At 68.4% G+C, this 223,012-nt stretch carries 233 protein-coding genes, 4 tRNA genes and 4 pseudogenes (2 of these 241 running past the window's edge); 145 read left to right on the top strand and 96 right to left on the bottom strand.

What is annotated here, in order from left to right; all coding sequences use genetic code 11:
• Together ABH923_RS13275 and ABH923_RS13280 are read right to left on the bottom strand one after the other, a co-directional pair.
• Positions 1–636, bottom strand: partial view of a response regulator transcription factor gene (locus ABH923_RS13275; protein ID WP_370055850.1) — the 5' portion only. 30 nt of this gene lie to the left of the window's left edge; only the first 636 of its 666 coding nucleotides appear in the window; its start codon is at positions 634–636; its stop codon lies off the left edge, out of view.
• A gap of 10 nt (positions 637–646) precedes the next feature.
• Positions 647–1,447: a phosphatase PAP2 family protein gene (locus ABH923_RS13280; protein WP_370055851.1), complete on the bottom strand. Its 801-nt coding sequence runs from the start codon at positions 1,445–1,447 to the stop codon at positions 647–649.
• A 106-nt stretch (positions 1,448–1,553) separates the two neighbouring features.
• On the opposite strand from ABH923_RS13280, the gene ABH923_RS13285 reads away from it, so the two are divergent.
• On the top strand, positions 1,554–2,351 hold the full coding sequence (locus tag ABH923_RS13285) for a hypothetical protein (protein ID WP_370055852.1): 798 nt from the start codon (positions 1,554–1,556) through the stop codon (positions 2,349–2,351).
• Positions 2,352–2,402: 51 nt separating this feature from the next.
• Positions 2,403–3,230, top strand: coding sequence for a hypothetical protein (locus ABH923_RS13290; protein ID WP_370055853.1), 828 nt, complete (start codon positions 2,403–2,405; stop codon positions 3,228–3,230).
• Between the two features lie 74 nt (positions 3,231–3,304).
• Here the strand turns inward: ABH923_RS13290 and ABH923_RS13295 are convergent, their stop codons facing one another.
• Both ABH923_RS13295 and ABH923_RS13300 read right to left on the bottom strand, forming a co-directional pair.
• Positions 3,305–4,702, bottom strand: coding sequence for an APC family permease (locus ABH923_RS13295; protein ID WP_370055854.1), 1,398 nt, complete (start codon positions 4,700–4,702; stop codon positions 3,305–3,307).
• Positions 4,703–4,874: 172 nt separating this feature from the next.
• Complete coding sequence (locus ABH923_RS13300) at positions 4,875–5,882, bottom strand: PHP domain-containing protein (RefSeq protein ID WP_370055856.1); 1,008 nt, start codon at positions 5,880–5,882, stop codon at positions 4,875–4,877.
• A gap of 84 nt (positions 5,883–5,966) precedes the next feature.
• Here ABH923_RS13300 and acs point away from each other — a divergent pair, with 84 nt between their 5' ends.
• A complete protein-coding gene (gene acs, locus ABH923_RS13305) occupies positions 5,967–7,946 on the top strand; it encodes an acetate--CoA ligase (RefSeq protein ID WP_370055857.1) in 1,980 nt (659 codons plus the stop codon).
• 16 nt (positions 7,947–7,962) lie between these two features.
• On the opposite strand, the gene ABH923_RS13310 is transcribed toward acs, so the two are convergent.
• On the bottom strand, positions 7,963–8,724 hold the full coding sequence (locus ABH923_RS13310; protein WP_370055858.1) for a FadR/GntR family transcriptional regulator: 762 nt from the start codon (positions 8,722–8,724) through the stop codon (positions 7,963–7,965).
• A 119-nt stretch (positions 8,725–8,843) separates the two neighbouring features.
• Between ABH923_RS13310 and ABH923_RS13315 the strand changes: the two genes are divergently transcribed.
• From ABH923_RS13315 to ABH923_RS13325, 3 genes are read left to right on the top strand one after another with little or no spacing between them, the layout of a single operon-like run.
• On the top strand, positions 8,844–9,749 hold the full coding sequence (locus ABH923_RS13315) for a carbon-nitrogen hydrolase family protein (protein ID WP_370055859.1): 906 nt from the start codon (positions 8,844–8,846) through the stop codon (positions 9,747–9,749).
• 11 nt (positions 9,750–9,760) lie between these two features.
• Positions 9,761–11,209, top strand: a complete 1,449-nt coding sequence (locus ABH923_RS13320; RefSeq protein ID WP_370055860.1) for an APC family permease — start codon at positions 9,761–9,763, stop codon at positions 11,207–11,209.
• A gap of 2 nt (positions 11,210–11,211) precedes the next feature.
• The gene (locus ABH923_RS13325; RefSeq protein WP_370055861.1) at positions 11,212–11,997 is read left to right on the top strand and encodes a carbon-nitrogen hydrolase family protein; all 786 of its coding nucleotides are present in this window, start codon (positions 11,212–11,214) and stop codon (positions 11,995–11,997) included.
• 23 nt (positions 11,998–12,020) lie between these two features.
• Here the strand turns inward: ABH923_RS13325 and glgX are convergent, their stop codons facing one another.
• From glgX to treY, 5 genes are all read right to left on the bottom strand, one after another.
• Positions 12,021–14,063, bottom strand: coding sequence for a glycogen debranching protein GlgX (gene glgX, locus ABH923_RS13330; RefSeq protein ID WP_370055862.1), 2,043 nt, complete (start codon positions 14,061–14,063; stop codon positions 12,021–12,023).
• A 157-nt stretch (positions 14,064–14,220) separates the two neighbouring features.
• Complete coding sequence (locus tag ABH923_RS13335; protein ID WP_370055863.1) at positions 14,221–14,628, bottom strand: PIN domain-containing protein; 408 nt, start codon at positions 14,626–14,628, stop codon at positions 14,221–14,223.
• Complete coding sequence (locus ABH923_RS13340) at positions 14,625–14,855, bottom strand: type II toxin-antitoxin system VapB family antitoxin (protein ID WP_370055865.1); 231 nt, start codon at positions 14,853–14,855, stop codon at positions 14,625–14,627. The genes ABH923_RS13335 and ABH923_RS13340 overlap by 4 nt, the downstream gene beginning before the upstream one ends.
• 65 nt (positions 14,856–14,920) lie before the next feature.
• The gene (treZ, locus tag ABH923_RS13345; RefSeq protein ID WP_370055866.1) at positions 14,921–16,627 is read right to left on the bottom strand and encodes a malto-oligosyltrehalose trehalohydrolase; all 1,707 of its coding nucleotides are present in this window, start codon (positions 16,625–16,627) and stop codon (positions 14,921–14,923) included.
• Entirely contained in the window at positions 16,624–18,936 is a 2,313-nt protein-coding gene (gene treY, locus ABH923_RS13350; protein WP_370055867.1) for a malto-oligosyltrehalose synthase, read from the bottom strand. The genes treZ and treY overlap by 4 nt, the downstream gene beginning before the upstream one ends.
• A gap of 181 nt (positions 18,937–19,117) precedes the next feature.
• Here treY and ABH923_RS13355 point away from each other — a divergent pair, with 181 nt between their 5' ends.
• Entirely contained in the window at positions 19,118–19,291 is a 174-nt protein-coding gene (locus tag ABH923_RS13355) for a CsbD family protein (RefSeq protein ID WP_370055868.1), read from the top strand.
• Between the two features lie 53 nt (positions 19,292–19,344).
• On the opposite strand, the gene ABH923_RS13360 is transcribed toward ABH923_RS13355, so the two are convergent.
• A complete protein-coding gene (locus ABH923_RS13360; RefSeq protein ID WP_370055869.1) occupies positions 19,345–19,743 on the bottom strand; it encodes a RidA family protein in 399 nt (132 codons plus the stop codon).
• A 164-nt stretch (positions 19,744–19,907) separates the two neighbouring features.
• Here ABH923_RS13360 and ABH923_RS13365 point away from each other — a divergent pair, with 164 nt between their 5' ends.
• The 3 genes from ABH923_RS13365 to ABH923_RS13375 all read left to right on the top strand — a co-directional run bounded on the left by ABH923_RS13365 (position 19,908) and on the right by ABH923_RS13375 (position 21,012).
• The gene (locus ABH923_RS13365) at positions 19,908–20,084 is read left to right on the top strand and encodes a hypothetical protein (protein ID WP_370055870.1); all 177 of its coding nucleotides are present in this window, start codon (positions 19,908–19,910) and stop codon (positions 20,082–20,084) included.
• A gap of 108 nt (positions 20,085–20,192) precedes the next feature.
• Complete coding sequence (locus ABH923_RS13370; RefSeq protein ID WP_370055871.1) at positions 20,193–20,729, top strand: DUF6611 family protein; 537 nt, start codon at positions 20,193–20,195, stop codon at positions 20,727–20,729.
• Positions 20,730–20,739: 10 nt separating this feature from the next.
• On the top strand, positions 20,740–21,012 hold the full coding sequence (locus ABH923_RS13375; RefSeq protein ID WP_370055872.1) for a hypothetical protein: 273 nt from the start codon (positions 20,740–20,742) through the stop codon (positions 21,010–21,012).
• 27 nt (positions 21,013–21,039) lie between these two features.
• Here the strand turns inward: ABH923_RS13375 and ABH923_RS13380 are convergent, their stop codons facing one another.
• Both ABH923_RS13380 and ABH923_RS13385 read right to left on the bottom strand, forming a co-directional pair.
• On the bottom strand, positions 21,040–21,984 hold the full coding sequence (locus tag ABH923_RS13380; protein WP_370055873.1) for an NADP-dependent oxidoreductase: 945 nt from the start codon (positions 21,982–21,984) through the stop codon (positions 21,040–21,042).
• 68 nt (positions 21,985–22,052) lie between these two features.
• Positions 22,053–23,003: a helix-turn-helix domain-containing protein gene (locus tag ABH923_RS13385; protein WP_370055874.1), complete on the bottom strand. Its 951-nt coding sequence runs from the start codon at positions 23,001–23,003 to the stop codon at positions 22,053–22,055.
• An 86-nt stretch (positions 23,004–23,089) separates the two neighbouring features.
• On the opposite strand from ABH923_RS13385, the gene ABH923_RS13390 reads away from it, so the two are divergent.
• The 5 genes from ABH923_RS13390 (at position 23,090) to ABH923_RS13410 (ending at position 25,548) form a co-directional block, all read left to right on the top strand.
• A complete protein-coding gene (locus ABH923_RS13390; RefSeq protein WP_370055875.1) occupies positions 23,090–23,311 on the top strand; it encodes a hypothetical protein in 222 nt (73 codons plus the stop codon).
• A gap of 50 nt (positions 23,312–23,361) precedes the next feature.
• Positions 23,362–24,006 carry an HAD-IA family hydrolase gene (locus ABH923_RS13395; protein WP_370055876.1) on the top strand — a complete coding sequence of 215 codons (645 nt, stop codon included), beginning with the start codon at positions 23,362–23,364 and terminating at the stop codon, positions 24,004–24,006.
• Positions 24,007–24,089: 83 nt separating this feature from the next.
• Positions 24,090–24,455: an ArsR/SmtB family transcription factor gene (locus ABH923_RS13400; RefSeq protein ID WP_370055877.1), complete on the top strand. Its 366-nt coding sequence runs from the start codon at positions 24,090–24,092 to the stop codon at positions 24,453–24,455.
• Positions 24,452–24,928, top strand: a complete 477-nt coding sequence (locus tag ABH923_RS13405; protein WP_370055878.1) for an SRPBCC family protein — start codon at positions 24,452–24,454, stop codon at positions 24,926–24,928. Before ABH923_RS13400 ends, ABH923_RS13405 begins: the two co-directional genes overlap by 4 nt.
• Before the next feature lie 5 nt (positions 24,929–24,933).
• On the top strand, positions 24,934–25,548 hold the full coding sequence (locus ABH923_RS13410) for a dihydrofolate reductase family protein (RefSeq protein ID WP_370055879.1): 615 nt from the start codon (positions 24,934–24,936) through the stop codon (positions 25,546–25,548).
• An 8-nt stretch (positions 25,549–25,556) separates the two neighbouring features.
• On the opposite strand, the gene ABH923_RS13415 is transcribed toward ABH923_RS13410, so the two are convergent.
• The 3 genes from ABH923_RS13415 to ABH923_RS13425 all read right to left on the bottom strand — a co-directional run bounded on the left by ABH923_RS13415 (position 25,557) and on the right by ABH923_RS13425 (position 27,230).
• On the bottom strand, positions 25,557–25,910 hold the full coding sequence (locus tag ABH923_RS13415; RefSeq protein ID WP_370055880.1) for a DUF4190 domain-containing protein: 354 nt from the start codon (positions 25,908–25,910) through the stop codon (positions 25,557–25,559).
• A 397-nt stretch (positions 25,911–26,307) separates the two neighbouring features.
• Positions 26,308–26,380 (bottom strand) — tRNA-Arg (locus tag ABH923_RS13420).
• A gap of 70 nt (positions 26,381–26,450) precedes the next feature.
• On the bottom strand, positions 26,451–27,230 hold the full coding sequence (locus tag ABH923_RS13425; RefSeq protein WP_370055881.1) for a dienelactone hydrolase family protein: 780 nt from the start codon (positions 27,228–27,230) through the stop codon (positions 26,451–26,453).
• A gap of 171 nt (positions 27,231–27,401) precedes the next feature.
• Between ABH923_RS13425 and ABH923_RS13430 the strand changes: the two genes are divergently transcribed.
• The 5 genes from ABH923_RS13430 (at position 27,402) to ABH923_RS13450 (ending at position 29,995) form a co-directional block, all read left to right on the top strand.
• Positions 27,402–27,695: a GNAT family N-acetyltransferase gene (locus tag ABH923_RS13430; RefSeq protein WP_370055882.1), complete on the top strand. Its 294-nt coding sequence runs from the start codon at positions 27,402–27,404 to the stop codon at positions 27,693–27,695.
• Between the two features lie 38 nt (positions 27,696–27,733).
• Positions 27,734–28,699: a zinc-binding alcohol dehydrogenase family protein gene (locus ABH923_RS13435; protein ID WP_370057364.1), complete on the top strand. Its 966-nt coding sequence runs from the start codon at positions 27,734–27,736 to the stop codon at positions 28,697–28,699.
• Positions 28,700–28,754: 55 nt separating this feature from the next.
• Positions 28,755–28,964, top strand: coding sequence for a ribonuclease PH (locus ABH923_RS13440; protein ID WP_370055884.1), 210 nt, complete (start codon positions 28,755–28,757; stop codon positions 28,962–28,964).
• Positions 28,952–29,401: a hypothetical protein gene (locus tag ABH923_RS13445; RefSeq protein WP_370055885.1), complete on the top strand. Its 450-nt coding sequence runs from the start codon at positions 28,952–28,954 to the stop codon at positions 29,399–29,401. The genes ABH923_RS13440 and ABH923_RS13445 overlap by 13 nt, the downstream gene beginning before the upstream one ends.
• Before the next feature lie 228 nt (positions 29,402–29,629).
• The gene (locus tag ABH923_RS13450; RefSeq protein ID WP_370055886.1) at positions 29,630–29,995 is read left to right on the top strand and encodes a hypothetical protein; all 366 of its coding nucleotides are present in this window, start codon (positions 29,630–29,632) and stop codon (positions 29,993–29,995) included.
• Between the two features lie 22 nt (positions 29,996–30,017).
• Here ABH923_RS13450 and ABH923_RS13455 read toward each other — a convergent pair whose 3' ends face one another.
• From ABH923_RS13455 to ABH923_RS13470, 4 genes are all read right to left on the bottom strand, one after another.
• Positions 30,018–30,272: a hypothetical protein gene (locus ABH923_RS13455; protein ID WP_370055887.1), complete on the bottom strand. Its 255-nt coding sequence runs from the start codon at positions 30,270–30,272 to the stop codon at positions 30,018–30,020.
• Positions 30,273–30,334: 62 nt separating this feature from the next.
• Positions 30,335–30,967 carry a response regulator gene (locus tag ABH923_RS13460; protein ID WP_370055888.1) on the bottom strand — a complete coding sequence of 211 codons (633 nt, stop codon included), beginning with the start codon at positions 30,965–30,967 and terminating at the stop codon, positions 30,335–30,337.
• Complete coding sequence (locus ABH923_RS13465) at positions 30,964–32,079, bottom strand: sensor histidine kinase (protein WP_370055889.1); 1,116 nt, start codon at positions 32,077–32,079, stop codon at positions 30,964–30,966. Before ABH923_RS13465 ends, ABH923_RS13460 begins: the two co-directional genes overlap by 4 nt.
• Positions 32,080–32,088: 9 nt before the next feature.
• Positions 32,089–32,529, bottom strand: coding sequence for a hypothetical protein (locus ABH923_RS13470; RefSeq protein WP_370055890.1), 441 nt, complete (start codon positions 32,527–32,529; stop codon positions 32,089–32,091).
• A gap of 145 nt (positions 32,530–32,674) precedes the next feature.
• Between ABH923_RS13470 and ABH923_RS13475 the strand changes: the two genes are divergently transcribed.
• From ABH923_RS13475 to ABH923_RS13485, 3 genes are all read left to right on the top strand, one after another.
• The gene (locus ABH923_RS13475; RefSeq protein WP_370055891.1) at positions 32,675–32,938 is read left to right on the top strand and encodes a type II toxin-antitoxin system Phd/YefM family antitoxin; all 264 of its coding nucleotides are present in this window, start codon (positions 32,675–32,677) and stop codon (positions 32,936–32,938) included.
• Complete coding sequence (locus ABH923_RS13480; RefSeq protein WP_370055892.1) at positions 32,935–33,195, top strand: type II toxin-antitoxin system RelE/ParE family toxin; 261 nt, start codon at positions 32,935–32,937, stop codon at positions 33,193–33,195. The genes ABH923_RS13475 and ABH923_RS13480 overlap by 4 nt, the downstream gene beginning before the upstream one ends.
• An 82-nt stretch (positions 33,196–33,277) precedes the next feature.
• On the top strand, positions 33,278–33,886 hold the full coding sequence (locus ABH923_RS13485) for a dihydrofolate reductase family protein (RefSeq protein WP_370055893.1): 609 nt from the start codon (positions 33,278–33,280) through the stop codon (positions 33,884–33,886).
• Here ABH923_RS13485 and ABH923_RS13490 read toward each other — a convergent pair.
• Both ABH923_RS13490 and ABH923_RS13495 read right to left on the bottom strand, forming a co-directional pair.
• Positions 33,855–34,199 (bottom strand): ArsR/SmtB family transcription factor, encoded by a 345-nt coding sequence (locus ABH923_RS13490; protein WP_370055894.1) that lies wholly within the window; start codon positions 34,197–34,199, stop codon positions 33,855–33,857. The genes ABH923_RS13485 and ABH923_RS13490 overlap by 32 nt on opposite strands.
• A gap of 1 nt (position 34,200) precedes the next feature.
• Complete coding sequence (locus ABH923_RS13495; RefSeq protein WP_370055895.1) at positions 34,201–34,578, bottom strand: VOC family protein; 378 nt, start codon at positions 34,576–34,578, stop codon at positions 34,201–34,203.
• An 82-nt stretch (positions 34,579–34,660) separates the two neighbouring features.
• On the opposite strand from ABH923_RS13495, the gene ABH923_RS13500 reads away from it, so the two are divergent.
• The 16 genes from ABH923_RS13500 to ABH923_RS13575 all read left to right on the top strand — a co-directional run bounded on the left by ABH923_RS13500 (position 34,661) and on the right by ABH923_RS13575 (position 50,842).
• Complete coding sequence (locus tag ABH923_RS13500) at positions 34,661–35,431, top strand: IclR family transcriptional regulator (RefSeq protein WP_370055896.1); 771 nt, start codon at positions 34,661–34,663, stop codon at positions 35,429–35,431.
• Between the two features lie 102 nt (positions 35,432–35,533).
• The gene (locus ABH923_RS13505) at positions 35,534–36,700 is read left to right on the top strand and encodes a 4-hydroxybenzoate 3-monooxygenase (protein ID WP_370055897.1); all 1,167 of its coding nucleotides are present in this window, start codon (positions 35,534–35,536) and stop codon (positions 36,698–36,700) included.
• A gap of 8 nt (positions 36,701–36,708) precedes the next feature.
• Positions 36,709–37,470: a protocatechuate 3,4-dioxygenase subunit beta gene (gene pcaH, locus ABH923_RS13510; RefSeq protein WP_370055898.1), complete on the top strand. Its 762-nt coding sequence runs from the start codon at positions 36,709–36,711 to the stop codon at positions 37,468–37,470.
• Positions 37,463–38,032 carry a protocatechuate 3,4-dioxygenase subunit alpha gene (pcaG, locus tag ABH923_RS13515; protein WP_370055899.1) on the top strand — a complete coding sequence of 190 codons (570 nt, stop codon included), beginning with the start codon at positions 37,463–37,465 and terminating at the stop codon, positions 38,030–38,032. The genes pcaH and pcaG overlap by 8 nt, the downstream gene beginning before the upstream one ends.
• Positions 38,025–39,182 (top strand): lyase family protein, encoded by a 1,158-nt coding sequence (locus ABH923_RS13520; protein ID WP_370055901.1) that lies wholly within the window; start codon positions 38,025–38,027, stop codon positions 39,180–39,182. The genes pcaG and ABH923_RS13520 overlap by 8 nt, the downstream gene beginning before the upstream one ends.
• A complete protein-coding gene (pcaC, locus tag ABH923_RS13525) occupies positions 39,179–40,357 on the top strand; it encodes a 4-carboxymuconolactone decarboxylase (protein WP_370055902.1) in 1,179 nt (392 codons plus the stop codon). Before ABH923_RS13520 ends, pcaC begins: the two co-directional genes overlap by 4 nt.
• Before the next feature lie 10 nt (positions 40,358–40,367).
• Positions 40,368–41,150, top strand: a complete 783-nt coding sequence (locus ABH923_RS13530) for a CoA transferase subunit A (protein ID WP_370057365.1) — start codon at positions 40,368–40,370, stop codon at positions 41,148–41,150.
• 1 nt (position 41,151) lies between these two features.
• Positions 41,152–41,820, top strand: a complete 669-nt coding sequence (locus tag ABH923_RS13535) for a CoA transferase subunit B (protein ID WP_370055903.1) — start codon at positions 41,152–41,154, stop codon at positions 41,818–41,820.
• Entirely contained in the window at positions 41,813–43,027 is a 1,215-nt protein-coding gene (locus tag ABH923_RS13540) for an acetyl-CoA C-acetyltransferase (protein ID WP_370055904.1), read from the top strand. The genes ABH923_RS13535 and ABH923_RS13540 overlap by 8 nt, the downstream gene beginning before the upstream one ends.
• Before the next feature lie 172 nt (positions 43,028–43,199).
• Entirely contained in the window at positions 43,200–43,967 is a 768-nt protein-coding gene (locus tag ABH923_RS13545; RefSeq protein WP_370055905.1) for an ABC transporter ATP-binding protein, read from the top strand.
• Positions 43,949–45,520 (top strand): transporter, encoded by a 1,572-nt coding sequence (locus tag ABH923_RS13550; RefSeq protein WP_370055906.1) that lies wholly within the window; start codon positions 43,949–43,951, stop codon positions 45,518–45,520. Before ABH923_RS13545 ends, ABH923_RS13550 begins: the two co-directional genes overlap by 19 nt.
• Positions 45,521–45,522: 2 nt before the next feature.
• Complete coding sequence (locus tag ABH923_RS13555) at positions 45,523–45,924, top strand: SRPBCC domain-containing protein (RefSeq protein ID WP_370055907.1); 402 nt, start codon at positions 45,523–45,525, stop codon at positions 45,922–45,924.
• 22 nt (positions 45,925–45,946) lie between these two features.
• Positions 45,947–46,504 (top strand): dihydrofolate reductase family protein, encoded by a 558-nt coding sequence (locus tag ABH923_RS13560; protein WP_370055908.1) that lies wholly within the window; start codon positions 45,947–45,949, stop codon positions 46,502–46,504.
• Between the two features lie 212 nt (positions 46,505–46,716).
• The gene (locus tag ABH923_RS13565) at positions 46,717–48,447 is read left to right on the top strand and encodes an ABC transporter ATP-binding protein (protein WP_370055910.1); all 1,731 of its coding nucleotides are present in this window, start codon (positions 46,717–46,719) and stop codon (positions 48,445–48,447) included.
• A 1-nt stretch (position 48,448) separates the two neighbouring features.
• The gene (locus ABH923_RS13570) at positions 48,449–50,452 is read left to right on the top strand and encodes an ABC transporter ATP-binding protein (protein ID WP_370055912.1); all 2,004 of its coding nucleotides are present in this window, start codon (positions 48,449–48,451) and stop codon (positions 50,450–50,452) included.
• A 78-nt stretch (positions 50,453–50,530) separates the two neighbouring features.
• Complete coding sequence (locus ABH923_RS13575; protein WP_370055913.1) at positions 50,531–50,842, top strand: hypothetical protein; 312 nt, start codon at positions 50,531–50,533, stop codon at positions 50,840–50,842.
• A gap of 214 nt (positions 50,843–51,056) precedes the next feature.
• On the opposite strand, the gene ABH923_RS13580 is transcribed toward ABH923_RS13575, so the two are convergent.
• Positions 51,057–51,338, bottom strand: coding sequence for a Fe-S cluster assembly protein HesB (locus ABH923_RS13580; protein ID WP_345840111.1), 282 nt, complete (start codon positions 51,336–51,338; stop codon positions 51,057–51,059).
• A 137-nt stretch (positions 51,339–51,475) separates the two neighbouring features.
• On the opposite strand from ABH923_RS13580, the gene ABH923_RS13585 reads away from it, so the two are divergent.
• A complete protein-coding gene (locus ABH923_RS13585) occupies positions 51,476–52,300 on the top strand; it encodes an aldo/keto reductase (protein ID WP_370055914.1) in 825 nt (274 codons plus the stop codon).
• Positions 52,301–52,315: 15 nt separating this feature from the next.
• Here ABH923_RS13585 and ABH923_RS13590 read toward each other — a convergent pair whose 3' ends face one another.
• From ABH923_RS13590 to ABH923_RS13625, 8 genes are all read right to left on the bottom strand, one after another.
• The gene (locus ABH923_RS13590; protein WP_370055915.1) at positions 52,316–54,466 is read right to left on the bottom strand and encodes a S9 family peptidase; all 2,151 of its coding nucleotides are present in this window, start codon (positions 54,464–54,466) and stop codon (positions 52,316–52,318) included.
• Between the two features lie 127 nt (positions 54,467–54,593).
• Positions 54,594–55,559, bottom strand: a complete 966-nt coding sequence (locus ABH923_RS13595) for an ROK family protein (RefSeq protein ID WP_370055916.1) — start codon at positions 55,557–55,559, stop codon at positions 54,594–54,596.
• On the bottom strand, positions 55,556–56,302 hold the full coding sequence (locus ABH923_RS13600; RefSeq protein WP_370055917.1) for a copper homeostasis protein CutC: 747 nt from the start codon (positions 56,300–56,302) through the stop codon (positions 55,556–55,558). Before ABH923_RS13600 ends, ABH923_RS13595 begins: the two co-directional genes overlap by 4 nt.
• Complete coding sequence (locus ABH923_RS13605; RefSeq protein WP_370055918.1) at positions 56,299–57,288, bottom strand: asparaginase; 990 nt, start codon at positions 57,286–57,288, stop codon at positions 56,299–56,301. Before ABH923_RS13605 ends, ABH923_RS13600 begins: the two co-directional genes overlap by 4 nt.
• The gene (locus tag ABH923_RS13610; protein WP_370055919.1) at positions 57,281–58,213 is read right to left on the bottom strand and encodes an amino acid ABC transporter permease; all 933 of its coding nucleotides are present in this window, start codon (positions 58,211–58,213) and stop codon (positions 57,281–57,283) included. The genes ABH923_RS13605 and ABH923_RS13610 overlap by 8 nt, the downstream gene beginning before the upstream one ends.
• Positions 58,210–58,854 carry an amino acid ABC transporter permease gene (locus ABH923_RS13615; protein ID WP_370055920.1) on the bottom strand — a complete coding sequence of 215 codons (645 nt, stop codon included), beginning with the start codon at positions 58,852–58,854 and terminating at the stop codon, positions 58,210–58,212. The genes ABH923_RS13610 and ABH923_RS13615 overlap by 4 nt, the downstream gene beginning before the upstream one ends.
• A gap of 105 nt (positions 58,855–58,959) precedes the next feature.
• On the bottom strand, positions 58,960–59,913 hold the full coding sequence (locus ABH923_RS13620; RefSeq protein WP_370055921.1) for a glutamate ABC transporter substrate-binding protein: 954 nt from the start codon (positions 59,911–59,913) through the stop codon (positions 58,960–58,962).
• Positions 59,914–59,970: 57 nt separating this feature from the next.
• Positions 59,971–60,723, bottom strand: a complete 753-nt coding sequence (locus tag ABH923_RS13625; protein WP_370055922.1) for an amino acid ABC transporter ATP-binding protein — start codon at positions 60,721–60,723, stop codon at positions 59,971–59,973.
• A gap of 164 nt (positions 60,724–60,887) precedes the next feature.
• On the opposite strand from ABH923_RS13625, the pseudogene ABH923_RS13630 reads away from it, so the two are divergent.
• The 5 genes and pseudogenes from ABH923_RS13630 to ABH923_RS13650 form a co-directional block, all read left to right on the top strand.
• Positions 60,888–61,523, top strand: a pseudogene (locus ABH923_RS13630) (ROK family protein); the annotation flags it as partial.
• Between the two features lie 94 nt (positions 61,524–61,617).
• Positions 61,618–62,091 carry an ROK family protein gene (locus ABH923_RS13635; RefSeq protein WP_370057367.1) on the top strand — a complete coding sequence of 158 codons (474 nt, stop codon included), beginning with the start codon at positions 61,618–61,620 and terminating at the stop codon, positions 62,089–62,091.
• Positions 62,088–63,023, top strand: coding sequence for a Gfo/Idh/MocA family protein (locus tag ABH923_RS13640; protein WP_370057368.1), 936 nt, complete (start codon positions 62,088–62,090; stop codon positions 63,021–63,023). The genes ABH923_RS13635 and ABH923_RS13640 overlap by 4 nt, the downstream gene beginning before the upstream one ends.
• Before the next feature lie 31 nt (positions 63,024–63,054).
• On the top strand, positions 63,055–64,764 hold the full coding sequence (locus ABH923_RS13645; protein WP_370055923.1) for an alpha-glucosidase: 1,710 nt from the start codon (positions 63,055–63,057) through the stop codon (positions 64,762–64,764).
• An 87-nt stretch (positions 64,765–64,851) separates the two neighbouring features.
• Complete coding sequence (locus ABH923_RS13650) at positions 64,852–65,307, top strand: SRPBCC domain-containing protein (RefSeq protein WP_370055924.1); 456 nt, start codon at positions 64,852–64,854, stop codon at positions 65,305–65,307.
• Between the two features lie 34 nt (positions 65,308–65,341).
• Here ABH923_RS13650 and ABH923_RS13655 read toward each other — a convergent pair whose 3' ends face one another.
• On the bottom strand, positions 65,342–67,642 hold the full coding sequence (locus ABH923_RS13655; RefSeq protein ID WP_370055925.1) for a transglycosylase domain-containing protein: 2,301 nt from the start codon (positions 67,640–67,642) through the stop codon (positions 65,342–65,344).
• Positions 67,643–67,740: 98 nt separating this feature from the next.
• Positions 67,741–68,208 (bottom strand): MarR family winged helix-turn-helix transcriptional regulator, encoded by a 468-nt coding sequence (locus ABH923_RS13660; RefSeq protein WP_370055926.1) that lies wholly within the window; start codon positions 68,206–68,208, stop codon positions 67,741–67,743.
• 447 nt (positions 68,209–68,655) lie between these two features.
• Here ABH923_RS13660 and ABH923_RS13665 point away from each other — a divergent pair, with 447 nt between their 5' ends.
• The gene (locus ABH923_RS13665; protein WP_370055927.1) at positions 68,656–69,015 is read left to right on the top strand and encodes an SdpI family protein; all 360 of its coding nucleotides are present in this window, start codon (positions 68,656–68,658) and stop codon (positions 69,013–69,015) included.
• 121 nt (positions 69,016–69,136) lie between these two features.
• On the opposite strand, the gene ABH923_RS13670 is transcribed toward ABH923_RS13665, so the two are convergent.
• Positions 69,137–69,409: a DUF3892 domain-containing protein gene (locus ABH923_RS13670; protein WP_370055928.1), complete on the bottom strand. Its 273-nt coding sequence runs from the start codon at positions 69,407–69,409 to the stop codon at positions 69,137–69,139.
• 337 nt (positions 69,410–69,746) lie between these two features.
• On the opposite strand from ABH923_RS13670, the gene ABH923_RS13675 reads away from it, so the two are divergent.
• The 3 genes from ABH923_RS13675 (at position 69,747) to ABH923_RS13685 (ending at position 72,407) form a co-directional block, all read left to right on the top strand.
• Positions 69,747–70,427, top strand: coding sequence for a PadR family transcriptional regulator (locus ABH923_RS13675; protein WP_370055929.1), 681 nt, complete (start codon positions 69,747–69,749; stop codon positions 70,425–70,427).
• 145 nt (positions 70,428–70,572) lie between these two features.
• Positions 70,573–71,586 (top strand): ABC transporter ATP-binding protein, encoded by a 1,014-nt coding sequence (locus tag ABH923_RS13680; protein WP_370055930.1) that lies wholly within the window; start codon positions 70,573–70,575, stop codon positions 71,584–71,586.
• Positions 71,583–72,407 carry an ABC transporter permease gene (locus ABH923_RS13685; RefSeq protein ID WP_370055931.1) on the top strand — a complete coding sequence of 275 codons (825 nt, stop codon included), beginning with the start codon at positions 71,583–71,585 and terminating at the stop codon, positions 72,405–72,407. The genes ABH923_RS13680 and ABH923_RS13685 overlap by 4 nt, the downstream gene beginning before the upstream one ends.
• Positions 72,408–72,481: 74 nt before the next feature.
• Here ABH923_RS13685 and ABH923_RS13690 read toward each other — a convergent pair whose 3' ends face one another.
• Both ABH923_RS13690 and upp read right to left on the bottom strand, forming a co-directional pair.
• A complete protein-coding gene (locus ABH923_RS13690; protein WP_370055932.1) occupies positions 72,482–73,186 on the bottom strand; it encodes a winged helix-turn-helix domain-containing protein in 705 nt (234 codons plus the stop codon).
• A 422-nt stretch (positions 73,187–73,608) separates the two neighbouring features.
• The gene (gene upp / locus ABH923_RS13695) at positions 73,609–74,241 is read right to left on the bottom strand and encodes a uracil phosphoribosyltransferase (protein ID WP_370055933.1); all 633 of its coding nucleotides are present in this window, start codon (positions 74,239–74,241) and stop codon (positions 73,609–73,611) included.
• A 54-nt stretch (positions 74,242–74,295) separates the two neighbouring features.
• Between upp and tadA the strand changes: the two genes are divergently transcribed.
• Entirely contained in the window at positions 74,296–74,763 is a 468-nt protein-coding gene (gene tadA, locus ABH923_RS13700; protein WP_370055934.1) for a tRNA adenosine(34) deaminase TadA, read from the top strand.
• A 12-nt stretch (positions 74,764–74,775) separates the two neighbouring features.
• Here the strand turns inward: tadA and ABH923_RS13705 are convergent, their stop codons facing one another.
• Positions 74,776–75,477 carry a glutamine amidotransferase gene (locus tag ABH923_RS13705; protein ID WP_370055935.1) on the bottom strand — a complete coding sequence of 234 codons (702 nt, stop codon included), beginning with the start codon at positions 75,475–75,477 and terminating at the stop codon, positions 74,776–74,778.
• Positions 75,474–76,436 (bottom strand): cation diffusion facilitator family transporter, encoded by a 963-nt coding sequence (locus ABH923_RS13710; protein ID WP_370055936.1) that lies wholly within the window; start codon positions 76,434–76,436, stop codon positions 75,474–75,476. Before ABH923_RS13710 ends, ABH923_RS13705 begins: the two co-directional genes overlap by 4 nt.
• Positions 76,437–76,459: 23 nt before the next feature.
• Between ABH923_RS13710 and proC the strand changes: the two genes are divergently transcribed.
• Entirely contained in the window at positions 76,460–77,308 is an 849-nt protein-coding gene (proC, locus tag ABH923_RS13715) for a pyrroline-5-carboxylate reductase (protein ID WP_370055937.1), read from the top strand.
• Between the two features lie 56 nt (positions 77,309–77,364).
• On the opposite strand, the gene ABH923_RS13720 is transcribed toward proC, so the two are convergent.
• The 3 genes from ABH923_RS13720 to ABH923_RS13730 form a co-directional block, all read right to left on the bottom strand.
• The gene (locus ABH923_RS13720) at positions 77,365–78,279 is read right to left on the bottom strand and encodes a hypothetical protein (RefSeq protein WP_370055938.1); all 915 of its coding nucleotides are present in this window, start codon (positions 78,277–78,279) and stop codon (positions 77,365–77,367) included.
• Positions 78,280–78,402: 123 nt separating this feature from the next.
• The gene (locus ABH923_RS13725; RefSeq protein ID WP_370055939.1) at positions 78,403–79,074 is read right to left on the bottom strand and encodes a TrkA family potassium uptake protein; all 672 of its coding nucleotides are present in this window, start codon (positions 79,072–79,074) and stop codon (positions 78,403–78,405) included.
• Positions 79,067–80,503, bottom strand: coding sequence for a TrkH family potassium uptake protein (locus ABH923_RS13730; protein WP_370055940.1), 1,437 nt, complete (start codon positions 80,501–80,503; stop codon positions 79,067–79,069). Before ABH923_RS13730 ends, ABH923_RS13725 begins: the two co-directional genes overlap by 8 nt.
• Positions 80,504–80,580: 77 nt before the next feature.
• On the opposite strand from ABH923_RS13730, the gene ABH923_RS13735 reads away from it, so the two are divergent.
• The 5 genes from ABH923_RS13735 to ABH923_RS13755 all read left to right on the top strand — a co-directional run bounded on the left by ABH923_RS13735 (position 80,581) and on the right by ABH923_RS13755 (position 82,134).
• Positions 80,581–80,997 (top strand): ArsR/SmtB family transcription factor, encoded by a 417-nt coding sequence (locus tag ABH923_RS13735; protein WP_370055941.1) that lies wholly within the window; start codon positions 80,581–80,583, stop codon positions 80,995–80,997.
• A 97-nt stretch (positions 80,998–81,094) separates the two neighbouring features.
• Positions 81,095–81,325: a helix-turn-helix domain-containing protein gene (locus ABH923_RS13740; protein ID WP_370055942.1), complete on the top strand. Its 231-nt coding sequence runs from the start codon at positions 81,095–81,097 to the stop codon at positions 81,323–81,325.
• A 68-nt stretch (positions 81,326–81,393) separates the two neighbouring features.
• Positions 81,394–81,492, top strand: coding sequence for a 30S ribosomal protein bS22 (locus ABH923_RS13745; protein ID WP_003792170.1), 99 nt, complete (start codon positions 81,394–81,396; stop codon positions 81,490–81,492).
• Between the two features lie 79 nt (positions 81,493–81,571).
• Positions 81,572–81,838, top strand: a complete 267-nt coding sequence (locus ABH923_RS13750; protein WP_370055943.1) for a glutaredoxin family protein — start codon at positions 81,572–81,574, stop codon at positions 81,836–81,838.
• Complete coding sequence (locus ABH923_RS13755; RefSeq protein WP_370055944.1) at positions 81,835–82,134, top strand: Dabb family protein; 300 nt, start codon at positions 81,835–81,837, stop codon at positions 82,132–82,134. The genes ABH923_RS13750 and ABH923_RS13755 overlap by 4 nt, the downstream gene beginning before the upstream one ends.
• Before the next feature lie 99 nt (positions 82,135–82,233).
• Here ABH923_RS13755 and ABH923_RS13760 read toward each other — a convergent pair whose 3' ends face one another.
• From ABH923_RS13760 to ABH923_RS13770, 3 genes are all read right to left on the bottom strand, one after another.
• Positions 82,234–82,935, bottom strand: coding sequence for a GntR family transcriptional regulator (locus ABH923_RS13760; RefSeq protein ID WP_370055945.1), 702 nt, complete (start codon positions 82,933–82,935; stop codon positions 82,234–82,236).
• Positions 82,935–83,612 (bottom strand): GntR family transcriptional regulator, encoded by a 678-nt coding sequence (locus tag ABH923_RS13765; RefSeq protein WP_370055946.1) that lies wholly within the window; start codon positions 83,610–83,612, stop codon positions 82,935–82,937. The genes ABH923_RS13760 and ABH923_RS13765 overlap by 1 nt, the downstream gene beginning before the upstream one ends.
• A gap of 131 nt (positions 83,613–83,743) precedes the next feature.
• Positions 83,744–84,130 carry an SHOCT domain-containing protein gene (locus tag ABH923_RS13770; protein ID WP_370055947.1) on the bottom strand — a complete coding sequence of 129 codons (387 nt, stop codon included), beginning with the start codon at positions 84,128–84,130 and terminating at the stop codon, positions 83,744–83,746.
• Between the two features lie 107 nt (positions 84,131–84,237).
• On the opposite strand from ABH923_RS13770, the gene ABH923_RS13775 reads away from it, so the two are divergent.
• Both ABH923_RS13775 and ABH923_RS13780 read left to right on the top strand, forming a co-directional pair.
• A complete protein-coding gene (locus tag ABH923_RS13775; protein WP_370055948.1) occupies positions 84,238–86,160 on the top strand; it encodes a hypothetical protein in 1,923 nt (640 codons plus the stop codon).
• A gap of 64 nt (positions 86,161–86,224) precedes the next feature.
• Positions 86,225–87,079, top strand: a complete 855-nt coding sequence (locus ABH923_RS13780) for a PPK2 family polyphosphate kinase (protein ID WP_370055949.1) — start codon at positions 86,225–86,227, stop codon at positions 87,077–87,079.
• Between the two features lie 15 nt (positions 87,080–87,094).
• On the opposite strand, the gene ABH923_RS13785 is transcribed toward ABH923_RS13780, so the two are convergent.
• Positions 87,095–88,399: an isochorismate synthase MenF gene (locus tag ABH923_RS13785; protein ID WP_370055950.1), complete on the bottom strand. Its 1,305-nt coding sequence runs from the start codon at positions 88,397–88,399 to the stop codon at positions 87,095–87,097.
• A 124-nt stretch (positions 88,400–88,523) separates the two neighbouring features.
• Between ABH923_RS13785 and ABH923_RS13790 the strand changes: the two genes are divergently transcribed.
• Genes ABH923_RS13790 through ABH923_RS13805 form a run of 4 tightly spaced genes read left to right on the top strand, consistent with a single transcriptional unit; the run spans position 88,524 to position 92,946 of the window.
• Positions 88,524–89,345 (top strand): demethylmenaquinone methyltransferase, encoded by an 822-nt coding sequence (locus tag ABH923_RS13790; RefSeq protein WP_370055951.1) that lies wholly within the window; start codon positions 88,524–88,526, stop codon positions 89,343–89,345.
• A 21-nt stretch (positions 89,346–89,366) separates the two neighbouring features.
• A complete protein-coding gene (locus ABH923_RS13795; RefSeq protein ID WP_370057369.1) occupies positions 89,367–90,425 on the top strand; it encodes a polyprenyl synthetase family protein in 1,059 nt (352 codons plus the stop codon).
• Positions 90,426–90,443: 18 nt separating this feature from the next.
• On the top strand, positions 90,444–91,823 hold the full coding sequence (locus ABH923_RS13800) for an FAD-dependent oxidoreductase (RefSeq protein WP_370055952.1): 1,380 nt from the start codon (positions 90,444–90,446) through the stop codon (positions 91,821–91,823).
• A gap of 40 nt (positions 91,824–91,863) precedes the next feature.
• Positions 91,864–92,946: an alpha/beta hydrolase gene (locus ABH923_RS13805; RefSeq protein WP_370055953.1), complete on the top strand. Its 1,083-nt coding sequence runs from the start codon at positions 91,864–91,866 to the stop codon at positions 92,944–92,946.
• On the opposite strand, the gene ABH923_RS13810 is transcribed toward ABH923_RS13805, so the two are convergent.
• Both ABH923_RS13810 and ABH923_RS13815 read right to left on the bottom strand, forming a co-directional pair.
• Positions 92,852–93,340 carry a YajQ family cyclic di-GMP-binding protein gene (locus tag ABH923_RS13810; protein WP_370055954.1) on the bottom strand — a complete coding sequence of 163 codons (489 nt, stop codon included), beginning with the start codon at positions 93,338–93,340 and terminating at the stop codon, positions 92,852–92,854. The genes ABH923_RS13805 and ABH923_RS13810 overlap by 95 nt on opposite strands.
• An 84-nt stretch (positions 93,341–93,424) precedes the next feature.
• Positions 93,425–93,568, bottom strand: coding sequence for a hypothetical protein (locus ABH923_RS13815; RefSeq protein ID WP_370055955.1), 144 nt, complete (start codon positions 93,566–93,568; stop codon positions 93,425–93,427).
• 145 nt (positions 93,569–93,713) lie between these two features.
• Here ABH923_RS13815 and ABH923_RS13820 point away from each other — a divergent pair, with 145 nt between their 5' ends.
• Positions 93,714–94,040, top strand: a complete 327-nt coding sequence (locus ABH923_RS13820) for a helix-turn-helix domain-containing protein (RefSeq protein ID WP_370055956.1) — start codon at positions 93,714–93,716, stop codon at positions 94,038–94,040.
• Between the two features lie 21 nt (positions 94,041–94,061).
• On the opposite strand, the gene ABH923_RS13825 is transcribed toward ABH923_RS13820, so the two are convergent.
• Positions 94,062–94,682: an ATP-dependent Clp protease proteolytic subunit gene (locus tag ABH923_RS13825; protein WP_370057370.1), complete on the bottom strand. Its 621-nt coding sequence runs from the start codon at positions 94,680–94,682 to the stop codon at positions 94,062–94,064.
• A 97-nt stretch (positions 94,683–94,779) separates the two neighbouring features.
• On the opposite strand from ABH923_RS13825, the gene ABH923_RS13830 reads away from it, so the two are divergent.
• The 3 genes from ABH923_RS13830 to ABH923_RS13840 all read left to right on the top strand — a co-directional run bounded on the left by ABH923_RS13830 (position 94,780) and on the right by ABH923_RS13840 (position 96,606).
• Positions 94,780–94,861 (top strand) — tRNA-Tyr (locus ABH923_RS13830).
• A gap of 96 nt (positions 94,862–94,957) precedes the next feature.
• Entirely contained in the window at positions 94,958–95,770 is an 813-nt protein-coding gene (locus ABH923_RS13835; protein WP_370055957.1) for an inositol monophosphatase family protein, read from the top strand.
• A 53-nt stretch (positions 95,771–95,823) separates the two neighbouring features.
• Positions 95,824–96,606 carry a M23 family metallopeptidase gene (locus ABH923_RS13840; protein ID WP_370055959.1) on the top strand — a complete coding sequence of 261 codons (783 nt, stop codon included), beginning with the start codon at positions 95,824–95,826 and terminating at the stop codon, positions 96,604–96,606.
• Between the two features lie 97 nt (positions 96,607–96,703).
• Here the strand turns inward: ABH923_RS13840 and ABH923_RS13845 are convergent, their stop codons facing one another.
• Both ABH923_RS13845 and ABH923_RS13850 read right to left on the bottom strand, forming a co-directional pair.
• Positions 96,704–98,440 carry a glycoside hydrolase family 13 protein gene (locus ABH923_RS13845; RefSeq protein ID WP_370057371.1) on the bottom strand — a complete coding sequence of 579 codons (1,737 nt, stop codon included), beginning with the start codon at positions 98,438–98,440 and terminating at the stop codon, positions 96,704–96,706.
• 204 nt (positions 98,441–98,644) lie between these two features.
• The gene (locus ABH923_RS13850) at positions 98,645–99,523 is read right to left on the bottom strand and encodes a pentapeptide repeat-containing protein (protein WP_370055960.1); all 879 of its coding nucleotides are present in this window, start codon (positions 99,521–99,523) and stop codon (positions 98,645–98,647) included.
• A gap of 110 nt (positions 99,524–99,633) precedes the next feature.
• Between ABH923_RS13850 and ABH923_RS13855 the strand changes: the two genes are divergently transcribed.
• The 3 genes from ABH923_RS13855 to ABH923_RS13865 all read left to right on the top strand — a co-directional run bounded on the left by ABH923_RS13855 (position 99,634) and on the right by ABH923_RS13865 (position 100,895).
• Entirely contained in the window at positions 99,634–100,590 is a 957-nt protein-coding gene (locus ABH923_RS13855) for an aldo/keto reductase (RefSeq protein WP_370055961.1), read from the top strand.
• Positions 100,591–100,718: 128 nt separating this feature from the next.
• Positions 100,719–100,790, top strand: a tRNA-Thr gene (locus ABH923_RS13860).
• A gap of 31 nt (positions 100,791–100,821) precedes the next feature.
• Positions 100,822–100,895 (top strand) — tRNA-Met (locus ABH923_RS13865).
• Positions 100,896–101,034: 139 nt separating this feature from the next.
• On the opposite strand, the gene ABH923_RS13870 is transcribed toward ABH923_RS13865, so the two are convergent.
• From ABH923_RS13870 to ABH923_RS13880, 3 genes are all read right to left on the bottom strand, one after another.
• Positions 101,035–101,610 carry an RES domain-containing protein gene (locus ABH923_RS13870; protein ID WP_370055962.1) on the bottom strand — a complete coding sequence of 192 codons (576 nt, stop codon included), beginning with the start codon at positions 101,608–101,610 and terminating at the stop codon, positions 101,035–101,037.
• Positions 101,610–102,278 (bottom strand): hypothetical protein, encoded by a 669-nt coding sequence (locus tag ABH923_RS13875; protein WP_370055963.1) that lies wholly within the window; start codon positions 102,276–102,278, stop codon positions 101,610–101,612. Before ABH923_RS13875 ends, ABH923_RS13870 begins: the two co-directional genes overlap by 1 nt.
• A gap of 385 nt (positions 102,279–102,663) precedes the next feature.
• On the bottom strand, positions 102,664–103,053 hold the full coding sequence (locus tag ABH923_RS13880) for a hypothetical protein (RefSeq protein ID WP_370055964.1): 390 nt from the start codon (positions 103,051–103,053) through the stop codon (positions 102,664–102,666).
• Between the two features lie 205 nt (positions 103,054–103,258).
• Between ABH923_RS13880 and ABH923_RS13885 the strand changes: the two genes are divergently transcribed.
• Positions 103,259–103,792 carry a hypothetical protein gene (locus ABH923_RS13885; protein WP_370055965.1) on the top strand — a complete coding sequence of 178 codons (534 nt, stop codon included), beginning with the start codon at positions 103,259–103,261 and terminating at the stop codon, positions 103,790–103,792.
• A gap of 207 nt (positions 103,793–103,999) precedes the next feature.
• Here the strand turns inward: ABH923_RS13885 and ABH923_RS13890 are convergent, their stop codons facing one another.
• Complete coding sequence (locus ABH923_RS13890) at positions 104,000–105,115, bottom strand: tyrosine-type recombinase/integrase (RefSeq protein ID WP_370055966.1); 1,116 nt, start codon at positions 105,113–105,115, stop codon at positions 104,000–104,002.
• A 2-nt stretch (positions 105,116–105,117) separates the two neighbouring features.
• Complete coding sequence (locus ABH923_RS13895) at positions 105,118–105,717, bottom strand: helix-turn-helix domain-containing protein (RefSeq protein ID WP_370055967.1); 600 nt, start codon at positions 105,715–105,717, stop codon at positions 105,118–105,120.
• Positions 105,718–105,858: 141 nt separating this feature from the next.
• Between ABH923_RS13895 and ABH923_RS13900 the strand changes: the two genes are divergently transcribed.
• From ABH923_RS13900 to ABH923_RS13975, 16 genes are all read left to right on the top strand, one after another.
• Positions 105,859–106,017 (top strand): hypothetical protein, encoded by a 159-nt coding sequence (locus tag ABH923_RS13900; RefSeq protein WP_345840020.1) that lies wholly within the window; start codon positions 105,859–105,861, stop codon positions 106,015–106,017.
• 489 nt (positions 106,018–106,506) lie between these two features.
• A complete protein-coding gene (locus tag ABH923_RS13905; RefSeq protein ID WP_370055968.1) occupies positions 106,507–107,253 on the top strand; it encodes an RNA polymerase sigma factor in 747 nt (248 codons plus the stop codon).
• Entirely contained in the window at positions 107,250–108,350 is a 1,101-nt protein-coding gene (locus ABH923_RS13910) for a hypothetical protein (RefSeq protein ID WP_370055969.1), read from the top strand. The genes ABH923_RS13905 and ABH923_RS13910 overlap by 4 nt, the downstream gene beginning before the upstream one ends.
• Before the next feature lie 225 nt (positions 108,351–108,575).
• The gene (locus tag ABH923_RS13915) at positions 108,576–109,088 is read left to right on the top strand and encodes a hypothetical protein (protein WP_370055970.1); all 513 of its coding nucleotides are present in this window, start codon (positions 108,576–108,578) and stop codon (positions 109,086–109,088) included.
• A gap of 6 nt (positions 109,089–109,094) precedes the next feature.
• Positions 109,095–109,256 carry a hypothetical protein gene (locus tag ABH923_RS13920; protein ID WP_345840016.1) on the top strand — a complete coding sequence of 54 codons (162 nt, stop codon included), beginning with the start codon at positions 109,095–109,097 and terminating at the stop codon, positions 109,254–109,256.
• Positions 109,253–109,576, top strand: a complete 324-nt coding sequence (locus tag ABH923_RS13925; protein ID WP_345840015.1) for a hypothetical protein — start codon at positions 109,253–109,255, stop codon at positions 109,574–109,576. Before ABH923_RS13920 ends, ABH923_RS13925 begins: the two co-directional genes overlap by 4 nt.
• A 5-nt stretch (positions 109,577–109,581) precedes the next feature.
• Positions 109,582–110,625, top strand: coding sequence for a hypothetical protein (locus ABH923_RS13930; RefSeq protein WP_370055971.1), 1,044 nt, complete (start codon positions 109,582–109,584; stop codon positions 110,623–110,625).
• 3 nt (positions 110,626–110,628) lie between these two features.
• Positions 110,629–112,161, top strand: coding sequence for an SCO6880 family protein (locus ABH923_RS13935; protein ID WP_370055973.1), 1,533 nt, complete (start codon positions 110,629–110,631; stop codon positions 112,159–112,161).
• 5 nt (positions 112,162–112,166) lie between these two features.
• Positions 112,167–113,615, top strand: a complete 1,449-nt coding sequence (locus ABH923_RS13940; protein ID WP_370055974.1) for an ATP-binding protein — start codon at positions 112,167–112,169, stop codon at positions 113,613–113,615.
• The gene (locus ABH923_RS13945; RefSeq protein ID WP_370055975.1) at positions 113,612–115,417 is read left to right on the top strand and encodes a type IV secretory system conjugative DNA transfer family protein; all 1,806 of its coding nucleotides are present in this window, start codon (positions 113,612–113,614) and stop codon (positions 115,415–115,417) included. Before ABH923_RS13940 ends, ABH923_RS13945 begins: the two co-directional genes overlap by 4 nt.
• The gene (locus tag ABH923_RS13950; protein WP_370055976.1) at positions 115,417–115,818 is read left to right on the top strand and encodes a hypothetical protein; all 402 of its coding nucleotides are present in this window, start codon (positions 115,417–115,419) and stop codon (positions 115,816–115,818) included. Before ABH923_RS13945 ends, ABH923_RS13950 begins: the two co-directional genes overlap by 1 nt.
• The gene (locus ABH923_RS13955) at positions 115,815–116,282 is read left to right on the top strand and encodes a hypothetical protein (protein WP_370055977.1); all 468 of its coding nucleotides are present in this window, start codon (positions 115,815–115,817) and stop codon (positions 116,280–116,282) included. Before ABH923_RS13950 ends, ABH923_RS13955 begins: the two co-directional genes overlap by 4 nt.
• A gap of 97 nt (positions 116,283–116,379) precedes the next feature.
• Complete coding sequence (locus ABH923_RS13960; protein ID WP_370055978.1) at positions 116,380–116,814, top strand: single-stranded DNA-binding protein; 435 nt, start codon at positions 116,380–116,382, stop codon at positions 116,812–116,814.
• A 211-nt stretch (positions 116,815–117,025) separates the two neighbouring features.
• Positions 117,026–117,580 (top strand): ATP-binding protein, encoded by a 555-nt coding sequence (locus ABH923_RS13965; protein ID WP_370055980.1) that lies wholly within the window; start codon positions 117,026–117,028, stop codon positions 117,578–117,580.
• 2 nt (positions 117,581–117,582) lie between these two features.
• Positions 117,583–118,407, top strand: coding sequence for a bis-aminopropyl spermidine synthase family protein (locus ABH923_RS13970; protein WP_370055981.1), 825 nt, complete (start codon positions 117,583–117,585; stop codon positions 118,405–118,407).
• A gap of 5 nt (positions 118,408–118,412) precedes the next feature.
• Positions 118,413–118,970, top strand: coding sequence for a hypothetical protein (locus tag ABH923_RS13975; RefSeq protein ID WP_370055982.1), 558 nt, complete (start codon positions 118,413–118,415; stop codon positions 118,968–118,970).
• Here the strand turns inward: ABH923_RS13975 and ABH923_RS13980 are convergent.
• Positions 118,967–119,647, bottom strand: a complete 681-nt coding sequence (locus ABH923_RS13980; RefSeq protein WP_370055983.1) for a hypothetical protein — start codon at positions 119,645–119,647, stop codon at positions 118,967–118,969. The two genes, ABH923_RS13975 and ABH923_RS13980, sit on opposite strands and share 4 nt — an antisense overlap.
• Entirely contained in the window at positions 119,640–120,584 is a 945-nt protein-coding gene (locus tag ABH923_RS13985) for an ImmA/IrrE family metallo-endopeptidase (RefSeq protein ID WP_370055984.1), read from the bottom strand. Before ABH923_RS13985 ends, ABH923_RS13980 begins: the two co-directional genes overlap by 8 nt.
• A gap of 930 nt (positions 120,585–121,514) precedes the next feature.
• Here ABH923_RS13985 and ABH923_RS13990 point away from each other — a divergent pair.
• Positions 121,515–121,916, top strand: a complete 402-nt coding sequence (locus ABH923_RS13990; protein ID WP_370055985.1) for a hypothetical protein — start codon at positions 121,515–121,517, stop codon at positions 121,914–121,916.
• A gap of 4 nt (positions 121,917–121,920) precedes the next feature.
• Here the strand turns inward: ABH923_RS13990 and ABH923_RS13995 are convergent, their stop codons facing one another.
• Both ABH923_RS13995 and ABH923_RS14000 read right to left on the bottom strand, forming a co-directional pair.
• Entirely contained in the window at positions 121,921–124,602 is a 2,682-nt protein-coding gene (locus ABH923_RS13995; RefSeq protein WP_370055986.1) for an AAA family ATPase, read from the bottom strand.
• A 372-nt stretch (positions 124,603–124,974) separates the two neighbouring features.
• Positions 124,975–125,832 (bottom strand): ArdC-like ssDNA-binding domain-containing protein, encoded by an 858-nt coding sequence (locus tag ABH923_RS14000; protein WP_370055987.1) that lies wholly within the window; start codon positions 125,830–125,832, stop codon positions 124,975–124,977.
• Between the two features lie 368 nt (positions 125,833–126,200).
• On the opposite strand from ABH923_RS14000, the gene ABH923_RS14005 reads away from it, so the two are divergent.
• Positions 126,201–127,016: an aminoglycoside phosphotransferase family protein gene (locus tag ABH923_RS14005; RefSeq protein ID WP_370055988.1), complete on the top strand. Its 816-nt coding sequence runs from the start codon at positions 126,201–126,203 to the stop codon at positions 127,014–127,016.
• Between the two features lie 43 nt (positions 127,017–127,059).
• Here the strand turns inward: ABH923_RS14005 and ABH923_RS14010 are convergent, their stop codons facing one another.
• The 7 genes from ABH923_RS14010 to ABH923_RS14040 form a co-directional block, all read right to left on the bottom strand.
• On the bottom strand, positions 127,060–127,263 hold the full coding sequence (locus tag ABH923_RS14010) for a hypothetical protein (RefSeq protein WP_370055989.1): 204 nt from the start codon (positions 127,261–127,263) through the stop codon (positions 127,060–127,062).
• Between the two features lie 114 nt (positions 127,264–127,377).
• Positions 127,378–128,211, bottom strand: a complete 834-nt coding sequence (locus ABH923_RS14015) for an ABC transporter ATP-binding protein (RefSeq protein ID WP_370055990.1) — start codon at positions 128,209–128,211, stop codon at positions 127,378–127,380.
• The gene (locus ABH923_RS14020; protein ID WP_370055991.1) at positions 128,132–128,863 is read right to left on the bottom strand and encodes an ABC transporter ATP-binding protein; all 732 of its coding nucleotides are present in this window, start codon (positions 128,861–128,863) and stop codon (positions 128,132–128,134) included. The genes ABH923_RS14015 and ABH923_RS14020 overlap by 80 nt, the downstream gene beginning before the upstream one ends.
• Complete coding sequence (locus ABH923_RS14025) at positions 128,860–129,912, bottom strand: branched-chain amino acid ABC transporter permease (RefSeq protein ID WP_370055992.1); 1,053 nt, start codon at positions 129,910–129,912, stop codon at positions 128,860–128,862. The genes ABH923_RS14020 and ABH923_RS14025 overlap by 4 nt, the downstream gene beginning before the upstream one ends.
• The gene (locus tag ABH923_RS14030; RefSeq protein WP_370055993.1) at positions 129,909–130,787 is read right to left on the bottom strand and encodes a branched-chain amino acid ABC transporter permease; all 879 of its coding nucleotides are present in this window, start codon (positions 130,785–130,787) and stop codon (positions 129,909–129,911) included. The genes ABH923_RS14025 and ABH923_RS14030 overlap by 4 nt, the downstream gene beginning before the upstream one ends.
• Before the next feature lie 10 nt (positions 130,788–130,797).
• The gene (locus ABH923_RS14035) at positions 130,798–131,988 is read right to left on the bottom strand and encodes an amino acid ABC transporter substrate-binding protein (RefSeq protein WP_370055994.1); all 1,191 of its coding nucleotides are present in this window, start codon (positions 131,986–131,988) and stop codon (positions 130,798–130,800) included.
• Positions 131,989–132,140: 152 nt separating this feature from the next.
• The gene (locus ABH923_RS14040) at positions 132,141–133,157 is read right to left on the bottom strand and encodes a LacI family DNA-binding transcriptional regulator (protein ID WP_370055995.1); all 1,017 of its coding nucleotides are present in this window, start codon (positions 133,155–133,157) and stop codon (positions 132,141–132,143) included.
• On the opposite strand from ABH923_RS14040, the gene ABH923_RS14045 reads away from it, so the two are divergent.
• Both ABH923_RS14045 and ABH923_RS14050 read left to right on the top strand, forming a co-directional pair.
• Entirely contained in the window at positions 133,142–134,203 is a 1,062-nt protein-coding gene (locus ABH923_RS14045) for an NAD(P)-dependent oxidoreductase (protein WP_370055996.1), read from the top strand. The two genes, ABH923_RS14040 and ABH923_RS14045, sit on opposite strands and share 16 nt — an antisense overlap.
• Positions 134,200–135,441, top strand: coding sequence for a M24 family metallopeptidase (locus ABH923_RS14050; RefSeq protein WP_370055997.1), 1,242 nt, complete (start codon positions 134,200–134,202; stop codon positions 135,439–135,441). The genes ABH923_RS14045 and ABH923_RS14050 overlap by 4 nt, the downstream gene beginning before the upstream one ends.
• 7 nt (positions 135,442–135,448) lie before the next feature.
• Here ABH923_RS14050 and ABH923_RS14055 read toward each other — a convergent pair whose 3' ends face one another.
• Entirely contained in the window at positions 135,449–136,114 is a 666-nt protein-coding gene (locus ABH923_RS14055) for a GntR family transcriptional regulator (protein WP_370055998.1), read from the bottom strand.
• 22 nt (positions 136,115–136,136) lie between these two features.
• A complete protein-coding gene (locus ABH923_RS14060) occupies positions 136,137–136,691 on the bottom strand; it encodes a VOC family protein (RefSeq protein WP_370055999.1) in 555 nt (184 codons plus the stop codon).
• Positions 136,692–137,263: 572 nt separating this feature from the next.
• Between ABH923_RS14060 and ABH923_RS14065 the strand changes: the two are divergent.
• The 4 genes and pseudogenes from ABH923_RS14065 to ABH923_RS14080 all read left to right on the top strand — a co-directional run.
• Positions 137,264–138,493 (top strand): annotated as a pseudogene (locus ABH923_RS14065) (thiamine pyrophosphate-dependent enzyme); the annotation flags it as partial.
• Positions 138,494–138,662: 169 nt separating this feature from the next.
• On the top strand, positions 138,663–139,013 hold the full coding sequence (locus tag ABH923_RS14070) for a transketolase C-terminal domain-containing protein (protein ID WP_370056000.1): 351 nt from the start codon (positions 138,663–138,665) through the stop codon (positions 139,011–139,013).
• Between the two features lies 1 nt (position 139,014).
• Positions 139,015–140,319: a dihydrolipoamide acetyltransferase family protein gene (locus tag ABH923_RS14075; protein ID WP_370056001.1), complete on the top strand. Its 1,305-nt coding sequence runs from the start codon at positions 139,015–139,017 to the stop codon at positions 140,317–140,319.
• 27 nt (positions 140,320–140,346) lie between these two features.
• Positions 140,347–141,729, top strand: a complete 1,383-nt coding sequence (locus ABH923_RS14080; RefSeq protein ID WP_370056002.1) for an aldehyde dehydrogenase family protein — start codon at positions 140,347–140,349, stop codon at positions 141,727–141,729.
• Between the two features lie 74 nt (positions 141,730–141,803).
• Here ABH923_RS14080 and ABH923_RS14085 read toward each other — a convergent pair whose 3' ends face one another.
• From ABH923_RS14085 to ABH923_RS14110, 6 genes are read right to left on the bottom strand one after another with little or no spacing between them, the layout of a single operon-like run.
• The gene (locus ABH923_RS14085) at positions 141,804–143,456 is read right to left on the bottom strand and encodes an MFS transporter (protein WP_370056003.1); all 1,653 of its coding nucleotides are present in this window, start codon (positions 143,454–143,456) and stop codon (positions 141,804–141,806) included.
• A 44-nt stretch (positions 143,457–143,500) separates the two neighbouring features.
• Positions 143,501–143,851 (bottom strand): GNAT family N-acetyltransferase, encoded by a 351-nt coding sequence (locus ABH923_RS14090; RefSeq protein WP_370056004.1) that lies wholly within the window; start codon positions 143,849–143,851, stop codon positions 143,501–143,503.
• 20 nt (positions 143,852–143,871) lie between these two features.
• A complete protein-coding gene (locus ABH923_RS14095; RefSeq protein WP_370056005.1) occupies positions 143,872–144,345 on the bottom strand; it encodes a carboxymuconolactone decarboxylase family protein in 474 nt (157 codons plus the stop codon).
• A 33-nt stretch (positions 144,346–144,378) separates the two neighbouring features.
• Positions 144,379–144,747, bottom strand: a complete 369-nt coding sequence (locus ABH923_RS14100) for a UBP-type zinc finger domain-containing protein (protein WP_370056006.1) — start codon at positions 144,745–144,747, stop codon at positions 144,379–144,381.
• Entirely contained in the window at positions 144,744–145,667 is a 924-nt protein-coding gene (locus tag ABH923_RS14105; RefSeq protein WP_370056007.1) for a DUF5996 family protein, read from the bottom strand. The genes ABH923_RS14100 and ABH923_RS14105 overlap by 4 nt, the downstream gene beginning before the upstream one ends.
• 60 nt (positions 145,668–145,727) lie before the next feature.
• The gene (locus ABH923_RS14110) at positions 145,728–146,753 is read right to left on the bottom strand and encodes a LacI family DNA-binding transcriptional regulator (RefSeq protein ID WP_370056008.1); all 1,026 of its coding nucleotides are present in this window, start codon (positions 146,751–146,753) and stop codon (positions 145,728–145,730) included.
• A 143-nt stretch (positions 146,754–146,896) separates the two neighbouring features.
• On the opposite strand from ABH923_RS14110, the gene ABH923_RS14115 reads away from it, so the two are divergent.
• From ABH923_RS14115 to ABH923_RS14150, 8 genes are all read left to right on the top strand, one after another.
• Positions 146,897–147,970, top strand: a complete 1,074-nt coding sequence (locus tag ABH923_RS14115) for a Gfo/Idh/MocA family protein (protein WP_370056009.1) — start codon at positions 146,897–146,899, stop codon at positions 147,968–147,970.
• Positions 147,971–147,972: 2 nt separating this feature from the next.
• Positions 147,973–149,034 (top strand): Gfo/Idh/MocA family protein, encoded by a 1,062-nt coding sequence (locus ABH923_RS14120; protein ID WP_370056010.1) that lies wholly within the window; start codon positions 147,973–147,975, stop codon positions 149,032–149,034.
• A complete protein-coding gene (locus ABH923_RS14125; protein WP_370056011.1) occupies positions 149,031–150,065 on the top strand; it encodes a Gfo/Idh/MocA family protein in 1,035 nt (344 codons plus the stop codon). The genes ABH923_RS14120 and ABH923_RS14125 overlap by 4 nt, the downstream gene beginning before the upstream one ends.
• Positions 150,062–151,156, top strand: coding sequence for a Gfo/Idh/MocA family protein (locus ABH923_RS14130; protein ID WP_370056012.1), 1,095 nt, complete (start codon positions 150,062–150,064; stop codon positions 151,154–151,156). The genes ABH923_RS14125 and ABH923_RS14130 overlap by 4 nt, the downstream gene beginning before the upstream one ends.
• Positions 151,157–151,217: 61 nt before the next feature.
• Positions 151,218–152,552 (top strand): ABC transporter substrate-binding protein, encoded by a 1,335-nt coding sequence (locus ABH923_RS14135; RefSeq protein WP_370056013.1) that lies wholly within the window; start codon positions 151,218–151,220, stop codon positions 152,550–152,552.
• Positions 152,553–152,622: 70 nt separating this feature from the next.
• Entirely contained in the window at positions 152,623–153,549 is a 927-nt protein-coding gene (locus ABH923_RS14140) for a carbohydrate ABC transporter permease (RefSeq protein ID WP_370056014.1), read from the top strand.
• Complete coding sequence (locus tag ABH923_RS14145) at positions 153,546–154,520, top strand: carbohydrate ABC transporter permease (RefSeq protein ID WP_370056015.1); 975 nt, start codon at positions 153,546–153,548, stop codon at positions 154,518–154,520. Before ABH923_RS14140 ends, ABH923_RS14145 begins: the two co-directional genes overlap by 4 nt.
• Positions 154,517–156,556 (top strand): beta-galactosidase, encoded by a 2,040-nt coding sequence (locus ABH923_RS14150; RefSeq protein WP_370056016.1) that lies wholly within the window; start codon positions 154,517–154,519, stop codon positions 156,554–156,556. Before ABH923_RS14145 ends, ABH923_RS14150 begins: the two co-directional genes overlap by 4 nt.
• Positions 156,557–156,573: 17 nt before the next feature.
• On the opposite strand, the gene ABH923_RS14155 is transcribed toward ABH923_RS14150, so the two are convergent.
• On the bottom strand, positions 156,574–158,877 hold the full coding sequence (locus tag ABH923_RS14155) for a helix-turn-helix domain-containing protein (RefSeq protein ID WP_370056017.1): 2,304 nt from the start codon (positions 158,875–158,877) through the stop codon (positions 156,574–156,576).
• A 116-nt stretch (positions 158,878–158,993) separates the two neighbouring features.
• On the opposite strand from ABH923_RS14155, the pseudogene ABH923_RS14160 reads away from it, so the two are divergent.
• The 4 genes and pseudogenes from ABH923_RS14160 (at position 158,994) to ABH923_RS14175 (ending at position 162,298) form a co-directional block, all read left to right on the top strand.
• Positions 158,994–159,706 (top strand): annotated as a pseudogene (locus tag ABH923_RS14160) (alpha/beta fold hydrolase).
• 18 nt (positions 159,707–159,724) lie between these two features.
• Positions 159,725–160,687 (top strand): alpha/beta hydrolase, encoded by a 963-nt coding sequence (locus ABH923_RS14165; RefSeq protein WP_370056018.1) that lies wholly within the window; start codon positions 159,725–159,727, stop codon positions 160,685–160,687.
• Between the two features lie 61 nt (positions 160,688–160,748).
• Positions 160,749–161,450 carry a MaoC family dehydratase gene (locus ABH923_RS14170; RefSeq protein ID WP_370056019.1) on the top strand — a complete coding sequence of 234 codons (702 nt, stop codon included), beginning with the start codon at positions 160,749–160,751 and terminating at the stop codon, positions 161,448–161,450.
• Positions 161,451–161,995: 545 nt separating this feature from the next.
• Positions 161,996–162,298 (top strand): hypothetical protein, encoded by a 303-nt coding sequence (locus tag ABH923_RS14175; protein ID WP_370056020.1) that lies wholly within the window; start codon positions 161,996–161,998, stop codon positions 162,296–162,298.
• Positions 162,299–162,367: 69 nt separating this feature from the next.
• Here ABH923_RS14175 and ABH923_RS14180 read toward each other — a convergent pair whose 3' ends face one another.
• Positions 162,368–163,438, bottom strand: a complete 1,071-nt coding sequence (locus ABH923_RS14180) for a LacI family DNA-binding transcriptional regulator (protein ID WP_370056021.1) — start codon at positions 163,436–163,438, stop codon at positions 162,368–162,370.
• A gap of 186 nt (positions 163,439–163,624) precedes the next feature.
• Between ABH923_RS14180 and ABH923_RS14185 the strand changes: the two genes are divergently transcribed.
• The 6 genes from ABH923_RS14185 to ABH923_RS14210 all read left to right on the top strand — a co-directional run bounded on the left by ABH923_RS14185 (position 163,625) and on the right by ABH923_RS14210 (position 170,688).
• Complete coding sequence (locus ABH923_RS14185) at positions 163,625–164,749, top strand: PotD/PotF family extracellular solute-binding protein (protein ID WP_370056022.1); 1,125 nt, start codon at positions 163,625–163,627, stop codon at positions 164,747–164,749.
• Positions 164,749–165,723 (top strand): ABC transporter permease, encoded by a 975-nt coding sequence (locus ABH923_RS14190; protein ID WP_370056023.1) that lies wholly within the window; start codon positions 164,749–164,751, stop codon positions 165,721–165,723. The genes ABH923_RS14185 and ABH923_RS14190 overlap by 1 nt, the downstream gene beginning before the upstream one ends.
• On the top strand, positions 165,720–166,532 hold the full coding sequence (locus ABH923_RS14195) for an ABC transporter permease (RefSeq protein ID WP_370056024.1): 813 nt from the start codon (positions 165,720–165,722) through the stop codon (positions 166,530–166,532). The genes ABH923_RS14190 and ABH923_RS14195 overlap by 4 nt, the downstream gene beginning before the upstream one ends.
• Entirely contained in the window at positions 166,532–167,602 is a 1,071-nt protein-coding gene (locus tag ABH923_RS14200) for an ABC transporter ATP-binding protein (protein ID WP_370056025.1), read from the top strand. The genes ABH923_RS14195 and ABH923_RS14200 overlap by 1 nt, the downstream gene beginning before the upstream one ends.
• 39 nt (positions 167,603–167,641) lie before the next feature.
• Complete coding sequence (locus ABH923_RS14205) at positions 167,642–169,435, top strand: glycoside hydrolase family 3 protein (protein ID WP_370056026.1); 1,794 nt, start codon at positions 167,642–167,644, stop codon at positions 169,433–169,435.
• 725 nt (positions 169,436–170,160) lie between these two features.
• The gene (locus tag ABH923_RS14210) at positions 170,161–170,688 is read left to right on the top strand and encodes a hypothetical protein (protein ID WP_370056027.1); all 528 of its coding nucleotides are present in this window, start codon (positions 170,161–170,163) and stop codon (positions 170,686–170,688) included.
• Positions 170,689–170,750: 62 nt separating this feature from the next.
• Here the strand turns inward: ABH923_RS14210 and ABH923_RS14215 are convergent, their stop codons facing one another.
• Together ABH923_RS14215 and ABH923_RS14220 are read right to left on the bottom strand one after the other, a co-directional pair.
• Complete coding sequence (locus tag ABH923_RS14215) at positions 170,751–171,269, bottom strand: hypothetical protein (protein ID WP_370056028.1); 519 nt, start codon at positions 171,267–171,269, stop codon at positions 170,751–170,753.
• 91 nt (positions 171,270–171,360) lie between these two features.
• The gene (locus ABH923_RS14220) at positions 171,361–171,927 is read right to left on the bottom strand and encodes a HutD family protein (protein WP_370056029.1); all 567 of its coding nucleotides are present in this window, start codon (positions 171,925–171,927) and stop codon (positions 171,361–171,363) included.
• Positions 171,928–172,221: 294 nt separating this feature from the next.
• Here ABH923_RS14220 and ABH923_RS14225 point away from each other — a divergent pair, with 294 nt between their 5' ends.
• Both ABH923_RS14225 and ABH923_RS14230 read left to right on the top strand, forming a co-directional pair.
• Positions 172,222–173,412 carry an allantoate amidohydrolase gene (locus ABH923_RS14225; protein WP_370056030.1) on the top strand — a complete coding sequence of 397 codons (1,191 nt, stop codon included), beginning with the start codon at positions 172,222–172,224 and terminating at the stop codon, positions 173,410–173,412.
• Positions 173,409–174,716, top strand: coding sequence for a formimidoylglutamate deiminase (locus tag ABH923_RS14230; protein ID WP_370056031.1), 1,308 nt, complete (start codon positions 173,409–173,411; stop codon positions 174,714–174,716). Before ABH923_RS14225 ends, ABH923_RS14230 begins: the two co-directional genes overlap by 4 nt.
• Positions 174,717–174,743: 27 nt before the next feature.
• On the opposite strand, the gene ABH923_RS14235 is transcribed toward ABH923_RS14230, so the two are convergent.
• From ABH923_RS14235 to ABH923_RS14265, 7 genes are all read right to left on the bottom strand, one after another.
• A complete protein-coding gene (locus tag ABH923_RS14235) occupies positions 174,744–175,760 on the bottom strand; it encodes a LacI family DNA-binding transcriptional regulator (protein ID WP_370056032.1) in 1,017 nt (338 codons plus the stop codon).
• Positions 175,761–175,855: 95 nt separating this feature from the next.
• The gene (locus ABH923_RS14240; RefSeq protein ID WP_370056034.1) at positions 175,856–177,205 is read right to left on the bottom strand and encodes an FAD-binding oxidoreductase; all 1,350 of its coding nucleotides are present in this window, start codon (positions 177,203–177,205) and stop codon (positions 175,856–175,858) included.
• Complete coding sequence (locus ABH923_RS14245) at positions 177,202–178,167, bottom strand: ribokinase (protein WP_370056035.1); 966 nt, start codon at positions 178,165–178,167, stop codon at positions 177,202–177,204. The genes ABH923_RS14240 and ABH923_RS14245 overlap by 4 nt, the downstream gene beginning before the upstream one ends.
• A gap of 40 nt (positions 178,168–178,207) precedes the next feature.
• A complete protein-coding gene (locus ABH923_RS14250; protein WP_370056036.1) occupies positions 178,208–178,981 on the bottom strand; it encodes an amino acid ABC transporter ATP-binding protein in 774 nt (257 codons plus the stop codon).
• Entirely contained in the window at positions 178,978–179,913 is a 936-nt protein-coding gene (locus ABH923_RS14255) for an amino acid ABC transporter permease (RefSeq protein ID WP_370056037.1), read from the bottom strand. The genes ABH923_RS14250 and ABH923_RS14255 overlap by 4 nt, the downstream gene beginning before the upstream one ends.
• Before the next feature lie 22 nt (positions 179,914–179,935).
• Positions 179,936–180,865 carry an ABC transporter substrate-binding protein gene (locus ABH923_RS14260; protein ID WP_370056038.1) on the bottom strand — a complete coding sequence of 310 codons (930 nt, stop codon included), beginning with the start codon at positions 180,863–180,865 and terminating at the stop codon, positions 179,936–179,938.
• A gap of 168 nt (positions 180,866–181,033) precedes the next feature.
• Positions 181,034–181,840 carry an IclR family transcriptional regulator gene (locus tag ABH923_RS14265; RefSeq protein WP_370056039.1) on the bottom strand — a complete coding sequence of 269 codons (807 nt, stop codon included), beginning with the start codon at positions 181,838–181,840 and terminating at the stop codon, positions 181,034–181,036.
• 119 nt (positions 181,841–181,959) lie between these two features.
• Between ABH923_RS14265 and hutH the strand changes: the two genes are divergently transcribed.
• The 5 genes and pseudogenes from hutH (at position 181,960) to ABH923_RS14290 (ending at position 188,406) form a co-directional block, all read left to right on the top strand.
• The gene (hutH, locus tag ABH923_RS14270) at positions 181,960–183,525 is read left to right on the top strand and encodes a histidine ammonia-lyase (RefSeq protein WP_370056040.1); all 1,566 of its coding nucleotides are present in this window, start codon (positions 181,960–181,962) and stop codon (positions 183,523–183,525) included.
• Entirely contained in the window at positions 183,522–184,577 is a 1,056-nt protein-coding gene (locus tag ABH923_RS14275) for a histidinol-phosphate transaminase (protein WP_370056042.1), read from the top strand. The genes hutH and ABH923_RS14275 overlap by 4 nt, the downstream gene beginning before the upstream one ends.
• 18 nt (positions 184,578–184,595) lie before the next feature.
• A pseudogene (hutU, locus tag ABH923_RS14280) lies at positions 184,596–186,252 on the top strand (urocanate hydratase).
• 142 nt (positions 186,253–186,394) lie between these two features.
• Positions 186,395–187,270: a fumarylacetoacetate hydrolase family protein gene (locus tag ABH923_RS14285; RefSeq protein ID WP_370056043.1), complete on the top strand. Its 876-nt coding sequence runs from the start codon at positions 186,395–186,397 to the stop codon at positions 187,268–187,270.
• Positions 187,271–187,470: 200 nt separating this feature from the next.
• Positions 187,471–188,406, top strand: a complete 936-nt coding sequence (locus tag ABH923_RS14290; RefSeq protein WP_370056044.1) for a nucleoside hydrolase — start codon at positions 187,471–187,473, stop codon at positions 188,404–188,406.
• A 326-nt stretch (positions 188,407–188,732) separates the two neighbouring features.
• On the opposite strand, the gene ABH923_RS14295 is transcribed toward ABH923_RS14290, so the two are convergent.
• The 4 genes from ABH923_RS14295 to ABH923_RS14310 all read right to left on the bottom strand — a co-directional run bounded on the left by ABH923_RS14295 (position 188,733) and on the right by ABH923_RS14310 (position 192,301).
• Entirely contained in the window at positions 188,733–189,470 is a 738-nt protein-coding gene (locus ABH923_RS14295) for a hypothetical protein (RefSeq protein ID WP_370056046.1), read from the bottom strand.
• Between the two features lie 434 nt (positions 189,471–189,904).
• Complete coding sequence (locus ABH923_RS14300) at positions 189,905–190,909, bottom strand: cyclase family protein (protein ID WP_370056048.1); 1,005 nt, start codon at positions 190,907–190,909, stop codon at positions 189,905–189,907.
• A 19-nt stretch (positions 190,910–190,928) separates the two neighbouring features.
• Entirely contained in the window at positions 190,929–191,129 is a 201-nt protein-coding gene (locus tag ABH923_RS14305) for a 4Fe-4S domain-containing protein (RefSeq protein WP_370056049.1), read from the bottom strand.
• Between the two features lie 2 nt (positions 191,130–191,131).
• On the bottom strand, positions 191,132–192,301 hold the full coding sequence (locus tag ABH923_RS14310) for a cytochrome P450 (protein ID WP_370056050.1): 1,170 nt from the start codon (positions 192,299–192,301) through the stop codon (positions 191,132–191,134).
• 149 nt (positions 192,302–192,450) lie between these two features.
• On the opposite strand from ABH923_RS14310, the gene fdxA (ABH923_RS14315) reads away from it, so the two are divergent.
• The 9 genes from fdxA (ABH923_RS14315) to ABH923_RS14355 all read left to right on the top strand — a co-directional run bounded on the left by fdxA (ABH923_RS14315) (position 192,451) and on the right by ABH923_RS14355 (position 201,465).
• Entirely contained in the window at positions 192,451–192,765 is a 315-nt protein-coding gene (gene fdxA / locus ABH923_RS14315) for a ferredoxin (protein WP_370056051.1), read from the top strand.
• Positions 192,766–193,015: 250 nt separating this feature from the next.
• On the top strand, positions 193,016–194,533 hold the full coding sequence (locus tag ABH923_RS14320; protein ID WP_370056052.1) for an MFS transporter: 1,518 nt from the start codon (positions 193,016–193,018) through the stop codon (positions 194,531–194,533).
• A gap of 61 nt (positions 194,534–194,594) precedes the next feature.
• Positions 194,595–195,467 (top strand): SDR family oxidoreductase, encoded by an 873-nt coding sequence (locus tag ABH923_RS14325; protein ID WP_370056053.1) that lies wholly within the window; start codon positions 194,595–194,597, stop codon positions 195,465–195,467.
• A gap of 70 nt (positions 195,468–195,537) precedes the next feature.
• Complete coding sequence (locus ABH923_RS14330; protein WP_370056055.1) at positions 195,538–197,031, top strand: aldehyde dehydrogenase; 1,494 nt, start codon at positions 195,538–195,540, stop codon at positions 197,029–197,031.
• A 144-nt stretch (positions 197,032–197,175) separates the two neighbouring features.
• Complete coding sequence (locus tag ABH923_RS14335; RefSeq protein ID WP_370056056.1) at positions 197,176–198,471, top strand: cytochrome P450; 1,296 nt, start codon at positions 197,176–197,178, stop codon at positions 198,469–198,471.
• The gene (locus ABH923_RS14340) at positions 198,468–198,683 is read left to right on the top strand and encodes a ferredoxin (protein WP_370056057.1); all 216 of its coding nucleotides are present in this window, start codon (positions 198,468–198,470) and stop codon (positions 198,681–198,683) included. Before ABH923_RS14335 ends, ABH923_RS14340 begins: the two co-directional genes overlap by 4 nt.
• The gene (locus ABH923_RS14345; RefSeq protein WP_370056058.1) at positions 198,680–199,081 is read left to right on the top strand and encodes a Zn-ribbon domain-containing OB-fold protein; all 402 of its coding nucleotides are present in this window, start codon (positions 198,680–198,682) and stop codon (positions 199,079–199,081) included. The genes ABH923_RS14340 and ABH923_RS14345 overlap by 4 nt, the downstream gene beginning before the upstream one ends.
• A gap of 15 nt (positions 199,082–199,096) precedes the next feature.
• On the top strand, positions 199,097–200,242 hold the full coding sequence (locus ABH923_RS14350) for a thiolase family protein (RefSeq protein WP_370056059.1): 1,146 nt from the start codon (positions 199,097–199,099) through the stop codon (positions 200,240–200,242).
• Positions 200,239–201,465, top strand: a complete 1,227-nt coding sequence (locus tag ABH923_RS14355) for a CaiB/BaiF CoA transferase family protein (protein WP_370056060.1) — start codon at positions 200,239–200,241, stop codon at positions 201,463–201,465. Before ABH923_RS14350 ends, ABH923_RS14355 begins: the two co-directional genes overlap by 4 nt.
• An 11-nt stretch (positions 201,466–201,476) precedes the next feature.
• Here ABH923_RS14355 and ABH923_RS14360 read toward each other — a convergent pair whose 3' ends face one another.
• The 5 genes from ABH923_RS14360 to ABH923_RS14380 form a co-directional block, all read right to left on the bottom strand.
• Positions 201,477–202,640: an Mrp/NBP35 family ATP-binding protein gene (locus ABH923_RS14360; RefSeq protein WP_370056061.1), complete on the bottom strand. Its 1,164-nt coding sequence runs from the start codon at positions 202,638–202,640 to the stop codon at positions 201,477–201,479.
• Positions 202,633–203,988, bottom strand: a complete 1,356-nt coding sequence (locus ABH923_RS14365; protein ID WP_370056062.1) for an FAD-dependent oxidoreductase — start codon at positions 203,986–203,988, stop codon at positions 202,633–202,635. Before ABH923_RS14365 ends, ABH923_RS14360 begins: the two co-directional genes overlap by 8 nt.
• A gap of 5 nt (positions 203,989–203,993) precedes the next feature.
• Positions 203,994–204,317 carry a ferredoxin gene (fdxA, locus tag ABH923_RS14370; protein WP_370056063.1) on the bottom strand — a complete coding sequence of 108 codons (324 nt, stop codon included), beginning with the start codon at positions 204,315–204,317 and terminating at the stop codon, positions 203,994–203,996.
• A 31-nt stretch (positions 204,318–204,348) separates the two neighbouring features.
• Positions 204,349–205,578, bottom strand: a complete 1,230-nt coding sequence (locus ABH923_RS14375) for an NAD(P)/FAD-dependent oxidoreductase (RefSeq protein ID WP_370056064.1) — start codon at positions 205,576–205,578, stop codon at positions 204,349–204,351.
• Between the two features lie 175 nt (positions 205,579–205,753).
• On the bottom strand, positions 205,754–206,572 hold the full coding sequence (locus ABH923_RS14380) for an IclR family transcriptional regulator (RefSeq protein ID WP_370056065.1): 819 nt from the start codon (positions 206,570–206,572) through the stop codon (positions 205,754–205,756).
• 191 nt (positions 206,573–206,763) lie between these two features.
• On the opposite strand from ABH923_RS14380, the gene ABH923_RS14385 reads away from it, so the two are divergent.
• From ABH923_RS14385 to ABH923_RS14400, 4 genes are read left to right on the top strand one after another with little or no spacing between them, the layout of a single operon-like run.
• Positions 206,764–207,561 (top strand): SDR family oxidoreductase, encoded by a 798-nt coding sequence (locus ABH923_RS14385; protein ID WP_370056067.1) that lies wholly within the window; start codon positions 206,764–206,766, stop codon positions 207,559–207,561.
• A 15-nt stretch (positions 207,562–207,576) separates the two neighbouring features.
• Complete coding sequence (locus ABH923_RS14390) at positions 207,577–208,206, top strand: carboxymuconolactone decarboxylase family protein (RefSeq protein ID WP_370056068.1); 630 nt, start codon at positions 207,577–207,579, stop codon at positions 208,204–208,206.
• 5 nt (positions 208,207–208,211) lie between these two features.
• On the top strand, positions 208,212–208,691 hold the full coding sequence (locus ABH923_RS14395) for an HtaA domain-containing protein (RefSeq protein ID WP_370056069.1): 480 nt from the start codon (positions 208,212–208,214) through the stop codon (positions 208,689–208,691).
• A 2-nt stretch (positions 208,692–208,693) separates the two neighbouring features.
• A complete protein-coding gene (locus ABH923_RS14400) occupies positions 208,694–209,389 on the top strand; it encodes a TetR family transcriptional regulator (RefSeq protein WP_370056070.1) in 696 nt (231 codons plus the stop codon).
• Positions 209,390–209,394: 5 nt separating this feature from the next.
• Here ABH923_RS14400 and ABH923_RS14405 read toward each other — a convergent pair whose 3' ends face one another.
• Positions 209,395–210,333: an SDR family NAD(P)-dependent oxidoreductase gene (locus ABH923_RS14405; RefSeq protein ID WP_370056071.1), complete on the bottom strand. Its 939-nt coding sequence runs from the start codon at positions 210,331–210,333 to the stop codon at positions 209,395–209,397.
• A 183-nt stretch (positions 210,334–210,516) separates the two neighbouring features.
• Here ABH923_RS14405 and ABH923_RS14410 point away from each other — a divergent pair, with 183 nt between their 5' ends.
• The 7 genes from ABH923_RS14410 to ABH923_RS14440 are packed head-to-tail and all read left to right on the top strand — an operon-like array spanning position 210,517 to position 215,756.
• Entirely contained in the window at positions 210,517–212,151 is a 1,635-nt protein-coding gene (locus tag ABH923_RS14410) for a flavin-containing monooxygenase (RefSeq protein ID WP_370056072.1), read from the top strand.
• A complete protein-coding gene (locus tag ABH923_RS14415) occupies positions 212,151–212,477 on the top strand; it encodes a hypothetical protein (RefSeq protein ID WP_370056073.1) in 327 nt (108 codons plus the stop codon). The genes ABH923_RS14410 and ABH923_RS14415 overlap by 1 nt, the downstream gene beginning before the upstream one ends.
• Before the next feature lie 53 nt (positions 212,478–212,530).
• Positions 212,531–213,559: a zinc-binding dehydrogenase gene (locus ABH923_RS14420; protein ID WP_370056074.1), complete on the top strand. Its 1,029-nt coding sequence runs from the start codon at positions 212,531–212,533 to the stop codon at positions 213,557–213,559.
• A 57-nt stretch (positions 213,560–213,616) separates the two neighbouring features.
• Entirely contained in the window at positions 213,617–214,531 is a 915-nt protein-coding gene (locus ABH923_RS14425; RefSeq protein ID WP_370057372.1) for an acyl-CoA thioesterase, read from the top strand.
• Between the two features lie 43 nt (positions 214,532–214,574).
• Positions 214,575–214,796 carry a hypothetical protein gene (locus tag ABH923_RS14430; protein WP_370056075.1) on the top strand — a complete coding sequence of 74 codons (222 nt, stop codon included), beginning with the start codon at positions 214,575–214,577 and terminating at the stop codon, positions 214,794–214,796.
• Positions 214,797–214,823: 27 nt separating this feature from the next.
• Entirely contained in the window at positions 214,824–215,105 is a 282-nt protein-coding gene (locus ABH923_RS14435; RefSeq protein WP_370056076.1) for a hypothetical protein, read from the top strand.
• 36 nt (positions 215,106–215,141) lie between these two features.
• Positions 215,142–215,756: a TIM barrel protein gene (locus ABH923_RS14440; RefSeq protein ID WP_370056077.1), complete on the top strand. Its 615-nt coding sequence runs from the start codon at positions 215,142–215,144 to the stop codon at positions 215,754–215,756.
• 29 nt (positions 215,757–215,785) lie between these two features.
• On the opposite strand, the gene ABH923_RS14445 is transcribed toward ABH923_RS14440, so the two are convergent.
• Positions 215,786–216,793 carry a LacI family DNA-binding transcriptional regulator gene (locus tag ABH923_RS14445; RefSeq protein ID WP_370056078.1) on the bottom strand — a complete coding sequence of 336 codons (1,008 nt, stop codon included), beginning with the start codon at positions 216,791–216,793 and terminating at the stop codon, positions 215,786–215,788.
• Between the two features lie 113 nt (positions 216,794–216,906).
• Here ABH923_RS14445 and ABH923_RS14450 point away from each other — a divergent pair, with 113 nt between their 5' ends.
• The 6 genes in view from ABH923_RS14450 to ABH923_RS14475 are tightly spaced (each overlapping or abutting the next) and all read left to right on the top strand, a layout consistent with a single transcriptional unit that may run on beyond the window.
• Positions 216,907–218,106 carry a Gfo/Idh/MocA family protein gene (locus ABH923_RS14450; protein WP_370056079.1) on the top strand — a complete coding sequence of 400 codons (1,200 nt, stop codon included), beginning with the start codon at positions 216,907–216,909 and terminating at the stop codon, positions 218,104–218,106.
• On the top strand, positions 218,103–219,098 hold the full coding sequence (locus ABH923_RS14455) for a Gfo/Idh/MocA family protein (protein WP_370056080.1): 996 nt from the start codon (positions 218,103–218,105) through the stop codon (positions 219,096–219,098). The genes ABH923_RS14450 and ABH923_RS14455 overlap by 4 nt, the downstream gene beginning before the upstream one ends.
• A complete protein-coding gene (locus ABH923_RS14460; RefSeq protein WP_370056081.1) occupies positions 219,095–220,138 on the top strand; it encodes a Gfo/Idh/MocA family protein in 1,044 nt (347 codons plus the stop codon). The genes ABH923_RS14455 and ABH923_RS14460 overlap by 4 nt, the downstream gene beginning before the upstream one ends.
• Complete coding sequence (locus ABH923_RS14465; protein ID WP_370056082.1) at positions 220,135–221,328, top strand: fumarylacetoacetate hydrolase family protein; 1,194 nt, start codon at positions 220,135–220,137, stop codon at positions 221,326–221,328. The genes ABH923_RS14460 and ABH923_RS14465 overlap by 4 nt, the downstream gene beginning before the upstream one ends.
• Positions 221,325–222,848, top strand: a complete 1,524-nt coding sequence (locus tag ABH923_RS14470) for an aldehyde dehydrogenase (NADP(+)) (protein WP_370056083.1) — start codon at positions 221,325–221,327, stop codon at positions 222,846–222,848. Before ABH923_RS14465 ends, ABH923_RS14470 begins: the two co-directional genes overlap by 4 nt.
• Positions 222,836–223,012, top strand: the 5' portion of a protein-coding gene (locus ABH923_RS14475) for an alcohol dehydrogenase catalytic domain-containing protein (protein WP_370056085.1). Its footprint extends 864 nt past the window's final position; the window shows 177 of its 1,041 coding nt (coding positions 1–177); the start codon lies at positions 222,836–222,838; the stop codon falls past the right edge of the window. The genes ABH923_RS14470 and ABH923_RS14475 overlap by 13 nt, the downstream gene beginning before the upstream one ends.

A 223,012-nucleotide genomic window follows, 5' to 3' on the forward strand; every position in this document is an offset into this window, starting at 1 on the left:
GCGCACGGTCGCGATGATCTCCGGATCGGTCTTGCGCCGCAGGTAGTGAACGTAGGTGTCGACGGTGCCCGGCTGCTCGTCCGCCTCGAACACCGCCTCCAGGATGTGCGCGCGCGAGAACGTCCGCAGCGGGCTCTCCGCCAGCAGCCGCAGGAGGTCGGACTCCCGCTCGGTGAGCTGGATGCGGCCCTCGTAGGGCGAGTAGATGCTGCGGCTCTCCGGGTAGAACCGCCATCCGCCGACCGGCAGCTCACGGCCCTCGCCGGTGAACGTGCGGGTCAGCGCCCGCAGCCGGGCGAGCAGTTCGTCGAACTCGAACGGCTTGACCAGGTAGTCATTGGCCCCGGCGTCCAGGCCTTCGACGCGGTCCCGGAGGGCGCCGAGCGCGGTGAGCATGATGATCGGCGCGACGACGCGGCCGTCGCGCAGCTTGCCGACGAGGGTCACACCGTCGATGCCCGGCAGCCGGCGGTCGACCACCATCGCGTCGAAACGCTCCCGGAGCCCGACCGCGAGCCCGGCCTCCCCGTCGACCACGCGCGTCACGTCGTAGGACTCCGACAGCACCTGCTCGATCAGCGGGCCGAGGCGCGCGTCGTCCTCGACGAGCAGCACGCGCAGTCGGGTGGCCTCCATGTCGTTCAACTTATCGCGGCCTCCGCGGTTCGCGGCCGTGCGCGGGGTCGAGCCCTGGCCCGATGAGCGGGAACCGCTCCAGCGGCGGCGCGATCAGCCGCAGCACGCCGAGTACGAGCAGGACCGCCGCCGTCGCGTAGACGAGCGACGCCAGCACGTCCGTCGGGTTGTGTACGCCGAGGTAGACGCGGGAGAACGCGGTGAGCAGGGGCGCGACGACCGCGAACGCGATCAGCGGGCCCCGCAGGCGGCCCTGGCCGAACACGATCAGCAGTGCGAGCGCGAGCGCGACCGCGAAACTGGTGTGCCCGCTCGGGAAGCTGAACCCGGTGTCGGTGAGGACGTGGTGCGGGAGCTCGGCGGACAGCGGTCGTGGACGCTGTACGACGTCCTTGACGACGGTGCTGCCGAGCCAGGGGAGCAGGGCGAGCGCCGCGAACGCGAGCGCCGGCCCGAGCCTGCGCCGGGCGATCCAGGTCGCCGCGGAGACCAGCCCGACGATCGCGAGGGCCGCCACCGGTGAGAACAGGACGTCGTCGGCCAGCGTCACCGCGTCGAGGAACGGCGTGCGGGCTCCCTCGACGGCGCGGATGACGCCGAGGTCCCAGGCGGTGATCGCGGGGGAGGCCACGATCGCGAGGCCGGCGAGCACCACGAGCAGGATGACGATGAGCGGGACGACGATAGCGCGGGCGGTCGCGGACGGCGCGGCCGTCGACCGCGGCGGCACGACTGGGCGCGGCGGCTCGACCGGTCGCTGCGGCCCCTGCTCGTCTCCGCCGAGCGCACGGCGGGGTGTGGTCGCGGTCATCGGATCCCCCTTCGACCATCCAGCCTGCGCGCCGCCTCCCCAGATGCCGCTAAGGATCCTCGGCCCGCGCCCAGGCACCAGGCCCCTCAGAGGATTCTGGGAGGCGATGCGGAATGCTGTCGGGATGCTCCGCAACAAGGTCCCCGCCGTCACGGCGCTGTTCTGGGTCACCAAGCTGCTGACCACGGCGATGGGTGAGACCACCTCCGACTACCTGGTCAAGAACTACGACCCGGTCATCGCGGTCATCGCCGCCTTCGTGGTGTTCGCCGCCGCCCTGGTGCTGCAGTTCGCCGTGCGCCGCTACATTCCGTGGGTGTACTGGCTGACGGTCTTGATGGTGGCGGTGTTCGGCACGATGGTCGCCGACGTCCTGCACATCGTCATCGGCATCCCGTACCTGGTGTCGACGGTCTTCTTCGCGGTCGTCCTGGCCGTCGTGTTCGTGGTCTGGTACCGCACGCAGCGGACGCTATCTGTGCACCACATCGACACGCGGACCCGGGAGTTCTTCTACTGGTGCGCGGTGCTGGCGACGTTCGCGCTCGGCACGGCGGTCGGCGACCTCACGGCGACGACCTTCGGGCTGGGCTACCTGGTGTCCGGGATCCTGTTCGGCGTCCTGTTCGCCATCCCGGGCGTCGCGTACCGCTGGTGGGGGCTCGGCGCGACCGCAGCCTTCTGGACCTCATATGTTCTGACCCGGCCTTTCGGAGCCTCGATCTCGGACTATCTGGCCGTCTCCCACGCGCGCGGCGGCCTCGACCTGGGCCCCGGACCCGTCAGTCTGGTGCTGTTCGCGGCGATCGTCGTGTGCGTCGTGGTGATGAGCGTCCGTCGTCCGGCAGAACCGGGAGCGACAGCTGCGGAGGGGCGCGCGAGCAGCACGCTGGCCGCCGAATAGGCCGCACTCCCGGGTTCCCTTAAACCGAGCCGCTGGTACCCTCGATCGGGTATGACGCCCGCGGACCCCCCTCGCATGCGCGGCCGCCGCTCGGCAGGCCGTCGTGCCGCCGTACCCCCGGCGAGGCGGTCGAGCGCCCGGAAGGACTCCCGGCCCGCGCCGACAGAGCCCCGGAACGCGTCAGCACCCCGGAACGCGTCAGCACCCCGCCGTCGCGCCCGCCGCCCGCTGCAGCTCCCGCTCCACCATCGCCTCGGCGTCTCGCTGGCCGTGATCGCGCTGGTCTGCGGCTTCTCGATCGTTCCGACGGACGCCGCGCTCGCCGCGACCGTTGTCGGCCCGGAGGCCACGACGATGGCTCCCGGTGCGCCCGCCTCGGACGCCGTGCAGCACCTCCTGGTGGATGCCACGATCGGCGCCCCCGTCGTGGACCGCGACACCCTCGGCGCGACGGACAGCATCCAGAGCCTCTCCCGCATCGGCACGAACGAGTCGTGGGCCGAGCTGGTGCTGATGTTCGGCGGCTGGCAGACGACCAAGCCCAACGTGGACTTCATGCTGCGCTGGATGCGTCAGGAGAACGGCCCGCCGGACTGGTGGAACCGCAACAACCCGCTGAACAACGGCTACGGCTCCGGAGGCGGCGCCGGCTTCGGCAGCTACCCCGACCTCGTGACGGCCGCGAAGTACTGCGCCGAGAATCTGCAGCGCGGCTACCCGGCCGTCGTCGCCGGGCTCACCGCGGGCACCAGCGCCGACGTGACGGCCGCCGCGATCTGGGCCTCCCCGTGGGCGAGCAGCCACTACGGCTACGGCTCGCACTGGAGCACGTCCCCCGTGCAGATCGTCACCGCCCCCGCCTCCGCCTGGGGCAACTGACCCACCGGCGAGGGGCACGTAAACGCCCCTAAAACGCGGTTTTAGGGGCGTTTACGTGCCCTTCGACGGACCCGTCAGCGCACGACCTCGGAGGGGGCGCCCTCGCGGGTGATGATCGCGGCGTCGCCGTCCTCGTCCAGCTTCACTCCGAGACGCTTGCGGAACGCGCGGGTGAGCACCAGCAGCGTGATGATCCCGATGGTCAGCCAGATCAGACCGTAGGTGAGCGCGTCGAAGTGGAGGTTGGCCCACAGCACGCCGGTCAGCACCATCCCGATCGCCGGCAGCACGATGTTGCGGATGATCTGCTTCGCGCCGTGCACCTGCCGCTTGCGGATCGCGAAGTGGATGATGACCGTCGCGTTCACCATCGTGAAGGCGATGAGCGCGCCGAAGTTGATCATCGAGGACACGAACTCCAGGGTGAACGCCGCCGCCAGCAGCGACACCGCGCCGACCAGCAGGACCGCCACGGCGGGCGTGCGGAACTTCGGGTGCACGAACGACAGCGTCCGCGAGATGCGGCCGTTCCCATTGCGCGCCATCACGTAGATCATGCGCGAGACGCTCGCGTGCGACGCCAGGCTGGAGGCCACCGCCGCCGCGACCGCGGCCGAGATGAAGAGGATCTGGAAGAGCAGCCCGCCGGTCTTGAGTGCGATCTCCGGCAGTGTGTCGTCCGTGAAGTGGAACCCGGCGAGCGTCGGGAAGCGCGACTGCGCGAACCAGGCCGCGACGAAGAAGATCGCGCCGCCGATCATCAGCGCGAGCACGATCGCCTTGGGCACCGTGCGGGTGTCCTTGGCCTCCTCGGTGTACATCGTGATCGCGTCGAAGCCGATGAACGAGAAGCAGACCACGGTCGCGCCGCCGATCACCGCCAGGATGTGAACGCCTCCGTGGAACAGCGGCGTCAGGCTGAAGGCCGTCCCGTCACCCGCCCCGGAGTTCAGCGACGCCCAGGTCAGCGCAACGAAAACGGCGATCAGAACGACCTGGAACGCCACCAGAACGCCGTTGACCTTGGAGGTCGACGACATGCTGAACAGGTTCATCGCTGTGATCGCCGCCACGTAGCCGACCACCCAGATCCAGCCGGGCACCTGCGGGAAGAACGACTCCAGGTACAGCCGGACGATGAGCGCGTTGACGAGCGGCAGCAGAAGGTAGTCGAGCAGCGACGACCAGCCGACGAGGAAGCCGACGTTCGGGTGGATGGTCTCCGACGCGTACGTGTACGCCGACCCCGCCGAGGGGAACACCCGCGTCATCCGGCCGTAGCTCACCGCGGTGAACACCATCGCCACGAGCGCGAAGAGGTACGCGGACGGGACGACGCCGTTGGTCTCGCCGGTCACGATGCCGAACGTGTCGAAAACGGTCATCGGGGTCATGTAGCCGAGTCCGAGGCCGACGATCGCCCAGAGGCCGAGGGACCGGCGGAGTGCGGTGGGGGCGGGGTTGGTGGACACGCGAGCTCCTTCGCTGCAGTCGGGGACGTGCCATAGTAAGCGCACTCCGCGACGAAATCCGAATCGAGAACGACGGATCGCATACCACATCGGGCGATTTCGCCACGGAATACGTGGTGATTCGGCGTTTTGAGTGTCGATTACATCCGTGCGCGAAATCGGCCCGACTGCGCTACTTCGCCAACCACTCCCGCAGTCGCGGCAGCGGCCATGTCGTCACGATGCGCTCCGCCGGCACACCGTTGGCCGCGGCCCGCGCCGCCCCGTACGCGAGGAAGTCCAACTGCCCCGGCGCGTGCGCGTCGGTGTCGATCGAGAACAGGCAGCCCGCGTCGAGCGCCCGCTGGATGAGATCGTCCGGCGGGTCCTGCCGCTCCGGCCGCGAGTTGATCTCCACCGCGACGCCGTTCTCCGCGCACGCCGCGAACACCGCGGAAGCGTCGAACTCGCTCGGCGGCCGGGTGCCGCGGGAGCCCTGCACCAGCCGTCCCGTGCAGTGGCCCAGCACGTTCGTGTGCGGGGCGCGGATTCCGCCGAGCATCCGGGCGGTCATGGTGCGGCTGTCCGCGCGCAGCTTGGAGTGCACGCTCGCGACCACCACATCCAGCCGGTCGAGAAGGGCGGGCGTCTGGTCGAGCGTGCCGTCCTCCAGGATGTCGACCTCGATGCCGGTGAGGAGGGTCACGCTGCCGGTCTCGAGGCCGGCGATGATGTCGAGCTGCTCCTCCAGCCGCTCGGCGCTCAGGCCGCTCGCGACCGTGAGGGTGGGGGAGTGGTCGGTGATCGCCTGGTACTCGCGGCCGAGCGTCGCGGCTGCGGCGGCCATGACCTCGATGGGCACCGTGCCGTCCGACCACTCCGTGTGGCTGTGGAGGTCGCCGCGGAGCTGGGCGCGCAGCTCGGCCCCTCCAGCGTCGAGCGGCTCCGTGTTGCGCTCGCGGAGGTCGGCCAGGTAGGTCGGGACCTCCCCGTCGACGGCCTGCGAGATGACCTGGAAGGTGCGGTCGCCGATCCCCTTCGTGCGCTTGAGCCGGCCGTCCGCGACGCGGGCCGCGACCTCGTCCGTGCCGAGCGGCGCGATGCTCGCGGCGGCCTTGCGGAACGCCTGGACTTTGAAGGACGGGGCGAGCTCGCGCTCGAGCCAGAAGGCGATCTCATTCAGTGCCGCGACCGGTTCCATGCCCTCATGCTCCCACCCCGTCGGCGGTTACGGGGCGTTACGAGCGAGGGCGGCGGCGCGGGAGGGCGCCACTAGCGTCGCAGGGTGAGCAGCGCGATCGAGAACCTGGGCCGCGAGTCCCGCGTCTACGAGCCGAGCCCGGAGTTCGCGGCGCAGGCGAACGTCGGGCCGGACGTGTTCGCGGAGGCCGTCGACCCGGTCGCCTTCTGGGAGCGGCAGGCCGCGCGCCTCGACTGGGCGGAACCCTGGCAGACCGCGCACACCTGGGAGCCCGCGACGCCCGGAACGGACGGCGAGCTGAGCATCCCGCGCGCCGAATGGTTCGCCGGCGGAAGGCTGAACGCGGCGGTCAACTGCGTCGACCGGCACGTCGTCGCCGGCCGCGGCGACCGCGTCGCGCTGCACTTCGAGGGCGAGCCGGGCGACCGCGAGACCGTTACCTACGCCGACCTCCAGCGCCGGGTCGCCCGGGCGGCCAACGCCCTCACCACGCTCGGCGTCGGGGAGGGCGACCGCGTCGTCGTGTACCTGCCGGTGCTGGTGGAGACGGTCGTCATCACGCTCGCGATCGCGCGGGTGGGCGCCATCCACTCGCTCGTGTTCGGCGGCTTCTCCGCCGAGGCGCTGCGGTTCCGGGTGGAGGACACCGGGGCGAAGCTGCTGGTGACCTCCGACGGGCAGTTCCGCCGCGGCGTCGCGGTGCCGGTGAAGGCGCAGGCGGACGCCGCGGTCGCGGGCGCCGACGCGATCGAGCACGTGCTGGTCGTCCGCCGCACCGGCGACCTCACCCCGGACATCCCGTGGGCCCCGGGCCGCGACATCTGGTGGCACGACGTCGTCGACATCGCCCCGGCCGTTCACGAGCCCGAGTTCTTCGATGCGGAGACCCCGCTCTTCATCATCTACACCTCCGGCACAACCGGCCGGCCGAAGGGCGTCGTCCACACCACCGGCGGCTACCTCACCCAGGCGTCGTGGAGCCACTGGGCGCTCTTCGACGCGAAGGAGTCCGACGTCTACTGGTGCACCGCCGACCTGGCCTGGGTGACCGCGCACACCTACGTCCTGTACGGCCCGCTGTCGAACGGCGCGACCTCCGTCCTCTACGAGGGCACACCGAACACGCCCAGCTCCGGCAGGCATTTCGAGATCATCGAGCGCTACGGCGTGACGACGTACTACACGGCGCCCACGCTCATCCGCACCTTCATGAGCTGGTTCCCGCACGGGCTCGCCGCTGCCGGCCCCTGGGACCTCTCCAGCGTTCGGCTCCTCGGCACCGTGGGGGAGGCCATCAACCCGGAGGTGTGGGTCTGGTTCCGGGAGCAGCTCGGCGCCGGCCGCGCACCCGTGGTCGACACCTGGTGGCAGTCGGAGTCCGGCGCGGCCATCGTCGCCCCGCTGCCCGGCGTCACCGCGCTGAAGCCGGGCTCGGCGACCGTGGCGGTCCCCGGTGTGACGGTGCGGGTGGTGGATGAGCGCGGGGAGGACGTGCCTCGCGGCTCCGGCGGCTCCATCGTGATCGACAGCACCTGGCCCGCGATGTCGCGGACGGTCTGGGGCGACGCGGAGCGCTACCGCGACTCCTACTGGCGGACGTTCGCCGACCGCGGCTACTTCCTCGCCGGCGACGGCGCGGCGGTGGACGACGACGGCTACCTGTGGCTGCTCGGCAGGCTGGACGACGTCATCAACGTCTCCGGCCACCGGCTGTCCACCATCGAGATCGAGTCGGCCCTGGTCGCGCATCCGTCCGTCGCGGAGGCCGCCGTGGTGGGCGTCGGCGACGCGACCACCGGGCAGGCGGTGGCGGCGTTCGTCATCCCGGCCGGGGAGCTCGATCCGTCGGGACTCCGCGACCAGGTGGCCCGGGCGATCGGCGCGATCGCGAAACCGCGCCACGTCGTGGTCGTCGACGACCTCCCGAAGACCCGCTCCGGCAAGATCATGCGGCGGCTGCTGGTCGACCTGTTCGACGGGCGGCCGCTCGGCGACACGACCTCGCTGCAGGATGAGACGGTGCCCGGGCGCATCGCGGAGGTGCTGGCAGCGCGCTCCCGCTGAATTCGGCGGTGCCGAGTCAGTCCTGTTCCAGCCCCACGAACATGGTCTCGTGCAGCACGGCGACGTGCCGTTCCGCGAGCGCGACAGCGGTCTCCAGGTCGTGACCGCGGATCGCGGCGGCCAGCGCGGCGTGCTCGGCGTTGACCTCGTGGAGGTAGGCGATCGGGTACGGGATGAAGTACGCGTAGAGGCGGCGCAGGGTCTCCTCGTACAAGCCGACGAGCGCCGGACGGCCGGCGGCGCGCGCGACCGCCAGGTGGAATCGCTCGTCCGCGGCGTGGTACTCGGACCAGTCCTGGGCGGTGGCGGCTGCGGCGACGGCAGCGTCCAGCTCCGCGAGGTCGTCGTCGCTCGCGGAGACCGCGGCCAGATGGGTCAGGCTCGTCTCGGCGAGCAGGCGCTGGTCGATGAGGCGGTGCACCTGCTCCGCGTCCGCGCGGTAAATCTCGACCGCGGAGCCGGCGCCGGCGGTGACGGCGGGCGCCGTCTCCGCCACGAACGTCCCGCCCGAGCGGCCCCTGACTCGCCGGAGCAGGCCCTCCTCGGCGAGGCTCTTGATCGCGCGCCGCGCAGTGATCTCGCTGACGTCGAGGGCGGCGGCGACATCTGCGTCGCTCGGGAGCTGCTCCCCGGGCGCGAGCAGCCGCAGCTCGACGGCGAGGGCGATGCGCGCGCGCACGGTGTCGACGGCCGAGAGCCGGGTGATCCCGGCCACGGCGGGGCCCGTCAGTGCGGGCACGGCCGTGTGCGTGAGCGTGCCGGGAACGTCTCCGGTCATGGCGTCCAGCATAGGGAGATCACCAGGGGTGGACAAATTCGATCATAATGATCTATTTTATTTCCCAGCAGTTCCGCAGCATCACCGTCCCCGCCCGTCCCGACCAATGGAGGTCCGCAATGCCGGGTCAGCTCACCGTCGCAGGCGTCCAGGCCGCGCCACGCGCGATCGGCGCCGAGCTCGAGCCGTTCGCCGCCGACGTCGCCCGCCACGCGGCCGCGGGCGCCCGCGTCGTCGTCTACCCCGAGCTCCACCTGTTCGGGGCCGACCACCTGTCGGAGTCGGTGCGGAACACCGCGCTCGGCGCTTCGGCCGTCCCGCTGGACGGCGAGCTGGTGCGCACGCTCGGCGCGATCGCCGCCGACGCGGGCGTCTGGCTGGTCCCCGGCAGCGTCTGCGAGCGCGGACCGCAGGGCGAGCTCTTCAACACCGCGCTCGCGTTCGGCCCGGACGGCGCGCTCGCCGCGAGCTACCGCAAGATCTTCCCGTGGCGCCCCTTCGAGCCGTACGTGCCGGGCGACCGCTTCGTCGTGTTCGACCTCGACGGCAGCACTGTCGGGCTCGACATCTGCTACGACGCCTGGTTCCCCGAGGTCAGCAGGCACCTGGCCTGGCTGGGCGCCGAGGTCATCGTGAACGTCGTGAAGACGACCACGCCCGACCGCGAGCAGGAGGTCGTGCTCGCACGCGCCAACTCCATCGCGAATCAGGTCTTCACCGTGAGTGTCAACACCGCCGGCCCGGTCGGTCGCGGGCGCTCGATCGTCGTCGACCCCGAGGGCGCCGTCCTCGCGGAGTCGGCGGGGGACGAGGAGACCGTCCTCGCCCTCCCGCTCGACCTCGACCGGGTCGCCCACGTCCGGGAGCACGGCACCGCCGGCGTCAACCGGATGTGGTCGCAGTTCCGCCCAGAGGACGCGGCGATCCCGCTGCCGCTGTACGCGGGGCGGATCGACCCGCGCGACTGGGCCGTCCAATCCCGCGCCCTCCCGAGCACCACCCCCTCCCGTCAGCCTCTCCTGTGAAGGATCCCGGCATGTCCACTGCTCCCGCTCCCTCCTCCGCCCAGCCGTCGCTGGCCCGGACCCTCCGCCTCCCCTCCCTCGTGCTCTTCGGCCTCGCGTACATGACGCCGCTGATCGTCCTCGGCATCTTCGGCGTCGTGGCCGAGACCACCGGGGGCGCGAGCGCGTCCGCCTACCTCGTCGCGCTGGTCGCGATGCTGTTCACGGCCTCCAGCTACGGCAGGATGGCCGCCGCCTACCCCGTCGCCGGCTCGGCCTACACGTACGTGCGCCGCACCATCGACCCACGGGTCGGCTTCCTGGTGGGCTGGGCGGTGCTGCTCGACTACCTGTTCCTCCCGATGGTGATCTGGCTGATCGGCGCCGCCTACCTGGAGGCGCAGTTCCCTGGCGTCCCCGGCTGGGTGTGGATCCTCGGCTTCATCATCGTGACCACGCTGCTGAACATCCTCGGCATCAAGGTCGCCGACCGGACGAACTACATCCTGATGGCGTTCCAGGTGCTCGTCATCGTCGTGTTCGTCGGGCTTTCGATCGGATCGGTGGTCGCCCACCGGGGAGCGGGCGGCCTGATCTCGGCCGGACCGTTCGTGAACCCGACCGCGACGTTCCAGGGCGTCACCGCCGGCGCCGCCATCGCGGCCTACTCCTTCCTCGGCTTCGACGCCGTGACCACGTTCACGGAGGAGACGATCGAGCCGCGCAAGACCGTGCCGCGCGCCATCCTGCTCATCGCCCTGATCGGCGGCGTGATCTTCATCCTGGTGTCGTACACGACCCAGCTCGTGCACCCCGGCGGCCAGTTCCACGACGCGTCGTCCGCCGCGTTCGACATCGCGATCACCATCGGCGGCAACGTCTTCGGCTCGATCTTCATCGCGGGCCTGGTGGTCGCGCAGTTCGCCTCCGGCCTCGCCGCGCAGGCCTCCGCCGCACGCCTGATGTTCGCGATGGGCCGGGACGGAGCGCTACCCCGCAAGGTGTTCGGCGAGATCAGCCGCCGGTTCCGCTCGCCGGTCGTGAACCTGATGATCATCGGCGTCGTCGGGTTGGTGGCGATGTTCCTGGATGTCGCGACCTCCACGTCGTTCATCAACTTCGGCGCGTTCGTCGCCTTCACGATGGTGAACGTGTCCGTGATCGTCTACTACTTCCGCCAGCGGCGCGAGGGTCACCGCCACAACGCGATCATCTACGTCGTGCTGCCCGCGATCGGCGCGATCGTCACCGGCTACCTGCTGACGAGGCTGGACATCAACGCCATCGTGCTCGGACTGAGCTGGCTGGTGATCGGCGTCATCGTGCTCGCCTTCGTGACGAAGGGCTTCCGTCAGCTTCCTCCCGAGATCGCGTACGACGAAGCGGACGCGGAAACCGCAGACGAGACGCGACAGGCCGCTCCGGCTCCTGCTGCGGCCCCGGCGGCGACGGAGGCCGCCCCGGCCCCGGCCAGGGAGTAGGCGTGCGGCTCGCGCTCGCGCAGCTCGCGTCGGACGACGACGTCGCAGGCAACCTCCGGGCTGTCGGCGACGCCGTCGCGCGCGCGACGGACCAGGGAGCGGAGCTGGTGCTGCTGCCGGAGTATGCGATGTACGAGAAGAAGATGGTGGACGCGACCTTCGCGGGCGTGGCCGAACCGCTCGACGGCCGCTTCGGCTCCGCTGTCGCCGAGCTGGCAGCCTCCCGGCGCGTGACGATCGTCGCGGGCCTCGTCGAACGCTCGTCCGACGGCGCCGATCCCCGGCCGTTCAACACCCTGGCGGCGTTCGGCCCGGACGGCGGCCTCCTGACCCGGTACCGCAAGATCCATCTCTTCGACTCGTTCGGCTTCCGGGAGTCCGAGTGGATTGCACCCGCCCCTGAGCCGGAGGCCGTCGTCTTCGAGGCCGGGGGGCTGACCGTCGGCCTGATGACCTGTTACGACCTGCGCTTCCCCGAGCTCGGCCGCGCGCTCGCCGACGCCGGCGCCGACCTGCTGGCGGTGTGCTCGTCGTGGGTGCCCGGCCCGCACAAGCTCGACCAGTGGCGGACGCTCGCGCGGGCCCGCGCGATCGAGAACGGCTGCTACGCCGCGGCGGTGTCGCAGGCGGAGCCCATCTCGGTGGGCCACAGCCTGCTCGCGGACCCGCACGGAGAGGTGATCGTGGAGACAGGGGGCTCGCCGGAAGTGATGCTCGGCGAGGTGGACCCCGCCGCGGTTGTCGCCGCGCGCGAACGCGACCCGGCCCTCCGGCTGCGGCGGCTCTGAGTCAGGACCGGGTCGCCACTCGCTTATCCCCCAACCGCGGACCGGAACAGGGCGAAGGAGGTCTCGCCGACGATGACGCTCTCGCCGTCGTGGAGGGCGAGCTCCTGATCGCTGGACAGCTCCAGCTCCCAGTGCGCGCCTGGCGGGTCGGGCAGCACGAACTCGACCCCGTTCTCGGCGGCGTTGAGCAGCAGGAGGAAGGAGTCCGCGCTCTCGTGCATGAGCACGAACGCGATCGTGCGGGCCTCCGGGTCGTTCCAGTCGTCGTCGGTGAACGACTCCCCGTCCGCGCGCACGATCCGCACCGTGTCGGCGCTGCCGTCCTCGGGCGCGTGCCGGTACCACTCGGGCCGGAGGGCGGGCTCGGTGCGGCGCAGGCGGATGAGCGCCGCGGTGAACGCGTGCAGTTCCCAGTCGGCGTTCGCCCAGTCGTACCAGGAGATCTCGTTGTCCTGGCAGTACGCGTTGTTGTTGCCCTGCTGGGTGCGGCCCAATTCGTCGCCGCCCAGGATCATCGGAACGCCGGCCGAGAGCAGCACCGTCGCGAGGAGGTTCTTCCGCTGCCGGACGCGCACGGCGAGGATCTCCTCGTCGTCGGTCGGGCCCTCCGCGCCGTAGTTGCGCGAGCGGTTGTCGGACTCGCCGTCGCGGTTGTCCTCCCCGTTCGCCTCGTTGTGCTTCTCGTCGTAGCTGGTGAGGTCGGCCAGCGTGAAGCCGTCGTGGGCGGTGACGAAGTTGACGCTCGAGAGCGGCGCGCGCCGGGAGTCCTCGTAGATGTCCGGGCTGCCGAGCACCCGCTGCGCGAGCGTCCCGAGCACGCCGGGGGTGCCGCGCCAGAAGTCGCGCACGTCGTCGCGGAACTGCCCGTTCCACTCCGACCAGTCGGCCGGGAACCCGCCGAGCTGGTACCCGGCGGTGTCCCACGGCTCGGCGATCAGTTTGACGCGCGCGAGGGTCGGGTCCTGCTGGATGAGCGTGAGGAACGCGCTGTGCAGGCTGGCGTCGCCGCCCTGCCGGGTGAGCGTGGTGGCCAAATCGAACCGGAATCCGTCGATGTGGTAGTCGTCCACCCAGTAGCGCAGCGAGTCCATGATGAGCTGCAGGGCGGCGGGATGGCTGACGTTGACGCTGTTCCCGGTGCCGGTGGTGTCGAAGTAGTGCGCGCGGTCGCCGTCGACGAGCCGGTAGTAGGAGGGGTTGTCGATGCCCTTGAAGCTGTAGGTCGGCCCGCGGTCGTTGCCCTCGGCGGTGTGGTTGTAGACGACGTCGAGGATGACCTCCAGGCCGGCCGCGTGCAGCGCCTTGACCATGCCCTTGAACTCGTCCACCTGGTGCCCGGTGTCGCCGGTCGCGGCGTACTCGTTGTGCGGGGCGAAGAAGCCGATGGAGTTGTAGCCCCAGTAGTTGCGGAGGCCCTTCTCCTGCAGGTGCGGGTCCTGCACGAACTGGTGCACCGGCATCAGCTCGACCGCGGTGACCCCGAGGTTCTTGAGGTACTCGACGGCGGCCGGGTGCGCGAGGCCGGCGTACGTGCCGCGGAACTCCTCCGGCACCCACTCCATCAGCTTGGTGAAGCCCTTGACGTGGGTCTCGTAGATGATGGTCTCGCTGAGCGGCGTGAACGGACGCTCGTGGTCGCCCCAGTCGAACTCCTGCGGGTCGACGACGACTCCGAGCGCGACGTGCCGCTTGCCGTTCGTGTCGCTGCGCCGCTTGGGCCTGCCGAGCTGGTGCCCGAACACGGCCTGGGAGTTGTCCCACGAGCCCGTGACGGCGCGGGCGCGCGTCGGGAGGAGGACCTTCGCGGGCGAGAAGCGGAGCCCGTTGGCGGGGTCCCAGGGTCCGGCGACGCGGAGTCCGTAGCGGGTGCCGGGGACGAGGCCCTGGACGTAGCCGTGGAAGACATGCCCAGTGCGGTTGGGGAGCTCGGTCCGGGTCTCCCGACCGCGCGCGTCGAACAGGGAGACGTAGACGTTGTCCGCGTTCTCGCTGTAGACGGCGACGTTGGCGCCGCCCTCGACGAGCGTGATGCCGAGCGGATACGGCGCGGAGCCGTCGCTGCTCACCGGACCGCCTGGGACGAGCTGTGCGCGATACTGCTGAGCGCGGGGTCGCTGCGCTGGGGGCAGAGCTGTGGCACGGTGCCTCCGATGATCGGTAGACCGACACCTTACCTGCGCGCGCAGGAGCGGTGGAAGCGGTTGACACAGGTATCGGGGGCAGCTAGGCGGCCGCGACGTACTCCTGCCGCACGGCGCCACCCGTGGCGTATTCGATGAAGCCGAAGTCTCGATCGGAGTTCAGGATCACGGCGTCGTTCGCCACGGCGTACGCGGCGATCAGGCAGTCGAACGCGCCCGCGGCCCGCACCGCACCGCGGTCCCAGAGCGACTCTTGGATGCCCAGTGCCGCGCTCTCGCTGGGGTGCTCCCAGGCCGGAAGCAAGTCGTCCATGTCTGCCTGCAACTCCCGGTGTTCCTCGGGAGAGCGGGCGGAGTGGCAATACTCCAGGACCTGCGGTGGGCAGGTGATGAGCAGATGGTGCGGAAGGATCTCCCTCAGCCGCCGCGCGATCGCCGGGCTGCTGGAAACCTTCTGCCAGATGCTGTTGTCGACGAGGTAGGTCGTCACGAGCCGGCGCTCGTGCCAGGGAGGAACGTCGGAGTGATGGTCGGAGCGTCGATCTGGTCCGGCTCGAAGCGGCGGGCGATGATGCGCTCGACGGCAGCCTGCTGACGGTGCATCGCGAGCAGCCTCCGGAGTGCGATGTCGACAGCCTCCCGGTTGGAGGATGCGCCCGTGGTCGCCTTCGCCTGCGCAAGCAGATCCGGATCGATGTCGATCGATGTGATGGCCATGTCGCCTCTCTCCGCGCTATATAGATCACTATATAGCGATGGGGGCGTTGCGTACAGCATGTCGTTCACCTCTCCACTCGTCTGATGCGGACCGCGCCGTCGAACACGGCCTCCGTCACCGTCTCATCCGCTGTGGCCGGGAGGTCGCTCCCGGTCAGCGCCGCTTCCACCCGGAGCCCGGCGCGGGTGAACGCGAACACGCCGTCCACGCAGGTGACGTCCGTCGCGCGGGCGCCAGCGGGCAGCTCGCGACGCAGCTCGATGAGGTGCCGGTACCAGGCGAGCAGGCGGGCGTGCGTGGGCCGGGCGGGTTCGGTCCAGTCCAGACGGGCGCTTTCGAAGGTCGCCGGGTCCTGCGGGTCGGGGACCACGTTCGGGTCCCAACCCATCCGGGCGAACTCGGCGATCCGGCCGGTGCGTGTGGCCTCCGCCAGCTCGGGCTCGGGATGCGAGCTGAAGAACGGCCACGGGGTGGTCGCGCCCCACTCCTCGCCCATGAACAGCATCGGCGTGAACGGGCCGAGCAGGATCAGGGCGGCGGCGACCGCGAGACGCCCCTCGTCGAGCGTCGCAGTGAGCCGGTCGCCCACCGCGCGGTTGCCGATCTGGTCGTGGTCCTGGCTGAAGGCGACCAGCCGGCTGAACGGGATGTCGCCGTCGAGCGGCCGGCCGTGGTTCCGTTCGCGGAAGCTCGACCAGGTGCCGTCGTGGAAGAACCCGCGCTCGAAGACTTTGATCAGCGCCTGCGGCCCGGCGAAATCGGCGTAGTACCCGCTCGTCTCGCCGGTCAGGTTCACGTGGACGGCGTGGTGCACATCGTCGTCCCACTGGGCGTCCAGGCCGTAGCCGTGGCGGCGCCGCTCGCGGATCAGCTTCGGGTCGTTGAGGTCGCTCTCGGCGATCAGGGTCGCTGGCCGGCCGGTCGTCTCGCGGATGCCGGCCGCCTCCCGCGCGAGCGCCTCCAGGATGTGCTCGGCGCTGCCGTCGTGGAGAGCGTGCACGGCGTCCAACCGCAGGCCGTCGACGTGCATCTCGCGCAGCCAGAAGCGGGCGTTGTCGAGGATGAGCTGCCGGACCTCGCCCGACGCCGGCCCGTCGAGGTTGACCGACGAACCCCAGGTGGTGCGACCCTCGCTCAGGTACGGGCCGAACATCGGGAGGTAGTTGCCGCTCGGCCCGAGGTGGTTGTAGACGACGTCCTGGATGACCGCGATCCCGCGTCCGTGACAGGCGTCCACGAACCGCTGGTACGCGTCGGGACCGCCGTACGGCTCGTGCACCGCGAACCAGAGCACCCCGTCGTAGCCCCACCCATGGGAACCGTTGAACGCGTTGACCGGCAACAGCTCAACGGCCTCCACGCCGAGCTCCACGAGGTGGTCGAGCCGGCCGGCTGCGGCGTCCAGGGTGCCTTCGGGCGTGAAGGTGCCGAGGTGGAGCTCGTAAATCACGCGACCGGTGAGCGGGCCGGGACGCCAGTCGTGGTCGGTCCAGGCGAAGTCGCCAGGGTCCCAGGTGCGGCTCAGCGCGTGCACGCCCTCGGGCTGGCGCCGCGAGCGCGGGTCGGGGAACGGACCCGCTCCGTCGACCACGAAGCCGTAGTCGAGCGGGGCGTCGGCGCCGTCGAGCGGCGCGGGCAGACTCCACCAGCCGCGCTCGTCCTTCTGGAGCGGATGCCTCCCGTGCCCCGCGATCTCGACCTCGACCGCATCCGCGCCCGGCGCCCACACCTCGCCGAAGCCGTCGCCCACCACGCTGCCCGCCGCGCTCATCGGACCACCGCCAGCAGCGCGACCGGATACCGGTCGAACAGTTCGGCGAGCCGTGCCCGGCCGCTCACCTCGCGTCCGGTCAGTTCGTCCCGGTAGACCGCCGCTCCGAGGTCGACCGCGGTGTCGCCCCAGCCTCCCGCCTGAGCCAGCCCGACCGGGAGCCGGGTGGCCAGCGTGACGGCGCCGCCGCGGTCGAACGCCACGAGGTGCTCCGCGCGCTCACCGTCCGCCGTCACGGGCCGGTACTCCGCGAAGAGCTCCGGTCGTTCGCGGAGCAGCCGCAGGGCCCGGGAGGTCACCAGCACTTTCGCCGCGCCCGACGAGTCGATGGGCGGCAGCCAGCCGTCGTCGAGGTGCGCGAGCAGCCCGGCCGCGGCGTCGAACTCCACCGGGCGGCGGTTGTCGGGGTCGACCAGCGACCGCTCCCAGCGCTCCGAGCCCTGGTAGACGTCGGGGACGCCCGGGATGGTGAGCTGCACGAGCTTCGCGCCGAGGCCGTTGCTCGCGCCCGGTGCGTCGACGATCGCGGCGACGGCCGCGACCTCCGCCGCCACGCGGGGGTCGTCGAACGCCGCATCCACCAGTTCGCCCATGGCGTCCTCGAACGTCGCATCGGGGTCGGTCCAGCTCGTGCTCGCGCCGGCCTCCCGCGCGGCCTTGAGCGCGTAGGCCTGGAGGCGTTCCCGGGAGGCGGGCCACGCTCCGACGATCGACTGCCAGAGCAGGTTCTCGAGCGACCCGTCTCCGATCGACACACGCTGACGGACCGCCGTGAGGAACCGGCCCCAGCGCTCTGGCAGCTCTGCGAGCACAGCGATGCGCGCCCTGGTGTCCTCGCTGCGCTTGGCATCGTGCGTGCTCAGCGTCGTCAGCGAGTGCGGGAGGTCGGCAAGGCGCCGCTGCTGCAGGCGGTGGAAGTCCGCCACGGTCACGGCGAACTCCGACGGGTCGCCGCCGACCTCGGTCAGCGACACCAGCCGGGTGTACCGGTAGAAGGCGTTGTCCTCCACACCTTTGGCCATGATCGCGCCGCTCGTCTGCTGGAACCGCGCGGAGGCCGCCGCCAGGACGCCCTCGGAGTCCGGCGCGAACACGGTGCCGAGCGTCTGTAGCGCGTCGGCGAGGTCCGGTCGCGCGGCGGACGCGGCGTCGAGCGCGGCCCGCAGCTGGTCGGCGCCGAACGGCAGGTAGCTCCGATAGACCGGGAAGCCTGCGGCCAGCTCCGCCACGGCGTCGGCGAGGGAGTCCGAGCCGGCACCCTCCACGCCCAGGTCGCGGACCACTCGGAGCACCTCCGACCGCAGGATCCCGTCGGCCGCTGCCCGCTTGCGGCGATGAACCAGCCCCGGCCAGTCCCTGCTCTCCTCGCGCGCGTCGTGCTCCTCCGCCAGTGCCGTCAGGGGCTCGTCGCCCGCCGGGTCCACGAACACGCGGTCCACGAGGCCGAGCGCGTCGTACCCGGTCGTGCCGGCGATCGGCCAGCTCGGGATGGGCTCGTCGCCCTCCAGGATCTTCTCCACCCAGACCGGGCGTCCATCGGCCAGGTCGGCGAGCCGCCGCAGGTAGTCGCCGGGGTCGCGGAGGCCGTCCGGGTGATCGACGCGGAGGCCGTCCACGAGCCCGTCGCGCACCCAGCGCGCGATCTCGGCGTGCGTGTCGTCGAAGACCCGCGGATCCTCCACCCGTACGCCGGCCAGCGAGTTCACCGCGAAGAACCGGCGGTAGTTCAGCTCGGCGTCGGCCCGTCGCCACGAGACCAGCTCGTAGTGCTGCCGGGCGTGCACCTCGCGCGGCGAGGCGAACTCGGTGCCTGGAGCGACGGGGAAGCGGTGGTCGTAGTAGCGCAGCTCGCCGTCCACGACGCGCAGCGCGTCCTCCTCGTCCGGCCCGTCGCCGAGCACCGGGAGGCGCAGCCGGCCGCCGCCGAACGCCCAGTCGATGTCGAAGTGCCCGGCGTAGGCGGACTCCTGACCGAAGCGGAGCACATCCCACCACCACGGGTTCTCGTGCGGCACAGCGACGCCGAGATGGTTGGGCACGATGTCCACGATCACCTGGAGTCCGTGGCGGTGGGCGGCGTCCGCGAACTCGCGCAACGCCTCCGGGCCGCCGCGCGCCTCGTCCACCCGCGTGGGGTCGACCACGTCGTAGCCGTGCGCAGACCCCGCGGCCGACTGGAGCAGCGGCGACAGGTAGACGGCGCCGACGCCCAGACGGCGGAGGTAGTCGAGCACCTGCGCGGCGTCCCGCAGCGTGAAGTCGGGCGAGATCTGGAGGCGGTAGGTGCTTATCGGTACGTCGTGGCTCACACCAAGGATTCTTTCGCGCGGCGCACCCCGCTGGAAGGGGGTGGACATTCCCGTGGACAACTCGCACCTGCCCCCGCCCTGTGGAGGACAGAGGGGATTGAAAAACCCGGTCGGGTGTGCACCCTGGACCGGCCCACGACACCGTGGGAACGTCGTGACGACCTGATCGAAAGGGGACATCATGGGACTCGACGACAAGATGAAGAACGCCGCGGAGAACGCGGGCGGCAAGGCCAAGGAGGCCACCGGCAAGGCGACCGGCAACGAGCGCCTGGAGGCCGAGGGCAAGGGTGACCAGGCCAAAGCCGACCTCAAGAACGCCGGCGAGAAGGTGAAGGACGCCTTCAAGCACTGACGTTCTCCACGAGTCGCCCCCGCCCCTGTGGCGGGGGCTTTCTCGTTAACGGATCACAAGGACAGCGCCGCGATCGCGCTGATCTCGATCAGCGCCCCCGGCACCCCGAGCCCCGCCACGCGCGACCCGGTCACGAGCGGCGGCGCGCCCTCCCGGCCGAGCTGGGGCGCGATGGCCCCGTACGCCGCGCCGAGATCGGCGGAGGCGTCGATGAGGACGAACCACTGCACTACGTCGTCGAGCGTCGCTCCCGCCGCCGCGAGGGCGATCTTCGCGTTGTCGAGGGCGCGCGCGGCCTGCGGGCCGACCTCCGGCGACACGAGCGCGCCGGTCTCGTCGACGCCGTTCTGGCCGCCGAGGTAGACGGTCGCCGATCCGGCGGGGACGACGGCGACGTGACTGAAGGCGGGAGTGCGGACGAGCCCGTCCGGCTGAAGGAAGGTGACGGCCATGACCTCATCCTGCCAGCGACCACCGACCTCCGGACAGGAGGCCGCCGCTGACGGACCCACGAGTGCCGAAGCGCGATTGCACAGGTGAAATCCTGCATGTTCGCTCACGTGCGACCGCGGAGCTGACCGCGTGAGGACGGCGCGGGCACCGGATACTCGCATCCATGAAACCGCAGTCTCGTGGCGCCCCGCCCGATGCCGGACCGACCGTGCCGCACGTCGAGCGCGCGACCAGCGTGGTGACCGGTCAGCCGATCCTCATCCGCTGCGAGTGCCCGCTGGGACGCGACCACACGTACGCCGAATGGCAGGAGCGGTTCGGCGGCGGCACGACCGAATGACGGCGGAAGGGCGGGCGCCGTGTGCGGATCGTCTGGTTCCGCCCGCTGCGCGCATGGATTCCGTGAGGATCCGCGCCACCGAATCCGAAGCGGCGTAGACCGATATCCGTGACGACGATCGAGCGACCTCCCGCGCGCGGAAGGGCGAAGCGGTTCTTCGAAGGCGCCCACCGCTGGGGCTGGTTCGAGGAGACCTCCGCCCTGTACACCGCGCGCACCGGGGTCTGCGCGCGCCGGCTGTTCGTCTACCCGCCGGGGACGACCTCCGCCGAGCGCCGCGCCATCGTCTTCCGGCGGCGTTGGCCCACGGTCGGCGGCCTGCTGGCCCTCATCCCTGCGCTCGTGCTGGCGCCCGCTCCCGCGGTGACGGCGATCGGCGCGCTGGTGGGGGTCTACGTCGCGGGCTTCGTCGTGGCCGCGGTCGCGACGCGCCGGGTGTGGAGGGAGTGCCGCGTGATCCGCTGCTCCACGGTCGCGGTCGGAGAACAGTACGAGACGTACGGCGACGAGCGGCTGGTCACGGCCTCCCTCGCGTCGCTGCTCGTACTGGAGCGCGCGCGGGACGAGGGCCGGATCGACGAGGTCGGATTCGAGCTCGGCTGGAGCCGCGTGTACGACCTGGCGCAGGCCCGTCCCGCGGAGTAGCTTGCCCTGCATGGGCGACCGGGTGGAGCGCGCCCGGGCGCTGCGTCGCGTCGGGCTGGGAGTGCTGTTCGCCGTCCTCTCGCTGGTCTTCACGGTCGCGGTCACCGTGCTCATCCCGACCGAGGGCGAGAACCCTCGGGCGTGGGGGATCGTCGTGTGCGGGGTCGTGACGGTGGCGGTCTTCACGCAGGTCGCACTGCGCAACTGGAGGCTGCTCAAGCACTACCGCGGCGACGATCTCCCGGTCGCCCACGCCGCCCATCGGCGGCTTCTGCACCACTGATCGAAGCGCCCGGGTGATCGAAGCGACTCAGGGCAGCAGGATCACCTTGCCGCCGGGATGCCCCGACTCCACCAGCCGCGCGGCGTCGGCCGCCTCGGTCAGCGGGAAGGTCCGCGCGATGTCCACCTCGAGTTCGCCCTCGGCGATGAGGTCGAGCGCGAGCGCGTAGCCGTCGTCGCGCAGCCGCAGCTCGTCGGCCGTCAGCGGAACGGGGTTCCCGCCTCCCCACGCGCGGATGCCCAGCTCGGCCGCCCGCGGCCCGACCACGATCGTGCCGATCCGCGAGCGGTCGTCGACGAGGGCGAAGGACGCCTCCAGCGCCTCGTCGGAGCCGATCGCGTCGAGGATGAGGTCGTACCCGTCCGGCGCGGCGGCGCGCAGCCGCTCCAGCAGCCCGTCGCCGTACGCCACAGGAGTCGCCCCGAGCTCACGCAGCCGCGCGTGGCTCGCCGGCGACCCGGTCGCGACCACCGTGGCGCCCATCCGGCGGGCGAGCTGGATCGCCATCCTCCCGACACTGCCAGAGCCGCCGTGGATGAGCAGCGTCGTCCCCGGCCCGACGCCCAGCGAGACCAGCACCTGATGCGCCGTCGCGGCGGGGACGCCGATTGCCGCCGCTTGCTCCCAACTCACCGCGGCCGGCTTGCGCACGAGCTGGGAGGCCGCCGCGACCAGGTGCGTGGTGTAGGCGCCGTGCGGGTTGCGGACGACCACCTCGTCACCGGGCGCCCAGCCGTCCACGCCGGCCCCGACCGAGAGCACGACGCCTGCCGCATCGCTTCCCGGCACGCGTGGCGCGGTGATCGGAGCGCTCGGCCGGCCGCCGCTGCGCAGCTTGCCGTCGATCGGGTTCACGCCGACGGCGCGCACCGCCACCACCACGCCGTCGTCGGGCGCGACCGGATCCGGCACGGTTGCCACCTCGAGCACGTCGGGATCGCCGAGTCGGTCGTACTGGATCTGCGTGGCCATGCGTCCTTCCGTCGCGGGTGATCGTCCTTCGAGTCAACCAGCGCCGCGGCGGATTGTCTCCCCGCGCGTCACCGGCTCGCGAACGCCGCCCGGTATCGCGTGGGCGGCACACCGACCTCGGAGTCGAAGTGGTGGCGCAGCAGCGTCGCACTCGCGAACCCGCTGCGCCGGGCGACCTCCTCGACGGGGATGTCCGTGGTCTCCAGCAGCAGCCGCGCGTGGAGGACGCGCTGCGTCGTCAGCCACTGCATCGGCGGCACCCCGGTCTCGGCGACGAAGCGGCGCGAGAAGCTCCTGGTCGACATGTGGGTCCTGGCCGCGAGGCCGGAGACGGTATGGTTCTCGTCCAGCGTGGTGCTCAGGTGGTCCAGCAGTTCGCTGAACGTGTCGTCCTCGCAGTCGGAAACGGGCCGCTCGATGTACTGCCGCTGACCGCCGTCGCGCTGCGGCGGCACGACCATGTTGCGCGCGATCGTGTTGGCGACCGCGCTGCCGAGCTCGCGCCGCACCAGGTGGAGGCACGCGTCGATGCCGGCGGAGGTGCCGGCGCTGGTGATGATGGTGCCGTCGTCGATGAACAGCACGTCCGGGTTGACGCGCGCGAGCGGGAAGCGGCGCTGGAGGGCGTCGGCGTACCGCCAGTGCGTCGTGCTCTCGCGGCCGTCGAGGAGGCCGGCGGCGCCGAGCACGAACGCACCGGAGCAGACGCTCAGCAGGATGGCGCCGCGGGCATGCGCGCGCCGGAGCCCGTCGAGCAGCTCCTCCGGGTACTCGTCGCGGATCGTGGCGGCCGGCACCGCGATGAGGTCGGCGTCCTCCATCGCGTCCAGCCCGTATGGCGCGATGAGCTGCACGCCGGTCTCGTTCCGGATCGGCTCGCCCGGGGTCGCCGAGCAGACCCGGAAGTCGAACGGCTCGATCCCCGCATAGCTGCGGTCGAGCCCGAACACCTCGCAGATGACGCCGAACTCGAACATCGCGAACTCGTCGATGACGGGCACGGCCACGCGCTTCAACATGGTTCCGAGTGTACTGGCCGTATCTTTGCGAAGATAGACCTGAAGCCATATGGTGGCCGAATATTTTCGCTCGTAACGTTGAGGACATGGCAAATGGAACCTGGGCACAGGGAATCGAACACAGCTGGGTGGCCCGCCCGGCAAGGACCAACGGCGGCGTGCCGATCGCGCCGCGCCGTCGCCGCTTCGTGCTGAGCGACTGGCTCCCCGCGGCGGTCGCCGCGCGCGGCGGCCGCGTCACCCGGGAGACCGAGCGCGGACTGGCCGACCTGCGCGCAGCGCAGGACGCGCGCACGACCGGACGCTGATCGTCGGCGCCCTGCGGCCTCCCGCCGCGGGCGCCGCCTAGGCTGGTCCGATGGAGATCAGCGCATCCGGATTCCTCTTCGACATGGACGGCACGCTCGTCGACTCGCACGCCGTGGTCGAAGCCGTCTGGAGCGAGTTCGGCCGGCGTCACGGTCTCGACCCCGCGGAGATCCTCGCGTACGCGCACGGCAGGCAGGCCGTCGACACGGTCGCGCACTTCCTGCCCGACCTCCCCGCCGAGCGTCGAGCCGAACTGGTCGCCGGGCTCGTCGCCGAGGAGCTCACGCGCACCGACGGGATCGTGGAGGTGCCGGGAGCCGCCGCGCTGCTTGCGGCGCTCGCCGAGGCTGGCGTGCCCGTCGCGATCGTCACGAGCGCGCCACGCGAGCTCGCCGTCGTGCGACTGGAGGCGGCGGGCGTCCCGGTCCCGACCGTGCTGGTGGCCGCGGAGGACGTGTCGCGCGGCAAGCCCGACCCGCAGGGCTTCCTGCTCGCCGCCGAGCGTCTCGGTGTGCCGATCGGGCGGTGCGTCGTGTTCGAGGACGCCGAGGCCGGCCTGGTCGCCGCCGTCGCGTCGGGCGGCCGGGTCGTCGTGGTCGGCGGCCACTCGTCGGCGACGACCGACGGACTGGCGCGCCTCCGGGATTACACGGGCGACGTGCTCGGTGTCGAGCGGGTCTCGCTGCCGTCCTGAGCCGGGGCTGCGGGGCTTGACGCATCTCGCCATTCGTCTTATCCTTTTATCAACCGATCGATTGATAAATGGAAAGGTTGATAATGGCGGACGACCAGCTCGACCGGGCCTTCGCGGCCCTGTCCGACCCGGTGCGGCGCGCGATGGTCGCGCGGCTCAGCCGTGGGCCGGCGACGGTCAACGAGCTGGCCGAGCCGTTCGAGATCACCCTGCAGGCGGTGTCCAAGCACATCAGTGTGCTCGAGTCCGCCGGGCTCGTGTGGCGCACCCGGGAGGCGCAGCGCCGCCCCGTGCACCTCGACGCCGCCGCGCTGGAGCGCCTGACCTCGTGGATCGATCGGTACCGCCTGGAGGCCGAGCAGCAGTACCGCAGGCTTGACGCCCTGCTCGCCGCGCCTCCGGCATCCTCACCAGAACAGAGCAAGCGAATGAAGGAGAAGGAATCATGACCAACCCTGTCGTCATCGATGCCGTACCCGGCACCTCGTACGCCGACATCACGCGGGAGTTCGAAGCGCCGGTGGAGGCCGTCTTCCGCGCCCACGCCGACCCCGAGCTGTACGTGCAGTGGATCGGCCCCCGCGGCCTCGACAACGCGATCACCCACTGGGACTTCCGGACGGGAGGCGGCTACGCGTTCGAGCAGAAGGACGCCTCCGGCGCCGTCTACGCCTTCCGCGGCGTCATCCACACGGTCGTCGAGAACGAGCTCATCATCCAGACGTTCGAGTTCCTCGGCGCACCGGACCAGGTGAGCCTCGACGTCCTGCGCTTCGAGCCGCTCCCCGGTGGCCGCACCCGGCTCGCAGGCCACTCGGTGTTCCCGTCCAAGGAGGCACTGGAAGCGATGATCGCCTCGGGCATGGAGTACGGGATGCGCGAGGGCTACGAGAAGCTCGACGAGCTGCTGGCGAGGGGCTGATCCCGATGACCAGGGTCGTCGCCGACATCACCATCTCGCTGGACGGTTACGTCACCGGCCCGGACGCCGGCCCCGGCAACGGGCTCGGCACCGGGGGAGAGCCGCTGCACCGCTGGGTGTTCTCCGACGACCCGGACGACAAGCGCATCCTCGGCGCGGCGACGGAGCGCTCCGGCGCCGTGGTGATGGGCCGCAACCTCTTCGACATCGTGGATGGCCCGGGAGGCTGGAACGACGACATCGGCTACGGAGCCACGGAGGTCGGCAAGCCGGACTTCCTGGTGGTCACGAGCTCGCCTCCGCCGACGGTGCGCCTCACGGGACTGGACTGGACGTTCGTCACCACCGGTCTGGAGGACGCCGTCGCCGCCGCCCGCTCGCGCGCCGAAACGGTCTCCGCGGAGCGCGGCGCCGACCTGGACGCGGTGCTCATGGGCGGCGGCGCCCTCATCGGCTCGGCGCTCGCCGCCGGGCTTGTCGACACGCTCGTCCTGCACCTGTCGCCGATCATCCTCGGCGCGGGGACGCCGCTGTTCACCGGTTCGGGGCCGCGCGAGCTCGTGCAGCGGGAGGTCGTGGTCACCACGACGGCGACGCACCTGACCTACGACCTGGGGTGAGCCCGGCCTCAGTTGTTGGTGGTGAAGCTGGAGCCGGTCGGCGTACAGGTGTAGGTCGTGTTGCCGACCACATGCGTCCCGTTGCCGAGGCGGTTGCACTCGTCGACGAGCTGCGTGATCGGCGGGATCAGGACGGCGAGGAAGAGCGCGGTCATCAGGATGGTGAACGAGGCGACGGCGATCCCGGCGATCGCGAACCCGTTGCGCTCGCCCGCCCGGCGCGACTTCACCAGCGCCACGATGCTCAGCACCAGGCCCGCCACGTCGAGGAACCCGATGAACGCCAGCGCGAATCCGACGATCCCGAGGACGCGCGCGGTGCTCATCCGCGCCCGGGCCGGTGGAGCCGGAGGGTACGGCATCCCGTAAGGCTGGTGCTGTGGCGTGGCTGCGTCGCTGATCGTTCGCTCCTTCGGTCGAGCCGAGTGTAGGGCACGGGTGGAGCGTTTTCGTGCTCGTTCGAGCAGAACGTGTTGCGATGCGCACGTCATGCCCGCAACGTGGCAAGCTCTTGAATAGTGAGGCGGGCCGCGACTGGCGACAACGGCCGGCGGCCCGCCGACTCACCTCACGCGCCGTTGAGAGCGCGGGACCCGGACAGCGCAACTCCTCGTGGATGTCGTACATCGCCCACGCCGTTCCGAGCCAGCCCAGTGGCCGTTTCCGAGCACCGGCCCCGTTGTCGGATTCACGCCTGCGACGACCCAACGAAAAAGCCCCGGCTCTCCGCCGGGGCTTTCTCTACTGTCTCAACCAGTGTGCGCCACGAGGGATTCGAACCCCCAACCTTCTGATCCGTAGTCAGATGCTCTATCCGTTGAGCTAGTGGCGCATGACCCAACCGCGTTCTCCGCGCGGGCCTGTTAGAGCTTACATGACGGCCTCGCAGACCGCCAATCAGGTCAGGCGAACACCTCGTCCAGGAAGCACACGAGCGCTCGCCAGCTCCGCGCGTCGGCCAGCGGACGGTAGCGGTCGCCTCCCGGGATGGTGAACGCGTGCGGCGCTCCCGAGTACGTCGTGAGCTGCCAGTCGACGTGCGGCGCGGCGCGCAGCTCGTCCTGGAATGCGGCGACCGCCGTGTCGGGGACGACCGGGTCCGCGCCTCCGTTCAGCACCAGCAGGGAGGCCGCGATCGCCGCCGCGTCGGACGGGTCGTGGGCGATCAGGCCGCCGTGGAACGACACCACCCCGCGGGCCGGCGCCCCCGTTCGGGCGAACTCCAGGGCGGCCGTCCCGCCGAAGCAGTAGCCGATGACCGCGAGCCGGGCCGGGTCGACGGCCGGATGCTGCTGCAGCCAGCTGAAGCCGGCCGCCACGCGCGAGCGCAGCAGCGGGAGGTCCCGATAGTACTGTCCCGCGACCGCAGACGCCTCCTCGCCGCTGGGCCGCACGTCGGCGCCGTACAGGTCCGCGGCGAACGCCACGTAGCCGCGGCGGGCCAGCATCTGCGCGCGCATCCGCACGTTGTCGCCGACGCCGTGCCAGTCGTGGAGGATCAGCACCGCCGGGCGGCGGTCGTCGGCCTGCACGTCCCTGGCGAGGTAGCCCTCCAGAGGGAGCCCCTCGTGCTCGTACGGGACGGCCTCCGCGTCGATCACGGAGTGCTCGCCGATCGGGACCTGCTCGAGCAGGGCCTGGTGGGCAGGGGACAGGGCGGGCGACGGGGTGTCGGTCGGCACGGGTGCGGCTCCAGGTTCGAGTGCGCGACGCGGGCGACGGTCGTCGCACGCGGCCTGGCCTGCTGTGGCTGCATCGCGGAGTGCGCGCGGGCCCGAACGGTGCGGGTCGGGTCCCAACTCGTTCACGATACCTCCCCTGACGGGGAGGCGCGACGGACGTACGATGGGCGCATGTCCACGGAGTTCAGCAACGAGACGGACGCGAACCGCTACGCCATGCGGATCGACGGCGAGCTCGTCGGCGTCCTCGACTACAGCGTGCTCGGCGCGTCCATCTCGCTGACCAGGGCGTTCACGGTCCCCGCGCACCGCGGCCACGGCTACGCGGCCGACCTGGTCGCCTACGCGGTCGACGACATCGAGCGCACCTCCGACCGGAGGATCGTGCCGATGTGCTGGTATGTCGCGGACTGGTTCGACGCGCACCCCGAGCGCGCGGGGCTGCTGCAGCGCCGCGCCGGCTGACGGCGATGGGAGGCCGGGCGGAGCGCCCCGTGGAACGCATGGCGGCGCGCGTGGTCCGCTTCGGCGACCCGTCCGCGATCGCGATCGCCCGCGAGACGCTGCGCCCGCCGCGCGGCAACGAGGTCCTCGTGCGCGTCACGCACGCGGCGCTCGGGTCGACGGACGTGCTGGCCCGGCGCGGCGGCTACGCACTCCAACCGGTGCCGGGTTTCGTCCCCGGCTACGACTTCGTCGGCGTGCTGGAGACGGAGTCCGCGGTGTCGGCGGCGCTCGGCCTCCGCGCCGGCGCGCGCGTCGCCGGGGTGTTCCCGCGGATGGGCGCCCACGCGACCCGGCTCGTGGTGTCGCCGACGTTCCTGGTCGCCGTCCCTGACGCGCTCACGTCGGAGGCCGCCGCTGTCCTCCCGCTCAACGGAGTGACCGCCGCGCTCGCCCTCCGGTACGCCGGGCCTGCGCGGAGCGTCCTTATCCAGGGCATCACCGGCGCTGTCGGGTCGCTCGCCGCCCAGCTCGCGCTGCGCGACGGACGGACAGTGCTCGGCACGGGGACGACGACGCCGCCCGCGCCGGATGTGACCCTCGTCGACTACCGCGATCCCGGCTGGCCCGCGTCGGTCCGCGAGCAGACCGGGGGAGGTGTGGAGGCCGCGATCGACCACACCGGTTCGCCGCTGGTCCGCGAGGCGGTCGCGCCGTCCGGGGTCGTCGTCCGCACGGCGTTCGCGGGGCGGGCGGGCCACGAGCGGGATGACGCGGTGCGCGGCTCGGCGACGGCCGTGCTGCGGCGGTTCGGGCACCCGCGGGAGATCGTGTGCTCCGTGCCGTTCTGGGTGCTGCGCAAGCGGCCCGAGTACCGGCGGATGCTGACGGGGCTGCTCGCGGATGCGTCGGAGGGGCGGCTGCGGGTGTTCGAGCCGGAGGTGATCGCGTTCGACGCGGTGTGGGCGGCGCACCGGGCGGCGGAGGCGCGGGCGGTGGGGCGGACGGTCGTGCTGCGGATGTGAGAGTGTGTCTAGTGTGGGATTGACTTGAAAGTCAAGATAACACTAGACTAATCTGATGAAACGCAGGGACGTCCTCAAAAGGCTGAAAGCCCAAGCCAAGGCGACGGGGAAGTCGTACTTCGAGCAGGAGCTGACCAACCACACTGGTGTCATCGTCGGTGAGACGCGATCCACACTTGGTCGCCATGCCGAAATCGACGATGTGACTGCGCGCAAGTTCTTCGACCAGTTCGCCAACGAGTTCGGAAAGGAATGGTGGCGCTGATGAGTACATTTACGGTCACCGCCGAACGCACCGCCAAGTGGTGGGTGCTCCAGGCGGTCGAAGCGCCTGGGGCGATCAGCCAGGTCGCGCGTCTCGACCAAGTCGCGCAGATCAAGGAAGCCCTGGCGTTCGTCACCGGGGAGTCGGAAGAAGACATCGAGATCGACGTGCGCCTTTCGCTCCCCGCCGCCGCGGAGGTTGCGCATCGACTGGCGGTTGAACGCCGAGCGGAGGCGGCGCAGGCGAATCGCGAGGCCGCGTACTACGCCCGGCTTACCGCTCGCGAGCTCGCATCGAGTGGTCTCAGCGTCCGCGATATCGGCACGATTCTGGGCGTCTCGTACCAGCGCGCGCACCAGTTGGTCACGGCGGAGCTCGATCCGCCGGAGACGCTTTCTGTTCCGCAGTCGGCTAAAGCCGATTCCGCGCTGGCCTGATTCCCCGGCCGTATGGGAGTGGATCCCCCACTCCCACACGACATTCGGGTAAGACCCCGGCGCGTCCGAGACGCCCCCTGACTGCGTGCGCTGCGCCGGTGACCACTCCAGAGTAACCGCAGAGTAGACCGTACAGTTGACCCTGTTTCGGCGCGGCGGGCCCAGCCCCCCGGAGCGTCGCAGGACGGGGCTGCCCTGCGCACCGACCCGCTGGCTATCATGTGCGCCATGAGCACGAAGAGCAGGCAAGCGCCGCATCAGGAGGAGACGCTGCACCTCGGTGCCCATCGCGGGATGTGGGGTGCGTTCTCCGGGCTGATCACGGCCGTCCTGATCGCCTACCCGCTGTCGGCGAGCATCGCCTTCGCCACGCATCCGGCGACGCAGAAGCTGTTCGGGGAGCGGCTGGCGTCCGCGTCGCAGGCCGGCTTTCAGGCGTTCTGGTGGATCATCGCGATCGGTTGCCTGGCGCTGCCCTTCATCGTGGGGTTCGGGATCGCGAGGATGTCAGCGCGGACGCTCGTCATCATCGGCGGCGTGGTCGTCGTGTTCCTCATCCTCGTGCTCGTGATGGGGCAGTTGTTCCTGTTCTGAGTGTGGAGGTGCGGCGCCTCGCTCAGAGGTCGACCTCACCGAGGTCTTCCGCGTTGAGGTCGTCCGGCGAGCCCATGACGGCAGGCACGCACTCCGAGAACGCGTAGCGCAGCAGCACCGGCCACTCGCTCGCGTCGACCAGGTCGAAGACGTCGACCACCGCCGCGCCCCCGATATGGGAGGGCACACGCAGCTCGAACGGGGGCTCGCTCGTGCGCTCGAACTCGATCTCGTACGCGATGTCGCCGCGCTCGAGGACCGCCAGCACGATGTCCATGCCTCCTGTCCTACCCGTTTCGGCGCGGCGGCAGAACCCCTGCGGGCCAAGAGGGGTCCCGCCTACAGGTCGAGCAGTCCCCGCCGGAACCCCTCCGCCACCGCCGCGGCCCGGTCGCCGACCCCGAGCTTCGCGTAGATGCTGAGCAGGTGCGTCTTCACCGTCGCCTCGCTGAGGTGCAGGCGCTCCCCGGCGACGCGGTTCGTCGCGCCGTCGGCGACCAGGGCCAGCACTTCCAGTTCGCGCGGCGACAGCAGGTTCGCCTCCGGCGTCCGTACCCGGCCGACCAGCCGGGACGCGACGGACGGAGCGAGCACCGCGTCGCCGACCGCCGCGGCGCGGATCGCGCGCAGCAGATCCTCCCGTGGCGCGTCCTTGAGCAGGTAGCCGGTCGCGCCGGCCTCGATCGCGGGAAGCACGTCCGAGTCGCCGTCGAAGGTCGTGAGGACCACGACGCGGCACGGCAGGCCGAGCCGGGTCAGCTCGCGGATCGCGGCGACGCCGTCCATGCCGCGCATCCGCAGGTCCATGAGCACCACGTCAGGGAGGAGCGCCCGGGCGAGCCGCACCGCCTCGGCTCCGTCGGACGCCTCGCCCACGACCTCCACGCCCGGGTCGGAGGCCACCATGCCGACGATGCCGTCGCGGACGACGGGGTGGTCGTCGACGACCAGCAGCCGCACGGGCGCGCTCACGCGGGCACCTCCGCACGGATCGACGTGCCGTGGCCCGGCCGCGACTCCACGACCAGGCCGCCCGCGACCGACTCGATGCGCTCGCGCATGGCGAGGAGGCCGTAGCCGCCGTCCTCCGCCCGGTCGGGGCCGACCGTGCGCGTGGCCGGGTCGAAGCCGCGGCCGTCGTCGCAGACCTCCAGCCGGGTTCCTGTGCCGTCCGTCCGGAGTGTCAGCCGCACGCGGTGCGCCCCGGCGTGCCGCTCGACGTTGGCGAGCGCCTCTTGCGCGGTCCGCAGCAGCGCGACCTCCACGTCGGTGGACAGAGCGGTCGCGTCACCGGTCGTCGCGACGTCGGCCGGGATGCCGGTGCGCTCGGACCAGGCGCGGGCGAGCTGCCCGATCGCCTCCGGCAGCCGCATCGTGTCGAGGGCGGCGGGCCGGAGGGCGCGTACCGAGCGGCGCGCCTCGGCGAGGCCGTCGCGGGCGAGCGCGAGGGCGGCGTCCGTGTGCCGTGTGCGGCCGGCGTCGTCCGTCGCCTGCTCCGCCGCCTGGAGCTGGGTCACGATCCCCGCGAAGCCCTGGGCGAGCGTGTCGTGGATCTCGCGCGCGAGCCGTGACCGCTCGACCTCCGTCGCGGTCAGGTTCACCTGGCGCTCCGCGAGCCGCAGCGACCAGGACAGCCCGCACATGGCGACGACGTTGAGCAGCAGGATGCCGGTCATCCCGACGATCCCGGCCAGGTCGAAGCGCAGCGTGGAGCTCTGCGCGAGCCCCGCGACGACGGCCGTCGCGCCGACCGCGAGCAGCTCCCACGGCCACGGAACGATCGAGTACGCGAAGGTGAAGGTGGCGATCGTCAGGAACCCGAACCAGCTCTCCTGGAGCACCAGCGCCAGGTTGAGCGCGATGAGCCCGGTCATGAACACGGCGACGACGAGCGGCCGCTCGCGGACCCGGGTCGGCAGCCGCCGCATGACGATGATCCACACGGCGGTGACCGCGGAGAGGACGAGCGTCGGTGCGAGTGCCGCCCAGTCGCCCCACCGCACCCCGAGCGTGAAGGCGACCAGAACCGCCAGCACGACGTACGGCGTGACCGTGAGGACAGTCCTCCAGCGCGAATCGATCACGTTCAGACCCTACGCGTTTGCGGTTTCCGCAGGGAACAGTGCTCGCGTCCGCGGCAGGTTGACGATGATCACGACCGGCAGGACGAGCGCGCCGCAGACGGCCTGCTCGAGTCGCACCCAGTCCGGCAGGAAGCCGGGGATGGACACGATGACGACGATCGCGGCCAGCACGATCGGCGAGATGATCCGCAGCCGCAACAGGGCGCTGCGGGACCCGCGGGCGGCGGAGACGGCGAAGACGAGCAGCAGCACGGCGCTCGCGAGCACGAACGAGCCGCGGATCCAGATGGCGATGTCCGCGCCGATGCCGACGGCGGCGAGCACCGTGAGGAAGCCGAGCAGTGCGGCGCTGAGCGCGACGAAGCAGCTCAGGAGGACGAGCACCGGGCGGAGGGCCGCGCGGCGGGCCGTGTCGAGCGCGGCGGCGGGGGACGTGGTGGTCTCGGTCATGGGTACAGCCTCGCCGGGAGGCGCCGGCGCCGGATCGACCGAACGGCTGGACGCGGTCATCGAACGGCTATTCTCGAAAAGGTACAAAAAGTACGCAATGCATATAATTGCAACTATGTACGCGGAGATCGGATAGCATGTCCGTATGGCCCTTCTCGATGCTTCGATCAGCGCGCGCGACCTCCGTCAGGATCTCGCCGCCGTCGTCGGTCGCGCCGAGTACGGCCATGAACGGCTGGGGATCACCCGGCACGGCAAGCTGGCCGCGGTCATGATCAGCGTCGAAGACCTCGAACTGCTCGAGCAGCTCGAACTGGAGCGCGACCGGCGCGAGCTGCGCGCCGCCAAGCGCGCCGACACCGGCGAGCGCATCTCGCTCAGCGACCTCCGGGCCGAGTTCGACGGGTGACGTACACCGTCGAGTTCACCGCGGCCTCGGCCCGGGAGCTCCGCAAGCTCGACCCCACGGCACGAAACCGCGTGCTCTCAGCCGTCGCACGGCTCGAGTCCGACCCGCGGCCCGGCGGAGCGCGTCGCCTCGTCGGGTTCACCGACGCCTGGCGGCTGCGAGTGGGCGACTATCGCGTCCTCTACGAGGTCGTCGACGACACCGTCCTGGTGACCGTCTTCCGCGTCGGGCATCGCCGCAGCGTCTACGCGCACTGATCGCGACGACACCGCCTGTTGCCTCCGCCCTCCAGGGGGTGTAGACGGGGTACGACACCCTCACCGACAAGAGGAGCACGGCATGTCTTCGATCGTGGTTCAGTCGTTCGTCACCCTCGACGGCGTCGTCCAGGGGCCGGGTGGCCCCGAGGAGGACACGGAGGGGGGTTTCCAGCACGGCGGCTGGCAGTTCGACTACGACGACGATGGCACGGTCGCGGAGTGGGAGAAGAGAACCGAGGCGCTACTGCTCGGCCGGAGGACGTACGAGCTCTTCGCGGGCTCGTGGGGAGTCTGGCCTGAGGACGCCGAAGGGTTCCAGGGGGAGCTCACCCGGCGGTACAACCGCATCCCCAAGTACGTCGCCTCGCGCTCGCTGACGGAGGTCGGCTGGACGAACTCCTACCTGCTCGGCCCGGACGTGGTGGGCGCAGTGGAGCGGCTGCGCGGCGAGCCGGGTGTCGAGCCGGACGGCGAGATCCGGGTGTGGGGCAGCACGGAGCTGATCCGCACGCTCGCCGAGCACGACCAGATCGACGAGTACCGACTGCTGGTGCACCCGCTGGTCCTCGGCGTCGGAAAGAAGCTGTTCGGCGACGGCTTCCCGTACACCCGCTTCGCGCTCGTGGAGTCGCGTTCGACCGCCTCGGGCATCGTGATCAACGTGTACCGTCGCGCGGCGGAGGCATAAAACCAGTAATCGCTGTTCCGCGCATCCGCCAGAACCGCTCGTGCGGCGCAAGCCAGTCGCGCAGCTCCGTCCAGGGCTCGGCCGCCAGAGCGTAGAACACCTGCCGCCCGGCGGTCCGTTCGGCCACCAGGCCGGCGTCGCGCAGCGCCCGCAGATGCTCGGACACCGACGGCCGGCTCATCGCGAACCTGGCGGCGATATCGCCTGCGCTGAGTTCGCCGTCGAGCAGGAGGTCGAGGATGTCGCGCCGGGTGGGGTTCGCGAGCGCGCCGAAGAGGCGGTCGGCCGCCGAGTCCTTCGCCCGGGTCGGCATGTCAGCCTTGCTGGAGGAGCACGAACCCGTTGCCGTCGGGGTCGGCGAACTGGGACTGCACGCCCCAGCCGACCGGCTCCGGCTCCGTGACCTCCACCGAGGCGGCGCGGAGGGCGGCGACCACGCCTGCGATGTCGTCGGTGTGCAGCACGATGCCGTGCTGCCAGCCCGGGCCGGCCTGACCCGGGAAGGGAAGGTGCAGGGTGAAGTCGACGCTGCTGCCCTCCGGGGCGACCGAGAGCCAGCGGGCGCCGCCGTACGCGACGTCGGCGCGCACCTCGAAGCCGAGCACGTCGCGGTAGAAGGCCAGGGACCGCTCCTGGTCGGCGACGGGGATGGTGACGGTCTGGATGCGGACGGCGGGGATGGAGGTGCTCATGCGACGAGTATAGGTAGGAAAAAACCTACATAACAAGCGGCAGTCTCCGATCGGTCCGCGGCGGCGGTCCTAAGCTGACCGCATGGCCGGTGGAGCGCAGGACGACCGCAGCGTTGCGGAACGCGTCTTCGCGATCGCCGACGCCTTCGAGCGCGGCGACGAGCTGACCCTCAGCGAGATCGCCCGACGCGCCGGCCTCCCGGTGTCGACCACGCACCGGCTCCTGGCCGAGTGGGTCTCGTGGGGCGGTCTGGTCCGCGGGGAGGACGGCCGCTACCGCGTCGGCATCAAGCTCTGGCGGCTGGGGGTGAGGCAGCCGACCGCGCGCCGCCTCAGGCAGGCCGCGCGTCCCTACCTCGATGACCTCCTGGAGTCGACGGGCGAGCACGTGCACCTCGCCGTGCGCGACGGCCTTGGCGCGGTCTACCTGGAGCGGTTGTCCGGCCCCGGCGCCGTGCGGGTCATCAGCGATGTCGGGTCGCGGCTCCCGCTGCACGCGACCGGCGTCGGGCTGGTGCTGCTCGCGTACGCGCCGGAGGGCACGCTCGCGGAGGTGCTCGCCGACCACCCGCGCAAGTTCCAGCCCAACACGCTCACCGGCGAGAAGGAGCTGCGCGCGCGACTGGCCGGCATCCGTGCGACCGGGATCTCCCACTCGGTCGAGGAGCTCACTCAGGGCGCGTTCTCCGTCGCCGCGCCGGTGCGGGACGCCACGGGCGAGGTCGTGGCCGCGGTCTCGATCATCGCCCACGCCGAGCGGGAGGCCGAGCCGCAGTTCACGCTGGGCGTCCGGATGGCCGCGCGCGGCATCTCCGGGGTCCTCGGACTCGACTACGAGGAGCCGCACGGGTGAACCTCCGGAGGAAACTCTTCCGCTGAGCGGAAACCACGCTCGGGCACCCACTGGATTCGCTCAGGATGGGACGACCTTCCCACCGAAGCGAGAGGCGGAACAATGCGCACCCAGGTCGCCATCATCGGGGCCGGGCCCGCCGGACTCCTGCTCGGGCACATCCTCCGGCGAGCGGGGGTCGATTTCGTCATCCTCGAGCAGAAGAGCCGGGAGTACGTGCTCGGCCGGGTGCGCGCCGGCGTCCTGGAACAGGGCTCCGTCGACGTGCTGCGCGACCTCGGACTCGACGCCGACCTCGCCGCCCGCGGGCTGACGCACCACGGCATCTACCTGCAGTACGAGGGCGAGCGGCACCACCTCGACTTCGTCGACCTCGTCGGCCGCACCGTCACGGTGTACGGCCAGCAGGCGCTCGTGCGGCACCTGCTCGCCGAGCACGACCGCCTCGGCTCCGACATCCGGTTCGAGGTGGAGGGCGTCGCGCCGCACGCCGTCGACACGGACGCCCCGTACGTCACCATCGGCGGAGACGCCGAGCGCATCGACTGCGACGTCGTCGTCGGCGCCGACGGGTACCACGGCGTCTGCCGTCCGGCCATCCCGGGCATCCAGGCGCTCGAGCGCAGCTACCCCTACGCCTGGCTCGGCATCCTCGCCGACGTCGCGCCCTCCACCGACGACCTCATCTACGCGCTGCACCCCGACGGCTTCGCGATGCACTCGATGCGCTCGTTGGAGGTCTCCCGGCTCTACCTCCAGGTCGATCCCGGCGAGTCGGTCGACGACTGGTCGGACGAGCGGATCTGGGAGGCGCTGCAGACGCGCCTCGGCGTCCCGGGCTGGACGCTGAGCGAGGGGACGATCACCGAGAAGTCGATCACGCCGATGCGCAGCTTCGTGGCCTCCACGCTGGAGCACGGACGCCTGTTCCTCGCCGGCGACGCCGGTCACATCGTCCCGCCGACCGGCGCGAAAGGCCTCAACTCGGCCATCGCCGACGTCGCGCTGCTCGGCCGCTCGCTCGCCGCGCATTTCGGCGGCGGCGACGCCCTCCTGAAGCGCTACAGCGGCGCCGCCCTCGCCCGGCAGTGGAAGGTGCAGCAGTTCTCGCAGTGGATGACGGAGATGCTGCACGTCCACCGCGAGGTCCCCGACGAGGCGGCCCGCGCCTTCCGTTACCGCAGCCAGCTCGGCCAGCTGGAGTACACCACCGGATCGCGTCACGCGCAGGCGGCCCTCGCCGAGCAGTACGCGGGCCTCCCTTTCTGAGGTATGCCATGAACGACGAGCAGGACCAGATCAACGCGGAGATCGCCGCCGCGCACGCGGCTGCGGCGTCCGCCGGGCCACTCCCCGCGCACCCGCTGCGCGACTTCGGGCCGTACCGCAGCTCGCGGCTGCGCCACCCCACCCACGAGCTGGTGCGGGCCGACCCGGAGGAGATCGAGCTCGTCTCGCCGGCGTTCGGGCACACCGACGTCGCTGCGGAGGAGAGCGACCTCACCATACAGCACAGCGGAGAGCCGCTCGGCGAGCGCATCATCGTGACGGGTCGCGTGCTCGACGGCGAGGGCCGGCCGGTGCGCAACCAGCTCGTGGAGGTCTGGCAGGCGAACTCCTCCGGCCGCTACGTCCACAAGCGCGACCAGCATCCGGCGCCCCTCGACCCCAACTTCACCGGCGTGGGCCGCACGATCACGGGCGAGGACGGCTCGTACCGGTTCGTCACCATCAAGCCGGGCCCCTATCCGTGGCGGAACCACCGCAACGCGTGGCGGCCGGCGCACATCCACTTCTCGCTGTTCGGGTCGGCGTTCACGCAGCGGCTCGTGACGCAGATGTACTTCCCGAGCGACCCGCTGTTCGCGCTCGACCCGATCTACCAGTCGATCGCCGACCCGGCCGCGCGCCAACGGCTGATCGCCACGTACGATCACGACGTGAGCGAGCCGGAGTGGGCGCTCGGCTACCGGTGGGACATCGTCCTCACCGGCGGCAAGGCGACCTGGATGGAGCCGGAGGAGGGCGAGCATGCCTGAGACGAACGAGCACGAGCAGTTCCTGCAGACACCGTCGCAGACGGTCGGGCCGTTCTTCGGCTATGCGCTGCCGTACGAGGGCGGCCCGGAGGTCGCTCCGCCGTGGCGGGACGGCGCGATCCGCCTGCACGGCACCGTCTTCGACGGCGACGGCGTGCCGGTCCCCGACGCGATCATCGAGGTGTGGGGCGCCGACGCCGACGGCACGCCGATCTCCCGGCAGGGCAGCCTCCAGCGCGACGGGCACACCGTCACCGGCTTCGGGCGCGCCGCCGTCGACCGGGCAGGCCACTACTCGTTCACGACGGTCCGCCCTGGCGCGCCCGCGCCGGGCCGGGCCCCATACCTGCTGGTGACCGTGTTCGCGCGGGGTCTCCTGCACCACCTCTTCACACGCGCCTATCTCGACGACGGCGACCCGTTCCTGGCCACCGTGCCGGAGGAGCGGCGGAGCACCCTGATCGCCACCCCGGACGGCGAGAGCAGCTATCGCTTCGACATCCGCCTCCAGGGTGAGGACGAGACCGTCTTCCTCGACTTCGTGGGGGACGGGCGTGGCTGAGCCCTTCGACTGGGGTCTCCTCGAGCCGGCCGGTGCAGTGGGTGTTCCGGCCGGCGACGATCGTGTGCTGGCTGCCATGATCGCGGTCGAGGAGGCCCTGGTCGGAGCCTGGGACGAGCTCGACGGCTCGGCGGCCGGCCCCGGATACGTGCCGCTCGCGTTCGACGACGCCGCGATCGACCGGGCGCGGCTGGTGGCGGGCGCGCGGGAGGCCGGAGTGCCCGTCATCGCGCTGGTCGAACAGCTCCGCGCGCAGGCGGGGGCGCAGGCGGGACGGGTGCATCGCGGCGCGACCAGTCAGGACATCGTGGACTCGGCGCTCGTGCTGGTGTCGCGGGAGTCCCTGGCGCGCACGCGGGACGCCCTCGCCGTCGCAGCCGCGGAGCTCGCGGCCCGTGCGATCCGCTCGCGCGCGACGCCGCTGCTGGCGCGCACCCTGACGCAGCCGGCCGAGCCGACGACGCTCGGCGCGTCCCTGGCCCCCTGGCTGGACGCCGTGGTGTCGGCGATGGAGGTCCTCGACCGGCTCCACTACCCTGTCCAGCTCGGCGGCGCAGTGGGCACGGGTGCGGCGTTCGCGCGGCTCGCGGGCCGCGCCGACGCCCCGCAGACCCTCCGCGCCGGCGTCGCCGCTCGCCTCGGGCTCAGCGACCCCGGCCGGGCCTGGCATACCGATCGCGGTCCGGTGCTGGCGATCGCGGACGCCGCGGCGCGGGTCGCCGCGGTGGCCGGCCGGATCGGCCGCGACCTCGGCCTCGCGGCGCGCGACGGCGTGCTCCTGCCCGCCACCGCTGGCGGCTCGTCCGCGATGCCGCACAAGCAGAACCCGGTCGACGCCGTGCTGCTCACCGCGAACGGCCTCCGCGCCCCCGGTCTCCTCGCCACGGTGCACACTGCAGCCCTCAGCTCGGACGCGCGGCCGGCAGGGGAGTGGCACGCCGAATGGCAGGCCTGGCGCGGGCTGCTGCGCATCGCGGCGGAGAGCGCGGAGGTGCTCGCGCACGCAGTCGCCGACATGGTGGTGGCTGATACCGTCCTGACATCCTCGCCGGCCGACGCCGCCGACCTGGCCTCCGCCGGTGCCGTCGTGGACGCCGCCGTCGCCCGCTACCGCGCCCAAGCCGAACCCGACCGAGAGGCGGACTCATGACCATCCCGCGATTGCGCGGCTCGATGACCGCGGCCTCCCCGTCCGCCGCGGCGCCGCGCCTCCTGGTGCTGCTGCCCTCCCTCGGCACGACAGCCGAGCTGTGGGACGGTGTCGTGGCGCGGCTGGCTGCCGCCCCGGACTCCCCGCGGATCCTGCGCGTCGACCTCCCGGGTCACGGTGCGTCGCCCGCCACGCGCGAGCCGTTCACGATCTCCGAGCTCGCGGCGGCGGTGCTGGGTCTCGTGGACGAGGTCGGCGGCGGTGCGTTCGACATCGCAGGGGACTCCCTCGGCGGAGCGGTCGCACTGGAGGTGGCGCTCACCGCCCCGGAGCGCGTGCGCAGCCTGGCCATGTTCTGCTCCGGCGCGCGAATCGGCACGACGGAGGGCTGGGCCGATCGCGCCGCGCAGGTGCGCGCCTCCGGAACGGCGTCCGTGGTGGCGGGGAGCGCGCAGCGCTGGTTCGCGCCCGGATACCTGGCCGCACATCCGGACGGCCCGGGCGGCCACGCGCTCAAGACCCTGCTCGACGTGGACGACGAGTCGTACGCGCTGTGCTGCGAGGCGCTCGGCGGGTTCGACCGCCGCGACGCGCTCCCGGGCGTGCACGTGCCGTCGCTCCTCGTCGCCGGCGCGCACGACCAGGTGACCACCTCGGCCCTGATGGCGGAGGACGCCGCGGCGCTCCCCGGCGCGCGATTCGTGGAGCTGGCGCACGCCGCCCACCTCGTCCCGCTGGAGGACCCGGCCGAGACCGCCGCACTGCTGGCGGCGCTGCTCGCGGGCCGCGACGTCGACGCCGTCGCAGCCTACGAGCGCGGCATGGCCGTCCGGAGGGCGGTGCTGGGCGACGCCCATGTCGACCGCGCCGCGGCGGCGACCACCCCGGAGACCGCGGACTTCCAAGACTTCATCACCCGCTACGCATGGGGCGAGGTCTGGGCCCGGCCGCAGCTCACCCGGCCGGAGCGGTCGATCGCGACCCTCGCCAGCCTGGTCACCGGCGGCCACGAGAACGAACTGCGCATGCACGTGCGCGCCGCCCTGCGCAACGGCCTGACCCGCACGCAGATCGCGGAGGTCATCCACCACACAGCGCTGTACGCGGGGCTGCCCGCGGCCAATGGCGCGCTCGCGATCATGCGCGAAATCTTCACGGAGGAGACAGATGGATAAGCCAACCAGCCTGGACAAAACTGTCGGGTCGGCCACCGGGGCCGTCGCCGACATCCCGGACGGCGCCTCGCTCGCGGTCGGGGGGTTCGGCCTGTCCGGGGTGCCGATCGTGACGATCCGCGCGTTGCTCGCGCGCGGCGTCCGCGGCCTGGAGGTCGTCTCGAACAACTGCGGCGTGGACGGGTGGGGCCTGGGCGAGCTGCTGGCCGCCGGCCGGATCCGCCGGGTGATCGCGAGCTACATCGGCGAGAACAAGGAGTTCGCCCGCCAGTATCTCGGCGGCGAGGTGGAGGTCGAGCTCACCCCGCAGGGCACGCTGGCCGAGCGGCTTCGCGCGGGTGGCGTCGGCATCCCGGCCTTCTACACGGCGACCGGCGCCGGCACCGCGGTCTCGGACGGCGGCATGCCGATCCGCTACGCGGCCGACGGCTCGGTGGCGGAGGAGAGCGCGCCGAAGGAGCTGCGCCCGTTCGACGTGTTCGGCCGCGCCCGCGAGTACGTCCTGGAGACAGCGATCCGCACAGACTTCGGGCTCGTGCGCGCTGCCGTCGGCGACCGGCACGGAAACCTGCGCTTCGAGAAGTCGACCCGCAACTTCAACCCGCTGGCGGGCATGGCCGGCCGCATCACCATCGCCGAGGTGGACGAGCTGGTCGAGCCGGGCGTGCTCGGCCCCGACGACATCCACCTGCCCGGCATCTACGTGGACCGCGTGATCGCGCTGACCCCCGAGCAGTCGGCGGATCTGCCGATCGAGAAGGTCACCGTCCGCGCCCGACCGGAAGGGAACTGATATGCCCCGCACCCGCGACGAGATGGCCGCCCGCGCTGCCCTCGAACTGGAGGACGGCTCGTACGTGAACCTGGGCATCGGCCTCCCGACGCTCATCCCGAACCACCTGCCGGAGGGGGTGCACGTCGTACTGCATTCCGAGAACGGCATATTGGGTGTCGGGCCCTATCCGTGGGAGGGCGAGCAGGACCCGAAGCTGATCAACGCGGGCAAGGAGACCGTCACCGTCCTGCCCGGCGCGAGCTATTTCGACTCGGCCGCCAGCTTCGGGATGATCCGGGGCGGCCGCATCGCCACCGCCGTCCTCGGTGCCATGCAGGTCTCGGCTTCCGGCGACATCGCCAACTGGGCCGTGCCGGGCAAGATGGTGAAGGGGATGGGCGGGGCGATGGACCTCGTCAACGGAGCCGAGCGCGTCATCGTGATCATGGAGCACGTCGCCAAGGACGGCTCGGCCAAGCTGGTCGAGCAGTGCACCCTCCCCCTGACCGGGCGCGGCTGCGTCGACCGGATCATCACCGATCTCGCCGTGATCGACGTGACCGACGACGGCCTGGTGCTGCAGGAGGTGGCGCCGGGCGTGACCGTGGACGACGTGGTGGCCGCCACGGGCGCCCCGCTGACCATCCCGGCCGCCGTGACCGCGGGGTCGGAGGCGGCGCATGCCTGAGCTGCGCGAGGTCGTCGTCTGCTCGCCGCTGCGCACGCCGGTCGGCCGCATGGGCGGCGTGCTGGCCCCGGTGTCCGCGCTCTCGCTCGCCGAGACCGTGCTCCGTGCCCTCCTCGACCGCACCGGGCTCGACCCGGCCGCGGTGGAGGGCGTGATCGGCTCGCAGGGCTACCCCACGATGGAGGCGCCCGCCTTCGGTCGCGTCGCCGCGCTCAACGCGGGCTTCCCGGTCACGACGACGGGCTACCAGCTCGACCGGCGCTGCGGCTCCGGCCTCCAGGCGGTGATCAACGCGGCGATGGAGGTGCAGACCGGTGCGAGCGACGTGCTGGTCGCGCTCGGGGCCGAGTCGATGTCGAACGCCCCTCTTTATACGGAGCAGGGTCGCCGCGGCCTCCCGCCCGGCGGCCTGATGCTGCACGACGCTCTCGCGCGCGGCCGCGAGACGGTGGGTGGCCGCAACTTCCCGACGCCGGAGGGCAACGTCGGCTCGGCGGAGACGCTGCGCCGCGAGTACGGCATCCCGCGTGAAGCGCAGGATGAACTGGCGCTCCGCTCGCACCAGCGCGCGGTCGCTGCGCAGGAGTCGGGTGCGTTCGACGCCGAGCTGGTCCCCGTGACCGTGCCGGGACGCAAAGGCGAAATCGTGCTCGACCGCGACGAGCATCCGCGCGCCGACACGACGCTGGACGCGCTGGCCGGCCTCCGCCCGATCCTCGGTCGCAGCGATCCCGCAGCGACAGTCACCGCCGGAAACTCCAGCGGGCAGAACGACGCGGCGGCCGCCGCGATCGTCACGACGCCGGAGCGCGCCGCCGCGCTGGGGCTGGTGCCGGTGCTGCGACTGCGGTCCTGGGCGGTCGCGGGCAACGACCCCGCGGTGTTCGGCGTCGCGCCCGTCCCGGCGGCGAACAGAGCGCTCGACCGCGCCGGCGTCACCTGGGGCGACATCGACGTGATCGAGCTCAACGAGGCGTTCGCGGTGCAAGTGCTCGCGTGCCTGGCCGACTGGGGGATCGACGCGGAGGACCCGCGGCTCAACCCGCGCGGGAGCGGCATCTCCATCGGGCACCCCATCGGCGCCACCGGCCTGCGGATGCTGGCGACGCTCGCCCACGAGCTACCCGCCCTCGACGGCTCGCTCGCGGTCGAGACCATGTGCATCGGCGGAGGCCAGGGCCTCGCCGCCGTCTTCGAGCGCGTCTGACCCTCGCCGAGGGCCACGTAAACGCCCCCAAGACGCACTTTTAGGGGCGTTTTACGTGCCCTTCGGCGTCAGGGCTGTCGCCCCTCGACGGGGGCGGTGTGTGCGGGGGCGGCTGCGCGTAGGGTGATATGGGCGTGTCGGACGGATTCCGGGAGCGCTCAGGGGAGGTGCGATGACGCAGGACGATGCGGTCGCGGTGGCGATCCGTGGTCTGCACAAGCGGTTCGGGGCGAAGGCGGCGGTCGACGGGATCGACCTCGACGTGCCCTCCGGCAGCTTCTACGGGCTGGTCGGCCCGAACGGCGCGGGCAAGACCACGACGCTCAACATGGTGACCGGCCTGCTGCGGCCCGACGCCGGCCAGGTGCTCATCCACGGCGCAGACATGTGGCGCGACCCGCTGGCCGGCAAGGCGCTGGTCGGGGTGCTCTCCGACGGCGTCCGGCTGTTCGACCGCCTCACCGGCGAGCAGCTCGTCGAGTACGCGGGCCTCCTGAGCGGCATGGACCGCCCCACCGCGATCGAGCGCACCCACGACCTCCTCAACCTCCTCGACCTCGCGTCCGCCGGAGGCACCCTCGTAGTCGACTACTCGGCCGGCATGACGAAGAAGATCGCGCTGGCCGCCGCGATGGTGCACGCGCCGCGCGTCCTCGTGCTGGATGAGCCGTTCGAGTCCGTCGACCCGGTCTCCGCGGCGAACATCCGCGACATCCTGCACGGCTACGTCCAGAGCGGCGGCACCGTCATCGTCTCGTCGCACGTCATGGACCTGGTGGAGCGGATGTGCGACCACGTCGCGGTGATCAACGGCGGCCGCGTGCTCGTCGCCGGCACCGTGGACGAGGTGCGCGGGGGCTCCACGCTGGAGGACCGCTTCGTTGAGCTGGTCGGCGGTCGCCGCGTCGGGGAGGGGCCGGAGTGGTTGCGACACTCGTAAGGCTGCGCCTGCTCGTCCTCCGCAACTCGTTCCGCCGCAGCACCTCGCAGCTCGTCGCGGTCATCCTCGGCGGTGTTTACGCGCTCATCGCGCTCGTCATCGTCCTCGGCGGCCTCGTGCTGCTGGGCTTCGCGCCGACCGAGGTGGCGCGCACGGTCGTCGTCATCGGCGGCTCGGCCGCCGTGCTCGGCTGGGCGGTCCTCCCGCTGCTGCTGTCCGGCATCGAACAGACCCTCGACCCCGCCAAGCTCGCCGTCTACCCGATCCCGCTGCGCCCGCTCATGCTCGGGATGCTGCTGAGCGCGGTCGTCGGAGTCGCGGGGGCCGCGACCACGCTCGCGTCGCTGGCGACCTCGCTGAGCTGGCTCCGGCTGCCCGGCGTCGCGGTGGTCGCATTCGTAACGGGCGCGCTCGGCGCCGCGACCTGCGTCGTCGTGTCGCGGGCCGTCACCTCGGTGTCGAGCGGGCTGTCCGGAGGCCGACGATTCCGGGAGGCCAGCGGGCTGCTCATCCTCATCCCGCTGATCCTCGCCGGGCCCATCGTCATCGGCATCACGCGCGGCCTCCGCTCGTCGTCCGACGCGCTGCCCGCCGTCGCGGACGGACTGTCCTGGTCGCCGCTCGGCGCCGTCTGGGCGGTGCCGTCGCAGCTCGCCCTGGGCGACCCGCTCGGCGCGCTGGCGCGGTTCCTGATCGCGGCCGCGACGTTCGTCGTGCTGTGGATGGTGTGGCGCTGGGGGCTCGCCCGGTCGCTGACGACCCCGGCGCGCGCGTCGTCGCGTGTCCGCGCCCAGGGCAAGCTCGGCTGGTTCGGCATCCTGCCCGGCACGCAGTCGGGGGCGATCGCGGCCCGCTGCCTGACGTACTGGTTCCGCGACCCGCGCTACCTGCGGCAGCTCCTCGTGATCCCCCTGATGCCGGTGCTGTTCTGGTTCTACTCGAGCCTCAACCACTCGTCTGCGCTGCCGTTGATCGGGGCCCCTGTCGTGGCGTTCTCGCTCGGTATCGGGATGATCGCCGACGTCTCGTACGACTCGACCGCGTTCGCGCTGCACGTCGCGAAGGCCGTGCCCGGTCGCGCGGACCGCTGGGGCCGGGCGGCGGCGCTGCTCTCGTTCGCCGTGCCGGCGATCGTTCTCATCGCGCTCTTCGGCGCGGCCGTGGGCGGCGATTGGCACATCCTCCCCGGTCTGATCGGCCTCTCGCTCGGCATCCTGCTCACCGGGGCGGCGGTGTGCGCGGTGACCTCGGCTCGGCTGGTGTTCCCGGTGCCGGAGCCGGGCGACAACCCGTTCCGGTCGCGGCCGGGCGCCAACATCTCGCTGCTCGGCCCGACCTTCGCCGCGTGGGGCGTGATCGCGGTGCTGTGCCTGCCCGAGATCGTCCTGTTCATCGTCGGGCTGGTGACCGGCGACGCGCTCTGGCTCTGGGCGGCGCTCGTCGTCGGCGTGGCGCTGGGCGGCGTGCTGGTGGGCGTCGGCGTGCGGATCGGCGGCAACATCCTCGACGCCAGGGCGCCGGAGCTGCTGCTGCAGTTGCGGAAGGACGCCTGACCATGGCCGTACTCACGGTCGAGCGGGTCGTCCAGGCGCCTCCCGAGCGGGTCTGGCGCTCGTTCGCCGACCCCGTCGAGCTTTCCGCGTGGTTCTGGCCGCCGCGGCTGCAGCCGCAGGCGCGCATCGACGCGAGGCCGGGAGGCTCGCTGCGCATCCGCTCGGACGTCGCCGATCTCGGGATCACCGGGACGGTCACCGCGGCCGAGGAGGACCGGCTGCTGGTTACGACCTGGCGCTGGGACGGCGAGGACGACGAGACGGCCGTCACGATCGAGCTCGCGCCGGACCCGGACGGCACCCGCGTCACCGTCCGCCACGACGGCTTCGCCACCGAGCACGCCGTCCAGGAGCACATCACGGGATGGAACGACTGCCTCGACCGGCTGGTGGCGACGGCCTGAGCAGGCCCCCTAAGCTGGCCGCATGGGCAGCATCGCAGTGCACGAGTTCGTCTCCCTCGACGGCGTCTTCGAAGACCCGAGCTGGACGGCTGAGTACGGATTCGATCCCGAGATGGGCGACGACCTCGCGCGCATCACGGGCGCGTCGGAGCGCATCCTCCTCGGGCGCCGCACGTTCGAGATGTTCGCCCCGGCCTGGTCGGCGCGCACGTCCTCCGACGACCCGGGAGCGCCCTTCTTCAACGACACGGAGAAGCTCGTCGTCAGCTCGACCCTGGACGACGCGGCTGCCGAGGACGTCTGGGCCAACTCGCGGTCGCTCGGCGGCTACGACGCCGACCGGGTGCGGGAGGCCAAGGACAGCGTGAGCGGGAGCCTCTACATCAGCGGCAGCGGCACGCTCGTGCGCGCCCTGATCGCGGACGGACTGGTCGACGCCCTCCACCTCTTCGTGTACCCGGTCGTCCGCGGCTCGGGCGCACGGCTGTTCCCGGAGGGCACGCCGGAGGCGAAGCTGCGGCTGCGGCAGTACGACGCCTACGCCAACGGTGTCCTCCACCTCCTGTACTCGCCGGCCTGATCTCCACAGATCTCGAATGCGGTCACGAACTGACCGCTGTGCCGGATAGCGTCATATCCGACGGTGAACAGCGTCTCCTCACGGGGGCGGATGTCACCGGTCCGCGCTAGCGTTAGTGCTGTACGGGGGTCATCGCACAGCGCCGTGCCGGCGGGGGCCGGCGGCAGTGTGCGCCCGACAATCACTCCACCAGATCAGAACCAGGAATCACCGTGACTCTTCTTCGTTTGGCGCTGAAGTTCATCCGCCCGTACTGGGGCGCGGTCGCGGCCGTGGTCGCGCTGCAGCTCATCGCGACCATCGCCGCCCTGTACCTGCCCACGCTCAACGCCGACATCATCGACAAGGGTGTCGTCAAGGGCGACACGAACTTCATCTGGTCGACCGGCGGCACGATGCTCATCGTCTGCTTCGTTCAGGTCGCCGCGGCCATCACGGCGACGTACTTCGGTGCGCGCTCCTCGATGTCGCTGGGGCGCGACATCCGTCGCTCCTTCTACCGCAAGGTCGACTCGCTCCCGGCGCTCGACCTCGCGCGCTGGGGCATGCCGACCCTCATCACGCGCAACACCAACGACGTCCAGCAGGTGCAGATGCTCGTGCTGATGACGCTCAACTTCATGGTGTCGACGCCGATCATGTGCGTCGCGGGCATCGTCCTGGCCGTGCGGGTGGACGCCGGGCTCTCCTGGCTCGTCTGGGTGTCCGTCGCCGTGCTGTTCGTGGTGGTGGGCATCCTGGTCTGGTTGCTGCTGCCGATGTTCCGCGTGATGCAGGAGCGCATCGACGGCGTCAACGGCGTCATCCGCGAGCAGATCGTCGGCATCCGCGTCATCCGCGCGTTCGTCCGCGAGAAGTTCGAGACGGCGCGCTACGACGACGCGAACGCCGCGCTCACCCGCATCTCGGTGAAGGTCGGCAACGTCTTCGTCCTGATGTTCCCGCTCATCATGCTCATCCTGAACGCCGCGACCGTGGCCGTCCTCTGGTTCGGCGGCCACCGGGTCGGCGCCGGCGACATCCAGGTCGGGGCGCTCACCGCGTTCCTGCAGTACCTGCTGCAGATCCTGGTCGCGGTGATGATGGGCGTGTTCATGGCCATGATGATCCCGCGCGCGATGGTCTGCGCCGAGCGCATCGACGAGGTGCTGAGCGCCGTGCCGACCAGCGGCGCGGGGGCCGGCGCGGGCCACGTTCCCGCCGACGGCCGCGTGGAGGTCGCAGGAGTCACCTTCGGTTACCCCGGCGCCGAGAAGCCGGTGCTGAGCGACGTGCGGTTCACCGCGGAGCCCGGGCAGGTGACGGCGATCGTCGGCTCCACCGGGTCGGGCAAGTCGACGCTGGTCTCGGTCATCGCCGACCTGTTCACCCCGCAGAGCGGGCAGGTGCGCATCGGCGGCGTCCCGGTCGACTCGCTGAGCCGGGAGCAGCTCTCCGGCGTGCTCGGCCTGGTGCCGCAGAAGCCGTACCTCTTCTCCGGAACGGTCGCCACCAACCTGCGGTTCGGCCGGCCGGACGCAACGGACGACGAGCTCTGGGAGGCGCTGCGGGTCGCCCAGGCCGAGGACTTCGTGCGCGCCAAGGAGCACGGCCTCGATGAGCGCATCGCCCAGGGCGGCACCAACGTCTCCGGCGGTCAGCGCCAGCGGCTCTGCATCGCCCGCGCGCTCGTGGCCGAGCCCAAGGTGCTGCTGTTCGACGACTCGTTCTCGGCGCTCGACGTCGCGACCGACGCCCGGCTTCGCAGCGCTCTGGCGCAGTCCACGGGCGACGCCACCGTCATCGTGGTGGCGCAGCGCGTCTCCACGATCCGGGAGGCCGATCAGATCATCGTGCTCGACGACGGCAGAGTCGTCGGCCGCGGCACCCACGACGAGTTGCTGGAGACGAGCGAGACGTATCGCGAGATCGTCGAGTCCCAGCTGAGCCTGGAGGTGGCCTGAGATGGCGCGCCAGAAGAAGAACCGCACCGGCCGCACAGTCGCCGCGGAGCAGGACGGTCTCCTCACCGAGGCCGGAGTCGAGACGGCGATCGAGGAGCTCGAGCTCGAGTACGAGTACGAGCCCACCGAGGGCGACGGCGACATGTTCGGCGGCACGCCCGCCAAGAAGGCCGAGCACTTCTGGCCGTCGTTCAAGCGCCTGATGGGGCTGCTCAAGTCCGAGTGGCTCGCCATGTCGTTCGTGACCCTGCTGGTCGTCATCTCGGTGGCGCTCATCGTGATCGCGCCAAAGATCCTCGGTAACGCCACCGACGTGATCTTCAAGGGCGCTGTCGGCACGATCACCCCGACCGGCCTCGTGCCAGGTCACGGGATCGACTTCGTCGAGCTCGGCCGGCTGCTCACGATCGTGCTCGCGATGTACATCGCCGCGTCGCTCCTGCAGTGGTGGCAGGGCTACCTGCTGAACGCCCTCGTGATGCGGGTGATCTACCGTCTGCGCGCCGAAGTGGAGAGCAAGCTCAACCGGCTGCCGCTCAGCTACTTCGACACCCGGCAGCGCGGTGACCTGATGTCGCGCGTGACCAACGACGTCGACAACATCCAGACGGCGCTGCAGCAGGCGTTCTCGCAGCTCATCCAGTCGGTGCTGACGGTCATCGGCATCGGCATCATGATGTTCATCGTCTCGTGGCAGCTCGCCCTCATCGCGCTCATCTCGATCCCGCTCTCCGGTGTGATCGCGGGCGTGATCGGCACGAGGTCGCAGAAACTGTTCAAGCAGCAGTGGAACTCGACCGGCGCGCTCAACGGGCACATCGAGGAGTCGTACTCCGGGCTCGACCTGGTGCGCGCTTTCGGTCGCGACGCGGTGATGCTCGAGGAGTTCGACCAGCGCAACGACAAGCTGTGGAAGTCGACCGTCGGCGCCCAGTTCGTCTCCGGCATGATCATGCCGGCGATGAACTTCGTCTCCTACCTGTCGTACGTGCTGATCGCGGTGGTCGGCGGCCTCCGCGTCGCCTCGGGTCAGATGACGATCGGCGACGCGACCGCGTTCATCCAGTACTCGCGGGAGTTCTCGCAGCCGATCGGCCAGATCGCGGGCATGGCGAACATGCTGCAGTCCGGTGTCGCCTCGGCCGAGCGCACCTTCGAGTTCCTCGACGCGGAGGAGCAGTCGGCCGACGTCGAGACGCAGCACCTGCCCGAGCGGGCTGACGGCCGCGTCGAGCTCGAGGGTGTGGACTTCTCGTACGACCCCGAGACCGAGCTGATCCGCGACCTGTCGCTGTCGGTCGCGCCCGGCCACACGGTCGCGATCGTCGGGCCGACCGGCGCGGGCAAGACCACGCTGGTCAACCTGATCATGCGGTTCTACGAGCTGAACGGCGGCACCATCCGCCTGGACGGCATCGACACGACGGACCTGTCCCGCGCCGAGCTGCGGGGCCAGGTCGGCATGGTGTTGCAGGACGCGTGGCTGTTCTCCGGCACGATCCGCGAGAACATCCGCTACGGCCGGCTCGACGCGACGGACGAGGAGGTGGTGGAGGCGGCCAAGGCGACGATGGTCGACCGGTTCGTCCGCCAGCTCCCGGACGGGTACGACACGAAGATCGAAGCGGACGGCAGCAATGTCTCCGCGGGTGAGCGTCAGCTGCTCACGATCGCGCGCGCGTTCATCGCGAACCCGTCGCTGCTCATCCTCGACGAGGCCACCTCCTCGGTGGACACCCGCACTGAGTTGCTGGTGCAGCACGCGATGGCCGCGCTGCGCAGCGATCGCACGTCGTTCGTGATCGCGCACCGGCTCTCCACGATCCGCGACGCCCACACCATCCTGGTGATGGAGCACGGCCGCATCGTGGAGCAGGGCGACCACAGGACCCTCCTCGCGAAGAAGGGTGCGTACTACGACCTGTACATGACCCAGTTCCGGGGCGCCGCCGCAGAGCAGGAGACCGAGGCCGACGCGGAAGCCGAGGAGGTCCCGACCGCGTAGTAGGCGCGACGCGTACACCGAATTGTTCGAAATGTGAACGAGTTGAGCCGGTGTGGGAGGAGGTCGTAGAACATCAGTATGACGATCGACTCCCGCGCCGCGCTCCCGCCCGACCCCACCTACGACTACGGCGGCCACAGCGTGCAGATCACGCCGGAGCCGGGGTCCCGCACTCAGTGGCGGGTGATGGACGATGACGGTTACCTGGGGATCATCGCCACGGCCGATCCGGTCAAGGGCGAGCCGGAGGTCCACTTCGCCGTGCACTTCGCGGGCGAGGAGGACATCCCGCCGACCAAGATCGTTCCGCTGTGGACGACCGCCGTCGAGTTCCTCATCGACGCGGGCGAGCCGCAGAGTCCGCCCGAGAGCTCTGACTCAGCGGCATGATGGGTGTGCGGGCGGTGTCAGGGTTGAGCGGTCCGCCCGCACTTCACCAGCAAAACACCGGGACAAAACCCGGTCGACGCGATTGACAACAGTGAGCCGCTGTGCACGGGCACCTCTCGGCGCGGACACGACTCAGCCCCGGCGCACAGGGCACCGGGGCCGGGGAAGCGGGCGTCGCTCGGACGCCGACTTCTGAGAGTCGCGTCGGTGCTCGTCAGGCGAGCGCGCCGATCGCAAAGCTCACTGCGCCCTGCTCGTCGACCTGGGCGTCGAGCACCTTGTCGTCGAGGGCGACAGCGGCGCCCGGCTCCAGGAAGAGTCGCGCACCGGCGGACTCGACCACCTGGTCCGCGGGCTCCGGCTCGGGCGTGACGGCAGCGGCGAACGCGGTGTTCTGCGGGTTGCTGCTGCTGATCCGCAGTCCGGCGTCGTCCTGCGGCGCCTGGTCGGTGAGGGTCTTGACGATCGTGCTGGCGTTCTCGGTCAGGGTGAGCACGTGCTCTCCTTTCGTTGGTCCTCCAGGAGTGGCCCACGGTCCCGCGGTCCGTCCCCGAGCACAACCCCGGACGCCGCCATTGCCAGGAAACGTCCATGCGGCGGGGAGCGGGATGCCAGCCGGGGGAGAATGAAGCCATGCCGAACATCCCTCTGGTCCAGCTCAACGACGGCAATCGCATCCCGCAGCTCGGCTTCGGCGTCTACAAGATCCCGGAGGCCGAGACGGTTGACGCGGTGCTGACCGCGCTGGAGGCCGGGTACCGGCACATCGACACGGCGACGTTCTACGAGAACGAGCGCGCCGTCGGCGAGGCCGTGCGGCGCAGCGGGCTGCCGCGCGACGACGTGTTCGTGACGACGAAGGTGTGGTGGACCGACAACGGCTACGACTCGACGCTGCGCTCGTTCGACGAGAGCCTGGAGCGCCTCGGCTTCGACGCGGTCGACCTGTACCTGATCCACTGGCCGGCGCCCCGGCACGACCAGTACGTCCAGACGTGGCGCGCGCTGGAGCACCTGAAAGCGGAGGGCCGCGCCCGGTCGATCGGCGTCGCCAACTTCCACACCCACCACCTCGACCGCCTCGCCGCCGAGACCGGGACCGTGCCCGCGGTGAACCAGGTCGAGCTGCACCCGTGGCTGCCGCAGCGCGAGGTCCGCGCGTACGACGAGGCGCACGAGATCGTGACGGAGTCGTGGTCGCCGCTCGCCCGCGGCCGCGTGCTGGACGACCCCCTGCTCGCGGGACTCGCCGCGAAGCACGGGGTGACCGCGGCGCAGGTGGTCATCCGCTGGCAGCTCCAGCTCGGCAACGTGGTCATCCCCAAGTCGTCGACTCCGGAGCGAATCCGCACCAACCTGGACGTCTTCGCCTTCACCCTCGACGCCGACGACCTCACCGCCATCGCCACCCTCGAGTCCGGCGAGCGCACCGGCAAAGACCCCGACGACCTCGGCTGACCCGGGCCGGGCCCGCTATTCGCCGGTCGGGTGGGCCCCCACCACGTCCAGCAGCCACGCAAGCGAGAACGCGCGCTCGCGCCAGGCCGCATACCGTCCCGACACTCCGCCGTGGCCCGCCGCCATCTCCGTTTTGAGCAGCGCGTCGGCGCCGACCTCCCGCAGCTTCGCCACCCACTTCGCGGGCTCGACGTACAGCACGCGCGTGTCGTTGAGGCTCGTGACGGCGAGGATGCGCGGGTAGGCGGTGCGGTGGATGTTCTCCACCGGCGCGTACGACTTCATGTAGTAGTACACGTCCTCGTCGTGCAGCGGGTCGCCCCACTCGTCCCACTCGATCACCGTGAGCGGGAGTGACGGGTCGAGGATCGTCGTCAGCGGGTCCACGAACGGCACCTCCGCCAGCACGCCGGCGAACAGCCGCGGCGCGAGGTTGGCGACCGCGCCCATCAGCAGGCCTCCGGCGCTGCCGCCCTGAGCGGCGAGCTGCGATGGGGTCGTCCAGCCCTGGTCGACCAGGTGCTTCCCGGCCGCCACGAAGTCCGTGAAGGTGTTCTTTTTGTGGAGCTTCTTGCCGTGCTCGTACCACAGCCTCCCGAGCTCGCCGCCGCCGCGCACGTGCGCGATCGCGAACACGACGCCGCGGTCGAGGAGGCTGAGCCGCGGGATGCCGAACGACGGGTCCATGCTCGCTTCGTACGAGCCGTACCCGTAGAGCACGAGCGGCGCCGGCTCTCCCGGAGTCACCAGGTCGCGGCGGTAGACGAGCGAGATCGGGACGCGGGTGCCGTCCGCCGCGGTCGCCCACTCCCGGCGCTGTTCGAACAGCTCCGGTTCGAACTCGCCGAGCACCGGCTGCTGCTTGCGCAGGGTGAGCTCGCGCGTGCGCACGTCGTAGTCGTAGACGCTCGACGGGGTGACGAAGCTGCCGTAGCCGAGGCGCAGGAACGGCTGGGTCCACTCGGGGTTGCCGCCCGCGCCGACGGTGAAGAGCTCCTCGTCGAAGTGCAGCTCGTGGAGGATGTCGTCCACGTCGCCGACCAGGCCGCCCTCCGTCTGCGCGGGGAGGCAGGCGACCGCGAGGCGGGTCATCCCCTCGCGGCGGTACTCGAGCGCGACGAAGTCGCGGAACGCGTCCACCCCTTCGATGCGCACGGCGGGGTCGTGGGGGAGCAGCGTCCGGCGCGGCCCCTGCGGGTCGTCGGCCGCGACGCTCACCAGCTCGAAGTTGACGGCGCCGTCGTTGTGGACGATGAGCAGCCGGTCGCGGCCGCCCGCCACGACGTGCTCGATGTCGTACTCGACGCCCTCCGTCCGCGGCCACACGACGCGGAACTCGCCCGTCGGGTCACCCGCGTCCAGCAGCCAGCTCTCGCTGGTGATGTTGGAGCCCGCCTCGATGACCAGGAACCGGCGGCTGCGGGTGAGGCCGACGCCGATCCAGTACTTCTCGTCCGGCTCGTGGAAGACCTCCGCGTCGGCTTCGCTGTCCGGTCCCTCGCCGACCGGATGCCGCCACACGGTGTCCGGTCGCCAGGCGTCGTCCACCGTCGTGTAGAACAGGTACTCGCCGCTCGGGTCGAAGAGCGCGCCGGCGCCCGTGCCCGCGATCTCGTCGGCGAACGTCGTACCGTCGCCGGCCAGCGACCGCACCCGGATCGTGTACCGCTCGTCGCCCTCGGTGTCGACTCCGTAGAGCAGCCGGCTGCCATCGGTGCTGACGTCGAAGCTGCCGAGAGCGTAGAAGTCGTGCCCGTCGGCCTCCGCGTTGTCGTCGAGCAGGATCTGCTCGCCAGGGAGGCCGTGCTGCTGGGCGTCCTCGTCCAGCGCAGGCGGCTCCCAGTCGTCGGGGCCGTCGATGGGCGCGCGGCAGTGGATGCCGTACTGCTTGCCCTCGACCGTGCGCGTGTAGTACCACCAGTCGCCCTCGCGGGTGGGGACGCTCAGGTCGGTCTCCCGGGTCCGCGACTTGATCTCGTCGAAGATCTGCTCGCGCAGCACGGCGAGCTTCTCGGTGCGCGCGTTGGTGTACGCGTTCTCCTCGTGGAGGTGGGCGACGACCGCGGGATCGTCCTTGTCGCGCAGCCACTCGTAGTCGTCTACGACCACGTCGCCGTGGTGGCTGCGCTCGGTCGGCTTCTTCGCGGTGATCGGCGGGGTGAGCATCCCACCAGGCTACCCAACGCGGGTGACGGCGGCAGGGGCGGCGGCAGTGGCGGTGGCGCCGCGCGATTCTGCACGAATGTCGACTTTGGCGCGGTGATTCGCGCGATTCGGCACGAATGTGGGGTGGTTAGCGCGCCGCCCCGAACGCGAGGAGGCCGGCCCCGGCGCGCCCGGCGTCGCCGCCGAGGCCGCTGCGGACGATCGCAGGCCGCTCCCGCCAGGCGAGCCCGGCCGACACGTCGCGCTCCAGCGGGCCGAACAGCGCGTCGCCGGCGTGCGAGACGCCGCCGCCCAGCACGATCACTTTCGGATCGAGCAGCAGGGTGAGGATGGTGAGGCCCTGCGCGAGCACGTCGACGGCCTCGCCCCAGATGCGGTCTGCCAGCGGGTCGCTGCCGAGGCGGGCGACGATCCGGCGCGTGCTGAGCGCGTCGCCTCCCGCCTCCCGGTATCGTCGCGCGACGCCGGCGCCGGACATGTACACCTCCAGGCAGCCGCGCTGGCCGCAGGTGCACTGCTCCCCGCCGGCGACCACCGGAATGTGGCCGAACTCGCCCGCCGCACCGGTCGCGCCGGTGATGGTCCCGCCCGCGGTCACGAGCGCCGCGGCGACGCCGGTTCCGATCGGGACGAGGACGAAGTCGTCAGAGCCCTGGGCGGCGCCGATCGTGCGCTCGGCCAGCCCGGCGGCGCGGACATCGTGCCCGACCGCGACCGGGAGGTCGAGCTCGCCCTGCAGGATGTCGAGCAGCGGCACGTCGCGCCAATCGAGGTTGGACGCGTAGTGGACGATGCCGCGCTGCTCGTCGAGCATGCCGGGGGTGGCGACGCCCGCGCCGACGACGTCGAGCTCCGCGGCGCCGGCGACTCCCCGGAGATCGTGGAACAGCGTCACGAGCGCGCCGAGGATGTCGCTCCCCGGCGTGGGGCGGGTCAGTTCGGCGACCACGGCGCCGCCCTCGGCCACCACGGCGCCCTTCATGGCCGTCCCGCCGAGGTCGACGGCGAGGGCGACCGGCACTCCGGAGCCCGTGGCAGCGCCGCCGTCGCCGTGTTCGTCGGCGACCGCTGTCGCCACGGTCGTCCCGCTCATGCCGTCGCCTCCCGCACCGCCGCGACGACGTCTGCGACGATCGCGCCCGAGGTCACCTGGCGGTGGCCCGGGTCGTACTGGCTCGTCGCGAGCGAACCGCTCTGCGCCGTGGTGGCCGCCCGCAGGTGCACCTCCCGCACCCTCGTCCGGCTGACCAGCTCGGCAGCGTTCCCGGGGCGGACTCCGCCTCCGGCGAGCACCACGATCCGCTCGCCCGCCTGCGCCACCAGGGCGGCGAGCTCGTCGGCGCCCTCCAGCGTGGAAGCCGCACCGCCCGAGGTGAGGACGCGCGCCACCGCGAGTCCGGACAGCTCCTCCAGAGCCACGGCGCGGTCCGGCACCTGGTCGAACGCCTTGTGGAAGGTGACCGGCGCGTCGCCGCACGCCGCAACCAGCGTGCGCGTCGCGTCCACGTCCACCGACCCGTCGGCCCGGAGGGCGCCCACCACGAAGCCGACCGCCACACCGTGCGGGTTCGGCAGCGCTCGCACCGCGTCGATGTCGGCAACCATCGCGGCGAGCTCGTCGGCGTCGAAGACGAAGTCGCCGGCCCGCTGGCGAACCAGGACGTTGACGCCCATCCGCGTGACCGACCGGAGGGCAGTCGCCACGGTGCCGATCGACGGGGTCAGGCCGCCGTCGGACAGTGCGCTGCACAGCTCGATGCGGTCGGCGCCCGCGTCCTCGGCGAGGCGCACGCCGGCGAGATCTTCGAGGCAGATCTCGACCAGGACTCCGCTCACGCGACGCGCTCCAGTGCCGCGGCCAGGTCGGCCCCGACCTCGATCCGCCCGACCGGCACACCGCCGCCGAGCACCGGGAGGTCCACCAGCGCGCCCGCGCGGGAGATATCCGTGCCGAGCGCCTCCAGCACCCGGAGGGCGATCAGGGTCGTCGCGCGCGGGCTGCCGTCCACGATCTTCATGGACACGGCGGTCCCGTCGGCCGCCGCGACGCCGATGACGCCCTCGGCGCCGCCCTTGGCGAGGGCGCCGGGAACGGTCTCCATCAAGGTCGAGTTCTGGTGTCCGCTGCCGCCGACGTAGAAGGGGTGCTCGCGCATCGCATCGGCCACCGCCCGCTCAGGAGTGCCGGGCGCCGCGGTGACGAGCCGGCCGAACGAGCGGGCGACGCCGCGGACGGTCGTGGCGAACAGCGGAGCGCCGCAGCCGTCGGTCGCGTCGAGTGCGACGGGCACGCCGGTCAGCGCGGCCATCGTCTCGCGCACACGCTGCTGCACGGGATGGGCCGGGTCGAGGTAGCCGTCGGTCGGCCAGCCGTTCGCGGCGGCGACCAGCAGCATCGCGGCGTGCTTGCCCGAGCAGTTCATCCGGATGCGGCTGCGCGGCTCCCCGGCGCGGATCATCCGCTCGAAGGTGCCCTCGTCCTCCGGCCGGTCGACCGGGCAGCCCAGGGCCGACTCGTCGACGGCGGCCGCCGCCAGGATGTCGCGGACGACGCGCACGTGCTCGTCCTCACCGGTGTGGCTCCCTGCCGCGATGGCCAACGACGGTCCGGCGAGGGAGGCGCCGGCCGTGAGGCACGCGAGCGCCTGCAGCGGCTTCACCGTGCTGCGCGGGAGCACGACCGCGTCCGGGTCGCCGAGCTCGATCAGGGTCCCGCCGTCCGGGTCGAGGGCGACGAGGCTGCCGAAGTGGCGGCTCTCGATCATCCCGGAGCGTCGCACAGCGGCGAGCTCGGCGAGTCCTGCGACGGTGGTGCTAGACATGGGTCTCTTCCTGGTGCGGGGCGGCCGGCAGAGCCGGAAGCACGGGTTGCGCGGAGGGGCGTCGCCGGGGACCGCGCTGCAGGCGGGAGGCGAACGCCGAGAGGCTGCCGTTGACGACCAGGTAGATGACCGTCACGGCGACGTAGGTCGGGATGAGCAGGTGCAGGTATGACGCCAGCACCTGGCCGCGGTAGAGCAGCTCGGTGAACGCCACGATGTAGCCGAGCGAGGTGTCCTTCAGGAGGCTCACGAACTGCGTGACCAGCGACGGCGCGACGTTCCGCGCGGCCTGCGGGAGCACCACGAACCGCATCGCCTGACCGGGCCGCATCCCGAGGCTGAGCGCCGCCTCGCGCTGACCGCGGGGGAGGCTCAGGATGCCGGCGCGCACGATCTCGGCGAACACGGCCGAGTTGGCGATCGTCAGCGGGACGACCAGCTTCCACAGCACAGGCAGGTTGATCCCGAGCTGCGGGAGGCCGAACAGCATCAGGTAGATCACCAGAAGCACGGGCACGGTGCGCGCGATCTCGATGTACAGCCCGCACAGGAATCGCACCGCACGCAGCCGGCTGATCCGGCCCAGGGCGAGCAGTACGCCGAGGAGGCCGCCGAGCACGGCGACGATCGCGGCGGCCTCCAGCGTCCCGAGCAGTCCGACCAGCAGGTAGTTCCAGATCGGCCACTCGGTGAACGGAGCCCAGCGCTCGGGCGCGAGCTGCCCGTGCGAGGCGAACTGCCACAGCCCGTAGCCGAGCAGCCCGGCGATGACGAGGCAGCTCAGGACGGTGCCGAGCAGGATGTTGCGGCGCCCGCGCGGGCCGGGCACGTCGTACATGAACGAGGCGGCATATGCCCGTCGTGGGCGCTTCGCGCGTGCGGCGCGGACCGGCGCGGGACGGTCCGGGATGAGTTGTGCGGTCATCGTGTGATCGCCACCTTCCGCTCGACCCAGCCGGCGGTGAGGCCGATGGCCAGCGCGATCGCCATGTAGAGGATGCCGGCGCTGGAGAAGATCAGGATGGGCTGCGCCGCGACGAGGTTGATCTTGTTGACCTCCGCGGTCAACTCAACGACGCCCACGGCGGCGGCGAGGGCGGTGTTCATTGCGAGCGCGATCATCACGTTGCCGATCGGCTGCACCACCGCGCGCAGCGCCTGCGGTACGACGACGAGCCGCAGCGACTGGCCGAGGGTGAAGCCGAGGGCGCGGGAGGCCTCCACCTGTCCGACCGGGACCGTGTTGACGCCGGAGCGCACGGCCTCGGCGACGTAAGCGGCCTCGTAGACGGTGAGGACGATGATCGCGGTCGGCGTCAGCGGCAGCAAGAGGCCGGCGTCGGGGAGGGCGAACACGGCGAGCAGCAGCAGCGCCAGCAGCGGCACGTTGATGAAGAACTGCACGTACAGGAAGGCCGCCGTGCGCAGCACCGGGATCGGGCTCACGCGCGCGATCGTGACCAGCACGCCGAGCACGATCGAGCCGACGCCGGCCACGACCGCCATCAGCAGCGTCGTGCCGAGGGCCTGCAGCAGCGGCCCGAGGTTGTCGATCAGGGGGTTCATCGCTCGCTCACTCGTGAGGAATGTCTGAGGGGGACGGGCGGAGCCGGTCGACCGGCTCCGCCCGCCGGGGCTCCCCGGCGCGAGGCCGGGGAACTCTGGGTCGGGTCAGGAACCCGGGACCGAGCCGATCTCCGGCGGGGTCGGGATGGCCGAGTCGGTCACGGTGCCGAGCGTGGTCTTCCACGCCTGGCCCCACTGGCCGCCCTTCTGGATGGTCTTGAGCCAGTTGTTGACGAACGACTTGAAGTCGCTGTCGCCGTGCGGGAGGCCGATGCCGTAGGGCTCCTTGGTGAACGGCTGGCCGACCACCTTGATCTGCTTCTCGCTGGCGGCGTCGCTGGCCAGGAGCGTGTAGTCCTGCACGTACGCGTCGCCGCGGCCCTGGATGAGCGCCTGGACGGCGGCCGGGTCGGTGCCGAACGCGGTGACGGTCGCCTTCGGGGCGACCTTGGGCACCTCGGTGACGGCCGGCGTGTTCGCGCCGACGATCACGTTCTTGCCGTCGAGGTCCTTCTCGCTCTTGATCGACTTGTTGTCGCTCTTGACCGCGACCGACAGGCCGGACTCGAAGTACGGGCCGGCGAAGTCGACCTGCGTCGCGCGCTGCGGCGTGATCGTGTAGGTGTTGAAGACGACGTCGACGGTGCCGTTCTGCAGCATCGCCTCGCGGGTCTCCGACGCCGGGGGCACGATCTCCACGTTCGGCTTGCCGAGGATGTAGATCGCGAGCAGCTTGGCCAGGTCGGCGTCGAAGCCGGTGATCTTGCTGGGATCGGTCGGGTCCTGCTGCGAGAGCAGCGGGGCGTCGAGCGCCTCGGCGACGATGAGCTTGCCGCGCTTCTTGATCTTCTCCATCGTGGAGCCGGGGATGATCAGGGCGGCCTTGGCGACCGGGGCGCCGGAGAAGACCGTGTCGGTCTTGGCCGTGGAGCCGGCTCCGTCGCCGGGGAGGGCCGAGGTGCCGGCGGAGCAGGCGGTGACGGCGAGCGTCACGGCCGCGAGCAGGGCGCCGGCGAAGGCGGCCCGGCGGCGGGTCGGGCGGATCGAGCTGCGGGTCATTGCATCCCTTTCAGTGTTCGGACGGGTGTGGTGCTGTGGAGCGTTGGTGCGGAGGCGTCAGTGCGAGAGCACGGAGGCCAGGAACGACTTGGCCCGCTCGGTGCGGGGCGAGTCGAAGAACTCGGCGGGCGTCGCCTGCTCGACGATCTGCCCGTGGTCCATGAAGACCACGCGGTCGGCGGCACGGCGGGCGAAGCCCATCTCGTGGGTGACGACGATCATCGTCATCCCGTCGCGGGCCAGGGAGGTCATCACGTCGAGCACCTCGCCGACCATCTCGGGGTCGAGCGCGCTGGTGGGCTCGTCGAAGAGCATCACCTTCGGCTGCATAGCGAGCGCGCGGGCGATGGCGGCGCGCTGCTGCTGGCCGCCGGAGAGCTGCGCCGGGTGGCTGCCCGCCTTGTCGGCGATGCCCACCCGGTCGAGCAGCTCGAGGGCCTGGCGCTCGGCCTCGGCCTTCTTGACCTTGCGCACCTTGATCGGCGCGAGCGCGACGTTGTCGAGGACGGTGCGGTGCGCGAAGAGGTTGAACGACTGGAAGACCATGCCGACCTCCGCGCGGAGACGGGCCAGGTCGGCTCCCTCCTGGGGGAGCAGCTCGCCGTCGACGCGGATCTCGCCGCCGTCGATGGTCTCCAGCCGGTTGATCGAGCGGCAGAGCGTGGACTTGCCCGAGCCGGAAGGCCCGACGACCACCACGACCTCGCGCGGCGCGACGTCGAGGTCGATGGAGCGGAGGACGTGCAGGTCGCCGAAGTGCTTGTCGACGCCGCGCAGGCTCACCATCGGGTGAGCGTTCGGTGTTTCCATCGGGTTCCTCGTATCGTCATCGGTCGGGATGCGATGAGCGTACTAAGTAAGTCATGTTCTTGCAATTTCGAATTTGGTTGGTTCGAAATCGAAGAAAGTCGGTACAGTATTCTCAACCGAGACCAGCACGCGACGGATGCGTGCGAACAGGGGGATGCGCTGAAATGAGCGGCACGCACACCGCGGCACCCGGGAACGCACCGGCGACACCCGGCGGCATCCTCCACCTCGTCCGTTCGGGCCGTGCCGGGTCCCGCGCCGACATCGCCCGCCACACCGGCCTGTCGCCCTCGACCGTCGCACAGCGGGTCGACGCGCTGCTCTCCGCCGGCTTCCTCCGGGAGGCGGGGGAGGGCGTCTCGCACGGCGGCCGCCGTCCGCGGGCGCTGGAGGTCGACGCCGGCTCGGGCGTCGTCGCCGCAGCGGACCTCGGCTCGCACCACGCCACCTTCGGGCTGTTCGACCTGTCCGGGCGGCTGCTGGCCTCCCGCACAGCGGCGATGGACATCGGATCGGGCCCCGACCGGGTCCTCGCCTGGATCGCCGCGAGCGCCGAGGAGCTCCGCGCGATGCACGGGGCGCCCGGCCAGGAACTGCGCGGCATCGGGATCGGCATGCCGGGCCCGGTCGACTCCAGCACCGGCCGGATGGTCTCGCCGTCGCGGATGCCCGGCTGGAACGGCCTCGACGTCGCGGCCGCACTCGCCTCCCGCACCGGCCTGACCGTCGCCGTCGACAACGACGCCAACCTGATGGCCCTCGGCGAGTTCGACGCGACCGCCCAGACACCGGATGCGCTGACGGCCGACGGCCAGCTCGTCTTCGTCAAGGCCGGTTCGAGCATCGGCTGCGGGATCGTCGCGTTCGCGCGGCGTCTACCGCGGCCACCATGGCATGGCGGGCGACATCAGCCACGTCACCGTGCCGGGCGCCCCGGACGTGCTGTGCTCCTGCGGCCGGGTCGGCTGCCTGGACGCCGTCGCCGGGGGCGCCGCCATCGTGCAGGCCCTGCGCCGGGCCGGGGTGGAGGTCGCCGACACCCGCGACGTCCTCGCGCTCGCCAGGGACGCGCACCCGCTCGCGACGCTCATGCTGCGGGAGGCCGGCCTCCGCACCGGCGGCGTGCTCGCGACGATCATGAACTTCTTCAACCCGCAGCGACTGGTGCTCGGCGGCATCCTCGGCGAGGCGGAGGCGTTCGTCGCGGGCGTCCGCTCGGCCATCTACTCCGACTGCCTGCCGATGATCACCGACCAGCTCGACATCGCGGTCAGTGCGGCGAAGCAGGAGGCCGGCATCCGCGGCGCCGGCCGGCTCGTGCTCGACGCCCTGTTCGACCCCGCGCAGGTCGACCGCGCGGTGCGATGAGCGGGGAGCCCGCCGCTGCGCACGGTGCGATCGTGGTCGGCGCCGGCCGGATGGGCCACGCGCACGCGGCGGCCTGGTTGGCGTGCGGAGTCCGGGTTCGGTGGGTGGTGTCGCCGCGAACCCGCCCCGATCTCCCTTCCGCGCCCGATGCCCGCTGGGCCACCTCCCTAGCGGAGGCGCTCGCCGACCCCCGCGCCGACCTCGTCTCGATCTGCACGCCGACCCCGACCCACGCCGACCTCGCCGTGCAGGCGCTCGCCGCCGGCCGGAGCGTGCTGCTCGAGAAGCCGATCGCGCTCACGGTCGAGGACGCCGAGCGGGTCGCCGACGCGGCCACGCGGGCTCCCGGAGTCCTCATGGTCGCGCACGTCGTTCGCTTCTTCCCGGGGTACGAGGCTCTCGCCGAGCGTGTCGACGCAGGGTCGGTCGGCCTTCCGCGCGCCGTGCTCGGGTCGCGCCTGTCGGCCGCGCCGTACGGAACCGAGTGGCTGGCCGACGAGTCCCGCTCCGGCGGCATGATCGTGGACTTCGCGATCCACGATGTCGACCAGGCGAACGCGTACCTAGGCGATCCCGTCGCCGTCACCGCCGTCACGGCCCCCGGCCACGGCTTCGGCGCCCCGGTCGCGATCACCGTCGAGTACGCCGCGGGCGGCGTGGCCCAGCTCCTCGCGGTCTCCGACCTCCCGGCCGGCACGCCGTTCCGCACCACGTTGGAGGTCGTCGGCGACCGCAGCACCGACACCCTCACCGACCTCCCGGGCGACGCGTTCGCGACGCAGGCCCGGTACTTCCTGGAGTGCATCGAGAGCGGCGCCGCGCCGGCCCGCTCGCCGGTGAGCGCCGCGATCGACGCGCTGCGGGTCTGCCTGGCGGCGCGGGAGTCCGCGCGGACCGGCTCGCGCGTCGTGCTCGACCCCCGCCCCGTCTGAGCGGACAGGACCCCGCGGGTAAGGTGGGCGCGTGAGCGAGACATGGTGGAAATCGGCGGTCGTGTATCAGGTCTACCCGCGGAGTTTCGCGGACAGTGACGGCGACGGCATCGGCGACCTGCGCGGGATCATCCAGCACCTCGACCACCTGCAGGAGCTCGGGGTGGACGTGGTGTGGCTGTCGCCCATCTACGCCTCCCCGCACGACGACAACGGCTACGACATCAGCGACTACCGGGCGATCGACCCGCTGTTCGGCACCTTCGACGACTTCGACGAGCTGCTGGCCGGCCTGCACGCGCGCGGCATCAAGCTGGTCATGGACCTCGTCGTCAACCACACCTCCGACGAGCACCCGTGGTTCATCGAGTCCGCCTCCTCGCTCGACAACCCGAAGCGCGACTGGTACTGGTGGCGTCCGGCGCGCGACGGCCGGGAGCCCGGCGAGCACGGCGCCGAGCCGAACAACTGGGGGTCGTTCTTCTCCGGCCCGGCCTGGCAGCTCGATCCGGCCACCGGCGAGTACTACCTCCACCTCTTCTCGCGGAAGCAGCCCGACCTCAACTGGGAGAACCCGGAGGTCCGGGAGGCCGTCTACGACATGATGAACTGGTGGCTCGACCGCGGGGTGGACGGCTTCCGGATGGACGTCATCAACTTCATCTCCAAGGTGGTCGAGCTCCCGGACGGCGAGATCCCGCCCGGACGGCTGTTCGGCGACGGATATCCGTTCTTCGGCCAGGGGCCGCGCATCCACGAGTTCCTGCACGAGATGCACGAGCGGGTGTTCGCGGGCCGCGCCGACCGAATCCTCACCGTGGGGGAGATGCCCGGCGTCTCCGTCGAGGAGGCCCGGCTGTTCACCGACCCCGCCCGTGCGGAGCTCGACATGGTCTTCCAGTTCGAGCATGTCGACCTCGACCACGGACCGGGCGGCAAGTGGGACGACCGGCCGGCGAGCGTGCTCGACCTCAAGCGCAACCTCGCCAAGTGGCAGGACGGACTCGCGGACGTGGGCTGGAACAGCCTGTACTGGAACAACCACGACCAGCCGCGCGTCGTCAGCCGGTTCGGCGATGACCGGCCGGAGCACCGCGTCGCCTCGGCGAAGGCGCTCGGCACGGTGCTGCACCTGATGCGCGGCACGCCGTACGTCTACCAGGGCGAGGAGCTCGGGATGGCGAACGTGCCGTTCGAGTCCATCGACGACTTCCGCGACATCGAGTCGCTCAACCACTACGCGGAGGCTGTGGACATCCAGGGCCAGGACGCCGGCACGGTGATGGCGGCGCTGCGCCGGACGAGCCGGGACAACGCCCGGACGCCGATGCAGTGGTCGGCCGCGCCGGCCGCCGGTTTCACCACGGGCACGCCGTGGATCGAGGCCAACCCGGACTACGTGCTGGTGAACGCGGAGGCCGAGCGCCAGGCCCCCGGCTCGGTGTTCGCCCACTACCGGAGGCTGATCGACCTCCGGCACCGGTCCGACGTCGTCGCCGACGGCGACTTCACCCTGGTGCTGGCCGACCATCCCCAGGTCTTCGCGTACACGCGCGAGCGGAACGGCCGCCGGTTGCTGGTCCTCGCCAACCTGAGCGGCGAGCCGGCACGCTACGACCCGGCGGAGCTGGACGGCTGGGAGGGCGCGGCCCTCGTGCTCGGCAATCTCGACGACTCGGCCGGCCGGGGCGTGTCGGGCTCGGTGGAGCCGTGGGAGGCGCTCGTCTTCGCAGACGCGTGAGCCGCGGGGTTGTGCTCTCCGCGCCGTGAGGTGTGTGATGGGCGTCAACGTCGCCCGAGGCGGCGACGGGAGCGGGAGTGGCGCGTCATGGGGAACTACGTCGCGAGAGCCGAGGCGGACATCCGCGCGCCTCGACGTGAGGTCTGGAACGTGCTGACGACGAGCGGGTCCCATCCCGAGATCCTGTTCGGCGCGGAGGTCGTCTCCGACTGGAGGCTCGGCTCACGCATCGTCTGGCGCGGCGAGTGGCAGGGGAAGTCGTTCGAGGACCACGGCCGGGTGATCGAGCTGGACGACCGTGAGGAGCCCTGGCGGATCGTGCTCACGCACTTCAGCCCGCTGAGCGGCCTGCCCGACATCCCCGAGAACTACCACGCGCTGCACTTCGAGCTCGACGCGACCCCGGAGGGCACCCACGTCACGCTCGATCAGGACAACAACCCGACGGTGGAGGCCGCCCGGCACTCCCGGGACAACTGGGTCGCCATGCTGCAGGGCGTCAAAACGGTCGCCGAGCGCTCAGCGGAGCGCCGGCCGGCCTGACCCTGCCTGCCGGAGCCGGCGAGGGCTCAGCCGATCAGCCGTTGCCGCCGCCCTTGCCCTTGCCGTTGCCGCCGCCCGGGTTGGGTGCCGGAGCCGGGTTGGGCGCCGGCGCGCCAGGAGCCTTGGGCGCCGCCGGCGTGGCCGCCTTCGGCGGAGTGGAGACCCCGAGGTACTTCGCGAGCGGCGCAGGGAACGCCGACCCGCCGTACGCGGCGTCGAGCGCGGTCTGGATGCGCTTGACGATCGAGAACTTGACGTTGCCGCCGCCGACGCCCTGGAAGGTCTGGCTGCGGAGGGCGACGCCGCCCGAGATGTTGCCCACCCAGGTGGCCTGCGCGACCTTCGTCGTGGAGGTCACCAGCCAGTTCTCGACCGAGTTGTCCGTCGTTCCGGTCTTGCCGAAGATCGGGACGCCGTCGTTCGGGTTGGCCGAGGCTGCGGTGCCGCCGCCGCGGAGCACGCCCTGGAGCGCGTAGATCGCGGCCGCCGCCACTCCCGGATCGATCGGGGTCGTCGAGCACTGCGTCTTGGGTACTGCGTGTTCGGCGCCGTCGGTGGTGACGATCTTGTCGATCACGACCGGGCTGCACGCCTTGCCGTTGTTGGCGATGCCGGCGTACGCCGTCGCCATCGTGATCGGGGCGATGTAGTTCGTGCCGAGCACCGACGACGGGTTGGCCATGTACGGGTTGGTCGCCTCATCCGCACCGTGGACCAGGAGGTCCTGGGCGCCCTCCTTGATACCGCAGAGGTCCATCTTCGTGGCCATCATCGCGAAGATCGAGTTGATGGACGCCGCCGTCGCGTTCATCACCGACGTGGAGGTCACCGTCTCGCCCTCGTCGTTGGCGACGTTCCACGGTGCGCCGCCGATGTCGTTGCAGGGGTCGCTCTCGTGGAACGAAGACTGCGGGAAGACGTGCACCGTCCCGTTCACCGACTCGTTGAGGGTGTGGCCCTCCTTCAGCCATTCGAGCAGGTCGAACGCCTTGTAGGACGAACCCGTCTGGAAGCCCTCCGAGCCGCCGTAGTCGTAGTCCGCGTTGTAGTTGACGGCCGTGGTCCCTGCGGCCGGCGCAGCTGTGTTGTCGTAGGGCCTGTTCTGCACCATCGTGACGACCCGGCCGGTGCCGACCTCCACGGAGACGTTGGATGAGCCGAGGTCGAGGGCGGGGCTGGACGGCGGGATGTACGCCGACACCGCCTGCTGCGCCTGGTTCTGGAGGTCGAGGTTGAGCGTCGTGTAGATCTTGAGCCCGCCGCGCGTCAGGTAGCTGGACCGGTCGTCGGCGGTCTTGCCGAAGATCGGGTTCTGCTCGATGGTGCGCTCGACGTAGTCGCAGAAGAACGCCGCATTGAACTGCTGCGCTGTCATGCAGCCGTTCGACATCTGGCTGATCTTGGGCTCGATCTTGGTCGCCTTCGCGGCGTCGTGCTCCTCCTTGGTGATCTTGCCGTTCACCAGCATGCGGTCGAGCACGTAGTTGCGCCGGGCGAGGGTCGCCGCGTAGCCGTTCGCCGCGCCGTTGTCCTTGCTGTCCGGTTGGTCGATGCGGAGGTTGTCCGGGTTGTTCAGGATGGCGATGAGCGTCGCGGCCTGGGGGAGTGAGATGTCCGCCGCCGACACCCCGAAGTAGTACTCGGCCGCCGACTGGACACCGTAGACGCGGCCTCCGAACAGAGCGATGTTGAGGTAGCTCTGCAGGATGTCGTTCTTCGAGTACTCCTTCTCGAGCCCGATCGCGTAGCGCATCTCCTTGAGCTTGCGCACCGGGTCGACCGCCGTCGCGTCGTTGTAGCAGGCCTGATACACGGCGTACTGCTTCTTCTGGACGGCGTCCGTCGCGGTCGGGTCGGGCTGCTTGTTCTCGCAGCGCTGCACCAGGATGTTCTTGACGTACTGCTGCGTGATGGACGAGCCGCCCTGCACCGACTTGTGCAGCGCGGTCAGCACCGCGCCACGGAGCGTGCCGGTGACGTCGACGCCGCCGTGCTCGTAGAAGCGCGGGTCCTCCGTCGCGATCGCGGCGTCCTTGAGGTTCTGGGAGATGGCGTCCCAGCCGACCTCCACGCGGTTCTGCGAGTAGAACGTAGCGATCGGCACGGGCTTGCCGCCGGAGGTCGCGTACATGGTGGACGCCTGCGCAAGCGGCTCCACCTTCATGTACTCGGGGAGGCCGTCGAAGACGCTGATGGTCGAGTCGGCGGCCGATCCGGTGAGGGCGACGGCGGGTGTGACCGCGGCGGCGGCGAGGAGGCCGGCGACACCGCTCAGTGCCACGAATCCGAGCAGCGCGGGCGCCCACTTCCATCTTCTGCGTCCGTCAGCCGTCATGCGCGCAATGATACGCGTGCCCCATGTCGGGTCCCCGAGGGTCCGCCCGCGTTGTGGAGAACTTATTCAGGAAAGAGAATGTGTAGGAGAAACGGCCGTCAGCCGTCGCCGCGCAGTTTGTCGCACAGGGCGGCGAGCTGCTCCAGCTCCTCGGTGTCGAGCCGGGTTCCGACCCGCTGAGCGATCGATCGCATGTGGTCGAACGCGACCCGGCGGAACATCTCGAAGCCGGTGTCGGTCATCCTGATGATCGTCCCGCGCGCGTCGGAGGGTTCTGGACCCTTGACGACGAGCCCGCGGTCCACCAGCCGGTCGACGAGCCTGCTCACGCTCGGCTGGGTGAGGAGGACGTGCTTGTTGAGGTCGCGCAGGCGCAGCGAACGGTCGGCCTGGCGGGAGAGGTTGAAGAGGACGTCGTACTCGTTGAACGAGATGTCCCTGGTCGGGAACTCGGCGGCCAGCGTCCGCATGACGGCGACCTGCGCGCGGAACAGCGACTCCCATGCCGAGACCGCGTTGGTCCTGGATCGCTTGGCCGAACCGGCCGCGGTCGTGCCCGTGCTCATGACGCCACCCCTTCACGCTCGAGTAGTCGATGCGTTCGCATCTTCTCATCATGCGCCGACAGCGCTCATCCGTGCCAGCACGGCATTCGGGTCGGGCGGAGGGAGAGGACGGTGCGATCAAAAGATTGAGGGCCGGCCGCAGAGGCTAGCGGCCGGCCCTCTCCCTTGCACCAAGAGTGTCCTGCAATCACATTCCGCGATGGCTGCCACAGCAAACAACCATTGCTCTTGAACTATATAACGAAGAGGTAACGGGTGCTAGTTATCAAGTCGTTATTTTTGCTGCGAATTGACTATGGGGCGGTTATCCCCTTGCTGAGGGTGGACAGGTCGGTCTGAGAGGAGTGGTTGACAGGCCCCGATCGACTCGCTATTTTTTTAGCTTAGTAACTAATCGCTAACGCCTGAAATGCGAAAATTGCGGGGCTGAGAGTGTTCTTTCCACCGATGATCGGCCTCGGAATGCTGGGGCTTCTCTCGCTGGTGCTCATGCTCTCCATTCGTTCGGGCTCGCTCACGCGAAACCTGGCGATCGGCATTCGAACCAGGTACACCCTTCATTCGGATGAGGCGTGGGAAGCCGGGCAGCGGTCCTCGCGTCCGTATCTCCTTGCGATCTCGGCGGTCGCGATGGGGCACCTGAGCGCCCTCTTGGCTGTCGAGCTCTCCGGGCCCTCTGAGGTGATCGGAAACACCCTCGCGTTGAGCGGGTTCGGCGTCATCGTGATCATTTCGCTCTTGGCGGGGCGCTCTGCGAACCGGGCCGCGAAGGCAGTCATCGCTCGAGGCGCGCCGTCCCAGAGATAGGCGTCCAAGAGTTCAAGGAGAGGAGCGGAATCACTCTTCGAACTTGCTGAACTCTTGCACTGACCGTCGAGGCTCTTGAGGCGAAGGATCCACCGTCGTCTGTTTGGTCGAAGCGGGTTCGCTACACGGAGAATGTTGGCAGGCTCAAGAGGTTGTCGTTGTAATAGCCATTCGCGTGCGTGCGAAGGAACTTCGGCGTTGGAGGATCGTTCACCACCGCCACCTGGACGCCCTTAACGTGGGCGGTCGTCGTTGTCTCCAAGAAGGACACCATGTCCGCTTTCCATCGATACCAAAGCTTGGTCTCACCGTCATAGTGGTATTGGTATGCATCGATCGACGGATGGGTCTTACTCGAACTTCCGTAGTGCACATGAGTGATTTCCACGCTCATCCTGTCCCCTTCTCGACGTAGTCCGGCGTTGGGCCACGGCGCCATAGTCCTCCCGATCAAACCAATAGGCGAGGACGCAGTCGTGCCCCTCTAGGTCGAGGGTCAAGGCTGTGGGGGTAGCGGAGGCATCCTTCTGGTCTGTTTGCCTTGCGACACCTGGTCGATCGGCATCCCTGTTCCCGTCGGAGCGAGCCGTCTCCCATGGGGCGGTCACTTGTCCCAGCGGCCTAACCGCAGTGCGCCAGGTTGTTGGGACCTGGAACATAAGGTCCGAAAACGATCGCTTGACGCCCTACTCGAAACCGAATACTCTAAGCAAAGTATTCGGAGGTGAGTAATGACGAAGCGAGCGGTGTCCAACCCCCTGGCGCTGGCCGTCCTGGCCTGCCTATGGGAGAAGCCGATGTACCCGTACGAGATGACGACCACCATGCGGGAGCGCGGCAAGGAGGACAGCATCCGTCTCAACTTCGGCTCCCTCTACGCCGTCATCAAGTCGCTCGAGAAGCACGGCTTCATCCGCGTCGCGCAGACCGAGCGGGAGGGCAACAGGCCCGAGCGCGTCGTGTACGAGATCACCGCCGCCGGGCGTGCGGAGGCCGACGATTGGATGCGGGAGCTCATCACCTTCCCGGTCAAGGAGTACCCCGCGATCGAGACCGGGCTGTCGCTGCTGCCCATGCTCGCCCCGGAGGTCGCGGCCGACCTCCTCGAGCGCCGGCGCGACCTGCTCGACGCCGACCTGGCGGAGCGGGCGCGCGTCTACGATGCTGCGCTGGCCATGCCCCTTCCCGAGCTGTTCATGATCGAGTCCCGCTACCGCGTCGCGGTGATGGAGGCCGAGCGCGCGTTCGTGGCCGACCTCGCCGCGCGCATCCGCGACCGTTCGCTCGGCGGCGTCGACTGGTGGGAGCGGCTCTGGGAGCTGTTCGGCCAGGGCCACGACATGTCCGAGATCCGGGAGCGGATCGCGGCAGGCGACTTCGGGCAGGAGGTGACCGAGTTGCTGGGGTCGTAAAACAGAACGATGGCCGGAGAGCGGCAACTCTCCGGCCATCCACACCTTCGATTCGTTCCTTGCGGAACCTGCGTCAACAGTCACCGAGGGCTTTCTCCATGATATGCCCGCGCCGGTGGCTGCCCGAGATGAAAGGAAGCCACCCGTGGCATCACAGAACGGCTCGGCGATCGTCGCCGAGCACCTCGTCAAGTCCTATAGCGGAGGCCGGGGCAAGCCCGTCGTCCGCGCCGTCGACGACCTCGGCTTCGAGGTCGCCGCCGGCACCGTCTTCGGACTGCTCGGCCCCAACGGCGCCGGCAAGTCCACCACCATGAAGATCCTGTCCACACTGACCCGCGCCGACGCCGGCAGCGCGTTCATCGCCGGCATCGACGTGAACCGCAACCCCGGCAGGGTGCGCCGAGCCCTCGGGTTCGTCGCCCAGAAACCGGTGTCGGACCCCAACGACACCGGGGCCGAGAACCTCGTGCTCGCCGGACGGCTGCAGGGGATGAGCGGTCGCGACGCGAAGGCCCGCGCCAGGGAGCTGCTCGACCGTTTCGGCCTCGCCGAGCACGCCAGGCGCCAGGTGAAGGCGTACTCCGGCGGCATGGCGCGCAAGCTGGACGTCGCGATCGGGCTCATGCACCGGCCGGAGGTGCTCTTCCTGGACGAGCCGACCACCGGTCTCGACCCGGAGGCGCGCGCCGAGCTATGGGCGGAGCTGGAGCGGATGACCGGCGCCGAGAACCTCACGGTCCTCCTCACCACGCACTACCTGGACGAGGCCGACCGCCTCGCCGACCGGCTCGCGATCGTGGACCACGGCCGGGTCGTCACCGGCGGCACTCCCGAGGAGCTGAAGAACGGCCTCCGCGGCGACGCCGTCATCGTGGAGCTGGCGCCGGACGCCGACCCGTTCACCGCCCTGACGGCGCTCGAGCGCGTGGACGCCCTCCGCGAGGTCGGCGGCGACGGCCGGACCCTGCGAGCCCGCGCGGACAACGGCGCGGCCACCCTCCCGGCCGCGCTCGCCGCCCTGGAGGCCGCGGCCGTCGCCGTCGCCTCCGCCACCGTCGCGCGGCCCAGCCTCGACGACGTCTACCTGCGGCACACGGGCCGCACCTTCACGCGGGCGCAGGAGTCCGCCGAGCACGTTCTGGAGACCGCATCATGACCGCTATCGCAATCCCGCCCGCGCGCACCGCGCGCCGCTCCGGCCCGACCTTCATGACCCACACGCTGCTGCTCACCGGCCGCCAGCTCCGCTGGGCGATCCGGATGCCCGCGTTCCTGGTGATGAACTTGGTGCAGCCGGTGATCTGGCTGCTGCTGTTCGGGCAGCTCTTCAAGTCCGTCATCGAGATCCCCGGGTTCGGGGTCGGGCAGAGCTACCTGGAGTACCTGACTCCGGGCGTCGTGATGATGCTCGCGCTGTTCGGGAGCGCGTGGTCGGGCACGGTCTACATCCAGGACATGGACCGCGGCGTGATGGACCGGTTCCTCACGTCGCCCACCAACCGCGGCGCGATGATCGTGTCCACGCTCGTCTACCAGTCGATCCTGGCCGTCGTGCAGTCGCTGATCGTGGTCGGGATCGCGTTCTGGGCGGGCGCGCGCTTCGACGGCGGGCTGGGCGGGATGCTGCTCCTCCTGCTCGGGGTGGTGCTGCTCACCGCGGTGTTCTGCTCGTTCTCGAACGCCGTTGCGCTGCTCGCCCGGGACCAGACCGCGCTGATCGGCATCTCGCAGCTCATCACGCTGCCGCTGATGTTCCTCAGCTCGGCGATCATGAACACGAAGCTGTCGCCGGAGTGGGTGCGGAACGCCGCCGCGTACAACCCGTTCGAGTGGGCCGTGATCGTCGGTCGAGAGGCCCTGAGCGCGGTCCCCGACTGGGCATCCCTCTGGGCCCACGCCGGCCTCCTGGCCGCCCTGGCCGTCATCATGGCCGCCCTAGCGACCAGCGCCTTCCGCGTCTACCAACGCAGTGCCTGACCCAATCCATCAGTTCCGGAGTTGTGTACGCGACACGCCGTCGCTTTACGTACACAACTCCGGAACTGTTGGTTTCAGAAGAGGTCGGGGGAGGGGGCGCTGGCGTGGCGGATGGAGACGTCCGCGTGGCGGTCGAAGCGGTAGCCGACGCCGCGCACGGTGCGCACGATGTCCTCGTAGCGCGCCAGCTTGGCGCGCAGGCGACGGACGTGGACGTCGATGGTGCGCTCGTTCGGGATCTCGTCCTCGTCGGCGTTCGACCACAGCGAGGAGATCAGCTCGGCGCGCTCGATGGTGCGGCCCTCGCGCAGCACCAGGTACTGCAGGAGCTCGAACTCCTTGTAGGTGAGAGACACGGTCTGGTTGTCGAGGATGAGGCGCTTGCGCGAGATGTCGACCACGACGCCGGAGGCGGCGCGGTCCTCGTCCTCGTCGACTGTCGCGGTGTGGCGGTGCTTGGCGATCGCGGCCGGGTCCTGCAGGGCGAGGCGGACGACGTCCACGTCGCGTCCGCCGGCGCCGGCGGGGGCCAGCGCCACGGCGGCGTAAGTCTCGGACGACGGCGCGAGCTCGGCGGTCAGCTGCTTGAGCGCCTCGACGATGCGGCCGAGGTCGGTGCCGGAGGCCGCGGCCTTCAGCTCGTCGATGCCGACGTAGAGGACGAAGCCGCGGGCCTCGGTCCCCTCGGGGACGGCGCGGAGGCGGGGTGCCGGGGCGGCAGGAGCGGCCGCGACGACGGGGGTTGCGGGGCGGAAGGTGTCGACGGTTGCGAGAGACATGGGAGGGGAGTCCTTCGGTGATGATGATGCGTCCGGACCCGGGTGCGGCGGTCCTCCAGCGGTCGAGCTCCGAAAGGAGCTTCAGCGGAGGGTGCGCCGGATACGGGTTTTCCGGTGTGACGAGGTGTCCCTGTTCAGAAAGGGACTGATGCACGGGTGCGTACGTGTGGCGCGCCCGGGGAGCTGTGCCCGGAGCCGACGCTCGTCTGCGTCGGAGGGCGACCGCTCGGCGAAAGGGTCGTCAGATTAGCGACACATTCGGCAACACATGACCGAGTCGCGGCCGGGCATCATCATGCCGGCATCCCCAGGGGCCTCGAAGGAGGTCAGGGTGCGCGAGTTGTCAGTCATGTTGAGAAGTAAACCGTCCCGTGACACGTCGTGTCAAATCGTTACGGATTGTTGCGGAGGGGCTCGACACCCTACACAGTGCCGTACAGACGGTCTCCGGCGTCGCCGAGACCGGGCACAATGTATCCGTTCTCGTTCAACCGCTCGTCCAGTGCGCCGAGCACGATGGTCACGTCGCGGCCCACCGTCGCCTTCTCCAGGGCCTCCAGACCCTCCGGCGCGGCGAGGATGCAGATGGCAGTGACGTCGACGGCGTTGCGCTTGAACAGGAAGTCGATCGCGGCTCCGAGCGAGCCTCCGGTGGCCAGCATCGGATCGAGCACGAAGCACTGCCGGTCGGAGAGGTCCATCGGCAAGCGCTCCGCGTAGGTGGTCGGCTCGAGCGTCTCCTCATTGCGCGCCATCCCCAGGAAGCCCACCTCGGCGGTCGGCATCAGCCGGACCATGCCCTCCAGCATCCCGAGCCCCGCGCGGAGGATCGGCACGACCAGCGGACGCGGCTGGCTGAGGGTGACGCCCATCGTCGTGGTCACCGGGGTCTCGATCTCGACGGGCTCGACGCGAACGGCGCGGGTGGCCTCGTAGGCCAGCAGCGTGACGAGCTCCTCCGTGAGCGCCCGGAACACGGGCGACGGGGTCTCCTTGTTGCGGAGCACGGAGAGCTTGTGGGTGATCAGGGGGTGGTCCGCTACGTGCACTCGCATAGGCTCAAGGCTAGCCGAACCCTCCCCGGACGAGGACCCCACCCAGGAGCAGCCGTGACCCTTCCCGTGCCCGCCGACTACGAGCGGTGGATGCGCCGCGCCGTCGCCGACGCGCGGCTCGCCTTCGACACCGGTGATGTCCCGGTCGCGGCGCTCGTGCTGGACGAGAACGGCGAAGTCATCGGTGCGGGACGCAACGAGCGCGAGCTGCACCGCGACCCGACGGCGCACGCCGAGGTGCTGGCGTTGCGGGCGGCGGCGGCGACGCGGGACGACTGGCACCTGGAGGGCTGCACGCTGGTCGTGACGCTGGAGCCGTGCGTGATGTGCGCGGGCGCGGTGCTGGCGGCGCGCGTCCCGACCGTGGTGTTCGGGGCGTGGGACGAGAAGGCCGGCGCGGCGGGCTCGGTCTACGACGTGCTGCGCGACCGGCGGCTCAACCACCAGGTCGCCGTGTATCCCGGCGTCCTCGCCGAGGAGTGCGCCGACCTCCTCCTCGACTTCTTCCGCGCAAAGCGCTGATCGGTCTTCGGGCTAGCGCGGCAGGGACTCCAGCCACTCGGAGAAGGCGGCGCGGGAGGCCTCCTGCATCCGTGCGGAGTACAGCTCGCGGTCCTCGCGCAGAGCCTCCGGGTCGAGGGCGTGCTCGTCCAGCTCGTTGTACCCGTCGGAGACCCACTGCTCGTGCATCTCGTCCGTCACCTCGGGATGGAACTGCACCGCCAGCGCGAAGCCGCCGATCGCGAACGCCTCGTTCGAGTAGTCGCTGGAAGACGCCAGCCGGGTCGCCCGCTCGGGCAGCTCGAACGTGTCGCCGTGCCACTCCACCACCGGCACGCCGTCGAAGTGCCGGATGGGAGACGACGCGCCGGCCTCCGTCGGCTCCACGCGGCGGTAACCGATCTGCATGGTGTCGCCCTTGTACACGCGCTCGCCGAGGGCGCCGGCCATGAGCTGCGCGCCCAGGCACACGCCGAGCGTCGGCCGCTCGGCGTCGAGGCGGGCGCGCAGCAGATCGCGCTCGGCGGCCAGGAACGGGAACTCGTCGGTCTGGTACGCGCCCATCTCGCCGCCGAGCACGACGACGAGGTCGGCCTCCTGCGGGTCGAGGACGGAAACATCCTGGGTCGTCACGTCGACGATGCGCAGGTCGTAGCCGTGCTCGACGAGGACGGGTCCGATGTTGCCGAGGTGGATGGACGGGTCGTGCTGCAGGATCAGCGCGGTGCGGGTCACTCGAGTCCTTTGAGGATGATGGTGTCGGTGGCGGGGTGCTGCTCGTTCGGGTCGACCCAGACGTCCGGCTCGATGTAGATGACCCGGGCGACGGGCACGGCGTCGCGGATGCGGCGCTCGATCGTGTCGATCGCGGCCGAGACCTCCAGCATGGTCTGCTCGCGCGCGACGGCGAGCTTGGCGCCGACGAGCAGCTCGTCCGGCCCCAGGTAGAGGGTGCGCATGTGGATGATGCGCTCGACCTCGTCGCCGGCCAGGATCGCCTGCTCGATGGCCGCGACATCCACATCGGAGGCGCCCTCGCCGACCAGGAGGCTCTTGGTCTCGATGCCCAGCACGATTGCGACCGTGACCAGCAGGAGGCCGATCAGGATGGTCCCGATGCCGTCCCAGACGCCGTTGCCGGTGATGATCGTGAGCCCCACGCCGATCAGGGCGAAGACCAGGCCGATGAGCGCGGCGACATCCTCCAGCAGTACGACCGGCAGCTCGGGGGCCTTGGCGCGGCGGATGAACTGCGGCCACGACATCCCCTTGCGGAGCGGGTTGGACTCGTGCACGGCGGTCCGCAGCGAGAACGACTCCAGGCCGATCGCGATGAACAGCACCAGCAGCGGCAGCCACCAGTTCTCCAGCGGGTGCGGGTGCGTCAGCTTCTCGACGCCCTCGTAGAGCGAGAAGACGCCGCCGACGGAGAACAGGATGATCGAGACGACGAACGCGTACACGTACCGCTCGCGGCCGTAGCCGAACGGGTGCTCCTTGTCGGCCTTCTTCTTGGCCTGGCGTCCGCCGAGCAGCAGGAGCAGCTGGTTGCCGGAGTCGGCGACCGAGTGCACGCCCTCCGCGAGCATCGAGGAGGAGCCGGAGAAGGCCCACGCGATGAACTTGGTCAGGGCGATCCCGAGGTTGGCGGCGAAGGCCGCGACGATCGCCCTGGTGCCACCTTCTGCGCTCATGACCTCATCCTAGGATGGGGCCCATGAGCGACACGAAGAACGTCACGCTGCCCACCATCGCGATGCTCGGCGCGGGCTCGATGGGGCGCGCCATCCTGTCCGGCCTGACCGCGCCCGGGGTGACCGTGGACGGCGGCATCCGGGTCACCAACCGGTCGAAGGCGCGGGCTGCGGAGCTCGCGGGCATCCCCGGCGTGACCGCGTACGCGACCGAGCACGACGGCGACGCGAACCGGGCGGCGGTGGACGGCGCAGAGCTCGTGATCGTCGCCGTCAAGCCCGGGATGGTGGCCGACCTCCTGCACGAGATCGCCGACTCCCTGACGCCCGGCGCCATCGTTGTGAGCGTGGCGGCAGGCGTCACCATCAAGACCTTCGAGTCGCTGTTGCCGCCGTCGGTGATCGTGGTCCGCTCGATGCCGAACACGCCGGCCGTCGTGGGCAAGGCCGTCACCGGGATCAGCCCGGGCACCCGCACGGAGCCGGACGACCTCGAGCTGGTCCGCGCGCTGTTCGAGACCGTCGGGGAGGTCGTGGAGGTGCCGGAGTCGCAGCTCGACGCGCTCAGCACCATCTCCGGCTCGGGGCCGGCGTACGTGTTCTTCCTGGTGGAGGCGCTGACCGCCGCTGCGCTCGAGAAGGGCTTCACCCCCGAGCAGGCGCGCACGCTCGTGAACGGCACGTTCCTGGGGGCCTCCGAGCTGCTGGTCTCCTCCGGTGAGGAGCCCGCCGAGCTCCGCCGCCGCGTGACCAGCCCCAACGGCACCACCGAGCGCGCCATCGCGGTCCTCGCCGACGCCGACCTCCCGGACCTCTTCACCCGCGCCACCTCCGCCGCCCTGGCCCGGGCCCGCGAACTCGCCGCCTCCTAGCCCCGCCGCAATCCGTTCCGGAGTTGTGTACGCAACACGCCGGTGGTGAGCGTGCATTACTCCGGAACTGATCGCGCGAGAGCTCGGCGGACGGTGAGGACGGCGCGCGGTACGGGAGGTTTCAGGTCGTCGGCGGTGAGGAAGACGACGTCCCAGCCGCACTCGGTGAGTCGCTCTCGTCGCGCTATGTCCTCGCGGAAGGCGCTTTGGTCGGTGCGGTGGACGTCGCCCAGATACTCGATCGCAACGCGTCGATCCGGGTAGGCGAGATCGACCATCGCTACGGATCGTCCGTCGCGGAGGACCCGGTAGTTCAGCTCGGGTTCGGGCAATCCCGCGCCGACCAGAAGGAGACGGAGGCGCGTCTCCTGAGGCGAAAGCGGCCCGTACCGGACGGCCTCGAATGCCTGACGCAGCCGGCGGATGCCCGGCCGCCGAGCGTGGTGGCGGACAGCCCGATCGAGATCGACAATCGCCCACGCGGAAGCGACGTTCGAGTGCGGCTCATCGCCGGTGACGAGCCAGTCGCCGATGACGACCAGATCCTCGAACGGGAGTGTCCGTGAGAGCTGCGCCCAAGTGTCCTCTGCGGCGATGACGCGCAAGCCGTCAATGTCGACCGCCTTGTGCCCGATCGCTCGCAATTCGTGGCCGACGACCCCGATCATCTGTGGAGGCTTCGCCGGAGCGAAAACAGCGACATGGATGTCGGTCGGGACCGCCCAGTGCGGGAGGGGGAAGCCGTGGATCATTGCTGCGGACTGGTGGCTGAACGTGTGTTGGCCACGTCCGAACGCCGAGTAGGCGCGGCACAAGTCCCGGTGGTCGCGATACTCGATGCCGACGCTGCGCACGCCCCGAAACGGCCGCTGCAGTCCGCCGCCATCGAGTTGTCGCCGAGTCAGCCCCGCTGTGCGGCCTTGCTCAACCGTGAACCCCGTCTGCTCTACGAGCCCGTCGTACGTCTCCATCCCAAAACCATGCCGCGCCGACCATCACGCTTCCGACTTATCCACACCCCGGCTATCTCTTCCGGAGTTATGCACGCAACACGCCGGTTGGGGGCGTACACAACTCCGGAATTGTTGGATCGGCTAGGCGTCGAGGGCGGCGAAGCGTTCTATGTCGGTGGAGGTGCCGGAGATGATGATGAGGTCCTGGTCGGAGACCACAGTGTCGGCGGTGGCGTAGGTGAAGGGTCTGCCGGGGCTTTTCACGCCGACGACGGTGATGTTGTAGCGGCTGCGGACGCCGGAGGTCGTGAGGTCGACGTTGCGGATGGGCTTCGGCGGGTACATCTTGACCAGCGCGAAGTCGTCGTCGAACTCGATGAAGTCGAGCATCCTCCCCGACACCAGGTGCGCGACGCGCTCGCCGGCCTCCGCCTCCGGGTAGATCACGTGGTTGGCGCCGATCCGCTCCAGGATCTTTCCGTGCGACTGCGAGATCGCCTTCGCCCAGATCTGCGGCACGTGGAGGTCGACCAGGTTCGCGGTGATGAGCACGCTCGCCTCGATCGACGACCCGACCGCGACGACCGCGATGGAGAAGTCCTCCGCGCCGAGCTGGCGCAGCGCCTCGATCGAGCGCGCGTCCGCCTGCACCGTGTGGGTGACCCGGTCGGCCCACTTCCCGACCAGCCCGGCGTCGGTGTCGATCGCCAGCACCTCCCGGCCCAGCCGGTCGAGCTGCCCGGCGGTCGCGGCGCCGAAGCGGCCGAGGCCGATCACGAGGACGGGCGCGTTGTGCTTGATCCGGTCAACCAACGAGCGGCCTCTCCTCGGGGTTCTGGTAGAGCTGCTTGCGCTGGCTCTGCGCCAGCGCCGCGGCGAGAGTCACTGTACCAACGCGCCCGCAGAACATCGTCGCCGCCATCACGTAGACGCCGGGGTCCGGCAGTCCCTGGGTCAGTCCGGTCGACAGCCCGCAGGTCGCGAACGCCGAGATGACGTCGAAGAGCACGTGGTCCAGCGGCGCCTTCGTGATCTGCAGGATGAGGATGCTCGCCACCGCCACGATCGTCGCGCCCCACAGCGCGACCGCCACCGACAGCCGCAGCACGTCGATCGGGATGCGGCGCTTGAACGCGTCCATCGACTCCACGCCGCGCGCCTCGGCGAACGCGGCGAGGAAGAGCACCGCCAGCGTCGTCACCTTGATGCCGCCCGCGGTGGAGGCCGATCCGCCGCCGATGAACATCAGCATGTCGGTCACCAGCAGGCTCGACCCGTGCAGGTCCGCGATCGGGATGGTGGCGAAGCCTCCCGAGCGGGTCATCGTCGACAGGAAGAACGACTGGAACACCGTGTGCCCGGCGTCCAGGTGCCCGAACGTCTTGGGGTTGTCGTATTCGAGCACGATGTACAGCACGGCGCCCGCGACAAGCAGGATGACCGACGTCAGCAGCGTCAGCTTGACGTGGATGGACCAGCGCCTGCGCCGCTTGCGCAGGATGGAGGCCAGCGCCAGGATCACCGGGAACCCGATCGAGCCGAGGAACACGCCGATCATGAGCGCGCCGAGGAACCAGTAGTCCTCCACGAACGGCGTCAGCCCTTCGGTGTTGGGCGCGAAACCGGTGTTGGTGAAGGCCATCGCCGAGTAGTAGAGGCTCTCCCAGATCGACGTGCCGACATCCATCCCCGCGATCAGCATGCGCGGGAACAGCAGCAGGGCGACCCCGCCTTCGATCACGACCATGCTGATCGCGACCGTGCGCAGCAGCTTGCCCACATCGCCGAGCCGCACCGCCTGCCCCTCGGCGACGGGGCCGGCGTGGATGCGCAGGGGATTGCTGTCGCTGGCCGCGATGAGCTTGGCGCGCAGGCCCAGGCGGCGCGAGACGACCATCCCGAGGATGCTAGCCATCGTCAGCACGCCCACCGCGCCGACCTGCACGCCGAGGTAGACGAGCAGGTGGCCGAACACCGACCAGTGTGTCGCCATGTCGACGGTCGAGAGTCCGGTCACGCAGATCACCGACGTCGCAGTGAAGAGCGAGTCGGCCAGGCCGGTCCACGTTCCGGAGGCCGACGCGATCGGGAGGGAGAACAGCAGGGTGAAGACGAGGATCAGCAGGGTGAAGACGAGGATCGCGAACCGCGACGGGCTGCGCTGCGCGAACCCGTTCAGTGCCGCCCTCAGACGTCCCCTCGCGGCAGCGGGCCCGCGCCGAACCGGCGACGTCGTGCGCATCGTCCGTTCCTCCCGACAGCCTCGGACCGACAGCTTCGGACATGGTACTCCGACACCCGTACGACTAGCCTGGTGCAATGGCCGACATCTTCGACGTGATCGCCGACCCGACGCGGCGCGACATCCTCAAAGTGCTGCTCGACCGCAACTCGGATGACGCGCGTCCCGTCGGGGAGATCTCGGTCTCGGAGATCGTGGCCACACTGGAGCTCAGCCAGCCCACGGTGTCCAAGCACCTCAAGGTGCTGCGCGAGGCGTCGCTGGTGTCCGTCCGCGAGGAGGGCCAGCACCGCTACTACCGGCTCGACCCCACGCCGCTGGAGGCCGTGGAGGACTGGGTCATCCCCTTCACCGCATCCGAGATCGACCTGTCCGCCTACTCGGTGCAGCTCGGCGACGAGACGCGCGAGTTCGCCAGCACGGTCGGCAAGGTGCTCGCCGACACCCGCCGCCGGGTGGAGCGCGTCACGCCGAAGAAGTGGCGCAGGGACTGATCCGCCTGCTGGAGTCCGACCCCGCGCACGGTCTAGAGTTCGCTAGTTCCCCGTCGTCACTACCCGAGTACGATGACGGGCAAGAAAGGGACACCGCATGGTTCACGATGGGGGCTCGAACGCTCTTCGCGAGGTGCGCTTCCTGACGGTCGCCGAAGTGGCCGACATGATGCGCGTCTCCCGCATGACCGTCTACCGGCTCGTCCACTCCGGTGAGCTTCCGGCGATCCGTTTCGGCCGTTCGTTCCGCGTTCCGGAGTCCGCCGTGGCGCAGGCGCTGGAGGCCGTGCGGCCCCACCTGGAGGGCGGCGTCGCGGACTCGGCGTGAAGTCGGGTAGACTGGCTGCTCGTGTCGCCGCGTTTTTCGCGGCAAACCCCTAACTTTGTGAGGTCTACGTGGGTTCCGTTATCAAGAAGCGTCGCAAGCGTATGGCGAAGAAGAAGCACCGCAAGCTTCTTCGCAAGACGCGCCACCAGCGTCGCAACAAGAAGTAGACCTCAGCGTCTGCTGCTCGAGCGCCGGTCCGTGAGGTCCGGCGCTTTCTGCTGTCCAAACGCGGTTAGGCTGGATCCCGTGTCCACCGTCACCGTCACGCTCATCGGCAAGCCGGGCTGTCACCTCTGCGACGACGCACGGGAGGCGATCCGCTCGGTGATCGACGGTCTCCCCTCCGGCGCCCCAGAAGTGCGCGTGGAGGAGCTCAGCATCCTGGAGGACGCCGAGCTGCACGAGCGCTACGTGGAGGACATCCCGGTCGTGCTCGTGGACGGCCGACAGCACACTTACTGGCGCGTCGACCAGGCGCGCCTGCGCACCGCCCTGCTGGAGGAGGCCCGTTGACCCTGCGTCACGTCGTCATGTGGAAGCTCGCGTCGACCGAGGAGGCGGAGCGCGCCGACCAGGCCGCACGCATCAAGGCGGGGCTGGAGTCGCTGCCCGCCGTCGTCCCGGAGATCCTGCGCTTCGAGGTGGGGATCAACTCCCTGCCGGTGAACGAGTTCGACATCGTGCTCGTCAGCGACTTCGAGGACGAGGCCGCCCTGCAGCGCTACGTGGTGCACCCCGAGCACGAGAAGGTCGCGTCGTACATCCGGTCCGTCGTCTCCGGCCGCGCGGCCGTGGACGCCGAGTACTGACCCCCCCGACGCACGCTGAGCCCCGACGCGCGCTGAGCACTGAACGCACGCGTGCCCGGCGCCTGAGACAGGCGCCGGGCACGGGCGGACGGAGGTCGCTCAGACCACGGGGCTCTCTTCGATGTCCTCGTCGCTGCGGCGGTAGTCCGAGAGGAACTGCGCGAGCGTCGGGGCGTACAGCGCGCGCACGAGGTCGCCGGCCTTCTCGCCGTCGTGCGCCTTGGCGGCGTCGTGGATCTCGGTGACGCGCGCGGGCAGCTCGTCGGTGTCGAACGGACGCTTCCACACGGAAATGTAACGCAGCACCTGCGGGCTCAGGCCCTCGCTGATCGCGAGCAGCACGTCGTTGCCGCTGTTGCGCTCGAACTCCAGGAAGAAGTCGTTGACCGCGCGGCCGAGGGCCGGGAGGTTGCTCGACTTGGCGGCCTTGCGGATCTCCTTGACCGCCTTGTCCTGACGGCTGAGCGCCGCGTTGTCGAGGCCGGGGACCGAGGTGCGCGCTGCGTACTCGTGCAGGAGGCCGGTCGTGTAGATCGCCTCGTCGATCGCGCGGAGGTCGATGGGCGCGACGCGCGTGTAGCGGTTCGGGGCCATCTCGACGAGCCCGATGTCGGCGAGCTTCATCAGCGCCTCGCGGATCGGCGTGCGGGAGACGCCGAGCCACGCGGTGAGCTTCTCGTCCAGCAGGGTCTCGCCCGGCTCCAGCGTGCCGTCGAGGATGCCCTCGTACAGGCGGTTGTAGACGACGTCGCGCAGGAGCTGGCGCTCGACGGGTGCGGAGTCTTTGACGGGGAGCGGCATCAGCGGGCCTCCTTCGATGCGAACTCGTCCACGACGGTGACGAGCCCCTTGTTCCAGAAGTCGGACACGCCCTTGGCGGCCTTGGCGCCATTGCCGGCGATGGCCGCGTCGACGGCGGTCGCGACGTGGGCCGCGCCCTTCGTGAACGCCTTCGACGACGGCGCAGCGATCAGCGCACGGCGCACCTCGGGGAGGTGGCGCGTGAACAGCTTCGCGAGCGTGCGGTTGTCGAGGCGGCGGAGGAAGACGTTGACGAAGCCGTCGGTGAGCACGCGCTCCTTGACCAGCTGCGCCATGTCGTCGCCGTCGCCCATCCGCTCCTTGAAGGCGCGGAGGGCGTCCTTGTCGTCCTCGGTGAGGAGCGGGGTCGTGTCGCGCACGATGCCGACGAGGAGGCTGCCAACGGTGTCGATGAGCGCACGGAGGCGCACGGGGTCGATCGGCGTGACGCGGGTGCGCTTCTGGGGCATGATCTCCACGAGTCCCATTGCCGCGAGCTGGTTCAGGGCTTCGCGGACGGGGGTTCGGGAGACTCCGACCCACTTCTCGATCTCAGCGTCGTAGAGCTGTTCTCCTGGCGTGAGGTCCCCGTCGACGATTGCGTCGAGTAGACGAACGAATACTTCGTCCCGGATGAGCCGTCGGGGACTGACGGCCTCTGCGATGGGTACAGGCATACATGAATATTACATCCACCTGCGTTGGGTGCAAGGCCATCGCGTGATGAAGTTAGGCGTGTCGTATCGCAGAATAGTCTGCCGGGCGCCCAAAAGCGCCCGGATCCGGCTGAAAAGCGCCTGGGTCCTGCTCAGAATCGGTTTCCGAGCGCCTTCGCCTTGAGCGCGTCGAACTCGTTCTGGCTGATCACGCCCTTGTCCAGGAGCGCCTTCGCCTGCTCGATGTCGGCGGCCGGGGTCGCCGACGGCGTGGGGTGCGTGTAGTAGTCGGTGTCCTCCGGGACGGTCCTGCGGTCGCGCGCGTTGCGCTCCGCCATGCCGCGACCGCGCGCGATCAGGTACACCAGCGCGGTGAGGAAGGGCACGAAGATGAGGAAGATCACCCACACGGCCTTCCACCAGCCGTTCAGCTTCTCGTCGCGGAACAGGTCGACCAGGATCGTGAACAGCACCATCAGGTAGGCGACGAAGGCGAACGCCCAGAAGATCAGCCAGATGAAGTTCCAGAAACCGTTCACGACGGGGCTCCTCTCGATCGGTGTGCACACCGTAGCCGCGCCGCGGCTCGCCTGGCTAGACGGCAGTGCTCGGCCGTCGCGACGGTGGGCGCGGTTAGGCTGACCGCATGCTCAGCCAGCTGCCCCCTCGCGTGTGGCGGGGGAGGACGCCCGGCGGCTGGGTCGCCCTCATCGCAGGCCTGATCGTCGGAATCCCTGTCGCGCTCGCGGCGGGGCTTGTGCTGCTCACGCTCGGTGTCGTGGCTGTCGTTGTCGGAGCCGTGGTCGCACTCCTCGCGCTTGCCGCCGAATGGGTCTGGTACCTCGTGCAGCGCGCGTCGCGCGTGCGGTACCCGTTCCCTGTGCCCGCGCCGCGCCGCCGTCGCGCCAGGCGCACCGCTCTGAGCGCGCTCTACCTCACGGCCGCGCCCCGGCTGACCGGCGGACTGGCCAGGGTCGCAGGCTGGGTGCTCGGGCCGGTCGCCCTCCTGATCGGGCTGGTCGGGATCGTGCTGCCGCGCTGGCGCGCCCGGCCCTACCTGGCCGTCTTCACCCTCCCGGCGCTGCTGCGCAAGACGGTCGCCCTCGGGCGCAGGCGCGGGCTGCTGCGCGACGGGCACGACGCGGTGCTGCTCGGCTACGACGACCTCCTGGAGCGCCGGTTCCCGCTCCTGCACGACTTCCTGACCTGGTGGGGCGACCCGGGACGCGGCGACGACTACACGCCGACGCCCGGCCTCCCCGACGTGCCCGCCGGGCTGCTCGGCCTGGAACTCGGCCCGTCCCCCGACCCGCTCGGCCAGCCCGGACTTGCCGCGGGGGCGATGCGCCGCCGGTCCGTGCACACGCTCCGCGACCTGCTGCTCAGCCAGCGCGAGATCGACGACCTCTGCGACCCCGACCTGGACGAGCGCATCGACACCGCGGTCATCCGGTTGGTCGAGCGCGAGCACGAGGGCGTCCGGCACTGGATCGTGCAGTTCCCGAGCACGAAGTCCTGGAGTCCGCGGCCCGGCATCGCCCCCAACGATCTGACCGCGGACCTCGTCATCGGCGCCGAGCACGAGGCCACCATCACCCGGGCGGCGCTGGAGGCGATGCGGGAGGCCGGCATCCGCCCCGGCGAGCCCGTCGTGCTGGCCGGGTTCAGCCTCGGCGGGATGGTCGCCTCGCAGGTCGCTGTGCGGGCGCACGCCGCGGGGTTCGCCGTGACGCACCTGGTCGTCGCCGGCACGCCGCTCGGCCGCCTGCCCATCCCGGCCGGCATCCGCACCCTGGCCATCGAGCACGTGCTCGACCTCGTCCCGCGCATCGACGGCAGGGAGAACCCGGTGCGCCTGGACCTCGACGGCGCGCGGGTGCTGGTCACCGTCAAGGCCGGCCCGGCGCTCGCACCCGGCTTCCGGCTCGGCGCCCTGCACCAGGCGATCGCATACGCCGACACCGCAGGCGCGATCGAGACCGATCCTCCGGGCGACGCCGTGGCCGTGCTCCTGGGCGAGCTGCGGCCGTTCTTCGGCCCGGGGCAGCGCGTCCACGACCGCTCCGCGCTCCGGGCGGGGAGCCTGACGGCGCAGGCCGCCGTGCCGCTGTACCTGCACAGCACCGTGGACGAGGGAATCACCCGCGGCGCGCTCCGGCAGTCGCTGCGCCGGCTCGCGGGCGTCTACGCGGTGGACGTGTACCAGTCACGCGGCGGCCTCGCGACGACGATCCTGTGGAGCGCCGACGTGCTGGTCCGCGCGCTCGGACCCTGGCTCGCCCCCACCAGGCGCGCGGCGATCTATCGCGGCCTGCTGTCGCTGCTCGGCCGGCGGCGCGCGGTCGGCATCCACCTGCGCCTGCAGGCCCGCGAGACCCCCGGACTGACCTGGGAGGCCACGCTCCAACGGATGCCGGACGGGCGCTGGCGGGAGACCATCGACGTCATCGTGGACGACCGGGCCAGGCCGGAGGACGTGTCCCGGCTGTTCCCGGAGGGTGTGAGGACGCGGGTGGTGCTGCACCGACCGGACGCGTTCGAGCCGGTGCTCGACGCCGCAGGGGTCTGATCGCGTCGTACGATCGGCGGGACGGTCCACCGCGGAGGGTGCGACCCGGTGGCGAGGAGGGGACATGGGACGCGAGACGTTTTGGGCCGAGGACCCCGACCCGCTGCTGCGCGTCGGCGAGGGCTTCCTGCTCGCCGGCAGCGATACCGCGGGGAAGCCGGGGTTCGACGGACGCAAGAAGGACGGCGCGGAGGCGCTCGCCGAGGGAGCCGCGATCCTCGCCGACCTCCAGGAACGCCTGTTCGCAGCGGGGACGCTCGGCGACCGGCGCAGCGTGCTGCTCGTCCTGCAGGCGATGGACACGGCGGGCAAGGGCGGCATCGTGACCCACGTCGTCGGGCAGATGAACCTCGGCGGCGTGCGGTACGCGGGCTTCAAGAAGCCGACGCGGGTCGAGCTCGCCCACGACTTCCTCTGGCGGATCTGGAGCCACGTGCCGGCGGCGGGCGAGGTCGGCGTCTTCGACCGCTCGCACTACGAGGACGTCCTCATCGGCCGGGTGCGCAAGCTGGCGTCCGAGGAGGAGATCGAGCGTCGCTACAGCGCGATCAACGAGTTCGAGCTGGAGCTGGCGGAGTCGGGGACGACGATCGTCAAGGTGATGCTGAACCTGGGCAAGGACGAGCAGAAGAAGCGCCTCGGCGACCGGCTGAAGCGCGTCGACAAGCAGTGGAAGTACACGACAGGCGACGTGGACGAGCGGCTGCTCTGGGACAGCTACCAGGACGCGTACCAGGTCGTCTTCGACCGCACGTCGACGGCGTACGCGCCCTGGTACGTCGTGCCGGCCGACCGCAAGTGGTACGCGAGGCTCGCGGTTCAGCACCTCCTCATCCACGCCCTGGAGGACCTGGAACTGGGGTGGCCGGCGCCGGACTACGACGTGCAGGTCGAGAAGGCGCGGCTGGCGGCGAGCTAGCGAGCGTCCAGGCGCTCAGCCGAACGCTTCGACGATCGGGCGGAACTTCATGGTCGTCTCCGCGTACTCCTTGGCGGGGTCGGAGTCGGCCACGATGCCCGCGCCCGCGTACGCGGTGAGGTCGCCGGTCTCGCCGAGCTGCGCGCAGCGCAGGGCGATCGCCCACTCGCCGTCGCCGTCGCCGCCGACCCAGCCGACCGGCCCGGCGTACCGCCCGCGGTCGAACGGCTCCAGCTCGCGGATCAGCGCGAGCGCCTCCGGTGTCGGCGTCCCGGCGACGGCGGCCGTCGGGTGGAGCGCGTCCGCGAGGTCGAGCGAGCTCGACCCGTCGCTGAGCGTGCCGGCGATATCGGTCGCGAGGTGCCAGAGGTTCGGCAGTTTGAGGGTGAACGGCTCGTCGCTCGCCCCGAGGTCCGCGCTGTGCGGGCGGAGCGCGTCGAGGACGCTCGCGACGGCGAAGCGGTGCTCGCCCTGGTCCTTGGCCGAGCCCGCGAGGGCCAGTGCCGACTCGCGGTCGCTCTCGGCGTCGCGGCCGCGGGACATCGTGCCGGCGAGCACCCGGGCGGTCACCGTGCCGTGGTGCACGCGCACCAGCGTCTCCGGAGAGGAGCCCACCAGCCCGTCGACGGCGAACGTCCAGCAGTCGGGGTAGCCGAGGGCCAGCTCCACCAGCGCGCGCCGCACGTCGGACTCGAGTGGCAGGTGCGCCGACAGCTCCCTGGCCAGGACCACCTTCGAGAGGTCGTGCTCGCGGATCCGCTCCACCGCCGTCGCGACGGCGGACTCGTAGCCGCCCTCGTCCAGTCCGGCGGGGAGGAGGCTGAGCCGGTACTCGTCACCGAAGGCGATCGGCCGCGGGAGGTCCCGCGCCGTACCGCGCTGCGTTCGGGGGTCGGCCGCATTCGCTGCCGCGGGGGACTCGTCCACACGGGTGATCCGCGTGATCCAGCTCCGGCCGCCGCGGCGACCGAGGACGATCTCAGGCACGATCAGGACGCTCATGGCCGTGCTCTCGTCGTCGAACGCGAAGGTCCCGAACGCGACCAGCCCGGTGCCCGGCGTGCGCACATCGTCCGAGACGGTCGCCGCCTGGACGGTCGCCCGCCACGCCTCCGACGCCTGCCGGATGCGGTCCGGCCCGCGGAACTCGAGCCGCAGCGACTCCCCGATGCCGGCGATCCCCTCGCCTTTGCGGATCCACACGAGGGGCCGGCGGGAGTCGAGGAAGGGAACGAGATGCCGGACGTCGTCGAGGGGGGTGGTCTCGACCGACAGGGCGGTCACGCCCGTAGCCCGGCGGGTGGTCGAGGGTGCGGTCACCGGACCAGCCTACGCCCGGGCCGCTGGGCGCCGGATGCGCGGCGGCTGGGCGTTGGCCCGGTGCGGGAGGCCCTGTGCGGCGCCCCGAAATGCACGGCATGTCGGCGCAGCCTAAGCTGGGGGGGTGAGTAAGGCCGACCTCAGCAAGCAGCCCTCCCAGGTCGCCGCCATGTTCGATGAGGTGTCGACCCACTACGACCGGACCAACACCGTCCTCTCGATGGGCAACGCGACGCTGTGGCGGCTGGCGACGACGCGGGCCGTCGGGCCGCGCGCCGGCGAGACGATCCTGGACGTGGCGGCAGGGACCGGCACCTCCAGTGCGTCCCTGGCGCGCAACGGGGCCAGCGTGGTCGCCGCCGATTTCTCGGAGGGCATGATCGAGGTCGGCCGGCGCAGGCAGGCCGGCAACCCCTTCGTCACGTTCGTGCAGGCCGACGCCACGAAGCTCCCGTTCGACGACGACACGTTCGACGCCGTCACGATCTCGTTCGGCCTGCGCAACATCGTCGACCCGCGGGCGGCGCTCGCCGAGTTCTACCGGGTGACGAAGCCGGGCGGCCGGGTCGTGGTGTGCGAGTTCTCCCAGCCTCCGGTGGCCGCGATCCGTGCGGGCTACGGCGCGTACCTGCGCTACGGGATGCCCGTACTGGCCCGCGTGGCGAGCTCGAACCCCGCGGCGTACGAGTACCTGATGGAGTCCATCGAGGCGTGGCCGAACCAGCCGGCGCTGGCAGCCTGGATGCGCGAGGCCGGCTTCGAGCGCGTGGCCTGGCGCAACCTGACCGCGGGCATCGTGGCGCTGCACCGCGGGTGGAAGCCCGTGGAGGTGGCGAAGCCCGCCCCGAAGAAGCCTGCCCCGAAGAAGCCTGCGGCGAAGAAACCTGCGGCGAAGAAGCCCGCAGCGAAGAAGCCCACGACCGCCGTCCCATCCGAGGGGGAGTAAGTGCCACGTAGCGTTCCGGTGGTGCGGCGACCCGCGTCGCTCAGCAGCCAGCTCGGCCTGACCGAGCGGATCTTCGTCCGCGGCGAGGACCGCCAGGTCGCCAATGCGGTCGACGACGGCCTCGCGCAGGTCGAGGAGGCGCTGCATCGCGAGATGCGGTTCGCCGACAATCTCGCCGACGTCACCACGCGGTACCTCCTGGAGGCCGGCGGCAAGCGCGTCCGCCCGATGCTCACGCTCCTCACCGCGCAGCTCGGCGATGGCAACACCCCGCGCGTGCTCCAGGCCGCGCAGGCGGTCGAGATCACCCACCTCGCCTCCCTGTACCACGACGACGTGATGGACGACTCGCAGATGCGGCGCGGCGTTCCCACGGCGCAGTTCGTCTGGGGCAACTCCGTCGCCGTCCTCACCGGCGACCTCCTGTTCGCCCGGGCCAGCAAGCTCGTGTCCGCGCTGGGCGAGCGTGCCATCCAGCTCCAGGCCGACACGTTCGAGCGGCTGTGCCTCGGCCAGCTCCACGAGACCATCGGGCCGCAGGACGGCGAGGACCCGATCGCCCACTACATCCGCGTGCTGGAGGACAAGACCGGCTCGCTCATCGCCGTGGCCGCCCAGATGGGCGTGGCGTTCTCGAACGCCGACACCGCGTACGAGCAGCCCGTCGTGACCTTCGGCGAGAAGATCGGTGTCGCGTTCCAGCTCATCGATGACGTCATCGACCTCTCCTCCGTCGGCGTCGCCGAGACCGGCAAGACGCCGGGCAACGACCTCCGCGCCGGCGTCGCCACGCTCCCCGTGCTGAAGCTGCGGGAGCGCGCCGACACCGACCCCGAGGCGCGCGCCCTGCTCGAGCGGTTGGAGCGCGATGTCATGGGCACCGCCGAGGAGGGCGAGATCACCCCGGAGGCCACCGCGGCCATCGCTGCACTTCGGGAGCACCCGGTCACGGCGGACACACTCGAGGAGGCGCACCGCTGGGCCCGGGAGGCCGTGGAGGCGCTCGAGCCCCTGCCCGACGGCCCCGTGAAGAAGGCGCTCGTGCGGTTCTCCGACACGATCGTCGAACGTTCGAGCTGAGCACGAAGGAATCAACGCATGACCAAACTGCGACTGGCGATCGTCGGCGCCGGCCCGGCCGGGATCTACGCCGCTGACATCCTGCTCAAGGCGGAGCGCGGCTTCGACGTCTCGATAGACCTGTTCGAGGCCCTGCCCGCGCCGTACGGGCTGGTGCGCTACGGCGTCGCCCCCGACCACCCGCGCATCAAGGGAATCATCACCGCGCTGCGCGAGGTGCTCGACCGCGGCGACATCCGGATCTTCGGGAACGTCACCTACGGCGTCGACATCACGCTCGACGACCTGAAGCGCCATTACAACGCGGTGATCTTCGCCACCGGCGCGGTGCACGACTCCGACCTCGACATCCCGGGCATCGACCTCGGCGGCTCGTACGGAGCGGCCGACTTCGTGAGCTGGTTCGATGGCCACCCCGATGTGCCCCGCACGTGGCCGCTGGAGGCGAAGTCGGTCGCGGTGATCGGCAACGGCAACGTCGCGCTCGACGTCTCGCGCATCCTCGCGAAGCACGCGGACGACCTGCTGCCGACGGAGATCCCGGACAACGTCTACGACATCCTGAAGGAGTCGCCCGTCACCGACGTGCACGTCTTCGGACGCCGCGGCCCTGCGCAGGTGAAGTTCACCCCGCTGGAGCTGCGCGAGCTCGGCGAGCTGCGCGACGTCGACATGATCCTCTACGAGGAGGACTTCGAGTACGACGAGCACTCCAAGGACGCCATCGCGAGCAACAAGCAGGTGATGGTCATCGACCGCGTGCTGCAGCAGTGGCGGCAGCGCGAGGTGGGCGCGGCCTCCCGCCGGCTGCATCTGCACTTCTACGCCAAGCCGCTGGAGGTGCTCGCCGACGAGGACGGGAACGTGCGGGCGTACCGCTACGAGCGCACCGAGTCCGACGGCGCCGGCGGCGTGCGCGGCACCGGCGAGGTCCGGGAAGTGGAGATCCAGGCGCTCTACCGCGCGGTCGGCTACTTCGGGTCGCCGCTGCCAGGCATCCCGTTCGACAAGAAGCACGGCGTCATCCCGAACCACGAGGGCCAGGTGCTGCGCAACCGCGATAACGAGCGGATGTACGGCGTGTATGCGACGGGGTGGATCAAGCGGGGCCCGGTGGGCCTCATCGGTCACACCAAGTCGGATGCGATGGAGACGATCAAGCATGTGATCAACGATCAGGGCAACTGGTGGTCTCCCGCTTCCCCCTCCGAGGAATCTGTGGAGAACCTGCTGCGCGAACGTGGTGTGGAGTACACGAATCTGAACGGCTGGCACAACCTCGACGCACACGAGCAGGCGCTCGGCGCCGAGCGCGGCCGCGCCCGGATCAAGGTCGTCCCGCGCGAGGACATGCTGCGCGCGTCGAACGGCGCCGCGGTGGAGGCGGCGGCGGAGTAGACCCTCGCGTCGCGCCCCTCCGATCTGGCACGCTGGAGGCATGGTCGGCCCAGTGGAGTGGCGCCCCGACGTCCTCGGCGCCGGGTTCCAGCAGGCGACGCTCCCGCTCGGCCACGACGCCGAGGGCGAGGTCGTCGCGACGCTCGTGCGCTACGAGCCGTGGCCGCACCTGGCCGACCTCCGGCCGGGCCGTCCCGCCGACGAGACCGACGTGCTGTACGTGCACGGCTGGTCGGACTACTTCTTCCAGACCGGGCTCGCGCGGTTCTGGCACGACCAGGGCGCGCGGTTCTTCGCGCTCGACCTGCGCAAGTACGGCCGCAGCCTCCGCCCCGGCCAGACTCCCGGGTTCATCGACTCGCTGGACACCTACGACGCCGACATCGAGGCGGCGCTCCGGGCGATGGGCCACGCGGAGGGCGAGCGCCCGCACCGCCGGCTGATCCTGCTCGGCCACTCGACGGGAGGCCTTACGCTGAGCCTGTGGGCGGACCGGCACCCCGGCCGGGCGTCGGCGCTCATCCTCAACAGCCCGTGGCTGGAGTTCCAGGCGCACTCGGCCGGCCGGGCGATGCTCGCGCCGCTGGTCGACCTCCAGTCCCGGCTGGAGCCGAAGGCCGCCATGCCGAACGTGGACCTCGGCTTCTACACGCGGTCGGTGTCTCGGACGCTGGACGGCGAGTGGGACTACGACCTGACCTGGCGTCCGGTGCGGGGGTTCGCGGTGCACCCCGCCTGGCTCACCGCCATCCTCGCCGGGCACACCCGCGTCGCGGCGGGACTCGCGATCGATGTCCCTGTGCTCACGCTGCTGTCGGCCCGCTCGACGCTGCTGCCGTACTGGACGACGGACATGCTGAGCTCGGACGTGGTGCTGCTGGTGCAGGACATCGCCGTGCGCGCACTGCGGCTCGCGCCGACCGTGACGATCGCGCGCATCGACGGCGCGCTGCACGACGTGTTCCTGTCGCAGGAGCAGGCGCGCGTGGCGGCCTACGGGCAGGTCGCCCGCTGGCTGCGGGGGGCGCTCAGCGGAAGTTCACGAACTGCAGGGCCACGTCCAGGTCGGCGCCTTTCAAGAGGGCCATTGTCGCCTGGAGGTCGTCCCGGCTCTTTGAGCTGACGCGGAGCTCGTCGCCCTGGATCTGCGACTTGACGCTCTTGGGCGCCTCGTCGCGGATCAGCTTGTTGATCTTCTTGGCGGCGTCCTGCTCGATGCCGTCCTTCAGGCCGACCTCGATGCGGAACTCCTTGCCCGACGGGTACGGCTTGCCGGTGTCGAGCGACTTGAGCGTGATGCCGCGCTTGATGAACTTGGACTCGAGGACCTCGAGCACGGCCTTCACCCGCTCCTCGGTGTTGCCCTTGAGCAGCACTTTCTCGCCGCTCCACTCGACCGAGGCGCCGACGTTCTTGAAGTCGTAGCGCTGCTCGACCTCCTTGCGGGCCTGGTTGACGGCGTTGTCCGCCTCCATCTTGTCGACCTTGCTGACGACGTCGAATGAGGAGTCTGCCACTGTACTGTTCCTTCCCGCGCAGGTGTCCGGCGAAGCGGGCCGGACGGCATCCAGTCTACGGGCGGTGCGCGTCGCGCGCGGTGGTCAGGCCGTCTGCTGGAGCTCGGCGAAGTAGGTGACGTGGCAGCCGTCGCCGTTGCACTCGACGCAGAGGGCGACCTCCTCGGAGTGCTGCCGGGGGTCGGCGCCGGTTCCGTCGCATCGTTCGCAGATCTCCACCGTTCTCATGCCCCCGATTGTGCGCGCGGCCACCGACATCGGCGGCAGGAGCCGGGGAGTGTCGCGAAGTCGCGGGGGTCCGCGCGAATTCTGCTGTGGGCGGAATCCGAAAATCGATCGGCGCGGACGCGGGCCTCCGGCTTAGGCTTCAGGCATGTTGATGCGGCACGCGATCGGCTCCGTGCTCCGCCGGTTGCGGACGGAGCGGGGCGCGACGCTGCGCGAGCTCTCCGAGACCTCGCGCATCAGCATCCCGTACCTGTCGGAGATCGAACGCGGCCGCAAGGAGGCCTCGTCGGAGATCCTCGCCGCGCTGTGCCGCGTGCTCGACGTGACGGAGGGGGAGCTGCTGTCGGAGGTGGTGGCGGAGTTCGCGCGCGTCGAGGTGCTGAGCCTGGTCCCGGAGCGGGTCCATGCGGCGACGACGGTGGACGAGCATGCGGTCTCCGACGTCGCGCAGCCGGTGCTGCTGGCCGCCTGAGCCTCCTGCGGGCCGTGCCCTTCAGCTGGCGAGCGCCCGCGTCGAGCCGATGACCTCGTCCACGAAGCCGTAGTCCCTGGCCTCGTCGGCGGTGAACCAGCGGTCGCGGTCACCGTCCTCGATGATCTGCTCGACCGTCTTGCCGGTCTGCTCGCTGGTCAGTTCGGCCATCCTGCGCTTGAAGTGGAGGATCTGCTTCGCCTGGGTCTGGATGTCCGCGCTCGTGCCGCCGAAGCCTCCGTGCGGCTGGTGCATCACGATGGACGAGTTCGGGAGCGCAAACCTTTTGCCCGGCGCGCCGGACGACAGCAGGAACTGCCCCATCGAGGCCGCGAAGCCCAGCGCGACGGTCGACACGTCGGCGCGGACGAAGTTCATCGTGTCGTAGACGGCGAACCCCGCGGTGATGGAGCCGCCCGGCGAGTTGATGTAGAGGAAGATGTCGCGATCGGAGGCGATGGAGTCGAGCAGCAGGAGCTGCGCGCAGACCTCGCCGGCCGACTCGTCGTTCACTTCGGTGCCGAGGAACACGATGCGCTCCTCCAGCAGCCGCTGCACGGGGGAGAAGGTCTCAGGAGTGGTCATGGCGTCATCCTGCGACCGGGGGTCGGCGTTTGTCGCGTGGTTCTGCCGTGTGCGAATTCGCGGGAGGCAGACGTGCGGCGTCGGGCCTGGCGCCGCCGATTTCGTTCGGCGGCGCGCGCCGAGTATTCTTACATGGCGCCTTTGCGGCGCGAATGGCGAGTTACCCAAGCGGCCAAAGGGATCTGACTGTAAATCAGCCGGCGTAGCCTTCGGGGGTTCGAATCCCTCACTCGCCACCCATGTGAAAGAGCCCGGCCGTATCGGCCGGGCTCTTTCGTTTCGGTGCGACGCGGAGAAGCCTCCGCTGTGCGGCGGTGTGCCAGGCTTGCCCCATGCCCACCCCCAACGAACTGCTCGAGATCGCCACCACCGTCGCGCGTCGCGCGGCCGCTCTCGCGTTGCAGCGGCGGCGGGACGGGGTGGAGATCGCGGCCTCCAAGTCGACCATCACCGACATCGTCACGCGCGCCGACCGGGAGGCCGAGGACCTGATCCGCGGCGCGCTGGAGGCGTCGCGGCCGCGGGACGGGTTCCTCGGGGAGGAGTCCGGCGGCGAGCGGGGGAGCAGCGGGCTCACCTGGGTGGTCGACCCGATCGACGGGACGGTCAACTACTTCTACGACATCCCGGCCTGGGCGGTCAGCGTCGCTGTCGTGGAGGGCGACCCCGATCCGGCGACGTGGCGGACGCTGGCCGGGGCGGTCGTGAATCCGTCGACCGGGGAGGTGTTCACGGCGGCCGCGGGAGGTGGCGCGCGGTTGAACGGCGAGCCGATCCGGGTCAATGAGGGGGTGGAGTTGCCGCTCGCGCTCGTCGGGACCGGGTTCGGGTACGACCCGGAGATCCGGCGCAAGCAGGCGGCGTTCGTGACCGAGCTGATCCCGCGGGTGCGCGATGTCCGGCGGATCGGGGCGGCCTCCCTCGACTTGTGCTCCGTCGCGTGCGGGCGGCTCGACGCCTACTACGAGCGCGGGCTGAACCCGTGGGATCACGCGGCCGGCGCGCTCATTGCGCAGGAGGCGGGGGCGACGGTCGGCGGGCTGGATGGCGCTCCGGCAGGGAAGGCGCTGCTGCTCGCGGCGGCGCCCGGGCTGTACGCGCAGCTCGACCCGCTGGTGCAGGAGTACTACCAGCGCTGGGAGTGACCGGCAGACCTCTCGAGTGGTGACGCAGTTACCGTTTCGTTATATTTGGTCGGGTGCCCCAGACCCCGACCCGCCGCGAGCTCCGGCAGCGTGAGCAGGCGGCCCAGCGGGCACGCGAGCCGCGCTTCGGCCGCGGGGTGAGCACGCTCGCGATGCTCTCGGTCCTCGGGATCGCGGTCGCGACCACGGTCCCGGCGATGGCGCTCCTGACCGAGGACCAGGTCCGTGCGCGCACCGCCTCGGCCCCGTTCTCCGGCGCTCCGGCCACGGAGCGGGAGGTCCAGGCGCTCGACAGCATCACTCCGGCGGAGCGGGAGGCCATCGTCCGCGACGGCGGCGCGGCGACCTCCGGCGAGCAGCTCGCCGCGCTGCGCTCGATGCGGATCGCGGACACGTTCCGCAACAACCCGGCGGGGGCCATCCAGTGGCCGTTCCCGGTTGGCGTGCCGATCACCTCGGGGTTCGGGCCGCGCGCCGCACCGACCGAGGGGGCCTCCACGAACCACCTCGGGGTGGACTTCGCGCCGGGCGACGGCGTGCCCATCCAGATCATCGCCGACGGCGTGGTGCGGGAGGTCGTGACCGGCGACCGCGGCGGCTGCGGCGTGAATGTCACGATCGACCACCTGATCGACGGACGGCTGATCAGCAGCAAGTACTGCCACATGCAGACGGGGTCGGTGCGGGTCGCCGAGGGTCAGCAGGTGCGGGTGGCCGACATCGTGGGCAGGGTGGGGAACACCGGGGTGTCGACGGGGCCGCATCTGCACCTCGAGATTCGGCTGGACGGCACGGAGCCGGTCGATCCGGTGGCGTGGCTGCGGGCCAACGCGTAGATAACGGAGGAGTTCCGGGCCGACACGCCGGCTGGGAGCAGCCAACGGAGGAGACCCGGGCTTGGTCGGGGTGGATCTCCTCCGTTGGCGGCAGGGGTCAGATGAGCCAGGCGGTGGTGTCCTGGGGAAGCATGCCGTCGTGGAGCGGGCCGCTTGCCAGGATGACGGTGCCCTCGGGCAGGGGGAGCGGGGCCTTGCCGAAGTTGACGGCGACGGTGACCGCGCCCGAGCGGAACAGCAGCGCGCCCTCGCCGGCGTTCGACCACTGCAGCTCGCCGAACGCGAGGTCGTGCTCGCGGCGAGCTGCCAGTGCCTCCTGGTACATGGTCAGCGTCGAGCCGGGCACCCCCTCCTGCGACGAGCGGGTGTACTCCGCCCAGGTCGCGGGCTGCGGCAGCCAGCTCTTCGGGCCCGGGCCGAAACCGTAGGACGGGTCGGTTCCCTCCCAGGGGATCGGCACGCGGCAGCCGTCGCGGCCGTAGCGCTCGCCGTTCGTCCGGAACCAGGTGGGGTCCTGGCGGGCGTCGTCGGGGAGGTCGATGGCCTCCGGGAGGCCGAGCTCCTCACCCTGGTACAGGTACGCCGAGCCGGGGAGCGCGAGCATGAGGGCGGTCGCGGCGCGGGCGCGGCGCAGGGCGAAGGCCGGGTCAGGGATGCCGGTGGACTTCGGGCCGATGCCGTGACCTTGGGGGTTGTCGCCGGTCAGGGCCAGCCGGGTGGCGTGCCGGACGACGTCGTGGTTGGAGAGCACCCAGGTGCTCGGGGCGCCGACGCTGCCGAACACCGCGATCGAACGGTCGATCACCGCGCGGAGCGCGACCGCGTCCCACGGCGTCTCCAGGTAGCCGAAGTTGAAGGTCTGCTGCATCTCGTCGGGGCGGACCCAGTTGGCGAGCTTCTCCATGGGCTCCACCCAGGCCTCGCCGCAGAGCACGCGGTCGCCCTCGTACTCGTCGAGCACCGTGTGCCAGTCGCGGTAGATGTCATGGACGCCGTCCTGTCCGAAGTACGGCGGCGTGACGGGCTCGCCCTCGGCGTGCGCGCTGATCTGCGGCTCCAGCACGATGCCGCCGGTCGTGGTCGCGATCGCGCCGCCGCCCATGCTGCCGGCGTTCGCGGGCGGGGTGTAGTCGGGGAGGCCGGCCTCCTTGATCATGCCGTGGGCGACGTCCACGCGGAAGCCGTCGACGCCGCGATCCAGCCAGAACCGCAGGACGCCACGGAACTGCTCCCGCACCCAGGGGTTCTCCCAGTCGAAGTCGGGCTGCGACTTGTCGAACAGGTGGAGGTACCACTGGCCGGGGGTGCCGTCGGCTTCGGTGATGCGGGTCCAGGCGGGGCCGCCGAAGATGGACTCCCAGTTGTTGGGAGCCTCGTCGCCGTTCACGCCTTTGCCGTCGCGGAACAGGTAGCGGGCGCGCTCCGGGCTGCCGGGGGCCGAGGCGAGGGCCTCCTGAAACCAGACGTGGTCGCTCGACGAGTGGTTGGGGACGATGTCGATGATGACGCGCAGCCCGAGGCCGTGCGCGGTCTCCAGCATCGTGTCGAAGTCGGCGAGCGTACCGAAGCTGGGGTCGACGTCGCGGTAGTCGGCCACGTCGTAGCCGGCGTCGTTCTGGGGCGACGTGAAGAACGGCGACAGCCAGACAGCGTCGACGCCCAGGGCGCGGAGCGCGGGGAGGCGGCTGGTGATGCCGTTGAGGTCGCCCATCCCGTCGCCGTCGGCGTCCGCGAAGGAGCGCGGGTACACCTGGTAGATGACGGCGGAGCGCCACCACTCACGGCCGGGAGTACTGGGCGAGAGCGTGCGGGAGGATTCGGAAGTAATGGGGATCACCTGTCTTGGCTTCAGGACGGGGAGTCGCTGCGCGCACGCGTGGCGGGAACGATCGGGGGGGCGCCATCGTTCCTCGCACGCCGCCGCTTGCGGCACCGGGATCGGCGCGCCGACGTCGGCGCTGGCAGCAATGCTAGCCCCCTCGACTGAGTGCGGGCTTGTGTGACGGGTTCCGCGAGGTGAACGGGAGGGGCGTGCGGCTCAGCGCGACGCGGTGCGCCAGTGCGACGGGCGGTGGAGGGCGGCGGGCAGGCGGGTGCCGTCATCCCCTCGTGCCGCGTCCACCTGGGGCTGCGTGAGGTAGATGGCGCCGTCGAGGATGGCGCCGTCGAGCCGCGCATCGCGGAGGTCGGCGCCGATGAGCTCGGCGGCGGTCAGGTCGGCGTCGCGGAGGTCGGCGCCGATCAGGAGGGCGCCACGCAGTTCGGCGCCGCGGAGGTCCGCGCCGCGCAGGTCCGCTCCGAGGAGGTCGGCTCCGGGGGAGAGGCGTGAGCGCTTGATGCGGAGCGGGGTGGAGGCGGGGCGGGACTCGTGGGTCGCGGCGTCGCGCGCCGCGTCGCGGGTCAGCCGGGAGGCCTCCCGGAGCAGGGACGCCGCGGGGGCGCGGAGCTCGTCGACGTCGAGCTCCAGGATGAGCGCGGGGGCCGCATCGGCCGCCGCCGTGACCTCGCCCCAGGATGCGCGCAACGCGTCGTGGAGGGACGCCGCGGCCGGCATCGCGATGGCCTCGCGGAGGTACCAGAGCAGCTCGTGGAGCTGGCGGACGATCGGAAACACCGCGAACATCTCGGCGCGGACGCCCGCGTCGTCGCGCCACGACCTGCCGCCGAAGGTGTGCCTCGTGACGAGCTGGCCGGCGCCGAAGCAGTCGAACACCGTGCAGCCCTTGAAGCCGCGTTCGCGGAGCTGCGGGTGGATGCGGCAGCCGAAGCCGTCCTCCAGGTTCACGCACTCCTCGCCGGCCGGCTTGTCGAACGCGAAGTCCGCGGAGCGTGCGAAGGCGAGCGCGACGCAGCAGAGCCCCGAGCAGGAGGCGCAGTCGGCGGCGAGAGTGCGCTCGGAGGCGAGGGCGGGGGACATTCCTCCACAGTAGGGCCGCGCGTGTGACCTCTCCACATCTTCGGACACATTCGGAATAGCCACGGGGACCCCGCGTTAGCGTGGAAGGACAGCCACGAAAGGAACACGGAATGACTTCACCGCGCCGCGCCATCGGAACCTCCGACCTCCAGGTCTTCCCTCTCTCACTGGGCGGAAACGTCTTCGGCTGGACGGCCGACCGCGACACGTCCTTCGCTGTGCTCGACGCCTACACGGCTGCGGGCGGCAACTTCGTGGACACCGCGGACGGCTACTCGGCCTGGGTGCCGGGCAACACCGGCGGCGACTCGGAGCGCATCCTCGGCGAGTGGTTCGCGGCCCGCGGCCGACGCGACGACGTCGTGCTCGCGACCAAGGTCAGCCAGCACCCCGACTTCAAGGGCCTTGCCGCTGAGAACGTCCGCCGCGCCGCCGACGCCTCCCTCGAGCGCCTGCAGAGCGACTACATCGACCTCTACTACGCGCACTTCGACGACCAGTCGGTGCCGCTGGAGGAGACCGTAGCCGCACTCTCGGGCCTCGTGGACGCGGGCAAGGTCCGCCACATCGCCATCTCGAACTACTCCCCGGAGCGCATCGAAGAGTGGTTCGCAATCACCGAGCGCGAGGGCCTCCACCGCGCGGTCGCTCTGCAGCCGCACTACAACCTGGTCGAGCGCGCCTACGAGGAGAAGTACCGCCCGATCGTCGAGCGCGAGGGCCTCGGGGTGATGCCGTACTTCGCGCTCGCAGCGGGCTTCCTGACCGGCAAGTACCGCGACGGCGTGACCGTCGACAGCCCCCGCGCCGGCGGCGCCGCCAAGTACCTGGACGAGACCGGCCGGAGCGTGCTCGCCGTCCTGGACGAGGTCTCCGCCGCGCACGGCGTCTCGGTCGCCACCACCGCGCTCGCCTGGCTCGCGGCCCAGCCGACCATCACCGCGCCGATCGCGAGCGCCCGCACGCTGGAGCAGCTCCCCGACCTCCTGGCCTCGGTGGACCTCGTGCTGACGGCGGACGAGCTGGACGCGCTCGACGGCGCCTCGGAGGCCGCCAAGGCCGCGTGATTCCGGCGTGATCCGGGCGTGATCAGCGCGTCGATCCGGAGGTCCGGGTGGTACGAAGCACCCTCGCGGGGATGGTATCCTCGTACGGTTGCCGAAAACGGCCCGGACCCTTCCGGATGCCCGGCTTCGCCCCCTTAGCTCATTGGTAGAGCACTTCCTTGGTAAGGAAGAGGTAGTGGGTCCGATTCCCACAGGGGGCTCCGTCTCCCGGTCGCGACACCGGGAGGCTACGGCGGGGTAGCTCAGGTGGTTAGAGCACACGGCTCATAATCGTGGTGTCGCGGGTTCGAGTCCCGCCCTCGCTACATAGCTTGAAAACACTGGGAACGGCGGCTGATGATCAGCCGCCGTTTTCTGCTCGGAGGGGCGATCTGCCCACATTTTGCCCACACTTGGATTCGAGTCATTGTGAGGGGTCTCGTGACTGGCCGACCTAGCCCAAGCTCAGACGATGACCCGAACGAGCGATTTCGCGGCCTCGAGCATCGCCGGATGCGCGAGATGGAGCGGTTCGACGTCGACGAGGGCGAGGGGAAAGTCTTCGTGCTTCTCGAACCAGACGGCCGTGACTGGCCAAATTGGTTTCCAGAAGGACCACCACGAGATTCCCGCCCAACGGCGCTCGCCGGACGCGGCTCGTTCTCGGAAGATGTTGAGCGCGACAGACTGGGTGTAAGGCACGTTTCGGATGACGACCTGCGTTGGTCGCATGCCGCGACTCAATAGCGTTGCAGCATCGTCGAGAGTGACAATGGGAGTGTCGTCGTTCATCGAGTAGCGGGCGAGCGCGTAACGCGCGCCGGGCGTGAACCGCACGTCGAGCATGGAGTCGCCCCACTCGGGGTGTCGTCCGAATGTTTCACCTATCGCTGCCTCCGCTGACGAGGACACATAGATAGTCATGTACTCGGGGAAGTTGTCCCACCGGCCCGATGTCTGGCGAGGGTAAACGTACGTCGGACTGCCAGAGTTGCCTGCCTTCGCGGCAGGGTCGTACGCGATGACGCGGTAGACGAACATCAGGCGAAGGCGCCAGCGAGGACCGACTCGAGGGCGTCGATAACTTCGCTGCTCCCACGTGTGCGGAGCACGTCGATTGGACGGGCGCCGTCGAGGAACGGCTCGGTTCCGAGGAGCCATTGGCGGGCGACGGCGGGCTCCCAGATAAGCGACGCCTTCGCCATGACATAGTCCAAGTCGATTAGGACCGAGCTCATTTCAGGGCTAGGCGATTCAGCACCGGTCTTCCATCGGCCGGGCTGGCTACGGGAGACGTCGAGAAGCTCGGCCAGGGCGCTTGCTCCGCCGAGCGTCTCGATGAGGAAGTTCGCGCGTTCCTGTGCTTGGGGAAGCACCCGAACCGGCTGGTCGCCGGTCACTGGCTTCTTGAACGCCAACAGATGGTTTGACACCTTGATGCCGGGCACAGCGTCGGGCAGCGTCACTGACTCGACTGCAAGGACGCGGCCCGCGGGTCCGAGCGCCTTGACCACCACGTCGACGCCCTTCGGTAGCTGAATCTCGCCGGAGCCGCCTTCCGCTCTGAGTGTGACTTTTCCGTCGATGGGTCCGTAGATCTTCGCTTCGGTAGAACCGAGCTTGAGGACTTTATAGACTCGGCCAACCTTCCCACCTGCAGGACTCTTCTCGGAGGAAACCGCCTCGCCGGTTGAGGTTTTGTCAGTCATAACGTCCACAATAGCGCCCTACAACTGTGTAGGGTATGGGAGTTTTGGGTTCGAAGCGGGGTCAATACGCGTAGTGCTGCGCTGCCGCGGCGTTAGCGGGTTAGCCCTTTCAGGGGTGCTCACGATGTGCGTAACCGATCCGGCCGGGCAACCGAATGTCGATGGTCGAGGTCACGAAGGGTATGGGCGTCACCGACTTGGACGGCTGGCCCTGCGAACGACCGTGTGTACCGGTCGTTCTCTCCCTCCGGGGAACCGCCACCCCGGGAGATACCAGGAAGCATGTCGAGGAAACGGTCCCGATGGGGTCCGATTAGAAGTCAAAAGGGGCCGAGATTGGGTCGAATGCCTCCCGAGAGCGACCATCCCTCATTGCCCCTCCGCGCTAGCCGTCCTGCTGAGTCTGGCGCGTCTTGCGATTGTGCCATTCGCGCTTCATGATTTGGACCGGATGGCGGAGTAGGTCCGTTCGGAGCTGCCGTCGTGCCTCCCGGTGAACCAGGCGTGTGTGTTGCTCGCTCTTGACCAGGCGCACCCGGTTGGAGAACTCGACACAAGCGGTCCTAAGTGCGTCGAGCCCCTGCGCAAGCCGCTGCTTGCCTGCTGCGTCAGTGGCGAGCTGCGCTATCCCCTCGGCATTGTCAAACGCGCCCTGCACGCCGTTCAGAAGGCGGAAGTCGTCGGGGCCGAGAAGTCGCCGCATGGGGTCGAGTGGCAACCGTGTGGTCGCGGTGAAAAACACCGCTGAGGTTGTCTCCGGGTTCCAGATCAGCAACTCGAGCTCGCTGGCCGCAGTTAGCCATTCCGCGTGTGCTTCTCGCTTTTCCTTTGGCGCGCTCGAGCGGTAAGAAGCCGAACGAGAAGAGCGCGCCCAAGAGAAAAGCGAGGACGGCGCCGGCCAGCAGGTTCGGCCAGTCGATCATGGCCCGACGCTAGCGGAGTGCCTTCGCTGTGTCAGAGCTCTCTGGAATGCTGAGGCAATGCGACTAGACGAGATTTTGCAAATCATTTCGGACACCGATGCCAGTCATTGGCACGTCATTACGGACTACCCGATTTTCCACCACTCATTCGAGGTTTCATCCTCAGGTAGCGGCCAGGCAAGCATCACCGGCGTGGAGTCCCACACGCGACGGGCCGTGCTTCGGTCTGACATTGATGTCGCACTTGAGTGGGGTATGCGACGAATGCGCGACGAGAAGGAGTTCTACCCCTGGAATGAACCTCAGCTGTTCGCGGACCCCAACGTGCACACCTTCTGGGTCGACCTCTTCTACCGCGATGCCGTCGTGGAAAGGGAAATGCTGGTGAGCGTAGACGGTTCAAGAGCTACATTGCCAGTCGCCCATAGCAGGCGCATCGATGGCAAGTCATTCGGAGAACCGGCGACCTCGGGCAGCTACGAGCACTACACGACCCGCGCGGAATACGACCTCGCGCGCCTGATCGATGACCTCGACGGAGGCCGCGATTTCGACGGCTACTTTGCGCGTTCCAAATTCAAGATCGAGTAAACGGCCGGACCACCAAGGGCGCTCTGCATTCACCCCAAATTATGCCCAGACGTTGAAAACGTAGGCACGAGATTCCAACACAGCCGGATGGGCTCTGGTGGTCGTATTGGTCCGTCGCCCGGGATGGTCTGTGACACTGACGAATGGGCGCATGCGGGCGGTGGTGTGCCGCGATTGCAGTGTGCGATTTCGTTGGCTGCGGGTGCCTTACAAGCGTTCCCAAAGTCGTGCGACGGTTGGCGCCGCGACAGCGTCAAGCCGAGCCGCTACGGCGTCGAGGTCGTCATCGAAGAGGTCGCTGTACGTGTCGAGCGTCATGGCTGCAGAGGCGTGGCCGAGCATCCGTTGGACCGCCTTCACGTTTGCGCCGGCGCTCACGGCAAGCGAAGCGGCTGTGTGGCGCAGGTCATGGATCGTCATCGGAGGTAGGTCTGCCTCTGCGAGTGCGCGATCCCACCATGAGTTGACGGCCATGGTCGGGGTCTTCTGATAGCCGCCATGTCCGTCGTCGAAGACAAGATCGTCGCGTGCCTTTCCAACGCGCGCTGCCGAGAGGGGCGTGGAAAGAAACTCGGGATATGGCACACTACGTCGTTCGTGTGTCTTAGGTGTGCCGACGACGATCGATCCATTCACGTACACCGCGTTTTCAACGACCAATAGTCGTCGGCGGCTTGTGTCCACGTCGCGAATCCGTAGGGCCGACGCTTCGCCCCACCGGAGGCCTGTGTAAGCAAGTGTCGCCACGATTGGCGCGTGCTCGCCGCAGGCAAGCAGAAGGGTGGCCACCTGTTCGTTCGTTAGGTACCGGTGCTCGCGAGATCTGCGCCTCGGCAGCTTGACGCCGCGCGCCGGGTTCGACGGGATGAGGTGGTCGCGAACAGCGGTATCGAGGACGCCGGCGAGGATGTCGTGGCTTCGCCGAACAATTGTCGGCGACTTTGGCTTCCCTCCATCGATTCCGTCACTTAGGTCGGTGATCCATGACTGGACCTCGCTGTGTCGGATGTTGCCGATCATCGCTTTGCCCCAACGTGGCTCGACATGCAGGCGCCACGCAGATTCATAGACGTAGGCCGACGATGGCTTCAGGTGGGAACGAGAGGCAAGCCAAGCTGCTCCGAGTCGATCGACGGTTGCACGGGCCGCCGTCGGGTCGATGTACTCGCCTGTGGCCTTCTTGGTCTCTACAGACGCCAGAAAGAGTTCGGCCTCGCGCTTGGTCCGGAATCCGCGTTTGTCGGTCTGCGAATGGTCGGGCTTGCGGTAACGAACCCGGTACCGCTTTCCGGCGGCTGACTCGTACGGGGTGATGCTGCCCATGACTACTCCGAATCGTCGTCCTCGCTCGCGACGTCCACGAATCCGCCGGACTCAAGCAGGCCGACCAGCCGGGCGACCTCCTTCGAGACGGTGTCGATCTGGCGCTTGATATCCTTGTTCGCCCTGAGGAGGTCGGCGTCGCCTGAGGCTGACTGCACGTTCATGACGAGGCGAAGTCGTTCGAGCTCACGCTGGAAGGTGCCGAGCTGTCGCAGCGAGCCGAGCGCTTCGATGTCGACGCGTTCACCGGCCCACCTTGGGCGGTACGAACTCAACGGGGTCGCCGACAGCCAGCAGTCGAACTCTGCGGCAGTCATGTCGGCCAGCTCATCGTTGAGATTCGGGAGGTCCATTTTCGCGTTCGGCCTGCCGATAGGCGCCAGCAGATACGAGGGTGGGGTGCCGAGTCCGTGGGCGATATTGAGCAGCTGGGTGATGCTGATGTCGGCCTTGCGGCCCGACTCGATGTTCTCGACGACAGCTGCCGTGACATTGCCTCCAGAGAGCGAGTCAGCGAACTCGCGCGCTGTGCGAAATCCTCGCTCCCGACGCGCGAACTTGATCCTTGCGCCCACGTTGTCCTCGATGCGGAAGTCAGCCATTTCAACAGCATAGACCCCCGTCTATTGTCAAAACAAGGAAAGCGCGCTATCGTAAATTCCGCTGAAACAATGCTCCTTTCTAGTCGAAATGGAGAAGATGAGATGACTGGAGAATACATTCGGCCTGTAGAGGTGGCCGAGATGACGGGACTGTCCGTCGCCGCGCTGGCACAGCTTCGCTACAAGGGGAAGGGTCCGCGCTACTACAAGCCCACGCCACATCAGGTGGTCTACAAGCCGGCGGAGGTGATCGCATGGGTGGAGGCGAGCGTACAGACCGGGACGGCGGTGCTGGCGTGACGGGTTCGCCCGTCCCAGATGTGCCGTCCACCCCGGGCGTCATCCAGGACTTCGTGGACGGGTATCTCGTAACGATCGATCCGATGGATGACTTGCAGTGCGAAGGCTGTCAGTAGAACAGGCAGCAACCCGCGGCGTGGTCACTACGGACTACCCCCGTTCGGGGGTAGCGTGCGGCACCAGATGGAACGGCTGATTCTTACCCCGGTTGCCGAGGTCCTGGGCTCGCGATTCGAGACAGGACAGCGGTGACACATCGTGGCTGAGACTCCCGAACTTCAGAGTCGAAGTCACCTCTCCATCGCTGAACGCGGAGGACGTCGCCCCGAGAGTTCCATTCGCGACGCCCATCCGTACGAACATCCTCCCTTCACGAGCTGAGCTGCCGCGCACCCTCGCGGCTGGAAAGACGGAATTCTGACGGGTCCTCTCGGACTCGAACCCGAGCCTTCGCAGTAGCCACCTCCATGCAAGGAAGGTTGTGATCTCGTGGCTGGAGGAATTCAAGTCGGCAGCAGGGCGGATGCCCGCATAGCGGAGCTCATCCGTGAAGTCGACACCCTGCGCAGTTTCGTCGTCTACAGCATTGGACGACGGCACTCGCTGGATCCCGATGATGTGATGCAGCAGATCCGTGAATCGGTCTGGCGCCGCAGCAGTACCTACGACCCGAAATCGGGAACGCCGAACGCGTTCGTGTTCGGTGTCGCCCGCAACGTCCTGCGCAACGAACTGCGCAGGCACATCCCGCTCTACATGGGCCACTGGGACCAATTCGAGTCCCTCGTCCAACCGGACGCACTAACCCTGCTCATCGAACGGTACGACGTCGGTCGGTGGATGAAGCTCGTCGCGGAGTTCGTCCCACCACGCGACTGGGCTGTCGTGGGCGAGATCGCGCTGGCCGACGGCGACGCCGAGCGCGTCGGGCTCGAACGCGACCTCTCCATTCGCAGCGTCCGAACGATCCGCGATCGGGTATTCCTGACCGCCAGCACCGTTCGCGCTGCTCTCGCAGCTGTAGATGCGGACCTCCCCATGACCGGACCGGTGATCGTACGGTGCATCCCCGATCAGGGCGGCATCCGCGAGGTCGCCAGGATGCTCGGCGACAGTTCGGAGGCAATCGCCAAGAAGCTGGACATCCACCCCGGCTCGGCCCGAGCAAGGATCGCCCAAGCCAAACGACTGGTCTACATCGCCCACACCGTGATGCGCCAGGAGCAGGCCGCATGATCGGGGTCGGAGCCGCGGCCCAGGCGCTCGCCCATCCGAAGACGACGCGGAACCTCCTGATCGTCGCGATGGTCGTCCTGCTGGTGGTCCCGGTGGGGCTTGTCGCCCTGCCGGTCACCATGGTCCTCGCCATGGGCCCCAGCTCGGCCGCCGGAACCGGAGGAGCGTGCGGCGGGTCTGCTCCTGCCGTCGCCTCGGGTCAAACCGTCGACGGGTATGGGCCGGACCAGTTGAAGGTTGCCTCGACGATCATCACCGTCGGCCAGGAGTTGAACGTCCCACCGCATGGTCAGGTCCTCGCGTTGATGGTGGCCATGGGGGAGTCCGGGCTTCGCAACCTGAACCATGGCGACGCGGTCGACAACACGACGATCGGCGTTTTCCAGCAGGGCGTCGGCTACGGCAGCATCGAAAAGCGCATGGACCCGGCCACTGCGGCGGGCGCGTTCTACATACGGATGCTGGCGGTGGCGGACTGGCAGACCGCCGCCCCGACCCTGGTGGCCAATGCCGTCCAGATCAACGCGGACCCGAACCACTACACACCGTTCTGGACCCCGGCACAGCACGTTCTGATCGCCCTGACCGGCACCGCCACGAGCACCTGCCAGGTGCCGGCCGACGCCAAAGCGGCCGCAGCGGCGTTGGTCGCCGACATGCAGGTGGGGAAGCTGACCTTCCTCGAGCCGAGGTACCAGCAGCAAGTGATCAACATGGCCGACGGCACCGCCACCCCGGAGTGCACCGTCGACGCTCGTGTCCTGCAGCTGATCGTCGTCGCAGCCCAGGCCTTTCAGAGCGTCGGGGTGAGCGACCTCAACCGACGCTGCACCGGCATGACCCCGGGAGCGGGCACCGCGTCCGCGCACTGGAAGGGCAAAGCCGTCGACTTCTACGCCCTCAATCATCGCTCCCTCACCGGATCCGATGACCTCTCCCTACAGCTGATCCACGTCCTGGACCCTTACGCCCCGCACGGATCCAGCCTCGGCCAAAGCGACTGCCGAGCCCGGGCCAAAGCGCACACCGGGCTGCTGCTGAACTTCACCGACGCCTTTCCCGATACCTGCACACACCAGCACATCCAGGTGCCCTGAGAAACGAATTTCCGATTTGCGCGTCAAAACTCGCCCCGACACACAACGTGTAGGTGAAGGGCGCATACGAAACCGAGGTGAACCACGATGAACAAGAAACTGATCGCACTCGCAGCCCTCCTCCCATGCCTGGCCCTGGCCGGCTGCGTCAGCCCTGCTGCACCAGCCCGAGACCGCTCCTTCACGACCGTGGCACCCGCCGCAACTCCGACAGCGGATCCGACCATGCCCATCGCCGACGGCATCGTGGACACCGTGTGGGTCGAAGTATTCGGCGGCACCACCTTCACCGCCAAGACCGGCTGCAAATGCACGCTCCCCGGCACCGCAGCCGAACTCTTCCCGGCCAGCACACCGGTGCTGTTCCTGAAGGTCACCCTCACGGGCGAGTGGAAGCCATCGCAAGGCAACCAGACCACCCAGGACGTCACCGGCACCACTCTCAAGGGAACCCAGTTCGACGGCCGACCAGAGCCCGCCGTCCTGGACACCGCCGACGGACCTGCCGCTGCGAAAGCCGCCGGACTGCCGTGGCTTCCCGGCGGCCTCTTCCACGGCAAGACGGACTGGACCATCCAGAACAACAAAGGCCGCTCCTTCGCCGCCGCCTTCTACCTCCCGGCCGGCGTCGACCGTCTCGTCCTCACCGTCGACGTCCCGTCCGAAGGACAAGCCACCCACCTCTTCGTGACCCTCCCGGAAGCCGCTGTCCGAGCCTCGACCGCGAGCGGGGAGTGAACCCCAATGGACCTCGTCAACACCCTGCTCGGCCTGCTGGCCATCATCTGTCTCTGCCTCGCAGGAATCGCCGCCTCCGGCTACCTCGCCGCCAAACGACTCAACGACGCACCTGCCAACGAACCAACCACCCCCGACCGCACCGATGAGAGGAACACCGAATCATGAACGCACTCAACGAAGCCCTGGTCACCGTCCACGCACGCATCGTCACCGTCGCCGCGGTACCGAACCCGAGCCCGGACTTCTCGGGTCCCGGCGTCGGAGCCCTGCAGGCGATTGCCAACGTCGTATTCGCGATCGTGCTCATCCTCGCCATCATCGGCGGCCTGATTGCGGCCGGGTTCATCGTCGTCGGCCACATCTCCAGCAACGGGCGCGTCCAGAAGGCCGGCATCGTCGGCCTGATCAGCTGCATCGCCGGAGTCGCCGTCGCCGGCGGCATCGCCGGGCTGATCAACTGGGGCCAGTCGCTGCACGTGGCGTGATCACCATGATCGACATCCTCGCCGCAGCTCCACCGGATCCGTTCACGCCGAACTACGGATGCTTCGTCTCCGATTTCGGCTGCCAAGCCTCGCAAACCGTCGCCGGGTTCATGGCCTCCACCATCGTCAACCTCGGCAACTTCATCGCCACGATGATCGCCGGATCGTTCAACACCAACATCGACCAGGGCAGCTGGAGCATTGCCCACTCGCAGTTCCTGTTCTGGGTGGCCGTCACCGCTCCCGTCATCCTGATCATCGCGCTCGTCCAGATCGGGATCGCGATGATCCTGCAGGACTGGGCGCGGATCGGACGCACCGCAGCGGGTGCAGCACTCGCCATCCCCTTCAGCGCGATCTGCGTGTGGGCCATGCAACAGTTCTCCGGCATCACCGACAACGTCACCCGCAGTCTTACGACCGCGGCCCAAGGCGGCGACCTCAGCCAGAGTCTGTTGCGCGTGGTCGGCCTGTTCGACCTGCCGAAGCAATCCGCCAACACAGTCATGCACAGTGCCCAATTCACCCAGGGCGGCGTCATCTTCGTGATGGCGCAGCAAGGTGCCCAAGGCCCTGAAGGCATCGGCGAATACGTCATGGCGCTGCTTGTCGTCGGACTGATGATGATCGCCTCCCTCTTCCTGTTCATTGCCATGTCGATCCGCGAATTCGGACTCCTCGCCCTTGCCGCGATGGCACCGATCGGGCTGATGATGATCGGCCAACCCAAGCTCACCGCGTGGGCGCAACGCTGGATGAACCTCTCGGTCGGACTGCTGATCGCCAAACCCTTAGCGGCGGGCGTCGTGCTCCTCGCGGTCGAGCTGACGAAGGCCAGCCTCAGCATCGGCGTGATCCTCGTCGCTGCCGGAGCCGTGATCGCCGCCTCGTTCAGCCCGCTGTGGGCTACCAAACTCGTCTCCTTCGCGGGAGCCGAAGTCGGCACCGCCCTCCACCACCGGTTCTCGGTCCGCGACCAGTTCTCGCGGGCCTCCACTGCTTCCGCGCCCGTCCGCACTGCGGCACGGGTCATCAAGGTTGGGAGATAACTCATGACCACCTTTACCGCCGACCAGCTCATCACCGACGAGGGCGCACCCCGGGTCCGCTTCGCAGCCCGCGAGCGTCGCGGGATTTTCCTCGGCCTCACCTTCATGCAGCTCATGGTCATCGGCGCCGCCGTCGCGATCCTGCTCGGGACACTATTCGCGGACCCGAACGCACTGTGGGTGATGCTGCCGGTCATCGCTGCGATCACCTTCTTCGCGCTCGCCACCTACCGACGCGAACCCGTCATTGTGATCGTCGCCCAGGCCGCCCGCTACGTCCTGCGGGGCATGGCCGGGCAGACCGTATTCCGCCGCGACGTCTGGTTCCGGGTCTCCGTCGCCTCGCTCAACGTGGGGCATGCACAGATCGCCGCGGCGACCCCGGTCGTGACCTCCAAGTTCCTTCTGCCGGGTGCGCTCGGAGACGTGCAGATCGTTCAGATCCCCGGTGCCGGCGGATTCATCTACAACGCCCGCGGGCGTCTCGCTTCGGTCACCGTCAGGGTCGGGTCCAAAGCGTGGGCGCTCCGCGATAAGGGCACTCAAGAGGCCGCCTACGACGGCTTCGTGGAATGGCTCAGCTCCCTGGAGAACCTGCCCGGCATCCGGGAAACCAGCATCCGAATCCGCGTCGACCGGGCATCGTCCACCCAGCTGAGGGACTACCTCGTTGCCCGCGAGGGCGATTTCGATCCCCAGGTCAGCGCCGAGCTGCGCGGCGAGTATTGGGCGTTGACGCAGGCGGCGTCGAAGCGGTCGATGGGGTTCACCAACTACATCACCCTCACCTTCGACACCGCTGCCCTCAACGGCGCCATCCGTGACGCAGGCAAGGGCCTGACCGGGCTCGCTGCGGTGCTCAAGGAGCGGGTGGCGGGAATTGAGACGTCGATGGAGCATGCCCGGCTCACCCCGGCCGGCTGGCTGACCTCGGATGAGCTCGATGAGCTGAACGCTCTGTCCGCAGACCCTGTGGCCGCGGCCACCCGCCGTGAGCAGGACTCGAGTGTGGTTACTGCGCCGTCGCCGGTGATGGGGATCGACGAGGGCTGGGATGCGCTGCGGGTGGACGAGTCCTGGCACCAGACCTTCTGGGTCGCCGAATGGCCCCGCACCGACGTCCGCACCGGATTCCTCGAACCGCTCCTCTATGCCGGGGACGCGACCCGGGTGATCACCCTGCAGGTGCGGCCGGTGGCGACGCACAAGGCGCTGGCCCAGCTGAATCGAGCCCAGTCGGACATGGAGACCGCAGCGACGATCCGGATGAAGCTGTCCTCCCGGATCCCGCTCACTCACCTCCGCGAGGAGGAGGACCTGGCAGTGCGCGAGCACGACCTCGTCGACGGGTTCGGCGACGTCCAATACCGCGGGTTCGTCACCATCTCCGCCGAGTCCAAGGACGCCCTCGCCAAGGCCCGCACGGACATTGAACAGGCTTCTCACCCGGCACGGCTCGTATTGGCGTCCATGTCCGGTCAGCAGGCCGCGGGGTTCGTGACCGCGGCGTTGCCGGTGCCGGTGGAAGGGGAGTGAGTGCGATGAAGCCCAACATGGTCATCGGCCGCATCCCCGCGAACGAGAAGCCCGGAGCCAACGGCCGGCACCGCCAGACCACTTCGGCGGATAAGGACTCGAACTGGAAGCTGCAGACCGCGGAGTTGCCGGCGTCAAAGATGCCGGCCTGGGGGTGGAAGCAACCGCACAACCTGCGTGGCCCACTACGCGCCACCCCACCCGCACACCGCTGCAGCTCCAAGGTCCTCGGCGGCGCGTACCCGTTCCTGGCCGAGACCGGAGACATCCTCACCGGGGCGTACATCGGCGAGAACCTGCTCTCCCGTGCGCCGTTCTGCTTCGACCCGTGGGACGCCTATTCCGCCGAGGCCGTTCGCTCTCACTCGGTCGCCATCCTCGGAGTGAAGGGGACCGGGAAGTCGATGCTGGCGAAGTCCTGGTCCTCCCGGCTGGCGCGGTTGGGGCGGAAGATCGCGGTGCCACACGACCCGAACGGTGAGTGGGTGCGTGTCGCCGCCTATGTCGGGGGCACCTCCATCAGCGTCGGGCCTGGTAAAGCGGCCCGGATCAACCTGCTCGATGAAGGGCCACGGGATGCGCTGTTCTCGGATGAGGACTGGAACCAGAACGTGCTCCAATACCGGCGGGCGACGGTAAAGACGATCATCCGCCGCCTCCGAGAAGGAGGGAACCTGGAACCGGTCGAACACACCGCCCTCGACGTCGCACTTGACGCCCTCCGCGGGCAGTCCACCGTCACCATTACCCACGTCTACAACCGACTCGTCGACCCCGACGATGCGCTCCCGGTCGAGGTCGCGGAGGCCGGACACCGGCTCGCACACTCACTGCGCCGGATGGTGTCCGGCGACCTCACCGGGTTCTTCGACGGACCCTCCACCGTCCGGTTCGACGCCGACGCACCAATGATGGTCGTCGACACCTCCGCCCTGAAAGGCGCATCACCCGAAGCTCAGGCGCTCGCCCGGCTCGCGACGGCGAACTGGATCCGCCGCTCCAGCCTCGGTGCGAACCGGCAAGCTCGGGTCATCATCCACGAAGAAGCCGCGGTCGAGCTCCTCAACGATGTCTCCGGTGGAGACGGCCTGGCCGACAGGGTCGAGGACGAGAAGGTCGCCCGGCACCTCGGAACCTCCAACTGGTACCTCCTGCACCGAGTCGCGGACCTCGACGCGCTCGGTGACCGCAACAGCGCCCTCCACTCCCGCGCGCTCGGGCTCCTCGCTGACTGCGAGACCCGGATCTCGTACGCGCAGCACTCCGGAGAGATCGCGCGGTCGCGGGAGATCCTCGGCTGGAACGACACCCAGGCCGACCTGGTCCGCAAACTTCATAAGGGTGAAGGGCTCTGGCAGATCGGCCAGGACCGGGTCGCGAAGGTCCGCAACATTTGCACCGACTACGAACTCGGCATCTTCCGCACCGACGCCATGGGCGGTGAACGAGCATGAGAAACCACGGCTCCTCCTGGACCCAACTCGCGCTCTACAGCCTCTTCGCCATCGTCGCCGCCGGCGCCCTCACCACGGGCATTGCCAGCGCCACCATCACCGCAACGTGCGGCGCGGGGGGCCAGCCGGAGAGCGTGTTCGCGGGCCTCCAATTGGCCATCGGCGGCGACCCCAGCGGATTCGCCCTCGATGCCGGATGCACGGCCCCGGTGACCCTGGTCCGAGCCCTCGACGTCCTCGCGGTCCTTCTCCTTCTCAGCGTGGTGGCGGCAGCGGTTGTTTGGTGGCTGCACTACCGCCAGTCGGATCGACACTTCATCAACGAGCTCCGCGGCCGGGACGGACTCGCAAAGCCTGGTGAGGTCCGCAAGCACACCTCCGCCCGCACCGCGCTTCATCGCGCCAGGACGCTCCGGCCGTCGTTGGCCTACCCAACACCGTCCGCGGCGGGGTGGAAGGTCGGCAGCGCCCACGGACAGGACGTCTACGTGTCGATCGAGGACTCGATCGTCGTGGAAGGCGCACCACGCTCCGGCAAGGGCTACCGGTTCATCATCAACGCGATCCTCGACTGGGACGGGCCGGTCATCACCACCTCAACCCGTAACGACAACCTCGCAGCCACGATGCGCGAGCGCGCTCGTCTCGGCGATGTCACAGTGTTCGACCCGCAGGAACTATCCGGGGTACGGTCGCCGCTTCGCATCTCTCCGGTGACCGGGTGTGAGGAACCGCTCGTCGCCGACCAGCGCGGACAGGCCATCGTCGCCGGCACCGCTCTCGGGGCATCCAAAACGAACCAGGAATGGGCACAGGTCTCCTCGTCCGTGCTCTCCCGACTGCTGCACGCGGCCGCGGTGTCGGGCCGCGGCGTCGAGGCCCTCGCCCGCTGGGGCTCCAACCCCCGCCTCGCGCGCGAAGCTGTCAGCGTCCTCGCCAATGAAGGCACGCCGGGCTGGTCAGAGGATCTCGATGCGATCATCAACGGCGACCAGAAGCTCCTTGCCAACTCGTGGTTCGGTGTCGCTGCCGCCATCCGTCCCCTCGCCATTCCCGCCATCCGCAGGGCTATGACACCGGGACCGGGGGAGCAATTCGACCCCGACGCCTTTCTAACCGGATCCAACAGCCTCTACCTCGTCGGCACCGGCGCCGGCGCCGGCTCCGTCGGCGGATTCCTCGGCGCGATCCTCGACGACATCGTTGAAACCGCCCGCCGCAAAGCCCTCGCCTCACCCGGCTCCCGGCTGGACCCGCCGCTCGCTTTGATCCTGGACGAGATCGCGAACATGTTCTCCTGGCCAGCGTTGCCGCGGATCATGGCCGACGGCGGCGGTATAGGCATCTCTACCATCGTCGTCCTCCAAGCGTTGTCCCAAGCGGAGACCGCCTGGTCCCGGTCCGAAGCCGACACGATCTGGTCTGCCGCGACAGCCAAGCTCCTCCTCGGCGGCGCATCCGACGTCGACCACCTCCGCGACATCGAAGCCCTGCTCGGCGGCCGACGCATCCACAACACCGGCCACTCGTACAACGACTCCGGATCATCCACCAACATCAGCAACGAAAAGGTGCCCGTCATGGCCCTCGACGAAATCCGGCGCATGCCCGAAACCATCGGACTGCTCGCCTACCGAAACCGGCGGGGCATCCTCCTCGACCTCCGCGGATGGACCGACCGCGAGGACGCGGCCCAGGTGAAGTCCGGCAAGCAGCTCACCGAACTCGACCAGCAGGTCGTGTTCGCCAAACAGTACCAAGCCGCCGTCGATCGTCGGCACGCAGCAGAGGAGCGGAACTGATGTCCAACCGTCGTCGCCCAGCCCGGGCCAACACCTACCGCACCCGCTATCTCCACTCGCCGGCCTGGTTCGCGCGCCGTGACCGCTGGTTCACCGAAGAGCACACACGCGCTGGCGAGGTCCGCTGCGCACTCTGCCTCGGGATCGGTAGCACCCACACCCTCGAACTCCACCACCTCGACTACAACGGCGTCAGCCAGACCCCACGCGGTTGGGCCGCGCACGAACGCCACGAAGACCTCACCGCCCTGCACCCGCGCTGCCACGAATACGTCCACCAGCTCATCGACCGCGACCGCGCGCTCTCCGGATTCGTCTCCCGCCGTACCGCCTCCACCCAGGCCATCTCCCGCCTCCAGGCCAAGATCGCCCGCTTCATCGAAGCATCGGAGTGGCCGTGACCGACAAGCCGCGAATCGAGGAACTCCTCGACTCGCTCCCCGAAGGCTGGGACGACCAAGCCCCCAGGCGCAGCCCCGGGATGCTCGGCGTCGCCGTCGTCAACTGGCGCACCCTCGAAGACGGCGACGCACCCCAGGTGTGGACGGACCTCCGCCACTGGGTGACTTGGTTCATCCGTCGGTACGACCTTCCCTCTCGGAAGATCCCGCCGTGCTGGCACCGGCACGGCGCCCTCGTCGAAGAGCTCTCTGCACTCCACACCGCCTGGCTCGTCTCGTACGACGCCCTCGACGCTGGTTACGGACCCATCGGCTGGCACGAACGCCTCGCCGCCGCCCTCCCACGTCTTGCCGGTTGGTACAACGGCGAATGCCACAACGGACACACGGAACTCCCGCATGCCATCGACACCGCCATCGCGACCGACTGGGCCGACTGGATCCATACCTCTCACGCCAGTTAGGCGGATGCGCGTAACGACGACGTCGTCCCGCGACCGAAAACACAACGTGTAAGTGAAAGCGGCCAAAAGGCCGCACCCATCGAAAGGAAAAGGAATCATGAGCACACGAGTCCCGATCAGCATCGAAGGCAACCTCGTCGCCGACCCCGACTACGGCGAATCACAGAACGGCACCAAGTTCGCCAAGTTCACCGTCGCCGTCACCGACCGCAAGCTCGAAGATGGCAAATGGGTGGACGGCGACACCCAGTACCACCGCACCACCGTCTTCGGCCGCACAGCCGAGAACGTCCGTGCCAGCCTCGCCAAGGGCGACACCGTCATCGTCAACGGCAACCTCGAGTTCCGCCACTGGACCGACCAGGCCACCGGCGAACCCCGCGCGGCCACCGAAGTCGTCGCTGACAGCGTGGGTCCCTCGCTTCGATACACGACAGCTGAGGTCGCCCGCCGCCCAAAAGCTGACAGCCCGGACGTGAATGCGACCCGGGCTCTAGGGGCTGAGGAGACTTCCTCAATGGCGGTAGGCTAGCGCGCCTCCCATCTAGCCAGCGGGTTATTTGCCTGGCCTCAGAGGATAGGGTCGCCCTCGAGCGACCCTATCCTTTTGTCTTCACCTGGCCCAGCTTCAACGTCCACCAGCGACCGCGGCCCTCGCTGGCGTCACGCGAACGGGGGATACTGACGACTCCTCAGCTCCCGGTACCGTTGGGAGGAGTGCAGTACTGCAATCAGGGGGCGCAGTGTTCAGGCTCTATCTCACGGGCGCACCAGCAAGCGGGAAGTCGACCGCTGGCCGTGCGCTGGCCCAGCGGGTCGGCGGCCAGTACATTTCCTATGGCCATCTACTAACGAAGGCCTTGGGTGTTTCTAGCCAGGAAGAGCTGCGACGCAGGTCGGCTGAGGCGATATCGCCGGACGACGTCGCCAGGGCAGACGCCCGGGTTCGAGACATAATCGCAAACACCACCGGAGACCTGGTCGTCGATTCGCACGTGGTCACCCGCGAAATGTATGGCTTTCGCGCGATTCCATTCGATCCGCCCACCCTGCGGGCAATGCAGTTCACACACCTGATCTGTCTCATGGTTCCTGGCGCCACTATTCATGATCGAATCTCCCGAGATGGCGGCGGTCGCCCGCTGTTGACGCCGGAGCAGTTCGATCAACACGCGGCATTGCAGTCGTCGTTCGCCGTTACATATTCGCACTCAGCAGGTGTCCCCGCGGCATTCCTTGAGGCGGACATGCCAATCAACGATGTAGTCGCGGCAATGGCCAATTTCGTGGGCGTCTAGATATGGCAGGTGAAATAGACCTTCGAGCCGCCATCAACGCGGTATCGGACGTAGTCCAGAATCGTCCTTTGCCGTTGCGCGAATTCGATCAGATCTACATGAAGACCGGCGACATGGTCATGCAGAGCGAGTTTGTTGCAAGGTGGGCGGCTGGCAAGAGACTCGCGTTCGTCGGAGACGGCGACGCGATTAGCGTCTGTGTTTCGTATCTCGTCGCGCGCGGAATCCTTGACGAGGGGCCGAGCATGATCACTGTCTTTGACTTCGACGAGCGGATAGTCAACGCAGTCAGACGATTTGCACGCGCAGAGGGCATCGACAATCTCGATGCAGTGCTCTACAACTGCCTCGACGCCGTTCCCGCTGCTGCGTCGTACGACTGCTTTTACACGAATCCCCCGTGGGGAGCTAGCAACGGAGGAGAGAGTGTCAATCTCTTTGTCGAACGTGGCTTCGAGCTTGTTGGCTACGAGGGGGACGGTCTCATCGTTATTGCCGATGACCTTGACCTCGACTGGCCGAAGCAAGTTCTACACGCCGTCCAGACATTTGCCACAGAATCGGGCTTTTACGTCAGCCGAATGACTCCTCGGTTGCACTCCTACCACCTGGACGACGCGCCCGACCTTCGTTCGTGCAATCTCATGGTGTCCGCAGTTCCAGGCAATGCCAGAACTTCCAGCAGCGAGACGCGTGACAAGCGAGACCTAGCTCACTTTTACGGCAAAGACAGACGACCCCACGTTCACTATGTCCGAGATGCATCGGGCCGTGCACGCGGGACGGAACGGCAAGAAGACTATCGATTCGAATTGTTCGAGGAGTAAACGAAGTGAGCGAATTGGCACCTGGGGATAACTTCATCTTTATGAAGGTCGGGGTCCACGCGGGGGAGACGCTGGAGGACATCTTGGCGAGGAAGCGCAAGGAAATCGACGATGAGGGGATTTCGATGTGGGGTTATGGTGGCAACTCTTGCCACCCACGCCGCGTACAGGAGTTTGCTCAGGATGCGAATGCACCGATCCGGCTAATCATGCAGGAGATCAAGTCCAATCACTTTGCTGACCCTCGCCGTGCGGGCGAGTTTTCGGCGGACGGCGGAGCCACATGGCAAGCCGTGCCCAGGGGTATTAACGTTCTCGGGTCGAAGTTCGCGCTGTGCCTTTCCACGTTGGACGACGTTGACTTCGCGCTTGACCTCGCAGAAACCGTCGTACCGATCGGCCTCCAGCAAGGGAAGCCCGGCAACCAGTACTTGCGAGGACACGTTGACAAGGCCTGCCTGACTCTGCTCGACGGGCAAGCCGAACCGTCTGAAAACTCCGCTGTTCGGATCTCGCTGTCAGCAGACCTAATTCAGCCGTATGCAGTTCTCTTGAGGGATTAGGCAGAAACCCAACTCATGTCGTCGCCAGGCATCAAGACGCGAGGTGCATCTCGACGGAGGGCCTCAATGTAGCTGTGGAGGCCGGCGGGGGCGTAGTCATCTGGCACCGACGAGCGGCCACATTCGAACGCGTTGGTCAGTGCGATATCGGCGTCCGGCTTGCTACAGACGTCCGCCCGAATGGCGAGGCCGCCATGGCGCTCAGCGAGAGTGCCAATCGCCTGCTCGAGGCATGCCGTGCGGAGTTTGATTGCCTCGAGAACCGGGAGCTCATCCAATGCGTTTTCTGCGCCTACGATTGCTCGCTTGTCCCCAGTAAGAACGGCGCTCCCTCTGGTGCAACAAACCGCAAGGAGAAGGCTTTCTCCGCCGTCGATTGGTAGATCATTCTGCTGTGCCAGTTCCTCGATCTCAGCTGCGAGGGCAAGCTCCGCGTCGTCCGGCTTAAGGAGTTCTGCGCGAGCCAGCACCGCCTCAAGGTCCGCGATCGCTTCGGGGCCGACTTTGCCGGTTTCGACCAACCTAGTGAGCCGCGCCTTGCAAACGTAGGGAGCGCTGTCGAGGATGCCGGCACTGTTCGAACAGGGTTGACTGCAGCCCAGGTGAATTAGTTCGGCTGCCCGACCGTACTGACTTGTTTTGACGAGGATATCGTTGTCGATGACGAGTTCAAGCATCGCTCGGCTCCCCGAGCAAACGACTCAGGTAGTAGGCGTTCTCGTCGCCAAGGTTTTCCCAGTTGAGCTGCCCGAACGCGATTTGGTTCACAACGGAGGGCAAGTTCTCTAATCGGTCACCGAGAATGTTGATTGCCGAATAGACCTGCTCCCAGCGGTGGGTCCGGTGTCCGACTGCCAGGGCAAACGTCGAGGGCTCGATCGCGAATCGCTCAGAGGCATTTTGGACTGCGTCAGCCAATTGAGCGCCGTTGAAGTTTTCTTGATCGACCTCAACGACAAAATCCGGGTTGCCAGTCAAAAGTTCAAGTGCAAAGTCGTTGGCTGCAGCCTCATCCGGATCTTCGTCATCGACGGTGTGCATAACTGGATCCCCGAAGTCGACGACGGCTGTTTGGCCATCGAAGTGGTTGAGTACGATATGTCCAAGTTCGTGTGCCAAGGTGAAAGCCAGTTGTGCCGGGTAGGGAGAGTCACGAGCCAGAAGAATCACCGGGCGTTGGCTGGCGATCACACTCATGGCGTCCATGCGTTTCGCGTCGAGCGGAAAAACGCGAAGGTGCAGGACGGGGATTCCGACTCCCCAAGACAAGGCCAAGAGGCTAAGGAGCGTCACGGTCGGGAACTGATTCAAAATGGCCGTGCGGATCTCCTTGGCCGATTGAAGTGGCCGGTAGTGTTCTGCGGTTCCCGCGGCCGCCAGGCGGCCAATCGAGAGAGCAAACGAAGCCAGCGCGGCCTCCTCGGCGGTGGACGCTGTGAAGCCTTTGAACCTTGTTGTGTCATGCCAAACGAAGACCGGATCTTCTTCGAGGAGCGAAGTAGGAGACAGTCCGAGCCTCCGGGCCAAGGTGAAGCGGAGTTCGGCCGAGGCGGCGGTTGAATTGGACGCGTCGTCAGACCACCATTGTGGCCATGCCGCGTCGATGAGCTCCAACGAGATGCCGGCCTGGCGAAGTCTCCGCCGAAGGTCTGCGGGTGATGCAAAGGTAGCGATGACGGTCCTCCAACTGGCGGATTCAACTGGTGACGGTAGCGTCGTGTAGCTTCCTTGTGTGCAGGATCAATACCGGAACGATGAGGGTGCCGCCCGTGTATCCGACGTTAGCGCAATGGTCCAGCGCGGTCCGGCATTTTGCTGGTCTAAGTACGCCGCTGAATCGGGTGAGAGCTCCGGAGGGATACTCGCTCGCAAGGAGGCGGAGCGTGCGGCGAATGGCGGTGTGTTCCTATGGGGAATCGGCTCGAGTATCCGGCCCTCACTGATGCAGCTCCTGGAAATGTCAGCGAGTCCTATGGTCGTCTTTTCCGCGATGAAGAGCCAAGCGGCAGCTCGTGACGCTCGACCTGAACACGTCGCCTTCTGGAATTCGGGCATCGGAATCCGGGGAGAGACGTTCCGAGTCCCAGAGTCTTCAGTAGTCACCAGTCGTGCAGGTGCGCGGGGGCGACGGAAACACTTCGCTCTCGTCTGTTCCCGCTCAGAGCCAATTCACGAGAGTGGCGGTCACGCAATTCGGGCCGGGCAGTTACGCAATCTGGCTTCGGGCTCTGCGATCGGCCATTCCCAAGTCACGTCGGTGGTTGTCGAGAGGCCCGAGCTTCCGCCGATTGGGCCGCGATACGACTTGGGTTTCACTGCGACCCTCGTGGCTCCGTACCTTGTCACGCTCGACACAAGCGTCAGCCTTCCTTTTGAGGAGGTCCGTGAAGCGGTTACTGGCGGATTCTGGGAATTGCTAGATCTTAGGCGGAGCCTATTCTTAGAGCCAACACAGCCTACGGCAGCTGTAACTCTCGCTGACTGGTAGGCCAGGTAGGCCAAGTCGCCCTTCGGAAATGCAGAGGTGAGGGGCACACTATGCGCATGGACATTGAGGAGCCAGACGCAAGATCGCTGGGCGTTTCGGACGAAGAGGCGGTCTCGCTTTGTCGTGACTGGATGCTGCACCTTGGCGCTCTAGATACGGTCGTCGCCTCCGGTGAGTCTCGAGATATTTGTGACCTCTTCAGCGGACGCTACCTGGCTTGGGTCGACAACACGCGGGGCAATCTCGACGGTGAGAAGGTGATGTTCGCGGCTGGAGTTGCTTCTAGAGACGGCCGGCAGCCGATCATCTTCAAGCGCGGTGGAATCCGACTTGAGGCGCAGAGACAAGCCGACCTGCATGGCGTCGCACTCTTCTACTACGCGCCCTCGGATGGCGTGCTGGAGGGTGCAAACATCCTGGGCCATCAGCTTCGCGCCTCGCACCTCAGCGACCACTGACGCGCTACCGGTCCAGCGCGCTGCCGCCTTGCGTCACCCCGGCGGGAGCGATTCCCGCAGTCGCTGCGGCGCGACGGAGTTCTTGACGTGCCGCACTACGGGACCGTTCAAGGCTCTCTTCAATAGCCTGCCGCTGCATCATCCGCACCAGCTCGTTTCGCGCTCCAGCACGTGTCGATGTTGTCAGGATGAGGTCATTCGTTTGCCTGCCACGCGTCAGCCCTACGTACAGGCCGGCGGCATCGACACCGGGGCCGACTAGCGAACGATCGGTGGTCTCGCCTTGCACGCCATAGACAGTTGACGCGTATCCGAGGTGCATGTGCTGACCAGCGTACTCGCTGGTGACTTTGCGCAAATCGGAAGAGTCGGTCGTTGAGGCGAGAATTACATGGTCTAGCTCGATCTTTTTGATCGTCCAGGTCTGCCTATTGTCGACGCCCGCACGGGAGTTGTTTCGGCGCGTCTGCACGATGTCGCCTTCAACGAGCATCTGGCCGTCCTGACCACTCACCATCCGTTCGGGCGAGATACACCCCAACAACAGCCGCCGGGCTTGGATCGATTCGTTGATGCTCTGCGCTTCCGCTTGCGTGGCCGTGACCAAGGCGATTGAGGCACCGTCGTGCATGGCCGTAAACCAAGCGTTGACCATCGCTTCCTTCGCGGCGACGTCGTTGCTCACAATCGTGACGTGGTCTGTGTCGAGGAGCTGGTCCGCGACAGATGCAGCGTCCTCGGGGCTGTAGGGATCGCGCAGTCGCAACGAGAGTTCGGCCCAAGTTGGATCCTTGAATCGATGGACCGTCGTCAGCTCAGTGAGGCTCGAAGCGCGACGCCAGAATAGTGCCATTGCTCCAGCGTGCCCGACTGGGAGGGCTTGACGTTGGTCTCCGACGAGCGCAATGCTCGCACCGGTTTGCTGCACGACCTCGAGCAACGCGTTCGCCGCCTCAAGCTCCATCATCCCCGCCTCATCTACGACAATCCTGTCGCCTGGCGCAACTCGACGAGCTGGACCCTCGTACGTTCGACCCGTGCTCGCGTCGACCTCTCCGGGGGTAAGCCGCGTCCATTCGGCTCCGCCGGCTTGATTGGATGCCCAGCGCCATCCGTAGTCGAACAGGAGTTGGTGCAGAGATGACGAGGCGCTCTCCGCTTCGCGGCCGGCTACCGAGGACGCCTTCTTGGTCGGGGCGACGATAATCATGTTGCGGCCGTGGCCTCGCAGAGTAGCGCCGGCGACCTTCAACATGGTCGTCTTCCCGGTGCCAGCGGCACCGCTTACGCAGACTATTCGGCCCGTTCCACCTATCGCTGCCGCACCATCTATCTGCTCTGGGTTGAGCTCGCGATCTGGGCCCACGAGGCGCCCGATGGCCGCGACTTCTTGCGTCCTGGCAGGTTCGCCAGGTCCCGCCATCAGCTCAATGCGGTGGGCAACGCTGGCTTTGAGCGCTGCCGTTGAGGTCGCCATCAGGTGCTTGACGTGGCGAGGTACATCGGACTCGTTCAAGAGGGTGACCGTGTGCGTTGAGGTAGCAGCCTCGGCGATGTGATCAATGACGGGCTCGAGGTCAGACCGAGCGGCAACGATCCCAGACTTCGAGAGTGCGCGGATCACGCCCGCTCGGATGTCAATCTCGCTAAAACGACCACCCGTCCCGGTCGACCGGGCATCGGCGTCGACGATAGCCATCGCCGCCAGCAGCTCGAGGTCGAGGTCGTCGAGCGGACTAACGATGACGGGCCTCGAATCGCGCTCTCGCTCGAGTGTCGGATCGGCGGTCAGGAGCTCGTTTCGCACGACGGTTGCCCAGTCCTCGGCGTCCAGTTTCGCCGGCTTGTCCGGTCGACCGTATGCCCACGCCCACCGATCGATTTGGTTCAGCACTTCGTGGGACGGTTCCTGCTCCGTATGCTCGGCCTTCCACTCGGCGACCCGAGTCGCCTTGTTCGCCTCGATCTGTGCGGAGCGTTTTGAGAGCGCGCGCACCAGGTGCTTGAGTTGCGCGATCTCGCCGTCTGCGTTGAGGGTGAAGCCCTTCGCGGCCAGCGCCGCAAGCCATTCCGGATCCGTGCGTGAGGCCAGGTCACCTTCCGCGTTGATCACGTTCTGGAACCGAAGCGCGACGCGGGTGTCGACGTTCGACCACTTCCTGTCGCGTCCCTGGACTTTCACGTTCAACCACAGGTGGCGGTGTTTGTGCGGGTCCAGGGACCGCGACCGCTCGTGCCGGAGTTCGACGACTTCGACCCGTGCGAGGTCCTCGCGGATACAACCCTGCTTCCCGCGCCGCGCGTTGAGTTCGGACTGCCACAGCTTGATGATCCGGTCCCGCAGGCGGTCCTGCAGATCCTCGTACACAGCCGCCAGCTCGGGGTCCAACATCGCCGCGATCGAGAACGACTTCGGAGCATTGATCGTCGCGTCCAAGATCAGGTCTGCCACCGGCGATTCGAGATCCCGACCGCGCCGCTCGCCAGTCAACGGGTCGACCCCGTTCACCCACTTCTTCAACTGGGACCGGGTGAGCAGGTCGTCACGGATGTTGCCGTCCTCGACGATGTACCGGGTCATCACTGCGTCCGCATAGCCCGCAGCAGCGATTACGCCGTCGGCGGTCTTCGCGGTCAGTGTCGAATCACAGACCCCGGCGAAGGCGTACTGGACCGCCTGCTTCACTCCCTGTGAAGTCTGGCCGCGTTTCCATCGCTGAACCCCACCCCTCATACCTACACGTTGTGTTAAACAGGCGATTTTGACGCGCAAAATCGGAAATTCATCTCAAAGAGTGCCTGCGTGCATTCGCTCCTTTCCCTTTTGCTTGTCGTCCTTCTTGTCTTGTCTCGTTTCTGGTCTCGTTCTCTCGTTGGTCTCCTTGCTCCTGGTTTCCTTCGTCGCTTCTCGTCCCCTTGGTCTCGTCTCTTCTTGTGACGGCAATCTCCTCCGCTGAGCATTTGTCGCCGCTTGCTCTGCGCCCACTTCGCGCCGTTCCCGAGCGGGAAAGAACCCCGACCCACTCAAGATGGGCCGGGGTTCTTCGTTCACTCGTGATTACTGGTCGAGCATCCCTGCGATGCTGTGGACCGCCGCGAGGACACGGGCGGCCGAGTCGCGAATCACGGTGACGTCTTCGTCGCTCCATCCGGCGATGTAGCCGATGCTGTACGTGCTGGTATCGAATCCACGCAGACTTGCGACCACGTAGGCGACCGATTCAGCCTCGACTTCCATGCGTCCGCGGTGCTGCCGGTACTCCTCGATGCTTTTGATGTGGCGGAGCTCGATGTGCGCCGTCTCGTGAATCAAGGTCTTCGCGGACTGCTCGACGCTGATGCCCTCCGCGAGGATCACTCGTAGCGTCTGAGGGTCGGTGTATCCGTTGGCATGGGTCAACGGCTCGCGGCCGATCCTCCATCCTCGGGACTCCAGTTGATCGGTCAGCGGAGAGATGACGCCGTGGTCGTCGTCGCCGACGAGTCGCCGCGTGGGATCGCTCGGGAGCGGGTCGGCTCCCGCGATCGGGTCGGTCTGCGCGATGTCGAACACGGACAGAGTTGGGAAGTACCGGATCAGACGCCCTTCCTCAGCTGAGGTGTCATCGTCGGTAGCGGTCTCGGTCTTCTTCTCGCGATATCCGAAGATCTTTATCGACTTCTCGCCCTTGCGTACCTGTCGCCCCTTGGCCTGCCACTGTCGGAAACCGGCGACCATGGTCGCGTCTGGTTGCTGCGCGAGGATCAGCAGAAGGTTGTTCAGGCTGTAGTTGTGGAAGGAGCGGGCGAACTCTAGGAATGCCCGCCACTGGCCGCTGTCGGCGAGCTGCTGGACCTGCTCTACGATCGATGCGTGCAGTGCCTCCGCCGCTGCCTGACGGTCGTGCGTGTCTCGGATGATGATCGTGTTACTCATGATTTGCCTGCTCCTTTGTCCACTCGTCTTTCTCGCCGTCCCGGCACGAAGATCAAGAACGGGCCCCGGCCGAGCAGCGAGCGGCAGGAGCGGTTGCTAAGCGGAGGAGCGCAGCGGCGGAGTCTGCAAATAGCGAGTGTGGGTTGCGAAGCGGCCGGAGGCCGTTACGATCGCAGGCCGGAGCGGGGAGACTACGCACATGGCCGCGCCGACGCAGTCGGCTCCACGCCCGAGTCCGTTGCTAACTCGATTGCTGATGGTGAGGACGTCGAGCCACAGCCCTGATGATGAGCGGTGTCCCGATGCTCGCTGGCAGGAGCGAGAACAGCCAAGACGGAAGGAACGGCCAGATCGGCAGGTGGGGTCCTATGGCGAAGCAGGAGATTCCCATGGCGATGATGCGTGGAGCGTCGCCCGGTCAGATCGGTCGTATGCTCGTGGCGAGGATCGGGGGGCTGATGGAGGAGTTGCTGGCCGGCGGCAACACGACCACGGGCGTCGTCAAGGCAGGCCAAACCGTCCGACGCCCGCGTGGCCATCGTTCGACCTTCGCGTGCGAAGTGCTTCGCACCCTGAATGCGGCCGGCATCGCGTGGGCGCCCACCTACCTCGGCATCGACGCAGAGGGCCGCGACACCTTCTCCTACATCCCCGGGGCGACCACCGATCACCCCTCGCAGCGCGACGAGCGCTGTTATGCGGCCTTCGGAGGAATCCTGCGGGAGCTTCACGAGTTCAGCCGCGGCATGCCACTCGCGTCCGGCGCCGAGTGTCTGGTCCATGGTGACCCGGGTCCGTTCAATGTGGTCATGTCGGAGGGGATGCCGGTGGCGCTGATCGACTGGGACAGCGTCCATCCCGGTAACCCGATGGAGGACGTCGGCTATGCGGGATGGACCTGGTGCATCTATGCAACGGGGAACGTGCCGGTTGTCGATCAAGCTCGACGGCTGCGCCTGCTCGCAGACGGCTACGACCCGGAGCTGCGGGCCGACGTTCTGATCGAGGCGATCTTGGGGTGCCAGGACTCGATCATCCGGGTCGAGGGAGCGAACGCCGACGACGAGCGGCTCAGCGACCAGCGACGCCACCACGCACGCGCCGCTGCCGAGTGGGCCGACAGCTGCCGGGCCGTGCTGAGCACGAACCTCCAGACCTTCACCGAAGCCCTCCAACGCGACTGACGACGAGGAGAACGGTGAACGGTCACCGTGCATGCGCCCTTGATCAGTCTTCTGCTTCTTGGTCGGTCGCTTCGCTCATGTCCGTTCCCTGTTCAGCGTCCCGAGCAATCGGGACGCCCGCGCCCTTCTCCGAAAGAGCATGATCGGTTCGCCGGGACCCCTTGGGTCGTTCCAGGATGTACGCGACCAGCGCGGCGATGCTGACCACACTGACCAGGAACCATGCGGCGGTTTGAGAGTCGACCATGAGATGACCTCGTTCTTCTGAATCTCTTGACGCGACGGCCGGCGCTGACGCGGTTCCGCAGGCAACGGATTGCCTGCGGAACCGGCCAGCCTCCTGGTAGCGGCCCGTTCCGCCTCAGGAAGGCTGGTCTTCTAGCGTCGGCGTCGGCGTGACGTTGGAAGTGGCGCCGAGGTAGAGGCGGGCCACCTCGGGATCGTTCATCAGTGCGTCACCGGTTCCGGTGAGGGCGACCCGTCCGGCTTCCAGGACGACGCCTTTGTCCGCGGCCTGGAGCCCTGAGCGTGCGTTCTGCTCGACCAGAAGCACGGTCCGGCCTCCGGCAGCGAGCGTTCGGATGCTCTCGAACACGGACACCCGGGACTTGGGGTCCAAGCCGATGGATGGCTCGTCGAGCAGGATGAGGGCGGGATCGAGCATGAGCGAACGCGCGAGCTCCACCTGTTTCTGCTCGCCGCCGGAGAGCGATCCGGCCTGAGCGTGCCGACGCTTGACCACGATGGGGAAGTCTGCTGCGATCTCCTCCGCTCGCTCCCGGACGACGGTGCTGTCACTGAGGCTGAATGCCCCCATGATGAGGTTCTCCCAGACGGTCATCTGGGGAAACAGGCTGCGGTCCTGGGGTACGTGGACGACTCCCCGAAGCAGCCGCTCTCGTGGTCGCAGCTGGCCGATCTCCTCGCCGCGGAACCGCACGGATCCCGATTTCGGGCGAAGCAGCCCCGAGATGGTCTTTAGAACGGTCGACTTTCCGGCTCCGTTCGGGCCGATCAGACAGACCACCTGCCCGACGTCGACGGTGAGGTCGACGCCTTTCAGGATGAGGCCGGCGCCGTAGCCGGCCGTGACATTGCTCAGTGTGAGCAGCGCTTCAGGAGCCAAGGTAGGCCTCCAGTACCTTCGGATCGGACTGAATAGTGGACGGGGTCCCGTGAGCGATCGGAGCGCCACGGTCGAGCACGATCACGGGATCGCACAGTCGCATCACGAACTGCATATCGTGCTCGACGATGAGGAACGTCGTCCCTGCGGCGTGCCGGTTTCGGATGTGGCGCTCCATCGTGTCGATCATCACCGGGTTAACCCCGGCGGTCGGCTCGTCCAGCAGGACCAGCTTCGGTTCACTCATCAGGACCGATGCGAACTCCAGCAGCTTCCGCTGCCCGTAGCTCAGTTCGGATGCCTTGAGATCCGCCAGCGCGGTCAGCTTGAACTCATCGAGCATCTGGATGGCGAGCTCGTGGTCGTTGCGACTGACTCGCCGTTGGAACATGGTCCGCCATGATCCACCGCGAGCGATCACCAGGTTCTCCTCGACGGTGAGGTCGGGGAAGATCCGGGCCTGCTGGAAGGTGCGTGAGAGACCGCGGCGGTAGAGCGGCGAGGGGCGGGGACGCTTGATGCTGTCTCCCCGGAACACAATGCTTCCCGAGTCCGCCTTCAGATATCCGGTGATCATGTTGAACGCGGTCGTCTTGCCTGACCCGTTCGGTCCGATAAGGGCGGTGATGGTGCCCTCTTGGATCTCGAATGAGCAGGAGTCCACCGCGGTGACCCCGCCGAAGCGCTTGATCAGACTCCCGATCTGCAGCATTGCTTTCATCGTGTCAGCCCTACTTTCGGTTCTGATGTCACAGCTGACACCGGGACTTCCGGCGCAGCGGCAGGGGCGGACGGTTTCTCAGTGTCACGACTCCTGCGTCGCTGGCGTGCCGCGGCGATCGACGGGAGGATTCCACGCGGCAGGAACAGCATGATCAGTAGGAACACGAGAGCGTAGGCGAGCAGGTAGAGCTCGCTAGCGCCGAAGAGTTGCGCGAAGTATTCCTGCGCCGGCACGAGGATGAATGCGCCCAGCACAGGTCCCCACAGAGTGCCCTTGCCACCCAGGAAGGTCATCAGGACCATGCCGATGGTGATCAGTGGATCGATAGCGAACTGCGGGTAGATGAAGCCCACGTAGTATGCCCAGATCCCGCCGACCATTGCCACGAGGCCGCAGCTGAGAGCGAAGGCGATCACCTTCACCGCGGTGACCCGCACGCCGATGCCCTGCGCCTTGTCCTCGTCCGCTCGGATCGTCAGCAGGGCGAGTCCGAACTTCGACTTGGAGATCGCGAACGAGATCCCCATCGTCACCGCGAGCACCGCGACCATCGCGAAGTAGAACGGCCAGTCGTACGTGGCTGCCGCGAAGGGAGCAGGGGCCACCGATTTGCCCTGCGCGCCACCCGTGAGCCCGTTGAGGTTGAAGGCCAATGTCTGCGCGATGAACAGGATGGTGATGGTGACGATCGCAAAGACATCCTGCCGGGTTCGCATGGAGAGCCAGCCGATCGGTGCCGCGACCAGCGCTACGCCGACGCCCACCAGCGGAAGGACCCAGAATGGCGTGTAGCCGTCTCCGACGCTGTTGGTGAATGTGATTCCGATCGCGTAGGCGCCGATTCCGAAGAAGGCCGCGTGACCGAGGGATGGGTAGCCGGCGAAGCCGCCGACGATGTTCCACGAGCTGGAGAGTGCCGCGTACATGATCGTGAAGATCAGAACGCCCAGCAGCCACGACGGGCCTCCCAGCAGGGGAACGGCGATCAGCACCAGGAAGAAGATGCCGGCACGGAGTGTGCCGGCCTTCGTGAGTGAGCGTTTCATAGTGCACCTCGGGTCTTCGCGCCGAACAAGCCCTGCGGGCGGATCAGGAGCACGAGCAGCAGAACGATGAAGAATGCGAAATCGGACCAGACGGGCGAGGCGACTGCCGCGACCATGCTGGAGATGACGCCCATGATGATGGCCGCGTAGATCGCCCCACCGATGCTTCCGAGTCCTCCGAGGATGACGACGGTGAGCAATCGGCTGATCAGGTCGTAGTGGCTGCCGGGGTTGAAGGAGTTCAGCATCCCGAACACGGCTCCGCCGGCTGCAGCGGTTGCCGAACCGAGGCCGAAGCCGATGGCGGAGACCTTCTTCGCGTTGACGCCAAGCAGTTCAGCCGAGGTCGGGTTCTGCACAGTGGCGCGCACGGACCGGCCGAATTTCGTCCGCTTCAGAAGGGCTCCGAGCGCCAGCAGGAGAACGATCGAGATGGCGAACGCCCAGAAGCGTACGACGCTGATCTGGAAGCCGAGGACCGTCCAGCTTGCGTTGGCATAGCTCGGCTGGATGTTCGTCAGCGTCGCACCGTACGCGAAGGACAGCACGCCTTCGATTCCGAGCGCCACAGCGAAAGTCACCAGCAGCGAGAGCTGCGGAACGTCATCGCCGTGCAGCGGGCGCAGGAGCGCCCACTGCACGCCGACACCGACGAAGAACAGCAGTGGCGTGGTGATCAGCAGCGAGAGGAACGGATCGATTCCGAAGGCGGTGAAGAGGGAGTACGTCAGGTACGCCCCGATCATGATCATGGCGCCTTGAGCCAGATTGACGACCTTCATGATTCCGAAGATCAGCGTCTGCCCGCTTGCCATGAGGGCGTAGACGCCGCCGGTCAGAATGCCGAGGATCAGAGCTTGGATGAGCGCATGCATGGTCTATGCCTCACTGTCCCGACCAGGGCTGCTTGGGGGCAACCGGAGCATGCTGCGCCTGCGCGGCCGGGTAGACCGTCTGGAGCTTGCCGCCGACCCACTGCACGAGCTTGTACTCGCCCTGCGGCGCACCGTACTGATCCCAGCTCAGGTTCCCGACCAGCGTGGGCCAGGTTCCCTTGTGCAGGGTGTTGATGATCGTCTGGTTGTCGACCTTGCCCGTCTTCTTGGCAACCGCCTCGACGAGCATTCCGGCGCTGTACGCCTCAGCCGATGTCGGATCGATCTGAGCTGCTGTGCCGCCGAACTTCGCGAGGTAGCTGGCGATGAACGCGGCGCTGCCCGCCTGGGTCGAGCCGGGATACCAGTCGATGCTGGAGAAGACGTCCTCCGTGTTGGAGACGCCGACTGCGGCCGGGAAGTCCGCCGGAGCGTTCGGGCCGTTCGCTTCGTAGAGGAACTTCGGGTTCACGTGCAACTGGATCATGGCCTTGATCTGCGCGAAGGCGTCCGCCTCCTGCGAGCCGCCGACGATCACGTCGGGGTTGGTGGCCGCCACGCCTGCGATGATCGGGGTCATGTCTGCGGTCTCGGCCTCGTAGGTCTTGTCATAGACGGTCTTGATGCCTGCCGCTTCGAACTTCTTCTTCACGTTGTCGGCGATCGGTGCGGCGAATGGGTCGTCGAGCTTCACGTAGGCCGCTGTCTTCGGCCGCTGGTCAGCGGGCAGCGACAGGATGTAGTTCGCGAAGACGGTGCCTCCGGACGTGGTCGGTGCGGGCTGGACGAAGAAGAGATTGTGCAGTTTCTGTGCGAAGACCGACGGGCCACCGCCCGCGGGTTCGATGAATGCGTAGTTGTTCCGGTTCGCGATGCGCGATGCGGGAACCGTCAGCAGGCTGGAGAAGGGACCGAAGACGAGGTTCACCCGGTCCTGTGCGATGAGGTTGGTGTAGTTGGAAACCACCTGGTTCGGGCTCGAAGCGTCGTCCACGATCTTCAACTGGACCTGTCGGCCGAGCACGCCGCCGTGCTTGTTGACGTCGTCCTTCCACAGCTCGTAGCCGCGCTGCGCGGCCTTGCCGGAGTCGGAGAAGTCACCGGTCAGGGACAGAGAGATTCCGATCGTGAGCGGTCCGCTCTGCGTTCCGGCGGTGCCTTGCGAGCAGCCGGCCAGCGCAAGGGCGACCGTCGATGCCACGGCGGCACCGAGTAGCAGACGTTTCGTGCGCGCACGGGTGGCGCGAGGTAGTGGTTGCATCATTGCTCCCTATCTGGACGATCGTCAATACAATCGATTGCAGAACATTCACACACGAAGTCCGGCCTTGTCAAGGGCTGAGGAGATAGTGATCAGGCTCGAGGGGGAGCCGTGGAGCCGCGAACGACGAGTTCCACCGGCAGGGCGACCTGAACGTTCCGGATACGGCCGCCGTTGAGCTGGTCGACCAGCAATTGCGCAGCCTCCACCCCGAGCTGGAACAAGGGGACGCGCACGGTCGTCAGAGGCGGCATGAAGTCTTCCGCGAAGGGCATGTCGTTGAACCCGACGATCGAGAAGTCCTCCGGGCAGCTGAGCCCGGCCGCCCGGATGGCGTGGTAGGCGCCGAGGGCGAGGAGGTCGTTTCCGGCGACCAGGGCCGTGGGCAGGTCCGTGCCCAGCTCGATCAGCTGGGCGGTGGCCGCCCTTCCGGCCTCGATGGAGTACTGGCCGGCGTCGATGACCACGCGGTCCATGTCGCACGCCTCGCAGGCGGCGACGAAAGCGCCGGCACGGACCCGGCTGGTGGAGAACTCTGCGGGCCCTGCGAAGTGCGCGATTCGCCGGTGGCCCAGCGCGTGCAGATGCTCGACGGCGGAACGGATCCCATCGGCGTCCATCCCGACGACCGACGGGTACGGAACGCCGCCGGCGTCGCGGTTGACCATGACGGCGTGGATCCCTCGCTGGAAGGCCTCCTCGGCCACTGAAGGGCCGGCGTGGCCCGTACCGAAGATGAGGCCGTCGACGTGGCGTTGCATCAGCGAGTCGAACAGCGCACGCTCGTTCTGCTCGTCGCTGTCGGTGTTCACGACGAACGCGGAGTACCCGTGCGTCGCCAGACACGAATCGGCCCCGCGCACGATCGGAGGGAAGATCGGGTTCGTCAGGTCCGGGATGATGATCCCCACCGTCATCGACGAGCTCGTCCGCAGGCTTCGCGCGAGCGAATTCGGCGCGTATCCGAGCTGTTTCGCGGCCCGCTTGACGCGCGCTCGCGTCTCGCTGTTGACCTTGGACTCCTCCTTCGGGTTCAGCGCACGCGAGACGGTTCCGGGGTGCACGCCTGCCAGGCGCGCAACATCCGCGATCGTTGGTCCCTCAGCCACACCGCTCACCCTATGCCCTTGACACGTCGCTTCTCGATGTCCATACTGCACTCATAACAATCGATTGCAATAAGTTTGCAGCGAATTGCACGGAAGGAACAATGATGTCCCAGCACACGATCGGATGGATCGGCACCGGACGGATGGGCTTCGCCCTCGCCACCCGCTTGGCCAACGCAGGACGCGATGTCACGGTGTACAACCGGACACGCGCCAAGGCGGACCCCCTCGGGGAGCTCGGCTGTAGGATCGTCGACCGGCCGGTCGACCTGGCGGACCGCGACGTCGTCTTCACGATGGTCTCGACCTCAGAGGATCTGGCGCAGGTGCTCATCGGCGAGGGTGGTCTGTTCTCCGACCCCGACCGGGCGCCGAAGATCGTCATCGATTCCTCGACCGTCTCCCCGGAGGCCTCTGCGCGGATTCGTCGCGCCGCGGCGATGCGCGGCATCCAGTTCATCGCTGCGCCGGTGAGCGGCAACGCCAAGGTCATCGACGCGGGGATGCTCACGATCGCCGCGTCGGGTCCGCGTGAGGTGTTCGACGAGATCGAGTATCTGCTCGAAGACCTCGGCCGTGCTGTCACCCATGTCGGCGACGACGATGTCGCTCGTCTCGTGAAGATCGCCCACAACGTCTTCCTCGGAGTCGTGACTCAGTCACTGTCCGAGATCGTCGCTCTCGCCGAGCGCGGCGGAGTCAGCCGTGCCGATTTCCTGGCCTTCCTCAACGACTCGGTGATGGGATCGATCTTCACCCGCTACAAGTCTCCCGCGCTGGTGAACCTGGACTTCACGCCCACGTTCACGAACGTGCTCCTGCGGAAGGACATGCAGCTCGGCCTGGCCGCAGGCAAGGCGCTCGGTGTGCCGATGCCGATCGCCGCGGCGACCGACATGCTCGTGGCCGAGGCTGTCGGAGCCGGGCACGTGTCCGACGATTTCGCCACCCTCTTCCTCGAGCAGACGCGCCGCTCAGGGTACACGCCGGAGTCAGAGGCGGCGCCGTTCGACGACGGCCTCGCGCCGGCGGTGGTCTCCGCATGAGCGGGCGACCAATCGGCGCCCCGGGGCACATGGGGGTCGACTACGAGGAGCGCGTCGACTTCGATCGGCTGAGAAACTATCGCATCGAGCGTGCCAAAGCGGCCCTGGATGCCAGCGAGTGCGGAGCGTTCCTGCTGTTCGACTTCTACAACATCAGGTACACGACCTCGACGTGGATCGGCGGTGCTCTCGGAGACAAGATGATCCGGTACTGCCTGCTCGTCCGGGATCGTGAACCCGTGCTGTGGGACTTCGGCTCGGCGGTTCGCCACCACAAGCTCTACTCCAAGTGGCTCCCCGAGGAGAACTGGCGTCCGGGATTCCTCGGATTCCGAGGCGCGGTTCCGCCGGATGCCGGACTGATGCGAGACGCTGTGCGTGAGATCAAGGGGCTGCTGGAGGACGCCGGCGTCGCTTCCTACCCGATCGGCATCGACATCGTCGAGCCTCCGTTCCTGTTCGAGCTCGAGGCGCAGGGCATCCGGGTCGTCGATGCCCAGCAGCACATGCTGGACGCCCGCGTCATCAAGTCGCAGGACGAACTGATCCTCCTCAACCAGGCGGCCGCGATGGTCGACGGCGTCTACCAGGACATCGTCGAGGCGCTGAAGCCGGGCGTCCGGGAGAACGAGATCGTCGCCCTCGCGAACAAGCGGCTCTATGAGATGGGGAGCGACCAGGTTGAAGCGGTCAACGCCATCTCGGGAGAGCGGTGCAACCCGCATCCGCACAACTTCACCGATCGCCTCATCCGTCCAGGGGACCAGGCGTTCTTCGACATCATCCACTCCTACAACGGGTACCGCACGTGCTACTACCGCACGTTCGCCGTGGGCAGCGCGACCTCGATTCAACGGGACGCGTACGCGCAGGCCCGCGAGTGGATGGACAGGGCGCTCGATGCGATCAAACCAGGCGTCGGCACCGACGCCGTAGCACGGGTCCTTCCGAAAGCCGACGAATTCGGATTCGACAACGAGCTGGCGGCCTTCGGGCTGCAGTTCGCGCACGGGCTCGGCCTCGGTCTGCATGAGCGGCCGATCATCTCCCGCCTCAATTCGCTCGATCACCCGATCGAGCTGCGCCCGGGAATGGTCTTCGCGATGGAGACGTACTATCCCGCGTCAGACGGGATCTCCGCTGCGCGCATCGAGGAGGAGGTCGTGGTGACGGAGACCGGGACGGAACTGCTCACGAAGTTCCCCGCCCAGGACTTGGTCGTCGCCAACGCATATTGACCCAGCCTCACCGGCTCGCGAACACGTCTGGATGCTGCAACAGCTCGAGCCGGCTCCGCCGGATGTGACGGGCGAGGACCTGTTCCGCTTCCTCGTCATCTCTGCGGCGAAGCGCATCGACGATCAGATGGTGGTCGTGATGGACGCTTCGATCGCCCTGCTCGAAGAAGCGCCGTGTGACCGCTCGACGATAGTGCTGGGTGCGATTCCAGAGGGATCGGACCGTGTCGCCGAGAACGGTGGTCCGGGCGACGTCGAGGGCGGAGAGATGAAACTCTCTGTCCAGCCGGAGGAACTCCTCGACGTCGCCCGTGGCCTCCATCTTCCCAGCGAGGGCACCCAGCTGCTGGACGGTCTCCTCCGACAGAAGCGGTACGTTGAGCCGAAGCAACAGCGGCTCGAGCCGCTCGCGCATCTGATAGAGCTCGTGGCACTCGGCCACGCTGAGCGATGAGACCCATGCCCCGGTGTTGGCGACCAATGTCACCAGGCCCTCCGCCTCCAGCATCCTCAACGCTTCACGCACGGGCACTCTGCTCGCACCGCTCTGCTCCGCGAGCTCCTCCTGTCTGATGCGCTCGCCTGGCGCGTAACCGCCATCGAGGATCGCGTCGCGGAGGGAGCCGGCGATCCTCGCGCCGGTCACCCCGTGCTGAGTGGACGTCGCCGACATGCGGATCTCCCTCTCGACTCTTCTACAGCTCTGGATGCGCCGGGTGCCACAGAATCCTGTCCGCACCATTCTCGTACGCCTTGCCGTGCGGAAAGCTCACGAGCTCGAACTGCAGCCCCCACGGGCTGCGGAAATAAACCCACCTCTGTCCTTCCGCGGACTGGCGACTGGCCGTCGGTTCCCCCATGACCTCCACCTCGTGCCGACGAAGGAAGTCCACCGCTTCGTCCAAGTCGTCGACGTAGAAGGCGATGTGGTACCCGCCGATGTCACTGTTGCGCGGCTGGGGCTGCTGCCCGTCCGCCGACTCGTACAGGAACACTTCGAAGTTGGCGCCATGTCCGAGGCGGTAGAAGCGGATCTCCCTGATGACCGTTCGGGGATGGACGCCGAGATGCGTCTGCATCCAGTCGGAGTCCGACTCCTTCGCCCCCAGTGTGTAGATGGGTTCGCAGCCCAGTACGTCGACAAGGAAGGTGTGCGCTTCCTCCAGATCAGGGACGGTGAACCCCAGGTGGTCGGTGCCTCTGATCCCCGGGATTCCCCTCAAGCCGTCTCGAGTCATCTTCGCCTCCAATAGTAGTGATTGTATCCAGCATAAAGCTCAAGAATGAAGAAGGCGCCAGTTGTGCGTTCAATTTGGCTTGCATTGGATACAATCTTGATCTAGATTGACGGTTGACGCGGTCCCGACGACCGCCCACCCACGAGAAAGAGGCAACGATGCCGAAGCGCAAGCGCCTGCAGACCGGGGTCGACTGGATCGAGCTCTCAACCACCAGCGCCGACTGGAATGCCGCCGACCCGGAGCTCCTGGGCACGATGCTCAGCCAGCTCCACCTCATCCGGGCATTCGAAGAATCCGTGCTCGAACTCGCCGGCGAAGGCCTCGTTCACGGGCCGGCTCACTCCAGCATCGGCCAAGAGGGTGGGGCGGTCGGCTCGATCGTCGGACTGCGTTCGAGCGACGGCGTCAACGGTTCGCACCGAGGGCACCATCAGTTCCTGGCGAAGGCCCTCACGCATGTGAGCGGCGGGATCATTCCGCCGGGAGACCCCGTCACTCCCGCGATTCAGACGGTTCTGCAGCGAACGCTCGCTGAAATCCTCGGCCTCGCCCAGGGATACTGCCACGGGCGCGGCGGCTCGATGCATCTCCAGTGGTTCGAGGCCGGAGCCCTCGGCACGAACGCCATCGTGGGTGGTGGCGCTCCGATGGCCACGGGCAACGCCTGGGCGCAGAAGCACAGCCACACCACGGACTTCACGATCAACTACTTCGGCGACGGCGCCTCGCAGATCGGTTCCGTGCTCGAGTCGATGAATCTCGCGGCAGCGTGGAAGCTCCCGGTCTGCTTCTTCATCGAAAACAACCTCTACGCCGTGTCCACCCGCGCTGACGAAATCACCGCCGACTCGCGCTTCTCCATCCGCGGGCAGGGATTCGGCATCCCATCGTGGCGTGTGGATGGCATGGACCCGCTGGCGGTCCACCTGGCTATGGAAGAAGCCGCCGAGCGCATGCGCTCGGGTGAGGGACCGACCATCATCGAAGCTGAGGTGTACCGCTTCTTCCACCAGAACGGCGCCTACCCCGGAAGCGCGTTCGGATACCGCACCAAGGAAGAAGAGGCGGCCTGGCGTGCCCGAGACCCACTCGACCTCGTTGCGCGAAAGATGATCGAGCGGTCCCTCATCTCGCAGAACGACGTCGACGAGCTGCGGCTTCGCGCTCAACGCGCGATGAGCGATGCCGTGGACCAGTTGCTCGAAGCGGACCCTGAGAATCCCGGGAAGCGGCGGATTCGCCCCGAACTCTGGCCGGAGACCACCTTCGTCAACGTCGGAGTGCGCGGCGACGGCAGCGAACTTGACAGCCTTTCCACGCAGCACGCGAGCGACACTCGGCCGCTCAAATTCATCGACGCCGTCGCTCAGGTCATGGACCGCCGGATGGGGGAAGACCCTCGCATCGTTGTGATGGGAGAAGACGTCCATCACCTCAGCGGGGGCACCAACGGCGCCACCAAGGGATTGGTCAAGAAATACGGCGAAGAGCGCATCGTCGGCACGCCGATCAGCGAGAACGCGTTCGTCGGATTGGCCGGGGGCCTCGCGCTCGACGGCCGGTTCCGCCCGGTCGTCGAGTTCATGTACCCGGACTTCATGTGGGTCGCCGCCGACCAGGTGTTCAACCAGATCGGCAAGGCCCGGCACATGTTCGGCGGCGAAAACGCGGTTCCCTTGGTGCTTCGGACCAAGGTCGCGATGGGCTCGGGGTACGGCTCGCAGCATTTGATGGACCCGGCAGGGATCTTCGCCGCCAGCCCGGGATGGCGGATCGTCGCCCCGTCGAACGCGACGGACTACGTGGGCCTCATGAACGCGGCCCTCGCCCTCAACGATCCCGTCCTCGTGATAGAACACGTCGATCTTTACGGGACCGCAGATACCGTTCCGGTCGGCGACCTCGATATACGTCCTCCCTCCAGGCGAGGCCGCGGTCCTTCGCGAAGGCACCGAGCTCACCGTCATCAGCTACCTGTCGATGATCACCCATGCCGAAGAAGCGATCGACCAGACCGGGATCGATGCCGATCTCATCGACCTCCGCTGGTTGGACCGCGCCTCGATCGACTGGGAAACCATCGGTGCGAGCATCAAGAAGACCAACGCCGTGCTCATCGTCGAGCAGGGCGCCCAGGGAACCTCGTATGGCGGATGGCTGGCTGACGAGATTCAGCGACGCTACTTCGATTGGCTTGACCAGCCGGTCGCGCGAGTGACCGGCGGCGAAGCCTCGCCCAGCATTTCCCGGGTCCTCGAGCGTGCAGCGATCGCTCGGACCGAGGAGATCGTCGTCGGCATCGAGGCTGTGCGCAGCGGATTCGGAGCATGAGGTGGCCGAGATCATCAGAATGCCGGAAGTACTCGCCGGCGCAGCAGAGGCAGCCATCCAGACGTGGCTGGTCGCACCGGGCGCGTCAGTGAGCACCAACCAGGCCATCGCAGAGGTCGAGACCGATAAGGCGATCGTCGAGCTCCAATCCGAGTTCGAGGGCATCGTCGGTCGTGTGCTGGCCGCAGAGGGAGACAGCGTCGCAGTGGGCGACCCGATCCTGGTGCTGCTCGGCACCGGCGAGGGAGAAGACGCGATCGCCCCGGCGCTTGCTGCGACGGGTCTGGTGACCGATCAGCCGCCGCGCCCGGAGGATCAGCCGCCGCGCCCGACGACCCAGCAGCCGCGCCTGGAGGCTCAGACTGGCAATGAGCCTGCTCCGGAGGTGCCCGACTCGATCAAACGCCGGTTCATCAGCCCACTCGTCAGACGCAGAGCCCGAGAGCACGGCATCGAGATCGGGCTGTTGACAGGCACGGGGCCCGAGGGGCGTGTGGTCCGCCGCGACCTCGAACGGTACCTGCAAGAGAGATTGCGGACCTCCGCGGAGGCAGGGGAGAGCGGGAGGGTGCCCGAAGCGCCGACTCTGGCGGCCGACGCGCCGGTCCGCGTGGACGAGAGCACTGCGTACAGCGACGTTCCCCTTGACAGGATGCGAAAGGCGATCGCACGGCGGCTCACTGAGAGCAAGTCGACAGTCCCGCACTTCTACCTCGTCGCGGACTGCAATGTCGACAGACTGGTGGCGCTGCGGCAAGAAATCAATCTGCACGCGCCGCGGAAGATCTCGGTGAACGACCTCGTGATCAAAGCGGTGTCCGCGGCCATGATGGAGGTACCGGAGGCGAACGCCATCTGGAACACCGACTCGATCCGCAGATTCTCGAGCGTCGACCTCGCCGTGGCGGTGGCCACCGACGGCGGTCTCACGACCCCCGTGCTGCGTGGAGTCGAACGAATGCCACTGACCGAGGTCAGCGCCACAGTCGCCGACCTCGCCGAGCGGGCACGCAGTGGCCGGCTCATGCAGCACGAGCTGGAAGGCGGATCCTTCGCCATTTCCAACCTGGGCATGTACGGGACCGACGCGTTCACCGCGATCCTCAACCCTCCCCAGTCGGGCATTCTCGCCGTCGGCGCCGCACGCAAGGCTCCGGTGGTCGACAGCGAGGGACGGCTTGCCGTGGCCTCCGTGATGACCGTGTCGTTGTCCGCCGATCATCGAGTCCTCGATGGAGCCGTAGCCGCTCAGTGGCTCGCGGCGCTCCGCCGCCGCATCGAAGACCCGTTCACCATCCTCATCTGACACGCCATCCCTCGAAAGAAGCGAACCATGACCAGCATGCGCAGCGTCAACCCCACCACCGGCGAGACCCTTGCCGCCTTCGATGAAGACGACGATTCCACCGTCGACGCCAAGATCGCCGCCGCAGCCACGGCCGTCGAACTCCTCGCACGGGCAGGGTGGGCGCAGCGCGCCGAATGGATGGCTGCGACGGCTGATCTGCTCGAGTCCGAGGGCGACGAGGTGGCTGCGATGATCACGGCCGAGATGGGCAAGCCGATTGCGCAGTCCCGCGCTGAAGTCGCGAAGTCGGCGCACACGATGAGGTACTACGCGGAACATGCCTACGAGTTCCTCGAGGGCCGGACGCTCGAGAACCCGTCCGTCGTGAACGCTTCCGCCGCCGGCACACGATTCGATCCGCTCGGCGTCGTGCTGGCGGTGATGCCGTGGAACTATCCGATCTGGCAGGTTGTCAGATTCGCCGCGCCGGCGCTTATGGCGGGCAACGCAGGGCTGCTCAAGCACGCCTCCAACGTTCCGCAGTCCGCGCGGTACATCGGCGAGCTCTTCGCACGCGCCGGGTTTCCGGAGGGCTCCTTCTCGACTCTTCTCATCGGCTCGCAACGCGTTGCGGAGGTGATCCGGGACGCCCGCGTCGCCGCCGTAACTCTTACCGGCTCGGAAGGCGCAGGGCGCTCAATCGGTGCCACTGCCGGCGACGTGCTCAAGAAGGCCGTCCTCGAGCTCGGCGGGTCGGACCCCTTCATCGTGATGCCCTCGGCTGAGCTCGACGCGGCGGTCGAGATCGCGGTCAAGGCGAGAACCATCAACAATGGGCAGGCCTGCATCAACGCCAAGCGGTTCATCGTCCATGAAGAGATCTTCGATGAGTTCTCCCGCAAGTTCGCCGCGCGGATGTCGGCGCTGGTCATCGGAGATCCCTCCGACGATCAGACGGAGATCGGGCCTCTCGCCACGGAGAGCGGCCGGCGCGACATCGAAGCCCTCGTCGAGGATGCGCGCGACAAGGGGGCTCACGTTCTCACCGGGGGCGCCCCGGTCGACGAGAGAGACGGCTGGTTCTACGCGCCCACGGTCGTGACGGGCATCACGCGCGACATGCGTCTGTTCTCCGAAGAGGCATTCGGGCCGGTCGCCTCGCTGTACAAGGTCGGGTCCCTCGACGAGGCGCTCGACATCGCGAACGAGAGCGACTTCGGACTCGGATCGGCGTTCTGGAGCAACGACCAAGAGGAAATCGACCGCGTCGTCCGTGAGATCGAAGCCGGTGCCGTGTTCGTGAACGGCATGACCATCTCGTTTGCTGAACTTCCGTTCGGCGGGATCAAGCGCTCCGGTTTCGGCCGCGAGCTGTCGATGGAAGGCATCCGGGAGTTCTGCAACCTGAAGACGGTTTGGGTGGCCTGACGAGCGGCGCTTCTACGGGAGCATTGGCGCGGGAAGGGGAGTCCGCCGTCAGTGCGTCTGACTTCAGACCAGGCTCAATCCACAACCGTCTGGAAGTAATGCCGTTCGTCGGGGGCTCCCTCGCTGAAGGCGAGGGCCGTTCCGAGGATCTCCCGGTCGGCGCCGGTGAGTCGTTGGGTCTGTTGTCGTCGGAACTCGCCCCACGAGGGGACGATGAACGACTCGAGCATCAGGTCGCGATGGTCGCCGCTGCGGTAGAGGCGCCAGCGGTATCCGCCAGTGCGGCGTCGGGACTTCTCGACGGCGCGCATCGCGTGCCGGAAGGCCTCGATACTGTCGGGCTTCACTGTGTACGAGAACGTGACCAGCACTGGGCCGTCCGACGGGTTGGGCTCGAAGATCAGTGTCGGTGTCGCCCAGGTCAGGCTGATCGTGCGGTCGATCGTCCCGGTGCCGTGCAGAAGGGGCAGTACGCGGGTGCTCAGCGAGACCAGGAGCAGGATCGCGGCAGACGAAGCGAGCGCCGCGCTCGCGCCGATAAGCTGGGCGACCACGCCCCAGAGCAGCGACCCGATCGCCATTGTCCCCATGAACACCACGATGTACACGGCCGCACCCCGTGAGCGCACCCACTGCGGCAGGGTCAGCTGGAGGGCGGCGTTCAGAACGGTCAAGGTACCGATCCAGGCCACGCCGGAGAGAACCAGCAGAAGGAGGGCGGGCACGAAAGGGAGGTACGCGGCCGCGACGGCGCCAACGGCGAACAGTAGTGGGCTGACGGCGATGATCACGTTGTCCGAGAATCGCCGACGCGCGAGGGGGAGCACGAAGATGCCCGCGACCGCACCGACGCCAAGTGAACCCAGCAGGAGACCGTAGCCTCCGGAGTCGAGTCCGAGGTGCTGCGCGGTCACCGGGAGCAGCGCCCAGAGGGCACTGGCCGGCAGAGCGAAGAGCGCGGCGCGCAACAGGATGCGACGGATCAGTCCGGCCGACGCCACGTACCGCACACCGGCGAGGAGCGCGGGAGTGAACTGCTCCCGGTCGTCCAGGTCGGCCTGGGGAGCCCGCTTCCACCAGAGCAGGGCGATGGCGGCGGCAACGAAGCTGAGCGCGTTGATTCCGAAGACGACGGGAGCGCCGGCGACCGAGAGGACGAGGCCCGCGAGCGCCGGGCCGACAGCGCGCGCACCGTTCACCGTCACCCCGCCGAGCGCCGACGAGGCCCCGATCTGCTCGCGCGGGACGAGCTCCGGCTGGATCGCCTGCCAGGCGGGGGAGGTGAGGGCGCTCGTCACCCCGAGCAGGAAGGTGAAGGCGAGGAGCGTCCACGGCGTCAGGAGGTTCGACGCCGCGACGACGGTCAGGGCGACCGCGATCACTGCACTCGCCCCGTTGCCCCAGATCAGCAGCCGTCGGCGGTCGAACGAGTCGGCGAGGACGCCGGCCGGTACGGAGAACAGCATCGCCGGGGCCAGACTCGCAGTCTGCACGAGCGCGATGACGGTCGCTCCCGCGGCGGCGTCGACCAAATACCACTGCGCACCGACCGTCTGCATCCACGTACCGATGTTGCTCCCCAGCTGCGCGAACCAGAGCACGCGGAAAGCGGGGATCGCCATTGGCGCCCACGCCGACACGGTTGACGCGACCTTCGATGCCGGGGAGGTGCTGACCAAGATCGATTCCCTTCTTGTTGAGTTCAACCTATGGGAGAAACGCGGCATCCGTTCCTGAGAGGTGCGCGAGGCTCGCTGCCTCGTGATCGCTCCTAACGCCCGCGCCTCAGGGCCGACTGCGCGAGGTGCCGGTGTTCGGAGGTGGGGCGGACCACGTGGTCCGCGTACTCGGGATGCTTCGGGAGCCAGGCTGCGATGTACGGGCAGACCGGGACGATTGATCGACCCTGGGCGATGGCGTCGTCGAGGACCGTCCTGACTAGGAACGATGCGAGACCCTTTCCCGCGTACTGCTCCGAGACGACCGTGTGGTAGTAGATGCGCAGCGGGGTCTCGCCGGAGTCGACGTCCACGTAGGCTTCGAGACCGATGGGCGTGTGCTGGGTGCCGTCATCGCCGCGATCGATCAGGAGGTACCGCGACTCCTCCACACGGGGTTCCACGACGAAACGATCGGAGGATGTCACCGGACCAGCCGCCCCTCTGAGTCGCGCGTGTTCACCTGGTGGCCGCTCAGGATCGAGATTCGGTTGAAGGTGTTGATCGCCACGGCGATCCACTCGGCCGCGACGTAGGCCGACTCGCCGAGGACGTTGCGGGCGCCGACGAGATCGGCGCGCGAGTCCTCGGTCAGCGGTAAGAGCGTCGCCGCCTCGGCGACGGCCAGCACCGCCCGGTCGCGCTCGTCGTAGAGCTCCGCGTCCCGCCAGGCCGGGAGCATGTCCAGTTTCTGCTGGGGGACGCCCGCCGTCCTGGCCTCGCGGGAGTGCAGGTCGAGGCAGTAGGCGCAGGCGTTGAGCTGGGAGGCCCGCACCTTGAGGAGCTCGGTCTCCTGCGCCGTAAGTCCGCCCGCGAGCGCTTCGTCCGCGACGACCGCTGACCAGGCTCGTGCCGCCTCCCACGCCGCGGGCATGGACTTGTCCAGGTAGGGGTGCATTCGACTTCTCTCTCGGTTACGGGAGCGGGCGCGTCAGTTCGCCGCCTCGGCGTCTGCGCGCTGCATGAGGATGGTGCGCCAGTCGGTGGGGAGGCGGCTCGCCGGTCCGGGAACGCCCTGATCCTCCGGGTGGCTCGTCGCGGGAGCCAGCGCGGGGCCTTCCGCGTACTGGTCGGTGACGAAGTCCCAGTACCAGTCCTCGCCCGGCTCGAAGCTCTGGATGTAGCGGTGCCCGGTCGCCGCGGCGTGCGCGCGTGCGTGCCGCGAGAGCGAATCGTCGCAGCAGCCGACGTGCCCGCACGCGGCGCAGCGGCGCAGGTGCACCCACCAGCTGCCGTCGGCCTCGCACTCGACGCAGCCGGTGCCGCTCGGCGGCACGCTCGGGTCGATTCCGTCCGTCATCGTTCACTCCTCGCAGGGTTCGGGGCGATCAGGAGGTCGGGGGACCAGTCTCCCCGACGAGCGGCCGCGTCGTAGGTGGCGTCCAGGAACGCGAGCACCGTCGCGTCCGGGTCGGGGGAGGCCCGCACGACCTCGTAGGGCAGCAGGAACTCGCCATACTCCGCGCTGAACGTCGCGCCAGGCGGCAGGTCGGCCTCCGCGTAGCCATCCGGGGCGGGATATGCGTACGAGTAGAACGCGCCCTCCGTCCCGCCGCCCGGCCAGAACCCGGCGCTGCTGAGCTCGTGCGAGTAGCCCTCGCGCATCACGCTGTCCGGGCAGTTCGGCGCCCCGCCCGGGTGCGGTGGAGCGGTGCGACCGGAGAAGCGGGTGACGGCCAGGTCCATTGCGCCCCAGAAGAAGTGCACGGGGCTGACCTTGCCGCGGAACCCGGAACGGAAGCGCTGGAGGACGCGGTCCGCGTGGATGAGCTGCCGCCAGAAGGCGTTCGCCTGCTCGGGCACGTAGGTGGCGTGCACGGTGTCGTCGGCGAACGGGATCGCCACCTCCACCTCGTTCGGCGACGGGTGGATGGCGACCTCGACGCCGAGCAGGCGCAGCGCGTCGAAGACCTCGGCATAGAACCGCGCGACCGAGCGGCCGACCAGCGGGACGGTCACCAGCCCGCCGTCGCTCGTGCGCACGAGCAGCACATGGTCGACGAAGTCGAAGGCCAGCTCGAGCAGCCGCCCGCCGACCGGGATGCCGCCCGTCGTGAGCCCGCGGGCGTCGACGCGGAGGGTGACGTGCCACCAGTGGTTGACGGGGGCGGCCAGCGCCATCCGGATCTTCCCGACGATCTGCGTCCACATGTGCAGGGTGTCGCGGGTCGGCGTCCAGCTCTCCACCGCGAGGGTCGGCCAGGATGCGTCGTCTGCCATGTGCTCCCTCTTCGCTAGTGGCGTGTCCGGTCGCCGCGTCAGATCGTCAGGGCACCCACTCTAGCTTTCGCGGGTGCCGGCCCGTTCACCGGTGCTGCCCCTCCAGACGACGGTCGTCGGCAGGATGGTCGGAGCGGGCGTGATGCTCTCCTCGGTGAGGCGGATCAGATGCTGGACGGCCAGTTCGCCGGTCTCGCGCAGCGGCATCCTGACCGTGGTGAGCGGGGGGTTGGCGTGCGCGCTGAACGGCGTGTCGTCGAAGCCGGTCACATCGACGGTCGCAGGGACCTCCCGCCCGGAGTCGCGCAGCAGCTCCAGGATGCCGCCCGCGGTGCTGTCCGCTGAGCAGATGACGGCGTCGGCATCGCGAACGGCGGCCGAAGCGCCGATGCCGGCCGCGTAGCCCATGTCGAGCTCGACCTCCTCGCCGACGAGGTCGGAGAGGCCGGACGCCTCGATCGCTCGCCAGAAGCCCTCGGAGCGAAGCCCGTACGCGCACACGCGTCGCGGGCCGTTGAGGAGCACGATGCGGCGCCGCCCGGCGGCGATGAGCCGCCTCGCAATCTCCTCGATCGCCTCGTCGTGCGTGCAGTCCACCCAGGTCATACGATCGGACGCCTGGCGGTGGCCGATCAGGACCGTGGGGATGCCCTCCTCAACGACGCGGGCGATCAGCGGGTCCTCCGAGCTGGCGGCGGGCAGGATCAGCCCGTCGACCCTGCGGCGCCGAAAGGCGTCGATGATGTGCTCTGACGGGTCTCCGCTGGCGGTCGTGAACAGGTTGACGTCTTTGCCGTGGAGCTGCGCCGAGTCGCTGATCGCCCCGAGCAGGTCGGGGTAGACGGGGTGCATCACGACCTCGGACGCGTGGAGCGGGAAGACGATGCCGATCGTGTCGCTGCGGCCTTTGGCGAGCTGCCTGGCGTTCCCGTCGCCGCGGAAGTCGTACTCGGCGATCAGCTCGGAGATCCGTTTGCGGGCCTCCTTGCCGACACCGGGCTTGCCGTTCATGACTCGGGAGACCGTCCCGGCGGACACGCCAGCGATGGCGGCGATCTCTCGGATCGTCGTCGGTTTCCCGTCCATGCGGACTCCTTCGGCTTCGTTTACTAAACCGGTTGCGTAGCTCCCCGGCTTCGTGCAATGATAACGCAAGCGGTTTAGTAAACCGGTTGCGTAACTCTACACCGAGCCCCTCCGCGGGGACAGAGCTGTAATGGAGCACTTCTGTGGCCAACATCCGGATCGGCATAGCCGGCCTTCACAACCACTACCACGCGTACCCGTTCGCGAAAGAGCTACTGCGCGGGATCGACGGGCTCGAGCTGGTCGGCGTCGCCGACGAGCGCCCCGAAGTCGCGCAGAGCTTCGTCGAGGAGTTCGGCGGCAGCTGGACAACCGACTACGCCGAGCTGATCCAGCGCGACGACGTGGACGCGGTCATCGTCACCTCGTACACCTCCGCTCACGCCGACCACGTTGAACTGGCCGCCGCCGCGGGCAAGCCCGTCCTCCTCGACAAGCCGATCTCGACCACCCTCGACGACGCCGACCGAATCGTGCGCGCCGGCGAGAAGGTGCCCGTCATGCTGGCCTACCTGCTGCGGTTCCTCCCGGCCTACCAGCAGGTGAAGGAGGCCGTCGACGCCGGCGCGGTCGGCGAGCTGGTCTCCGGGTTCTACTCCATCCGGTTCCCGGTCGGGGCGATCCTCGACCATCCAGGGGCGGCGGACCAGGGCTGGTACGCCGACCCGATCAAGAGCGGCGGCGGCGGCTTCCTCGACCACGGAGTCCACTTCACCGACTTCTTCCGCTGGTTCTTCGGCAGCGAGGCCGCATCGGTCACCGCGCACATCGGGTCGCTGACCTACAAGGACCTGGGCGTCGAGGACTACGGTGTTGCGACCTACACGCTCGAGAACGGCGCGATCGTCACGGTCGAGAGCACCTGGCACGCACCCGACTACTTCGGTCCTCTCAACAGCCCCGACCACGCGTCGCTCAGCGGTAACAAGGGCGAGATCGAGCTCCACTACCAGAAGAGCCCGCAATACGAGATCCAGGGCATCGAGGAGCCGTGGATCGGCCGGCGCTACGTCGACCTCGTCGGCGACGAACGTTACGAGGCCTGCTACCGGGATCTCCTCGTGGAGTTCGAGCGGGTCATCCGCACCGGCGACCGCCCCGTCCCTGACGCCGCCGACGGCCGGGCCGCGCTGGAGATGATCCTCGGCGCTTACGAGTCGCACCGCACCGGGCGACGCATCGCCTTCCCGCTCACCAGCGCAGACCAGGAGGCCTGACGATGACGACAACGACCACTCTCACCGACACCGTCCGGGTCGGACTCGTCGGCGCCGGACGGATCGCGAAGGTCCACGCGGCCGCCTACGAGCGCATCGCTCGCGGTCGCCTCGTGACCGTGACCGACCCGATCCTGGAGGCGGCGGAACGCCTCGGCGGCCAGTTCGGCCTGGAGGTCGCCCCGTCGTTCGCGAGCATCCTCGACGACGACCAGGTCGACGCGGTGCTGCTGGCCACGCCCAACTTCCTCCACGCCGAGCAGGTGATCCAGGCGCTCGAGGCCGGCAAGCACGTGTTCTGCCAGAAGCCCATCGCCCTGACGCTCCCCGACGCCGACCGCGTCGTCGCTGCGGCGGCCGCATCGGATCGGGTCGTGCAGTTCGGCTTCATGCTGCGCTTCACTCCGCCGCTTCCCCAGCTCCAGCAGCGCATTGGCGCGGGAGAGCTGGGCCCGCTGATCGCCGCGCAGGCCGCGGTGTTCGGCTGGGAGCCCTCCAACGAATGGTTCTACGATCCTGCGAACGGCGGCGGGGTCATCCTCGACACCCTCGTACACTTCGGCGACCTGGTGCTCTGGCTCTTCGGCCCCGCAGATCACGTAACGACCGAGGGCGGCGCGTACAAGCTCGACGGCGCTAAGAAGTACGGCAGCCCCGATAACGCGGTCGTCACGGTCCGCCACACCAGCGGCGTCGTCTCCAGCATGTACGTCTCCTGGACGGCCGGTCGCGGCAACTTCACCCTGGACGTCTACGGCAACGACGGCAGCGCCACGGTCGACCTCGTCCACTCGCAGGCGCTCAACCTGCACCTGATCGACGACGGCGGAACGGCCTCCGCGGAGTCCGGGCAGCGCGGCTGGGTCTACCCCGACCTGGTCTGGGACTACGGCTACAGCGGCGAGCAGCAGTACTTCGTCGACCGCATCCTCGGGCGCGAGGACGGCAGCAAGGCGGCGACGGCGGCCGAGGCCCGCGACGCCCTCGCGCTGATGCTCGCCGCCCAGCAGTCGCTCGACGAGCGCCGCACCGTGCGCCTCACTGCAGGGGACCTCGACGGATGAGCACCGGGATCGCGGTCGTCGGCGCGGGGTTCTGGGCCGAGAGCATGCACCTGCCGGCCTTCCAGCGCATCGTGGGCGCCGACGTCCGCTGCGTCGTCGCCGCCACCGAGGAGTCGGCCAGGGCGACGGCCGAAAGGTTCGATATCCCGAGCTGGAGCACCGACATCGCAGCGACGGTTGCCCGGGACGACATCGACCTCGTCGACATCGTCGCGCCCCCGCACGTCCACGCCGAGGCCGCACTGCTCGCTGCCGCCGCCGGAAAGGACGCGATCTGCATCAAGCCGCTCGGCCGCACGGTCGCGGAGGCCGAGCGCATGATCGAGGCCGCTCGCGCTGCGGGGACCCGGTTGTTCTACGCGGAGAACGTCCCGTTCATCCCGGCCGTGCAGGAGGCGAAGCGGGCGGTGGACGCCGGTCGCGTCGGCGACGTCTTCCGGGTCGCCGCCCGGGAGGGCATCGGCGAGCCCCACTCGGCCTGGTTCTTCGACCCCGAGCGCAGCGGCGGAGGCGCCGTGCTCGACATGGCCGTGCACAGCATCGCGTTCTGCGCGTTCTTCGCCGACTCGGACGTCGCCACGGTGTCCGCCGAGGTCGGCACCTACGTGTGGGGAGACCGCACGACGGCGGAGGACACCGCTGTGCTCACGCTGCGTTTCGCCAACGGCGCCCTGGGCGTCTGCGAGGACAGCTGGAGTCTCGTCGGGGCGATGGACTCCCGGTTCGAGATCGTCGGCACCGGCGGCCGCATCCTCATCGACAACCTCCACCGCCAGCCGATCGAGCAGGTCGGCGCGAGCGGGGGATGGACCTACCCGCTCCCGATCCCCGGCCTGCTCGCCGACGGCCACGAGGACATGCTGCGGCACTTCCTCGACGCGCGCGAGACCCGGGCGCCCTCCCGATCGGAGGGGGAGGCCGGGCTCGCCGTGCTGCGAGTGGCGGAGGCCGCACTGGTCGCCGCACGCACCGGACAGCGCCAGGCCATCCAGTACCAGACCAACGACAGCAGAGAAGGAGTGACCGCATGACAGCGACCGACACGGTCCGCATCGGGATGATCAGCTGGGCGCACGTGCACGCGGAATTCCGCGCGCGGGCGATCGCCGAGATCCCGGGCGCACAGATCGTCGCCATCGCCGACGAAGACGAGACCAGGGGACGGGCCGCCGCCGAACGGTGGGGCGTGGCCGACTTCACCACCGACTGGCGCGAGCTCATCGCCCGCGACGACATCGACGTGGTCATGGTCCACTCCGAGAACGGCCGGCACGTCGACCAGGTCATCGCCGCGGCGGAGGCCGGCAAGCACGTCTTCTGCGAGAAGCCCATCGCGACCCGCACCGAAGACGCCGAGCGCATGGCAGCGGCCGTGGCCGAGGGCGGCGTGCAAGGGACGGCCGCGTTCGTCAGCCGGTTCTCCAAGGAGGCCGACCGCGCCAAGCGGATCGTCGACAGCGGAGTGCTGGGAAAGGTGCTCTTCACCCGCAGCATCATCGGCCTGGCCGGCATCGCCGAGATCGGCTGCCCGCCCGACATGGTCGAGTGGATGTCCGATCACGCGCTGAACGGCGGAGGCGCCTGGATCGACGAGGGCTCGCACGGCATCGACCTACTCCGCTGGCTCGTCGGCGACATCCAGGAGGTGTCCGCCTTCACCGCGAACCGTGCCAAACCAGGCCTGGAGGATGAGGACGTCGCGGTCGCCATCGTGCGGTACCGCAACGGCGCCCTCGGCGAGATCACCACCGCGTGGAGCATGAACGTCGACATCAAGATGCGCAACGCCCTGGAGATCTACGGCACGGAGGGCACCCTGATCATGCGCGCCACCGACCCGTTCCCGCAGGTGGAGGTGTACCGCGCAACCGACGACGAGCTCTACCGGGGCTGGACCGTCCCGAACATCGAGCCCGCCGAGACCGAGCCGCACGACTACTCGGGATGGGCGCCGCACGTCCACCACTACAAGCGCGAGGTCGCGTCCTACCTGGAACGCGTGAAGCAGGGCGAGAAGCCGTTCGGCCCGACGTTCGACGACGGCGTCGCCTGCCTGCGCGTGATCGAGGCCGGGTACGACTCGGCGGCGAGAGGGGGTGTGGCAGTCAGCATCGTCCCCTAGCACCGCTACCCTCGAACCGAGCGTCGGACGCTCGGTCGGCATTACCTCAAAGGAGAGAATGATGTACCCAGCACAGCGCCGACGCCGCGTCCTCGCGGCAACGTTCGCGGCGGTGAGCGCCGTGACGCTCGCACTGACGGCCTGCACCTCCGGTTCCAGCTCATCCGGCGACCCGCACGTCGCCCCGGCAAGCTCCGGCGGCCCCTACGGCAAATTCACCGATCAGAAGCTGACGCTCTCGCGGTGGGCGGGAGACCCGTGGACCGCCGGCCAGGTGTCGGCGGCCAAGGACTGGTCGAAGGACACCGGAGCCACCATCGACATGGCCGCCGTCCCGTACGAGAACCTGCACGACAAGCAGGCCCTGACCCTGTCCTCCGGCTCGGACTACGACATCGTCTACGTGCACCCGAGCTGGTTCGGCGAGTTCGCCAAGGCCGGCTACCTAGCCCCGATCGACGAGTACCTGAGCGACAGCAAGCGCAATCCCCCCGGCTTCTCTGCAGCCTCGTACCTGCCGAACGTGCTCGCTCAGGGCAAGTACGACGGCAAGCAGTACTGCCTTCCCGACTTCGTCTCGACGGTCGTCGTCGGCTACCGGAAGGACCTGTTCGACAAGGCCGGCATCGCAGCACCGAAGACGGTCGACGATGTGCTCGCCGCCGCGAAGAAGCTCAACGGCACCGACGGTGCGGCCGGCATCGTGATGCCGGGCAAGGCAACAGGCGCCGTCGCGGACGTCTTCGGCTCGATGCTGACCGCCCAGGGCAACTGGTGGTACGACGCGTCGGGCAAGAAGAGCACCCTCGACGACGCCGCGGCCACCAAGGCGCTCGAGTTCTACACCCAGGCCGCCAAGTTCGCCCCGACCGGGATGCTGAACATGGCCGTGGACGACGCCGCGACCGTGGCGGCGCAGGGCAAGTCGGCCATCGTGATCGACACCACTCCCGCGCTCTCGGCGCTGGAGGACTCCTCGAAGTCGTCGACGGTCGGCAAATGGGCGTACGCGCCGATCTCCTTCGGTGACCAGGCCGGCGGCGAGCTCATTTACTGGAACTGGTGCATCGCGGCCAACTCGAACCACAAGGACGCCGCGTACTCGTTCCTGCAGTACTACACCGACACGGCCCAGCAGGCCAAGGTGGCGCTCGCCGCGGGCACTCTCGGCGCGACGAAGTCGTTCTACACCGACACCTCGCTCACCTCGAAGATCCCGTTCCTGCCCGCCGTCAACGAAGCGCTCAAGAACTCGAACCCGCAGCCGAGCCTGAGCAGCTGGCCCGGCATCCAGAACCAGATCGAGACGAGCATCCAGAAGGCGATCCAAGGGTCCTCGACGGTCGAGCAGTCGGTGGCCGACATGCAGACCGCGCTGAAAGCCCTCGGGCAGTAGTGCCGAACCGGGGGATGGGCGCCGGCCACCGGCCCCATCCCCTCCGCACATCCATCAGGAGGAGAACGCCATGTCAACGACCGTGACCCGCAGGTCGGGCGCGTCGCGCCGGAACTGGGACAAAGAAGGGCGACGGCTCGGGCGCTGGCTCACCGTGCTCCCCGCCCTCGTGCTGGCCCTCGTGATCTTCGCCCCGCTGGTGTACTCGCTGGTCCTGTCGCTCTACAAGTGGCAGCTCACGCAGATCAACACGGGCAAGACCTGGGTCGGGCTCGACAACTACGTGAAGCTGTTCACCGACCCGAAGGTGCTCAACGCGCTCGGCAACACGATCGTCTACGTCGTCGGCAGCGTCGGAGTGGAGCTGGTCGTCGGCTTCGTGATCGCGAGCGCGCTCTTCGAGATCACCAAAGGGCGCAAGCTCGCGAACTCGCTCATCCTCCTCCCGATGATCATCGCCCCCGTGATAACGGCGCTGCTGTGGCGGTACATGTTCGACCCGCAGTTCGGGTTGATCAGCCGCGTCCTGGCATTGTTCGGCCACCAGGGCGGCATCGACTTCCTCGGCAACGCCCAACTGGCCCTGCCCTCGCTCATCCTCGTCGACATCTGGCAGTGGACGCCGTTCGTCATCCTCATCCTGCACGCCGGCATGCTCGGCATCTCGGAGGAGCAGTTCGAAGCCGCCCGGATCGACGGCGCGGGTCGCGCGCGCATCTCCTGGTCGATCGTGCTGCCGGCGATCATGCCGCAGATCCTCCTCGTGCTGCTCTTCCGCACGATGGACACCTACCGCATCTTCGACACCGTCTACGTCCTCACCCGCGGAGGGCCGGGAGGGGCGACCGAGACCATCGGCCTCTACACGTATCAGACCGGGTTCTCGTTCTTCGACATGGGATACGCGATGACGCTGAGCGTCTTCATCCTCGTGACCGTCGCGATCATCTCCAGCATCTATCTGCGGCTGCTGCGCCGCCGGAGGGTCTTCTCATGAGCTTCGCTCCCTGGCACCAGGTGCCCCACGAGCTGGTCGCCAGCCGTTCGCCGCGCGCCGCCCGCACGGTCGCCCCGGGGGATGCGGCGCCGTCGCCCCGATCCGCCGCCGGCGGCTCCGGCACCGGCGCTACCGGCACCCGACGTCGGCGCCGGCCGGACGGCTGGGTGATCGGGTGCTACGTCGTCATCGCCGTTTTCCTCGTCTGGGTGCTCGTGCCCGTCCTGACAGTCGCGGTCAACTCCTTCAAGACCCCCGACGAGATCTTCGCGCAGAACCCGTCGCTCGCGTTCACCCCGACCCTCGAGAACTACGGCAAGGTCTTCGGCCAACTCGACTTCGGCCACTACCTGCTGAACAGCATCGTCGTCGCGTTCGGGAGCACGCTGCTCTCGCTGCTGCTCGGCGTGCCGTTCGCCTATGCACTCGCCCGGCTCCCCATCCGCGGGCGCGAGTGGTGGGCGCGGATCGTCCTGTTCAGCCGGATGGTGCCGGCCGTGGCCCTGGTGGTCCCGATGTTCGTGATCTTCCAGCAGCTGCACATCACCGGCAGCTACCTGGCGCTCATCCTCGCCCACACCTCCTTCAACCTCCCGATCGTCATCTGGATGATGCGGTCGTTCTTCGAGGAACTGCCGATCGAACTGGAGGAGGCCGCCATGGTCGACGGCTCCGGGAGGCTCGGGGCGTTCCTGCGCGTCGCGGTTCCGCTGACCACGCCGGGGATGGCGGCGACGGCGGTGCTCTGCGTGATCTTCTCGTGGAACGAGTTCCTCTTCGCCCTGGTGCTCTCGGGTCAGAGCACGCAGACCGTGCCGGTCGGCGTCTCGTCCTTCATCGGCTCCGTCTCGATCGACTGGGGCGGCAGCTCGGCGGCGGCGATCGTCGCCATCATTCCCATCTTCATCCTCGGACTCGCCGCCCAGCGGTTCCTCGTCCGGGGGCTGACCTTCGGAGGAGTCAAAGGGTGACAACGCTCGGAGCACAGTACTTCCGCCCGCCGAACCCGCCCCGCGCCGACTGGAGGACGGACCTCGAGCGGATGCGCGACGCCGGCATGAACACGGTGAAGCTGTGGGCGTGCTGGAGCTGGATGAACCCGGCACCCGGGGAGTACGACTTCGACGAGCTCGACGAACTGATCGCCATCGCGCGGGAGGTCGGGCTGACGATCGTGATCAACACCATCGTCGAGAACGCGCCGTACTGGCTGGAGCAGGCGCACCCCGAGGCCCGCTACGTCGACCAGGACGGGCGCCCCGTCCAGCTCACCGCAGCGATGAACACCCCGGGCGGCGGCTGGCCAGGCCTCTGCTTCGACAACCCCGCGGTGTGGGAGGCCGCCGAGCGGTTCCTCGGCGCGCTCGTCGACCGCTACGGCGACGACGTCGCGGTGTGGGACGTCTGGAACGAGCCGCACCTGGAGCCCGCGTCGTACTACCCGGAGCGTCAGTTCTGCTACTGCGACGCCTCCCTCGCCCGCTTCGGCGACTGGCTGCAGACGAAGTACGCGTCCCTCGACGAGCTCAACGGCGCGTGGGCCCGCCGCTACAGCGACTGGGCTCAGGTGTCCGCGCCGCGCGTGTTCGAGACCGTCCCCGACCTCATCGACTGGCGCGAGTCGTGGTTCGCGGCGCTGCGGCACTGGCTGGACCGCCGCGTCGAAGCCGTCCGCTCGCGGCGCGAGGAGGCGGTCGTGATGACCCACGTGGCCCTCAGCGGCTTCACCGGGCAGCTCGCGACGCACACGCTCGACGAGTTCACCCTCACGGGCGGGGTGGACCGGTTCGGAACGTCGAGCTTCCCGACCTGGCTGATGGGCGACGACCACGTCGAGCACCTCTTCAACCTCGACACCGCGCGCGACGCCGCGGCCGGGGTGCCGTTCTGGCAGGCCGAACTGCAGGGCGGCCGGGGCCGCAGGGACGGGAAACGCACCACAGGGCAGCCCGGTGACGACGTGGTGGACCTCTGGATGTGGAATGCGATCGCCGCCGGCGCAACGGGTGTGATGTTCTGGCAGTGGCGCCCCGAGCTCCTCGGCCCGGAGAGCCCAGGGTACGGGCTGACCGCGCCCGACGGAACGCCCACCTCCCGCGTCGAGAGGGTGGCCGACTTCGCCCGCGTCGCCGGGCTGCCGGAACTGCAGGGGCGCAGCACCGAGACGCCTCGGGTCGGACTCCTGGTCTCCCGCGGGTCGGCACTGCACGCCTACGCCACCGATCGGTCGATGGACCTCTACCGCGACGCCGTGCTCGGCGCGTACCGAATGCTGGTCGACCAGGACATCGCCGTCACGATCGTCTCCGCCGAACGCGCCGAGGCCGAGGGCCTCCCCTCCGGACTCGAAGCGATCTACTGGCCCATGCCGTCCGTCGCCTCCGACGCCCTGGGGGAGCTCCTGACGGAGTTCGTCGAGCAGGGCGGCACCCTCGTGAGCGAGGCCACGCCCGGCGAGTACACGGAGCTCGGCTTCCGCCGGCCGAACGTGCCGGCGGCGCGTCTGCGAGCGGTGTTCGGAGCAGAGGAGGTCGAGAGCACGACCGCCGAGGAGGGCACGCGTGTGCAACTCGCCGCCGACTCCATCGGCTGCCACTGGCTGCGCTCGCCGATCAGGCCGGAGGGCGGCCGGGTCGAGGCCGTGTTCGACGACGGCGAGCCCGCTGTCGTCACCCACGTCTACGGGCAGGGGAGGGCAGTGCTGATCGGGACCTTCCCGTCGCTCGGCGCCGACGCCCGCAGCGGCAGGGCCGTGGCACGCCTCCTTGCCGCGTCCGAACCGCCGACGCCGTGGACGACGCCCCGGCCGGGTCTCGTCACCCGACGGGCGACCGCAGCAGACGGCGCCGAACTGCGATTCGCCATCAACTGGACGCGAGAACCGGCAGGCCTCGTGCTGGCGCCCGGCGAGGAGATCGTCGCGACGTCACGCGTCGACGCGCTCTCGGCTGACCAGGATCCGGCGCTCTCGGCGAGGTCGGCGGTGCTGCTCCGACGGGTGGGCTGAACCTCCACCGCTGTGCGTCAGTCCGCGTCCGCCGTGCGGCCGAGGGTCGTCGTGCTCCCGTTCCGGCGCCGCTGCACGGCCTCTGAGGCGGCCGCGAACCGGGCGGGCCGGGCGAGACCGTCGGCGATCAGGCGCTCGGCGCGGTCGAGCGCGTGCCGTGCCTCGTCGAGATCGCCGTCGTCCGACTCCGCTTCGGCTTGGGCGATGGAGAGGAGGTTGAACATGATGCCGCGCTGGTAGCCGATCCGCTCGGCGGCGGCGAGACTGGATCGCGCCGCCCCGATGGCCTCGGCGAAGCGACCGACCGTCAGATAGGCGCGTGCCAGGAACTGCTCGGCCGAACTGCGGGTGAACAGCGCGATGTTCTCAGGCAGGTCGGCCTCGTGGACGGCCAGCTGCTCCAGAAGCCCCCGGTGCGCCTCGATCGCCTCTTCGGGCCCGTAGTGCTTCTGGAACGCTGCGGCGATCAGCGACGTCGCCTGCAACACGCCCTCGCGGTCGCCCGCCGCTTCGAAGAGCGCGACGGCGTCCTCGGCCTGCTCGATCGCGTCTCCGGAGCGTCCGAGCAGGTCGCGGGCCCACGCCAGATAGAACCGCGCCCACCCGCGCTGATCGTCGTCGCCGGAACGATCGGCCGCTTCGACGGCGCGGATCGCATCGCGCTCGGCCAGAGCGGGATCGGACAGCTCGACGATGTCGGCCCACGCCAGATACCCGAACTGGGCGGCCTCCTGGAGCGCATCGCCGAGCGCGGATGCCGAGGCCGCGGACACGCTGAAGAACTCGTGCCAGTGGCCCCACGCCAGCCACAGATCGGAGAACCAGTGCAGCGAGTCCGCCACGCGGAGGACGTCGGGGTGCATCCCGAGCGCGGCCGACTCGCGGTAGGCGGCGAACCAGCTGTCGGCCTCGAGCTCGAGCCAGGCGCGCGCCGCGTCGCGATCGAGGAAACCGAGGCCCTTCGCGTCGGACAGCGTGCGTTCGGTCTGCTCATGCTCGAACCACGCGCCCGCACGTGCCGCGGTCGTCATCAGCCAGCCCCGGAGATTGTCCCGCCGTTCGCGGATGGTCTCGCTGTCCAGTTCGCTCCGCATCCGGTCCGCAGCGTGGAGGCGGGCGAGTGAGTGCAGTCGGTAGCGCGTGCTGCCGCGGGCTTCCACGAGGCCCAGATCGGTGAGCTCGTCGAGGAGGTCCTCCGTGTCGAGCAGATCCGTCGGAATGACGGCCGCGGCAAGACGCGCGTCGAACGTCATCCCCTCGATCAGCGGAAGCGAGCGGTAGAGGTCGCGCAGCTCCGGGGCGAGGTGATCGTACGAGGAGGCGAAGGCTGCGCCGACCGCGAGGTCGCCCGCCCGCAAGGCTCGGAGTCGGTGCTCCTCGGAGCGCATCCTTTCGATGAAGTCAGCAGTGGTCCACGACGGCTGGCTCGCGATCCGGTTGCCGGCGATGCGCAGGGCGAGGGGGACGTCGCCGCAGAGCCGCGCGAGCTCGGCGAGCTCGGCCGGGGTGCGCTGCGCCGCCGGGATGATCTGCGCGAGCAGGTCGATGCTCTCGCCCGGAGCCAGGGGTTCGAGCGTGACCCGTGCGGCGTCCGCCAGACCGGACAGGCTCCGACGCGACGTCGCGATGACCGCCGTCCCCGGCGCGCTCGCCCCAAGCACGGGGCGCAGCTGCTCCTCGTTGGCGGCATTGTCCAGCAACACGACCGTCGGCTCGGCCGCCGAGACGGTGCGCCACGCGGCGGCGGCGGCGTCGAGGCTGCGAGCCGTGGCACCCTGCCCGCTCTGCTGCAGGAGGGACTGCAGCGTCTGCAGCGGAGTGAGCGGCAGCGCCTCCAGGCCGGCGAGATCGACGAAGAGCTCCCTCGCGCCGGCGGAGATGCGGTGGAGGACCTCCACTGCCGTCGTGGTCTTGCCGATGCCGGGGGAGCCGCAGATCACGACGAGCAGCGGCACACCGCTGGACGCGCTCTCCGACAGGCGTTCGGCGATGGCGGCCAGTTCGAGCTCGCGCCCGGTGAAGTCCCCGACCGGCACTGGAGCGATCGCGGTCGCCCGGTCCGGCGGCAGCGGGCGGCGTGCGGCCGGGCGCGCAGCTCGGTACAGCGCGGTCGCCTCCGCGTCGCCGAGCCGGAGTGCCGTCGCCAGCGCATGAAGCGTGCGCTGTTGCGGGCTGCGGCTGACTCCGCGTTCGATGTCGCTGATCGTCCGGTCGCTGACACCCGAGGACTGGGCGAGGGACTCGATGGTCATGGACCTGCCCACGCGGTGCGTGCGGAGCAGCTCGGCCGCCGAAGGCCCTGCGCTCGATGTTCGGCTCACCGTGGCTCCTTCGTGCCTTCTGCGTGCGTTCCTCGTGGCGACACGCCGACGGGTCTCGCTGGACTGTCTCCGTGGGACCCGGTCGGGTCCTGTCCGTCCTCGACAAGGGAGAGACCATGTCCGAACCAACGATCGTGCTCGTACACGGTGCGTTCGCCGACGCCGCGAGCTGGGCGCCGGTGACCAGAGCGCTGCTGGACGGCGGTCACACCGTCCGGTCCCGCCGGTGTACAACCGCAGCCTGTCGGCCGATGCTGCGTCCATCCGAGCGTTCGTCGAGCAAATCGATGGTCCCGTCCTGCTGGCCGGCCATTCGTATGGCGGCGCCGTGATCACCGTCGCGGGTGTCGCCGCGAATGTGGTCGGGCTAGTCTATGTCGCCGGCTACGCGCTGGACGAGGGGGAGAGCCTCGGCCAGTTGCAGGGCGGCTTCCCGGATTCCGACCTCGCGGCCAACCTCGTCTACACGCCGTTCCCGGTGGAGGGCGGGGAGCCCGGCACCGACGTCTCGGTGAAGATCGACGCGTTCCCCGCCGTGTTCGCGGCCGGCGTCGCGCCCGCCGTGGCCGAGGTCCTCGCGGTGTCGCAGCGTCCGCTCGCGGCCCTCGCCTTCAGCGAGCCGGCGTCGGCGGCCGCGTGGAAGACCAAGCCGGCCTGGGGGATCGTGTCCGGCGCCGACCACACCATCAACCCCGACGTCGAGCGGTTCGGCTACCAGCGCGCCGGTGTGCGCTCCGTCGTCGAGCTGGACGCACCGCACCTGGTGATGCAGACCCACCCGGCCGACGTCGCGAAGTTCATCACCGACGCGATCGCCGAGCTCGGCTGAGAGACAGGAGAGACCACCATGGCAGGAAACCCCAAGAAGATCCCCCTGGAGCCGCAGGCGCAGGCCTTCGTCGACGCGACCTCCGAGCCGCCCTTCCTCTACGAGCTGACGCCCGAGGACGGCCGCGCGGCCGTCGACGGCGTGCAGGACTCGTCGATCTGGAAGCCGGAGATCGACGAGGAATGGCTGGAGATCCCCGGCGGTCCCACCGGCAGCGTGAAGATCCGGATCGTCAAACCGGCCGGAAGCACCGGAACGCTCCCCGTCATCCTGTACACGCACGGGGCCGGCTGGGTGTTCGGCGACGCCCACACGCACGACAGGCTGGTGCGCGACCTCGCGGTCGGCGTGAACGCGGCGGTCGTCTTCCCGGAGTACGACCGTTCACCCGAGGTGCACTACCCGGTGGCCAACGAGCAGTCGTACGCCGCGGCGCAGTGGGTGACGAAGCACGGCGCCGAGAAGGGCCTCGACGCCTCGCGGCTAGCCGTGGCGGGCGACTCCGTCGGCGGCAACATGGCGATCGCCCTCACCCTCATGGCGAAGGAGCGCGGGGACGTGCGCTTCGCTCAGCAGGTGTTGTTCTACCCGGTGACCGACGCCTCCTTCGACGACGGCTCCTACGAGGAGTTCGCCGAAGGCTACTTCCTCAGTCGCGCCGGCATGAAGTGGTTCTGGGACCAGTACACGACCAGCGAGAAGGACCGGGCGCAGATCACCGCGTCCCCACTGCGGGCGTCGGTCGAGCAGCTCGCCGGGCTCCCGCCCGCGCTCGTCATCACGGGCGAGGCCGACGTGCTCCGCGACGAGGGCGAGGCGTTCGCCCGCAAGCTGCGCCGAGCCGGCGTCCCGGTGACCTCGGTGCGGTTCGGCGGGATCATCCACGACTTCGTGATGGTCAACTCGATGCACGACACGAACGCCGCGAAAGCGGCGATCCGACTGGCGGTCGCGGCGCTGTCCGACGCGCTCGGCGCTTAGGCCCGTGGCCGGGGAAAGAGGCGCCCCGGCCACGGCACCATCCCTTCGGAAGAGGAGAGACATGACGACATCCAGCAACACCGACACTTTCGACCCGGCGACCTTCGCTCTCGTCGAGGCCCGGACATTCGAGGAGTTGACGGTCGGCGAGGTGTTCCGAGCCCCGAGCCGTACCCTGACCGACGCGCACGCGTCGGCGTTCCAGGCCGTGTCCGCCGACAACCACCCCGTGCACTACGACGTGGAGTGGGCGCGGGCGCACGGGCATTCCGCGCCCGTTGTCCACGGGCTGCAGGTGCTGGCGTTCACAGCCCCGGGCGCCACGCTGTTCCCGCACGTCATCGGCGAGGTGTTCGTCGCGTTCACGGGGTTGAGCTGCGAGTTCCTCGGCGAGGTGCATTCCGGCGACACCCTCTACCCGCAACTGGAGATCACCGCGCTGACGCCCTCCGGAGCCACCGGCACGGTGACCGCGCGGGCGACGGTGCACAACCAACAGGGTGAACTGGTCCTCGCCGGCGAGCACCGCTATCTGTTACAGCGGACGCCGGGGTTCGAGGCCGACATCAAGCCGCTGTTCCGGGAGTTCGATCGGTCGAGCATGCAGAAGGCGTTTGATCTGTGGGACCGGGACGACGTCGTCGCGCATCAGGACGCCATCCTGGAGCGGCTCACCTCCGGAGCAATGCCGTGCGACGGCGCCTGGCCGAAACCGGATGTCGCTCTGTTCCAGCGCTGGATCGACGCCGGTTCGCGGTCTTGAGAGGGACGGGATGATCACGGACTCGGGTGTACAAATGTCACATGTCAAAGCGGATCTCATTTGACTACATTTTGGCTACAACTGTGCAAGATCAAATGAGGTTCTACGAGATCACAAGAGGTCATACTTCGTTGACACTCCGCGGAAGTTCACCTCGATGGCGGGCCTTAGGGCCCCGAACTAGAGTTCAAATCCCACGACGGAGATCCGGACCTTCAATTGGTTCCGCACGTCCCCCGCGGCCTGCCGATCTCGCGGCACATAAGACCGTCGAGGGCGTCGGAGATCGGCAGCAACTGGCCCGAGTGCGTCAACAAAACCACCCGATCTGAACCGCCGCCGGCGGCGCTGTCCTTGACGGTTGTGTGTCTTTCCGCCGCCCGATCGTAGCTCGTTCCCGGTGCTTCCGTGCCGGGCTTTCGCGGCATATCCTCACTCGCTGCGCTCCCTCCGGTATTCCACGGTCCCCGCACTCCGCCCCTCCCACTCGCCACTGATCTCCCCGCCGGAAAGGCAAACAAACGATCAACCAGGGAGTGATCAGGATGCGGGTATTCGTCATCGATACGAGAAACATGGGTCCGGAACTGCAGGGCGGACTGATCGGCGTGGTCGGCTCGAGCAGCCCATCAGCGGGGGAGAAGAAGGAGTGCGTGGACACGGTGAGCCGGTATGCCGTCGATGGGTGGGCGATCGCGGCGGACCCGCGCACAGCGATCGGTCGGCTGGCGGCGCTGACAGCCGAGACGGCATGTGTTCCGTTCGTGGCCTTCAACCGTGTGGCGCAGCGGGGCGGTCCCGTCGTCGGGCCGTCGACGGTTGGGGCATCCACTCACGGACTGTCCTGAACGCGCGAACGTGAAGCGGACGAGAACGGCGGCTGTTGGACAGCCGCCGTTTGTCGTTGACGGGGGAATTCAGGCGAGAGGTGCGGTCGAGTCCCGCACGACGAGCTTGGGCGGCACCAACTCGCGGCCGAGCCCGACGTTCCCGCCCCCGATGAGCGTGAGAAGTGCGTCGAGCGCCCGGCGGCCCAGCTCCTCGTATGGTTGCCGGACCGTCGTCAGGGGCGGGTCGACGATGAGGGCGGCCCGTTCGTCGTCGAAGCCGACGAGCGAGACGTCCGTCGGCACGCTTCGCCCCGCCGCCCGAAGGGAACGGAGGACCGGAGCGGCGATCTCGTCGGCCTCGCAGAAGATCGCGTCGATCTCTGGGGAGGAGGCGAGAAAGTGCTCGAACTCCGGGTAGGTCCGCTGCGATTCGTCGACCGTGTCAGCGCACGCGATCACGAGCTGTTCCCGGTAGGGGATACCGGCATCCGCGAGCGCATCACGATAGCCGAGCAGGCGCTCTTTGACGTAGAACGCGCTGTAGTCGCTGCCGACGTAGGCGATGTTGCGCCGACCGAGGCCGAGGAGATGCTCCACGCCCTGTCTGGCACCGAGCCTGCTGTCGGTCACGATTGTAGGAAGCACCAGGTCCTCGGCGACGTCGTCGATGGTCATCACCGGCAGCCGAAGGCGGTGTGCCGCATCGGCGACCCCGGCGTCGTCGGCCGATCCGAAGATCAGGAGTCCTTCGGTCGGAACCTCCACCAGGCTCGCCACGATGGCGGCGGCGGTCGACGGCCCCGCGTACGGGAGGGTGCGCGGGCCTTCCTCCGCGGGGCGCTCCGCCGTGGCGAACGGCTGGACCAGCACGCGGTAGCCGAGTTCGTGGGCCGCTGCGGTCGCGCCGCGCACCGCGGGGTCCCACCAGCCCCAGATCCCCTCCGGGAGCAGGATGCTCACCGCGCGGTAGTCCGAGGTGCGCAGCGCCCGCGCCGTGACGGAGGGGCGGTAGCCGAGCCGGTCGGCCACGGCGCGGATCCGCAAGCGGGTGTCTGCGCTCACGTCCGGATGATCCTGGGGGGCGAGCGCTCGTGAAACGGTCGCGATGCCGACGCCGGCCTCCTTCGATACGTCGGCCAGAGTGACTCTGCGAGCCATCCGTTAACCCCCTTCGGTCGTGCGGCGCGAGAAGTGCTGCTTGACATCTCGGCCCTTGCGGAATAGCTTACCGGTAACGCCACCGGAAACGTTACCGGTATCGAATCCGGATCGCCAGTCCCTCCGGCTCGAGCAACTGCGATCCGGCGGCCCTCCATACGTCAACGAAGATCAAGGAGATTCGACGTGAATCGACCACATAGCATCAGCGGGCGGCGCCGTCGTTCCCGCCGGGCGCTCGCCATCGTGGCCGCGGGAGCGGCCGCCGTCGCCGTCGGCCTGACCGGCTGCTCGCTGTCGCCGAGCACCGCGAGCGGCGGCAACACCCTGACCGTAGCGACCTGGAAGGGTTACGGGGCCGACCTGCCCTGGGCCGCTGCCGAGTTCAAGAAGGAGACCGGCGCGACCGTCAAGTACGAGTTCATCGACTCCGAGTCGAGCGAGCTACAGCTGCTGAAGAAGGCGAACGGTGCGATCGACGTCGCGCTGCCGAACATCCAGTACATCGGCCAGGGGATCGATCAGGGGCTCTTCCACTCCCTCGACTCCAGCAAGCTGACGAACTACAAGGACCTCTACCCGGAGTTCTCCGGCCGCACGGAGATCCGCAAGGACGGTGACCTATATGGCGTCCCGTGGACCTGGGGAAGCTCAGGAGTCTTCTACGACAGCGCCAAGGTCAGCCCGGCGACCGACTCGCTCGGCGTGCTGTGGGACCCGAAGTACAAGGGTCAGATCGCACTGTTCGACGATCCGACCGTGCTCGTCCCGCTGACGGCCCTGTATCTCGGTGAGGACCCGCAGAATCCCGACATGGCGAAGGTCACGCCGGCGCTGCAGAAGCTGAAGGACAACGCAAAGCTGCTGTACTCGTCGAGCGATGACCTGGCGAAGGCAGTCGCGAGCGGTTCGGTGGTGGCCGGCACCGGCGACTCCGGGAGCCTCGGGAGCCTGATCGCGAGCAAGGCCGCGGGCACGGAGAACTTCAGGTATGAGATCCCGAAGGAGGGCGCGGTCGGGTGGATCGACAACTGGGCGATCGCTGCTAAGACGCAGCACCTCGATCTCGCCTACACGTGGCTGAACTTCATGACGAGCCCGAGTTTCCTGGCGAAGTGGGCGAACACTCCCGCTGACGCGTCGCCCGCGCCCGCGAATAAGAGCGTCGTGGACTCGTTGCCCGCCTCGACCATGAATCGTCTGCAGGCGAACCCCGACAAGATCTCCCGTCTGGCCCTGCAGCTGCCCGAGCCCGCTGACCGGCTGCAGTCATGGGTCGACGCGTGGACCCAGGTCAAGGCCGGTTCCTGATGACCACCACCCCGCTGTCTCTGGCCCGCCGTCCCCGGCGGCAGGCCAGGGGGGCCCTGGGCACGGGGCTACTGCTGACTCCAGGCGGGATCCTGCTGATCCTGTTCGCCCTGCTTCCGTTGGTGGCGCTGCTGGTGATTGGGTTCACGAACGACGCCGGTGGCGTCACCGTCGAGAACTTCGCGCAGATGCTCGGGAGCCCCGTCTACGTCTCGCTGCTCGGCCGGACGCTGCTGATTGCGTTCTGCGTGACCGTGGTCAGCATCGCGCTGGCCTGGCCCGCGGCGTGGGCCTTGGCCCGGTACACCAGGCCCAAGGCCAAGCCGATGATCCTGGGCTTCGTCATCATCCCGTACATCACGTCCCAACTGCTGTTGATCTACGGTTTCGTGAGCCTGATCCAGGCCGGCGGACCGATCATGTCGCTGCTCACGGCGATCGGGCTGACCGACGCGCAGGCATCGATCATGTACACGCCGGCCGCTAGCATCCTGATGCTCGTCATCGAGAGCATCCCGACCGCGATCCTGGTGATGTACTCGGCGTCCGAGCAGATCGACGGGTCGGTGCTGGAGGCCTCCCGGACTCTGAGTGCGTCCAAGGGGTTCGTATTCACGCGGGTGGTCTGGCCGCTGTCCACCGCGATGATCGCCGTGAACTTCGCGCTGACGTTCGTGCAGACGGTGGGTGCGTTCGCCGAGCCGACCATCCTCGGTGGCCCGAACGGCCAGATGCTCGGCAACACGATCGCGTCGCAGCTCTCATCGGGAGTCCACCAGCAGTTCGCGGTGGCGATGTCGCTGGTGCTGCTCGTGGCGTCGCTGGCGATCGTCGGCGCCGTGACCGGGCTGCTGACCTGGTCACGGAATTCGCTCTCGGGTGTGTCCAGAGCACATCGGCCCAGGAGCGAGAGCGTGACTGCCCAGACTCGCATCGCTGAGGATGCGCTGACCACGGAAGGGGTGCTCCGATGAAGACCGCCGTCCTCCCTCGCCTGATGAAAATCTGGCTGTACGTACTCTTGGTGATCCTGGCGTTGCCGCTGCTCGCGATGACGACCTTGAGCCTGAATCAGTCCCGGTATGGGACCTTCCCGTTCCACTTCACCTTTGATTGGTATGCGAACCTCGCCCATGATCAGGCGTTGGTGGATGCGCTGTTGACCAGCCTGAACCTGGCCGCGCAGGCGACGATCTTCGCAGTGATCGTGGGCACCCTGTTGGCGTTGGGCATGGCGAGGGCGAAGGCGTTCGTCACCCTTCCGATCAACGGGTTACTGCTAGCACTGTTGACGGTGCCGGCGCTGATCCTCGCCGCCGGCTTCGTCGTGGTGTTCGGTTGGCTGGGCCTCGGGTCGAGCACGCTCGGGCTGATCCTCGCCTCGATCGTGACCTCGTTGCCGTTCGTCGTGCTGATCGTCTCCGGCCGGCTGCGCGACCTGAACCCGAACTACGCGGAGGCGGCGCACTCGCTGGGCGCCGGTCCGCTGCGGACGTTCCTGACCATCACCATCCCGCTGATCGGGCCGTCTATCATCGCGGGAGGCCTGCTGGCGTTCGTGATCACGTTCAACAACTTCGCGATCCAGCTCTTTCTCGCCCCGATCGGGGTCTCGACCCTGCCGGTGCAGATCTACTCGATGGTTCGCCTCGGCGTGACACCGGACGTGGACGCGCTGGCGACGATCATCATCCTCTCCACGGTACTGCTGGTGGTCATCCTCAACTGGCTGTCCGGCAACGCCGCCAAGCTCTTCACGACCTCTACGAACAAAGGAAACTGATGGCCGAGCTCACTGTGACGGGTGTGTCGAAGACGTTCAACGGCACCCGCGTCCTCGAACCGCTGGACCTCACCGTCGGCGATGGCGCCTTCTGCTGCATGCTGGGCTCCTCCGGGTCCGGCAAGTCCACTCTGCTGCGCATCGTCGCCGGCCTGGAGGACCCCGACGGCGGCTCCATCCGGGTCGGGTCGCGCGACGTAACCCGGCTCTCGGTGGAGAAGCGCAACATCGGGTTCGTCTTCCAGAACTACGCGCTGTTCCCGCACCTGTCGGTGCTGGCCAACGTGATGTACGGGCTCCGCGCCCGCCGCACCCCGCGTTCGGCCGCGAAGAAGAAGGCGGAGGAGATGCTCGGCCTGGTCGGCCTCGGCGACTTCGGCGGACGATCCCCGGCGCAGCTCTCCGGCGGTCAGCAGCAGCGCGTCGCCCTGGCGCGTGCGCTGGTGACCTCCCCGGACCTGCTGCTGCTGGACGAGCCGCTGTCCGCGCTGGACAAGAAGATCCGCGGCGAGATGCAGCGCGAGCTCAAGCGCATCCACCGGGAGACCGGCCTCACCACGATCATGGTCACCCACGACCAGGAGGAGGCGATGGACCTCGGCGACCAGGTGATGATGCTCGACCACGGCGTGGTCCAGCAGAACGACACCCCCGAGTCGCTCTACCGGACGCCGGGCAACCGGTTCGTGGCCCAGTTCCTCGGCGGCCAGCCCCTCGGCACCGGCATCGTCCACGGCTCCGGCCGGGCCGCGCGGGTGGCGATCGGCGGACTGTCGCTGACGACGGCGCAGGACGACCTCCGCGAAGGCGACCGCGTCGACGTGCTGGTCATGGCCGAGCGCGTGCGCATCCTCGCCGACGACGCGGCCACGGCGGGGTCGGCCTCCGGCGTGCTGCGCGCGGTCGACTTCTTCGGGCCGTTCGCGCGGGCCGAGATCGTCGCGGGCGACCTCCGCATCCCGGTCACCATGCTCTCCCAAGAAGCCGACACCCTCGCCGCCGGACAACAGGTCCGCTTCGCGATCTCTCCCCACGGCCTCCACGCCTTCACCGGCGTACACGCCGCCTGAGCCCACCCGACCCCTGTTCTCCCCACGAAAGCGAACTCGATGACCACCCCTGACTACCTCGACCCGTCCCTGACTCCGGCCCGGCGGACCGCTGACCTCATCCCGCGGATGACGCTGGAGGAGAAGGCCGGGCTCCTCTTCCACCCGCAGACCGAGCTGCCCTCGTCGGTCGGGTTCGGCGAGGCGCGGGCCGATGAGATCGCGCGTGGCGACGTGTCGGACAAGCTCATCTCCCACTTCAACGTCCTCAACGGCACGAGCGCGGTCGAGGTCGCCACATGGACGAACCGCTTGCAGGAGTGGGCGGCCGATACGCGTCTCGGTATCCCGATCACCTTCTCGTCCGACCCGCGCAACGGGTACCGCAGCACGCCGTTCACCGGGCAGACCATCGACGAGCTCTCAAAGTGGCCCGAGCCGACCGGCCTCGGCGCCATCGGAGATCCCGAGCGGGCGCGCGAGTTCGGCGACGCGATCCGCAAGGAGTTCCTCGCGATGGGGATCCGGGTGTACCTGGGCCCGATGGCGGATCTCTACACCGAGCCCCGCTGGACCCGCGGGTTCGGCACCTTCGGCGAGGACGTACGGATCGTATCCGGGCTCACGCGGGCGTTCATCGCCGGTCTGCGCGGCGGTTCCTCTCTCGGCGCCGACAGTGTGGCGGCCGTACTCAAGCACTTCCCGGGGGCAGGGCCGCAGAAGGACGGGAACGATGCGGTCGATTCGCGCTTCCCCGACCAGGTGTACCCGGGTGGGAGGCAGGAGTTGCACCTCCAGCCGTTCGTCGACGCCATCGCCGACGGGGTAACCCAGGTCATGACCTACTACGGCCGCCCCGTTGGCACTGAGTGGGAGGAGGTCGGCTTCGCGTTCAACGCTCCTGTCGTGCGCGACCTGCTCCGCGGCCGCCTCGGCTACGGCGGCATCGTCATGAGCGACTGGAACGTCGTCGGAACGGCGACCATCGAGGGCAAGACCTTCGGCCCCAACGCGTACGGGGTCGAGGATCGCACGATCGCCGAGCGGCTGAGCATCGCCCTGACGAACGGGATCGACCAGTTCGGCGGCGACACCCTGACGGCGGAGCTCGCCCAGGCCGTCAGGGACGGCCTCGTGCACGAGGGCCGGATCGACAAGTCCGTCGAACGGCTGCTTCTCGAGAAGTTCCGTCTCGGGCTTTTCGAGCGCCGGTATGTCGACCTCGACAATGCGCGCGTCGTCGGTTCCGATCCCGAGCTGGCTGCGCGCGGTACCCGGGCGCAGGCCGACGCGATGGTCTTCCTCAGCGGAGAGCAGCCGGGTGCGCTGCCGGTTCGGCCGCTCACCCGGGTGTACGCGGAAGGCGTCGACCTGGCCGCGACCGACCACGACTTCGTCGCCGTCGACGCGCCGGACGAGGCGGAGATCGCGCTGGTCCAGCTGGACTCGCCATGGGAATCCGACCCGGCAAGCCCGCTCGGAGACTACTTCCGCACCGGCAGTCTCGAGTTCGCGGACGAGACCGTCGCACACCTCCGCGAGTTGGCCTCCCGGATGCCCGTGCTTCTATTCGTCTACCTCGAACGGCCGGCCGTCCTGACAGCGGTCGCGCCGCACGCCGCGGCCATCGTCGGCCACTTCGGCGCGAGCGACCAGGTGATCGTCGACGCAATCGCGGGCGGCAACCGCTTTGGAGCCCGACTCCCGTTCGACCTGCCGCGAAGCATGGCGGCTGTGGAGACCTCACGCGAAGACGTGCCATTCGACACGGCGGACCCGCTGTTCCGAGCAGGCGACGGAGGCATCCGCACCCGCAATGTCCCGACGACCAATGGGATTCGCGTAAGCGTGTAACCGGAGACGTCACGGATCTCGCACCCGTCTTCCGTCTCGGGTGAATGAACCTCCGACAAACATGGATGGACCCAGGTGATCGAGCTGGACCATCCGGTGGAGGGAGTGCTGACGTGATGAGCGAAACCATCGATCGAGCGGACACACGAGCGCCACGACCGGGAGGAGCACCGTCGCCGCACGCTCACCGGCGTGTCTTGAGACATCAGACGGCCAAGATCGTTGCAGCACCAAATCTGCGCACATTTTGCGCACGACTGAGTGAGGTCGTATGGGTTCGGATAGGGTCGCCTGAGCATCTAGATCGTTGATTTTCCGGGTTTTTCGGCTTTCGTCCGGGAGACAGAAGGGCACTGGATAGAGTTCGAATCCCACGCCCTCCGCCAAGGTGTTGGCGTGGCTAAGGAGAGTGTGCCAGTAACGGGTCACGGATGAAGGCCAACCTTACGCAGCAGGACAAGTCAGACTCCCGCTACCGCAGATGTGCTCGCAAAAGTCTGCGAACACCCAGCAATGCCGAATGTATTCGCACGTTGACGCACGCAGACAGGGGTGGGCTACATCGCGCCGTCAACGCGGAGCGGCACCGCGAGACGCGCTGCAGGACCCGAAACTGGCAGAGAAGGTTCGAGAAGCTGGCGCCTCGGTCGCGCCCAGTGATGCACGGCGACGGTAAAACACTGACGACGCGGGGCAATCGCGTTGATCGATGGTAGACAGGGGCAGTGGAAGACAGATTCGGGTTACCGGACAACATGTTCGGACCGATCGACGACGACTTCGCAGGCGCACTCGGACGCATCGCAATGCTCGGCGCACTCATCGAAAGCAAAGTCGACAACCTCGTCGCCTCACTCGACCACAACCCACAAAGCCGCTACGCCGGCGACGGTGTCGGCCAGCAGCTCACCAATGCACGCAAGATCATCAACAACAGGATCCCCGCACGACCCACCGTTTCGGAGCCGCATCGCGAACAGATTCGCACGCTGCTGCAACGAATCGAAACGACGATGTTCGAACGAAACGAGCTGCTGCATGGTGTGTGGGCGAGACCGTCATTCGTGAATGGTCTGTCGTGGAGGCACCTTCCGAAGGGGCAGCGTGACGCCCCACACGAATGGACGAGGGGCCGGCCGACAACTGCGGAGGATCTTTACGCGGTGATCGCCGAGATGGTGGCAGTTGTGGGCGAGATCCAAGACGCGTGCCTAGAGATCGAAGCACATCCTCGGGTGGAAGTCGGTCGGTAACGAATCTGCGTGAGCGGTTGTGAGTCATGCACCGTCCGCCGCAATCGTCGATCCCAGTCTCACTAACGGTGCTCAGTCTGAATGAGGTGACCTGACCCAATCGTGCATCGGCGGAGCGCCGCGAGTACCTGATCCGGCCCGGTCAGAGAGCCTTCGTCTCCACTTGTTGACCGCGGAGTCGCCTGCGCCAGCGGCCCAAACGCGAACAGAATTCGACTAGTCGTTTTCCCGCGATTTCCGCGCAGCCTGATCTGCTTCCCAGGCAGCTTGGGCGGCTTCGCGTTCCTTCTTTGCGGCCTGCCGTCGTTCCTCACGCTCGCGTTCGGAGTCCAGCTTCTCTTGCGTGTACACGCTCCAGCTTTGGCTGCCTCGGTTCCAGACGATGAATTCGTCCTGAGCGGCTGGAACTCCCTTAGAACCCGCTTGTTGATTGCCCAGTTGCCGTTCGGGTTGCGATAGGACCACTCTTCGCCGAACTGCTCACGGATTTCGCGAACGGTGCGGTCCTGATAGGTGCGCCGTGCTCCGTTTTCGCGGATCTTCGCGATCAGCCACTCCGCGATATCGGTCGGTTCGGTCATCTCGAATCCTCTCGGATCAGGCGACTACAAGTAGCGGACGGCTCCAAACATTGGGTCGTTGGAATGAACCGGGCCGGTCGCGGCCGCAGAGCTATTCGGCGAGCGGCTTGATCCGAGCTACGGCGATTGTGCCAAATCCGCCGAGGCTGTCGGTGGATGACGACTCAAGAAGTAGCGCATCGCCCACCGTCAGAAGTTCACCGTTGTGCCGCAAAGTCGAGCTAAGCGCCACCGCAATCGCGATCTCACCAGGCGCCGCGACAGGTGGAGCTGACGTCCCAACGACGTAATGGTGGGTCAGCGTCGCGGTAGCCCGACGCCGATCGACCATCACGTTCAGATCCTGTTCCGGCTTGGACACGCCCTTAGTCGCAACGTTTGCCTCCCCAGGAAAGGCGACTACGCCGAACTGAGGGACGCTTCGAGTCTGAGCGTCCACGTCGAGGCGTAGTCCCGTCGGGCCGATCGGCATAAGAAGCCTGTCCGTCCCGTCGAATCGGGAGAAGGGCACATCGCTTTCGATTGTCGCCATGCTGATCCGCCAGGCAGGGTCGCGGGCCGGGTCTGGCGAGTCCGCCACCAGGATGTCTTCGCTCACTCCGAGACCGTTTTTCCACGGTCGCGGCGATCGAGCGTTTCTACGGAGGACGTCCATCATGATTCCTGGTTGGGATGCTGTGCGGCTGAGGCGATGCGGAACATAACGCCAATTTCACCGCTGCCGACGAAGAAATAGTGAGAAAGCGCTCGCGAAGTGTCTCACCAGCGAGACACGCAGACGTCCGGCTTCACCTTGGCGAAGTTCCTGTCCCGTATTCGAGACAGTTTCGGCGCTCCGTAACCCCGACGGCTCGGTGAGATGGTGTGGAATGTCGGGACACAACGTCAGCGAGCGTGCCGATGGCCTCGAAGATGAGCACGAGCGTCGGGTCTAGATGGAGGACAGTCTTAGATGAGTACCTCGATTGCGCACGGCCACCTCGCAGACATCGACCGGATCGCTCAGGTCGGCCAGGATCGCAAGCGAGGAGGCTACTCGCGACACCTATGGCAGGCCGCGGACCTCGAACTTAGAGAATGGTTCATCCAGCGGGCCGGCGACCTCAACCTGGACGTCGAAACGGACCGAAACGGCAATATCTGGGCATGGTGGGGACCGCCAGGTGAGGGCGCTGTTGTCACCGGAAGTCACCTCGATAGCGTCCCTGGTGGAGGTGCGTTCGACGGGCCGCTAGGGGTGATCAGCGCCCTCGAAGCGGTCGGGCGTCTCCAACAAGCTGGCGTTCACCCAACGAAGCCATTCGCCATCCTCGTCTTCGCCGAGGAGGAAGGATCACGATTCGGTGTCGCGTGCCTCGGCTCCGGCCTGATGACAGGCAAGCTGGACCCAGCTCGCGTGCTTGCACTCTCTGATGCCGACGGCATCACCTTCGCCGATGCGGCGAAGCACGCGGGGTTCTCCACCAGTGCGCTCGGCTACGACAAGGAGGCGCTCTCACGCATTGGGGTCTTCATCGAGTTGCATGTCGAGCAGGGCCGTGGATTGATCGAGCTCGGATCTCCAACGGCGTTGGCCAGCAGCATTCTTGCCCACGGCAGGTGGACCTTGACGTTCAAGGGTCAAGGGAACCATGCGGGTGCGACCTTGATGGCGGACCGCGACGACCCGATGGTCGCGGCGGCTCGCGCCGTTCTCGAGATCCGTGACGCTGCCCTTAGCTTCAAGGGTGCCCGAGCCACCGTGGGAAAGATTTCAGCCAACCCTGGTGGCGCTAACGTAATCGCGTCGAGCGTGACCATGACACTGGACGCAAGGGCAGACAGCGACGAGAGCACGCGTGCTCTCGTCGATGACATCGTGAAGCGTGTCGGGGCCAAATCGGTCACGGAGGATTCATGGTCGCCGGAGGTGCGGTTCGACAGTGACATTGCCACGAAGCTGCGGAAGGCGATCGGGGAGGTGCCCATGCTGCCGTCCGGAGCGGGCCATGACGCCGGTGTACTTGCCGATGTCGCGCCCACCGGGATGATCTTCGTCCGCAACCCGACAGGTGTGTCCCACGCTCCCGAAGAGTTCGCCGAGTTGGCCGATTGCGTCGCTGGCATCGATGCGCTCGAGTCGGTGCTCCGAGGGCTGCTATGACGACGGTCTGGTGTGACACGGTCATCGCGCCGGAGGGTGTAGTGCACGAGGTGCGTTACACCGTGAATCAGTCTGGAAACGTCGAAGCCATACACACAGGGTCGCGACCGCACCCGGAAGACCTCGTCCTCGGTGCTGTGATCGGAGGCGCAGCGGATAGTCACTCACACGCGTTCCATCGAGCCCTTCGTGGCCGCACTCATGCCAACGGTGGTGATTTCTGGGTTTGGCGAGAGGAGATGTACAAAGCGGCTGCGGTACTTGAACCCGACACGTACTACTCGCTTGCCCGCGCGATATTCGCGGAGATGCTGACGGCCGGCTACACCGTCGTTGGAGAGTTCCACTACGTCCACCACCGCAGCAATGGCGCCCCGTACCCCCACGAGATGGAACTTGCCCTCGTCGAAGCTGCGCGATCGGTCGGCATTCGACTGGCCCTCCTCGATACGGCCTATCTAGCGGGTGGCATCAATCAGCCGCTGTCCGCCGCTCAACTGCGTTTTGGGGACGGCAGCGCGGAACGATACCTCGAGCGCTGGTACGCGCTGAACGAGAAGGTTGAACACCTAGGGGCTGCAATCCACTCTGTGCGCGCCGTGCCGCCCGCCGCGATACTGAAAATCGCCGAGGGGCTCCCAGCGGACGTGCCCTTGCACATCCACCTTTCCGAGCAGCCTCAAGAGAACAAGGACTGCCTGGACCAGTACGGTGTCACCCCCACGCAGTTGCTGGAGGAGCACGGTGTGCTCACCTCACGTCTGAGCGCGGTCCATGCAACGCATCTGTCTGCTACCGATATTGACCTCCTGGGGCGTGCCGGAAGCTCCATCGTGATGTGCCCGACGACTGAGGCTGACCTTGGTGACGGAGTCGGGCCCGGCCGGGAGTTGGCCAATGCCGGGGCTACGCTCGCGCTCGGGTCCGATCAGAACGCCGTGGTTGACCCATTCCTTGAGATGCGGGGGCTTGAGATGGACGAGCGCCTTCAGTCCGGTCGACGCGGCCGGTTCACCCCCGGTGAAGTGCTCCATGCCGCCACGGGAGGGGGCTACCGCTCCCTCGGTTGGAGCGTTCCGCCGCTACACATCGGAGGCCCCGCAGATTTCCTGGAGGTCGACACCCGCTCGATACGAACGCTTGGCGCTGACCTCGAGCAGCTCATCTTCGCGGCAACGTCCGCCGATGTGCTGCGCGTCCTAGTCGGAGGCAACGTCGTCGCCGACCGTGGCCACCTTCGAAACGGTGAGGACCCTGCAGAGATCATGGAGCGAGCGTTGACGACTCTGCGGGATCGGCCCTAACTCGCATCGACACCGGCAGTCGAGTATCTACAGCCTCACCTGATCAGGAGCGAGCCGGAGGGGAATGCATCCGCAGCTTTCGCGGGTCACGAGAGTGTGCGCGAACATTCGATGCGTGGACGGCGGGTCTGAGCCCGTGAGCTCGTCCACGATGAACTCAGCGATCTCCTGGAACGGCAGCTGAATGGTCGTGAGCGAAGGAAATGTGAACGCTGAGGCGTCCGTTCCGTCGATCGAGATGATGGCGACGTCGTCCGGGATTCGTTTGCCGAGATACTGCGCGGCTCGGATCGCTCCGAATGCTTGAACGTCCGAGGATGCCAGAATCGCGCGAGGCGGGACGGGCAGGGTGAGCAGCCGGTATGCGGCGTCGTAGCCGCCTTGGAGCGAGAACTCGCCTGCGACTTTGAGCTCATCAGCCCTATCGGGCGCGAGTCGGGTAGCCATCATCTCTGTCCAGGCAACCACCCTTGGGTCGGGCCGGTCACCGGCGATGAGTCCAATATCAGCGTATCCGTGTCCAAGCAGGTGCTCGATCGCTTCCCGTGCAGCGCCGAAATCGTCGATACCCACGAACGGGACATCGGATTCTTCAAGGTGCCAGTCGAGGGAGACGAGGCGTATTCCCGACTTGGAGATCGCCGAAAGGGTCTCCGGTCGGCGGATCCCATAGACGGCGATGCCGTCCACTTCGCGGGTGAGCATGTTCTTGAACTCTGCCGTGGCCTCGACACCGTCGCTTCCGGCGTTGCCGATCATCAGTCCGTAGCCGGCCTCGTGAGCACGGTCCTGGACCTTCTGAGCCAGCTCGGAGAAGTAGGGGTTGGTGATGTCTCGGATGAGAAGACCAATGACGTTGGTGCGCGCGAACTTCATCGCGCGGGCATTCTCGTTGGGGCGGTAACCGAGCTCATTCATCGCAGCTAGAACCCGATCGCGTGTAGTCGGCGCTACAGGCCGCGGTCCGCTGTTCAGGACGTAACTGACGACGGCAGTGCTCACTCCTGCCATGCGGGCCACGTCCCGCTGGTTGGCTCTTCTCATTGGGGTCACCCTAAACGATCCCCTCGTGCGTTCCGGACATCCGCCCGTTCAACTTCCCGGCTTCGTCAACGTTGACTCGTTCGGTGTGCATGGGGTCAGAGGACCTTTCCTGGGTTCAGGATGTCCGCCGGGTCGAAGACCGCCTTGATCCCTCGTTGCAGCCCGATCGAAAGCTCGCCTACTTCGTCAGCGAGTGCGGTCCGTTTGACGGTTCCCACCCCGTGCTCGCCGGTGATGGTTCCGCCTAGGGACAGCGCAAGTTTGAAGATTTCCTCCGCCGCGCCCGTAACTCGCCTGTTCGGTCGCGCTCCGGTGTACAGCAAGGTCGGGTGTAGGTTCCCATCCGCCACGTGGGCGACGTTGAGGATCGGAACGCCGAAATCGATGCTGATGGCCTGGACATAGTCGACGAGCTCGGCAAGCCTGTCTGGCGGGACGGCGACGTCTTCGACCAGGACGTTACCGAGCCGTTCCGCTGCCGGCAGCGCGAGACGCCGGACGTCCAGCACGTGGTCAGCCCATTTGGTTCCCTGCCGCACGGTGACCGCGGAGGCTCCAACTTCTCCCAGAGCATCCTGCAAGAGAGCACGGTTCCGGGTGACGTCTCGGTCCAGTTGAACGATGAGCAGGCCGGCGCCCTTGGCGAGGTAGTCGGTTCCTTTCCATTCGTCGATCGACTGGAGGGTGCGGGAGTCCATCGCCTCAACGAGCGCCGGGTCGAGAGAGCTGCGGCTGATCTCTACACCGGCGCGGATGGCGCCGGCGAAGGTCTCGAAGTGTGCCAATGCGGTGACGGGTGGGTCTTCCGGCGCGGTCTCCAGCCGTAGGGTGGCTTCGGTAATGATGCCGAGGATGCCTTCCGAGCCGACGAACAGCTGCGTCAGGTTGAGGCCGGCGACGCTCTTGTGAGTCTTGGAGCCGGTCCGGAGGATTTCGCCTCTTCCGGTGACGACAGTGAGCTCACGGACAGCATCTCCCGTGGGCCCGTACTTGTTGCAGCGGAAACCACCCGCATTGGTCGCGATGTTTCCGCCGAGAGTCGAGATGCGCCAGCTGCCCGGTTCCGGTGCGTAGCGCAACGATTTCGTCCGAGCGACGGTGTCCAGCTGGTATGCGGTGACTCCGGCCTGGACGTCAGCGCTACGGTTTGCTGCGTCCAGGTGGAGGATCTCCGTCATGCGTTCGGTGGAAATCACGAGCGCACCGTCGACGGCTGAAGCTCCGCCGGCCTCGCCGCTGCCCAGGCCGCGTGTGACGACTGGTGTCTTGGTGTCGTGTGCGAGCTCGAGTACGGTTGCGATCTGTTCCGTGGAAGTGGGAAGGATGACCGCGGACGCTTCGCCGACGCGAGCCGCTGGGGCCCTGTCATGCAGGTATGCGGCGATGTCGCCTTTGCTGTGAAGGACGCTCCCAGCGGGGAGCGTACGCCGGAGAGAGTCGATCATGCGTGTACAGCAGCAGCAGCGAGAGCCTCGCTGGAAGTTGGGTAGGAGTCGATCGTTCCCGATCGGGCGACGGCGTAAGTCCCGGCCCGCACACCGTCCCTGCCTGCTTCGACCAAGGTCTCGCCACGAGCGAGTGCAGCGATTACGGCCCCGACAAATGCGTCGCCGGCACCGGAGGTGTCGACGACGTCCGGCTTCGAGGTAATCGGTTCGTGCCAGGTCCTCGTGCCGTCGGAAATGGTTGCACCGAGAGACCCTCGGGTGATGATCGCCGAACGCGCGACCCGCGTAGCGATCACGTGAGCGGCGTTTGCGGCCGACTGCGGGTCGTCGATCTTGGTATCCAACCCCACCGATTCCAGCAGCGCACGCGCTTCAGTCTCGTTGACGATCAACGGGTCCGCTGCTTCGAGCACCTCGGTGGCCACGGGGACGAATGGAGCCAAGTTGAGAACGAAGCGGATGTTGTGGATCCTGCAGCGGTCAGAGAACGCGAGGATTGCCTCAGGGGGAACCTCTCCTTGGCTCCAGGCGATGGAGAACGTCTCGTCCTCGTTCGTCAGAAGCTGGTCGAGGTGTTGCTCGACGTCGCCGGCGGAGATTCGCGTGTTCGCGCCCGGCAGCACGGCGATGGTGTTCTCACCAGTCGAATCGACGGTGATGACCGCGAGCCCGGTTGTTTCGTCGACCTGCCCGATGTGGCTGGTCGCGATACCGAGCTGGTTCAGCTGTTGAGTGGCGTCGTGACCGGCGCCGTCGTTTCCGACGGCGCCGATCATGACCACGTCTGCCCCAAGCAACGCGGCCGAGGCGGCCTGGTTGGCGCCCTTTCCACCAAGAGCCGTTCCGCCGCTTGTGGCGAGGACGGTCTCTCCGGGCTTCGGGAACTCCGACACGTGGACGCGGATGTCCTGGTTGATAGACCCGAGCGTCAGCGCCCGCGGCGTGCGACTGTGAGTCATCACTGCTCCTCGTCTGTGGTCGGTGTGGTTCTGATGGCCGCTAGCGAACGGAGGCGAGGAATGCCTTGGTGCGCTCGTGGCTCGGGTTGCCGATGACTTCGCGGGCGGGACCGTTCTCGATGATCTGTCCGTCATGCATGAAGACAACGCGGTCGGCGACGTCGCGCGCGAAGCCCATCTCGTGGGTCACGACGATCATCGTCATGCCGGACTGGGCAAGGTCGCGCATGACGTTGAGGACACCCCCGACCAGCTCTGGGTCGAGTGCCGAGGTCGGCTCGTCGAAGAGCATCAAGTCTGGCTGCATACAGAGGGCGCGGGCGATGGCGACGCGTTGCTGCTGACCACCGGAGAGGTGTCGTGGGTAGGCGTCGGCCTTTTCGGACAGTCCGACCTTCTCCAGGAGTTCCCGGGCGAGCGGCTCGATCTGCGAGCGGCGCATCTTCTTGACCAGACGTGGAGCCTGCATGAGGTTCTCCATGACGGTCATGTGCGGGAACAGATTGAAGCTCTGAAAGACCATGCCGACTTTCGCTCGGTCGCGGCTGGACTCGGCCTCGCTTTTCTCGTGGAGGACCATGCCGTCGCGGCGGTAGCCGACCGGTTGTCCTTCGACCCAAATCAGACCCGAGTCGATCGTTTCCAGCTGGTTGATGCATCGCAGGAAAGTGCTCTTGCCGGATCCGGACGCTCCGATCAGGCACACCACTTCGCCCTCGTGAACTTCGAGGTCGATGCCCTTGAGGACTTCGTTGGAGCCGAAGCTCTTGTGCACGTCAACTGCTTGCACGAGGGTGCGGCGTTCGTCGTTCATGACCGGGTGTCCTTAAGAGGGGTGAGCGCTTCGGGGGCGTGGGTCTGGAAGATTTTCCGGATTCGTGACCAAACCGTCTTCTGCGTCGAGGGTCCGCTGCCGCGGCCGTAGTAGCGCTCCACATAACCCTGACCGAAGTTGAAGATGGTGGTCAGGATGATGTACCAGATGCTCGCCACCATCAGCAGCGGAATGACCTGCAGGTTCTGGGAGTAGATGATCTGTGCCGAGTAGAGGAGGTCCGCGACCGAAAGGACCGAAACCAGCGATGTCGACTTGAGCATTCCGATGAATTCGTTGCCGGTCGGCGGGATGATCACACGCATGGCCTGCGGAAGGATCACCTTGGCCATCCCCTGGCGGCGATTGAGACCGAGTGCCGATGCGGCCTCGTGCTGACCCGAGGGCACGGAGATGATGCCAGCGCGGATGATCTCCGACATGTAGGCAGCCTCGTTGAGGCCCAGGCCAAGGATGCCGGCGAGCAGCGGCGTGATCAGCTGGTTGGCGTTCAGGGCAACGCCGGGGATGCCGAAGCTGATCACCGGGTAGAGCGCGGCGAGGTTGAACCAGATCAGCAGCTGCACAAGGACCGGGGTGCCGCGGAAGAGGGCAACGTATCCGTGTGCCACCTGACTGACCACAGGGTTGTGCGAGAGGCGCATTACCGCGAGCAACAAGCCGAGCAGCACGCCGATGATCATGCTGACCACGGTGAGGAACAGGGTGATGCCGATGCCGGCCACAACGGCTGGGGAGAAGAAGAACTCCGCGACGATGGGCCAGCCGAAACGGGGGTTGGTAGCAATGGAGTAGACGAGCGCCGCCACTAGAGCCACCACGACTATTCCGGCCACCCACCTCCAGAGGTGCTTCTTCCGGATAAAGGTGAACTGGTCGGGAGCCGGTGGCTCCAGTGGCGCCGTCGTCATTGTCGTTCCTGTCTGGTTCGTGTTACTTGTTGTCGACCTGGTCGGCCGTGAGGATGTGGTCGGCCGGGACGCCCCACTTCTCGTTGATGGCCTCGTAGACGGCCTTCTGCTGGGTGACCATGTTCTTGACCGCGGCCGCGATCGCCGGGGTCAACGGGGAGTCCTTGACCAGCGCGATTCCGGATGCGGCCGGCGCGATGTCCGGTCCAGCGGCGAGCTCGTACTGACCGTTCGACTTCTGGGCCGAGTACGCCAGGCTCAGGGCGTCGTCGAGGATGGCGTCGACGCGGCCGGAGGACAGGGCGAGACGGGAGCCCTCGTCAGGGAACTCCTTGGCGTCGATGGCTTTCTTCCCGGCGGCGAGGCACTGCTTGTTCAGGTTGGGGAGGTTCACCAGCGCGTCGGAGGAGCCCTTGGTGACACCGATCGTCTTGCCGCACAGCGTCTTCGCGTCGCTGGCCTTGAGGTGCTGCGGGTTGCCGGGGGCGACGGCCAGGTTGCTGCCGCTTTCGCTGTAGGTGACGAAGTCGGCGGCCTGGAGGCGCTCCGGGGTGACGGTCAGGCCCGAAATGGCGAGCTGGTAGCGGCCGGAGTTGATGCCGGGGATGATCGCGTCGAACGACACGTTGTCGAACTTGATGTCGACGCCGAGCGTCTCGCTGAGTGCCTTCGCGAAGTCGATGTCGCGACCGATGATCGTCTTGTTGTCGGAGGCGAACATCTCGTAGGGCGGGTAGCCGGCGTTGGTGACGGCGGTGAGGGCTCCTGCTGCCCTGACGTCCGCGGGGAGGAGGGCCTGCGCCTCCTTGTCCAGCTTTGCGCTCGGGACCGTGACCGACTTCGACTCGGACGGTGACGGCTTGGCCCCGTCCGCGGCGCTGCAGCCAGTGAACGCGAGGGCTGCGAGGCTGATCAGCGGGACGGCGATGGCGACTTTGACATTGCTCTTCATCGGGTGACTCCAGTGTCTAGGGAATGTGATCGTGCCGGCGATACCAGCCCGAGGCGACCGCTGTGGGGCGCAGCTCTCGCTTCATTCGAGGATCACACTTGATGCGGTCTAATGCTATAGATTCGCGTTCGTTCGTGTCTCAAATCCGAGACAACCGGTAGCTGGCGTTCAGCTGTCTGTCGGGATTACCCCGCCGATGCGTCGCGTCAGTTCGTCCGCGTAGGGCTTTATTTTCGCCGCAAGCTGCTGATAATCCGCCTCAAGGATCTGCTCGCGTGGAAAGGTCACCGCGATTGCTGCTGCCGGCCAACCGAGGTGGTCGACCACCGGTAGCGCGATCGAGGCGAGCCCGCTCGTCACGTCCTGGTCTTCCCTGCTGAAGCCGTCTTGGCGCGCTTGAGCGAGCCGGCTTTTCAGCGCCGCGTACGGGGCTCGAACAGGATCCTTCGTGGAGGAGAACGCTTCGGGTCCAGGAAACAGGGCGCGTAGCTGGTTCGGCGGCAGCAGCGACAACATGGCGCGGCCACTCGCAGTCATGTCACTGGGCAGTCGCACTCCGACGTCTGTGATCAGGGCTTGGCGGTTCTTGGCCCGCATCTCCACGATGTAGAGGACGTCACGTCCGTGCAGAACACCAAGGTGTGCGCTTTCCCCCACATGGTCGACGAGATCTGCCAGAAGCGGCGTCCCCAAACGCGCCAGCGGCTGCTGGCGTGAGAAGCCGGAACTCAGCTCGAACGCCGCGACACCCAGCCCATATTTTCGTTCCTCGGCGATGTGGGAAACGTACCCGTGAGCCTCAAGCGCCGAGAGGATGTGGTAAGTCGAAGACCTCGGCAAGGCGAGGGCGCGACTGATGGTTGCGGCCGCCACAGGTCCGCGCTGACCGGCGAGGAACGTGAGCATCTCCAGCGCGTTCTCGACCGCAGGAACCACCACCGGCTTCGCGCGACGCTTCGACTTCGAGTCAGTCATGTGTGCCTCCGCGCGTCTCAAATCCGAGACAGATCGAAGCATATGACCGCCCCGGCAAGCAAGCCAGGGGTGTGAACTCTCAGGGACCCACCCATTCGCCCTATGAGAAGGACGTCACAATGACCGCTACTACAGACACCACCTCGCACGACGCCGTGCTTGTCGGTACGCACGGTGTCAGCGAGCGGGACGTCATCAGCGTCGCCCGTGAGAACGCGCGCGTGGTACTCACCAATGAGGCACTCACTGCAATCGCACGCACCCGCGTCGTAATCGACGGCCTCGCGCTCGCGGACCGACCCGTCTACGGCGTTTCCACCGGATTCGGCGCACTTGCCACCAAACACATCCCCCAGCATCTGCGTGGTCAGCTCCAGCGCAGCCTCATTCGTTCGCACGCCGCCGGAACCGGCGCAGAAGTCGAACGCGAGGTCGTTCGCGCGATGATGCTCCTTCGCCTGGCCACCCTCGCTTCAGGCCGAACCGGGGTGCGACCCGTCGTCGCCGAGACGTACGCCGCTCTGCTCAACGCCGGCCTGACTCCGGTCGTTCACGAGTTCGGAAGCCTCGGCTGCTCGGGAGACCTGTCCCCGCTGGCCCACGTAGCAATCGTGCTCACAGGAGAGGGCAACGTGCGCGATGCCGATGGCGTGCTCCTGGACGCGGCAACCGCCTTGGAGCGGCACGGGATCACCCCGCTGGAGCTAGTGGAGAAGGAGGGCCTCGCCCTCATCAACGGGACCGACGGAATGCTCGGCCAGCTGGTTCTCGCACTCAACGACCTCGACCACCTTGTGAAGGCCGCAGATGTCGCCGCCGCGATGAGCGTGGAAGGTCTCCTGGGCACCGATCGGGTATTCGCCGCCGACCTCCAAGCTCTCCGTCCCCAGATTGGTCAGGCGCTCTCCGCCGCAAACATCTCCCGGCTTCTTCGCGGCTCCGCGATCGTCGCAAGCCACGCCGGCCCAGAGGACAAGCGCGTCCAGGACGCCTACTCGCTCCGCTGCGCGCCTCAGGTCGCAGGCGCCGTCCGGGACACGATCGTCCACGCCAGGACCGTCGCCTCGCGTGAACTCCAGTCCACCATCGACAACCCAGTGGTCACGATCGACGATCGCGTCGAGTCCAACGGAAACTTCCACGGCGCACCGATTGGGTACGTTCTCGACTTCCTCGCAATTGCCGTCGCCGACTTGGCAAGCATCAGCGAACGTCGGACCGACCGGTTCCTGGATGTGGCACGCAGCCACGGGCTGCCCCCGTTCCTGGCCGACAACCCCGGAGTCGACAGCGGCCACATGATCGCCCAGTACACCCAGGCGAGCATCGTCTCCGAACTGAAACGACTGGCCGTCCCCGCGAGCGTTGACTCGATCCCGTCGTCGGCGATGCAGGAAGACCACGTCTCGATGGGGTGGAACGCCGCTCGCAAGCTCCGCCGGAGCCTCGATGGACTCTCCCGGGTCCTCGCGGTCGAGATTCTGACGGCTGCCCGCGGGATCGATCTGCGCGCACCGCTGGCGCCCTCACCAGCAACGGGCCGCGTGATCGACGCGCTCCGAGCCGAGGTCGCAGGCCCCGGAACGGACCGATTCCTGTCGCCCGAAATCGAAGCCTCCGTCGCCCTGCTGCAGCAGCGGGTGTTCGTCGAGAGCGCGGAGCAGGAGACGGGCCCGCTCGTATGACGAGTCTGCCAACGCCGAGGCCGGAGATCCGGGATCTGCCGACATACTCCAGCGCACGAACGAACGGTGTGCGTTGGAAAGCGTCCTCGAACGAAGCCGTGACACCCCCACCGGCGAGCGTTCTCGAAGCCATCTACCATGCCGGCTCCAACGCCCACCTGTACCCGGATGTCGCCGGCCGTGATCTGGTGGAGGCACTCGCCGAATTCCTTGGCGTGTCCTCGGAGCGCATCGCAGTCGGCGCCGGCTCTCTGTCGGTGTTGGAGCATCTTCTGCTTGCGTACGTTGATTCCGGCGATGAGGTCGTCCTTGCGTGGCGTAGTTACGAGGCGTACCCGATCCTCGTGAAGCTTGCCGGCGGTACTCCGGTCACCGTTCCGCTCTCCGTCGAGCTCGAGCACGACCTTCCAGCAATGCTTGAGGCGATCACGGATCGCACCAAGGTGATCCTGGTGTGCAACCCGAACAATCCGACCGGAACAGAAGTGGATGAAGCGGCAATTCGACGCTTCCTCGACGCCGTCCCGTCGCATGTGATCGTCGTTCTCGACGAGGCGTACCGCGAGTTCGCGCGTAACGACGTGGACGGAGTCGCCTTCCTCAACGACTACCCGAACCTGGTAGTTCTTCGCACCTTTTCGAAGGCATACGGGCTGGCGGGCCTCCGCGTCGGCTACGCCGTTTCCGGCAGAGACATCCGCTCCTCCCTTGCCGCCGCGCTGCCACCATTCGCTGTCAGCTCGATTGCGGCTGCGGCAGCGCAAGCCGCAGTGCGAGAGACCCGAGAACTTGCGCACACCGTTCAATCGACCATCCGCGAACGGCGAAGCGTCGAGAATGCGTTCACCGCGCGGGGTCTCCGAATCCCCGACAGCGGAGCCAATTTCGTCTGGCTTCCACTGGGTGCTGACTCCGTCGGATTCAGCGAATTCTGTCTGACGCGTGGACTGTCCATCCGCGCGTTCGCCGACGAGGGCGTCCGATTTACCCTAGGCGACCGCGAGGCTTCCCAGGCGCTGATCAGCGCCTACGACGAGTACAAGAAGGACTAGACCGAAGGAGGTCTTCGAATGACCGATACACGACCGGTTAGGGCGCCGCGCGGGACGGAGCTCAGCGCGAAGAGCTGGCAGACCGAGGCGCCGCTGCGCATGCTGATGAACAACCTCGACCCGGAGGTGGCCGAGCGGCCGGACGATCTGGTCGTCTACGGCGGCACCGGCCGCGCGGCGCGGAGCTGGGAGGCGTACGACGCGATCGTCGCCACCCTCCGCGACCTGGAGGCCGATGAGACGCTGCTGGTGCAGTCCGGCAAGCCGGTCGGTGTGTTCCGCACGCACGAGTGGGCGCCGCGCGTGCTCATCGCCAACTCCAACCTGGTCGGCGACTGGGCGACGTGGCCCGAGTTCCGTCGCCTGGAGGCGCTCGGCTTGACGATGTACGGCCAGATGACCGCCGGCTCCTGGATCTACATCGGCTCGCAGGGCATCCTGCAGGGCACGTACGAGACCTTCGCGGCCGTCGGGGATAAGAGGTTCGGCGGCTCGCTCGCCGGCACCCTCACCCCTCACCGGCGGCTGCGGCGGCATGGGCGGGGCGCAGCCGCTGGCCGTCACCATGAACGGCGGCGTGGTGCTCATCGTGGATGTGGACCGCACCCGCCTGCAGCGCCGCGTCGATCACGGCTACCTCGACGAGCTCGCCGACGACATCGACGACGCCATTGCCCGCGTGCTCGCCGCCAAGGACGAGCGCCGCGCCCTGTCGGTCGGCCTCGTCGGCAACGCCGCCGCGGTGTTCCCCGAGCTGCTGCGCCGCGGCGTCCCGATCGACATCGTCACCGACCAGACCAGCGCGCACGACCCGCTGAGCTACCTCCCCGAGGGCATCACCGTCGAGGAGTGGCACGACCGCGCCGCCGCCGACCCCGAGGCGTTCACCATCGCCGCACGGCTGTCGATGGCGAAGCAGGTGGAGGCCATGGTCGGCTTCCTCGACGCCGGCGCCGAGGTGTTCGACTACGGCAACTCCATCCGCACGGAGGCCGAGCTCGGCGGCTACGACCGCGCGTTCGCGTTCCCCGGCTTCGTGCCCGCGTACATCCGGCCGCAGTTCGAGGAGGGCCGCGGCCCGTTCCGGTGGGCGGCGCTCTCGGGCGACCCGGCGGACATCGCCGCGACCGACCGCGCGATCCTGGAGCTGTTCCCCGACGACGACAAGCTCCGCCGTTGGATCACCCAGGCCGGCGAGAAGGTGCACTTCGAGGGCCTCCCCGCGCGGATCTGCTGGCTCGGCTACAAGGAGCGCCACCTCGCCGGCCTGAAGTTCAACGAGATGGTCGCCTCCGGCGAGCTCTCGGCGCCGATCGTGATCGGCCGCGATCACCTGGACTCCGGCTCGGTGGCCTCCCCGTACCGGGAGACCGAGTCGATGAAGGACGGGTCGGACGCGATCGCCGACTGGCCGCTCCTCAACGCCTTGCTGAACACCGCTTCGGGCGCGACCTGGGTGTCGCTGCACCACGGCGGCGGCGTCGGGATCGGCCGCAGCATCCACGCCGGCCAGGTCGTCGTCGCGGACGGCACCGTGCTCGCGGCCGAGAAGATCGAGCGCGTGCTCACCAACGACCCGGGCACCGGCGTGATGCGGCACGTGGACGCCGGGTACGAGCACGCGGCGGAGGTCGCGCGCGAGCGCGGGCTCCACATTCCGATGTTTAAGGACTGAACAAGCCTGCTGCCGGTTATCCGGTAGCTCCAAGCTCGTCGCGCCGGTGGACGGTTTCGTGGATCCCACCGGCGCGACGACTCCAACCACATCATCATCGGGCCTAACCCACGGGTCCGAACCAGCCGCACCAGGACAACGAGTGAGATTTTCACACCTCAGCAGCCCGACGAACTCCGTTCCGCGTCTCGCCGCCGTGATCGGCGATGGTGCCTTGTTCCTAGACGAGGTCATCGAAGGCGCGCCACGCGACCTTCAGGAGTTGATCGAGCGTGGCCCAGCGGCGCTCAGCGGCGTCCGCTCGGTCGTGAACAATGCGGTGACCGCGGGTGCGACGTTGCATCCCGTGTACGACCTTCGTCACGCGTCCGCTGTTCTGAGGCCACCGCAGGTCATCGCAATCGGCGCAAACTACGCCGCCCACGCTTCCGAACTCAAACTGCGCGCGGAGAAGTCTGCGACTGTCTTCTCCCTCTGGCCGAACTCATTGGCCGGCCACCGAGGCACCACAATCTGGCCCGCCCACCTCACCTCCGAAGTCGATTACGAAGCCGAACTCGGCGTCATCATCGGGAAACCCGCACGGAACGTCTCGGCACTCGACGCCCTCGATTACGTTTTCGGCTACACGATCGTTAACGACATCACCGCTCGTGACTTGCAGTTCTCCGAAGCGCAATGGTCGCGTTGCAAATCATTCGACGGATTCACGCCCAACGGTCCCGTCGTTGTTACCGCCGATGAGATCCCAGACCCTCAGGATCTCTGGCTGACCACGAATGTCGACGGCGCAATCCTCCAGGACGCGTCCACAGCGGATATGGTCCGATCCGTGGCCGAGGTCATCGAGTTCCTCTCCCGCACCGCCACCCTTCAACCCGGAACCTTGATCTCCACCGGGAGCCCCGGAGGTGCCGGCTACTCACGGAATCCACGCGTGTTCCTCAAACATCGGTCGACCGTCACGGTGACCATCGGCGGAATCGGCTACCTCACCACGCACTGCGAGGTCATATAGCCCCGCGCCTGGCCCTGTCTCGGATATGAGACGGGATCGCTCAAGAGGACCGAGCTTACGCTCGCACGACGTGGCTGAATTGAACAATCGGCGTTCTGTCCTCGCACACAGTCCATCCAATGCGAGGGCGGACGCTGATGTTGTGGTCGGCGCCTGACCGCCGGCCACTCCTAAGCTAAGACCTCGGAAGGGACCACGACATGCGCTCCGTCATCCTCGACGTCGACACCGGAAACGACGACGCCATCGCAATCATGATGGCGGCACTCAGCCCCGAGATCGAACTGCTCGGCTGTTCCACCGTTGCGGGCAACCTCACCATCGATCACACCACCGACAACACGCTCCGAGTTCTCGACTGGATCGGGCGCGGCGACGTCCCCGTCTACAAGGGGCTGAGCAAGCCGCTGACCACCAACCCGTTCGTCGTCAGCGAGAACAAGGTCTCCGTCCACCAGGACGAGCTCGATTTGCCCCGCGCAAGAGCTACAGAACAAGACCAGACGGCAGTCGAATGGCTAGTCGAGACGCTTCGCGCGCGCACCCAGCCGGTTACGTTGATCCCCACTGCGCCGCTGACCAACATCGCAACCGCCGTGACCCTGGCACCCGAGATCGTTGACGTCATCGAAGAAGTCGTGATCATGGGAGGCAGCTCCACCTACGGCAACTCAACATCGCAGGCGGAGTTCAACGTCTGGGCCGATCCGGTCGCCTCTCAGATTGTTTTCGACGCAGGATTCGAACGACTCGTCCTCGTCCCCCTCGACGCGACCCGCCACGCGACCGTATCGACTGCGCAGATCAAGCAGCTCGCCGACCTCGGCACTCCAGCCGGCATCGCCGCAGCTCGCATCCTCGATTTCTACGTCGCTGCCGAGGCAGCCGAGTACGGCGAGGCGATGGTCCACGACGCGTTGTGCGTCGCCTACGTCCTCGACCCGGAGGTCGTTACGCTCCGACACGTGCGAGTCGACTCTGACACCGTCGGATTCCACACCTACGGGCGAACCATCGTGGACCAGCGCGAACAGAGCGGTCGGCCGAAGAATGCGCACATGGGTTTCAGCGCCGACTCGGCGAAGTTCTTCGAGCTGCTCCATGCTGCTTGCGCCCTCACCGTACGCGCCCTGTAGCCAGGGTACTCCCGGCCTCACCGATTCGTCGTCGCTTTCGGTGCGGAGACGAAGTTGCCACACCAGGGGATTCTTTTCAGGCCGCAGGGGATTATCAGAATCGGCACCCCGCCAATACTGGGCTGCAGGGCACCTTAGATAGGCCCCTGGTCTGGTCAGCAAGGTTCTGCATGTATGGTTTTGTGCCCCACTAAGCGTCCACTCGGTCGGTCGCCCACGCCCCGAGCGCTGGGATCTGAGTTGCTCCCCCGAGGACATCGAGTATTAGCCGGAGTGGGTGCGACAACTCATAGCGTGCGACGCGATGGGTCAGATCTCGCCTGTTGCTATTCAGGGTTCTTCGGCGGGTGGGTAAGCGCAGCGATCTTGGCGTTGAGCTGACCGATCGTTGCGCGGTCGCGTTGTGCGTTCCGTTCGAGTTCATCGATACGGTCACGAAGGTCGGCGAAGGCCTCGGCATTCGGGTCTGGGGCCGCGTGCTCGGGTGGACGCCAGGGTGTACCCGGTGGATAGATCCGCAACTCTGGCCTGGACGCCGCAAGGGCCTGATCGTCGATAGTTCGAACTCTTACGGGCCGCTCGCTCTCGTAGTGCTCGATCAGCTCCCCGACGAGCAGAATGCCTTCCAATGCCCCCCAATACACGGCGGCGAAGATCTGCCCGCCTGGGATGAGCCCGAGGATGATGAAGCCGCCGGCGAAGATCCTGCGAATATTGTTGCGGCCCGCAGCCGTGATCGGGTCAACAGTGAAGACCTGGCGCAAAGACCCCGGCCCAGCCCAAATGAGGTTGAGCACGATGTCCGGATCGCGCAGAAGTGCCTCGACTGCATCGGGATCGTCCGCTGCGTCGGGATGGAGTACGGCGATTGAGGCGGCATCGAACGCGATTCGGAGTGCTGCCTGGGCGGCACCCAACGACCCGATTCGTGATGTCTGGACATGAAGCTCAAGCAGATAGACCCCGGCGCTACGAGGCGCTTCGGAGACGGTCAGTCCTTCGAGCGCGAAGGACGCCGAACGAGCGAGGGCACCAACGTCCTGCGCGTAGTCCATCGCAGTCATGGGTGAAACGTATACGAACACGGCTGCCGCGTCGAGATCGCGGGACTCGCACGGCTGCGCTTGTCGTTGTCCATGTTCCACGACATGGGTGGTCGCCCCGCATTTACCCCGCACATTGAAATCAATCCGACGTGATCCTAGATCGTCCTGCGCGACCGAAAGGCCCGGAAAATAGAGCGAAACTCGCTGTGGGTGCCTCCACGTGAACTAGGGGAACCTAATCGTGGTGTCGCGGGTTCGAGTCCCGCCCTCGCTACAAGACCAGTGGAAACACGGGGAACGGCGGCTGTCGAACAGCCGCCGTTTTGTCGTTGATGAGGCGATTTGCCCGCATTTTGCCCGCACTTGAAAACGCCAAGATCGGCTGCTTGTGGGCGAGTGCTAAAGCGTGATCCTTTCGTCTCCCACCCCGATTCGGACGCCGCCGGCCCGCCTTAGTAGAGAAGCAACGGATTGATCAGCACGCCCGTGGAACGGTGGATCGCCGTCGGTGCAGCGACGACCAGCGCCGTCGACCTGCCGGCCGCTGCGAGCACGCGGACCGCCGGTCCGAGCAGGCAGTTGTCGACCAGGCAGAGGCCGATTGCGTAGATGAGGTTGTGCACTTCGAGGGAGCCGGTGGGGTTGTCGCGCGCGTCGTGGAAGTCCCAGAGCACGAGGCCGGGCTCACGCGCCGCGATCCATTCCGCTCCGTCCTGGCCGATGCCCGGGCGGGTGACTGCGGCCGCGCCGCTCGGGTAGACGTTGCCTGCGGCTTCGTAGCGGTCTCGGCCCTGGTAGATGACGAGTGCGTCTCCCGCCGCCCACGCGACGCCGGTGGCCGCGAGGGCTGTGTCCAGTTCGGCGGAGGTCACCGGCTCGCCGGCGACGACCCAGTCGACGCCGCGGACGGCGGTGATGTCGAGGACGACGGCGCGGGTGGCGATGCCGTGCTGCGCCCAGTTCACCATCGTGTCCTCGTCGGTCTGTGAGTCCGATGCGGGGATAGGGCCGTGCCAGGACGCGTCGGCGCCGATGTGGGCGAGGCCGTCCATGTGGGTGTTGTGGACTCCGTGCGCGTCGTAGCGGATCACGTCGCCGCCGTGGGCATGGCGACCGTGGATTCCGACCGTGACGTCGAGCTCGACGCTGCCGTGGCCGTCGGGCAGGTCGGCGATTCCGAGCTTCTGCCATTGCGCCTTCTCGGCATCGGCGACCGCCCGACCGTCTGCGAGCCGGTCGGGGCGGGTCTCCACCTCGCGTTCGAGCGAGATCGCCCGTCCGCTCCGGACTTCGGCGACGCCGCGCAGCCGGGCCGCCTCGTCGATGAGCGCGATCGAGCCGCGGCACTGCCGGCCGTCGTCGTGGTGGGCGCCCTCGTGCGCGTCGGCGATCTGCCGCAGCCAGGGCGCCAGCGGATCGGGTCCTGCGAGTTCGGGTGCGGTCTCCTGAATTGTCATCGTCTCGTCCTCTTCGTGGTCAGCCCGCGTCGACGATCGACAGCGAGCGGCTCGGGCACACATTCACGGCTTCCCGCGCGCGCGCGGCTTCCTCGGCGGAGCCGGGCCGGGTGCGGGTGACGAGGACGATGCCGTCGTCGTCCTGGTCGAAGACGTCGGGGTCGGAGAAGACGCACTGTCCCGATCCGATGCAGGTCGCTCGATTGGCGTGGATCTCCATGGTCACCACTCCACCGGGAGCTTGTAGACCCCGTAGTTCGGCCCGAACTCCTTGAACGGGATCTCGTCGAACGGGACCGCGAGCCGGAGGGTCGGGATGCGTCGGATGATCGCGCCGAGCGCGATCTCGAGCTCGAGGCGCGCGAGGTTCTGCCCGAGGCACTGGTGGGGCCCGAAGCCGAACGCGACGTGGTTGCGCGCGCCGCGGGTGAAGTCGATCGTGTGCGGATCGGCGAAGACCTCCGGATCGCGGTTGGCGGTGTTCGACAGCGCGAACACGGCGTCGCCGGCGCTGATGGTCGTGCCGCCCACCTCGATGTCGGCCGTCGCGAGCCGCAGGCCGCCCACCTCGGCGATCGTGAAGTACCGCAGGAACTCCTCGACGGCACCGGGAAGCAGCGCCGGGTCATCCCGCAGTTGCTGCAGCAGCTCCGGCTTGTCCAGGAGGGTCGCCACGCAAAGGGAGATCATATTCGCTGTCGTCTCGTGCCCGGCGATGAGCAGCAGGAAGCCGAGACCCACGAGCTCATCGGGCGCCGCGCCCGCGGCGAGCTGCCGGCTCAGGATGTCATCGCCCGGCTCGGCGACACGCTCGGAGACCAGCCCGGCGATGTACGCCTTAAGGCTGCTCATCGCCTCCATCTTCGCCTCGACCGTGGTGTCGGCGTCGACGAAGGCAGCGCTGTTGACCTGGAAGAAGTCGTGGTCCTCGTCGGGCACGCCGAGCAGGTCGGCGATGACGACGGACGGGACGGGGAGCGAGAACGCTGCGACGAAGTCCGCGTGGTCACCGCTTGCGAGAAGGGCGTCGATGGTCTCCTCGACGATCTGCTCGATCCGCGGCCGCATCCCCGCGATCTTCTTCACGGTGAACTCGCCTATCACCCGCACGCGCTGCGCGGTGTGGTCCGGCGGGTCCATCTCGATCAGGTTCTTCAGCTTCGCCGCGGAGGTGTAACCGGCGTTCATCGGGTGGCCGGGCAGGGAGCGGTCGGAGCTGAACCGGGCGTCTCCCAGCACCGCGCGCACGTCGGCGTGCCGGGTCACGGCCCAGATGGTGGAGCCGTCCCGCCACGGGACCTGGCTCACCGGGTCCTCCTGCTGCAGCCGCAGATGTTCGGCGGGCGGGGCGTACGGGTCGACGCGTTGCGTCGAGAAGGTCGCTGTCGTCATCGAGCTCTCCTGTCGTGAACAGCCTTGGTCACTGCGCTTCGTGGTGTTAGATTTGAGAATCAACGCTTAGAAGTGCAGTCAGTGTACCCACGTCGACGACGTCGAGTCCAGCGCACTTCGACTCAGACGAGGAAGTCGAGGAAGACGAAATGGCATTTGTGGTGACGCAGGCGTGCGTGGACGTGAAAGACAAGAGCTGCATCCAGGTCTGCCCGGCGGACTGCCTGTTCGAGGGCGCCCGGATGATGTACATCAACTCCGACCAGTGCATCAACTGCGGCGCCTGTGAGGCGGTCTGCCCGACACAGGCGATCCGTTACGACGATGAACTGGATGGAGACGAAGAGCAGTTCGTGGCGATCAACGATCAGTTCTTCGAGGGCATCGACATCTCGAAGGGCGGCCGCAAGTCCGGGATGATCGACCACGACGCGGAGTTCGTCGCTCAGCTGCCGAAGGGCTGAACGCGCTGACGACGGAAAGGGCCCGGCGAGGAGATCTCGCCGGGCCCTTTCGCATTGCGTGCGTGAATTTTTGAGCGCGAAAGCTCAAATCCGATTGACACGACGGATTCTGTGCCGCACACTGTTCCTGTTATAAGGATCGCATGTTCCTTATAAAAGAACAAATGCTCCGAAGGTGGAGCGGCACCACGGTTCATCCCTTATCGCCTCGTCGGCCCTGACCGACCCTCAATGTGGAGAGTGGCAAGACATGACCTCAACCCTGACGACTGAGCCCGCGGTGCGCGGGCGTCGTCCTCTCGGCTATGTGATCGCCGTCCTGATGCTGGTGGCCATCGTCAGCTCGTTCGAGTCGACGATGATGTACACGGCGCTTCCGAGTCTCATGAAGGACTTCAACACCGACGCGAGCACCGCAAGCTGGGTGCTCACCGGCTTCCTGCTGGTCGGCGCCGCGTCCGCGGCCATCAGCGGCCGGCTCGGCGACATCTTCGGCCGCAAGCGCGTCCTCATCATCCTGCTGATCGCGTCGCTGGCGGGATCGATCATCAGCCTGCTCTCCCACGACATCCTCGGTGTGATCGCCGGTCGTGCCGTCCAGGGTCTCGCGGGCGGCCTTCTGCCGCTCTGCTTCGGCATCATCCGCGAGGCGGTCGCCGAGAAGTCGCTGTCCATCGCGATCTCCCTCGTCGCAGGAACCGCGATGCTCGCCGGCGCTGCGGGCAACATCGTCGCCGGCAACATCGTCGACACCCTCGGGTGGCACTACATCTTCGTGTTCGCCGCCGTCCTGGCGGTCGTGACCACGGCCGGAGCGCTGTTCCTGCAGGGCACCAGGCCCGACGGTCCCCGTGACCGGATCGACTGGCTCGGCGGCATCCTCTTCGCCCCCGGCCTCGGACTCGTGCTGCTCGGCATCAACGCCGCGCAGGGCGTGGGCTGGGCGTCTCCGATCGTCATCGGGTCCATCGGCGTCGGCCTCATCGTCCTCGCGGGGTGGGTGTTCTGGGAGGTGCGTCACCCGAAGCCGATGGTCAATGTCCGACTGTTCGCGAAGCGGAACTTCGGCCTGACGATGCTGGCCGGGGCGCTGCTCGGCATCCCGCTCGGCATCTCGGGCTTCATGGGGCAGCTCATCATGCAGTACCCGACCCAGGCCCCCGTCGGGTTCGGGATCTCGGCTGGCACCGCCGGAACCGTCTCGTTCTGCATCGGTCTTTTCGGCTTCGCGCTCTCGCCCCTGAGCGGACGGATCGCCCGTCACGGCCGCGCGCGGACCTCGCTGATCATCGGCGCCTCCGCCGGAGTGATCGCCGCGATCCTCACGGCGCTGTCGGCGGCGGTCTGGGACTCCTTCCCCGGCTTCGTGATCAGTCAGATCGTGCTCACCGTCTCGACCGCCTTCGTGCTGTCGTCGCTGCCGATGCTCGTCGTGGAGACCGCTCCCGCCGCCAACACGGGTGAGGCGACGGGAATGTACACCGTCGTCCAGACCGCGTTCTCCGGTGTCGGAACCGCAGTCGGAGTGTCCATCCTTGCGGCGTTCACCTTGCCCGGAGCGCACTTCAGTTCCGCGGGCGGCTACATCGCGGCGTTCGTCCTGGTCGCGGTGCTGTGCCTGGTGGCGCTGTTCATCGCCTTCGCGCTGCGGGTGAACCGGACCGTCGAGCCCGGGATCGGGTTCGACGCGGTCGCGGCCGAGGGCGGCCCGGCCTCCGCCTCCGCCGAGGCGACCGCCGCGGCCAACGAGCCGACTGCCACGCACTGACCCCCTCTGCCGGCGGCGCCCGCGGAATCGGGCGCCGCCGGCCCGAAACAAAGGAGCACCCATGACGGACTACTTCGGCTACGCAGGAAAGACGGTCGTCGTGACCGGCGCCGCGTCGGGAATGGGCCGTGCCCTGACCGAGATCCTGGTCGACCTCGGAGCGGACGTCCATGCGCTCGACCGCGTCGAGTCCCCCGTCGCCGGTGTCGCGACCTCGATCATCGCCGACCTCGGCGACAAGGCGTCGATCGATGCGGCCTTCGCGGAGCTCCCGACGCGCATCGACGCGTTCTTCGGGGTCGCCGGGATCTCCGGTGTGCACAACTCGTTCCTCGAGACCGTGACCGTGAACTTCATCGCCAACAAGTACGTGACAGACACATACCTCGTCGACCGCGTCGCGCAGGGCGGTTCGATCACCTTCGTGACCTCGAACGGCGGAGTGCGCTGGGAGACGCCGGCCATTCGCGAGGAGCTCGTCCCGTTCGCCCGCGGCGACTGGGACGACGTCGTCCGTGTCGCCACGGAGCTCGAAGCGGAGTTCGGGAGCATTCCCGGGTCGCTCGGCTACATCCTGTCCAAGCGACTGCTGAACTACTGGGTCGCCGAGCAGGTCGCCCCGCTCGCCGACCTCCGCAAGATCCGGATCAACGCGGTGCTGCCGGCGATGACCGTCTCCGGGATGCTCCCCGAGTTCGCCGAGATGAAGGGCGGCAGGGACGTCGTCGAAGCCGAGGTCGGCCCTGCCGGACGCCTCGCCGAGTCGGTCGACATGGCGCGCGTGCTGGCGTTCCTCGGGAGCGACCTCGCCGGATACGTCTCCGGCGTGCACCTGTCCGTCGACTACGGCATGAACGGGCTGGAGGTCGCGGGCCTGCGCCCCGACCGGCTGAGCTGGACCCTCCGCAGCGTGCTCGCGCGCCAGGCGGCCTGAGCCGCCACTCCGACCGGGTCCGCGGCGGCCGCCGCGGACCACGCACCACAACGAAAATGAGGAGAGACACGTGACCGACGTGCTCACGGTCCGCGAGACCGCCATCAGCCTGCAGCACCCGGACCGGGTGTACATCGACGGCCGCTGGGTCGTCCCTGCCGGCAACTCCACCCTCGACGTCATCGACTCGACCACCGAGGAGACCTTCTTCCGCGTCGGGGAGACCACCCCGCAGGACATGGACGCCGCCATCGCCGCCGCCCGGCGGGCGTTCGACCACTCGCCGTGGCCGTTCCTGGAGCCCCGCGAGCGTGCCCACTACCTGCGCGGAATCGCCGCGGGCCTCCGGGCACGCGCGGAGGAGGCCGCCACGTTCTGGACGCGCCAGACCGGCCCGACGTTCCGGATGGCACTCGGCTCGATCTCCCGTGTCCCCGCACTCTTCGAGTACTACGCGGATCTCGCCGACACCTACCCGTGGGCGACCCAGGATTCGCCCGAGTTCGCGGCCTTCGGCGCCGTGGTCAACGAGCCGGTGGGGGTCGTCGGCGCCATCGTCCCGTGGAACACCCCGCTCTCGCTCGCCGCGTACAAGATCGCGCCCGCACTGCTCGCCGGCTGCACCGTGGTCCTCAAGGCGCCGCCGGAGGCTCCGGGTGAGCTCTACATCCTGGCCGAGATCGCCGACGAGATCGGCCTCCCCGCCGGTGTGCTCAATGTCGTGAACGGGCACAGGAACGTCTCGGAGCAGCTCGTCCGCGATCCCCGCGTCGACAAGATCGCCTTCACGGGCTCGAGCGCCGTCGGACGCCACATCGCCTCCGTGGCCGGAGGGCGTCTCGCCCGCTACACGCTCGAGCTCGGCGGCAAGTCCGCTGCAGTGGTGCTCGACGACTACGACCTCGCGGCAGCCGCTGCGGCCGTCTCGCAGCAGGAATGTTCCATCAACGGTCAGGTCTGCATGTCGCTCACCCGGGTCATCGTGACCCGCTCCCGCCACGATGAGCTCGTGGAGGCGCTCGCCTCGACCTTTGGCTCGGTCACCGTCGGCGACCCGTTCGACCCCGAGACGCAGCTCGGCCCGCTCGCGCTCGCGAAGCAGCAGCGGAGCGTCCTCGATTACATCCAGAAGGGTGTCGCCGAAGGAGCGGACCTCGTCACGGGAGGGAAGCGTCCCGCGCACCTCGAGCGTGGCTGGTTCGTCGAGCCGACGGTCTTCGGAAACGTCGACAACCGGTCCACGATCGCCCAGGAGGAGCTGTTCGGTCCGGTGATCTCGGTCATCCCGGCCGACAACGAGGAGCACGCGATCGAGCTCGCGAACGACACCCAGTACGGCCTCAACAACGCGGTGTTCACGAACGACGTCGATCGCGCCTACCAGGTCGCGCGTCGGCTGCGCTCAGGCACGGTCGGCCACAACGGATTCAAGACCGACACCCGGATGGGCTTCGGCGGCTTCAAGCAGTCCGGTGTCGGCCGCGAGGGCGGCATCCAAGGCGTCGCGCCGTACCTGGAGTCGAAGACCGTCCTGCTGGACGGCGCTCCGAGCGTCTTCCAGTGAGGCACGGGAGGCCCCGGCGCATCCTGCGCTGGGGCCTCCGCGGCCAGAGTGCTTGACGCCGGATCGCGCAACAGCGAAGATATTTGTACCGTATTACGGCACAAGCGTTCGATAGAACGAAACAGCCGAGAGGAACCGCACACGATGACCACCGTCGAGACCACCCCCACCGAGGTCGACTTCTTCACCGATCCCGATGTCGCAGCGAAGGCCGAGCCCTGGTTCGACTACATGATCGCGAACCACCCCGTCTTCCGCGAGCCGAAGTACGGCGTCGTGATCGTCACCGGCTACGAGGAAGCCCTGCAGGTCTACCACCAGCCGGACGTGTACTCCTCGATCAACCGCACCGGCGGCCCCGTGGTCGACCTCCCGGTCGAGCTCGTCGGCGACGACATCGGCGAGCTCCTCGAGAAGCACCGCGACTACTTCACGAATAACGATCAGATCGTCACGTTCGACCCGCCGGTGCACACCGACCACCGCGCGATCCTCATGGGACTCATCACCCCGAAGCGTCTCAAGGAGAACGAGCAGTTCCTCAAGGACACCGCTGACCGCTTCCTCAACGAGATCCTGCCGAAGGGCGAGTGCGAGTTCATCTGGGACTACTGCAAGGGCTACACGATCCTCGCGGTCGCCGACCTGCTCGGCGTCCCGGTCGAAGACCACCCGATGCTGCTGGAGCTTCTGGCCACTCAGCCCGGGCCGGTGCTCGGGAACCTCGAGCTGCAGTCCAACCACCACGCCGGTATCGAGCGTCTCTACGACTATTTCGTCGCCCGCATCGAGGAGCGCAGGCGCGAGCCCCGCGAGGACGTCTTGACCGGGATGGCCCTTGCCACCTTCCCCGACGGCAGCCTCCCAGAGCCCATCGAGGTCGCCCGGATCGCGTCGAACCTGTTCGCCGCCGGCCAGGAGACGACCGTCCAGCTCATGGGGATCACCATGCAGCGCATCGCGGCCGACGCCGAACTGCAGGAGCGACTGCGTCGCGACTTCTCGCTCATCCCGAAGTTCATCGAGGAGACCCTCCGCGTCGAGGCGCCGATCAAGGGCTCCTTCCGCCTGACCAAGCGCGCCACCGAGCTCGGCGGGCTCGACCTGCCGCCGGGAACCGTCGTGATGCTGCTCCACGGAGCGGCCGGGCGCGACGGCCGGGTCTTCGACGACCCCACGCGCTTCGACCCGGAGCGGCCGAACGCCCGCCAGCACCTCGCCTTCGGTCGTGGCATTCACACCTGCCCCGGCGCCCCGCTCGCGCGTGCCGAGGCCGTCTTCTCCATCCAGCGGATCCTCGAGCGCACCTCGAGCATCACGATCGACGACCGCAGGCACGGCCCGGAGGACGCCCGCGAGTGGGACCTCATCCGCAGCTACAAGTTCCGCGGCCACACCCATCTGTACCTGCGTTACGACGAGGCGGAGCCGGTCCGATGACGGAGCATCTGACCATCGACAGGGACCGCTGCATGGGCTCCGGACAGTGCACGTTCTACGCGCCCAACACCTTCGATTTGGACGACCTCAGCATCGCGATCGTCACGGACGAGCACGGCGACACCGACGAGAACATCCAGCAGGCGATCGACGTCTGCCCGACGCGCTCCATCGCGCGGGCGCTCGCTGCAGCGGCGGGAGCAGCCGAATGAGCGACACGACACTGGTCGAGGAGACGGAGCTTCCGCTGCCGATCGCCGATCTCGAGTCCGACGGCCTCCTCGCGGAGTTCGCCGAGGGCCCGCGGCTGGTCGGAACGCGCTGCGACGCCTGCGGCCAGCTGATGATCGGCTCCCGGATCGTCTGCAGCACCTGCGTCGGGACGGACGTCACCCGGGTCGCGCTGCCGACCGCCGGCGTGCTCTACTCGTTCACCCGCCTGCACGTGGGCGGCGACGGGGTGCGTCCCCTCGGTTATGTCGACCTGGACGGCGACGTGCGCACGCTCGCCGACCTGCGCGAGAACAAGGTCCCCCTCCGGCCCGGGATGGACGTCCGGCTCGCCGTCGACGGCGACGCCTGGTTCTTCACGCCCATCACCTCCGATTGAGGAAGAGGACACTCCATGTCTGAGAACGTTTTCGTCATCTCCGCGGCCATGGTGCCGTTCGGCAAGCATCGCTCGTCCTCGTACGTCGGGCTCGCCGTGCCGCCGCTCATCGCCGCGCTGCGCAATGCCGGCGTCGACAAGTCCGACGTGGACGCCGTCTGGGTCGGCCACTCCTACGGCGGCATGATGACCGGGCAGCGCATCTGCAAGGAGATCGGTCTCGGCGCCGTGCCCACTGTGAACGTCGACAACGCGTGCTCCAGCGGCGCCACGGCCGTCCACGAAGCCTGGGAGGCGATCTCGCAGGGCCTCATCGACGTCGCCGTCGTCATCGGGGTCGAGAAGCTGACGCAGTTCGGCGGAGGGACCCTCCCGCTGTCGCCGGAGGACCGCGAGGTCAAGCAGGGGATCGTGATGCCGGCCGTCTACGCGATGCGCGCGACCCGCTACCTCTACGAGACCGAGGCGACGGAGGAGGATCTCGCGCTGGTCAGTGTGAAGGCGCGCAAGCACGGCGCTCTGAACCCCTATGCGCAGTTCCGCACGGAGGTCACGGTCCCGGAGGTCCTCGCCGCACGCCCCGTAGCCGACCCGTTGACCCTGCTGATGTGCTGCCCGACGGGGGACGGCGCCGCCGTCGTCGTACTCGCGTCCGAGCGCGCCCGCGCACGCCTGGGAGCGCGGGGGATGCGCGTCGCCGCGTCGGTCCTGCACTCCGGCACGGTGGCAGAGGGCTTCCGCGACATGACCAGCCCCGAGATCAGCGCCCACTCCGCGCATGACGCCTACGAGGCCGCGGGCATCGGCCCGAAGGACCTCGACATGATCGAGCTGCACGACGCGTTCTCGATCGCAGAGCTCGTCTACTACGAGACCTTCGGCCTGGCCGAGCGCGGCCACGGGATCGACCTCATCCGCGACGGCCGCACCACCTTCGGCGGGGACGTCGTGGTCAACCCGAGCGGCGGCCTGCTCGCCAAGGGCCACCCGGTCGGCGCCAGCGGCGTCGCCCAGATCGCGGAGGCGTTCTGGCAGCTCACCGGCACGGCCGGCGCCCGCCAGATCGACGACGCACGCTGGGCGATGACCCACGTGACCGGCGGCGGCACCGCCGGCCTCGACCACGGAGCGTGCACGGTCCATCTCTTCGAGGCGGCATGAGCGCGCAGCAGAGGCCACCGCTCGACGGGGTCAGGGTCATCGACCTGACGACCTTTTTGTCGGGCCCGTCGGCGACGCAGCTCCTGGGAGACCTCGGCGCGGACGTCATCAAGGTGGAGGCGATCGGCGGGGACTCCAGCCGAGCGATCGCCGGGCCGGAGCTCGACGGCGACAGCGCGTATTTCCTGGCGAACAATCGCAACAAGCGCAGCATTGCCATCGATCTGAAATCGCCGGAGGGCCTTGAGATCGCACGACGACTGATCGGCGGAGCCGATGTCGTGATCGAGAACTTCCGCCCGGGCGTCACGACACGCCTCGGACTCGACCCGGCCGAGGTGCTGGCCGCCCAGCCGTCACTGGTGTGGGCGTCGATCAGCGGATTCGGTCAGGAGGGGCCGCTGCGCGACCGCCCTGCCTACGACATGGTCGTGCAGGCCCTGAGCGGCGTGATGAGTCTCAACGGGCACGCCGGCAGCCCCGCGGCGCGGTTGGGTATCCCGGCCGGGGACGTCGTGGCCGGCTTGTATGCCGTGATCGGCATACTCGCCGCCTTGCATGCGCGAGCCGAGAGCGGCGTCGGGCGGATCGTGGACGTCTCGATGCTCCGCGGACAGCTCGCGATGCTGTCGTATCAGGCGCTGTACACCAGCCTCACGGGCGTCGCGCCGGGCCCGCAGGGCGCTGCGCACGACTCCATCGCGACCTACCGGTCGTTCCGGGCGGGCGACGGCCGCGAGTTCGTCGTGACGGCCAATACGCCGCGCATGTGGGAGGACCTCTGCCGGGTCCTCGGGGTGCCAGAGTTGATCGACGACGAGCGCTTCATCGATGCGGCCGCGCGACTGCGCAACAGGGACTCGCTCTGGGCGCTCCTGGAAGCGCAGGTCGACCTCCGCCCGGCGGCCGAGTGGATCGATGAGCTCGCGGCGGCCTCCGTGCCCGTCGCGCCGGTCAAGAACGTGCTGGAGGCACTGTCCGACGCCCGCGCGGCAGACGACGGCTCGTTGTTGACCGTGTCGGGCGACGACGCGTCCTTCGAGAACGTGGCCACGCCGATCCGCTTCGTCGCGACCCACGCCGTCGAGCCGACGTATCCGCCGGCGCTCGGCGCCGACACCCGTCGCCTGCTGAACGAACTGGGCTATTCCGACCAGGACGTCGACGGTCTGAGCGCGGAGGGCGTGGTCGTCTCGCAGTCGGTCGTCGTCGGCGCACGCTGACGACGACTGGATCAGCGGGGCGAGACGGGAAGCCGCAGTCCGGACAGACCGCGCGCTTTGACCACGAGTGATCCGGCGAGCTCTGCAAAGGCCACGGCCGCTGGATCGCCGGGCCGGTCGACGACCACGGGGAGGCCGCTGTCGCCTCCCGCGCGCAGCGCCGTGCTGAACGGGATCGAGGCGATCGCCGGAACGGTCTCGGCTCCGTCGGAGAGCCGCAGCGCGACGGCGTGACCGCCGCCGGAGCCGAACGGCTCGAAGGCGCTCCCGTCCGCCAGCACGGTCGGCGACATGGTCTCGACCACCCCGATCACCTGCTGGCCCAGCGTCCGGGCGAGGAGGCCGGTGCGCACAGCGACACCGGCCGCCGCGGGTTGCGGGGTCGTCACGACGAGGACCTCCGCGTGGGGCAGAAGGTGCCCGATCGAGATCGCCGCGTCGCCGGTCCCCGGCGGCATGTCGATGAGCAGCACGTCCAGGTCGCCGAAGAAGACCTCGCCGAGGAACTGCTCGAGGGTGCGGTGCAGCATCGGCCCGCGCCAGGAGACAGGCGCATCCTCGGCGCCCGGGCGGAGGAACATGCCGATGGACACGGTCTTGACACCGTGCGCGACAGGAGGCAGCACAAGTTCGTCGACCCGGGTCGGCCGGAGCGCGTGCCCCTCCGCATCGAGCAGTCCCAGCAGCCCCGGGATGGAGAAGCCATGGACGTCGGCGTCGATCAGCCCGACGCGCAAGCCGCGCGCGGCGAACGCGACGGCGAGGTTGGCCGTGACGGTCGACTTGCCGACTCCGCCCTTCCCGCTGGTCACGGCGATCACCCGGGTGAGGGAGTCGGCGGTGAACGGGCTCTGCGCCGGCGCGCGGCCGCCGCGGAGGCGCGCTGTCAAAGCCGCGCGCTGCTCGTCCGTCATAACGCCCACATCGACCTTCACGCCAGTGACGCCGGGAACGGCCGCGGCCGCGTCGTGGACCTCCTGCTCGATCCGTCGGGCCATCGGGCAGCCGGCGATCGTCAGCAGCAGTCCCACGGCGGCGACACCCTCAGCTATCACGACGTCGCGGATCATCCCGAGCTCGCCGAGCGGACGGCGCAACTCCGGGTCCGTGACCGCGCCGACCGCGTCACTCACAGCCTCCACGAGGCCCCGCAGGTGGGTGATGCTGTCAGACACCAGCGCGCGCTCCGACGAGCTCGGCGCCCGCCGCGGCACGCAGTAGGTCGTCGCGGCGATGCAGCTTCACGCGCTCGCGACCGGCCGCCTCGCCTTCGGCGATCTCGGCCGCCTCGATGTCCCGCCACGCCCGCCAGTCGACGACCTCGACCCCGCGGGAGCGCAGCAGCGCGTCGACGGCCGCGGCATCCGTGCCGCGAGGGCCGCGGTCGCGGCCGGCGAAGTCCTCGAGGATCGAGGTGACGGTCTCCAGCGCGCACTTGCGGTTGGTGCCGACGACGCCGTTCGGGCCGCGTTTGATCCAGCCGGCGACGTAGACGCCGGGCACGACCTCGTCGCCGTCCACGACGCGAGAGTCCCGGTGCGGGATGGTGCCGGTGCGATCGTCGAACGGAAGCCCGGCGAAAGGCTCGCCGAGGTAGCCGACCGAGCGGAGGGCGAGGTCGACGTCGAGGACCTCGCTCTTCGAAGGGTCGCTGGTCCTGACGAGGCGGAGCCCGGTGACCTTCTCGTCGCCGAGGAACTCCGCGGGCGTGCGGTCGAAGATGAAGCGGATCCGTTTCGCGCGCCCGAGCGAGCCGCGCTCTGCGGCCTTCTGGAAGGTCGCGAACAGCCGGCGCGCGGCCGGGTCGCTGTCGAGCTGCGCCTGCTGGGAGGCATCCAGCACCAGGTCGGCCGGATCGATCAGCACGTCGGTCGACTCGACCTCCAGCAGCTCGATGAACTCCTTGTTGGTGAAGCGCGCGAACGCGGGCCCCCGCCGGCCGATGACGACGACCTCGTCGATCGTGCTCTCGGAGAAGGCGGTGACGATGTGCTCCGGGATGTCGGTCCGCCGGAGGTCCTCGGTCTCGCGCACGAGCATTCGCGCAGCGTCGAGCGCCACGTTGCCGAGGCCGACGACGACGGCGCGCGTTCCGTCGAGGATGAAGGCGTCCGGGTCCTGGTCCGGGTGCCCCTGATACCAGGAGACGAACTCGCGGACCGCGCTGACCCCGGAGAGGTCCTCGCCGGGGATCCCCAGCCGGCGGTCGAGCGGGGCGCCGTTGGCGAAGACGACCGCGTCGTAGTGGCTGCGCAGCTCGTCGATGCCCAGATCGGCGCCGATGCGCACGTTCCCGAGAAACCGGAGCCCGGGCGTCTCTTCGAAGACGTCGGCGAACGACGTGGTGATGGACTTCACGCGGGGATGGTCGGGCGCGACGCCGTAGCGCACGAGCCCGAACGGGGTGGGCAGGCGGTCGAACACGTCGACCTCGACGGGAGCCTCGGACTCCTCGGTGAGTAGTTGCGCGGTGTACGCGCCGGACGGTCCGGAGCCGATGACGGCGACACGATTGACGGACATGGTGTTCAGGCCTCTCCTCGCGGGGGCAACGCCGCGACCAGCTCGACGTCGAAATGGATCTTTCCGGCCTTGCGACCGCTCTTCGGGGTCTCGACCTCGGCGAAGAACCGCTCGTTCAGCTCGAGGAACTGCTCCTGGTCGTCGGGCAGCTCGGCCTCGTAGTAGACGGCGTCGACGGGACAGGCCGTGACGCAGGCGCCGCAGTCGATGCAGAGCTCCGGATTGATGTAGGTCATCCGGCCGCCCTCGAAGATGCAGTCCGCGGGGCATTCCTGCATGCAGCTCTTGTCCTGGACATCGACGCAGGCTTCCGTCACGACGTAGACCATGGCTCGCTCCTCTCGCTCTCTCCGCGTGACTTCAGGCGGCGCGCTCGCGCAGCGAGTCGACGATGGAATCCGGGGTCCCGCCCGTCATCAGCTGTCGGCGGATCTGGTTCAACGCGCGCACCCAGTTGACGGTGACCGCCCCGCACGCCTTGCCGTTCTCGTCGGAGTGGATCACGGCGACGCGGCCGTCCGCTTCGAGGTCCCCCACGAGCACAGACGTGCCGGCGGGGTCGCGCCAGCCGACGGTGTGGATCTTCCAGTCGTACTGATCGGACCAGACGTAGTCGGAGGGCTCGTAGGCCGCACTGACGCCATGGACGATCGCGCCCGCCACGTACCGGGCCTGATCGCTCGCGTTCGTCCAGTGCTCGGCGCGGATGCCTCCGCGCCCCGGGTGCGGCCAGCGGGCGACGTCGCCGATGGCGTAGACGTCCGCCACTCCGAGCGCACGCAGGTACTGGTCGGTCATCACGCCGTTGTCGAGCAGCAGTCCGGACCCCGCGAGCCAGTCGATGTTCGGGATGGTCCCGATGCCCACGACCGCCGTGGAGGCCGCAAGCTCAGTGCCGTCGGCGAGGACGACCGTCAGGGCGCCCGCCTCGCCCGTGATGTCGACGACGCCGACACCGAAGCGCGTGGCCGCGCCGTTGCGCTCGTGAAGGTCGGTGATGATCCCCGCGATCTCGGGACCGACGAGTCGGGCCATCGGCTCCGGCACCGGGTCCACCACGGTCACCGGGCAGCCGTAGCCGACGGCCGCGGCCGCGATCTCCGTCCCGATGAACCCGCCGCCGACCACGACGATCGGCTCCTGGAGCGCGAGGCGCCCGGCGATCGCACGGGCGTCGTCGAGGGTGCGCAGCTGCACGACACCCGAGGCGGGGCGCCAGGGGGACGGCCGAGCGGAGGCTCCGGTGGCGATGACGAGGACGTCGTAGCCGATGGTCGTACCGTCCGCGAGGGTCAGGGTCCGTGCCGTGGTGTCGACGGCGGTCGCAGCGACGCCGAGCCGGACGTCCGCCTCCAGCGCGTCGAGCTCGGCCCGGGTGAGCAGCCGGAAACCTTCGACGGTCTCATCGGCCCAGTCGGATCTGAGGAGGTCCTTCGACAGCGGCGGCCGGTCGTAGGGCAGCTCGGACTCGGCGCCGATCAGAGTGATCGGCCCGCTGTGCCCGGAGGAACGGAGATTCTGCACGGTGCGCGTGCCGGCGAGGGAAGCGCCGACGACGACGACGTGACGGGTGGCGCCGGAGTCGCTCATGATCTGAATCCTTACTTCGTGTCGGTCACCGTTGAACGGAACACGTGCTCGCTATAACGCAACACCAGTATCGACGGCGCCGCCTGCGCTGTCAACTGCGGGAGAGCGGGCGCGACGGATCGACGGGCGCGACGAATCGCCCCGGGAGCTCGAGTGGGAAGGTGTGGGACGACCGTCAGCGGTCGCCGCGTCGCCCCTGGATGTTGGTCGTGATCTCCGCGGCGGCCTGGCGGACCTGGAAGGCGAGCGACTCCGTTGCGCCGGCGTCGTAGCGCGCCTCGGGGATCGACACGCCCGCTGCGCCGATGACCTCTCCCGACGGCCCGAAGACCGGGGCCGCGATCGCGACGGCGCCCTCGATGCGCTCGCCGTGGGTGATCGCGTAGCCCTCCTTGCGGACGGTCTCCAGGCGCTCGAGCACCTTCTCGGGCTCGATGACGGTGCGCTCGGTGAGCGGTTCGAGCGGCCCGGCGGCGACCTCGCGTCGCACCGCGTCGGGAAGGTACGCGAAGATCGCCAACCCGCTGGCGCCGCCGTGCAGCGGCAGCCACTGCTGCAGGGGCAGGGCGTAGCGGAGGGGATGCGGCGACTCGATCGAGAGGGTGAACATCATCTCGCGGCGCTGTTCGCTGTACAGCGAGAAGAACGCCGACTCGCCGGTCTGCTCGACGAGGCGGCGGAGCACGCCCTCGGAGAGGTCGTGGACCGGATACCGGCTGGTCGTGAGCCAGGCCAGCCGCAGGAACTCGAGCCCGAGCCGATAGGACGTCCCGCTCTCGGCGCGGCGGACGAGTCCGAGGCGCTCCAGGTCGGTCACGAGCCGGTGCGCTGTGCTCGGGCTCACGCCGAGGCGCCCGGCGAGTTCGCGGACACCGTGGGTGTCCTGCTTGCTCTCGATCATGTACGTGAGCAGTTCGACGCCTCGGGCCAGCGGCTGGCGGCGGCGGCCGACTTCTTCGGCGTCGCTCTCGACCGCGTCCTTGACCATGCTCATCGTCCATCCGTTCATCGGCGCGGGGCGTGCGGTGCCCCGGCTTGACATTCATCCGCTTGCAGGCAATCCTATTGGCGTCGCCCAACAGAACAAATGTTCCGTTGAACACGATACTAGCTGCGGACCGTCTGCGACCCTCATCGACGAGCGGTGGGTGCGGGCCCGGGTCTTCGATGGAGAGGAAACACGCCATGTCGTCAGCAGAGCCTGCGGTCGCCACCCTGGAGACCCCCGACTCCCACCCGAAGAGAGTCGCGGTCGTCACCGGGGCCGCAGCCGGCATCGGGCGGTCCATCGCCGAGCGCCTCGCAGCAGACGGTTACGCGGTCGCCCTCATCGGCCGCACGCCGGGAACCGCGGCCGCCGCCGCGAGCGAGATCGCCGCGACCGGCGGCACGGCCGCCGGCTACGACGCCGACGTCGCCGACCGTGCGCAGGTGGACGCCGCCGTCGCGGCGATCCGCGCGGAGCTCGGCCCGATCGCGGTCGTCGTCGCCAATGCGGCGGTCGCCCCGCAGCAGGCGTTCCTCGAGATGACGCTCGAGCAATGGAACACGATCATCGACATCAACCTGACCGGCACGTTCAACACCGTGCAGTCGTGCCTGCCCGACCTGGTCGAGGCCGGTTGGGGTCGCGTGGTGCTGATCTCCTCGTCGAGCGCGCAGCGCGGCGCCCCGAAGATGGCGCACTACGCGGCCTCCAAGGGCGGCCAGCTGGCGCTGACGAAGGCGCTCGCCGTGGAGTTCGCGCGCACCGGTATCACTGTCAACACCGTCGTGCCGTCCTCCATCGACACCCCGAGCGTCGAGAAGAAGCGCGCGGACGGCAAGATTCCGTCGGCCGAGGACATGGCCAAGTACATCCCCGTCGGCCGGATGGGGACGGGCGCCGACATCGCCGGTGCTGTCTCCTACCTCGCCTCCGACGACACCTCCTACGTGACCGGCCAGACGATCGGCGTCAACGGCGGATCCTTCATCGGCTGAACGGAGCCAAACGACATGACCGACACCATCAAGACCTCGACCCCTCGGGTCCCGCCCCGCGCCACCGAGGACTGGACGGACGACGTCGACGACGCGTTCGCCGCCCTCCGGGCGCACGCTCCCGGAGAGGGCACGACCAACGAGCCCGCTGCACGGCCCAAGGCGAACATCCTCGGCATCTACGCCTGGCACCCGGCGTTCATCCGCGGCTGGTTGCCCTTCTCGAACCACCTGCGCCACTCGACGCTGTCGGACCGACACCGCGAGATCGCGATCCTGCGGACCACCTGGCTGGGCTACGGCGAGTACGAATGGGCGCAGCACGTCTGGATGAGCACCGCCGGCGGCGCCCTGACCGAGGCCGAGGTCGCAGCGCTGTCCGAGGGCCCGGACGCCGAGCTCTGGTCCGCCGAGGACGCGGCGGTCGTGCGCGCGATCGACGAGATGCTCACCGGCGACAAGCTCGTGTCGGATGCCACGTGGAGCGAGCTCGAAGCGCAGTTCGAGCGCAACCAGCTCATCGACTTCGTCTTCACGGTCGGCACCTACGAGATGCACTGCACGGCCTTCCGCAACCTCGGCCTGGAGCTGGAGGACGGGATGACCGGGTTCCCCGCCGACCACCGGCCACCCGCGGGACGATGAACGCCGTGACGGCGTCGGGCGCCGGGGAGCTGCGTTGGGCCGTGCGGGAGTCCCTGCTCGGCTACGTGACCCGGATCGCCCGCGGCACGTGCGAGGTGTCCGGCGGCGCGTCGGAAGGCGACGGGGGCGTCTTCGCCTTCCCTCTCCGGAGCGCGGTGCAGGAGGGTCCGGACTGGCGGCTGTCGTTCGCCGGATCCGTCCGCCTGCAGGCGCACCACGGGCTCATGGACATCTTGATCGCCGATCCGGAGATCGTCGTCGGTCCCGACGGCGGGGTGCTGGCCACGCACCTCGCCGACCAGCCGGACGGGCTCCTGGCCGTCGTCGCCCTCGACGCCGCCGAGGCTGAGGCCGACGCTGCGGACCTGACGTGGACCGGAGTGCCCACTCACCTCGCGCCGGCTGCGGTCGACCTTTTCGGAACCGTGTATCCCGCAGGCGAGGAAATGGCCCCCATCGAGATGCGGATCACGATAGATTCTTAATCATGTCTCAATCCGCACCGGATAGGGTGCCGCCCGTCCTTGCACCGCGACCCTCCGGAGAGCGCGGAAACCTGCGCGGAGAGGCCACCAGGCAGCTCATCCTCGACGCGGCGGAGCGGCTCTTCGCCGAGCACGGGATTTCAGCAGTTCCGCTGAGAGACATCGGAATCGAGGCAGGCCAGCGCAACCACGCCGTCGTCCAGTACCACTTCGGCGACCGCGACGGCCTGGTCAAGGCGCTGATGGAGTCCCGCGGCGCCGAGAGCGAGGCCGTGCGCACCGAGGTCGTCGCCGGGCTGATGGCGCGCGGTGAGGTCCCGCAGGTCTCGGACGTGGTGAGCGCCTTCGTACGGCCTCTCGCCATCCACATCCAGCCCGACAACCACTACCTGGCGTTCCTCTCGCTCCTCATCACCGAGGAGGGCGGCTACGAGGGACTCGTGGGCGTCCACACTGGCGCGTCCGTCATCACCCTGCGGGCGCTGCTCAACCGGTTGATCCCCGAGATCCCGGCGCCCGTGCTGGAGGAGCGCTGGTGGGTCACGCTCACCAGCGCCGTCCACACGCTCGCCCGTTACCAGGCTGCGCAGCAGAAGCGCGCCCAGCTCGCGCGGATGGACATCCTGATCGACGACCTCATCGCATACCTGAGCGCAGGACTGATCGCGCCGCTGGTGCCGGGCGACCCCCGCGCCTAGTAGCCTCAGCCGGCCAGGTGCGCCATGAAACGTGACGCCCAGTCGTTGAGGCTGGCGGGCACGTAGTAGCCGTCGCGGTCGTTGATCTCGTCCCAGTGGCCGGCGACCTCCTCGACGGTCGGCTCGCCGTCCGAGAGCCAGCCAGGAGTGATGCCGAGGAACCAGCGCGAGAAGCGCTTGGCGCCGGCGACGAGGATCTCACCGTTGACCGGGCACGACTCGTGCGAGAGGTACGCGACCATCGGGGAGACGAGGCCGGTCTCCATCGCCTGCGCCCGAGCCGGATCGAGCGGGGCGGACGTGACGATGTTGGGCTTCGTCGCCGTCTCGCTGGGCCGGGTGATCGCGTTCGGTGCGATGGCGTTCACGAGGATGTTCTGCGGGCCGCCGGCGACCGCGAGGCTGCGCGTGAATCCGATCAGCGCGCCCTTCGCCGTGGCGTAGGCCAGGTTGTCTGCGAGCCCGAGCATTCCCGTCGAGACCGTGGTGATGACGCGTCCGTATCCCTGCTCCTGGAAGTGCGGCCAGGCCGCACGCGTGGTGTGCCAGGTGCCGCGCAGGTGCACGTCGAGCGTGCGCTCGAGGTTGTCGGCGTCGGCCTCCGGGAAGGTCGCCCAGCGCGAGATGCCGGCGTTGTTCACGACGATGTCGATGCGGCCGAACTCCCGGATCGCCGTCGCGACGAGCTCGTGGCAGTTCGCCTCGATTCCGACATCGCTGGTGTCGGCCACGGCTTCGCCGCCCGCGGCGACGATCTCGGCGACGACATCGTTCGCCGGCCCGTGGTCGCTGCCCACGCCCTCCTTGGAGCCGCCGAAGTCGTTCACGACGACCTTCGCTCCCCGGGAGGCGAGCAGCAGAGCGTGTGCGCGGCCGAGGCCTCGGCCGGCGCCGGTGACGAGGGCGACCCGTCCGTCGAATCGGAGGTCGGCTGGTGCGTTCATCATTCTCCCTTGAAGTGAAGTGTCGACCCGATTTGATCACAGGTACTGATTTTGCGCAACGCGCTCACGGCTGATCTGCCCTGCAATATCAGCACTTCTTGTCAGTTTTGAGCGATTGTGCTTAGATTAACGAACGCCGATGCGATGACGCTCGGCCGAGGACGAGAAGCGGGAGCAAGTCGCATGACGAGCAGGAGTGACAGCGAAGTCGACGTCGAGGTACTGGTGATCGGTGCCGGAGTGGTGGGTATCTACGCCCTCTACCGAGCGCTCCAGGCAGGATTCACCGCGCAGACGCTGGAGGCCGGCGACGACGTGGGCGGCGTCTGGTACTGGAACCGCTACCCGGCCGCACGCTTCGACTCCGAGAGCTACACCTACGGCTACCTCTTCTCGAAGGAGCTCTTCGACGACTGGAAGTGGGAGGAGGAGTTCGCCACCCAGCCCGAGATCGAGCGCTACCTCAACCACGTCGTCGATCGCTTCGCACTGCGCGACCACATCCGCACCGGACAGCGGGTCGTGTCCGCCACCTGGGACGAGGACGGCACCCGCTGGGTGGTCACCACCGGCAAGGGTGAGACCGTCCGGGCCCGCTGGGTGATCTCGGCCACCGGCGGCCTGTCCGTCCCGCACTACCCCGAGGTGGAGGGCATCGACGACTTCCAGGGCGAGGGCCACCACACGGGAGCCTGGCCGCACACGCCGCTTGACTTCACGGGCAAGCGGGTCGCGATCATCGGCAACGGCCCGAGCGGCGCCCAGATCCTGCCCGCGATCGTCGACATCGTCGAGCAGGTCGACCTGTACCAGCGCACCCCCACCTGGACGACACCGCTGAACAACGCACCGATGACCGACGAGAAGCGCGCCTGGCTCAGCGAGAACTTCGACCAGGTCGTGCACACCCTGAGCACCAGCCCCTCCGGCTTCCTGCACGCACCCGCCGGCAAGGTCTCGACCGAGGACTCTCCGGAGGAGCGCCAGGCGTTCTACGAGGAGATCTGGAAGGCGCCCGGCTTCGGCAAGCTCACGTCGAACTACTACGACATGACGACGAACCGCGAGACCAACCTCGAGTTCTGCGCGTTCCTCGCCGACAAGATCCGCGGCATCGTGAAGGATCCCGTCACGGCGGAGCGTCTCATCCCCAAGGACCACCTGTTCGGCGCGAAGCGGCCTCCCTTCATACACAACTACTACGAGTCGTTCAACAAGCCGAACGCCTCGTTGATCGCGCTCCGCGAGACCCCGATCGTGCGCATCGACGCCAACGGGATCGAGACCAGCGAGGGCCACCGGGACTACGACATCATCGTCTACGCCACCGGGTTCGACTTCGGCACGGGAGCGCTTACCCGGATGGGCGTCCGCGGACGTGACGGCCTCGACCTCAGCACCGACTGGGAGGACGGGCCGTTCGACTTCGGGGGTTTCGCAGCTCACCGCCTCCCGAACTTCTTCTTCCCCGGCGGCCCGCACGGCGCCGGCGGAGGCAACTACCCGCGCTACTCGCAGGACCAGGTCGACTGGGTCGCCGACACCATCGAGTACGCACGGGACAACGGGTTCGACCGCTTCGAGCCGACCGCCGAGCAGGAGGAGGGCTGGATGACCATGGTGGAGACCCTGGCGCCGCGCTCGATCTTCTCCGCCGAGCACAGCCACTACTACGGCGCGAACGTGCAGGGGAAGGTCCGCAAGTTCCTGCTCAACCCCGGCGGCCGGCCGAAGCTCCACGAGATCCTCGACGAGATGACGTCGACGCCGGACTTCGGCGGCGCGCTGTCGGGCGCGCTCGAAAGCGTGAGCGCCTGATGGCCGCGCGGGAGGCGCTCATCGCGCTGGTCAACCCGGTCGACGGCCGGGACGAGGAGTTCCGCTCCTGGTACTGGGACGTCCACGTGCCGGCGGTTCTGCAGCTGCCCGGATTCGTCGGCGCGCGTGTCCTCCGGCTCGCGGAGGAGCCCGGTGGGGCGGCGCCGTTCCGCTACGGCACGATCTACGAGATCGACGGCTCGGCCGTGGACGCGCGGAACCGGATGTTCGGCGCGGGGCTGGGAATGAGCGACACGATGGACCTGAGCGCGATGATCGTCGCTCCGTACGTTCAGCGCGACGACGAGAGCGGCCGCGCGCTCTGAGCGAGCGACACTGACGAGACGATCCCGCTTCAGAGAAGAACAGAGGACAACCCATGAAGACCCTCACCGTCACCGGCCCCGGCACTGCCGAGCTCGTCGAGGTCCCGCAACCCGACGCGGGACCGCGCGACGTGGTCGTCGCCATCAAGGCGTGCGGCATCTGCGGCTCGGATGTCTACTACGTCCACCGCGGCGGTATCCCGCCCCGCGATGGACACACCCCGCTCGGCCACGAGCCGGCGGGCGAGGTCACCTGGGTGGGCGACGAGGTCGAGGGCGTCGCCGTCGGAGACCACGTGGTGATCAACCCGATGGCGAACCGCGACGGCATCATCGGCAACGGGGGAGCCCAGGGGGCCCTGTCCGACGTCGTCGTGCTCTACGACGCGCAGGCGGGATCGCACTTCCGCGTCATCCCCTCGGACATCCCGTGGCATGTCGCAGCGCTCAATGAGCCGATGGCTGTCGCCTACCACGGCGTCAACCGCTCCGGCGCGGGTGAGGGGAGCAAGGTCGTCGTCTTCGGCTCCGGCCCGGTCGGGCTCGGCGCGGCCATCGGGTTCAAGTCGAATGGCGCTGCACACGTGGTCGTCGTCGATGTCGTCCCCCAACGGCTGGAGAACGCGCTCAAGGTCGGCGCGGACGCCGTCATCAACTCGGCCGAGGAGGACGTCATCCAGCGGCTGAAGGAGCTGCACGGTGAAGCGCCCGGTTTCATGGGAGCGCCGAGCCGACCCGACACCGACGTGTACCTGGACGCCGCCGGCGCGCCCGTGGTGATCGAGACCGCGCTCGCCGCGGTCAAGCATCGTGGAGTCGTCACGATCGTGGCCGTCCACAAGAAGCCGGTCGAGATCGACCTCCAGGAGATCCTGACCAGCGAGGTCGACATCCGCATGGCCATGGGTTACCCGACGGAGATCTTCGAAGTTACCGATTCGATCATCGCCAACGCCGACAAGTACGCGCACATCATCAGCGACCTCGTGCCCTTCGAGGAGGCCGTTCGCGCGGTGGAGCTCGCGTCCACCCCGGGCGCGACGGACAAAGTCGTGGTGGTCTTCGACGATACGAAAGGCTGAGTGCCCGTGTGTGCCGACGGTGCGGTGACCCTGCGTTTCCTTGTCTCTCCGTCCGACATGGATGCCGCCGGCGGCAGCGTGCAGGCCGGGCGGGTCCTGGAGTGGATCGACAAGGCGGGCTACGCGTGCGCCGTCGGGTGGAGCGGGTCGTACTGCGTCACCGCCTATGTGGGCGACGTGCAGTTCAGTCGCCCGATCTCGGCGGACTCCATCGTGGAGGCGCGGGCGCGGATCATCTACACGGGCCGGACGAGCATGCACGTGTTCGTGTCGATCGAGACGTCGGAACTGCGCAATCGTTCCTTCTCCGAGGCGACGCACTGCCTCCTCGTGTTCGTGGCGGTGGACCAGGACGGCACGCCGTGCGAGGTCCCATCTTGGGACCCGTGGAGCAGCGGTGACCGGACGATCTACGCGCGCGCCGAGGCGCGGATCGAACCGCGCAAGGAGATCCGAGCGAAGATGCTCGAACTGCAGAGCATCGGCGCCGGCAGTGTCGCGCCGACCGTATTCCGGTTTCTAGCCAGCCCTGGTGACACGAACTGGGGCGGCAAAGTGCATGGCGGCACCGTGCTGAGGTGGATCGACGAGACCGCCTCGGCGTGCGCGGCGGGCTGGGCGTCGACCTCGGTCGTCGCGGTCTACTCGGGCGGGATCCACTTCTTCCGGCCGATTCCGATCGGCAATCTCGTGGAGATCGCAGCACGGCTGATCCACACGACCGCGCGGAGCATGCACATCAGCGTTGCCGTTCGATCGGCTCACCCGTCGACCCCGGGCGACCTGGAGCTCACGACTCAGTGCATCACGGTGTTCGTCGACAAGGCGTTGGACGGACATGCTGCACCCGTGCGGCAGCTGCCATTGCTGAGCGGCGACGACCGGGCGCTCGATTCGGTGGCCCGCGAGCTGATCGACCTCCGGAGCGCGATGGCCGCTATTCCGTCCACCCTGGTCAGAAACACCGCCTGACCAATTTGATCTGCTTCAGAGAGACCGGCGGCAGACTAAGAGCGTGAGTATCGGTCCGATGAATAGGGAGCTTACGCCGTATCGAGACCTGGACGAGGTCCTGATCGATTACGCGGAGACCTCGCGCTCCGTGCTTGCGGACAACTTTATCGGCGTCTACTTGCTGGGTTCGCTCGCCATCGGTGACTTCGATCTGACGAGCGACGTCGGAAGTTGTACTTCGGGCAACTATGAAAGACCGTCGCCCGAGTATGTGATGATGTAAGCACATTTGCTCCGGGAGGTCAATCGAATGAATCCACGTACGCCCGCCGTCCGCGTCGCCGGCGCTCCCGTCAGTTTCGGCGTATTTGAGCTCACGCCCGAGGACACGTCCGTCGCGCTCCCGGATGGCGCCGCCGTCCTGGCGGCTCTTGTCGAAACAGGCTACGACGGCGTCGACCTCGGTCCCCGTGGATTTCTCGATGGTGGCGGCAGCGCAGACGGGGACAATCTGCGTGCGCGTCTGCTGTCCTCCGGCCTCGATCTCGCGGGGGGTTGGATCGAGCTCCCGCTGAGCGACGACGCCAGCTAATCCGCGGCCATCCCGGAGCTCGAGGCTGCGCTTGACGTGTTCTCAGCTGCCGGTTCTGGCGCAATCCCGCCCCGGCCGACGCTGGCCGACTCCGGCGACGACTTCCGCCGCGCCCACCCCGGAGCTGCGGCTAATCACGGCCTCGACGCTGCCAGCTGGGAGCGCGTCGGCCGCAACCTCGCCGACGCCGCACGTCGGGTGCGCAGCCGTGGCTTCGAACCCACGTTCCACCACCACGCGGGAACGTTCGTTGAGACCCCTGACGAAATTGACCTCCTGCTCGATCGTGTGGATGTCGGGCTGACGTTGGACACGGGTCACCTCCTGATCGGCGGGGGAGACCCAGCGGAGGCGTGGGACCGTTGGGGGTCGCGTATCAACCACGTGCACCTGAAGGACGTCAACCGCGACCGCCTCCGTGCGATCGTCGGCGCGGGAGGCGGAATGGTCGAGGTCTGGTCTGGCGGGACATTCGTGCCGTTGGGCGACGGAGACCTCGATACCACGGCATTCCTCGACGACCTCGTCAAAGCCGGTTACGCAGGCTGGGTGGTCATCGAACAGGATGTGTTGGCAGTGGACCATTATGACTTCGACGCGATCGTCCAGGAGCACCGCCGTAACAGGGACGTGCTGCGCCCCTGGTTCTGAGTTGTCACTCGGAGGCCGGAGGAGGTGGATCAGCGCGGTGGCCCTGTAGTCTCTCGGATCACGAGATTCGGCTCGATGAGCGTCAGCCCGCCTTCTGTGTCCGGGTTCTCGAGCCGCGTAATCAGCGCTTGAGCGGCCGCCGCCCCAACGACAGTGCTGGCGTTGTCGACCGAAGTCAGTTGGACCAGGCGCATCGCCGCTAGCGAAGTGTTGTCGTACCCGACAACCGAGAGGTCTTCTGGTACCGCCAGGCCGCGTTCGCGCGCGGCTGCGAGCACGCCTGTCGCGACCACATCGTTGAACGCGAAGACGGCCGTGGGTGGACAGCCCGACGCAAGGAGGTGGAGCCCCGCCACGTAGCCGTCGCCCTCGGTTGTGCCGCCTGCTTCAACGACGGGATCAGTGATCCCACGCTCGGCGAGGTAGGCCCGGAAGGTGTCCCGGCGGATGGCGGGGATCGCGCCAGGGCCCCCGTCGATGTGTGCAATTCGCCGGTGGCCGAGCCCCCAGAGGTGATCGAGCGCGAGCCGCGTTCCCTTGGCGTCGTCGTTGGCCACGACGTCCAGCCCGGTGCCTGGGAAATCTCGACTGGCGGCGACGACCGTCGGTCGACGACGAGCCGCGTCGCGCAGGGTCGGAGAGGGGGTCATCGTGCCCATCAGCACGAGACCGTCGACGTGGAGGCGGAGGATACTTTCGACAAGTCCGCCGCCTGCATCGTCCAGGCGCTCGTCCGCAAGAACGGTCCGATAGCCGGCTTCTCCCGCTGCGCTGGCGAACCCTTCGAGACAGTCGACGAACCACGGGTTGCGGAGGTCGTTCATCACCACGCCGAAGACGCCGGTGCGCCGGGCGCTCAGGCTCTGGGCGACCAGGCTGGGTTGGTAGCCCAGGTCCGCCATTGCGGCTTCCACGGCCGCGCGCCGCGCAGGGCTGACCTTCGGTGAGCCCTGCAGTACGAGCGAGACCAGCGACTTCGAGACGCCCGCGCGCGCAGCCACCGTCCGGATGGTCGGCTCGGCGCGAGGGGAGTCCATGCCGCAACTCTAACCCGGTCGACGGCGTTGACAGCGCGGCTTCCGGTGCGGCATGCTGTCAGCATTGGACCGGTCCAATACGGCCCAGGAACACACGATGAGGTGGAGGACGAGTGCAGAACGAACGCACAACCCCGGGCGAGCTTCGGGTCGCCGTTGTCGGCTTCGGCTGGATGGGCCGCGTTCACACGCTCGCCTATCGCCGAGCGGTGGAGCATTTCCCCGGGCTGGCGCTCCGACCGAGGCTCAGTGCCGTCGCAGACGAGGTCCCAGGCCGCGCGGACGAGGCTGCAGCGCTCTTCGGATTCGAGCGCGCGGCGACTGACTGGCGAACACTCGTAGACGCCCCGGACATCGATGCCGTCAGCATCACGGCCCCGAACTTCTTGCACCGCGAGATCGGCGAGGCGTTCGCGCGCGCTGGCAAACACATCTGGATCGAGAAGCCGGTCGGGGTCAACGCCGCCGACGCTCGAGCGGTCGAGGCCGCCGCTGCCGCGGCGGGAGTAACCGCGCGCGTCGGTTTCAATTACCGCAACGCTCCAGCGGTGCGACGCGCCAAGCGGCTCATCGAAGAGGGCGCGATCGGCACGCCGACGCACGCCTCGTTCCGGCTGCTGGGCGACTACGCCGCCGATCCCGCCGGTGCGTTCACTTGGCGCTACGAACTGGAGCGAGCCGGACACGGCGTCGTCGGCGACCTGGCCGCGCACGGGGTAGACCTCATCCGCTACCTTCTCGGAGAGGTCGTCGACGTGACCGCGTCCGGCGCGATCTTCATCGGCGAACGGCGTCGCCCGTCGGCCGCGACCACCGGTCACGTCCGCGTCGAGACGGGCGATCTGATCCCCGTGGAGAACGAGGACTGGTCAGCGTCGATGCTCACCCTGGCCTCCGGAGCCAAGGTCACCCTCGAGGCCAGCCGCATCGCGGTCGGCCACCAGAACGACTACGGATTCCGCATCCACGGCACCCACGGTGCGGTTGAGTGGGACTTCCGGCGCATGGGGGAGCTGCTGCAGGCAGGCGGAGAGCAGGCGCAGGACCTGCCGATGGCAACCGTCTTCACCGGGCCAGGCGATGGGGCCTCGGCGGCATTCCAGCCGGGCTCGGCGCTCAGTCTCAGCTACGACGACCTCAAGGTGATCGAGGCCGAGGGCTTCATGCAGGCGATCGCGGGGGTCGAAGCCGCCGACGGCGCCGACCTCTCCGACGCCGTCGCAGCTGCCGACGTCCTGGACGCCATCGCCGCCAGCTCCGAAGCCGGGGCCCGCGTGCCGATCGCGGAGCGCGTCGTGGAGCTGGTCCGATGACGATCCGGGTCGGCGTAATCGGCGCCGGGATCATGGGCTCCGACCACGCTGCGATCGCCGACGGGCGGGTCTCCGGCGCGACGGTGACCGCCGTGGCCGACCTCGATGTCGAGCGTGCGGCCGCCGTTGTGCGAAGCCTGAGGAACGCGCGAGTGGCGGAGTCCCCGTTCGAGTTGATCGCAGCTGAGGATGTCGACGCGATCGTCGTCGCCTCCGCCGACGCCAGTCATGCCGAGTACACCCTCGCCGCGATCGCGGCAGGCAAGCCGGTGCTCTGCGAGAAGCCTCTCGCGCCCGACGTGGGCTCCTGCGACGCCATCGTCGACGCCGACGACCGGGCGAGAGAGCGCCTCGGCCGAGGATTGGTCTCGGTCGGATTCATGCGGCGATTCGACCCCGCATACGTGTCACTCAAGCAGGCGATCGTGGAGGAGTCGATCGGGCGCACGGTTCTGCTCAACTGCGAGAGCCGCGGCGTGACGAGCGGACCGGGAACGACCAGCGAGGGCGCGATCACGGGCTCCACCATCCACGAGCTGGACATCGTCCCGTGGTTGCTCGACTCTCCCGTCGTCGAAGCGCGGTGGGACGCCCCCGTCTCGGCAGTAGAGGGGCTGGTCGACCCGCATGTCGTCACGTTGCGCACCGAGAGCGGGGCGCTCGCCGTGGTGGAGACCTACCTCAACGCCCGCTACGGCTATGACATCCGCTGCGAGGCCGTCGGCACTACGGGGACCGCAGCCATCCACACCACCGACGACGGCCGGGTGACGATCACCGGCGAGCTGCACCGCGCCGAGAGTTACGGCGCGGACTGGCGCCGCCGGTTCGCCGAGGCATATCGCATCGAGGTGCAGGCGTGGGTGGACTCGCTTCGCGACGAGCAGCCGAGCCCGCTCGCCGACGCCCGCGCCGGCCGCGCGGCGACCGTGCTCGCCCAGGCGGTCATCGACTCGATGCACGAGCGCAGGACCGTGGAGGTGCCGCGGTGAACGGCCTTCCGGTCCTGGCATCCGCGGTGCCGGACTCCAGGGACGCTCCCGCGCTCGGCTGGGGTGTCGTCGGCACCGGGTGGATCGCCAAGCGCTTCGTCGACGCGCTCCACGCCCACACGCGCCAGCGGGTCGTCGCCGTCGCGGCGCGACGCCCGGGGAGTGCGGAAGCATTCGCCGGCACCCACGGAGTGCCGACGGCGCATCCGGACGTCGCGGCCCTCCTGGCCGACCCTGCCGTCGACGTGGTGTACATCGCCACCCCGCACCCATCGCACGCCGAGTTGGCGATCGCCGCCATCGACGCGGGCAAGCATGTGCTCGTCGAGAAGCCACTCGCACTCGACGCGGCCCAGGCGAGGGAGGTCGCCTCACGAGCCCACGCGGCGGGCGTCTACTGTGCGGAAGCGCTCTGGACGTTCTTCCTCCCACGGTTCGACGTTGTGCGTCGCCTCGTCGAGCGCGGAGAGATCGGCGACCTCCGAACCGTACTCGCCGAGTACGGCGAGTACCTGCCCGACGACCATCGGGCGATGAGCCCGACGCTCGCGGGCGGAAGCCTGCTCGACCTCGGCACCTACCCGATCGCGCTGGCCGCCCGCTGGACCGGCCGTCCCGCCACCGTGCGCGCGGTGGGTGAGACGAACCGTTCCGGGGTCAACGCTCAGACCGGCGCGCTCGTCCAGGACGAGAGCGGACGGATCGCGGTCCTCCACACTTCGCTGATCGCGGGAAGTGCGACCACCGCGGCGCTGATCGGAACCGAGGGCTCGATCGAGCTCCCCGGCCCGTTCTACCACCCGGGCACCGTGCTCCTGCGCACCAGGGACGGACGAGCCCGCGCAGTCTTCGACGAGCCGCGCATCGGCCACGCCGGCCTGCGCTTCGAGGCTGCCGCCGTCGCCCGCGACATCGCGGACGGCCGCACCGAGTCGGCGGTCCGGCCACTCGCCGACACCATCGCCTTCCTCGAGCTGATGGACGCGATCCGTGCAGAGGCCGGGATCGACTTCGACGCAGCAAGGGAGCTCGTCCGATGAGCCTCGGCATCCTCCCCGCCGACCACGAACGGGCCACGCTCATTGGGCGCGCCTGGGTTCCCAACATCGGCCCCGCGGTCGTCGCCGTCCGCGACGGCGAGCTGCACGACGTGACAGCGACCTTCCCGACCGTGAGCAGCGTGATCGAGACAGGCCGCGCCGCCGACGCGCTCCGGAGCGCCTCGGGAACGGTCATCGGCTCCGTCGACGAAATCGCCGGCAACTCCGGGACGGGCGCCCACTCCTCCCGGCCTTCGCTGCTTGCCCCCGTCGACCTCCAGGTGCTCAAAGCCGCAGGGGTGACATTCGCCGTCTCGATGATCGAGCGGGTCATCGAGGAGCGTGCCCGCGGCGACCTCGCCGCGGCAGCCGCAATCCGGGAGCAGCTCAGCGACCGCATCGGGCACGACCTCGCTGCACTGCGCCCCGGCTCGCCCGAGGCGCTCGCGGCAAAGGAATACCTGATTGCGGAGGGCTGGTGGAGCCAGTACCTCGAGGTCGGCATCGGCCCCGACGCAGAGATCTTCACCAAGGCCCCCACCCTGTCGGCGGTCGGCTATGGGGCCGACATCGGGGTACTCCGTACGTCGGAGTGGAACAACCCTGAGCCCGAGGTCGCGCTCCTGGTCGACTCACACGGCGCGGTCGCCGGAGCGATGCTCGGCAACGACGTCAACCTCCGGGATGTCGAAGGGCGATCAGCTCTCCTGCTTCCCCGCGCTAAGGACAACAACGCCTCCTGTTCCCTGGGCCCGTTCGTGCGCCTGTTCGACGACGGATTCGGGATCGACGACGTACGAACGGCACGTGTCCGGCTCGATGTGACCGGTCATGATGGGTTCGAACTCGAAGGCTGGTCCGATATGGGCCAGATCAGCAGGGACCCGCTCGACCTCGTGGGTCAGCTCATCGGAGACCACCACCAGTACCCCGACGGCGCCGTGCTCATGCTCGGGACGCTGTTTGCGCCAACAGCCGATCGGCGCGAGCCCGGGCTGGGCTTCTCGCACGAACCCGGCGACATTGTGCGGATCTCCTCGCCGGCGTTGGGCACGCTCACGAATCGCGTTCAGCACAGCGAGGACTGTCCGCCCTGGACGTTCGGCCTCTCGGCGCTGTTCCAGAACCTCGCCTCCCGCGGACTGACCCTGCCTGCAGCAACGACGATCACAGGAGAACGACAGCGATGATCCTCACCCACGACCCGCGCACGGGCGCCTCGGTGGCGATCGGCATCGACCCGACCACAACCGGGGAGGTCAAGGCGATCGTCGCCGCAGCCGCACGCGCTGCAGGCGAACTCGCCCGAATGGACAGGGGACGACTGGCCGAGCTGCTGGAGACGATCGCGGACTCGGCGGAGGCCAACGCGGACGACCTCGTCGCCGTCGCCGCCCGCGAGACCGGGCTTTCAACAGAACGCCTCGCCGGTGAGCTTCGTCGCAGCGTTTTCCAGTTCCGCCTCTTCGCCGAGGCAGTCCGCGAGGGAAGCCACCTCGAAGCCGCCGTCGACCACGCCGGTCCCACAGCTCTCGGTCCCGCCCCCGACGTGCGGCGCATGCTGATCCCGCTCGGTCCGGTCGCCGTGTTCGGCTCCAGCAACTTCCCCTTCGCGTTCAGCATCCTCGGCGGCGACACCGCCTCAGCGCTCGCCGCGGGCAACTCTGTCGTACTCAAAGCGCACAGCTCACATCCCGAGACCTCCGTCCTCTCCCACGGCGTGCTGCGCGCCGCGGTCCTGATCGCCGGCTTCCCTGAGGGAACCGTCGGAATCGTGTACGGCCAAGAGGCCGGGCGCGCTCTGGTCCGGGAACCCGAGGTGGCAGCGGTCGGCTTCACCGGATCGCTCGGAGCCGCCGAAGCCCTTCAGTGCGCCATCGCCGAACGGAGCACCCCCATCCCGTTCTACGGCGAGCTCAGTAGCGTCAACCCGCTCATAGTCACCCCGGCTGCGGCGAGCCGACGCGGCGCCGGAATCGCGCGCGGGCTGCACAGCTCGGTGACTGGGTCGGGCGGTCAGCTCTGCACGAAACCTGGCCTCGCCTTCATCCCCGCCGGCGAGGCCGGCGACGCGCTGGTCGCCGAACTGGTTAAGGCGACTATGCGGACCGCGCCTGCGGTCCTCCTGAACGCGCGGATCGCCGACGCGTACCGGGAGATCAGCGCCCGGCTCGCCGAGTCCGCACCCGTCATCGCCGCCGGGGACGGCGACACCGGCCCCGGCTACCGGGTCGAACCACAGGTGTTGGAGATCGACGCCACACGATTCGGTCCAGAGCACGCGGAGGAGTGCTTCGGACCGCTCGTCGTCGCGGTGCGCTATCGCGACGAGAACGAGATCGCCGCAGCGCTCGAACGGATCCCCGCCTCGCTGACGGCGACGATCCACAGCGAACCGGGCGATCGCCTCGACGCTCTGATCGGCGCTTTGACCCCGAAGGCGGGACGACTCGTCTTCGACGGCTACCCGACCGGCGTACGCGTCTCGTGGGCGCAGCACCACGGAGGTCCGTGGCCGGCCACGAACACCCAGCACACGTCCGTCGGGGTTACGGCGATGCGCCGCTTCCTGCGACCGTTCGCGTGGCAGGACGCGCCACAGTCGGTGTTGCCCCGCGAGCTCCGCGACGGCCCGGTCGACCTCCCTCGTCGTGTCGACGGCTCACTCGTCCTGCCGGAGCCGCTCGCGCCAACGGGGTGCGGTTCGTGAAGGCGGCGCGCTGGCACGCGCGCGGCGACGTGCGCGTGGAGGAGGTGCCGGATCCGGTGCCCGCGCCGGACGAGCTCATCCTGCGGGTCGAGTGGTGCGGGATCTGCGGCACCGACCTCGAAGAGTACCGGGAGGGACCGATCACCATCCCGGTCGACCGTCCG

The organism is Leifsonia sp. EB41, from assembly GCF_041262565.1.
Lineage (GTDB): Bacteria > Actinomycetota > Actinomycetes > Actinomycetales > Microbacteriaceae > Leifsonia.

Coding starts and splice junctions, on each gene's coding strand:
- ABH923_RS13280 (WP_370055851.1), bottom strand. CDS start 1,447: ATGACCGCGACCACACCCCGCCGTGCGCTCGGCGGAGACGAGCAGGGG.
- ABH923_RS13285 (WP_370055852.1), top strand. CDS start 1,554: ATGCGGAATGCTGTCGGGATGCTCCGCAACAAGGTCCCCGCCGTCACG.
- ABH923_RS13290 (WP_370055853.1), top strand. CDS start 2,403: ATGACGCCCGCGGACCCCCCTCGCATGCGCGGCCGCCGCTCGGCAGGC.
- ABH923_RS13300 (WP_370055856.1), bottom strand. CDS start 5,882: ATGGAACCGGTCGCGGCACTGAATGAGATCGCCTTCTGGCTCGAGCGC.
- ABH923_RS13310 (WP_370055858.1), bottom strand. CDS start 8,724: ATGACCGGAGACGTTCCCGGCACGCTCACGCACACGGCCGTGCCCGCA.
- ABH923_RS13315 (WP_370055859.1), top strand. CDS start 8,844: ATGCCGGGTCAGCTCACCGTCGCAGGCGTCCAGGCCGCGCCACGCGCG.
- ABH923_RS13320 (WP_370055860.1), top strand. CDS start 9,761: ATGTCCACTGCTCCCGCTCCCTCCTCCGCCCAGCCGTCGCTGGCCCGG.
- ABH923_RS13340 (WP_370055865.1), bottom strand. CDS start 14,855: ATGGCCATCACATCGATCGACATCGATCCGGATCTGCTTGCGCAGGCG.
- treZ (WP_370055866.1), bottom strand. CDS start 16,627: ATGAGCGCGGCGGGCAGCGTGGTGGGCGACGGCTTCGGCGAGGTGTGG.
- ABH923_RS13355 (WP_370055868.1), top strand. CDS start 19,118: ATGGGACTCGACGACAAGATGAAGAACGCCGCGGAGAACGCGGGCGGC.
- ABH923_RS13360 (WP_370055869.1), bottom strand. CDS start 19,743: ATGGCCGTCACCTTCCTTCAGCCGGACGGGCTCGTCCGCACTCCCGCC.
- ABH923_RS13365 (WP_370055870.1), top strand. CDS start 19,908: ATGAAACCGCAGTCTCGTGGCGCCCCGCCCGATGCCGGACCGACCGTG.
- ABH923_RS13375 (WP_370055872.1), top strand. CDS start 20,740: ATGGGCGACCGGGTGGAGCGCGCCCGGGCGCTGCGTCGCGTCGGGCTG.
- ABH923_RS13380 (WP_370055873.1), bottom strand. CDS start 21,984: ATGGCCACGCAGATCCAGTACGACCGACTCGGCGATCCCGACGTGCTC.
- ABH923_RS13385 (WP_370055874.1), bottom strand. CDS start 23,003: ATGTTGAAGCGCGTGGCCGTGCCCGTCATCGACGAGTTCGCGATGTTC.
- ABH923_RS13390 (WP_370055875.1), top strand. CDS start 23,090: ATGGCAAATGGAACCTGGGCACAGGGAATCGAACACAGCTGGGTGGCC.
- ABH923_RS13395 (WP_370055876.1), top strand. CDS start 23,362: ATGGAGATCAGCGCATCCGGATTCCTCTTCGACATGGACGGCACGCTC.
- ABH923_RS13400 (WP_370055877.1), top strand. CDS start 24,090: ATGGCGGACGACCAGCTCGACCGGGCCTTCGCGGCCCTGTCCGACCCG.
- ABH923_RS13405 (WP_370055878.1), top strand. CDS start 24,452: ATGACCAACCCTGTCGTCATCGATGCCGTACCCGGCACCTCGTACGCC.
- ABH923_RS13410 (WP_370055879.1), top strand. CDS start 24,934: ATGACCAGGGTCGTCGCCGACATCACCATCTCGCTGGACGGTTACGTC.
- ABH923_RS13415 (WP_370055880.1), bottom strand. CDS start 25,910: ATGCCGTACCCTCCGGCTCCACCGGCCCGGGCGCGGATGAGCACCGCG.
- ABH923_RS13430 (WP_370055882.1), top strand. CDS start 27,402: ATGTCCACGGAGTTCAGCAACGAGACGGACGCGAACCGCTACGCCATG.
- ABH923_RS13435 (WP_370057364.1), top strand. CDS start 27,734: ATGGCGGCGCGCGTGGTCCGCTTCGGCGACCCGTCCGCGATCGCGATC.
- ABH923_RS13440 (WP_370055884.1), top strand. CDS start 28,755: ATGAAACGCAGGGACGTCCTCAAAAGGCTGAAAGCCCAAGCCAAGGCG.
- ABH923_RS13445 (WP_370055885.1), top strand. CDS start 28,952: ATGGTGGCGCTGATGAGTACATTTACGGTCACCGCCGAACGCACCGCC.
- ABH923_RS13450 (WP_370055886.1), top strand. CDS start 29,630: ATGAGCACGAAGAGCAGGCAAGCGCCGCATCAGGAGGAGACGCTGCAC.
- ABH923_RS13455 (WP_370055887.1), bottom strand. CDS start 30,272: ATGGACATCGTGCTGGCGGTCCTCGAGCGCGGCGACATCGCGTACGAG.
- ABH923_RS13470 (WP_370055890.1), bottom strand. CDS start 32,529: ATGACCGAGACCACCACGTCCCCCGCCGCCGCGCTCGACACGGCCCGC.
- ABH923_RS13475 (WP_370055891.1), top strand. CDS start 32,675: ATGGCCCTTCTCGATGCTTCGATCAGCGCGCGCGACCTCCGTCAGGAT.
- ABH923_RS13485 (WP_370055893.1), top strand. CDS start 33,278: ATGTCTTCGATCGTGGTTCAGTCGTTCGTCACCCTCGACGGCGTCGTC.
- ABH923_RS13490 (WP_370055894.1), bottom strand. CDS start 34,199: ATGCCGACCCGGGCGAAGGACTCGGCGGCCGACCGCCTCTTCGGCGCG.
- ABH923_RS13495 (WP_370055895.1), bottom strand. CDS start 34,578: ATGAGCACCTCCATCCCCGCCGTCCGCATCCAGACCGTCACCATCCCC.
- ABH923_RS13500 (WP_370055896.1), top strand. CDS start 34,661: ATGGCCGGTGGAGCGCAGGACGACCGCAGCGTTGCGGAACGCGTCTTC.
- ABH923_RS13505 (WP_370055897.1), top strand. CDS start 35,534: ATGCGCACCCAGGTCGCCATCATCGGGGCCGGGCCCGCCGGACTCCTG.
- pcaH (WP_370055898.1), top strand. CDS start 36,709: ATGAACGACGAGCAGGACCAGATCAACGCGGAGATCGCCGCCGCGCAC.
- pcaG (WP_370055899.1), top strand. CDS start 37,463: ATGCCTGAGACGAACGAGCACGAGCAGTTCCTGCAGACACCGTCGCAG.
- pcaC (WP_370055902.1), top strand. CDS start 39,179: ATGACCATCCCGCGATTGCGCGGCTCGATGACCGCGGCCTCCCCGTCC.
- ABH923_RS13535 (WP_370055903.1), top strand. CDS start 41,152: ATGCCCCGCACCCGCGACGAGATGGCCGCCCGCGCTGCCCTCGAACTG.
- ABH923_RS13540 (WP_370055904.1), top strand. CDS start 41,813: ATGCCTGAGCTGCGCGAGGTCGTCGTCTGCTCGCCGCTGCGCACGCCG.
- ABH923_RS13545 (WP_370055905.1), top strand. CDS start 43,200: ATGACGCAGGACGATGCGGTCGCGGTGGCGATCCGTGGTCTGCACAAG.
- ABH923_RS13555 (WP_370055907.1), top strand. CDS start 45,523: ATGGCCGTACTCACGGTCGAGCGGGTCGTCCAGGCGCCTCCCGAGCGG.
- ABH923_RS13560 (WP_370055908.1), top strand. CDS start 45,947: ATGGGCAGCATCGCAGTGCACGAGTTCGTCTCCCTCGACGGCGTCTTC.
- ABH923_RS13570 (WP_370055912.1), top strand. CDS start 48,449: ATGGCGCGCCAGAAGAAGAACCGCACCGGCCGCACAGTCGCCGCGGAG.
- ABH923_RS13575 (WP_370055913.1), top strand. CDS start 50,531: ATGACGATCGACTCCCGCGCCGCGCTCCCGCCCGACCCCACCTACGAC.
- ABH923_RS13585 (WP_370055914.1), top strand. CDS start 51,476: ATGCCGAACATCCCTCTGGTCCAGCTCAACGACGGCAATCGCATCCCG.
- ABH923_RS13590 (WP_370055915.1), bottom strand. CDS start 54,466: ATGCTCACCCCGCCGATCACCGCGAAGAAGCCGACCGAGCGCAGCCAC.
- ABH923_RS13595 (WP_370055916.1), bottom strand. CDS start 55,559: ATGAGCGGGACGACCGTGGCGACAGCGGTCGCCGACGAACACGGCGAC.
- ABH923_RS13605 (WP_370055918.1), bottom strand. CDS start 57,288: ATGTCTAGCACCACCGTCGCAGGACTCGCCGAGCTCGCCGCTGTGCGA.
- ABH923_RS13610 (WP_370055919.1), bottom strand. CDS start 58,213: ATGACCGCACAACTCATCCCGGACCGTCCCGCGCCGGTCCGCGCCGCA.
- ABH923_RS13615 (WP_370055920.1), bottom strand. CDS start 58,854: ATGAACCCCCTGATCGACAACCTCGGGCCGCTGCTGCAGGCCCTCGGC.
- ABH923_RS13620 (WP_370055921.1), bottom strand. CDS start 59,913: ATGACCCGCAGCTCGATCCGCCCGACCCGCCGCCGGGCCGCCTTCGCC.
- ABH923_RS13625 (WP_370055922.1), bottom strand. CDS start 60,723: ATGGAAACACCGAACGCTCACCCGATGGTGAGCCTGCGCGGCGTCGAC.
- ABH923_RS13635 (WP_370057367.1), top strand. CDS start 61,618: ATGGCGGGCGACATCAGCCACGTCACCGTGCCGGGCGCCCCGGACGTG.
- ABH923_RS13640 (WP_370057368.1), top strand. CDS start 62,088: ATGAGCGGGGAGCCCGCCGCTGCGCACGGTGCGATCGTGGTCGGCGCC.
- ABH923_RS13650 (WP_370055924.1), top strand. CDS start 64,852: ATGGGGAACTACGTCGCGAGAGCCGAGGCGGACATCCGCGCGCCTCGA.
- ABH923_RS13655 (WP_370055925.1), bottom strand. CDS start 67,642: ATGACGGCTGACGGACGCAGAAGATGGAAGTGGGCGCCCGCGCTGCTC.
- ABH923_RS13660 (WP_370055926.1), bottom strand. CDS start 68,208: ATGAGCACGGGCACGACCGCGGCCGGTTCGGCCAAGCGATCCAGGACC.
- ABH923_RS13665 (WP_370055927.1), top strand. CDS start 68,656: ATGATCGGCCTCGGAATGCTGGGGCTTCTCTCGCTGGTGCTCATGCTC.
- ABH923_RS13670 (WP_370055928.1), bottom strand. CDS start 69,409: ATGAGCGTGGAAATCACTCATGTGCACTACGGAAGTTCGAGTAAGACC.
- ABH923_RS13675 (WP_370055929.1), top strand. CDS start 69,747: ATGACGAAGCGAGCGGTGTCCAACCCCCTGGCGCTGGCCGTCCTGGCC.
- ABH923_RS13685 (WP_370055931.1), top strand. CDS start 71,583: ATGACCGCTATCGCAATCCCGCCCGCGCGCACCGCGCGCCGCTCCGGC.
- ABH923_RS13690 (WP_370055932.1), bottom strand. CDS start 73,186: ATGTCTCTCGCAACCGTCGACACCTTCCGCCCCGCAACCCCCGTCGTC.
- upp (WP_370055933.1), bottom strand. CDS start 74,241: ATGCGAGTGCACGTAGCGGACCACCCCCTGATCACCCACAAGCTCTCC.
- ABH923_RS13710 (WP_370055936.1), bottom strand. CDS start 76,436: ATGAGCGCAGAAGGTGGCACCAGGGCGATCGTCGCGGCCTTCGCCGCC.
- proC (WP_370055937.1), top strand. CDS start 76,460: ATGAGCGACACGAAGAACGTCACGCTGCCCACCATCGCGATGCTCGGC.
- ABH923_RS13720 (WP_370055938.1), bottom strand. CDS start 78,279: ATGGAGACGTACGACGGGCTCGTAGAGCAGACGGGGTTCACGGTTGAG.
- ABH923_RS13730 (WP_370055940.1), bottom strand. CDS start 80,503: ATGCGCACGACGTCGCCGGTTCGGCGCGGGCCCGCTGCCGCGAGGGGA.
- ABH923_RS13735 (WP_370055941.1), top strand. CDS start 80,581: ATGGCCGACATCTTCGACGTGATCGCCGACCCGACGCGGCGCGACATC.
- ABH923_RS13740 (WP_370055942.1), top strand. CDS start 81,095: ATGGTTCACGATGGGGGCTCGAACGCTCTTCGCGAGGTGCGCTTCCTG.
- ABH923_RS13760 (WP_370055945.1), bottom strand. CDS start 82,935: ATGCCGCTCCCCGTCAAAGACTCCGCACCCGTCGAGCGCCAGCTCCTG.
- ABH923_RS13765 (WP_370055946.1), bottom strand. CDS start 83,612: ATGCCTGTACCCATCGCAGAGGCCGTCAGTCCCCGACGGCTCATCCGG.
- ABH923_RS13775 (WP_370055948.1), top strand. CDS start 84,238: ATGCTCAGCCAGCTGCCCCCTCGCGTGTGGCGGGGGAGGACGCCCGGC.
- ABH923_RS13780 (WP_370055949.1), top strand. CDS start 86,225: ATGGGACGCGAGACGTTTTGGGCCGAGGACCCCGACCCGCTGCTGCGC.
- ABH923_RS13800 (WP_370055952.1), top strand. CDS start 90,444: ATGACCAAACTGCGACTGGCGATCGTCGGCGCCGGCCCGGCCGGGATC.
- ABH923_RS13805 (WP_370055953.1), top strand. CDS start 91,864: ATGGTCGGCCCAGTGGAGTGGCGCCCCGACGTCCTCGGCGCCGGGTTC.
- ABH923_RS13815 (WP_370055955.1), bottom strand. CDS start 93,568: ATGAGAACGGTGGAGATCTGCGAACGATGCGACGGAACCGGCGCCGAC.
- ABH923_RS13820 (WP_370055956.1), top strand. CDS start 93,714: ATGTTGATGCGGCACGCGATCGGCTCCGTGCTCCGCCGGTTGCGGACG.
- ABH923_RS13835 (WP_370055957.1), top strand. CDS start 94,958: ATGCCCACCCCCAACGAACTGCTCGAGATCGCCACCACCGTCGCGCGT.
- ABH923_RS13850 (WP_370055960.1), bottom strand. CDS start 99,523: ATGTCCCCCGCCCTCGCCTCCGAGCGCACTCTCGCCGCCGACTGCGCC.
- ABH923_RS13855 (WP_370055961.1), top strand. CDS start 99,634: ATGACTTCACCGCGCCGCGCCATCGGAACCTCCGACCTCCAGGTCTTC.
- ABH923_RS13870 (WP_370055962.1), bottom strand. CDS start 101,610: ATGTTCGTCTACCGCGTCATCGCGTACGACCCTGCCGCGAAGGCAGGC.
- ABH923_RS13875 (WP_370055963.1), bottom strand. CDS start 102,278: ATGACTGACAAAACCTCAACCGGCGAGGCGGTTTCCTCCGAGAAGAGT.
- ABH923_RS13885 (WP_370055965.1), top strand. CDS start 103,259: ATGCGACTAGACGAGATTTTGCAAATCATTTCGGACACCGATGCCAGT.
- ABH923_RS13890 (WP_370055966.1), bottom strand. CDS start 105,115: ATGGGCAGCATCACCCCGTACGAGTCAGCCGCCGGAAAGCGGTACCGG.
- ABH923_RS13895 (WP_370055967.1), bottom strand. CDS start 105,717: ATGGCTGACTTCCGCATCGAGGACAACGTGGGCGCAAGGATCAAGTTC.
- ABH923_RS13900 (WP_345840020.1), top strand. CDS start 105,859: ATGACGGGACTGTCCGTCGCCGCGCTGGCACAGCTTCGCTACAAGGGG.
- ABH923_RS13910 (WP_370055969.1), top strand. CDS start 107,250: ATGATCGGGGTCGGAGCCGCGGCCCAGGCGCTCGCCCATCCGAAGACG.
- ABH923_RS13915 (WP_370055970.1), top strand. CDS start 108,576: ATGCCCATCGCCGACGGCATCGTGGACACCGTGTGGGTCGAAGTATTC.
- ABH923_RS13920 (WP_345840016.1), top strand. CDS start 109,095: ATGGACCTCGTCAACACCCTGCTCGGCCTGCTGGCCATCATCTGTCTC.
- ABH923_RS13925 (WP_345840015.1), top strand. CDS start 109,253: ATGAACGCACTCAACGAAGCCCTGGTCACCGTCCACGCACGCATCGTC.
- ABH923_RS13930 (WP_370055971.1), top strand. CDS start 109,582: ATGATCGACATCCTCGCCGCAGCTCCACCGGATCCGTTCACGCCGAAC.
- ABH923_RS13935 (WP_370055973.1), top strand. CDS start 110,629: ATGACCACCTTTACCGCCGACCAGCTCATCACCGACGAGGGCGCACCC.
- ABH923_RS13940 (WP_370055974.1), top strand. CDS start 112,167: ATGAAGCCCAACATGGTCATCGGCCGCATCCCCGCGAACGAGAAGCCC.
- ABH923_RS13945 (WP_370055975.1), top strand. CDS start 113,612: ATGAGAAACCACGGCTCCTCCTGGACCCAACTCGCGCTCTACAGCCTC.
- ABH923_RS13950 (WP_370055976.1), top strand. CDS start 115,417: ATGTCCAACCGTCGTCGCCCAGCCCGGGCCAACACCTACCGCACCCGC.
- ABH923_RS13960 (WP_370055978.1), top strand. CDS start 116,380: ATGAGCACACGAGTCCCGATCAGCATCGAAGGCAACCTCGTCGCCGAC.
- ABH923_RS13970 (WP_370055981.1), top strand. CDS start 117,583: ATGGCAGGTGAAATAGACCTTCGAGCCGCCATCAACGCGGTATCGGAC.
- ABH923_RS13980 (WP_370055983.1), bottom strand. CDS start 119,647: ATGCTTGAACTCGTCATCGACAACGATATCCTCGTCAAAACAAGTCAG.
- ABH923_RS13990 (WP_370055985.1), top strand. CDS start 121,515: ATGGACATTGAGGAGCCAGACGCAAGATCGCTGGGCGTTTCGGACGAA.
- ABH923_RS14000 (WP_370055987.1), bottom strand. CDS start 125,832: ATGAGTAACACGATCATCATCCGAGACACGCACGACCGTCAGGCAGCG.
- ABH923_RS14005 (WP_370055988.1), top strand. CDS start 126,201: ATGGCGAAGCAGGAGATTCCCATGGCGATGATGCGTGGAGCGTCGCCC.
- ABH923_RS14010 (WP_370055989.1), bottom strand. CDS start 127,263: ATGGTCGACTCTCAAACCGCCGCATGGTTCCTGGTCAGTGTGGTCAGC.
- ABH923_RS14020 (WP_370055991.1), bottom strand. CDS start 128,863: ATGAAAGCAATGCTGCAGATCGGGAGTCTGATCAAGCGCTTCGGCGGG.
- ABH923_RS14025 (WP_370055992.1), bottom strand. CDS start 129,912: ATGAAACGCTCACTCACGAAGGCCGGCACACTCCGTGCCGGCATCTTC.
- ABH923_RS14030 (WP_370055993.1), bottom strand. CDS start 130,787: ATGCATGCGCTCATCCAAGCTCTGATCCTCGGCATTCTGACCGGCGGC.
- ABH923_RS14050 (WP_370055997.1), top strand. CDS start 134,200: ATGAGCGGGCGACCAATCGGCGCCCCGGGGCACATGGGGGTCGACTAC.
- ABH923_RS14055 (WP_370055998.1), bottom strand. CDS start 136,114: ATGTCGGCGACGTCCACTCAGCACGGGGTGACCGGCGCGAGGATCGCC.
- ABH923_RS14070 (WP_370056000.1), top strand. CDS start 138,663: ATGATCACCCATGCCGAAGAAGCGATCGACCAGACCGGGATCGATGCC.
- ABH923_RS14080 (WP_370056002.1), top strand. CDS start 140,347: ATGACCAGCATGCGCAGCGTCAACCCCACCACCGGCGAGACCCTTGCC.
- ABH923_RS14085 (WP_370056003.1), bottom strand. CDS start 143,456: ATGCCGCGTTTCTCCCATAGGTTGAACTCAACAAGAAGGGAATCGATC.
- ABH923_RS14095 (WP_370056005.1), bottom strand. CDS start 144,345: ATGCACCCCTACCTGGACAAGTCCATGCCCGCGGCGTGGGAGGCGGCA.
- ABH923_RS14100 (WP_370056006.1), bottom strand. CDS start 144,747: ATGACGGACGGAATCGACCCGAGCGTGCCGCCGAGCGGCACCGGCTGC.
- ABH923_RS14105 (WP_370056007.1), bottom strand. CDS start 145,667: ATGGCAGACGACGCATCCTGGCCGACCCTCGCGGTGGAGAGCTGGACG.
- ABH923_RS14110 (WP_370056008.1), bottom strand. CDS start 146,753: ATGGACGGGAAACCGACGACGATCCGAGAGATCGCCGCCATCGCTGGC.
- ABH923_RS14120 (WP_370056010.1), top strand. CDS start 147,973: ATGACGACAACGACCACTCTCACCGACACCGTCCGGGTCGGACTCGTC.
- ABH923_RS14125 (WP_370056011.1), top strand. CDS start 149,031: ATGAGCACCGGGATCGCGGTCGTCGGCGCGGGGTTCTGGGCCGAGAGC.
- ABH923_RS14130 (WP_370056012.1), top strand. CDS start 150,062: ATGACAGCGACCGACACGGTCCGCATCGGGATGATCAGCTGGGCGCAC.
- ABH923_RS14135 (WP_370056013.1), top strand. CDS start 151,218: ATGTACCCAGCACAGCGCCGACGCCGCGTCCTCGCGGCAACGTTCGCG.
- ABH923_RS14140 (WP_370056014.1), top strand. CDS start 152,623: ATGTCAACGACCGTGACCCGCAGGTCGGGCGCGTCGCGCCGGAACTGG.
- ABH923_RS14145 (WP_370056015.1), top strand. CDS start 153,546: ATGAGCTTCGCTCCCTGGCACCAGGTGCCCCACGAGCTGGTCGCCAGC.
- ABH923_RS14165 (WP_370056018.1), top strand. CDS start 159,725: ATGGCAGGAAACCCCAAGAAGATCCCCCTGGAGCCGCAGGCGCAGGCC.
- ABH923_RS14170 (WP_370056019.1), top strand. CDS start 160,749: ATGACGACATCCAGCAACACCGACACTTTCGACCCGGCGACCTTCGCT.
- ABH923_RS14175 (WP_370056020.1), top strand. CDS start 161,996: ATGCGGGTATTCGTCATCGATACGAGAAACATGGGTCCGGAACTGCAG.
- ABH923_RS14180 (WP_370056021.1), bottom strand. CDS start 163,438: ATGGCTCGCAGAGTCACTCTGGCCGACGTATCGAAGGAGGCCGGCGTC.
- ABH923_RS14190 (WP_370056023.1), top strand. CDS start 164,749: ATGACCACCACCCCGCTGTCTCTGGCCCGCCGTCCCCGGCGGCAGGCC.
- ABH923_RS14195 (WP_370056024.1), top strand. CDS start 165,720: ATGAAGACCGCCGTCCTCCCTCGCCTGATGAAAATCTGGCTGTACGTA.
- ABH923_RS14200 (WP_370056025.1), top strand. CDS start 166,532: ATGGCCGAGCTCACTGTGACGGGTGTGTCGAAGACGTTCAACGGCACC.
- ABH923_RS14205 (WP_370056026.1), top strand. CDS start 167,642: ATGACCACCCCTGACTACCTCGACCCGTCCCTGACTCCGGCCCGGCGG.
- ABH923_RS14215 (WP_370056028.1), bottom strand. CDS start 171,269: ATGACCGAACCGACCGATATCGCGGAGTGGCTGATCGCGAAGATCCGC.
- ABH923_RS14220 (WP_370056029.1), bottom strand. CDS start 171,927: ATGATGGACGTCCTCCGTAGAAACGCTCGATCGCCGCGACCGTGGAAA.
- ABH923_RS14225 (WP_370056030.1), top strand. CDS start 172,222: ATGAGTACCTCGATTGCGCACGGCCACCTCGCAGACATCGACCGGATC.
- ABH923_RS14230 (WP_370056031.1), top strand. CDS start 173,409: ATGACGACGGTCTGGTGTGACACGGTCATCGCGCCGGAGGGTGTAGTG.
- ABH923_RS14235 (WP_370056032.1), bottom strand. CDS start 175,760: ATGAGAAGAGCCAACCAGCGGGACGTGGCCCGCATGGCAGGAGTGAGC.
- ABH923_RS14240 (WP_370056034.1), bottom strand. CDS start 177,205: ATGATCGACTCTCTCCGGCGTACGCTCCCCGCTGGGAGCGTCCTTCAC.
- ABH923_RS14245 (WP_370056035.1), bottom strand. CDS start 178,167: ATGACTCACAGTCGCACGCCGCGGGCGCTGACGCTCGGGTCTATCAAC.
- ABH923_RS14250 (WP_370056036.1), bottom strand. CDS start 178,981: ATGAACGACGAACGCCGCACCCTCGTGCAAGCAGTTGACGTGCACAAG.
- ABH923_RS14255 (WP_370056037.1), bottom strand. CDS start 179,913: ATGACGACGGCGCCACTGGAGCCACCGGCTCCCGACCAGTTCACCTTT.
- ABH923_RS14260 (WP_370056038.1), bottom strand. CDS start 180,865: ATGAAGAGCAATGTCAAAGTCGCCATCGCCGTCCCGCTGATCAGCCTC.
- ABH923_RS14265 (WP_370056039.1), bottom strand. CDS start 181,840: ATGACTGACTCGAAGTCGAAGCGTCGCGCGAAGCCGGTGGTGGTTCCT.
- hutH (WP_370056040.1), top strand. CDS start 181,960: ATGACCGCTACTACAGACACCACCTCGCACGACGCCGTGCTTGTCGGT.
- ABH923_RS14275 (WP_370056042.1), top strand. CDS start 183,522: ATGACGAGTCTGCCAACGCCGAGGCCGGAGATCCGGGATCTGCCGACA.
- ABH923_RS14290 (WP_370056044.1), top strand. CDS start 187,471: ATGCGCTCCGTCATCCTCGACGTCGACACCGGAAACGACGACGCCATC.
- ABH923_RS14295 (WP_370056046.1), bottom strand. CDS start 189,470: ATGACTGCGATGGACTACGCGCAGGACGTTGGTGCCCTCGCTCGTTCG.
- ABH923_RS14300 (WP_370056048.1), bottom strand. CDS start 190,909: ATGACAATTCAGGAGACCGCACCCGAACTCGCAGGACCCGATCCGCTG.
- ABH923_RS14305 (WP_370056049.1), bottom strand. CDS start 191,129: ATGGAGATCCACGCCAATCGAGCGACCTGCATCGGATCGGGACAGTGC.
- ABH923_RS14310 (WP_370056050.1), bottom strand. CDS start 192,301: ATGACGACAGCGACCTTCTCGACGCAACGCGTCGACCCGTACGCCCCG.
- fdxA (WP_370056051.1), top strand. CDS start 192,451: ATGGCATTTGTGGTGACGCAGGCGTGCGTGGACGTGAAAGACAAGAGC.
- ABH923_RS14320 (WP_370056052.1), top strand. CDS start 193,016: ATGACCTCAACCCTGACGACTGAGCCCGCGGTGCGCGGGCGTCGTCCT.
- ABH923_RS14325 (WP_370056053.1), top strand. CDS start 194,595: ATGACGGACTACTTCGGCTACGCAGGAAAGACGGTCGTCGTGACCGGC.
- ABH923_RS14335 (WP_370056056.1), top strand. CDS start 197,176: ATGACCACCGTCGAGACCACCCCCACCGAGGTCGACTTCTTCACCGAT.
- ABH923_RS14340 (WP_370056057.1), top strand. CDS start 198,468: ATGACGGAGCATCTGACCATCGACAGGGACCGCTGCATGGGCTCCGGA.
- ABH923_RS14345 (WP_370056058.1), top strand. CDS start 198,680: ATGAGCGACACGACACTGGTCGAGGAGACGGAGCTTCCGCTGCCGATC.
- ABH923_RS14350 (WP_370056059.1), top strand. CDS start 199,097: ATGTCTGAGAACGTTTTCGTCATCTCCGCGGCCATGGTGCCGTTCGGC.
- ABH923_RS14355 (WP_370056060.1), top strand. CDS start 200,239: ATGAGCGCGCAGCAGAGGCCACCGCTCGACGGGGTCAGGGTCATCGAC.
- ABH923_RS14365 (WP_370056062.1), bottom strand. CDS start 203,988: ATGTCCGTCAATCGTGTCGCCGTCATCGGCTCCGGACCGTCCGGCGCG.
- fdxA (WP_370056063.1), bottom strand. CDS start 204,317: ATGGTCTACGTCGTGACGGAAGCCTGCGTCGATGTCCAGGACAAGAGC.
- ABH923_RS14375 (WP_370056064.1), bottom strand. CDS start 205,578: ATGAGCGACTCCGGCGCCACCCGTCACGTCGTCGTCGTCGGCGCTTCC.
- ABH923_RS14380 (WP_370056065.1), bottom strand. CDS start 206,572: ATGAGCATGGTCAAGGACGCGGTCGAGAGCGACGCCGAAGAAGTCGGC.
- ABH923_RS14385 (WP_370056067.1), top strand. CDS start 206,764: ATGTCGTCAGCAGAGCCTGCGGTCGCCACCCTGGAGACCCCCGACTCC.
- ABH923_RS14390 (WP_370056068.1), top strand. CDS start 207,577: ATGACCGACACCATCAAGACCTCGACCCCTCGGGTCCCGCCCCGCGCC.
- ABH923_RS14400 (WP_370056070.1), top strand. CDS start 208,694: ATGTCTCAATCCGCACCGGATAGGGTGCCGCCCGTCCTTGCACCGCGA.
- ABH923_RS14405 (WP_370056071.1), bottom strand. CDS start 210,333: ATGAACGCACCAGCCGACCTCCGATTCGACGGACGGGTCGCCCTCGTC.
- ABH923_RS14410 (WP_370056072.1), top strand. CDS start 210,517: ATGACGAGCAGGAGTGACAGCGAAGTCGACGTCGAGGTACTGGTGATC.
- ABH923_RS14415 (WP_370056073.1), top strand. CDS start 212,151: ATGGCCGCGCGGGAGGCGCTCATCGCGCTGGTCAACCCGGTCGACGGC.
- ABH923_RS14420 (WP_370056074.1), top strand. CDS start 212,531: ATGAAGACCCTCACCGTCACCGGCCCCGGCACTGCCGAGCTCGTCGAG.
- ABH923_RS14425 (WP_370057372.1), top strand. CDS start 213,617: ATGGATGCCGCCGGCGGCAGCGTGCAGGCCGGGCGGGTCCTGGAGTGG.
- ABH923_RS14435 (WP_370056076.1), top strand. CDS start 214,824: ATGAATCCACGTACGCCCGCCGTCCGCGTCGCCGGCGCTCCCGTCAGT.
- ABH923_RS14445 (WP_370056078.1), bottom strand. CDS start 216,793: ATGGACTCCCCTCGCGCCGAGCCGACCATCCGGACGGTGGCTGCGCGC.
- ABH923_RS14455 (WP_370056080.1), top strand. CDS start 218,103: ATGACGATCCGGGTCGGCGTAATCGGCGCCGGGATCATGGGCTCCGAC.
- ABH923_RS14465 (WP_370056082.1), top strand. CDS start 220,135: ATGAGCCTCGGCATCCTCCCCGCCGACCACGAACGGGCCACGCTCATT.
- ABH923_RS14470 (WP_370056083.1), top strand. CDS start 221,325: ATGATCCTCACCCACGACCCGCGCACGGGCGCCTCGGTGGCGATCGGC.